Source organism: Lentimicrobiaceae bacterium (assembly GCA_020636745.1).
GTDB lineage: Bacteria > Bacteroidota > Bacteroidia > Bacteroidales > Lentimicrobiaceae > Lentimicrobium.
Genome location: JACJXH010000001.1, coordinates 1 through 230686 on the forward strand (window position 1 = coordinate 1; position 230686 = coordinate 230686).

Here is a 230686-nt window from a genome sequence, read left to right on the forward strand (position 1 = left end):
ATTGCTCCCATTTGGGATTTATTTCAATCGTTTCTCCTTTAATCGAGTATATACAATCATTAGTGTATGATTGTGATAATTCAACTACAGCATTATCCTTCGTATAATTTATCCAAGGTGATAAAAAACGATAAGGGACATTTAAAATAAAAACCCGTAAAAGCCCCCGGACTTTTGGGGTGCTTAAATTGTTGAAAATCTGTTTCTTTATCTCTTCTTTCTTTGCATCAATTGGAATGTTAAGTTCTTTTTGGATTTCAATAATTTGATTGTATAGCGAATCAGATTTTCCAAAAGTTAAACGGAAATAGTGTATTGGATACCACGCTTCGGAAATCATCCCAACAATAATCTCCCAAAAAGAAATTTGGCGACGTTGCTCCTTTACTAAAATATTCAGAATAGAAACGAACCAGTAATACTTATATGTAGCGACTGTGTTATTGTAAATTTGTGCTAATAACTTTGTATCTAAGTTTTCATCTTTTGGCAGATTCATACTAATACCTGATTCAATAAAAGTTATGTTGATTTAGTTAATAGTCATCTTTTTAAGTAATTATTTGAGCTTCTCTCACTAATTTTTTTCTTATCAACCAGTGAAATGAATCACAATGCTGCTCTATAAATATTTAACCTTATTCTCTTTGCCAAAAGTTCCTGAGTTCAATTTTGCTGAACAAATGTTGTGTCAAATTATAAAGCTACTTTCACTTGACTTTCCATATGTTTTGCTTCATCTGATTTTCTCTTTTTATTTGCAAAATGCAATTCAACAAAATTTGGCTTTTTATTTGAATTTTCAGAATTTCAACAAATTTAGGCAGTTATTTGCAAATATAACAACACTTTTAAAGAAGTTTTCAACTTTAGAGCGCAAAGAAAATGTTCAATTTTGACAATTATTGTCATCTCGGTAGTTTTAATTTTTTTTGTTCTTACTTGGTGCAGCTTTGTTAATAAAATCGTAGCCTTTCTCATCCCCCAAAAAATCCAATCTTCTTCGTGAGTATAAAAAAACGCCCATGCTATGCACAGGCGTTTTTTTTTGATTTATTATGTTTGATCAACCAATATTTTACCCGGCTTAGATACCGAAAGCGGCTTTTATCTGGTCAACATAATCAAGCTTTTCCCAGCCAAACAGTTCAACGTTTTTGAAGTGGCGGGTTGTGCCGTTAATGGTTTTGTCAAAGGTGTCGCCATTTGTGTAATAAACTTCCACCTCTTCCATCCGGGCATCGCGGCCAAAATGGCCATACGAGGCAGTAGGGGTGTAAATGGGGTTTCTCAGCCCAAAACGGTTAACAATGGCATAGGGGCGCATGTCGAAAAGGCCTTTCACCAGAAGCGAAATGGCGCCATCTGTCATCACCTGGCCATTGGCCTCTTTCACATGGGCTGTGCCAAAGGTGTTTACATATAATCCTACTGGCTGGGCAATGCCAATGGCATACGCCACCTGAACCAGTACTTCATCTGCCACGCCTGCAGCCACCAGGTTTTTTGCAATATGCCGGGCAGCATATGCAGCTGAACGGTCAACCTTTGAGGGGTCTTTTCCTGAGAAAGCGCCTCCGCCATGTGCACCTTTGCCGCCATAGGTATCAACAATAATCTTGCGGCCGGTTAGTCCGGTATCGCCATGCGGGCCTCCGATAACAAATTTGCCTGTCGGATTTACGTGAAGCTTAAACTGATCGTTAAAAAGCTTCTTCACCCGTTCGGGCTGGTCGGCTACCACAAGCGGAATCAGAATGTCGCGAACATCCTGCTCAATTTTCAGGCGCATCTGTTCATCAGCTTCCTGTTCGGGAAGCGATTTGTCGGCAAAATCATCGTGTTGGGTGGAGATAACAATGGTATCAATCCTGACCGGATGGTTGTTGTCGTCATATTCAATCGTGACCTGCGATTTGGCATCGGGCCTCAGGTAGGTCATCAGTTTTCCTTCCTTGCGGATAGCGGCGAGTTTCTGCAGAAAAATGTGTGCCAGCTCAACAGGCATAGGCATCAGATTTTCCATATCGCGGGTGGCGTAGCCAAACATCATGCCCTGGTCACCGGCTCCCTGGTCTTCGGGTTTCTGGCGAACCACACCGCGGTTGATGTCGGCCGATTGCTCATGAATGGTTGATATAATGCCGCATGATTCGCCTTCAAACCGGTATTCATTTTTAGTATATCCAATATCAGCGATGGTTTTTCTCACAACCTTATGCAGGTCAACATAACCTTCGGTCATCACTTCGCCGCTACAAACGGTTAAGCCTGTTGTAACCAGTGTTTCACAGGCTACTTTTGAATTTGGGTCAAATCTTAAAAATTCGTCAAGCAATGCGTCAGATATCTGATCGGCAACCTTGTCGGGATGCCCTTCCGAAACAGATTCGGATGTAAATAAATAGGCCATTACAGCAGTATTTTAGTTATAAATACGTGAAACGGAAAGCATTTGATCAACGGCGGGAATTGCTTTAGCATTTTTTTAAATGGTTGCAATCAATCAAATTTTTCCATCGTGGTTGAAACCAACGCGGCAAAGGTAGGAATAAATTTTGGATTGCTGGTTTCTGTTTTTTTTCCTTTCCCCTTTTTCTTACCCCTTGTTTTTCAATTCATGCAGATGGTTGGTACCTGCAATTTTGCGGTGTGTAGATTACTTTATAGCGGATGATGACAGTAAAGGTGCTTTATATGTTGACGATGCCGGATTGCTATTGCGAATCAATGCGAAGGTGACAGCGCAACCGCTAAAAGTTGAGAGCACTTGACATACAAAAGATACCAGACAATATGTTTTAAAAAAAGGTCTGGATTTTAATGGCGGTGTGTTTTTACCGGATTTGAAATGATTGTTTGAAAAAAAAGTTTACACCAGGGGCTGTCAAAAAGGGTGTCCGGTGTGCTTTAAAGCTTTTTTGCTGCAATCAAATCCTTCATGATTAGTTTTGTTGTATTGAGCTCTGTTTCAAGCATGCGCCGGTTGATATCTGCCTCATGCACCTCGTTTTTGAGTTCAGAAATTTTTTTCTCATTTGCTTTAATTGTTGACTTTAAGGATTCAATCTCCTTTTGAAGCTTGTCAACTTCAAAACTTAAAGGGTTAGTTTGTATGTGGGGATTGTCAGGCCCTTTATAAGGCAGCATCCAGGCAATTTCCTGAAAAAAATTATACTTCAGCGCTTTGCAACATACAATCAGCTTGCGCACCGACATATCTTTCCGCTTCATCATGGTGGTGATGCTGCTTGGATGCCGGTTGATCTTAGCAGCAAATTTACCCGGCCTGATATCTTGCCTTTCAATTTCGCGTGCAACTATTTCAACAGGGTTGACAGGTAAGGTAGGGGGGAGTGTCTTCATATGTTTAAAGTTTTGAAGGTATGTAAAGATACATATTTTGTATAAATATCAGCGTTGCCTTAATAATATTAAAGTAGAATTGGAATAAAGTATACAATAGTTGTATAAAAAATTAGTATGCGTGGATAGAAATGAAAATAATTGTAAGTAAAACAACTGAAATTTGTGTAAAACGTATAGAAATTAAAAATAAATAAATATAAATTGGGAGAAAGTAAAGATATGATGTATTAAAAGTAAGTTGAATTTAGTGTTGCTAAATCAAGCTATCATGTAATCATATATAGGTTTAAATAAAACAAACCAGGTGTATAAACAATTCAAATAGTGTTGGTAAAAAATGTACTTATGTTTGAGCCATAGCTACTTTTGTTTTAGAAAGTGCAATTTTGCTGGTTCAAAAAACTTGCCGGTTGAATGGCAAAGGATTGATTATGATTTAAATATGCACATGCAATGGCAGAATGGCCGGAACAGGCGTTTATTTTTTGGTAAGTTGTTGAAATACATCTTCCAGACGGCTGCTTTGTTTCTGCATGGAAAGAACGGCCAGGCCATTATCAACTGCAAATCTGAAAATTTCCTGCCTCACATCCAGGTCTTTGGCCGATTCAACCAGCCAGGTATAACCTGTGATGTGTTTAACGCTCATTACGCCCTTGATTGATTTCAATACCTCAGCTTTTACATCTTTATCAAATTCAACAAGTACATGTTCGGTGCTGTCGGCATTTTTGAGCAGTTGACCGGTGCTGTTGTCGGCTACAATTTTACCGTGATTGATGATAATAGCCCGGCTGCACATGGCCTCCACTTCCTGCATGATATGAGTAGAGAGCATCACCGTTTTTTGTTTCCCTATTTCAGCAATCAGGTTGCGTATATCTACCAATTGATTGGGGTCAAGACCCGAGGTAGGCTCGTCGAGTATCAACACATCAGGATTATGTATCATGGCCTGGGCCAGTCCAACTCTTTGGCGAAAGCCTTTTGACAGTGCTCCGATTTTTTTACCTTTCTCAGGCATCAAACCCGTGACTTCCATCATCTGTTTAACCCGTTTAGCAGTGTTTTTTCCTAATTGATGAATACCGGCTACAAATTCAAGGTATTCTTTGATGTACATATCGGTATATAGGGGGTTGTTTTCAGGCAGATACCCCACTTTTTTGCGAACTTCGAGCGATTGCTCCCTGATATCGAATCCATAAACACTTGCTTCACCTGATGAAGGAGGAATAAAACAGGTGATAATTTTCATCATGGTTGATTTGCCTGCACCATTGGGGCCCAGCAATCCGACGATCTCGCCCGGCTTAATGCTGAATGTAACTTGGTCAAGTGCGAGTTGTTCGCCGTAACGCTTGCTGATATTGGAAACTGTAATGGACATGGGCAGGTTGATAAGGGATGAAATATTACCGGCACAAAGTTAACAAGAAATGTAAAGTTGAATAGGATCAAATTTCGGATTTGTAATTTATTGGAGGCCGGGTGTGCAAAATTGTATGTTGTTTATGAAGTTGCCTGCCTCGGTCACTCTGCCGGTTGAAGTTGATAAGTCTACACAAATATTTTTTCCGCAAAAGGATGATACTTTCGAACTGTTTTTTTACAATCAGCCCCCAACCGCTGCCTGCCAGATCTACAACCCGACTTTCAAAGGCAACGAATCTTCTAAACTGAGGGTTTATCCAAATCCGGCGAATAATTTTATCACTATCGCTTGGAATTATAAAGACCATGGTAATTTGGACCTTACCATATCCGATGCGAACGGCCGCACTGTTTACACTAAGCCTCTGGTGGGCCAGAACAATGAAACAATTCTGGACATTGCCGGTTTTGAAAACGGCACTTACCAGGTAAGTTTATCGAGCGGTAACAAGAGCATTGCTACTGAAACAGTAGTAATACAGAAGTAAGTTTTCTGTTACCATTATAAGAGCTGCCTTGTGAAAACTACAGGGCAGCTTTTTGTTTATTTTTATCAATACTTTTTTTGCGATTTGGGCTGGTTAGTTAAATTTGTATATGATTGCTTGAAGGCTATTCACTTAACTTTTATCATTATCAAATTAATCCGGCCTAGGCTTTAAATTGAATGCCTGATTTTTTTTAGCAGGGCCTTATCCCTGGTTTGCGCGCGTCCTCTCAGGAAAAGAAAAAACCCTAGTCTTTATTGCAAAGACTATTTATAAATACAATAAATTGCAACTTTCCCCAAATTAATAAGGATAAATCAATACACTTTCAGAATTAATTTTTCATATTTGCTCTTTACTTTAATAAATGATTTAAATTGGTAAAAACATTTTACATATTGGATAATGTTCATATCAAGTTGTCAATCATTTTGGCATATGCACGAATAGATTTTTTTTCTAATCTCGTTGTTAATTCTTAAAATGATCAATAGAATTGAATTTAACACTGGTAACTTCCTTAATATAAAAACGAAATCTGAAATGAAATATTATATACTTCTGCTGTTTGCCATCTTATTCATCACAACAACATCCAATTCCCAGGATTTCTGGGAACCAATCAACAATCCGGGAGCTCATATTTACGATATGACAGTGGATCCACAGGGCAGAATTTACCTTGCAACTTCAGATGAAAATTTTGGGGGAATATACCGAAGTGATGATAATGGAGAAACCTGGCAACATAAAAGCAATGGTATCCCTTTTTCAAATACCAGGGCAATAGCATTTTACCGTGACAGTACTTTGTTTGCTTCGCTTCCCAGTGAGTTATACAGAACCTCTGATCTTGGAGAAAACTGGCAATTGGTTTACGAACATTTTCCGGAAGCTATATCTTTTGATGTTATCAGATGTGGTTTTGACAGCATCATTCTGGCTGGAGGAGAGAAATCATGGGGAATGCTCCGTTCAGTGGATAATGGTGAAACATGGGAAAATGTACTGAATTTGTATAACGATGATTATCAAGAGCATATTACTGATATTGCTTTTGGGCCCAATGGCATAATATACGCATGTTCGAGATTTACCAATAGTTGGAGTGACGAACAACCTAAAGTTTACTCGTCAATAGACTATGGAAAAACATGGATACCTTTTCTTAATCTCACTACCCCGAGTGCTTATTATTCTTTGGATTTTGATAACAACGGAAGGCTACTTGTGGGTAGCTGGAATGGCATATACCGTTTTGATTTTGTGCTGAATTCCTGGGAATATATAGCAATCAATTCATCAGTAATGGATTTTCAGGTTGTTGCTGACAACCGGATTTTTCTGGCCTGTGATCAAAGCGCTGGATTTGGGGGTGTATTGTTATCAGAGGATGGAGGTGATACTTATCCTATTGTGCTGAATAATGGGTTGATATATAATTCTGCAGGCCAATTTGCAGCTGATGCTATTGGAAAACTACTCATGTACCCGCCGGGTTCTTCAATCATTTATAAAAGCCAGGATACAATAATTACTGCATCTCATATAATTAATGATTTAGAATTCAGAAATAAACTCTTAGTATGTTATCCTAACCCTTTTAAGAACCACATAATTTTTAAATCAACAATAAATCAATCATCAAAAGTTGAAATCCTCGATCAATCAGGATCTTGCATCTTAACTTTTGAAATGGAACCTCTACAAGAGTATTTGTTTGAAGTGGCAAATCTGCCTGCTGGTTTGTATATTGCAAAGATTGAATCCGAAAAACAATTTCAAATTTTAAAATTAATACACTACTAAAAATCATAACATTAACCTATTCTTCAACTTATGAAAACAACTAAAAGTGTTTTAAAAATTATTTTATTTGCATTTCTCTTGCATGTAACCACTAGTATTCCGGCACAAGTAAATCCTTCACCTTCCGGATATATTCCAAGCTCGCAGGAGTATTGGGATGCTGTGCCTTTAATGACCTTATCACCAATATCAGCCGCGATAAATCTGCCGGTTGAAGTTGATAATTCTACACAAATATTTTTTCCGCAAAAAGATAATACTTCCGAACTGTATTTCTATAATCAGCCACCAACTGCTGCCTGCCAGAACATTTCTTCTACATGGTACACTTTTGCTTACGAAATAAACCGTCTGAGGAATTTAAGGGCTAATACGCAGGAAACCAGATATGCGCCAAATTTTTCTTATAACCACCTTAACCATGGATATCAAGGATGGCAAGGCTATACCAGCCTTGAAAAGGTACAAAAGTTCCTCATGGAAAGCGGTGCAATGACCGATGCTGAATTTGACGGGCCTGCACAGCTAAACCCTGAAGATTCGTGGAGATGGCCTTCCGGATATGACTATTATTACAATGTAATGACCAATAAATTACAATCAGTTCATAAATTTAATATGACTGTTCAATCCGGCCCGGCAGCACTTGAAGAATCATTAAACTTAATGAAACATTACCTTTATGACCATAATGAAGGCAGCTCTGTTGGAGGAGTAATCACAATTGGAGTACTCAATGCTTCAGAAGAAGTACACTTGCCATCAGAAAGCCCACACAGTAATGATTTTGCCATTTATAGATATACATGGCATGGTGGTCATGCGATGGCAATTGTTGGATACAATGATGAAATAAAATACGATTGGGGTGGAGCTGGCACACTTAACAATGTACAACCCGATGGTCAATTCAGAAATGATATTGATAACAATAAAGACGGAGTTATTGATATGCGTGACTGGGAAATTGGAGGATTTAAAGTTGCAAATTCATATGGTCCGGATCATCAGAATCATGGATTTATCTGGGTTATGTATTGTTTTTTGCCCTACATTGAAAATGAATGGAATCTGAGAAATGAATTTTATGCCTTAACGCCTATGGAAGCAAATACTCCTGAAGTGGTGTTGAAAATTAAATTAGATTCACAGAAAAGAAATAATTTAAAGATAGGTTGCGGTTATTCTACTTTGGCTGATTCACCATCTTATACAGGCGATCCTTCTTTTTACACAGGATATTCAAATGATGGAGGGCCTTTGCTTATTCAAGGGAAGGATAAAGATGAAAATCCAATACTGGGTCCAATTGAACTATTGCTTGATTTTAACCATTTTTACAAGGATACTGATTATGGCAAGGCTTTTCTGGTGATTGATGATTCAGCTACAAGCATAAGTGAGCTTAAATCTTTTTCTTTGTTAGATTATCGCTGGAATGAAGAATTTGAGCTTGCATATGATCAGCAAAATATACAACTAGTCGCTGGCATTCAGAAATTTGGTATCGAATATGATTTAATCCCACATGAATCACCCATTACTTCAAACATTACATTTGAAGCCAATATGGTGTCCAGGTTCAAGCCAACATTGACAGGCAATTCAACCATGACAGTTGAAGATGGAGTACGAATTGATATGTATAACAGCGAAATTATAATCGAACCTGGCTCAACTTTAACTTTGGGAAATAACGTAACCATTAAAGGTAAACGCGGAGTAAACCGGATTACTATTCGTGGGAACGTACAGTTTGGCATTAATGTTAGTTTTATTGCAGAGGAAGGTGCACACCTTTTTGTTGATTTTGAAAACGAATGGCTATCGACAACAATAAATTCTGGTTTTTTTCAGAGAACAAATGTGGATGTTTCATGCCATAGCTTACAACTGGTGAATTCAACAATGTTAAACGATAATGAAACCAGGATAACAGTAAACCGGGGTTCATCATTCATTATAGATAATAGTCTACTTTCCAATTTCGGCAATACATTATGGCGTGGAATTGAAGTTTGGGGAAACACTGATGTTGCGCAAAAGCCCTTCACAAATCAGGGTATTGTTCAAGTGGTTAACGGAAGTATTATTGAAAATGCCGAATGCGGTATCCGCACCTGGAAACCAGCTTCATTGCCTGATGGCACAATAGGTGATAAGCCGGATAAGGATTATTTTGGAGGGGTTGTTTGGGCGAATGAAGCCAGTTTTATTAATAACAAGACTGCAGTTGAATTTTTGCCTTATGAATATCACAACTATAGTTATTTTGAAAACTGCACATTCAAAACCGATGCAGCATTACTGAATGGCTTACTGCCCGACTACTTTGTAAAGCTAAACGGGGTAAGCGGAATTAAAATCACCGGCAGCGATTTCATAAACAGCTATACAGGCTATACCAATATTAACCAGCGGGGAGGCGGTATATATGCCACCGATGCCGATGTGTTGGTAGATTCCTATTGCACCGGAGTAACGCAGCCCTGCCAGAACTTTAAGAGAAGTACCTTTACCGGCTTGTATCGCGGCATTTATGCCCTGGGTGTGCAGCGGCAGAGCCTTGTTGAGATTCAGCATTCTGATTTTTCAAATACGGTAAGAGGTATATACCTGAGTTCAATGGATTTTGCCGATGTAAACCTGAATTATTTTCAAGCCTGGAATGAAAATGCACTATTGAATCCGCAAGGTTATAGTCTTTATCTAGATGCCAGCACTGGTTTTACCATCGAAGAAAATCAATTTATCAATATAGCTTCTTCTCGCCGGGGTATCGGTCTGATTATTAATGAATCGGGAAGCGATAATAACCAGGTTTACAACAATTACTTCGAAAAACTGAATTATGCCACAATTGCCCAGGGTTATAACCGGGGAGGTTTAATTGGTACATCTTCAAAATCAGGTCTTTGTTATAAATGCAATGATTTTGTAAATAATGATTATGATATTAGGATTTCCCCCCGGAATACAGGATGGCCAACAGCTCAGGATGGAATTGGCAATTATCAGGGGAAGAATATACCTGGCGACCATACATCACCGGCAGGCAATACCTTTACCACTGTTGCCAACACAAAAGACATCAGCAACGCCTGCAACTGGATTGTTTATTACAAACACAGCAACGGGCCGACTTCACTGTTTCCAACTCCAGCCGACTTAACCACTGTTAGCACCGTTACCGGAACAACTTATACCAAAAGCGTTTCATGCCCATCGCATCTGAATTCAAGTACCGGGCACGAAGAGTTAAAAGCAGCGCTTGAAGCATCCACTATAGCAGCTGAAGCAACACAGGCAAGCCTTACGGCCGTGGTTGACGGTGGAAACACCCCTGAACTTCAAACAGAAGTAGTTACCAGTATTCCTGAAGAAGGACTACAACTCAGGAATCAATTACTTACCGAATCACCTTTTTTATCTGATACAGTGATAAAAACATCTATTACAAAAGAAGAGGTACTGAATAATGCGATGATTCGCGATGTACTGGTTGCAAATCCTCAGTCGGCCAAATCGGACCAAATGATAAGTATGTTGGACGATCGCAACAATCCAATGAATGATGAAATGAAGAATGAGATTCTTGCCGGGCAGATACTCGTTAGTCAGAAGGAGAATCTGGAAGCGCAGCTTACCTCCCTGAAACAGGAAGCCTTGTATTACTTTAGCGCACTTTGCCGCTCGTATGCGCAAGACACCCTGCATACCTGGCGGTCAGATACCATTGGTGTATTACTGGCAGGCGAAACTTCACTTGAATCACGTTATAAATTGGCATTCTGGCATTGGTTCAAAGGCAATCAGGTAATTGCCACTCAGGTTTTGGGTAGTATTCCTGGTGCGTTTACCCTCGATGCTTCAGGCCTGGCACAACATGAGCGCTATTCACAACTCCTCAATACGCTTATTCAACTTCAAACAGACCCTGAAGCAGTGTTGGAAGCCGGTACTGAAATCGCCAATACGTTGAATCAGTTGAGCATTCTAAGTGAAGATAAACCAGCAGCAATGTCGCGTAATCTTTTAATAGATGCCGGTTTATTAGGTTATGATGAGCCAATAAAACTGGATGACGGTTTAAAAACGATGCCGCTTTATAACCCTTCTGATAAAAACAATGGATCTTCTAAACTGAGGGTTTATCCAAATCCTGCGAATAATTTCATCACCATCGCATGGAATTATAAAGACCATGGTAATTTGGACCTTACCATATCCGATGCGAACGGCCGCACTGTTTACACTAAGCCTCTGGTGGGCCAGAACAATGAAACAATCCTGGATATTTCCGGTTTTGAAAACGGCACTTACCAGGTAAGTTTATCGAGCGGTAACAAGAACATTGCTACTGAAACAGTAGTAATACAGAAGTAAGTTTTCTGCTACCATTATAAGAGCTGCCTTGTGAAAACTACAGGGCAGCTTTTTGTTTATTTTTATCAATACTTTTTGTGCGATTTGGGCTGGTTAGTTAAATTGGCATGCTTGAAGGCTTTCACTAAAATGATAAGAATGGAATTGGTTTTCAAAATTTGAATATAAATACCGCGATTGTAATGTCCTTTTTTTCTTTGTCATTCTGATAGCATTAATAAAACTTACAAACTGGTTTAACACACTAACTGACTCTCTTGCAGGGCTAACAAACGCCTATAAAATGGATGCAAATGTTCGGGCAGTTTTGCAAACGGCCCGGATAAGCTAACAAAAGTTCGTGCTGCTATGCAGGCGCTGGTGACTCGCTAACAAATGCCCGCGTAGCTGAACAAATAGACTTAACAGGAAACAGATAAAATCGCAATATTGTTAACTTTAAAATAAGTCTTATAATTTTATCACCGCTATTATTTAAACCTTTGAATAAAGTAAATAAATTCCTTATCCATATCAAATACAAATAGCCGGTTTACCTGATAATTTAAAACCCCGTTAATCAAAATTCAAAATTTCTTTTTTATCTTTGTCGTATCAACATTGAGTTTTTTATTTTTTAGTATTGTATTATTTGCGATGTGTTATTTGTATTCGGTAATTGCATAATTGTAATGTATTATGATTTTGAAATAATTGCTGGTGAAAAACAGTTTGAACAATACCATGATTCGTGATGTAATGGTAGCCAATCCACACACGGCCAAGTCGGAGGTTATCTTAACGGGATTAGATAACCGAACGATCCCAATGCCGGATAATTTGTACAACGAGATTGTGGCAGTTGCCGATACCGTTTCAGCCAAAGAATTGCTTGAAGCAGATCTGTCTGCCAGGCTTTCTGGCAGGGATGAAGCTTTTATGTCTTTGCTTGCACTTTATCCCTCAGAGGATTATCCGGCTGATACCCTGATTGATTTAACAAATGACATTGCATTGTTGCAGGCTAAATACCTGAAATCGTTGTACCTTCTTTCAAAACAGGAAACTGAACAGGCTTACGATGCAGCAACTGATATTCCATTGCTTGTTTCCATTGATGGCAGAGAGAGCGAATGCCAGGATTTTGTATCATACCTGCAGCTTATTCTGCAATACAACGATCAAGATAGCATTCCCGCGGAGTATCTAGAACCGCTTACACTTAGTTCCAACGAGCAGGTTAAAGCCGCTGCAAGAAACACGCTCATTGAAAAAGGCTTCATTACTTACCACGAACCTTATCTTTTACCCGACGAAACAAAATCAGTCAGGGTGCGCAGAACAAATGTTAATGCTACGGCTGAGGCAACTGCCGAAGGATACCTGAAGATTTATCCGAACCCGGCCAAGGGTTTTGTAACAGTAGAATATAAATTGCCTGAAGGTGAAGTAAACGGAATGATTTCCTTTTACGACCTTAAAGGCAGCTTACAGTTCAGTAAATCTATTGAAGGCAATATGAATCAGGTTGTCTTACCTCTCAACCAGCTTAGATCCGGCAATTATTTGCTGGAACTTTCTGCCGGAAAACAAAGATTAGATTCTGTGAAGCTGACGATTAAGTAAATAGACCAGGCCGCAGCTGCATTGCAGCTGTGGCCTTTTAATTTATCTACTATGAAAAGAGTAGTCTTTTTACTGTTTATATTTCCATCTTTATTGTCCGCTCAACCCTGGCTTAAGTTTTTTATACCCGATTGGGAATATAAAGCTCTTGCAAGTTATAACCCGGATTATGATCAGGGAAGTATATTAAGTATAAATGTTGCCGATTTCACCCCACAACTTAATGGGCATAATTTGTTCTGGAAGCTGGATGATAATGGCACTCTTATGTATGAATTGTTGATCGGTAACGGCCCGGAAGAAGGTTGTCGGTTCGATTTGCCTTGCATTGCCGTTACCGGAGATATGATTCTCCCTGGCTCAGCATGGGGTACAGAACTTATTGCAGACCCCTTGCTGGTAAAACTTGATTCATGCCGTCAAAAGGTATGGTGTACAAGTCTGGTGAATAATCCTTCCCAGCCCGATTTTTTCTGGGATGCCGTAGTAACTGAAGACGGATCAATCGTTGCGCTTAGTATTCAGAATGACCCGGATAATTTGGATTCCTTTCATTTACATAAATTTACACCGGATGGCAGGCCGCTATGGCGCAAGGAATTGGCCAGTCCACAACTGCACCCGGATATCTGGGATCCGGATCCGTGGAAATTATTGCTGATGCCCGATGGAGGATTTTTGGTATCTGGTTTATGCTATTGGCCCAATCCTGGTGGTGGGTCGCAGAAGTGGATACGAATGTTTCTAGTGAAAGCAGATGCCGAAGGCAATGAGGAATGGTTTTATGTGCATGGCATCAATGATTATAAATATACACTGGGCATAACTTCAGTAATCTACAATAACCAAATCTACACCGATGGAGCATGGTATAATCCACAGAACAGCTATCCTACGCCGCATTTGTTTGTAAATGATCTGGATGGAAATCATATACACGATGCCCCGGTGGTAATCCCCGATACCCTTAACCGGTTTGCAGCAGATTATTTCCTGTTGACCAATAATTCAAACGGTCACTTTTACGGTGCTGCCGTTATGTTCCAGCCAGATAGTTATGAAGATACCCGTCCGGTGGTTTTCAAATTAGACACTTTAGGCAACGTTTTGGATAAATTTATTATTGAAACTGTGCCTCCTCAGTACTCGGGATATCCATCACTTACACACGATGGTAAAATTATTGTTGCCGGTGCCTGTGCAGGCACCAACCCCGATTACGATGATGTGTATGCCATGCGGCTGCTGCCTGAGCTTGAATTAGACAGCATTCCCTGGAGCAACCTCAACTACGATTCCCTCTGCCCTGAGCCGATTGTTTCGCATGTAATTCCGTTGGATGACTGCCTGATAGTAGTGAACAACGAGGATTATAAACCACCGGTTAAACTAATGGAATTAAAAATCACACCGGCGCCGGTACCGGCTAACTCAAACCTCAGGCTCATGTATGACAATACGCTGAGATACAGAAATATTACGGTAAAGTGCTACAATAGTATGGGCAAAGAGATTACTGCTTTTAAGGTTAACAGCGGTGTAAACGAAACTATGCTGGATGTGGCCAACTGGTCGCCGGGTTTATATCTGGCGGTGGCATTCTCGGGCAGTCAGGTGGTGGGCAGGTGTAAGTTTATTGTGGAATAATGGTTTTGTAAAACTTCACCAATGGAGATAAATGAGATCACTGAAAAAATCATAGGTTGCGCTATTGAAGTTCATAGATATCTTGGACCCGGATTGTTAGAGTCGGCGTATGAGGAATGCCTCGATTTTGAACTGAGAAGTGCAGGATTATCTACACTCCGGCAAGTTGCAGTTCCTGTAGTTTATAAGGAAATTAAGCTTGAATGTGGTTATAGGATTGACATTCTTGTGGAGAAAACAGTTGTAATTGAGTTGAAAACTGTGGATGCTTTCGCCCCCGTGCACGAAGCTCAGATATTGACCTATATGAAGTCTTCGAAAAAAGAAGTTGGGTTATTGATTAACTTCAATGTAAAACTGCTTAAAGATGGATTAAGGAGGTATAGATTGTAGGCCTCTGTGGCTTCTCTGTGGACCTCTGTGAAATATAAAGAATTACACAGAGCTACACAGAGGCAACACAGAGCAACACAGAGCTACACAGAGAAAAAAACTCCGTGAACCTCGGTGACTACTCTGTGAACCTCTGTGAAATAAAAGGAGTTACACTGAGCCACACTGAGGCAACACTGAGCTGCACAGAGAAAAAAAACTCCGTGAACCTCGGTGACTACTCTGTGGACCTCTGTGAAATAAAAGAAGTAACAATGAGCCACACTGAGGCAACACAGAGCTGCACAGAGAAAAAAAACTCCGTGAACCTCGGTGACTACTCTGTGGACCTCTGTGAAATAAAAGAAGTAACAATGAGCCACACTGAGGCAACACAGAGCTGCACAGAGAAAAAAAACTCCGTGAACCTCGGTGACTACTCTGTGGACCTCTGTGAAATAAAAGAAGATACACTGAGCTACACTGAGGCAACACAGAGCTGCACAGAGAAAAAAAACTCCGTGAACCTCGGTGACTACTCTGTGGACCTCTGTGAAATAAAAGAAGTTACACTGAGCCACACTGAGGCAACACAGAGCTGCACAGAGAAAAAAACTCCGTGAACCTCGGTGACTACTCTGTGGACCTCTGTGAAATAAAAGAAGTTACACTGAGCCACACTGAGGCAACACAGAGCTGCACAGAGAAAAAAACTCCGTGAACCTCGGTGACTACTCTGTGGACTGTGAAATAAAAAAGAAGTTACACTGAGCCACACTGAGGCAACACAGAGCTGCACAGAGAAAAAAACTCCGTGAACCTCGGTGACTACTCTGTGGACCTCTGTGAAATAAAAGGAGTTACACTGAGCCACACTGAGGCAACACAGAGCTGCACAGAGAAAAAAACTCCGTGAACCTCGGTGACTACTCTGTGGACCTCTGTGAAATAAAAGGAGTTACACTGAGCCACACTGAGGCAACACAGAGCTGCACAGAGAAAAAAACTCCGTGAACCTCGGTGACTACTCTGTGAACCTCTGTGAAATAAAAGGAGTTACACTGAGCCACACTGAGGCAACACAGACACACACAGAGAAAAAACTCCGTGAACCTCGGTGACTACTCTGTGAACCTCTGTGAAATAAAAAAAGTTACACTGAGCCACACTGAGGCAACACAGAGTTACACACAGAGAAAAAACTCCGTGAGCCTCACACACTGAGCCACACTGAGGCAACACAGAGCTGCACAGAGAAAAAAACTCCGTGAACCTCGGTGACTACTCCGTGAAACTCTGTGAAATAAAAGGAGTTACACTGAGCCACACTGAGGCAACACAGAGCTGCACAGAGAAAAAAAACTCCGTGAGCCTCCGTGACTACTCTGTGAACCTCTGTGAAATAAAAGGAGTTACACTGAGCCACACTGAGGCAACACAGAGCTGCACAGAGAAAAAAACTCCGTGAGCCTCCGTGACTACTCTGTGAACCTCTGTGAAATAAAAGAAGTTACACAGAGCCACACTGAGGAGCTGCACACAGAAAAAAACTCCGTGAGCCTCCGTGACTACTCTGTGAACCTCTGTGAAATAAAAGAAGTTACACAGAGCCACACTGAGGCAACACAGAGCTGCACAGAGAAAAAAACTCCGTGAACCTCGGTGACTACTCTGTGAACCTCTGTGAAAAAAAAGGAGTTACACTGAGGAGCACACACTGAGCAACACACTGAGGCAACACAGAGCTGCACAGAAAAAAACTCCGTGAACCTCGGTGACTACTCTGTGAACCTCTGTGAAATAAAAGGAGTTACACTGAGCCACACTGAGGCAACACAGAGCTGCACAGAGAAAAAAACTCCGTGAACCTCGGTGACTACTCTGTGGACCTCTGTGAAATAAAAGAAGTTACACTGAGCCACACTGAGGCAACACAGAGCTGCACAGAGAAAAAAACTCCGTGAACCTCGGTGACTACTCCGTGAAACTCTGTGAAAAAAAAGGAGTTACACTGAGCCACACTGAGGCAACACAGAGCTGCACAGAGAAAAAAACTCCGTGAGCCTCCGTGAATTCTCCGTGAACCTCTGTGAAATAAAAGAAGTTACACAGAGCCACACTGAGGCAACACAGAGCTGCACAGAGAAAAAAACTCCGTGAACCTTTTTAAAAATAGAAACCACAATTAATTGAATATACCGCCTTACAACAGGCGATTTATAAAAACTAAGATTATGAAGAAAGAACTTCTTGTCATTGTGCTGATTTTTATAGCATTAACTTCTTATTCACAGCAGGGTAATCCTCTTCCCATAAAGGTAGATTTCAGGCAAGGCCTGATTGTATTTACCATTCCGCCGCCGTACCATACCCAAAACATCCGGCCCATGGCCGTTCCGGGTTATGTAACTTCTATGCGCACTATGGTAATGCAACAGTATTCACCTGCGAAGGATGAAATACTCAGCGAATTGGAAGAAAGAACTTCAAATGTGCCGGGTACAACTAATAATGAAACCAGGCTTGCTTTTGCAAAAGATGTGGCCTTGTATATCTACATTTCAAATAACAATACAACAAAACTACCCGAAAAAGCCCGGCAGGCAATCGAAACCTGGAATACCGATGCTGATGCTTATGCCATTAAAACAGAAATTGGTTTAGTGAAAGATTATATTCAATTTGGTGATGAAATGACAGAAAAGGGAGAAGCAGGGCAGCCATAATAAAATTACTTTTTTGCTGGTTGCGGTTTATCCTGTTATGGCTTTTATGCATGGGCTTCGTCTTCTGCCTGATAAAGTCGTTTACCTGTCGGATACTGACCGGAGTTATCACAAAAAGAACCAGAAACAGAACCCATCAAATGGTCAGGGTTGTTTATCAACAATTTATTGTTCACAAATTTGTGAATTTAAATAAATACTCCTACCTTTGCACCCCTCTTAGGTATAAGTATGTCCGTGAACGGCCGTAACCTGAAGCGTGAAAGGCTTATAACACTAAGGGACAAAGCCGTAGGCTGCTGAATCTCATGCCCGTGAATCAGCTGCAGGGACGGTAATTTTATTGTTTTCAATAAAAAATAATTCACAAAATGAACACATTAAGTTATAAAACTTTGTCAGCAACACCAGCGACCATTCAAAAGAATTGGGTTCTGGTAGATGCAGAAGGACAAACACTTGGACGTTTGTCGAGTAAAGTTGCCAACCTTATCAGGGGGAAATACAAAACCAATTTCACTCCGAATCTTGATTGTGGCGACTATGTAATTATTATAAATGCTGAGAAGATTAAACTCACGGGCAAAAAACTGACTGAAAAGGTTTATGTTCGTCACACAGGATATCCTGGTGGACAGCGTTTTGCAACACCATGGGAGCTTTTACAGAAGCATCCTGAGCGTGTTATTGAGCATGCCGTGAGGGGAATGCTTCCTTCAAACAAGCTTGGCGACGCGCTTTACAGCAACCTTAAAGTTTATGCAGGTCCTGTGCATCCACATGAAGCACAGCAGCCTAAATTGATTAACCTTAATTCAATCAAATAATCATGGAAGTGATCAACACTCTTGGCAGAAGGAAAACTGCTGTAGCCCGTATATATCTTAAAGATGGTAATGGGACAATCACTGTGAACGGAAGGGATTACAAAGAATATTTTCCAACCGGAACACTGCAGTATGTTGTTACCCAATCTCTTGAAGTTGCCGAGTCACTTGGCAAATATGATATTAAGGTAAATCTTGATGGTGGTGGAATCACCGGTCAGGCCGAAGCACTTCGTCTGGCAATTTCCAAAGCACTTTGTGAAATCAACCCTGAGCATCGTCCTCCGCTGAAGGCTAAAGGCCTGTTGCGCAGAGACCCGCGTATGGTTGAAAGGAAAAAACCGGGACAGAAAAAAGCCCGTAAGAAATTCCAGTTCAGCAAGCGCTAATCACCTATTGTGTTTAGTATCTAAATTGCGAGGACCTCAATACCTTTATGCTGCGGCATAGTTATATCTGAGCTACCTGGCAATTGAGTTTGACAGAATGTAAACAATTAACAAAAAATTAAATGGCAAGAACAAATTTTGATGAATTACTGGATGCCGGTTCACATTTCGGGCATTTGAAACGTAAATGGAACCCCAATATGGCTCCCTATATTTTTATGGAGCGTAATGGCATTCACATTATTGACCTTTATAAAACCATCGCCAAGATTGATGAAGCTGCTTCAGCATTGAAACAGATCTCAAAATCAGGTAAAAAAGTGCTTTTTGTAGCAACCAAAAAACAAGCCAAAGAAATCGTAGCTGAGCATGTGAAAACTGTTGGCATGCCTTACGTTACTGAGCGCTGGCCTGGTGGTATGCTTACCAACTTTGCCACTATCCGCAAAGCTGTTCGCAAAATGGCTTCTATTGACAGACTGATGACCGGCCCTGGTTTTACAAATATTTCAAAACGTGAGCGTTTGCAGATTTCACGTGAGCGCGCCAAACTGGAAAAGAACCTTGGTTCAATCGCCGATTTGAGCCGTTTGCCAGCCGCTATCTTTGTAGTGGATATCAGCAAAGAGCATATTGCTATTGCTGAAGCCCGCAAACTTAACATCCCTACATTTGCTATCGTTGATACCAATTCAGATCCTACCATCGTTGATTTCCCGATTCCAGCCAATGACGATGCCTCCAAATCAATTTCGCTTATCGTAAGCAAAATGGTTCAGGCTATTGAAGAAGGTTTGATGGAACGCAAAATCGACCGCGATAAACGCGACGAAGCAGATCGTGAAGAAGGTACATCAGGTTCAAGGGTATATGATTTGGACGATGATGACGACGATGAAGTAACACCAACCGGCGAGCGCCTCCGTGGTAAACCAGCTCCTTCAGAAGAAGGTGGCGAAGGTCGTGGACGCAAACCTGTTGCCCGTAAACCTCTTGGTAAAAAACCAGGCGGACCCCGCAAATAGTATTAATCTTCAAAACTGAATTTTAAAATGGCAAATATTACTGCTGCTGACGTTAATAAACTGCGTCAGATGACCGGTGCCGGAATGATGGATTGCAAAAATGCGCTTCAGGAAAATGATGGCGATTTTGAAAAAGCAATTGATTTCCTTCGCAAAAAAGGTCAAAAATTAGCGAACAAACGTGCTGACAAAGATGCCAACGAAGGTATTGTGCTTGCCCGCACCAATGAAGCAAATGATTTTGGAGCTATCTTTATGCTTAACTGCGAAACAGATTTCGTAGCAAAAAATCAGGAGTTTGTTGATTTTACCAACCTGCTGATGACAAAGGCTATTGAAAAAATGCCAAAAACCGCAGATGAGTTTAAAGCCCTGGACCTGAATGGTCGTACCGTTGAAGAAAATATTACTGAAATGGTAGGCAAAACCGGTGAAAAAATGGAATTGGCCCACTTCGAAGTCATTTCAGCTCCACGCGTATTTGCTTATAACCATCCCGGAAACAGACTTGCTACTATCCTTGGTTTATCAAAAACCGGTATTGAAGGTATTGAGCAGGCAGGCCACGAAGTTGCCATGCAGATTGCTGCTATGGCCCCTGTTGCCGTTGATAAGGATGATGTTCCTTCTGATGTAATCGAACGCGAAATCGAAATCGGAAAAGAGCAAGCCCGTCAGGAAGGTAAACCTGAAGAAATGGTTGAGAAAATTGCTGTTGGCAAGCTGAATAAATTCTACAAGGAGAATACACTTCTCAATCAGGAATTTGTTCGCGATAACAAGCTTTCAGTACGCGAGTACCTTACTAAACTTGATAAAGAACTGACTGTAAAGTCATTCAAAAGGTTTATGCTGGGTGCATAATCAGCATACATTCAAAAGAGAAAAGGCCGGAAATTTCCGGCCTTTTCTCTTATACCTGGAATGCAAAACGGAAAAAAAAGGCTGCTCAGGCAGCCTTTTTTAGTAAGTAGCAAAAGCAATTACAGTCCGAGAAGTTCCTTTACAATCATTGAGATGGTTTTATTGTCGGCTTTGCCTGCAAGTTGTTGCGAAGCGGCTGCCATTACCTTTCCCATGTCCTTGATACCGGTAGCTCCGGTACTTTGAATGATGTCCTGAATAACGGGTTTAAGCTCTTCAGGGCTTAGTTGCGAAGGCAGGTAAACAGAAATTACCTCTGCCTGAAACTTTTCAGCTTCAGCCAAATCAGGACGATTCTGTCCCGCATAGATTTCTGCTGTTTCGCGGCGTTGTTTTACCAGTTTCTGCAACAGTTTAATCTCGTCATCTTCAGTAATATCTGAGCCGCTTTCGCTGGTTTTAAGCAGCAAAAGTGCAGATTTAACAGCCCGCAGCGCTTCAAGTTTGTCTTTTTCGCGCGCTAGCATCGCTTTTTTTATGTCGTCGTTAATTTTGTCGGTTAAGCTCATGGTTTAATCAATCTGGTTTATCGTGCAGGAATGAGTTGTTTGATCTCATTTCAACTGAATTTCCTTCAGTTTTAAAGAGGGTGTATCTGGAAACCTCGGAGCTGTCGGAGGCCGGGGTGTCGCGCAATTCAACATTACGTCTCATGTATGCGGGCTGATTCTCAAGTTCGGCAAGACCTTCAGGTGTGTTTACTTTTACACTGATTTCTCTGAACTTTTCAAGTCTGGCGTTGGCTCTTTCTTCCTGTTTTAAAGTATCATCTTCCACACTCCCGGGCTGGGGTTTGCTGGTGATAAAATCTTTTAAGAAGTCAAATCCGGGTTCGCTGTGCCTGGGTTTGTCGGGCGTTGATGTGTATTTGGGCGAAGCAACTTCACTATTTACAGTGGTTTGTCTTTCAGTAGAAGCCTGATTGATTTCGAAAGTAAAAGTTCTTTGCGGAGGTGTTTCCGAAAGGATTTCTCTTTTGGCTTCAGGTTTTATATCAGCATTCAAATCATGAATTACTGTTTCCCTGATTTCTTCTGCCGGCTTGGTAATGAGGGTAATTTCATCAACTTTAGCCGGAGCAGGCCGGGCGTGTTCTTCCGTTTTGGCAGGCTGAGTGGCCGGAGTTTCGTTGAGAGGGTAAACAATTACATCGGGTTTGCTGATGTCAGCTGCATTTTTGAGTTTAGAGTCGAACCCCGTAGCGATTAAAGTGATGCTAATCTGTTTGTCAAGTGTTTCATCCGTTCCGTTACCCCAAATGATGTCGGCTCCCGAGCCAGCTTCGTGTTGTATATAGTCAGTAATTTCCATGACTTCGTCGAGCGTAATTTCTTCGGTACCTGAAGAAATATAAAGCAGGATGTTACTGGCTCCTCTGATATTGGCATCGTCGAGCAGTGGTGAAGTCATGGCCATTTGCACGGCTTCAAGTGCTCTGTTTTCGCCTTCGGCTATTCCAGAACCCATGATGGCTTTGCCACTGTCTTTCATAACTGTTTTTACGTCTTCAAAGTCAACGTTGATATAACCGGTCACCGTAATGATTTCGGCAATACCTTTTGCTGCTACGGCAAGAATGTTATCGGCTTTGCTAAATGCTTCCGAGAGTTTCAGGTCGCCTTCCAGTTCGCGCAGTTTATCATTACAGATGATAAGCAGAGTATCTACTGATTTGCGCAGTTCATCAATACCGGCGCGTGCTTGCTGGGTTCTTTTACGTCCTTCAAAGGCGAAGGGGAGGGTTACAATACCAACGGTAAGAATGCCAAGTTCTTTGGCAAGGCTGGCAATAACAGGTGCTGCACCAGTACCGGTACCTCCACCCATTCCGGCCGTGATAAACACCATTTTGGTATTGTTTTCCAATATTTTACGAATATCGTCGATGTTTTCAGTGGCAGCGTCTTTGCCAACCGAAGGAATAGAGCCTGCGCCCAGGCCTTTGTTACCCAGTTGAATTTTTACCGGTACAGCGCTGGTGTCAAGAGCCTGACAATCAGTATTGCAAATCAGGAAGTCCACTCCACGGATTCCTTGTTTGAACATATGGGTAACCGCGTTGCTTCCGCCCCCTCCAACACCTATAACTTTTATAATTGACGATTGATTTTTCGGCAATTCGAATTTGAGCATATCTGGCATATTTTGATCTCCTAAAATTACATGATTAATGATGCTTAAGCTATTACTTCAGGCTGTTTTTATCAACAGCCGTTTTGTTAATATCTTAATTTTCGCCGTCTTCTTCAAAAAACTTTTTTATCCCGTCAAAGAATGAAAGTCTTTGCTTTTTCCTGGGTTTAGTTGTTTCAGTTTCAGGTTCTGCTGACTGCAGGCTTTTTTCAAACCTTTGCAACCCGATAATGACCAGGCCGATGCCGGTAGCATACATGGGACTGGCCATTTCTTCCGGAACGCCAGGCGCCAGATGCTCATTGGGGTAGCCAATGCGGGTATCCATGCCGGTAATAAACTCGGTGAGCTGTGTAATGTGTTTTAATTGTGCACCCCCACCTGTAAGAACAATGCCTGCAATGAGTTTTTTTTCAAAGCCTGAATTTTTGATTTCAAAATAGACGTGTTCTATAATTTCTTCCATGCGGGCCTGAATGATGCTGGCCAGATTTTTGAGCGTAATTTCCTTGGGAGGACGACCACGCAGGCCGGGAATGGCCACAATCTCCTCGTCGCGGTTTTCACTGGCCAGGGCTGAGCCGAACTTAACTTTTAAATCTTCGGCGTGCTTCTTAATAATGGTGCAGCCCTCTTTGATGTCTTCGGTTATGATGTCGCCACCAAAAGGGATAACAGCGGTATGTCTGACGATTCCATCCTGAAAAATGGCGATATCGGTTGTGCCGCCGCCAATGTCGACCAGTACTACACCGGCTTCTTTTTCTTCTTCGCTGAGCACAGCTTCGGCTGAGGCCAGAGGCTCAAGCAGTAAGGAGTCAACCTGAAGGTTGGCTTTTTTTATGCATTTGTAAATGTTTTTTGCAGCCATTGTCTGGCCCGAAATAATGTGGAAATTGGCCTCCAGTGTGTGGCCAAGCATTCCTTTGGGCTGCTTTATTCCGCTTTCGCCATCAATGGTATATTCCTGTGCAATAACATCGATTATCTCTTCGCCGGGGTTCATCGCCAGTTTATACATGTTTTCTGTCAATCCGTCGATGTCGGCCTGGCTTATTTCATTGTCACTGTTGGTGCGGATAACCGAACCTCTGTATTGTATGCTTTTGATATGCTGACCTGCAATACCAACATTTACTGTAGCAATGTCAGAGTCGGAGCGGGCTTCAGCTTCTTTTACTGCCACGATGATGCTTTGCACAGTATCTTCGATATTGGCTACTACTCCCCGCTTTACTCCAATAGATTCAGTGCGGCCAAATCCAAGTATCTCAATTTTGCCGTTTTCGTTACGCTGACCAACAATTGCCGCTATTTTGGTAGTGCCTATATCAAGGCCTACTATTATTTCTGACCGTGCCATATTATAGTGATTTTGTACAAACAACCTGATTCCTGTATTTTAAATTAATCTCTTTGTATTGTGTCCAGGCGTTTTGTTTCATGCCCTGGGTGTAAAATGTTTTAAGCTTCGAAAGTTTACTCAATATTTCAACGGTGTCGCCTAACACGATGGTTTGCCTGCCGATTTTGGGTATAAGTTCAAGGTCGCCGGTGTTATTGAGATAAATTTGCTCAACCATGGCATTGGTGAACGAGTCGCGTTGAACGGCCATTGAAGCTATGTATATTTTCTGCAGATCTGCCGGAAGTTGCTGATAAGCTTTCTTCCCGGCGTCATTGCTTTGTAATCCTCTGATTTTTTTTATGGGTTTGATATGGCCGTTGGCTATGACAACCCTTGCAGCATATTCGCTGCTAAGAGGCATTACAAATCCTTCATTGTCCATGTAAAACTGAGTGCCATTCATGTCAGAAACTCTAACAACAGGATTGCGCTGCAAAATATGTGCTTTTACTTTGCCATTTACACCGATGGTTATGGTGGCCTCCTTGATATATGGATTCCTGTTGAGTAGTTTCTGAATCTTTACTGATTCAATATCGCCAATTTCATTGCCTCTGACACGGATTTTTTCTCTGGTAATCTCTTGCCTGATATCTGATTGGGTGATGAGAGTTGGTGCATGATTGTAATCAACAACAATTTCAAACTCAGGGCAAACCAGACTATCCTGTTTGGCATTGGCGAATATAAACAGGCTGGTCACCAATGCGACCAGTGCAACCCAAAATACAAGAGTCAGGATCTTTTTCATCTTAGTCCTCTGTTTGAAATAGTTTTTCAATATCGGCTACCATCAGATCAATGTCACCCGCTCCCAGTGTAAGCAGGATATCAGGTTTATGTTCTGATAATTCTTTTATCACATCCTGTTTGCTGCACAGCATTTTGTCAGCGGTGGTGATGTTTTTCAGTATAAGCTCAGAATCAACTCCTTCAATCGGTAATTCACGGGCAGGGTAAATATTGAGCAGCATAACCTTGTCGAGCAGCGACAGGCTTTGGGCAAAACCAGCCGCAAAATCGCGGGTGCGGGTATAAAGGTGAGGCTGAAATATGCCCGTAATGTGCCGGTGAGGATACATGGCTCTTACAGCACCGATGCAGGCTTTCAATTCTTCAGGGTGATGAGCATAATCATCAATATATAACAGCCCTGATTGGTTAATGCGGTGGTCAAATCTTCTTTTTACACCTTCAAAAGTGTTGATACCTTTAATAATTTCTTCGTTGCTTGCTCCGCAAAGCCAGGCCGCAGCAGCCGCAGCAATGCTGTTTTCAACATTAAACAGTCCCGGAAGCCCCGGATTCAGATGCTCAATAATCCCATCAGGGGTCTTCAGGCTAAATGAATAACAGGCATCGCGGAGCTGAAGACCGATGGCCATAAAATCGGCCTGATCAGTTACAGCATAAGTGTATTTGCTGACCCGCTCTTTTATTTTTTCAGGCAAGGTTATGCCCTGCTTAACCAAAAGAAATCCGCCTTGTTCAATATTGGCGGTAAAATCGGCAAATGAATCCAGCAGTTGTGCGTGTGTTTTATATATGTCAAGGTGGTCGGCATCGGTGGCTGTAACTATTGCCAGATATGGGAAAAGTTTGAGAAACGACCTGTCAAATTCATCTGCTTCAGCAACCATGAAGTTACTCTGAGGGTTCAGGAGCAGGTTTGAATTGTAATTTTTGGCTATTCCACCAAGGAATGCAGTGCATCCCATTTCAGACGGAAACAGAATGTGTGAAAGCATGGTGGTAACGGTGGTTTTACCATGTGTTCCGGCTATGGCCAGTGTTTTTTTTGCTGAAGTTATTTCGCCAAGTAAAGCTGAGCGCTTTATCATGGGAATGTTTTTCAGTTTCAGGAACTGAAATTCGCCAAGGTCTGCAGGAACTGCCGGTGTATATACAACCAAAGAGGTTTCAGCCGGAATCAGCTCAGGCCGATCTTCATAGTGAATGACAATACCTTCAGCTTCGAGTTGAGAGGTGAGTGTTGTAGGCGTTTTGTCATATCCATGCACATTTACCCCGGCTTTTTTCAAATAGCGCGCCAGGGCACTCATACCGATGCCTCCGATACCCAAAAAATAAACAGTCCCGAGCGTTTCTATGTTCACGTTATGCGTTTTGATGTTCCTGAATACATTGCATGATTACCTCAGCAATGCGCTGTGCCGAATTGAGTTGCGCAAGCTGAAGAATGTTTTTTTTCAAAGTTTCCTGATGTGCTTTATTAAATGCCAGATCAACTGTGGTGGCAACCAGTGAAGAAGGTGCGTCAGCATCCTTTACGATTAAGGCAGCATCTTTTGATACCAGAGCCATGGCATTTTTTGTCTGATGGTCTTCAGCGACATTCGGCGAAGGAACCAGAATACTGGGCTTGCCTGTGATGCAAAGCTCAGAAATGGCGATGGCTCCGGCGCGCGAAATAACGATATCAGCGGCTGCATAGGCCATATCCATGCGGGTGATAAAGGCAAATTGTCTGACGCCTGCTTTTTCAAAAGGGATGACTGCCATTGCAGCCTGTTCGGCATAGTTTTTTCCTGTTTGCCAGATAAGCTGAATGTGCTGATCTGTCAACTCTTTCAGTCCACTGTGCAGACTTTGGTTTATGGTACGGGCACCCAGGCTTCCGCCAACTGCCAAAACTACTGGTTTTGAAGCGTCAAGGCCAAAGAATTTAAGTGCTTCTTCACGGCTTACTTGTTGGTTGGCAATATCTTTACGAACAGGATTTCCGGTCACAATCAGTTTGCTCTGCGGAAAATATTTTTCCATACCGGGGTAAGCAACACAAATTTTTCTGGCTTTTCCTGCCAGCATTTTATTGGTAATGCCCGGATATGAATTCTGCTCCTGCAGGATGGTAGGAATGCCGGAGAGGGCAGCTGCTCTGATGGTTGGCCCGCTGGCATAACCACCTACGCCAATGGCTGCATCGGGCTTAAAACGCCTGATAATCTGATGGGCTTTCAGATTGCTGTGTATCAGTTTTAGAGGGATTAACAGGTTTTTAAGTGTGAGGCTGCGTTGAATGCCGCTAATCCATAAAGCTTCAATTTCATAACCGGCAGCAGGTACTTTTTCCATTTCCATACGGCCTTCGGCGCCCACAAAGAGAATGCTTACTCCGGGAATAGCCTGCTTGAGCGCATCAGCAATGGCAATGGCCGGAAAAATATGTCCCCCGGTTCCTCCTCCGCTTATGATTATTCTGGTCTCAGGCGATAGCATGCTCAGGTGTTTTGGGTTCTTTACTTTCTTTATTTTCTTTAGCTTCTTTTTCTGCATTCTCTGATTCTTCGATTTCGCGGCTTACACTCAGAATAATGCCAATAGCTATACTTGTAAACCAGATGGAAGTACCTCCCATACTGATGAGTGGCAGCGTTTGCCCCGTTACCGGAAGAAGGTTTACAGCCACCATCATGTTAACCATTCCCTGGAAAACAAGGCTGAATGCAACCCCGAAAGTGAGAAATGCTGCAAAATTACGAGGACTTTTAATTACAATTTTAATGGCCCTGAATAATAATACGAGGTAAAGTAATACAACGATAATTCCACCAATGATGCCATATTCTTCGATGATGATGGCATAGATAAAGTCGGAGTAGGGGTGGGGTAAAAAGTTTTTTTGCGTTGAATTACCCGGCATTTTCCCCAATAAACCGCCGGTAGCAATGGCAATTTTGGCCTGCTCAACCTGATAATTGGCATCACTGTCGCCACTGGTGTAACTTTCAATACGTGTTTGCCACGTTCCTATACGACCGTTGAGTTTAGGTGTATTTATGGCCAATGCTATAAGTAAAATGAAGCTTACCACACCAACGCCCACTAAAATTAACAGATATTTGAATTTAACCCTGCCAACGAACATCAACACCAAACAGGTGGTAAAAATAAGCGCGGCTGTTGAAAAATTGGCGGGTAATATCAGTAAAGTGATGATGACAACAGGAATCATAATAGAGATAAAACCCTTCCGGAAGTCTTCAACATCATCCTGTTTTTTGGCAAGCAAGCGGGCAACGAAAATGATGAGGGCTAATTTGGCAAAATCAGAAGGCTGAAATGTGATGTTTATCAAAGGTAAAGTATACCAGCGGCTTGCTTCATTCAGATTGGTTCCGAAAAGAAGTGTGTAGGCAAGTAAAGGCACAGAGATATAAATCCCTAATTGGGAAATCCGGGCGTAATATTTGTAAGGTATTTTGTGCGCAAGAAACATCAAACCAAATCCAAGTAAGAGAATGCCTGTGTGCTTGATAAAATAGTATTCGGTATTTCCTGACTGATATTTATAAGCCAAAGTGCCGGTTGAACTGTACACCGCCAGGATCGAAAATATAGATAGTATAAATACAACTATCCAGATAGTTTTATCGCCTTTGATGTTATTTAATATAGCTTTCATACCGGTATTGAATGGCTAAAGGGATTTTACTGCAGCTTTAAATTTTCGTCCTCTGTCTTCGTAGTTTTCAAACAAATCGAAGCTGGCACAGGCCGGCGATAGCAACACTGCATCACCTTTGCGGGCCAGATAGTATGCAATATTAACGGCTTCTTCGGCCGATTGTGCTTCGTTTATGATCTCTACCTTGTCCTTAAAGGCATCAATCAGCTTCTCATTGTCAGTTCCAAGGCAAACAATGGCCTTCACTTTTTGCTGAACCAAATCATACAGTTTTGTATAATCATTGCCTTTGTCGATTCCACCGGCAATCCATACAATTTTTTTGTTAAGGGATTCCAGTGCGTACCAGGCCGAATTGATATTGGTTGCCTTGGAGTCATTAATAAACTCAATCCCGTGAATATTTGCTACAAATTCCAGTCGGTGTTCAACATTCTGAAAATCCGACAAACATTCCTTAATTGTTTCCTTACGGATGTCAACCAGGCGGGCTGCCACGCCTGCAGCCATCGAGTTGTAAATATTGTGCTTGCCTTGCAATGCCAGTTCTTCTAAAGTCATATCGAACTTGTCCCCTTTTATGTTAAATTCTATTTTTTGATTCTCACTAAATGCTCCGTTGCTGATTGGCTTACGGATACTAATCGGGTATGCACCCTGTGTTAATTTTAATTGTCCGAATCGTTGGTTGAGTATTTCATCATCGCAACACCAGATTACGGCATCATTTTCTGACTGGTTTTGTAAAATGCGCATCTTTGAATCGGCATATTTGCTGAAATCATTGTCATACCGATCGAGATGATCCGGTGTGATGTTGAGCAATATGGCGATATCGGCTTTAAACCGGTACATGCCATCGAGCTGAAAACTGCTTAGCTCAATCACATAGTAATCGTGTTCTTCACTGGCAACCTGACGGGCAAAACTTTTACCTACGTTTCCTGCAAGACCGGCATTCAGGCCGGCTTTTTGCAGCATATGCCAAATGAGCATGGTTGTTGTTGTTTTGCCATTGCTGCCTGTAATGCAGATTTTTTTGGCATTTGTATACCTGCCTGCAAATTCAATTTCAGAGATAACCGGGATGCCTTTAGCCAATGCAGCTGCAACTACAGGAGCCTTGTCGGGTATTCCGGGGCTTTTAATAATTTCATCAGCCGACAGAATCAGTTGTTCAGAATGTTTGTTCTCTTCAAAATCAATACCTGCCTCTGTGAGTGTAATCTTGAAATCGTTTCTGATGAAACCATAGTCTGATACAAATACACTTATCCCCTTGCTTTTGGCAAGCAGTGCAGCGCCAACTCCGCTTTCAGCAGCGCCCAATACCACAACCCGGGGATGAGAATTCATGATTACCTGATTTTTAAGGTGATGATTGTTAAAACTGCAAGCATGATTCCTACAATGAAGAATCTTTGTACGATTTTAGGTTCCTTATAGCCTAGTTTCTGAAAATGATGATGCAAAGGCGACATCAGAAACAACCTTTTGCCTTCGCCATATTTTCTTTTTGTGCGCTTGAAGTAGCTTACTTGTAGAACTACTGAAAGGTTTTCGGCCAGAAAAATTCCACAAAGTATAGGTATAAGAAGCTCTTTCCGGATCATGATGGCCAGTACTGCAATAATTCCTCCTAATGCCAGCGAGCCGGTATCACCCATAAAAACCTGCGCAGGATAAGTGTTGTACCATAGAAATCCGGTGCAGGCGCCAACAAAAGCACTGACAAAAATTGAAAGCTCTCCTGTATTTGGCAGATACATGATGTTGAGGTAATCGGCAAATACTATATTGCCCGATACCCAGGCAAGCAGGCCCAGCGTAACCCCGATAATGGCCGATGTGCCTGTCGCTAACCCGTCAATGCCATCGGTTAAATTGGCTCCATTTGATACAGCAGTTATAATAAGAATAACGATGGGTACAAAAATTAGCCAGGCATTGTCCATGACCTTTTTGCCGAAAGGCTTCAGCAAAATGGCATAATCAAATTCATTGTTTTTGAAAAACGGAATGGTGGTTTTAGTCGATTTTTTACTCTGGCGCGAAAATTTTTGCTGGTGATCTTTTACTTGTTCAAATTCGCTCAGATTTGAGGCCGAACGTGAACTTGTCTGCGCAATTTTTTCTCTGATTACTACACCCTCATGAAAATAAAGTGTGAAACCAACAATTACTCCGATTACAACCTGTCCAAGAATTTTAAACTTTCCGGCAAGTCCCTTTTTGTCATGCCTGAACACCTTGATATAATCATCAAGAAACCCGATAAAACCAAGCCAGATGGTTGTAACCAGTATGAGAATGATATAGATATTGTTGAGTTTGGCAAATAAAATGGTAGGGATAACAATGGCACCCAGAATAATCAATCCTCCCATGGTTGGAGTTCCTTGTTTTTCTTTTTGTCCGTCAAGCCCAAGATCGCGAACGGTTTCACCAACTTGTTTTTTTTGCAGGTATTTAATCAGTGACTTTCCAAAAAGCAAAGAAATGGTCAACGATGTTATGATAGCAAGCGCTGCCCTGAAAGATATATACTGAAACATACCCGAGCCGGGCAGGTCGTAAGCTTTATCAAGATAATCAAACAAATAATAGAGCATAGCAGTGTTGTTTTAAGAACCTTGTTCGGTTTGCTGGTCTTTGAAAAAATCAGTCAGAATTTCCCTGTCGTCAAAGTGGTGTTTAACGCCTTTGATTTCCTGATATGTTTCGTGCCCCTTACCGGCAACCAGTATGATGTCATCTTTAGCAGCCATAGTGCAGGCTGTGCGGATTGCTTCCCGCCTGTCGGATATAACCAGACAAAATTTTGCCTTACCGGGTGAAATACCGGCCCGCATATCATTGAGAATGTCTTCCGGGTTTTCACTTCGGGGGTTGTCTGAAGTGAGAATCGTCAGGCTGCTGTTTTCTACTGCAATGGCTGCCATAACAGGTCGTTTGGTTTTGTCACGATCTCCTCCTGCTCCTACTACGGTAATTAATTTGCCATTGCCGCCTCTGATGGCGTTAATTGTGCTGATAACATTTGAAAGTGCATCAGGAGTGTGTGCGTAGTCTACAATGCCAATTACCCCCTGTGGCGATTTTATATACTGAAAGCGGCCGTCAACTGGCTCAAGCCTGCTGAGTTCAGTTAAACATTCGCCTGGCTTTATCCCCAGTGAAATGGCAGTCGCATAAATGCTTAGCAAATTATAGGCGTTAAAGTTTCCAACCAACCGGCACCAAACTTCCTGGTTGTTGATTCTGAGCAGTAAGCCGTCGAAATGATTTTCAATGATTTTGCAATGGAAATCGGCAGGCCTTTTAACAGCCAGTGTTTTTACTGTTGCCCTGGTGTTTTGAGCCATTACAAGTCCATTGCGGTCATCGGTATTGACCAGTGCAAAAGCTTCCGCAGGTAAATTGTCAAAAAAGCTTTTTTTAGCAGCCAGATATGCATCAAAAGTTTTATGAAAATCCAGGTGATCGTGGGTCAGATTGGTAAACACACCTCCGGAAAAACGTATTCCGGCAATCCGGTTTTGCACAACAGCATGAGAGCTTACTTCCATAAAGCAATACGCACAACCTTCATCTGCCATTGTTCTTAACATTTGGTTTAAAGCGACAGCATCAGGGGTTGTATGGGTAGCTTGAATTTCTTTACGGTTTATCATGTTTCTGACCGTTGAAAGCAAGCCTGTTTTATATCCCAAATTAAGAAACATCTGATAAAGTAAGGTGGCAGTTGTCGTCTTCCCGTTTGTACCCGTAATGCCTACAATTTTTATTTCATGTGAAGGATTGTCGTAAAAGTTTGAAGCTACAATTCCCAAAGCTTTGCTGCTGTCGCTTACTTCAACATAACAAACATCAGGCTTGGTTATATCGGGTATTTTTTCGCAGATAATGGCTTTTACACCCGCTTCAATTACCTGATTGATGTATTGATGACCGTCGGTTTGTGTTCCTTTAACAGCAACAAAAAGCGAGTGCCTGTCTACACGGCGCGAGTCGAATACCACTGCATCAACCATGGCTTCTGAGCTGCCGGCTATGCGGTTGATGCTGGTTTTGTATAATATGTCTTTAAGTGCTTTCAATTTTCAAACCTTTGTTTTAACCTAATTCAATAATGCAGTTACTCCCTTTTCTTGCTTTTGTTCCGGCAGGAACCGATTGTCGCTTAACCTGGCCTTTCCCTCTGATTTGAACTTTTAAACCAGCTGATTCGAGAAGATAAGTTGCATCACGTGCGCCCATTCCGGTTACATCTGGAGTTTTTGCATCCATCACTGGTCTTGGCGAAATTTTGATTGTACTGTCGGTACCCGTCATGGCAGCATAATCATATTGTTGCGCATCGCCGGTCCACTGAACGTTAAACTCTTTGAGAATCAGCTCAATTTCATGGGCATTTCCTGCGGCATAAACGGGTATCTGAACAGGTATTGAGTCAGTTTTCTTTATCGAGGGATCAAGACGTGTTGCATAAACCTTGTTGGCTACATCCCTGAATACAGGTCCGGCAATTGAGCCTCCGTAGTAAACCCCTTTTGAAGGGTTATTAATGACAACTATCATTGAATATTTGGGGTTGTCGGCCGGGAAATATCCAACAAACGATGCTTTATAGTTTGACTTGTTATATCCGCTGTTGTTCTGAGCAATTTGTGCTGTACCTGTTTTCCCGGCAATTTTGAATACCGGATTTTTCAGATTTGTTGCTGTTCCTCTTTCTACCACCCCTTCAAGCAGTGATTTGACCTGCGTGATGGTTTCTTTATTTTTAACGATAGACTCACATAGAATTACAGGCTCAAATGATTGAACAGTTTCACCAGCCATTCTTATTTCTCTGATAAACTGAGGTTTAACCATTACTCCATTGTTGGCTACAGCATTGTAAAATGCAAGAGTCTGAAGCGGTGTCATGGCAACTTCATAGCCGATTGACATCCAAGGAAGGGAAACCTTCGACCAGATTTTACTCTTGGTGTCTTTGATTGATGGATTGCCTTCGCCGGGAATATCGAGGCCGAGCTTTTTATTCAGGTGCATTGAATAGAGCTTTTCAATAAATTGTTGTGGCTTTTCATGGTATGCTCTGTGAATAATCTTTGATATGCCAACATTGGAGGAAAGCTCGAAAGCTCTTCTGATACTGATGACACCATAGCCCCCTTCGTGTGAATCTTTCATGATGCGGTTGGCAAATCTTACAGCGCCGCCTTGTGTATCAACTGAATCGGAAAGCTTAATTAACCCGTCGTCAAGAGCTGCAATAACCGAGGCCAGTTTAAAAGTGGAACCTGGCTCTGAACTCTCACCAATGGCGTAATTGTATTTTTCTTCATAAACACCATCGCCGTTTTTGCCTAAATTGGCAATGGCAACGATAAATCCAGTATTTACTTCCATTAATACTGCGCAACCGTGATCTGCATCATTGGCTATCAACTGGCGCATAAGAGCGTCTTCTGCAACATCCTGTATATTGATATCGATGGATGTCAGAATATCGTGACCGTTGCGTGGCTCAATTTCATTTTCGTCATTTAACGGACGCCAAACTCCATTCCCAATCCGCTGCATCAGTCGTTGTCCGCTTTCACCTTCAAGTATCTGACTGTATGCCCCTTCAAGTCCAATGTCATTTTCTTTTCCATCTTTGTCCCATCCTATGGTTCTGAAAGCCAGCCATTTGAACGGTAATTCCCGCTTATTCCGGGCCTCTGCAATGATGCCTCCCTTGTATTTGCCTAATCTGAAAATCGGAAACTTTCTGACTTTTTTAAGATGTGCATAAGTAATGTTGCGTTTAAGCAGTAAAAAGCGGTTGTTGTTTTTACGGCCTTTAATCAGAAGATCTTTATACTCTTTTTTGCTTTTATCGCCAAAAAGGTTCGACAGGCAAAGAGCGAGAGAGTCAACGTTTTCGTAGAAAAAATCATCCTTGTAGTGTGTATTTCCTGCATCAACTCTTAAGTCAAATACAGGAACAGAAGCCGCGAGCAGACTTTCGTCAGAGGCCAGAATATTCCCTCTGATAGCTTCAATGTTATCGTAACGAATGCTCAGTTTTTTTGCTTTTTCGCGCCATTCATTGCCTTCAACTACCTGAATATACAAGGCCTTGCCAATAATAGCCAATGCCAGCACCACCATAAAGATGTATACCAGATAAACTTTTTTTAATATGTCGCGCCTGTTTTCGTCCATCGACTATGGTACTTTTACATAAAGTTTGGCAGGTGGTACAACTGATTCTTTTACACCACTGTTTATAAGTTTTGCAGCAACTTCTGATTGTTTGCTGTGAAACATCAGTTCCGATTTGGTTGTGATATATTCAAAGCGGAGTTCTTCGAGCTCTTTTTTTGTTTTGGAGATGTCAATGATGGTTTTTTCTGCATTATATGAATTGGCGATATACATGATGGCCAGAAAAGTCATATAAAAAATGAAAGGAATTTGTTTAACCAGGTTTTCACGAGTCATCAACCGTCCATCAAAAAATCCGGGAACTGATTTTCCTGTTCCGGTTTTTTTGTTGAGCAAGGTAAATGAAGAAAATCTCCGTTTTTTCTTTGGCGGAGTGTCTTCATGTTTAGGTCTCGGTGTGTTTCTGGTTTTATTCATTGATTGTACGTTCTGCTATCCTGAGTTTGGCACTGCGAGCCCTGCTGTTTTCAAGGGTTTCCTGTTCGCCGGGTACAACAGGCTTTCTGGTAATGGGCTTGAAAGGGGCAATCAGGTTTCCGTAAAAATCCTTTTCTTCAATAGCCTCAAAATTTCCGGTTTTGAGATAGTTCTTAACCAGCCGGTCTTCGAGAGAATGGTATGACATAATGACCAGTCTGCCGCCTGGTTTAAGTACTTTTTGCGTTTGAAGAAGCAACTCTTTGAGCACCTCGAGCTCTCCGTTTACCTCAATGCGAAGTGCCTGAAAAACACGGGCGAAAAATTTGTTCTCGCGGCCTCTTTCGGCCAGTGGGGTGAGTATCTCTTTAAGTTGACTGGTTGTTTTCAGATTGTTAGATGATCTGTATTCGTCAATTTTCAGGGCAATCCGGTAAGCGTTTTTTAGTTCACCGTATGCAACAAACACCTTTTTTAAATCGTCAATAGAATACTGGTTTAAAACCTGTGCAGCTGTTATACCGGTATTGCGGTTCATCCGCAGGTCCAAGTCAGCTTCAAACCGGGTCGAAAAACCACGCTCAGGTTGGTCAATCTGATATGATGAAATGCCTAAATCGGCCAGTATTCCATCCACCGGCAAAGCTTTGTAAAGCCTTAAAAAGTTGGTGAGATATCTGAAATTCTGATTTATCAATGTAAAGCGGTCGTCTTCAATTGTGTTTTTAAGCGCATCAGCATCCTGATCGAAAGCAAGCAGCCTTCCGGTTGTAAGTTTTTCAAGTATAGCGCGGGAATGGCCTCCTCCGCCAAAAGTGACATCCACATAAGTGCCCTCCGGGTTAATGGCCAGCCCATCAATACATTCTTTCAGCATTACCGGGTTATGATACATCTCAGTCATTGTCAGTTTCGTTAATCAGTCCCATTACATCTTCAGCCAGCTCCGAGAAATTTCCAAGGTTCTCTCTGATAGAAGCTTCATATTTTTCTTTATCCCAAATCTCAATGATATTTAGCGCTGAAGCCAGCACGATGTCTTTTGATATAGATGCAAAAAGCGCTAAATCTTTAGGAATGAGAAGCCTGCCTGTGTTGTCAAGGTCAACTTCTCGCACCCCTGCCATAAATACCCTGATGAAATCGTTGTTCTTTTTTACAAACCGATTCAACTTGTTTACGCCCTTTATGGCTCTGTTCCATTCTGAACGTGGATATAATTCCAGACAAGGCTGAAAAATGCTTCGTTTAATGATAAATCCTTCCGAAATAATGGCATCCAGCTGCGACTTGAGTGCCGAGGGGAGCATTAACCGCCCCTTGGTATCAACCTTACAGTCGTGTACGCCAATTATTTCGATCATTTTCTTTAAGTGCTGAATTTGAGTGTAAATATAACACGCTTTTACCACTTTTTACCACTTTATACCACAAGTGTTGATAACTTTTTAGGAAATAGAAGGATTTGCCGCTGCAGGCAGGATGCAAATAATAGTAAATCAGGGCATTGCTAAGTGAATTGCAGGTGCTTTTATTCCAAATTGAGCAAAATGCTGCTTTCTTGCCCTAATTTCACGCGCACATTACCAATTGAAGCATGGAATTGCCTAAATTTGTGAGAAATTATAGAGCGTAAGTCAACTGTGAATATGAATACAACGGTTCAAAGTAATCTTCAGCCGGACAAGAGATTTATTGATGTTGAAAAGGTCATAGCAGGTAAGAGCACACGATTGCTTCGGTATCTGCCTTCTTTTTTAATTCAATATCTGAAAAGGATATTGCATCAGGACACGCTGAATGAGGCACTTAATAAACATGCTGATAAACAGGGACTGGCTTTTGTTTCGGCAATACTAACTGAGTTCGGGGTAAATATTATTGTAAATGGAGAGCAACATCTTTTACTTTCTGAACGATTTGTTGTTGTTTCCAATCACCCTCTGGGTGGACTTGATGGAATGGCATTGATGCACGCTGTCGGGAAAATTCGTCCTGATATTGCCATTCCGGCCAACGATTTTTTGCTTCATTTGCCCAATCTCCGGCCATTGTTTATTCCTGTTAATAAGCATGGGTCTAATGCCGAAAATATTGTTCATTTTGATGATACCTTCAAATCGGATAAAACGGTTCTCTATTTTCCTGCCGGTCTCTGCTCGAGGAAAATAAAAGGGAATATTGTTGATCTTGAATGGAAAAAGACTTTTCTATCGAAAGCCAGAAAGACCAACAGGGATATTATTCCGGTGCATATAAGCGGAAGAAATTCCAATTTCTTTTATAATCTTGCAAATTTGCGCAAGTGGCTGGGATTAAAAGCAAATATTGAGATGCTTTACCTTGTGGATGAAATGTATAAACAGGAAAACAAAGAAATTGTGATAACCTTTGGAAGACCAATACCTGTTTCGGTTTTCGATAACAGTCTGAACGATAAAAAATGGGCTGAAAAAATCAAAGAGCATGTTTACTCATTGAAGGACAACCCTGAAAAGCAGTTTGTTGTTTAGTGATAATTAATATTTTAAAATAATGGAGAATATCATTCCCCCCGTTGACCGGGAATTATTGATGCAGGAACTTACAGATGACAAACTGATAAGAACTACAAACTCAGGTAATAACCTGATTTATATTGTGAACTACCAGAATTCGCCAAATGTGACCAGAGAAATTGGTCGGTTGCGGGAAATTACTTTTCGCGATGCAGGTGGTGGAACCGGGCTTTCTATTGATTTGGATGAATACGATACAGGTGAAAATCTGTTTGAACAGTTAATTGTTTGGAATCCAAATGATAAGGAGATTGTTGGAGGCTATCGTTTTTTACATTGTAAGTTTCTGAAGAAAGATAATGCTGGCGAATATCATACACCTACATTTAAACTTTTCAGGTATTCTGAAAAGTTTGTTGCAGATTTTTTGCCTTATACCATTGAGCTCGGGCGTTCATTTGTACAGCCTGCATATCAGCCATCCAACAATATCAGGAAAGGGATGTATTCATTGGACAATATTTGGGATGGTTTGGGCGCCATTATTCTGATGTATCCTGATGCAAAGTACTATTTTGGCAAGATTACCATGTATCCTGATTACAATCGTACAGCCCGCGATTTAATCCTTTATTTCATGAAGAAGTACTTTGCCGATCATGAGAAACTTGTTTACCCGATTATTCCGCTTGAAACAGAAACTGATCCTGAATTCCTTGCCAATGCATTTCCAAACGGAGTGTATGAGAAAGATTACAAATTATTGATTCAGCAGGTTAGGGGACTGGGCGAAACCATTCCACCGCTGGTGAATGCTTATATGAATTTGTCATCAACCATGAAATTTTTTGGTACAGCCATTAATGACGACTTTGGCCTTGTTGAAGAGTCAGGAATTATTGTTACAATCAGCGATATCTACGATATGAAGATTGAACGCCACCTAACCATAAACTCCTAAGATGATCATTAAATCTGCTGATTTTATAGCCAGTAATACCGAGCTTTCCAAATGTCCTCAGGCCGATAAGCCCGAGTATGCTTTTATCGGAAGATCAAACGTTGGAAAATCGTCACTGATTAACCGGCTTCTGGGCAGAAATAATTTGGCAAGGATTTCCTCTACTCCGGGAAAGACCAGATTAATTAACCATTTTTTGGTGAATGGCGATTGGTATCTGGTTGATTTGCCTGGCTATGGCTATGCCAAAATTTCGAAAAAGGAGCGCGAAAAATGGGAGGAGATGATTCGAAAGTATCTTACCCGGCGTTCCAACCTGGTCAATACTTTTATTCTTATTGACTCCAGAATTGAGCCCAAAAGCTCTGATATTGATTTCATTAACTGGTTTGGCGAACAGCAGCTTCCATTTACGCTTGTATTTACAAAAGCCGATAAACTTACGGCTAATGGTTTGGCTTCAAATGTTGCCGCATTTAAGGCAAGGCTTTTGCAGGAGTGGGAGGAGCTCCCAGTTTCTTTTATTACTTCGTCAGAAAGTGGGCAGGGTAAAGATGAAATCCTTGATTTTATTGAACAAAATAATTCAACCGTATCAGAATTTATTTGAAACCTGCACAGAATTAAGGAAATATTGTATCAGATGAAAAAATAAAAAAAGCCTGCGATTTATATCGCAGGCTTTTTTTATTTCAGAAACAGAAAATTATTCCATTTCAACAAGCAGGAAATTTTTGGGAACCAAATCACCTGATTTGACATTGATTTTTGCTACAACCCCATCAATGGGTGCCACAATATTGTTGGCCATTTTCATAGCCTCAAGTTCCAGAAGTTTAGTCCCTTGCTTTACTTTAGCACCTTCTTTAATATGAACCTTAAGGATGGTACCGGGAATAAACGAGTACACTTTTTTAAGGTCAATGGGTTCATATACTTTGCGCGCCATAAACTTTTTGGTAAGCCGCGTTTTGTATTTGACATTGTCGATAATGATCGATTTTAAAGCAGGGGCTTCGTTGTTTTCTTCCATATCGAAAAATTAAAAAGGTGGAATACCATGTTTTTTATTGGGGCGAACCTCTGCTTTTTCAGCAGAAATTTCGAGCGCATGTATCAGCATATTGCGTGTTTCGGCAGGTTCAATTACTGCGTCAACATAACCATAAGCTGCAGCAACATAAGGGTTGGCAAATTTTTCTTTGTACTCCTTAATTTTAAGCTTGCGCATTTCTTCAGGGTTTTCTGCATTTTTTATTTCGTTGCGGAAAATAATATTAGCAGCGCCCTCCGGGCCCATTACTGCAATTTCTGCAGTTGGCCAGGCAAATACAAAGTCAGCCCGTAAGTGGCTTGAGCACATGGCTATATAACCTCCTCCGTATGCTTTGCGCAAGATAACAGTCATTTTTGGAACAGTGGCTTCCGAATAAGCATAAAGCATTTTGGCTCCATGCCTGATTACACCAGCATGCTCCTGGTCTACACCCGGAAGGTAACCCGGAAGGTCGACCAAGGTAACAAGTGGAACATTAAATGAGTCGCAATACCTGATAAACCGGGCAGCTTTTGTTGATGAGTCCACATCAAGAACACCTGCCAGTACCAAAGGCTGATTAGCTACAAAACCAACGGTATTTCCGTTCAGGCGGGCAAAACCAATTACAATGTTGGCAGCAAACATACTCTGGACTTCAAAAAACTCAGAGTCATCAACAATGGCTTTAATCACATCTTTTACATCGTAAGGCTGACGCGGGTTTGTCGGGAATATGCTGTCAATATTGTAACTGCGGGTGCGGGGCGGTTTTTTGGGGAATGGCTCTGCTTTTTTCATATTATTCCAGGGAATAAAGCTGCAGAGTGTTTTAATCTGTTCAAAACATTCCTGTTCGCTCTCAGCGAAGAAATGTGCATTTCCTGTAATCTCACTTTGAACACGGGCCCCGCCGAGTTCCTCCATTGAAATTTCCTCACCCAGCACTGTCTTAATTACTTCAGGGCCGGTAATGAACATTTTGGAAATTTTGTCAACAACAAATACGTAGTCGGTAAGCGCAGGAGAATAAACAGCACCACCGGCACACGGTCCCAGAATAACACTAATCTGAGGAATTACACCCGATGCCTGCGTATTGCGGTAAAAGATTTCTCCATAACCGGCCAGTGAATTTACACCTTCCTGAATACGGGCTCCACCAGAGTCGTTGATTCCAATAATAGGCACTTTCAGTTTCATGGCATGATCCATGATCTTTGTAATCTTTTTGGCATGCATCCAGCCAAGCGAACCTCCTGCAACGGTAAAGTCCTGAGCATAAATACAAACAGGGTATCCATTGATAGTCCCTGTTCCGGTAATTACTCCATCACCGGGCAGATATTTATCGCCCATATTGAAGTCTTTGCCTGCGTGTTCGACAAACAGGTCGTACTCGTGAAACGATTTTGGGTCAACCAGCGCTATGATACGCTCACGGGCGGTCATCTTTCCCGTGGCTTTCTGTTTATCAATAGCTACCTGGCCACCTCCCATCAAAGCGTCACGCATCCTCTTTTTGAGGTCAGTTGTTTTTTTGGTCAATGACATATCCGAAGATTTAGAAAATGTATTTCTTTATTATCCCTGATAGCCGGCTTCGGAGGCCGGCAAAGCATGCAAAGGTAACTATAAATTTAAAAATCGATTCCTGCTATTTTATTATTTACTGACAATTATAATGAAGGTATTATATTAAAATGCTAATTATTAATATTTTGTGTTTTTATTCACCGGCTTAACACCCCGAACCTTTAAGGCTATTTTAAGGTGTAGCTTGTCAAAATCATTCATCGGATGTATTTTTGTAGAAAAAGCATATGGATATAGAACAGTTACGTGATTATTGCATGGGATTGCCCGATGTTACTGAGCATTTTCCTTTTGATGAATCTACCCTGGTATTTAAAGTGAAGGGGAAAATGTTTGCACTCACTGATATTAATGGCCCACTTTCTGTCAACCTGAAATGTAATCCCGAACTTGCCATCGAGTTACGTGAACATTATCCTTGTGTGCGGCCGGGATATCATATGAATAAACAGCACTGGAATACTGTGGATATTGACGGATCAGTTGGCGATAAACAAATTATTGAATGGATAGATCATTCCTATAGCCTGGTTTGTGCTTCCAGGAAAAAAAGGTAACAACTTTTACAGGCTTATTTTTCCTGTTCGGTGGTTTTGTCTTTTATTTTGAAAATATCGGCAAATAAGTACCCCAGTAAACCACCCCATAGTACAGTCATATAAGGGTTTGAAGTAATGGCGCATCCACCCGTGCTGCATCCTACATTTACATAATAAATGTAACCTGCGATTGCTCCGATTATCAAAGCGGCTATATTCTTGATAGTATTTCTGGATTTAAGACTGGCTTTAAGTCTTGAGCTAAAGTCCTTACCTTGTTCAAATGACATATAGTACGAAATTTAAATATGTAGCCTTGTGCATGTCAAAAATCTTGCCAGAATCAGGATTTTTTATTCTGATTGAAGAAACCATACTGACAGCAAACCATTTATGACCATTGAAAAGAGAAAAATGCTGATGTAATTCAGGTAAAGATAGCTGTGAGCCGGTTTTGCAACTATTTAGCAGGCAGATTGAGTGCTTTACGATTTATGAATGGTTGTTTGATGTGTTCAGGTAAAATAAACAAGTGTAACACCATGCCCGCCCCGTTCCAGTTTTTCGTCTTCAAATCTGTCAATTTCAGGGATATCGCGCAGATAATCGTGCAGGATATTGCGCAAAACTCCATCTCCTTTACCATGAAGAATTCTTACCTCGTGAACCCTGAGTAAAATCGCCTGATCTATATAATGCGCTATGATTTCATGTGCTTCTTCTGCTTTTTTACCTCTGATATCGATAGACATCTTAAAATCGGCCATTTTGTCATTTAATTGGTGGTATACACCTATATGCGGTTTGGCGAACTTGTTGTTGGCTTCCCATTGTTTTATTTCAGCTTTTGTAGCAGCTACCAGATTGTCTGTTTTGGTCCGCATTTTAACAGAGCCAAACAAAACAACAGCCTGCTTGCCTTTTATTTCCGATATTGTGCCGATGCTTTCCTGTCCTGCTATTTTAACGAATTGTCCGGTTTTAAGAGTTCCTAGTAATGGCGGGGCAGTTTCGATTGTTTCCTCTGAAGGTATATGGTTTTGTGGCTGAGTTTCCTCTGTGATTTCGTTCTTTAGTAATTCTTCTTTGGCAACAGCAAGTGATTCGCGCAATTTTCGGGTTGCTTCTTTTTCAGCATTGCCTTCTTTTATACCTCTTATAGTATTTTCAATCAGTTTGTTTGACTTTTCAAGCAATTGCTGGGCTTTAACTTTTGCCTCCTTCATGAGCTCTTGTTTGCGGTTTTCAAATGAAGCAAGCATAGTTTCATACCTGTTTACAAGAGACGCAAGTGTTTCGTCAGCAATTTTTAATTCAGCAGTTTTTTGCTTTATGTATGCCTTGTCAACTTCAAGCTGAGCGAGTTGCTTTTCAAAATCGAGCTGACTATGTCCGATTTTTGAGGTTGCATTTTCAAGTACCTGAATTGGGAAGCCAATTTTGCTGGCGATTTCAAAAGCAAAAGAACTTCCGGGTTTTCCTGCATTAAGCTTGAAAAGAGGCCTCATTGCCTGCGTGTCGTAAAGCATAGCCGCATTAAAAATGCCTGGTTGCTTATCGGCCAGAAGTTTCAGATTGGTATAATGCGTGGTTACGATTCCAAAACAATGTATTTCATTTAGTTTTTCAAGAGTAGCTTCAGCCATTGCTCCGCCAAGTTGAGGTTCGGTTCCAGCTCCGAATTCATCTATCAGAAACAGGGTTTCAGCATCTGCATTTTCTATAAAATGTTTAATGTGAATCAGGTGCGAACTGTAGGTGCTAAGGTCATTTTCAAGCGATTGCTCATCGCCTATCTCAAGAAATATTTTATTAAAAATTCCGGCTTCTGAATCGTTTCCTACAGGTATGAGCAATCCGCATTGTAACATGTATTGAAGCAAACCGGCTGTTTTCAAGCATACAGACTTGCCTCCTGCATTGGGACCACTGATTACCATGATTCGTTTTTCATCCGAAAGGTAAATATCCTGTTTAACAATGGCCCTGCCCTGCAATTTAAGCGATTGCATAAGTAATGGGTGCGCCGCCTGCTGCCAGTTTATCGTGGGTTTGTTGGTAAGCGTAGGCATTACTGCTCCAATGTCAATTGCTAATAGTGCACGGGCTCTTATAAAGTCAATTTCGCCCAAAAAGTGATAATAAAATAGCAGGCTGGTACAGGAAGGCCTTAGCTTATTGGTAAAGTTGATAAGGATGTTAATTATTTCCTGTTTTTCTTCAATCTGAAGGTTTTGAATCTCATTGTTTATTTCAAAAACTTCGGCAGGCTCAATAAAAACAGTTTGTCCGGTAGCAGAGGTATCGTGAATGTAACCCTTCAGTTTACGTTTATTTCCTGCCGAAACAGGTATGACCAATCTTCCGTTGCGAATGGTTAATTCAGCATCAGAGGGTGTAAGCCCGTCTTTGCGGGCCATCAGCATAATTTGATTGATTTTGCGATCAACACCTGACAACCGGCCGTAAATCTCTTTTCGGATGGCAAACAGTTTTTCGCTTGCTTTGTCTTTTATTTCACCTTTTTCATCAATGATGCGTTCAATATCCTGTATCACTGATTGGTCAGGTAATTCTGCTGGCGTTATAAGCTGAAGGTAAGGGAAGCTGTCTTTATTCTGTTGCCTGATGTAATTGATAATATCTGTAATAGCCACAAGTGATAGTCTGAGCTCCATCATAGAGTCAGGGTTGATAAAAGTGCCCGGTAGCCTGATTCTTAATAACTCAGAAGTTAAATCATAGTAATCCTGCGAAGGAAAATTTCCATTGAATTGAAGGATATATTTTAGCTCTGAAGCCTGATGCAATAAAGTATTGATAGTGTCGTAATCTGTGTTGAAAAGCATTGTATCGGCCTTATGTTTAGCCAGTTGGCTAAGACAATGCTTGTTCAGCATGCTTCGTATTTGAGCAAAACCAGTTTTTTGTTCGTAAGTATTGGGGTAAATCACTGCTTGTATTTTTAGCAAAATTACGAATAATCGTAAGATGAAGAGCCGGTGGCTGTGCGGGATCTTTTTTGCAATAACTTTTTGTAAAATATGAGCTGTACGATAATCATGGCAAACGATGCCAGCCCAAGCAAGCTAAAATACACACTCATCCAGATTGGTTTTACAAACTTCATGGGACTGTAATCGCCAATGGTAACGTAGGCAGCCCAGTAATACGGGTAAGACTTTAACGGATCGCCCTGTGCGAGTAAATCAAGTTTGGCCTGACGAAGGGCTTCGTCTTTAGATAAGCCTTTATCCAGGTACTTATAAAAGCTTTCAACAATTTCAGCACTTGATTGGTCATCCACCGACCACATGGTCATAACAATACCAGGAACCCCGGCATATATAAATCCTCTGGCAAGGTTCATCATCCCTTCGCCTTTCATGAGTTTACCGGTGCCTGTGTTACATGCACTCAATACCGCCAGCCCTGCATTTAAATCCATGCCGAACAACTCATAGGCATTCAGCATTCCATCTTCAACAGAGTCTTTGTCCTGATAAAATACCAGTTTTGAAAGCATTGGTTTTTCATTATTTACCAGCGTATGCATGGCAAAGTGAAGTATATTGTACTGACTGGCAATGGCTTTGAAGTTCTTTTCTGTAGCATCCGTGCCGTTTAAGGTGCGGCTTGAAAGTGCTTTTTTTATACCTTTTATCTCAGCTTCAACGCCTGGTATAGGAAGCAAAAAGACTTTGTTTCCGTTTTCATCAATAAAGCCATCTTTTTCCAGATTGGTCAGGTTGTTATACGATGGAGCCATTGCAAGAAGGTTCCTGGTCGCTTTTTTAAGGCTCTTATTCAGACCTGAATACTGCAAAATGGCAGATGCACTATAACTAATGGTGTGATCAAGGATTAGAAAGTGTAAAGGTCTGAAATCCATCTTATTGGTGTCTGCTTTTTCAGACAGTAGCATGTCGAATGAAATATACCCCAACTCTGAATCAGGAATAATGATAAGCTTTTTTTCATCGATTATTCCTTTGCAGGGTTTCAATAAGTCATTGTATAATGTGTGGGCTGCTTTTGTGTAATTGATATAGTCTTCTTTTTTAAGACTCATCATATCATTAGAGTTTGTTGCGTTGCGGAGGGTGTTGATGTTCCTATAAAATGATGAATCAATCCGGTGTGTAATCAAATCGAATCGTTTTTGGTTGACGACAAAGATGTATAACAAAGAATCGGAGAGCGTATATTCAATAAGAGCGCGACCGGGCTCAATTTGTGATTGAATTTTTTGAATACTTAAATCGGGCTCCTTGTATTTAAGATTGTAATAATCCGAATAGTCCTTTTCCAAAAGGGCTACCAAACTATCGTATTTTTGTTCGAGGTCGAAAATTTTAGATTCCCAGAATTTGATTTTGTTCTCATCAGGGTTGGGCTTTTGCCTTTCTTCATATGTAAAACGGTTATAAGAGCCTAAATCGAGTTTAAGCTTTTTCTCACGTTGTTGAATGTTTTCAGGAATTCGGCCAAATTGTTTCGCTTCAATATCGCGGATAGAAGCCAGCAATACTGCCGATTTCCCCTTTTCAGAATAGAGAAATGCCTCCTCAAGAAACTTCCTGTTGCCGGTAGTTTTATATAACCTGCTTGCAATATTTACTGTACTCAGAAATGTTTTTCGTTCGTCTTCGGATAAGAGCAGTTTACTGTCCTCATTCTGATAGCTGGAGCGGAGTTTTTCAATAACAGCTATCGACAATTTGTATGTTTCAAGGCTGTTGTTAAGTGAATTTTCATCTGAAATTATACTTAGTGCTTCCGCTTTACCGTTCAGCGCATTTACCAGATAACGATCGGGCTCAATCTGTTTAACTGAAGGATTTGATGTGAGGTTTTTGTCATTAAAGTCTTTGACATAGGCGATTATAGCATCCTGGTAATATGTCAGTGCTTTGGACAGGTCATTGCGAATCAAATAGTAATTACCGATATGAGTAAGGTTGTTAGAAACTTCTCTGCTCTTATTCCCATAATTTTTTTTGCTGATTTCCAGGGCTTTGCTAAACATTTCGAGGCTACGGTCAACCTGTTTGTTTGCGATAAGAAAATAACCATATCTGGTATAAAGTAAGCCCGTTTCCGGATGTTCTTTGCCCATTACCTTTACAGCCAGATTAATGGCTTTATCGTAATATTGATCAGCCCTGGCAGGGTCGTTCATAGCATTGTACAAACTCGCCAGATTACCATAAGTTTTTACAGTTGCCTGATTGTTGTTGTCAGACGAGAGGCTGGCAATGTAATAGGACAAAGCGTTTTTAAAATCCCCTTTTTTCTCATAAACATATCCAATATTCATGTTTATTGAGAGGATATTTGGATGCCCTGCTTCATAATTGGAAGTTGCGATGGCTAATGCTTTTTTAAAATACAGTAAAGCTTTTTCATAATCAGCCATATGAATATAGGTTTGCCCTTTGTTCTGATACAAACTGCCAATATCAGGGTGATTGGCGCCTACTTTTTTTATCAATATGGCTTCAGATTTGTCATAATAAGAAAGAGATTCTGAGTCTTTGTTGATTAAAGCCATAAATCGCCCCATATTAAGATATCTGTTCGCCAAATCAGGGTCATCAGACGGGGAAATTTTTTCATTGATTTTTAAAGAAGATGTGAGCGCTGTTTCTGCTTGGCTGAAATCACCTAATTGTGCGTAAATAATTCCTGTATTTTGTAAAAAATAGGCCAGATCAGCATCTTCTGGTTGTTTTCTCTTTAGTGCTAGATTGTATGCCTTCAAATAGTAGGAAAGAGCTCCGTTGTAGTCACCTTTAAAAAAAGAAATGGTGCCCAGACCATTGTATGTTAATGCCAGAGAAGTGTCATTCTCATTGGTCGCTTTTATCCTGATTCCAATGCTTTGGTTGAAAGCAAGTGATGAACTGTCAAAGTTTCCCTTGTCCATCAATAGAATACCTTTCCGGTGCAGTATGTCAGCCTGCAGGCTGGTTTTGCCAGGGCATTTTGAATCGTAAATTTTTTGGGCTTCTGCTAATTTCTTATATGCTTCGTCATTGTGGCCTTTTGTTCTTAAGATATCAACCTGTTTAAGCAAGGTGTTCAGGTATTCTTCCCATTTATTTTCAGATCCTATAACAATATTGGCTTGTTGATAATATTTTAAAGCACTGTCAAATTCCGCTTTTTTGATAAAAATGTCTGCTTTTTTCAGCATATCATGGTAACTGATACCACTTCTTGAAACGGAACCGGTTAATGTAGCTTGCTTTTTCTTTTCGCTGCACGAACTCAAAGTGCCCCAACAAGTACACACTATACAGGTGAATATAATTAGGGATTGCAGGCGATATCTGGAATGCCGGAACATAAATAAACTGTAACAGAAGTGATGTATTGTAGTCGTCAGCTACAAAAGTAAGCATAAACAGACGAGATTGTCCTCTGTTGGTCCATAAAAAAAACAGGAGGCTCGTCAGCCTCCTGTTTACCACAAAACCAGCATGATTATTAACGGGTAATTATCATACGTTTAGTTTCATTTATAGTTTTGTTGCCACTGGCTTTGAGAGTGTAATAATAAACACCAGCTTCAAGGCCGTCGCTGTTAAAATTAATATTGTATGTTCCAGCGGATTTGTCAGCGTCGGTTATCACTTTAACCAGTTGTCCCTGTTGGTTAAACAGGCTGATATTAACCTTAGAGTCAGAAGGAATAGTATAGGTAATATTGGTATAACCATTAAACGGGTTGGGGTAGTTGCTGGCAAGGTAGCTGCCTTGCATAGTAATTAACGGTAAGGTGTAACGGGTATCAATCTGTTCGCCTTTAAAGTCGCAGATGTGACTTTCAGGGTTAATAACAAAGCGGATGTCGCTGCCATCATATGAACTGTTTGTGCTGGCATTGATTACCAGTACAGGTGAATTTGGATCAAGAGATTTCATGGCGCCTGAATGGTCAATCCAGTTCAGTCTGATTTGTCCGTTTTCAACAGAAGTGTTTAATTCTCCTACCTGACTGTGAATGTTGTTGATGGTTACCATGCTGGCAGGGTAATCAATCACCATGCCCATTGCTGAAACTTCAGTAACATCTTTGGCAAAAATTTCAATATTAAATGTGCTTTCAACAGGCTGTTCAGTATAGATAGCCTGAATTGCTGCCAGGTTACGTGTAGCAGGCACGAATGTACCGTTAACATCACCAGAGCTCGAGCCTCCCATTGTAGGAACATTGGTTTTTGCACCAGTGTGTTCAAAAACGACATCCTGAAAAATCCATGGGCCGGCAGGGAAGGGGTATCCCTGAATAAACCAGCCGATGACAACAGTTGAGAAGTCGTCCCAGGTAATTGCGCCGTCACCATCAACATCAGCAGCAAGCGCCTGTAGAGGGTTGAAACTGTACATGTTGCATAAGTGCATCAGCATGAGCAAAGCATCGCCCATTGTAACACCACCGGCTTCAATGCTCGTTGATGCGGTAATTTTGTATGTTCCGTAAGGGACATTGGTAAAAGAATAAGAACCATTCATGAGTGTGGTTGTTGTATCAACAACAACACCTGAAGCATCAATCAGGTTAAGATGAACTGCCGGAATAGGTTTGTTGGCTTTGTTGTGATAAAGAACCTTACCATTAATGTCAGACTGGGCAAACGAATTTGCTGAAATCAGCGTTATAGCCATCAGCGAAATCAAATAAATTGTAAGTTTTTTCATTTTACACGGGGTTTTTGAAGGTAAAATCAATTTTGTTTTGTGGTTATTTGTGGTTAAATTTTTCCCTGAATTGATTACTTTTACAATAAATTTGGATTAATGCAGAAACAAATCTGGCTGTTTGCAACATATATAATCTGATAATTCATATATGTTTATACAGTCAAATGTAAGAATTTTGTTATTACTCGTTCAAAAATGACCGGATTTAAAGTTAATTTCTGAAAAAAATAACAGAAATTGCACTGTAATAAATCATTTTTTATTGAGAACACTTTTTCAACCATTAATCCGAAATAAGGCAAAAGGTAATATCAAAGTAAAGTAAAAATTGTTAATTATTTTTCAACAAATATGTAAGCTGTTGATAATTAGTGCTTAATGGCTAAATATTTTTTAAAGATATTTTGAATTTTGTTGAAAAATAAAATTGAGAAGTCAATTAAAAAAAATATTTTTGAAAACAGGTTAAAACAGTATTACCTTTTTGTTAAAACCGGATAAAGACACAGAACATGATCCACTATTCTGATGAAGCAATCATAGAGGGCCTGCGCCTAAGGAGTGATTACATCATCAAGTATATTTATCAGGAACTTTTCCCAACCATAAAATACCTGGTTGTGAAGAATAGTGGTAATGAAGAGGATGCTGAGGATATTTTTCAGGACAGCCTGATTGTAATTTTTAAAAAGATACGAGACAATCAGCTGGAATTAAGTAGTTCTTTTCGTACTTATTTATATTCTGTAAGCCGCAATTTGTGGTTGCAGAAGCTGAACAAGCGAAAACAGTTTGCCCGCGAGTTCAGTGATATTGAGTCATTTGTTGATTTGCCTGATAAGGTAATGGAAGACATATATGATGATGAAGTGGAAAAGTACAGATTATATCAGCAGCATTTCCTAACTTTGAATGACGATTGTCAGAAAGTATTACTGCTGTTTATGAAAAAGCTGAGTTTGAGAGAAATAGCAGTTGAAATGGGGTATAAAACCGAAAAATACGCGAAAACGCGAAAATACCTCTGTAAAGAGGAATTAAAAAAGAGAATTATCAATGATCCGAAGTGCCATAAATTCCTGTCCGATGACTAAAAAACTCAAGTATTCCCAAATGATCGAAAGATTCATTGCAGGGGAAATGAATGAGGATGAACTCCGGTGGTTTGGCAAAGAATTGCAAACCAATGCCGAATTATCAGGAGAGCTGAAGCTTGACAAGGATTTGGACAATATTCTTCTTGATGAAGATGTTGTTGAGTTCCGCCGCAAGTTAATCAGCGTCTTTAATGAATCCAAGCAGAATGAGGCTGCTCCTAAAGTTGTCAGAATGCAGCCACGCAGGTGGCAATTGGTTGCAGCAGCAGCCATTGCAATACTGATGATTGCCGGGGGAGCTATTCTGTTGACTCAGCAGCGCTCCTACACGGCAGAGAAATTGTTCAGTATGTACTACGATTCTGAACGTACGATTGAACTAACCCGTTCGGGCAATGCGAACATTGTGGAGGCTATTCTTAAATTTCAACAAAAGGATTACCAGGGAGCTTCCCTGCTTTTTGCTGAAATTCTCGATAAGGACAGCTCCAATATCGCAGTATGGTTCTACAATGGTATCTCTTACATCGAAACGAGCCGTATCGAAGATGCTGTGAAAGCATTCAGATATATCATTGATGATAAGAACAATCTTTATGTAGAGCATGCCGAATGGTATCTCGGGCTGTGCTACCTTAAAAACGAGCAGATTGATTTTGCCGTTGAACAATTCCGTAAAATAGCGGACGACCAGAAAAACTACCACAACAAGGAAGCTAACAAAATACTCGAAAAGCTGGGCCGCAAGTAAACACACCCGCGCAAAGATCATTGATATTAATTAAACCGGATGAAAGTCCGGTTTTTTTTATGATGAGCCTCATAGTGAACCCCCTATATGCAAAAAAGCACCTGCCTTTTATTTGCAAGTGCTTTTTTGAAATTTTGTCGGAGTGGTCCGACTCGAACGGACGACCACTTGCACCCCATGCAAGTACGCTAGCCAACTGCGCCACACCCCGGGCCTGTTATGTATTACATCAACACTTATTAGATTAATAGGCGTTGTTGTTTTACGCGGCAAAAGTACAAATATTTTGCTCATTAAGTAATGAAAATTTAAAAAAATGTAGTTGCTTTGTAACTGACAAATTGACCTGTTGTTAATTGCTTGACAATCAGTAATGTTGAATTTTGGCATACTTTTCGTCAGCGTAAAGGTCATTGAGTTTTTATATATTTTTTAATCGATTTTTACCCAAAGAACAAAACAATACCATGAGCGAAGAATTTGAAAAAATTGAATGTTTGATTATTGGTTCTGGCCCTGCAGGATATACTGCTGCCATATATGCCGCACGTGCTGATCTTAAACCGGTTGTTTATCAAGGCCTCCAGCCAGGCGGTCAGCTTACTTCCACTACTGAGGTTGATAATTTTCCGGGTTATCCTGATGGAGTGCAGGGGCCTGAGATGATGATTGATCTGCAAAAACAGGCAGAGCGCTTTGGTACTGATATGAGGTGGGGCATAATTTCTGAGGTTGATTTCTCAGAAAGGCCGTTTAAAGTTACAGCCGATGATGGCAAAAAAATGCTGGCTGAAACAGTTATTATAGCAACCGGGGCAACAGCTAAATGGATGGGCCTTGAGTCTGAAGCCAAATATAATGGCCATGGCGTTTCGGCCTGTGCTACTTGCGACGGATTTTTCTTCCGTGGCCAGGATATGGCAGTAGTTGGAGGTGGAGATACAGCCTGCGAGGAAGCTTCTTACCTTGCTAAATTAGGCCGTAAAGTATATATGATTGTTCGCCGCGACGAATTACGTGCCAGCAAGGCAATGCAAACCAGGGTAATGAATACGCCTAATATTGAGATTCTTTGGAATAGTAAAACCAAAGAAATTACCGGAGATGGAAAAACTGTTACCGGAGCTTTGATAGAAAATGTGAAAACAGGAGAAATCAGGCAGATTGAGGTGCAAGGCTTTTTTGTTGCCATTGGCCATTCTCCCAACACATCGCTTTTTAAAGGTCAGATTACCCTGGATGATAATGGGTATATCAAAACTGTTCCGGGATCAACCCGTACAAATATTCCGGGTGTATTTGCAGCCGGCGATGTTCAGGACCATGTTTTCAGACAGGCTATTACTGCTGCCGGAACTGGCTGTATGGCGGCTATTGAGGCTGAAAGATTTCTTGCTGAAGCTGAGTAAAGGCCCGATTTGTCAAATTTTGCAATCGTAACTTTCCAATAGAAACTTGCCTGTCTGACAATGGTCAGACAGGCAAGTTTCTATTGGAATAAAGGCTCAACTATTCTTTGTTCTGTTTTAACCCTTGTGGTTTCAATTGACAAATAAGCGGGTGTTCACTGCGATAACACAAGATGTCGTAATAATCGCAGCGAACGCTTTGAATCCGGACAGGGGCCGTTTAACCCCGGAATTCTGATTGCTTAACAGGTTATTTTTTACGGGGTTTATAAGATCCTGGTTTTTTGTCTTTGCGGCTATCAGCACCCCATTCGGGTCTTTTCTTTTTGTGAAAAATGGGCTGATTGTCATTGTCTTCTCTGTACCGGTTTCTTTTTTGAGGTGCCTGTTGAGATTCAGGTCTTTCGGATGCCTGCTCAATACGAACACCATCAGGATTGGCCTGCTCGCTCGAAAAAGCTTTCAATACCTTATTAACAGACTTGGTGTCTATTTCAACGAAACTGTAGTTGTCTAGAATATCAATCCGACCAATTTTAATTTCTCTTGAACGGGTAACTTCATTGATGAGCCCGATTATCTGAGGAGGCAGAACCTTGTCTTTACGGCCTACACTAATAAACATCCGGCTAAATTGTGATGTTCCATGTTCACCACGGAATTCACGTGGTTCGCGTGGTTCTCTTTTTTCGCGGGGTCCACGGCCTTCACGGCTGTCTCTTGAATCTCTGGGTTCACGTTCTCTGCGTGCTTCTTCAATTACATTGAGGTCTTTCGCATCGCGGTAATACTCCAGAAAGCGGTTAAACTCAAGAGATACAAATCGCTTGATAATCTGTTCGCGATCCATCCACTCCAACTTACGGTAAATGACCGGCAAAAAGGTTTCAATTTCATCGTCAAGTGTAACATTTTCCATTCTGTCGACATGATGAAAAAGTTGCTTTTCGCAAACCTGGGCACCTGTTGGAATCTTTGCCTGCGCAAATTCGCGGTTTATTTTTTTCTCAATCTGCCTGATTTTAAACTTTTCCTTCATGTTAATGATAGAAACGCAAATTCCCAGTTTGTCGGCGCGGCCGGTACGTCCACTGCGGTGGATGTATACTTCGGTATCATCAGGAAGATTGTAATTTATAACATGCGTAAGGTCGTTTACATCCAATCCTCTGGCGGCGACATCGGTAGCCACAAGCATTTGCAGGTTTCCGCTCCGGAAACGGCCCATTACATGGTCGCGCTGAGCCTGCGATAAATCGCCATGTAATGAATCGGCATTATATCCGTCACGAATAAGTGAATCAGCAATTTCCTGGGTTTCAATACGTGTACGGCAGAAAACAATGGCGTAAATGCGAGGATTAAAGTCTGCAATTCTCTTCAGTGCAGCGTAACGATCGCGTGCATGAACAAGATAATACATGTGTTTAACATTTGCAGTACCGGTATTGCGTTTCCCAACCGTTTTTACAACAGGGTTATTCATGTATTTGGCCAGAATTCGCTCAACTTCTTCCGGCATGGTGGCTGAGAAAAGCAACGTGTATTTTTCTTCCGGAGTGCACTCAAGTATGGTGTCAACATCTTCCTGGAAACCCATGTCGAGCATTTCGTCTGCTTCGTCAAGCACAACCCAGCGCACATGGCTGAGGTCGACTCTTTTGCGTCGAATCATATCATTCAACCTTCCGGGAGTGGCCACAATTACCTGTGGGCCTTCATTCAGTTGTTTGATTTGCAGTTCAATACTGGCTCCGCCATATACTGCCGTAACTCTGATTTTAGGAATAAACTCGGCAAAGCTTCTGAGGTCGCGCGAAATCTGCAGACAGAGTTCTCGTGTAGGACACAGAATAAGAGCCTGAGCATTTTTAACATCAGGATTAATGTGATGTAAAACAGGTAAGCCAAAGGCCGCAGTTTTTCCTGTGCCTGTTTGAGCAAGGCCTACAAGATCGGTTGGTTTAGCTATAAGGGCGGGAATTACTTCTGCCTGTACAGGCATGGGTTCCTTAAAACCCAGGGCTTCTACCGCCTGCAAAAGCTGCGCGTTTAAGCCAAGTTCTTGAAAATTAAGCATAATAGTGTTTACAAATAAGCGTGCAAAGGTACGCTTATTATGACCACGTTTGTCATAATGAAGTAAATAAAGTATTTTTAATATCAATTCATCGCTTTAGATGAATTTGTATCTTTGTGTCCTCAACAAAAATTCAGACAATGATCCGTTTTTTCAAAGGCAAATGCTTTTACGCTGTTAATAGTCAACATGAGCTTTCGGGCAATGATATTCAGAAACTTAGCTGGTTGTTCGGTGGCGCCGAATGTCTTGAAGCCCGGTCTGTATCGGGCTTTTTTATTGGCCCCCGCCGCGAAATGATAACCCCCTGGAGTACCAATGCTGTTGAAATTACACAGAATATGGGCATCAGCGGAATTGAAAGAATTGAGGAATATACAGAGGTTCCTGATTCAAATGCGGCATTCGATCCGATGCTTCAGGTGATGAATATTGGGTTGGATCAGCAACTGTTTACGATTGTTCATAACCCTGAACCTGTGAAACAAATTGATGACATTGCAGCATACAATCTTCAGGAAGGTTTGGCATTATCGGATGATGAGGTGGTGTACCTGAACGAACTTAGTGCAAAATTGGGCCGGTTGCTCACCGATAGTGAGGTGTTTGGATTTTCACAGGTGAATTCTGAGCACTGCAGGCATAAAATTTTTAATGGAACTTTTATCATAGATGGAAAGGAACAGGACGAAACGCTGTTCTCTATGATTCGTAAAACATCAAACCTTCATCATAACCGGATAGTCTCTGCTTATAAGGATAATGTGGCTTTTATTGAAGGGCCGCAGATTATGCAGTTTGCTCCGGCTACACAGGATAAGCCTGATTTTTTTGCTGTAAAACCAGTTGATTCAGTTATTTCTATTAAAGCTGAAACACATAACTTTCCAACTACAGTTGAGCCCTTTAATGGAGCAGCTACGGGTAGCGGGGGCGAAATTCGTGACCGGATGGCCGGTGGAAAAGGTTCTATGCCGATTGCAGGTACTGCTGTATACATGACTTCTTATCCGCGTACGTGTGAAACGCACAGGTGGGAATCAGCTGTTCAGCCTCGCAAGTGGCTTTATCATAATCCTGAAGAGCTCCTGATTAAAGCCTCTAACGGAGCCAGCGATTTTGGTAATAAATTTGGCCAGCCATTAATTTGTGGGAGCCTGCTCACTTTTGAGCATCAAACCAATGATCGCATTTATGGTTATGATAAAGTAATCATGATGGCTGGAGGTATCGGTTATGGTCGAAAATCTGACAGTTTGAAAGAAGATCCCAAGCCGGGCGAAAAAGTAGTGGTGCTGGGTGGCGATAATTATCGTATTGGAATGGGTGGTGGAGCCGTGTCGTCGGTTGCTACCGGGCAGTTTGCCAATCACATTGAGTTGAATGCTGTTCAGCGCTCAAATCCCGAAATGCAGAAACGTGTTTATAATGCCATCAGGGCAATGGCTGAAATGGAGAACAATCCCGTTGTTTCTATTCATGATCATGGCGCAGGCGGCCATTTAAATTCCCTTTCAGAGCTCGTTGAAGTTACAGGTGGTCGTATTGATATCGACAAGCTGCCTGTTGGAGATCCAACACTTTCCGATCGCGAAATCATTGGCAATGAGTCGCAGGAACGCATGGGGCTAATTATAAAGGCTGATGATGTAGAAATGTTGCAGCGTGTAGCTGCACGCGAACGGGCTCCCATGTTTGTTGCCGGTGAGACTACCAATGACCAAAGGTTAACATTTATCAATAATAAAACAGGCCAGAAGCCTATTGATTTGCAATTGCTTGATATGTTTGGAAAGCCTCCGCGTACCATCATGGAGGATTCAACTGTTAAGGAAACATTTGCACCTTTAAATTATAAAATACAGCAACTGCGCACTTATGTTGAAAAAGTACTGCAGATTGAAAGTGTGGCTTGTAAAGATTGGCTTACCAATAAGGTTGACCGTTCGGTAACCGGACGCGTGGCCATGCAACAAACAGCCGGGCCGGTTCAGCTGCCATTAAATGATTTGGGTGTGGTGGCGCTTGATTATTCGGGTAGCAGGGGAATAGCTACTTCTATAGGTCATGCTCCGGCAGCAGGATTAATTGATGCAAAAGCCGGCTCAGTTCTTTCTATTGCCGAGGCTTTGACCAATATTGTATGGGCACCGCTCGAAGGTGGCCTGAAAGGCGTTTCCCTCAGTGCCAACTGGATGTGGCCATGCCGCAATCCTGGTGAAGATGCAAGGCTTTTTGAGGCTGTTAAGGCTGCAAGTGATTTTGCTATTGCCTTGGGGATTAATATTCCAACAGGAAAGGATTCCCTGTCAATGACGCAAAAATATCCTGATGGCGAAAAAGTGTTTTCGCCTGGTACGGTCATTATTTCAGCAGCAGCAGAGGTAATTGATATTAAAAAAGTAATCAGTCCGGTTATTCAGCCTGAGTTTACCTCAACACTTTTATACATCGATTTCTCAGCCGATAAATTCAAAACCGGAGGAAGTAGTCTGGCTCAAATTTTAAACGGATTGGGGGATGAGGCGCCAGTTGTCAACAACCCGGATTATTTTGTTCGTGCATTTGAAGCTGTACAGACTTTAATCAACAAGGGCGTTGTTTTGGCAGGCCACGATATTTCATCAGGCGGTTTGGTTACTACTTTGCTTGAAATGCTGTTTGCACAGCCTGGCATTGGTCTTGAGGCCGATTTAAATGGGTTTGGCGAAAGCGATATTGTTAAACTTCTGTTTAGTGAAAATCCGGGAGTAGTAATTCAGGTAAATGATTTGGATTATACTACTGTATTATTGCATGAGTCAGGTTTGAAATATCAGATATTAGGTAAGCCATCGTTCCGTCGCTTCCTTACGCTCAGATATCATGATGGAAACACTGAGCTTGATATTGACCACATGAGGAAGCTGTGGTTCAGATCTTCGTATCTGCTTGACAGGAAACAATCAGGTGACGATCTTGCCAAAGCCCGTTATCATAATTTTGCTTTACAGCCTCTGTCTTATAAATTTGGAGATGATTTTACCGGTGAAGCAAAGCAATTTGCAATAAACCTTAAACGTACACAACCTACCGGCATCAAAGCTGCCATCATCAGGGAAAAAGGGGTGAATGGAGATCGTGAAATGGCCTGGTCGTTATATATGGCGGGGTTTGATGTGAAAGATGTTCACATGACCGATTTGATTACCGGTCGTGAAACCCTTGAAGACATCAATATGATTGTGTTTGTAGGTGGTTTCAGTAATTCTGATGTTCTTGGTTCTGCCAAGGGGTGGGCAGGTGCATTTCTTTATAATACGCCAGCAAAAATGGCCCTCGATAACTTCTTTGCCAGACCTGATACATTGAGCCTTGGGGTATGTAATGGCTGTCAATTAATGGTTGAATTAGGGCTAATTTATCCGGGTCACGATGCTCAGCCTAAAATGCTGCATAATGAATCAGGTAAGTTTGAATCTGCTTTTCTCAATGTTGATATTCTTGAGAATAATTCGGTAATGCTTCGGAATATGGCAGGAAAGAGGCTGGGAATCTGGGTAGCACATGGAGAAGGAAAATTTAGCCTGCCAATGGCTGAAGAGCATTACCTTATACCGATGAAATACAGCTACGAAGCATATCCTGGCAATCCGAACGGCTCGGATTATAACGCGGCCGCCATTGTTTCACAAAATGGGCGACATCTTGCCATGATGCCTCATCTTGAGCGTTCCATCTATCCCTGGAACTGGGCTTATTATCCCGGGGCCAGAGCTGCTGATGAAGTTTCACCATGGGTTGAAGCATTTGTAAATGCACGTAAATGGATTAACAAAATGGCGTAATTTCGTCATTAAAATTTTATATCCTTCAATTTGCTTGTTTGCATTTATTGCATACTTTTACCAAACGAGGCAATCTCGTTAAAAAACTGATATACTTAAGCTGCATTACTTCGATGGAAAAAGTTGTATTTATTACTGGAGCTTCCAGTGGAATTGGTCATTCTTGTGCATTAAAATTTGCCGAAAATGGTTATAATCTTATTATTTCCGGGCGCCGGACAGAACGATTAGCCCAATTGGCAGGTGAGTTGGTGCAAAAATTCGGGATTAAAGTGCACACACTCACCATTGATGTTACCAATTCAGCTGAAGTGAAAAGTGCAATTGACGGGCTTCCCTCTGATTTTAAGAAAATAGATGTGCTGATTAATAACGCAGGTCTTGCATTGGGCCTTGATTCTTTAAACGAAGGTAATCCGGCACATTGGAATACCATGATAGATACCAATATTAAGGGGGTGTTGAATGTGTCTCATGCAATTATGCCCGGAATGATAGAACGCAAAAGCGGGCATATTATCAATATTGGTTCAATTGCCGGCAGAGAAGCTTATGGTAAGGGAAATGTTTATTGTGCTACTAAAGCGGCCGTTGATAGTCTTACCAAGGGAATGCGGATTGATTTGCTTCCGTTTGGTATCAAAGTCACTCAAATTGCACCGGGAGCTGTTGAAACCGAATTTTCACTGGTAAGGTTTGAAGGCGATGATAAAAGAGCCAGTTCGGTTTATGATGGGTTTGAACCATTGCGTCCTCAGGATGTTGCAGATGTTGTTTATTACACTGCTTCACTCCCTTCGCATGTGAACATTAATGATTTGTTGCTTATGCCTACGGCACAGGCCTCTGCATCTGTTATTTACCGTAAATAATAACATGAAAATACCTGACAACTTCAAAGGTATTATACAAGATTTTGTATTAAATAATGTACAATTCCCGGTTAACCTGAGGTTGACTGGGAAGGGTTATCATTTCTTTTAAAAGAGCTTCAAAAATTATTTAATCCCCCTGAAATATGGAAATTACACGGATTTTTGACCTGCTGCCACATTATGCAAGTAGTTTTAAGCCTAAAGAGGATGCACTTGCTTTTAAAGAGAATGGTGTCTGGAAAAAATACAGCATCGGACATTATATCCAGATGGTGGATAATATTAGCAGCGGATTGTTGGCATTAGGAATTCAGAAAGGTGATAAAATTGCAACTATTACCAATAACAGACCTGAGTGGAATTTTATTGACATGGCCATTATGCAGGTTGGGGCAATCCATGTTCCTGTATATCCTACCATCAGTCAGGCCGATTATCAGTATATTTTCAACCATGCCGATATCAGATTGATTTTTACAGCAGGTGAAGAGCTTGGAAAGAAAATGAAGGATTTGCTTCATGACTGCCCATGTGTTAAAGAGATATTTACTTTTAAATACAGCGACGGGTTCCGCAATATTTATGATTTATCCGAACTTGGTCAGTCGCATCCTGAGCCGGAAAAAATTGAGGAGATCAAAAAGAGCATTGGGCCTGATGATTTGGCTACCATTATCTATACATCAGGTACAACAGGAAACCCTAAAGGGGTAATGCTTTCGCATAACAATATTATATCCAATTTCAAGGCTGTTTCATATATTCCTACTTTTGGTGAAGAAGGCAAAGCGCTCAGCTTTCTGCCTTTATGCCATATATATGAAAGAATGTTAAATTACTTGTATCAGTATCTGGGCATTTCTATTTATTACGCTGAAAGTATTGCCACAATTACCGATAATATCAAGGAAATAAAGCCTGATATGATGTGTTGCGTTCCGCGTTTACTTGAGAAGATTTATGATAAAATTCAGGCGACCGGGAGAAAGCAAAAAGGAATCAAAAAAACAATTTTCTTCTGGGCGGTTAATCTGGCTCTTCATTATAATGTGCGTGGACATAACTCGCCACTTTATAAAGTGCAGCATCGCATAGCTGATAAGTTGATTTACAGTAAATGGCGCGAGGCTCTTGGGGGTAATTTTAAAATTATTGTTTCAGGAGGAGCTTCAATTCAACCCAGATTGGTAAGGACTTTCAGAGCTGCTGGGCTTCCGGTGTATGAAGGATACGGTCTGACTGAAACATCACCTGTTGTGGCCGTAACAAGCACCGATGAAAATGGAATTAAAATAGGGACAGTGGGCCCTCCTTTGCGCGGCGTTGAAGTCAAAATAGGCGAGGATGGCGAAATTCTTACCAGAGGTCCCGGCGTGATGCTTGGTTATTACAAAGACCCTGAGCTCACAGCCGGAGTTATTGATGCAGATGGATGGTTTCATACCGGTGATATTGGTCTGTTTGAAAAAGAGGGCCAGCTCCGGATAACGGGAAGAAAGAAAGAAATATTTAAAACCTCATTGGGGAAATACATTGCCCCTGAGCTGCTTGAAAATAAAATTAAAGAGTCGCCATTTATTGATAATATTATGGTCGTTGGTGAAAACCAAAAGTTTGCGGCCGCTCTTATTGTTCCTGATTTCAATCATTTAAGATCATGGTGTAAGATTAAAGAAATCGAATACACTACTGATGCCGAAATGGTTACACTCCCGAGAATCAAACAACGGATTACAAAAGTTGTTGATCATTACAACAAGCATTTTGGCGCAACCGAACAGATTAAAAAAATTGAGCTTATGCCTGTCGAATGGTCTACTGCTTCAGGTGAGTTAACACCCACGCTGAAACTCAGACGTTCTTTTGTTTGCAACAGATACAAACCATTGATTGAAAAGATGTTTAATTAAACTAATCAGAATCTGCGCATGGAGAATGTAACACGTCTGTTTGACCTTTTGCCTCGTTATCAGGAAAATTTTAAGCCTAAGGATGATGCTATAGCTGGTAAGGAAAATGGCAAATGGGTGAGGTATTCTATTGATAAGTACCGAACGGCCGCAGATTCTATTAGTTATGCCTTACTTGCTTCGGGGGTAAAGGCCGGTGATAGAGTTGCTACGATTATGCCCAGCCGGCCTGAATGGAATTTTTTGGATATGGGCATTATGCAAGCCGGAGCTGTTCATGTTCCTGTTTATCCAACTATCAGTGAATCTGATTATAAGCATATATTGAACCATGCCGGTGTGAAATTTATTTTTATTTCCGGAAAAGATATTTACAGGAAGATTGAGCACATTGTCCCTGATATTGAAGGACTGATAGAGGTCTTTGCTGTGAAAGAAACAGAAGGAGTGAGAACTTTGTCAGCATTTATGGAATATGGCTCACAAAATGCAAATCCTCAGTTACTTGACAGTATTAAATCAACTGTAAAATCAGACGATTTGGCTACACTTATCTACACATCTGGTACAACCGGAAATCCTAAAGGGGTGATGCTTAGCCACGCAAATATCATCAGTAATTTTAAAGGGGTTTCTCACATTCCTCCCATTGGCGAAGAAGGCCGGGCTCTGAGCTATTTGCCACTTTGTCATGTGTATGAAAGAATGCTTAATTATATGTATCAATATCTTGGCATTTCGGTTTACTATGCCGAGAATATGGCCACTATCGGCGATAATCTTAAAGAAATTCAACCCGACATTCTGACAACAGTTCCGCGATTGCTTGAGAAAATTTATGATAAAATTATCGGCACCGGTCGTAAATTGAAGGGAATCAAAAAAGTCATTTTTTTCTGGTCAGTGAGTGTTGGCCTCAGGTTTGAGCTAAATGGAAAAAATGGATGGTATTACGAAACAAAACTTAAAATTGCCCGTAAACTGGTTTTTAACAAATGGAAAGTGGCCGTTGGTGGCAATATGAAGGTGATAGTTTCGGGCGGAGCAGCTCTGCAACCCCGGTTAGCCCGGATTTTTTGGGCGGCGGGAATTCCCGTGCTTGAAGGATATGGACTTACCGAAACTTCTCCTGTTATTGCTGTGAATGATTTTGATGAGAACGGGCTTTTATTTGGCACCGTTGGCAGAGTGTTAAAGTGTGTGGATGCCAGAATTGCTGAAGATGATGAAATTCTTTGCAAAGGCCCCGGCCTTATGCTGGGTTATTACAAAGAGCCTGAGCTTACAGCAGAAGCTATTGACGCTGACGGCTGGTTTCATACAGGTGATATTGGCGTAATTGGTGAACTTGGTCACTTGAAAATTACCGGACGAAAAAAGGAAATATTTAAAACATCGCTCGGAAAATATATTAGTCCTGAGTTAATTGAAAATAAATTCAAAGAATCCTCTTTCATTGATACCCTCATGGTTGTTGGTGAAAATCAGAAATTTGCAGCAGCCCTGATTGTCCCTGATTTTGTTTATCTGAGAAACTGGTGCGCCATTAAAGAAATAGAATATACCACCGATGCTGAAATGATTCTTTTGCCCAGGATAAAGAAGCGTTTTCAGAAAGAGCTGGATAAGTACAATAAATTCTTTGGTGCTACCGAGCAGGTTAAACGATTTGTGCTTATTGATCATGAATGGACAATTGAATCAGGCGAACTTACAGCATCTTTAAAGCTTCGCCGTAAGTTCATTTGTCAGAAATATGATGCAGTGACCAGGCTCATATTCAATATAGATTCTGACGATTAGTATTTCTTATCTGAATGCCAACTGGTTCATAAAATGAAGAAGGTTGAGCTGATATGCGATATTCTGGATGTAATCCGTGAAAAATTTCCGGATAAAGAAGATGTATTTGCATATAAAATTGGCAATTCGTGGGTGCGCGTTTCATCTGCCAGCTATCTGGCTAATTCTGAATTGCTTGGCCTTGGGCTTCAGGCCGCCGGATTAAAAGCCGGTGATAAAGTGGCTACCATTTTAGGTAATAGACCGGAATGGAATTATTTTGATATGGGAATTATGCTGTCGGGGTGCATTCATGTTCCGCTTTATCCGACTCTCAGTACCGAAAATTTCCGATATATTTTTCAGGATGCAGAAATTAAGCTCCTCATTGTAGGTTGTCAGGCTGCATATAATCGCGTAAAGCCTGCCCTTGATAAGCTAAACTTTCATGTACTGGTTTATTCGGTTGATGAAATTATGGAGGTTAATAGTTGGCAGGTGCTCTTAAAAACGGGTAAAAGCTATAGCAGCGATACGGATTTAGCCCATTTTCCAGCCAATATCACGCCTGAAAGTCTGGCAACTATCATTTACACTTCCGGAACTACGGGACAACCCAAGGGCGTTATGTTATCACATAAAAATATTGTGAGCAATTTTATCGCAGTTAGCAATATTCTGGAGCATATTTTGGTAAACAGAGCACTTAGTTTTTTGCCTTTGAGCCATATTTATGAACGAATGCTCAATTATATGTACCAATATTTGGGGATTTCAGTTTATTACGCTGAAAATTTCGACAGGATTCGTGATAACCTGTGTGAAGTCAGGCCTGAAATGTTTTGTGCCGTACCGCGCATTATTGAAAAGTCATATGCAGCCATACTCCGCAAGGGCCGGAATCTCAGCGGACTCAGAAAGATTGTTTTTTTCTGGGCACTAAAACTTGGGCATAATTATGAATTTGAAAAGGCTGAAAAGCTTGTTTTTGGTCTAAAACTGAAAATTGCAGATTTTTTGGTGTATCGGAAATGGCGGAGTGCTTTTGGTCAAAATATCCGATTTATCGTCTCTGGTGGAGCTCCTCTTAATCCTAAACTTGCCAGGGTTTTTTGGGCAGCGGGCATGAAGGTTATTGAGGGTTATGGCCTTACTGAAACTTCGCCGGTTATTGCTACCGGAAACTTTGAACCAAATGGTGTAAAGTTTGGCACTGTCGGCCGGATATTGCCTGGCATTGAAGTTAAACTTTCCGATGAGGGCGAAATCTTGTGCAAGGGACCCAATGTTATGTTGGGTTATTTAAACCAGGTGGAACTTACCCAAGCGGTGTTTGACGCCGATGGATGGTTTCATACCGGTGATGTGGGCATGCTGGTAGATGGTGATTACCTGAAAATTACTGACCGAAAAAAGGAAATTTTTAAAACTTCGGGAGGTAAATATGTGGCTCCTCAGGTAGTTGAAAATAGACTTAAGGAATCGCCATTTATTGAAAATGCACTTGTTGTTGGCGAAAATAAAAATTTTGTTTCAGCTTTGATAGTTCCCAATTTTGAGTATTTGAAGTCATGGTGCGGCGCAAAGGCTATACCTTACATTTCTGATGAAAAGATGGTTGTTCAGGAGGTTGTAATAAGCCGGCTTCATAAAGAAATAGATGCAGCAAATCTTGAATTGGATAAGCCTTCTCAGGTTAAGAAATTTGCCCTCATGCATAAAGGCTGGACAGTTGAATCCGGAGAACTGTCATATACAATGAAAGTGAGAAGAACGTATTTGCACAAGCTGTGGGCTGATTTGATAGCTGGATTTTATGGCGAGATACCCGTTGGGCCTTATAAAAAATCAGACAAATCAAATAAAAAGAGGAAAAACTCCCGGAAAAATAAAAAGCTGAAAAGGGGGTGAATGGTGATTGCCTTCTTAGTGTAAAATTTTATAGATTAATTCTTTCATTAACTCACCATCATCTGCTGAGGCATTATCCATCCCTTTTGATTTCATATCATATTCACGCAAAAGGCTGATGATTTCTGTGAGTTTCTGAAACGAATAATTTCTTGCGGCCTGATGGTAATCATTTACAAAAGAATAATACACACCCAGTTCAGCAATCACTGTTTTGTCTGACTTGTCGGGCAATGCATGATACAGAATCAGCTTTGAAAAATAGCTGTTCAGCATGATTACATTTTTAATAAGTGGGTTGTCTTTAGGATTTGAGGCAAAATGATTGACAATGCGGTTGGCCTTAAGTATGTCACGGGTTCCAAGCGCTGACTGAAGCTCAAAAATATTGAAATCCTTACTGATTCCAATATTCTGCTCGATTAGTTCTTCGCCAATCTTGCTGCCTTGAGGCAGATTAATAAATAATTTGCCTGTTTCGTTAGATATTTTGCTTAAATCATTTCCCAGGAAATCAGCAAGTAATTGAGCTGCTTTGCGACTGATGGTATATCCTTTTGATTCAACAAGAGAGGTTATCCAATCGGGCAGTTTGTCAGTATAAATACGGGCCGATTCAAAATAGACTCCTTTGGCTTCAATTTTTTTTGCCAGTACTTTTCTTTTGTCGTACTTTTTATATTTATAACAAAGAACTAAAATGGTTGAACTGAGGGGTTTTTCAGCATAAGTTACCAGATCGTCTATTGTTTTTACATCCTGGGCTTCTTTTACGATAACAACCTGATGGCTGGCCATCATGGGATACCGTTTGGCATATTCCATGATGGTTTGGGCATCAACATCCCGGCCGTAAAGAATTGTTTGGTTAAACTCTTTTTCGTCGGCCGAAAGAATTTGGTTTTCAAAAACATGGCACAGCAGATCGATAAAATATGGCTCCTCTCCACATAACATATAAATGGGGTGGTACGTTTTTCGTTTAAGGTCAGCAAGTATTTGATTGTAAGAAACAGCCATTTATGAAATTGTTTATTTAAAAGCGCAAATGTTTTACCGTTAAGCCTTTGTTTATAAGTTGTTTGAGTGACTGAATGCCAATGCTTAGATGAGTTTCAACAAATTCTTCTGTAACGTGTTTGTCACTTTCTTCAGTTTTAACGCCTGAAGAAATCATAGGCTGGTCAGAAACCAGTAATAATGCACCAGTAGGTATTTCATTGTGGAATCCAACACTGAAAATAGTAGCTGTTTCCATGTCAATGGCGATTGAACGGATTGCTCTCAGGTAGTCCTTAAAAGTTTCGTCATGTTCCCATACCCGTCGATTGGTCGTATATACAGTTCCGGTCCAGTAATCGCGGCTGAAATCCCTGATTGAAGTTGAGATTGCTTTTTGAAGGCTAAAAGCAGGTAAGGCGGGGACTTCCTGAGGGAAATAATCGTCAGACGTACCTTCTCCTCTGATTGCTGCGATAGGCAAAATTAAATCGCCAAGTTCAGCTTTGCGTTTAAGTCCTCCGCATTTGCCTAAAAATAAAACTGCTTGTGGTTTGATGCATCCGAGTAAATCCATGATGGTGGCAGCATTTGCACTCCCCATCCCAAAATTAATCATCGTTATTTCTCCTGCTGTTGCACTGGGCATGGCTCTGTTGTGGCCTTTAATTTCCACTTTGTTCCATTTGGCAAATAGCTCCAGATAATGACTGAAATTGGTGAGCAAAATGTATTCGCCAAATTCGTTAAGTTGAGTACCTGTATACCGTGGCAGCCAGTTCTCAGTAATTTCCTGTTTTGATTTCATATGTCAAATGATTTGTAGAAAAACAGTTAGCAGCTGTTTTTCTTTTCAGTGCAAATGTAGCGTTTTTCACAAAAATGATTAGTTTTATTGCGGCAAACATATCCACATGCATCCGCTGAATTTTCCCGATTATAATTTCCGTACTCGCTTAAAAGATGGTCAATTACAAATTTTTGATCCTGTCAGGCGTCGGTTTGCAGCACTAACACCGGAAGAGTGGGTGAGGCAAAATGTGATTCAATATTTGAATGTAGAAAAACTCGTTCCGTTGCACATGATGGCCTCTGAGAGAGGAATTAAAGTTAATCGTTTGCAAAAACGCTTCGATTTGGTAGTGTATGCTCCTACAGGTTTGCCTGTTATGATTGTTGAATGCAAAGCTCCCGGTGTTCAGCTAAACGAGGAAGTTTTTTATCAGATTGCAAGGTACAATATGACTTTAAAAGTCAATCATCTGCTTGTGTCCAATGGTCTTAAGCATATTTATTGCAAGATAGATTATTCAGCCGAAAGCTTAATTTTTGAAGAGCTGATTCCTCCATACAGTGCAATGATTTAGTTTGAATATAGAACCTGAAAAATAAAACAGGCTGCCATTTTTGGCAGCCTGTTTTATTTTATCCATCAAAAAGAGTGGTTAATTGCATTTAAGGACAGTTTTGATCTGATAATTTGCTGATTCAGCTAAAGGACCAACAGCCGCCTTTTTAAATGAAGCACAAGCAGCGCCTGTGTCATTTTTACCTGACTGAGCCATACCCATTTCAAAATAGAAGCGGGCTTGTTTTTCCGGTGTATTTTCATCCAGGCTCATGCCTTTTTCAGCGCTTGTAATTGCATCGTCCCATTTTGACAATTTGTTGTTGGCAAGGGCATATAAATAATATGCTTCAGGATTGTCAGCAACATATTTAACAGACTCATCCAGTAAACTGATTACTTCGCTGAAATTGCCTTTTTTGAAGGCAGAGTTTGCATTGATAATGTAATCATCCGAAACGGTTTTACTGGCTGAAGCAACCGTTTTATCGTCATTTGAAGCGGTGCCTGTTTCAATGGCTTTATCCATGGCTGCTTTCATCTCATCAAACTTGTTCTGTTTCTTAAAAACGATTCCTTTAAGAAGGTATGCCTTCGAGAAGGATGAGTCATAAGCCAATGCTTTGTCAAAACTTTCGAGTGCTTCAGCAAGTTTATTATCTTTCATTTCGCCATTACCTTTACTTAAATAGAGCTTGGGAAGAAGCTCCTCGGCTTTGGCTTTGGTCGATTCGTCTTTGTATTTTACTGAATAATCACGGGCAAGAATAAAACCGGCAATCGACTCGTCAAGTTTTTTTTCTTTATACAAACTGGTGCTATAATTATATTGAAGCAACGGAATTTGCTGAGAAGCCAGCTGGAGAATATCTGCAGCTTCATCACCTGCTTTTTCGGCAATGTCTGCGGCCTCAATCAGCGCTTCGACTGCTTTGGGCAAATCTGTTGAAGCCAGTTCAACCCCTCTGTTATAGGCGTTAGTGGCATCATCTTTTGTCTGAGCAATTGTAAAGTTTGAGTGTAACAGCAATAAACCAGAAACCAGTAAAGCTGAGATTTTCTTCATTTTGTTCATTGTTTTGCAATAGTTTAGTTATTAATGAAAGCGCAAATATAACGAATTAGAAATAAAAAATCGTGCCAAAAAAACATAAAATCACAGGCATCTGCTTGCAAATGTGCTGTAAATGAATAGTTATGGTGCTTTTTGAATATAATATTAAGATGAGTTGCCTGTTTGTCTGCTGCAATGTTCCCATTTACTCATGCCTGATGCCTGCTTCATTATTGAACTCTAAAATCTGCTAAATTCTTAATGCTTCTTCAGTTAAATTTCTATTGTCTAATTAAATTTTATTTTACATTTGCAATGCCAAAAAAAAATCAATTTATGAAAAGTACCATTCTCAAAGTTGTTTTAGCAGTAGTCGTCATTGTACTTGGTTATCTGCTGTATGCATCTATAATGAAGCCTATCCGTTTCCAGGAAGAACTTACCCGTAGAAACAATCAGATTGTTGTAAAACTTAAAGACATCAGAACTGCAGAAACTTTTTTCAAACAGTTCAATGGCCATTACACCAGTAGCTTTGACTCTTTATTTGCTTTTCTGCAAACCGGTAAAATTCCGGTAGTTAAGTTAGTTGCCGACCCCAATGATACGACTTTCAGTCGTTCAATTAGTGATACTATTGGTTACATTGGTATCGCCGATTCACTTTTTGGAAAACGCAGCAATTTTAATCTTCAGGATCTGGCAGTTATTCCTTTCTCAGAAGGCCGCAAGTTTGAGGTTAAAACTGATAAAATTGATAAGGGAGGAGTGATTGTAAGTGTTATGGAAGTACTTGTTCCTTACGAGTATTACCTCTATGATCTTGATCAGCAGGATGTTGTTAATCTTGCAGAACGTCAGAAAACGATTAACCGTTATCCTGGTATAAAAATGGGCTCTCTTACTGAAGCTTCTACCGACGGAAACTGGGAATAAAAAATTTAGTTATGGTGGGCGATCATATAACTGTGGTCAGTAGTTTTGACCGATTGTTTGATCAGTCCCTGACCAGTGAATATCATTTGTCCATCCGGCTTGAACCGGATGGACTTTCTTTTTCTGTTTATGTCCCAAAAGCTGGGAAGTTTGTCGGGCTGGAATCTTTCAGATTTACAGATAATGCTCCAACATCAATTGAAGCTCTTGCTACCAAACGGTATTGCGACCAACTCGATTTGCTTCTTTTTAAGCATCCCTGGCTTACTGCCGGATTTAAGAGTTGCTGTGTAATTGTTCAAAGCAATAAATATACTATGGTGCCTGCTGCTTTATACCAACCGGAATTAAAGCGCGATTACCTTGGGTTTGTTCATTCTGTTTCGGATAGCAATGCCGTTTTTGAACAAAAAGTGGTTTCTATTGATAGCTGGCTGGTATATGCTGTTGATGAACAAATTAATAATGTGATTGCCAGGCATTTCCCCACTGCCAAAAAACTGCAGCATACAGGGTCCATTATCGATTCCATTCTGCCATCATTCAGGCATGCTGATTTGTCAGATACCGTTTTTGTGAATGTGAAAACAGGTTCGTTTGATATCATTGTTCTTAAAGATGGTAAACTGCGCTATTGCAATAGCTTTTTATGGAAGGTGGCTGACGACCTGGTGTATTTTCTGATTTTTGTCATGGACCAGCTTGCATTGAATCCCGAAAAAATTCCCATATATCTTATGGGCAATATTCAATTTGAAGACAACCTGTATCAGCTCATGTTCAGGTATATTCGTTCTCTCAATTTTGTGAAAATGCTTGATGGAATCCGGGGCAATTTTGCTGTGTCGGAGGAAATGGCTTATAAATATTATGATCTTTTAAATCCGGGTTTATGCGTATAATCAGTGGAACTCATAAAAGCAGAGTTATTCATACTCCCAAAAACTTGCCCGTAAGACCTACTACAGATATCGCCAAGGAAGCCTTATTCAATATCCTGGTCAATAATTTTGATTTGGAAAGTATTCAGGTGCTCGATCTTTTTGCGGGTACAGGCAATATTACATATGAATTTGCCTCGCGCGGTGCATTAGGAGTTACCAGTATCGACCTCGAATTTAAATGCGTGAATTTTATCAGGAAAACTGCTGCTGAATTTGGGTTTGAATCAGTCTTGTCTTTTAGAAGTGATGCATTCAGGTTTTTAAGGAATTGTGATACAAAGTATGATATCATTTTTTGCGATCCACCGTATGAACTGGAAGGGATTGATGAAATTCCAAGGGTAGTATTTGAAAGGAATTTGTTAAAAGAGGATGGCTGGCTTGTATTGGAACATTCGCGCGATTATAATTTCGGCGAATTTAAAGGTTTTAATCAGCAAAGAAAATACGGCAAAGTTAACTTCAGCATATTTTCAAATAAGGTTGACGAAACTGCCGAATAAATAATTCGGAGGGACTATTAACCCACATTAAATCCAGCGGGAGTCAATAGCTTTTTGTAAATATTAAAGTTTGCTTCACAGTGTACTTTTGCATTGGCGGGGCCATTACTATAAGGTGTCAATGGCTGGTAGTTTAACGGCTTCCGGAATGAAAATACTTACATCTCCGCCATTTTTATATACATCCCTTACGATGGATGAATTGATGGATGTAAATTCCGGAGTTGTTAAAAGAAATAATGTATCAAGCTGAGGGTTGAGTTTTTTGTTTACCTGTCCCACAGTTCTTTCAAACTCAAAGTCAGCCGAAGTGCGTAACCCTCTCAGAATAAATGAAGCATTTACCTTTCTGCAAAAATCAACAGTCAGGCCTGAATAACTTACAACACTAATACTCGGGCAATCAGCAAATACATCCTTGATCCATTTAATCCGGTCGTCTATGGCGAAATAACCTTTTTTCTCAATATTCAGGCCCACTGCCACAATTATTTCATCAAAAAGAGGGATAGCTCTGCGAATAATATTTTCATGTCCCTTGGTTATGGGGTCAAATGAACCCGGGAAAACAGCCCGTTTTATCATAGTGCTGAATTAAGATTTTTTATCAAAAATATATAAAATCGCGATTGCCAATCCTAACCTTTGAAAATTAAATCCTCATTGATAAGGTCAAGCAATGATTGGTATGTATTGGCCAGTACTTTTTCAAGTGCTGTTTCCTGAAACCAGGCAGCTTCAGTAATTTCTTCTTCCAATTGAGGAACAAGTGTCTGGTTGCCATTATATTGCATTGCATACCAGAATGTTCGCTTAAATATTCTTTTGCCTTTGTACTCATAAATATGGTACGTCGAGGGCAATTCGGCAATGATTGATTGCCCGTTTAGCCCTGTTTCTTCGCTCACTTCTCTAAGGGCAGCCTCTGCAGGCGTTTCATTCTTTTCAATTTTACCTTTGGGCAAATCCCATTTGTTGAATCTGTAAATAAACAACCTTTGTTCGTGGGTATTTCTTACAATTCCACCGGCTGCTTCAAGGTACCAGAATAAAGAAATGAAATCCTTAAGCAATTTTTTGGCACTTCCTTTGTTATATAACACAAGGCTTGAAATTGTCATTGATTTCGTAAAATCCCGAAAGGCATGTTTCATTTCCCTGCGGGAGGTTACGAATACAATATTTGCGTTGGCATCAAGGCTTAAGCCTTCATAGTCACCGCATATAATTACCGGTTTTTCATTTACAAAAACTTTGTACATTTGCCGCATGAGTAATAATGAATCAGTAGCGCTTGATACAGCGGAATTTTTATTGCAAATTAAGGCAATAAAATTGGACAATGCGAACCCATTTACCTGGAGTTCTGGCATAAAATCGCCTATTTACTGCGATAATCGTAAGATTTTATCTTATCCAAAGGTAAGAACTTATATCAGACAAGAATTTGCCAAGTTGATCAATGAAGAGTTCGGGCAAATTGATCTGATTGCAGGTGTAGCCACTGGCGCAATTGCACACGGGGTACTGGTGGCTCAGGAGCTCGGGCTTCCTTTTGTTTATGTCAGATCGGCAAAAAAGGAGCACGGTATGTCTAATCAGATTGAAGGCGTTGCCGAATCCGGTCAATCAGTTGTTGTAGTTGAAGATCTTGTTTCAACTGGCAAAAGCAGCCTTGCTGCCGTTACTGCATTGCGCGAAGCAGGATGCAATGTTAAGGGAATGGTAGCCATTTTTACTTATGGCCTTGAATCGGCAGCTGAAAATTTTAAAAAAGAGAATTGTATTCTGCGAACGCTTACCGATTATAATCATTTGATAAGCCATGCGCTGGAAATGAATTATATAAAAGAATCTGATAAGCAATCGCTTATTCAATGGCGCGAAAATCCTGATATCTGGGGCAAATAATCATTTTCTATGGCAAATTTTAAGAGTGAACCGGTGGTTATTGGTCGCAGTAACAATCATGTTTTTGAATTTCTTTCCGATTTTAATAATTTCGAGAAATTGATGCCAGCCCAGGTAACCGATTGGAAGTCTGATGGAAATAGTTGCAGTTTCAATATTCAGAATATGGCCACCCTGGGTATGCGGTTTGATACCAGAACACCCAATTCCCATATTCTCATCAAATCCGATGGCAAAGTCCCCTTTGGCTTTGATTTGCAGTGTTTTATAGAGCCTGTTGATGACAATAGCTGTAAAACCAGGCTTGAATTCAATGCTGATTTAAATCCAATGTTAATGATGATGGCTTCTAAACCACTTTCCAATTTCATTAACATTCTGGCCGTTAAGCTTAAAGAAGTCTGCGAAGCAAACTAAACTATATCCTGCGGGCAATTTGCTTCCTTTAATTTTCTGTTTTTCTTTTGATGGTAACTCAGCTTTTTGGTCGGGGAATAAAGACGATCTCTTTTAAATCACAAATGTATTCTTCTTTGTCAGGTCCTTCAAGATGAAGCATGCCAAACTCGGCCAGACCTTTTATTTCAGCTTTTATTCTGCGGCCTTTAATTTCGAAAAGAGCGGGCTCATTCAGCAGATAAAATCTGTTCATGTATGATTGTTCAATAAACTCAGTTTCACCATTTTTTAGTTTTTGATACCAAATTTTTAAATTGTTATGACATTCTGTCAGCAGGTCATTGACCGAATAATCAATCCCGGAAATTAATTTGAGAGAGGTCGGATTTGGTATAAGTTCGCTAAATTTTAATTGATTGATATTTAGGCCAATGCCTATAATGGTCTTTGAGATTGATCTGCCCAGGATTTCATTCTTAATCAAAATTCCAGCTACTTTTTTATCCTGGAGGTAAATATCGTTGGGCCATTTAATCATAGCGGGATAGGGGAGTTGAAGCTTTTCAATGGTTGAGCACACTGATAATGAAACAACCATAGTTAAAAGAAACTGATTTTCAGGTTTTAAGAATTCAGGATATAATACAAGGGAGCATGTAAGATTCTTTCCCGGTTCACTTTCCCAGATGTTATTGGCTTGCCCTTTGCCCTGGTTTTGGGTGTGTGCGTAAACGACCGAACCTTCAGGTAAGGCATTGTTATCAAGGATACTATATAAATAATCGTTTGTTGAATCAACAGATTCAAGCCTGATGATCTTGCTTGCCTTAAAAACCATATAATTTCATTTTATTTCAGGATAATAACTGCCAGTTTTGATGCGGTATAATTGTTGTAATGTGATAATTGTGTATTGAAAACAAAAAAGTGTCAGGTGATAAACGTTCTAACGCCTCTTGTCTGTTAGTAAGCTGATGCCTGCTTCAAATACAGAATTATTTGATTAACTTTGCAAAAATATAATAAAGAGCCTATGGCAAGCAAAAAAGAAAAAACAGCCTCAGAAATGCTTTCTTCAATAGTAATTCAGGGGATTTTTGAAAAGCTAGGAGAAGAAGTTGTCCTTATTGATTTAAGGAAAATGAAAAATGCGGTTGCAGATTTCTTTGTTGTGTGTCATGGCAAGTCCCGTGCTCAGGTAGAAGCCATTTCCGATTCAGTACAAATGGAGGTGAAAAAAGCCGTGGGCGCCAATGTATGGAAAAAAGAGGGTTTTGAGAATGCAGAATGGGTGTTGCTTGATTATGTGGACGTTGTGGTTCATGTTTTTCAGGAGGCAAACAGGAAGTTTTATAAACTAGAGGAATTATGGGCTGATGCAGAGATTACTTATTGTAAGCCTCCTGCACCGGTTCAGAAACGTACAAAGAAAAACTCATCAGCGGAAGTCTGATATAATTTTATGAACGAAACAAATGATAAAAAACCGGAAAACGGTTTAAATAAGCCTAAAAACGGTAAGCCAAAATTCAGTTTTTATTGGATTTATGGAGTAATTGCTGTTTTGATTATCGGCCTCCAGTTTATGAACTGGAATACACCTGCCAAAAGTATTGGTTGGGGTGAAGTAAAGGATTTAGTGAGTAATCAGGATATTGAAAGACTGGTACTTGTAAATAAGGAGTTTGCCGAAATCTACATTAAGAAGGAAAAACTCTCACTTCCTAAGTTCAAGGATGTAAAACCAAGCGAAAGTTTTGGAGGAGCCAGGCCCCAGTATATTTACACCATTGGCTCTGTAGAAACTTTTGAAAAGGACTTTGCTGAACTTCAGCAAGGTGTTGAAAAACCTGTTTACATTGAAAATCTTACCCGGCGCAATGTATGGGGCGATGCACTGTCATGGTTATTGCCTGTAATATTGCTTGTTGGGGCCTGGTTTTTCATCATGCGTATGATGAGCAGGGGCTCTGGTGGCGGAGGCCAGATTTTTAATATTGGGAAGTCTAAAGCTCAATTATTTGATAAAGATACCCATGTAAACATTAATTTCAATGATGTTGCCGGACTTGAAGAGGCAAAAGTTGAAATCATGGAGATTGTTGATTTTCTAAAAAATCCTAAGAAATATACAACGTTAGGAGGAAAAATTCCTAAAGGAGCTTTGCTGGTTGGCCCTCCGGGGACCGGTAAAACCTTATTGGCTAAGGCTGTGGCAGGTGAAGCTAAAGTCCCGTTCTTCTCACTTTCAGGCTCTGATTTTGTTGAGATGTTTGTTGGTGTTGGAGCTTCCAGGGTGCGCGATTTGTTTAAACAAGCCAAAGAAAAATCGCCCTGCATCATTTTTATTGATGAGATTGATGCCATTGGGCGAGCCAGAGGTAAAAACCAAATAACAGGAGCAAATGATGAACGTGAAAATACGCTGAATCAGTTACTTACTGAAATGGACGGTTTTGCCACCAACGCAGGTGTAATTATTCTTGCAGCCACTAACAGAGCAGATATTCTTGACAGGGCACTGTTGCGTGCCGGTAGGTTTGATCGTCAGATTAACGTAGAACTACCCGATTTGGAGGAACGCAAAGCCATTTTCAAGGTGCATATGAAACCTCTGAAAAGTCATGAATCTGTGCAATCCGATTTTTTGGCAAAACAAACCCCGGGTTTTTCCGGCGCTGACATTGCCAACGTTTGTAATGAAGCAGCACTCATAGCAGCGCGCCAAAATAAAACCGAAATCGAAAAGCAGGATTTTATTGACGCCATTGACAGGATTGTTGGCGGGCTTGAAAAACGAAATAAAATTATCTCTCCGCAAGAGAAAAAAGTTATTGCATTTCATGAAGCAGGCCATGCTACGGTTAGCTGGTTGCTTGAGTATGCGCATCCACTGGTGAAAGTTACAATTGTTCCCAGGGGAAAGGCTTTAGGTGCTGCATGGTATTTACCTGAAGAACGCCAGATTACAACATATGAACAGATGTTTGACGAGCTGACGGCAACAATGGGTGGCAGGGCTTCTGAAGAAATTATGTTCGGAAAAGTTTCAACCGGTGCTCTTAATGACCTTGAAAAAGTTACGAAACAGGCTTATGCCATGGTCGCATTTTATGGCTTGAATAAAGCTGTTGGTAATGTTAGTTACTATGATTCTACCGGTCAGCAGGAATATTCGTTCAGTAAACCATTTAGTGAGTCTACCGCTCAGGTAATTGATGAGGAGATTAAAAAAATGGTTGAGATGGCTTATGAAAGAGCTAAATTACTACTAAGCGAAAATCGTGATAAACTCACACAGCTTGCCAATATTCTGTTGAAAAAGGAAGTTATTTTCAGAGAAGACCTCGAGGAAATATTCGGTAAAAGACCTTTTGAAGAACATGCCGAATTTGGGACGGATAATGGAAACAATGGAGAGGTAAAGAATGTGATCGGGAATGAAAAAGAGGAAAAGCCAACCGACAATGCGGTGATTGCTGAGGCAGCTCCTGAGCCTGATAAATCTGATGATGAAGACCTCAAATAACCCCGGAGCACGGCCCGAACATTTCAGGGAGAGTACAACGCGGGAAAAGGTGTTGAAGAACATTCGTCACGCGTTGATTGAACCTGCTGATAATCCTTTTGCTGAAGTTGAATTTGATTCAGATGTTTTCAGGTCTATGCCTGAAGAGGCTGATGTGAACTTTGCAGTGGAATTTACAAAAGTGGGAGGGAAGTTTGTCTTTTGTGATTCGCCTGCAGATATGCTGGCAAAAGTTAAAGCTGTTTTTGCTGACAATGGTTGGAACGAAGCCTGGTGCTTCGAAGATTCTTTATCAGGATTATTGAATCATGCCGGAATTCATGTTCATCGCGATGATTCAGGAATTGAAAATATGAAAATCGCAGTAACCTCCTGTGAATTTCTTATCGCCCGACTGGGGAGTGTGATGATGTCTTCACAACAATATTCAGGACGCAGGTTGTTTTCATATCCCGAAATACATATTGTTATTGCGTTTACAACTCAAATTGTGCCTGATATAAAATACGGACTGGCTAAGCTTAGGGAAAAGTATGAAAATGGAATGCCTTCGATGGTTTCGTTAATTACCGGACCGAGCAGAACAGCCGATATTGAAAAAACCCTGGTAACAGGTGCTCATGGGCCAAAACAAATTTTTGTGTTTATGGCTGATAATGCTGACTAAAATAATTTGAATTATGGATGGCTGGATTTGTGTATTTACCTCAGGAAGCTTGCAGGAAGCTGAAATTGTGAGAGGTTTACTTGAAGATAATCAGATTACTGCAATTGTTTACAATAAGCAGGACTCCGTTTATCTTTTTGGAGATATAGAAGTTTATGTTTCAGTTGAGGACGCTTTTGCTGCTAATCAAATCATAAATACACCTGCCTCGTGAATAATTTTACCATTAGAACTATTACCGGGTCTGTTTTTGTGATTTGTGTTATAGGGTCAGTTGTGCTTAGTCAATGGGCTTTTGCCGCACTTTTTCTGCTGGTTTCTTTAGCCGGTTTCTGGGAGTTTACACGTATCATGCGGCAGGCAAAAATTTTCCCTCACAGGCTGGCTGGTTCTGTTGCAGGTATCGCCTTTTATAGCAGCATTGTATTTTTTGAATTTGGAATCATTGACACAAAAATGCTTTTGCTGAATTTGTTATGGCTCCCATTTTTGCTTATCGTTGAACTTTTCAGGAAAAGCAATACTCCTTTTCAGAATGTTGCTGCTGAATTAATCGGATTGGCCTGGATTGTTCTGCCTCTGGCTCTGCTTAATGGATTTTTTAATCATACTGATGGCCCCGGTTGGTTACATGGAGGTGTGTTACTTGGCTTTTTTCTAATTCTTTGGATTTATGATTCGGGAGCTTATGTTTTTGGTTCAATGTTTGGCCGGCATCGTATGATAGAACGTATCAGCCCCAAAAAATCATGGGAAGGATTTGCCGGCGGATCGGCTGCCGGTTTGTTAACAGCCTACCTGATTTCTGCGTCATTTATCGAATTCTCTGTTTTACAGTGGCTTGTGATTGCTGTTGTCATTATTGTTTTCGGTACACTTGGCGATTTGACGGAGTCAATGCTCAAACGCAGCCTGGATGTGAAAGATTCCGGTTCATTATTGCCCGGTCATGGTGGTATTCTTGATCGGTTTGATGCTGTTTTTCTGGCAGCACCTGTTGTGTACATTATAATCAATTTCATACGTTGATTGTTGTACTGATTGTTTTGCCAACTGAATTAACTGAACTTGTTAATTTGGGGCTTATTTGCAACGAAAAAAGGAAATTTAAATGCGGATACACAAAGAAGGTTACATAATTATTTTGATTTCATTTATTGTTTTGGGCGTTATTTCCCCGTTAAGCGGACTTATTGCCATGCCGCAATGGTTGCATTATTTATTATGGGTTGGATTTGCCTTACTCTTTTTATGGATAGTAAAATTTTTCAGATACCCTCAAAGGCTTCTTACGCCTGATGATGCTAAAGTTATTTGTCCGGCCGACGGTAAAGTTGTAGCAATTGAAAAGGTGTTTGAACCTGAATACTTCAAGGAAGAGAGGCTGCAGATTTCTGTTTTTATGTCTCCCAACAATGTGCATGTTAACTGGTATCCGGTTTCAGGTGCAGTTCGTTATATGAAATACCACCCCGGAAAATATCTGGTGGCATGGCATCCAAAGTCTTCCACTGAAAATGAACGTACAACTGTTGTTATCGGCAATGAGTCAGGGCAGGAAATTTTGGTACGACAGATTGCTGGTGCAATGGCCCGCAGGATTGTTTGTTATGCAAGAGAAGGAAGTATGGTCAGACAGGGCGACGAACTTGGATTTATTAAATTTGGCTCACGGGTCGATCTTTTTCTGCCTGTTGATGTTAAAGTTGAAGTAAACATCGGACAAAAAGTTACCGGAAAGAGCACTATTATTGCCCATCTTAAATAATTATGGTCTTTACTTTAACATATCATTAACATGATGTATGTTGCGAACATCAATAGAGGCCACTATCTTTGTATCGCTAAACTTAAACTAAGCCTTATGAAAAGAATTGGAATGATTTTATCGGTTATGGCTCTCTTATTTGCTTTTACAGTTGCTACTGTATCTGCTCAGAATGCTCCTACAACCAAAACTACAACTCAAAAAGTTGTTACTGAGAAATCAGATAAAGCTCCTGCAACTGATGCTAAATCTTGTGCCAAAACCTGCTCAGGTGACAAAGCAAAAGCTTGCGATAAACCTTGTTCAGGTGAGAAAGCAAAATCATGCTGCAGTAAAGGTGCAAAAGCTGATGCTGCTAAACCAGTACCAGCTTCAGATAAAAAGTAATTTTTGCTTAAGATAAAAAAGGCTGCACTTTAAGTGCAGCCTTTTTTATGCAATATGTTTTGGTTTATTCCGGTTGAAGTGTCATATGGCTGTCTATAAAAAATCATATAACTCACCTAAACTCTTAATGTGATAGGTTGCTTTCGTATCTTTTATATTATTTTCATAATCCACAAGAACCTGATCAATGCCTGCACCTAAGGCTCCCCAAATATCCACTTCTTCATCGTCGCCAATCATCAAACTCTCTGATGGCAGAGCTCCTGCCCGCTTCATGGCATAATCAAATATCTGAAATTCAGGTTTTTTAACGCCGGCATCCTCTGATGTGATGATTTCAATAAAATATTTTGTCAAGCCTGAGTGTTTAAGTTTTTTGTATTGTACTTCTTCAAATCCATTGGTTATAATATGAAGTTTATATCTCTTCCTCAGGTACTCGAGAACTTCTGTGGTTTGTGGGAATAAATTGGTTTTAGTCGGACTTAGTGTAATATAATCATGCGCTATATTGTGACTCAATAAATTGTCAGCAATGCCAAAATCATGCAATGTCAAAGAGAATCTTCTGATGTTGAGGACTTCTTTTACGATTTCGCCTTTTCTGTAAAAGTCCCAAAGCAATAGATTGTGCTTGTGGTAGGTGTTAAGAAAATCATCAAATGATTGTATTCCCCTTTCGGTTAATCTGTATTTCAGGAAGATATCCTGAAACGTTTCATTTGAATTTGCATCAAAATCCCAAAGAGTCCTGTCAAGGTCAAAGAAAATATGCTGATATGTTCTGTGCTTCACAAATTATAAGTTAAATGTAGTTGAATGTAAAACGCTTATTATCCAGCGGCAAATATTCATCGATTTGCTATTGCCGATATTCCAGCGTGCAAATTTAGTTTTTAATAATTGGGAAAGATCATCACTTTTCTATCTTTTTTCTTGACTTGACGTTTATATTGTCGTATTATTGCAATATCAAAATGATATCAAAATGGAAACAAAAGAACAAGAAAAATTTGTCAGACCGCGCTCTGGTTATGTAATGTTGCTCCTCGTATTTGCATTGATAGGCCTGGCTGTGTTCAGCCTTATCAATTATAACGAGACACTGTGGATAACCATATTGTCAATTGTTGTGCTGATTGCAGACATTGTTTTACTGCCTGGATTTTTGGTGGTAAACCCAAATGAGTCCAGTGTTCTGGTGCTATTTGGCGATTATATTGGTACTGTTAAGCACAATGGATTTTTTTGGGTAAATCCGTTTTATACCCGAAAAAAGATTTCATTAAGAGCCAGAAACCTGAATGGTGAGCCAATTAAAGTAAACGATAAAATCGGTAACCCGATTATGATAGGGATTGTATTGGTTTGGAAAGCACAGGATACATTTAAAGCTGCTTTTGAAGTTGATGACTACATACACTATGTTGAAATTCAGAGCGAAGCAGCCATACGCAAATTGGCTGGTCATTATCCGTATGATAATTTTGACGATGCTGAAGCTGAAATTTCACTGAGATCTGGCGGTGAAGAAGTGAATCATCAGTTGGAGACTGAGCTTTCTGAACGTTTGGAACGTGCTGGAATTGATGTCATTGAGGCCCGGATTTCTTATTTGGCTTACTCGTCGGAGATTGCCGGCGCAATGCTTAGAAGACAACAAGCCACTGCAATTATTGCTGCCCGCAAAAAGATAGTTGAAGGGGCTGTAAGTATGGTTGAAATGGCCCTCGAACAGCTTTCCGAAAAAAGCCTTATCAGTCTTGATGAGGACAAAAAAGCTTCAATGGTGAGCAATTTAATGGTGGTTTTGTGTTCTGATAAGGATGCCAGCCCCGTTATTAATGCTGGTACGCTTAACCAATAATAACCTGATGAAAATGCTGCCGTTATGATAGTAACATCAGAAAAATCGGGCGTTTTTAATTTCTTTGACGGCAATCAGATAAAAGGTCGTGTTGTTTATTCAGGTAAATTTTCATCAAAGGCTCAGATTATTGATAATGAAGGCCGGGTTTACCGAATAGTTCCACTTAATATCTGGAAAACCTCGTTTGAATTACAAGCTGAAGGGAAAGCACTTATTACGCTGAAGAAGAAATGGAATGGTACAAGACTTTCAAAAAGCTTGTCTGGCACTGAAAATGTAGAGTATTTTTTCAAACATGCCGGTCTTTTTAATAGTCGTTATGTTTTGCAAGATAAGGATGCACGTGAAATGGTGGTTATTAAAGGCAGGTTTAAGTGGAAGGGCTTAAAATATCATTATGAAATTAATTTACATGACAGTTTGAAACGTCGTGAACAATATTTTCTGTGGATTGCGTTAACTTTTTATCTTACAAGAGATATGATGAGGCAACATGCTGCTGGTGCTGCTACAATTTAAGAGTAAAATCAAGGTGGCTTAAGTGCGTGGTTGTGTTCTCGTGAGACAAATATTAATGTGAAATATTTGGTTGTGAAGACGATGGAATTGAAAATATAGTAACAATGGCTCAAAAGAAATCTTTTGCACTGCGGATTGATGCAGATTTACTAGCTTCAGTTGAGAAATGGGCTGCGGATGAATTTCGTAGTACAAATGGTCAGCTGGAATGGATTATCAGTAAAGCCCTGAAGGATGCACGGCGGCTGAAGGATACTCCTGAAGCACCCAGGGATGATTCAACTTCTGGGTAGTTTATTTACTATACTATATGCAAAAAGTCCCGGGGTTTATTGAAAATCCCCGGGGCTTTTTTATGTCCATTCATGTACTTTATCCGGCAATAAATTTTTTGCCCTGCCAGGTGTTCAACCGTTCCATCTCTTGTTCAATTTTTAAAGCAACCTGGTCGGCTCTGAGTTGTCCCCATGCTTTATTTACCAGAAAACGGGGCGGAACTTCACCTGTAAATCGCTCAATAACAATATCAGGATTGAGTCTTTCAATAAAAGCTACAATAAAGTCAATGTATTCGTCAAGACTGAAAAGTTTGAATTGAGACGGATTATCAAGAAACTGTTTGGCCATCACAGTGTCTTTAACGATTTGGAGCTGATGAAATTTGATGGTTGTGAGCGGAAGTGCTGAAACAATATGAGCCTGTTCGAGCATTTGCTGGCGCGATTCACCTGGAAGCCCAAAAATCAGGTGAGCTCCTGTTTTTAATCCATAAGATGCTGTTTTACTAATCGCTTCAGCTGTTTGTTCAAATGTGTGCCCTCTGTTTATAAGTTTCAGGGTTTCATTGTTTGTTGATTCCATCCCATATTCTACAATTACATAATGATGGCGCGCAATATCAGCTAAATAAGCGAGCTTTTCGTCATCGATACAATCAGGGCGGGTTCCTATAACAAGGCCGGTAATTTCGGGGTAAGCAAGCGCTTGTTCGTAAAGTTCTTTTAACCTGTTTATTGAACAATAAGTGTTGGAATAGGTCTGAAAATAGGCCAGGTACTTAAGCGCCCTCCTGTAACGAACCTTGTGAAACTCAATGCCTTCGGCAATCTGCTGCGAAACAGGCTTTTGCGGCTGGCAATACGATGGGTTGAATGCGTCATTATTGCAATAAGTGCAACCTCCCAACCCGGTAGTTCCGTCTCTGTTTGGGCAGGTAAAACCGGCATCAATAGAGACTTTTTGTACTCTCTGACCAAAAGTGCGTTTGAAGTATTCGTTGTAGGAATTGTATCGTTTTCCGGAGAATTTATCCATAATAGACACAAAGTTAATGCTTATTTTTTGTAAAAAAGGCTGCCTGAGTCAGACAGCCTTTTTTACACTTATTTATACTGTTGTTGATTATTTAGTTGCAGCTTCCAGTCTTTTCATAATTGAGAAGATAAAGATTGCAGACAGAACACAGCAAACAATAAAGATTGCCCAAAGCTGCCACAAATCAAGTTTTCCCCAGAAATCGCTTCCAATGAAAAGGAATTTATTACCAACAGCTGTTGCCAGCAGCCAGCCGCCCTGCATAAGACCCTGGAAACGGGCAGGAGCTACTTTAGAAACAAATGAAAGACCCATTGGGCTAAGGAATAGCTCAGCAATGGTAAGAATCAGGTAGCTGCTGATAAGCCAGTAAGGGACAACTCTGGATGAGTCGGGAACCGGGTTGAATTTTGTAACTCCGTTATCAACTACCTGTAGTTCGTGAGGTGATACCAGGCCGATGGATGCAACCAGAATAACCATAAATCCGAGTGCTGCAATAAACATTCCGATTCCAATTTTCTTAGGCGTTGATGGTTCCAGATTTTTATTTCGGAGCCAGGTGAAAACTGCCATTACAGGAAATGTGAGCGAAACAATAAACAGCGGATTAAATGATTGGAATACTTCAGGCGCAATTGGGTTGCTTGCTGCGCTTCCTGAAACAAAGTAATAAGTCAGACCGCCAAAAACAATGGCCATGGAGCCGCCAATAAGCTTATTTGTGCTCTTTTTGTTGAAAAGAAGAACCACGCCGGCAATGGTGCCAATAAAGGCAAGAATGGACTCAAGATTAAAGAAGATATTTGTGAAAGCTCCCACTTCTTTCACAGTATAATCGCGGGCAAAGAAAGTAAGAGTGAGTCCATTTTGGTGAAATGACATCCAGAAAAAGATAACAACAAAGAAAACCAGGATGAGTGAAGTAACTCTTGGGCGTTCATCCTTGGTCGAAATCATGAACATCATGGCAACAAATCCGACAAATAAACCCACAGCCATACCTAAAGCAAGATCATTCATTGCAAAATAGAAAATGACAGAAGTGGTAATCATTAAGCCTGCAGCTAAAAGGAAGCTTACCAAATTGCCTTTGGCTTTATTAGTTTCGTCCTTTTCTTTTGTTTCTACTTTATCTACTGAAGGCAATAATTTATTGAAGAAAATGTAAACCAGCATGGAAATAACCATGGCACCAGCTGCAATTCCAAAAGCATAATTGTATCCTTTGGCAAATGCGTCGATATATTGTGTAGCGAAGGCTCCCAAATCTGTTACGGCACTTCCGCTAACTTTATCGGCAAGGGCCTGAAAAGCAGTTAAATCCTCTAGGTTTCCATTATTGTAGGCGTGACACATGGCCGGAAGGCTTCCGTCATGTTCAAAACCCTGTGTGCCCAAAAACCAGTTGCGGATTCCGGTTGCAACGAAAGGGGCAAAAAATGCTCCGATGTTGATACCCATATAAAAAATCATAAAGGCAGAATCGCGTACTTTTGAGTAGCGGGGATCGTCATACATTTGACCAACAACTGCCTGAAGATTGCCTTTAAACAAGCCATTTCCCAGGGCTATTGTGAAAAGGCCCGTCAATGTAATAGCAAGCGGATTACCCGGGATAGCCATAACAACATAGCCGGCAAACATGATAATGATACCCATCAGAATTACAAATTTGTATTTTCTGGTGGCATCAGCAATAATACCTCCGATGAGGGCTAATGCATAAATACCAAAATAAAACCAGCTGTAATAGCCCCCTGCCTGCGATTCTGAAAGCCCGTATTTGGCCTGTAAAAACAGAACCAGGATGGCCATCATGGTGTAGAATCCGAAGCGCTCTCCCATGTTAGAGAAAAACGCTACCAATAGTCCTTTCGGATGCTCTTTTAACATAAAAATAAGGTGTTAGTGATTAATAATATGATGAATCAGTGTAATTTCCCGAGGCAAAAATAATGAAATTTTGATGGGATAAAAATAAATGAATTTTCAGCGGAAATGAGGTCTATAATCGCAGGCGAAGCTGTACTTTAATCTCTGATTTGCGGTTTCCCTTGATTTCATCCAGCCCGCTGCCTATTATCTGTTTGTTGGCATAATAGGTAATGGCGTATCTAATCCAGATATCCATTCTTCTGCCAAAGCTGTATTTACCCATCAGGTAAAAGCGGCTGCCCTTGTAGTAATAGGATGGGATTGAAAAAGCATTTAAAACATCGCTTTCATATGCATAAAGACGTTCGTTATATGTGTCGGTGTCAAATAAGGCAAATCTGGCGTTAAGGAGCCATGGCTTTTCGGGGTTGTAAATAACATCTTGATACATCAGGTATCCGGTTCTTTTTTCAAAGCCAGGCATTTGCCAGATAATAGACTCTATCCTGCTTTTTAGTGTAAGAAACTGACTGGCCTTATAACTTAAATGCAATCTGAAATTCTGTCTTGTTTCAGGTTCAGGATAATCGGTGTATGTTTCTGTTCCTGACGGGTTTATTTGTTTTTGCTGATAACGGTATCTGAATTGAATTTCAGTTGATCGATTCGGGGTATAAATAAGTTGTGCCAGATATTCGCTTCCACTTGTTGGTGCATCTACCCTGAACCGTAACCACGGAAAACGAAAATGATCGGCATAAGCTGAGAAAGTAAGCCTTTTATGAAGCTGGGCCAGTAATCCAATGTACAGGCCTTTTTCATTGGCATTTCTGCTTCCTTCAGCAAATGCATTGCTAAAAAAGTTTTGGTAGTCTTTTGAGTAGTTTCTGTAAATCATCGAAACGGCAATTCTAGGATCGGGGGTTGCAGTTGCTCCAAGAAGCAGAGCTTTGCCACCATTGTCGCTGCCTGACGCTTCACCGAATAATGTCAGGGATCTGAGAATTGCGGCAAAGTCTAAACCGTAGTTCGTAAGTGATTTTCCTTTGAAATCAAATTGATTGTATAAGGCATCACTTTTCTGAAGATTGTTGCCCAACTCGGTGTGCACAGCTGTAGCACCCAGCCTAAACATCTTTATCCTGGTTTGTACATTGCCTCCGTAAACTGTTTGCTGAACAGCATCTTTTCCGGCAAGTTCATTGGGAGTGCGGTGGTAGCCTGATTCCTGCAAAGAACTTATATAGTAATATTCAGAAGATAAGGAGTCGCTCCCTTCAACATTAGCATCCGATTTTTTGGATGAATAAAACAAGGTTAAATCAACATTTTTCAGTGGACTGATGGTTGTGGCAATCCCCCGCATAAATAAATTCTCATTGGCTCCGGTGCTTGGTTTTACCGGTTGAGCCAGACGGCGGTTGGTGATGGCACCCGCTGATTTTCCGAAGGCCAGGCTGCTATACATGGTTAAACCCTGCCCAAATTGCACATGATAATCACCAATAGCCAGTTGTTTCAGAAATTTTTTTCCGGAATAAAAGAAGTGAAAGCTATAGAAATCAAAACCTTTTTTAAGCGTATCGTTTTTGGGGAAGAAGGTTTCGCCGGCATCCTTTTCCATCGTAAAGCCAAACTTAACCCTGTTGTAAAAATTATAGCCGTAACGCAGGTAAAGTTTTTCAGGGCCTCCCAAATAACGTGCATTTGGATTCGCCAACAATGTCGAATCGTCAATTGGCGAATATCCTTTTTGTTGTTCGGGAGTCACTTGATAACGGGCTATTATTTGATTTTTCCCATATCTGGCAAGGTTTTTCAGGTTGATTTTTGCGCCAACAGGCTGAAGTCCAAAGCTAACAAAAGGCATCAGGTTTGTGACCAGAAGGGAGTCAAAGCCTTCTATCAGGTTTAATTCATAAATGCTTGTGAGCTCCCCAAATTTCTGAATATATGAGGTGAGGTTGTAAATCTGCAGATCGTTAAGCTGAAGTTGACGTAATTCGCGCTCTGATGCCTGATTCAGGTTGATGGGGTTGTTTAAAAATTGCGCAAAGTCATCAACAAAGTCGGAATAGTCGATTTCAGCATCTGTTTGAGACGAGAGCTGTTCAATCTTGTCTTCCATCTGTTGCGATCCGGTTGATTCGGTCTTAGCTGGTTCCTGAGCGAAACCAGCTTTGCATGAAAGCAAAACCGTCAGGGCTAAAGCGAATATTCTTAAACCTTTATACTTCATCCCGCTCAGAATTTGTAAGATAATGAAGCCTGAGGCGAGAATCCAAGTACCTGATGATAAGATGCACTTACATCAAGGATAAAATGACCAATGAAAATACCGGCACCAAATGAATTGGCAACGGGGTTGGTGGATATTCCTCCTCGCAGGTATAACTGTGGAATAATTCTGTATTCGAGTCCGGCTCTTACATCAGTGCCGGCATCCATGTTTTTTTCAGATTCTGCTGTAACTAAAAATTTATCGGTTATTTGATAAGCAGCTCCCAGTCTGAAGATAACAGGGGCTCTTTCGTCGTTGAATTCAGATAATTTTGCACTTATTGGATTATATACATGAGCTCCAACAGAAAGTTTGGGCGTAATTGTTGCAAGCATTCCTGCTTCAAATGTCAGAAAATTACGGTTTCCATAACTTTCAGCAAGCCTGGCCATATTGTAGTCAAGCTGAACTCCAAATGCAATGTGTTTGCCAAAGCCTTTGGCAAATGCAAGCCCGATTTTACTTTCGTTGTAAGCCGAGTAGCCGAAGTGGTTAAAGCTAAGGCCAAGATTGCCCGCTTTGGTGGGAAGTGCAAAAACGCCGGCTTTATAACCCAGTTCTTTAAGCATGTACCTGTTTTCGTAATAAAACCCGGCTCCGGCTTCATTTATGCGGGCAAGGCCAGCCTGGTTGTTAAACGCTGACCAGATGTCACTTAATGCGACAGATGCATTGCCCATGGCTGCAGATCTGGCTCCTGAAGGACGGTTTTCACCTCCGGCAAATGCAACAGAAAAAATTGTACCAGCTAAGAGAAGGAGTATAAATGGCTTCATATTTTTCATTCTTCCTGATTTGTGTCAGTATAGGGATTAAACTTTCCGGTTTTCTGATCTATCAATAATTATTCAGTTTTATTCTGGTGAAAATAGATGAACTAATGTTTTATACATAAACTACAAGGTGTTTAATGGCATAAATATAAGGGTTTTCAGTTGAAGGACTATTCATTGTTTATAAATATTAGTTGGCATTATTCCATTATCTTTGTTTCATAACCAATGAATACACTTGTATGCATGATATACTTAAATTTTTAAGCGCGCTTTCAGCGAATAATAATCGCGAATGGTTTGATGTTCACCGCGCAGAATATCAGCTCGTTAAAGTCAGATTTGAGGAGTATGTTTCTACGCTGATTGCAGAAATTGCTGCCATAGATCCTTCAATAGGAATTCCGGTTGCTAAGGATTGTATTTTCAGGATATTTCGGGATGTGCGATTTTCGGCCAATAAACAACCATACAAAACAAATTTTGGAGCTTTTATTGCCAATGGTGGCCGCAAAAGCCCGCGTGCAGGTTATTACATTCATGTGGAGCCCGGCCATTCAATGATTGCCGGTGGAATTTATATGCCACAGCCCGATTTGCTTAAAAAGCTCAGACAGGAAATTTATTTTAATGTTCCGGAGTTTAAAGCAATTTTGAACGATAAGGATTTTAAATCCACATTTGGTGAACTGGCAACCTGGGATATGCTCAAACGGCCACCCAAGGATTTTCCAGCCGATTTTCCTGATATTGAGTTGCTTAAATATAAGAGTTATTCGGTCGCCAAAGGCCTTGATGACAATTTGATTTTATCTGATAAGTTCAATGCAACCGTGCTTCATGCCTGTGAATCGATGCGCAGCTTTAACCACTTTCTTAACAGGTCATTTGAAGGTTAATGCTTATCATTCAGTTGAAAGTCAGTTAGCAGAAAAACTCTTGATTCATGCCATTCAAATAAACTACAACCCGGAAATGAGTTACTCAGGCTCATTTCCGGGTTGATTACTTGTTTTGCTTAATGTGAAATAAAGATACGGCTGGTATCAGAGAAGTCAATAGCTGTAAAGCTATTTTAAGGAAATTTTAATATGGTTTGACTTTTTGCCGGCTGACCATTTTCCCGGGTTGACAGCAGGTATGTTTTGTAATAATCAATCATTCCAATGAATAGAAATAAATTTCGTTTTCAATCTAAATTATATAAAAGCCCTGTAATCAGGTTTTTAATTCTTTTGTTGGGGGTGTTGGCCATGTTGCTGGGTTTAATCGGCATTTTTGTGCCCTTGCTTCCAACTACTCCATTTCTGTTGCTGGCTTCCTGGTGTTTTGTCCGGGCTTCTGAAAAGCTAAACAGAAAACTTTTGACAAACCGCTATTTGGGGCCTTATATCACAAATTACCAATCCAGGCATGGCATTACTTTGAAAAATAAAATCTATAGTCTTGTATTTTTATGGTTAACTCTTATTTCCTCGGCTGTTTTGTCGCCTCCATGGTGGTGGCTTTGGTTAATGCTGTCATCAATAGGGGCAGGAGTCACCTATCACATTGTATCTTTCAAGACCCTGAAAGAATAAATAAAATCCCCGATAGGTGTTCTTACCGGGGATTTTTCAGTTTTGTGTATATCAATTTTCAACTAAGCCACGGCGCTTTAGCAGAGGCGTAATGTCAGGCTCTGCACCGCGGAAGTTTTGATATAAAACCATAGGATCGTCGGTAGCACCTTTTTCAAGAATATTTTTTCTGAATGAGGTGGCTGTTTTTTTATCGAATAACCCATTTTCTTTAAATGCTTCAAAAGCATCAGCATCAAGGATAGCAGCCCATATATAGCTATAATATCCTGAGGAATATCCGCCGCTGAAAATATGATTAAAATAGGTTGACCGATAACGGCTGTTGATTTCGGGGATCAGGTTAATTTCATCAAGTGTCTTCTTTTCAAAAGCAGCAATATCATTAAAGTTTGCTTCCTTTTGATTGTGGTAGCCCAAATCGAGAAATGACGCAGCCAGATATTCAACGGTTTCAAATCCCTGATTAAAGTATTTGCTGTTGTGCAGTTTGTTGATAAGCTCCTGAGGTATCGTTTCGCCTGTAAGGTAATGTTTGGCATACATTTTAAGTACTTCAGGTTCTCCGGCCCAGTTTTCCATAATTTGCGAAGGTAATTCTACAAAATCTCTGGGGACTGAGGTCCCAGACAGGCTGTAATATGTCGAATTGGAGAGAAGTCCGTGTAATGCATGTCCAAATTCGTGAAAGAAAGTGCTGGTTTCGTCAAAAGTTAACAATGATGGCTGGCTTGAAGTTGGTTTGGAGAAATTACATACAATGGTAATAACGGGGCTGATATTTACACCATTTTCAGTATACTGTTTTCTGTAGCTGTTCATCCAGGCACCACCGCGTTTGCTTTCTCTCGGAAAAAAATCCATGTACAAAATACCTATATGGCGGCCATCTGCTTCTTTTACTTCATAAGCCATTACATCAGGGTGATGAACAGGAATGTCTTTTCTTTCAGTGAATGAGATGCCATATAATTTGTTGGCGACCATAAAAATGCCTTGTTTTACATTTTCCAATGCGAAATATGGCTTCAGTGATTCGTCGTCGAGATCGTACTTTTCTTTCCTCAGCTTTTCAGCATAGTATCGCCAGTCCCATGGTTGAAGGCTAAACTGACCTCCTTCGCGGGCAATGATTGAATTCAGTCCGGCCGCTTCCATTTGGGCTCTTTTTAAGGCGGGTTCCCATAGTTTTTGCAATAGATCAACAACATTGGCTGCATTTTTTGCCATATTTTCTTCCAGCACAAAAGCAGCATGGCTTTCATACCCAAGCATTTTTGCTTTTTCAAGCCTGAGCGATGCTATTTGCTTTATAAGTTCGTTGTTGTCATGTTCGTTTCCATTATTGCCCCTGTTTATATAAGCTGTGTAAATTTTTTCGCGAAGTTCGCGGTTTTCGGCATATTGCAGAAAAGGCATCACACTTGGATTATGCAATGTGAAAACCCATTTTCCTTCAAGGCCGGCATCGCGGGCAGCTTCGGCACCTTGTTCTATCAGCGAAACCGGAAGTCCATTGAGGTCATCCTGGTTGTCAATGACCAGTTTATAATTGTTTGTTTCTGCCAATACATTTTCTCCAAACTGGAGGGTGAGGGTTGATAACAGTTTATTAATTTGTCTGAAACGTTCCTGCTGCACTCCTGTAAGGGCGGCGCCTCCCCTGATAAATCCTTTGTACCTGTCGTCAAGCAACCGCATTTGTTCTTTGCTCAGATTCAGCTCAGTGCGTTTGTCGAAAACTGTTTTTATTCTGGCAAAAAGTAGGGGGTTAAGGTTGATATTATCGTAATGGGCCGAAAGCTTGGGTGCGATTTGTTTGGCAATGGCTTGTAACTCACGGTTTGTATTTGCCGAATTCAGGTTTGAAAATACGCTGTTGACTTTGCGGATTAAGCTGCCGCTGTTGTCCAGGGCGGCTATAGTATTCTCAAAATCAGGTTCTGCAGGATTGTTTATGATGTTGTTAATTTCATTGGTTTGTTCTTCAATTCCCTGCTCAATAGCCGGTAAAAAATGCCCGGGTTTTATCTGATCGAAAGGCGGAACTTCAAATGGGGTCTGATATGCGCTAAAGAAGGGGTTGGAGCTGTCTTTTTCTTGCGCATTGCTTCGGTTTGATAATGAACACATTGTAAATAAGATTAAAAAAAGCGAAATTTTTTTCATGTTGCGGTTAAGGTAGGTGGATAATAGAATAGCAAAAATATATTTTTATTCCATTCGGGATGTTTTACTGCGCAATATTCAAAAAAAAATGCTCCGTTTGGAGCATTTTAAAATGCAGTAAATCAAGAAAATAAAGTTGCCATAAATCGATATCTCAGAAGTGAAGTATCTCAACAGCTGCTTTATAAATTCGTTCTTTATCAGGCAGAATTGCTTTTTCAAGAATCCGGTTAAATCCGACAGGGGTAAAGGTTGAGCCAACCCGTTTTACCGGGGCATCAAGAAAGTTAAAAGCTTCTTCGGTAATAATGGCTGCAATTTCACCGCCAAATCCGCCAAAGACTTTGTCTTCATGAACAACCAAAGCCCTGTTGGTTTTTTGGATTGAATGAAGAATGGTTTCTTTGTCAAGAGGAATAAGAGATCGGATGTCAATGACTTCGATACTTTTTCCGGTTTCGGCCGCAATTTGTTCGGCCACGGCCAAACTCATGTGTGTTGTATTTCCGTAAGTAATGATGGTAAGATCCTTTCCTTCGCGGCGGACACGTGCTTTGCCGAAAGGCACTTCAAAATCGTCAGGTACATAGGTTTCGGCCAGTGGATCGTTGTAAAGGGCCTTGGGCTCAAGAAAAAGTGTGGGTCCTTTTGAACGGATGGCTGTTCTCAATAAACCGGCAGCATCATCGGCAAATGATGGGTAAACAATTCTGATGCCCGGAAACGTAGCCAGTGCACCTTCAATGGTTTGTGAATGGTAAAGGCCGCCGCCAATATACCCACCTGAAGCCAGGCGAATGGTTACATTGGGTGAAAAAGCACCATTGCTGCGCCAATAATCATGTGTAACTTCAACAAATTGTTCCATTGCCGGCCAGAAATAGTCGGCAAATTCTGCTCCTTCCACCACAATTCTGATTTTGTCGTTAAACCGGCTCATTCCATTGGCCGTTCCCATAATAAAATCTTCGGCGATGGGTGCATTAAACACACGTTCAATGCCAAATTCCTGTTGAAGTCCTTTGCTGACATTAAAAATTCCGCCTTTTTCCTTATTGGCAATATCCTGCCCCCAAATAAATGTGTCAGGATTGTGCCTGAACTCTGCTTTAAGTGTGCTGTTGAGAGCTTGTATGAGTTTTAGTTTTTCGCCAGCAGACTGGTTGTGTATGCCTTCGGGGTATTTTGCAGCGGCATAGGCTTCAGGTATCACAAAGTTAAATATGCTTTCAGGTTTTGGATCTGGAGCTGCCAGGGCTTTTTTGTGCGCTTTTGAAACTTCATCCTTGGCCTTTTTATCGAGTTCGTCAAGTTCAGCTTCGCTTACCCGGCCTGAGATAATAAGAGTTTTTCTGTACCTGTCAAAAGGATCGTTGGCCATAGCACAGAAGCGCTCGTTTTCATCACGATATAACTCATGTTTATCAGAGTTTGAATGTGAATGTATTCTGACAACACTCGCATGCACGATAACAGGTTCCTGTTTCTCAATAGCATGTTTGCGGGCTTCAGTCATGGCATTCATCGAATCAAATACATTCTTTCCATCACAATAAATGATTCTGAGGTTTTTGAACCCTCTGAAATTATCAGCTGCTCTCCAATTGGCTGTTTGATCGCGTTTATGAACAGAAATGCCATAGTTATTATCCTGAAAAACAAAAATTACCGGAAGTTTTTCGTTAGAGGCCCCGTTGATGGCTTCGTAAACATATCCTTCGGATGTTGAAGATTCACCCTGACTGCTGATTGCAACTGCCTTTGCTCCGTATTTTTTTATGGCCCGGGCTACTCCTACAGCATGGAGTGTGTGATTTCCCGTGGCAGATGAGACATTGTGAATGTTCCATTCCGGTTTTGCAAAGTGATTGGACATATGCCTTCCGCCACTGGCAATGTCAGTGCCTTTGGAAATTCCGTTGAGAATAATCTCTTCAGCATTGATTCCTGCAGAAATTGCAGAGAGCATGTCGCGGTAATACGGGAAGAAATGGTCAGTGTTTTTTTGAAAAACCTGCCCGATGGCCAGTTGTATGCCATCATGTCCGGCATATGGAGCGTGGTATGACCATCCCAGTGCCTGTTTCAGATAATTTGGTGCCCTGTCGTCAAGCTTGCGACCAAGCGACATCAAATAGTACCATTCTTTTAGTGTTTCTTTGTCAGTATTTTTAATCCCAAAAGTTTTCATTCTTCGTAAATCAGGTATTACAATAAAATTAATTCAGCGCAAATGCAGTGGTGCACCTTTTTACGGCATATAACAACCCATAAATGGCTTTGTTCAACATCAGGCAGACCTAATTGTTGAATTTGATAAAGGTTTGCTGGCGAATAAAACGACTATATGTTCAGGCCAAGGGAGATGGCCAGTTTTCCATTTGATGGATTTAAGGCAATAATTGTATTTACGGGCAACACAAATTTGCGGGCAATCTGAAATTTTCGGGAAACAGATAAGCCGGTATTGATAAGGGAAATGTTAGCTGCATAGTAACCTTTAAATGGGGAAAATCCGGCAAAAAGTTTTATGCGGGTTTTGTTGTATTTCAGATTTAATGCTGGTTCTATGTATGTAGAATAATAGTTGTTGCCGGTGTCTGTGTTTAAATCATCACCAAAAATCATTGTTGCAAGGTGTAATGAAAAAGGGTGTTTGCTTTGATTGGAATAGACCACATTCAGGTCTAATGTATGTTTTGTTCTCCCTTTTCTGAATTCAAAAAAGTTAAAAGTCTGAACCGGATTTACCGGGCAGAAGTAGTCGAAAAGCATGACCTCTATATTGCCGATAGTATAACTAGCATATAAATCAAGTTCAGTATAGCTTCCGTCGATTGCATAAGCTCCCCAGATTCCTGCAGAAAAATTATGGTAATTGTATTGGAAGCCGGGCTGAATACTAATTGAAGTGCCGTTTGAAAAGCCTCTCCAGAGATGCTTGCTGTAAATGTCGAGTGACAAACTGATTTTTTGGGCAGAAAGGGAATCCTGCCCCAAAACATTCTGGGGTATCAACAAAGTATAAATATAAAGGCTGACAAAATATGCTAGTCTTTTCATTAAAGGGTACTATAACAAGGGTTTAGCTGGTTGCCAAACCACTGATTTGATTTTATAATTGATAAACTGAGAAAGCTACAGGCTGCCTTTTGCTTCGATTCAGCAAAAAACAATCGGATGATTTGATAAAAACAGCTCTATTCCAGGACTGATTTATTTAGTCTCTGATAACCTGATATTCGCCATTTTCGAAAAGTCGCAGAATAGTAGAGGCTTTGGCCTGAATAAACTGTTCATGGAACATCTGAACGCAATAATCTACCTGATTTTTAACATTTTCAGATATTTTGCTGAACACCAACGGGGTAGGTTCACCGCTGATATTGGCAGAAGTTGAAATAATAGGACGTTTTAATTCAGCGATTAAGCGCTGACAGAAATCATTTTTTACAATTCTGATGGCAATTGTTTTGTCGGCAGCTAAAAGGTTTTTAGGGAGATTGTGTGCATTGTCATAAATCACAGTAACGGGTTTGTCAATACTGTTGATTAAATCAAGTGCAATTTCAGGAACTTTGTCGACATAAGTTTTCAGCATATCAAAGCTGTCAACCAGAATTATCAGACTTTTTGAACTTTCGCGTTGCTTTAATTTATAAATTTTATCAACAGCACGTTGATTCAGGGCATCACAACCCAAACCCCACACGGTGTCAGTAGGATAAAGGATAATACCTCCATCCTTAAGTGTTTTCAATGTTCTACTGACTTCATTTTCAAATTCTTCGTTCATCGTTTTATTCTGTTGAGCAGTTGTTGTGTAGTAATTGATTCAGCGCAATTAAAATGGCCTTCAGGGCATTTTTGCCAGCCATGGAGGCCGCAAGGCCGGCAATCCAGTTTGTCTTTGGTTTCTATCACCACGGCATTATCTGACACTGGTCCAAATCCGAAAGCTGGCACAGTTGAGCAAAAAATGGCTGTTACCGGTGCATTAACCGAAGAAGCCATATGCTGTGGAGCAGAGTCATTTACAAAATTCATCTCAGCCTGCTGCATCAAAGCTGCTGATTGTAAAAAACTCAGTTCTCCGGCAAGATTATAAATCCTTTTTTCATTGTTTGCCTCCATAATAGATTGACACAAGTCTTTATCATCTTTTGAGCCAAGCAATATAACACTTAAACCCTGTGGAATGTTGCTGACAAAATCAATCCATTTATGTATTGGATATTGTTTTGTAAACCACAATGAAGCAGGAGAAATGGTTATATATTTTTCTTTGGTCCATTGAAGAACCGATTCTTTTTCATTCTTACCCGGATAAATGGCAGGTTTTATCAGATTCATTTCTTTCATGAAACTTATCAGATGGTGGTTGCGCTGAATCTCATGCTCGTTACTGCCATTAGCGTTGATGGTATGTATAGCTTTATGGGTAAAGGTAAATGAAAAGGGATTTTTTGAAAACCCTGATCGGATTGGTGCGCCGGATAATGCGGTTATAAGGCCTGAGGAGGCAAAGCGTTGCACATTGATAACAGCATTGTAGTGACTGTTTCTGACGGCGCGGATAATGCGGAAAAGGTTACGGTATTTGTGATTTTTCTTGTCCCAGCAATGGACTTTGCTTACAAACGGGTGATTCAGGAAGAGATGTTCATATCCTTTTTTTACCAGGAAATCAATACAGGTACCTGGAAACGCCTGGTGCAGAGTTTCGGCAAGGGCTGTTGATAGAATTACATCGCCCAATGAAGCGGTTTGAATAATCAGGATACGCTGAGGTAATGCCGTATGCTTCATATGATGCATTAAGTGAGCTTCTGTGGGTTGTGTATGAGCCATTAATCAGAAAAATTATGCCTGTATGCCAAAATCACGAAGTGCATCATTCAACGATGTTTTCAGATCGGTTGATTCTTTACGTTGCCCGATAATTAATGCACATGAAACCTGATAATCACCAGCAGGGAAATGTTTTGTATAAGACCCGGGAATAACTACAGACCGCGGAGGAACAAATCCTTTGTATTCAACTGCTTCGCTTTTCGAAACATCAATAATTTTGGTGGATTGTGTAATCACAACATTTGCTCCCAATACGGCTTCACGGCCAATGCGAACGCCCTCAACCACAATGCAACGGGAGCCAATAAAACAACCGTCTTCAATGATGACAGGCGCTGCCTGAACAGGTTCAAGCACTCCGCCAATGCCAACACCGCCCGAAAGGTGAACATTTTTGCCAATCTGGGCGCATGAACCTACGGTTGCCCAAGTGTCAACCATCGTATGACTGTCAACGTAAGCCCCTATGTTTACATAACCAGGCATCAAAATTACGCCCGGTGCAAGATAGGAACCATATCTGGCAATGGCGTGAGGAACAACCCTGACACCAAGGTTGCTGTAGTGATGTTTTAATGGAATTTTATCATGAAATTCAAGCGGGCCTGATTCTGTTACTTCCATTTGCATGATGGGGAAATACAAAATGACCGCTTTTTTAACCCATTCATTTACAGTCCAATGTTCGCCTTTAGGTTCAGCTACGCGTATTTCTCCGGCATCCAGCTGTTTTATTACTTCTTTGATAGCTTCGCAGGTTCTGACTTCTTTCAGAAGTTCGCGGTTGTTCCATGCTGCTTCTATAATGTTTTCTAAACTTTCGGTCATTGTCGTAGGATTATGCAGAGTGTCAAAATTATAGATTTTTTCAACCGTTTGCGCTTAATTTGTAATTTTGCACACTCAAACTTATTGTAAATGGGAAGGATTCTGGCGATTGATTATGGACAAAAGCGGGTAGGACTGGCTGTTACTGATGTAGATCAGATTATTGCTTCTCCTCTTACAACCGTACATTCAAAGGATATTATAAGCTTCCTGAAAAATTACATCAAGTCTGAAAATGTGGAGTTGTTTGTGGTTGGAGAACCCCGCCAGATGAACAATACGGCATCTGAATCGGTTAAATATATTGATCCTTTTGTACGCCTTTTAGCTAAGGAATTTCCCGAAATAAAAGTGGTGCGTATTGATGAACGATTTACTTCTAAGATAGCCCAGCAGGTTATTTTAAACTCCGGACTTAAAAAAAAGGACAGGCAGAATAAATCACTTGTCGATACCATCAGTGCGGCTGTTATACTTCAGTCATATCTTGAAATGAGGTCATTCGGGTTACCTTCCTGATGTATGAAATTAAAATTGTGAATTGAAGATTTTTTTTAAACAATATAATCAAGTTTAGCATGATTTTACCAGTTGTTGCCTTTGGCCACCCCAATTTAAGAAAAGTTGCAGTGGATATTGATAAAGATTATCCCGGCCTTGAGCAGTTCATTGCCGACATGTTTGAAACGATGTATGCTTCAAATGGGGTTGGATTGGCTGCTCCGCAGGTAAACAGAAGTATTCGTTTGTTTGTTATTGATGCCACTCCTTATGCAGAGGATTTTCCTGGTGAAACTGAGTTGAAAAAGGTTTTTATCAATGCCCGTATTATTGAAGAAGCCGGAGAAGAGTGGGCTTTTAACGAAGGATGCCTTAGCATTCCTGAAATCCGTGAAGATGTGATGCGCAAACCCGAATTGCGTATTCAATATTATGATGAGAATTTTGTTTTTCATGATGAAAGAAAATCGGGCGTGCTGGCCAGGGTAATTCAGCATGAATACGACCACCTTGATGGTATTTTATTTGTTGATTTGATTAATCCGCTTCGCAAAATTATGCTGAAACGCAAATTAAACGATATAACAAAAGGGCTGGTTAAAACAGACTATAAAATGATTTTTCCAATGGCTAAGAAAAAGCCGGCTTTCTGAATTTTCTCTTTAAACTAATTGACTATGCGGAGTACTCTTAAACTCATGCTTTTTATCGCAATCGTGGCGATATCGGTTTCTTGTGCCTCAAAACGCGATAAAGAAATCAATAACATTACAAAAATTGAAAAGCAACTTGAAAATGAAGGAGCAAAGCCCGACCCTGCGAAACTAACAGCTTTGCTTGATGCTTATGTGGCTTTTGTCGATAACAACAGCCAGGACTCATCGGCCCCGGCATACCTTTATAAAGCAGTGAACCTTTGTGTGGGCATGGGCAATGGTGATAAAGCCATGGAATTGATTGACCGGACAATCAATGATTTTCAAAAAAGTGAGTATCTGCCTGAAACTGTCTTTTTAAAGGCTTATGTATATGAAAATTTGCTCAGTAATCTCGGGCAGGCTTCGGAAGTATATCATGATTTTCTGAAAAAATATCCCGAACATGATTTAGCCGATGATGCTGAAGCAGCACTTAAATATTTGGGCATGTCGCCCGAAGAATTGGTGAAAGAGTTTGAGGCAAACGCGGCGAAGCAGGCTGCAGCCTCACAACAGTAACCGCTATTTTTCAAGGTTAAACTCTTCCTCGAGAAGAGTTTTTAATCTTGAAGGCTGAATGTTCAGATTTAGTTCACCGCCTTTGCACCACGAAATTTTTCCGGTTTGTTCGGAAACAACAATCGCCACTGCGTCTGATTTTTCAGTAATTCCTATGGCAGAGCGATGCCTGAGTCCTATATGGGCAGGCAAATCAGCTTTTTTTGATACAGGCAAAATGCAACTGGCAGCTTTTATTTTGTTGTTCATAATGACCATGGCTCCATCATGAAGCGGTGAATTTTTGTAAAAGATATTGATAATGAGTTGTTCTGAGATACGGGCATCGGTAATTTCACCGGTATTGATATACTCTTCCAAATCATTGATTTTACCAAGGACAATGAGTGCACCGGTTTTTGACAATGCCATTTTATGACATGCCTGAACTATCGGGTCAATACTCAGAGATTCGTCATTGTTGTAGTGGATTTTCCAGAACAGAAACCGCCGGTGGTTTTTCCTGATAAAGGTTGGGGTGCCAAGTAAAAGCAGAAATTTTCTGATTTCGGGCTGGAAGACAACAATTAGAGCTATAAAACCTACACTGATAAATGCGCCAAGTATTTCGGTGAGCAATTCCATCTCAAGAATTCTGACTAACCGCCATACCAGAAATACAGCAACAATGCCCAGCAAAATATTAATAGCAGCAGTTCCCTTTACCAGATTGTAAAGTTCATACAGCATGAAAGCCACCAGTAATATATCGATTACATCGAGTAAGCGGAAACCTATAAAAAATGGAATAACAAGTTCTGGCATTGAAGGACGGCTTTTTTGCAAATTTAGAATTAAGTGGCGACTGTTATAACAATTCTGCCTTATTTTTATTTTCTTCTGGTTATTGGCTTCAGCGTTTTGCCTGCATTGTAAAACTTTGTCAATTCAGTAAACGACTTGCAGAAAATCATGTCAGGATTATTGTAACAGTTTGTGGGCTAGACAAATTGCTGTATTTATGATTGCAGTAAATATTCTTTTACAAGTTTGATGGCTTCCATTGCCGGCTTTACATCGTGAACGCGTAAAATTTTCGCTCCTTTCATTAATGAAATTGTATTCAGTACCGTGGTTCCGTTCAATGCTTCAGAAGGAGCTGTTCCAATCACCCTGTTTATCATTGATTTTCTTGAAATGCCTGAGAGTAAGGGAAGGCCGAAAGAGCCGAATGCATCAAGGTTATTCATGATTTTATAATTATCAGCAAGTGTTTTTCCAAAACCAAAGCCGGGATCAATAATAATGTTATGTTTTCCAAGCTGATTTAATGCCAATATCCTTTCGGAAAAAAACTCCCTTATTTCACTAACCACATCAGAATATTCAGGGTTGGTTTGCATTGTTTCCGGCGTTCCCTTGATGTGCATAAGCACGTAAGCAGCCTCTGTTTTTGCAACAGTGCTGAACATGGCCTTATCTAAAGTTCCTCCCGAGATGTCATTGATAATGCCGGCTCCTGCGTTGTATGATGCGAGGGCTATATTGGCCCTGAATGTGTCTACAGAGATGATTATTTCGGGAAATGCTTTTACAATGGCCTCTAAAGCGGGCATTAATCTGTTTTTTTCCTCCTCTTCACTCACAGTTTGGGCGCCGGGTCTGGTAGATGCCGCGCCGAGGTCGAGAATGGAAGCTCCTTCATCAATCATCTCTGCTGCTTTACGAAGAAGTTCATCGGGTTTATTATGCCGGCTTCCGGCGTAAAACGAATCTGGAGTAAGATTCAGAATCCCCATAATACGGGGTTGTGAAAGATCGAGCTGTTTACTTCCACAGGAAATTAGACAGGTTTGTGAAAAATCCATACCTTTATCGGGCAAACCGGCAGTAAATGCCATGGGTTTCATTTTTGTTTTTAATTAATTAATAATTAATTGTTTATGACGTCTGATACCTCCGGACAATTTGATGCAGCAGTTACAGCCTGCAAAGATATATTTTTAACCAAAATGAAAGATTACGGTACTGCCTGGCGTGTATTGCGACCTGAATCTCTTACCGATCAGATTTACATTAAAGCAAATCGTATAAGAAGTATTCAGGGCAAAGGTACGCATCTTGTTATTGAAGATGAATGGCCCGAATTTATTGGTATCATAAATTATGCAGTTATTGCTTTAATACAACTTGAACTGGGCAATAGCGATGAACTGAACATGGATCCTGCCGAAGTTGAAAGGCTTTATGATAAGTATATTTTTGCTGCCAAAGGCCTGATGATGGATAAAAATCATGATTATGATGAAGCCTGGAGAAATATGAGGGTGAGCTCACTCACCGACATTATTCTGATGAAATTGCTCAGGGTGAAACAAATTGAAGATAACAAGGGCGAAACCTTTATTTCGGAAGGCGTGGATGCGAATTATTTTGATATGATTAATTATGCTGTCTTTGCCCTCATTAAATTAACTGAGCAAAAATCAAAATTAGCTGAGAATTAATTATTAATCTGGTTAACTATGAAGCTTCGGGGCACTCAAATAATACATATATTTTCTCGCCTGCTGGTTGGGCTTGTTTTCATTTTTTCGGGATTTGTCAAAGGTATTGATCCGCTTGGGACAGCTTACAGGCTTGAAGATTACTTTATTGCCTGGGATGCTCAGTTTATGATGCCTCTCGCTCTTACTTTGTCTGTTTTACTTTGCACAATGGAGTTTGTGCTGGGCGTAGTTGTTTTACTTAACCTGAAACCCAAAACAAATGCCTGGATTTTATTGGTGGTCATGTCTTTTTTTACTTTGCTTACCCTGAATGATGCCATTTACAATCCAGTTCCCGATTGTGGTTGTTTTGGTGACGCCATAAAACTCACAAATTGGCAAACTTTTTATAAAAATGTGGTGCTCATGGTATTTGCACTCATTTTATTCGGGATGCGTAAAAAAGCCAATGATAAAGCTGGAAATATTGTTGCTTATGGCACAGCATCTATGGTTGCTTTGCTTTTTATCTCACTCAGCATATATTGTTACAGGCATTTGCCTGTTATTGATTTTATGGATTGGAAAACAGGCAACAAAATGTATGTTGAAAATCCTCAGCCGGTTAAGTATTACCTGATATATCGCAACAAGGAAAGTGGCGAAACACGTGAGTATTTATCGCCCGATTATCCATACAACGATTCTGTTTGGATGACCCAATGGGAGTATGTTGATACCCGGATTGAAGATCCCAATTCCTTTAAAGGGCATGATTTGCAAATTATTGATTCATTAGGTTCTGATCTTACCGATGTCATTATACGCAATCCTGATTATCAGTTTATTCTGGTCGCCTGGGATTTAGAAAGCGCAAATCAAAAAAGTCTGTCAGATGTAAATGTGTTGGCTCAAAAGGCCGAAGCTGCAGGGCTGGGTTTTGTGGCTCTCACCAGCACATTGCCTGCAGCTGTTAATGCCTTAAGCTTACAGTTAAATCTGCAGTATGATTTTTATCAGGCTGATGACATCACCCTTAAAACTATGGTGAGAGCTAATCCCGGCCTGTTGTTGCTGAAGAATGGCATTGTGATTGATAAATGGCATTACAATGACTTCCCTGATTATGAGTCGTTTGAAAGCAGATATCTCGTCAATTCAAAAGACAAATAATTTGTATGGTGCGGTTTGTTCTGAAAAGACTTTATTACGGCATTTTTGTTCTTTTCGGAGTGGTTACCCTCGTTTTTGTTCTGTTCAATATCCTTCCCGGCGATCCAGCCAGAATGATGCTTGGGCAGCGGGCTGATATCGCCTCTGTTGAGGCCATCAACCGCGAATTGGGTCGTGACCGGCCTTTATATGAACAATATCTGGGATTCCTCAACGACCTTTCGCCTGTGTCTTATCATAAAACTAATTCGCCGGGTAGTCTATGGTATCCCGATAGTGCAAGATATGCTCCATTTACCGTGTTGCTTTCTTATAAACATCAGCAGGTCATTCTTAAAAAACCTTTTTTACGCCGTTCTTATCAAAGTAAGCGTAAGGTTTCAGAAATTATTTCGCAAGCATTTCCCAATACCATGCTGCTAGCAACCGTAGCGATGGGAATAGCTGTTATTGCCGGAATTTTAATCGGCATTTTTACAGCATTGCGCAAGGATTCGTTTTTCGATCACCTGGCTTTGGTCATATCTGTGCTGGGAATGTCCTTACCCTCGTTTTTCGCAGCTATATTAATCGCCTGGCTTTTCGCTTTTGTGCTGGCCGATTTTACAGGCCTGAGTATGTTTGGGTCGCTCTATTCGGTTGATGACTTTGGGCGGGGCGAATACATGGATTTAAAAAATTTGATACTTCCGGCTATCACATTAGGCATCAGGCCATTGGCTATTATTGTAGAACTCACCCGTAGCTCAGTGCTCGAGGTGCTTTCACAGGATTATATCCGAACTGCACAAGCCAAGGGCTTGTCTAACAGGCTGGTTATCAGTCGTCATGTAATGCGCAATGCATTAAATCCAGTGGTTACAGCCGTTTCAGGTTGGTTTGCTTCCCTGATGGCCGGAGCCGTTTTTGTTGAATATGTTTTCGACTGGAAAGGCATTGGAGTAGTGATTGTTGACGGCCTAGAAAAGTATGATTTTCCGGTAGTTATGGGAGCGGTACTTTTCATTGCGGTAATGTTGGTGATTATTAATATTTTTGTAGATATTATTTACGGACTTCTTGACCCACGGGTTAGGGTAGTCTGAAGTGTTAACGTGTTTAAAATTAAGATGATATGAGAAAAAACATTGTTGCGGGCAACTGGAAAATGAATAAAACTTTTGGAGAGGCCGAAGATTTGTTGTTTGATATAGCTGATCAGTTAAAAGAGGGCCGTCCTGAAAATGTGGATGTGGTTGTTTGTCCGCCTGCCATTTATCTTGAATTGGCTACCGACATCGCAGTTGAAAATGAATTTGGCTGTGGCGCACAAAACATGAGTGAGCATGAAGCTGGAGCATATACCGGTGAAATTTCAGCAGCCATGATTCGGTCTGCAGGTGCTGGCTATGTTATTATCGGGCACTCTGAGCGCAGAACTTATTTTGGTGAAACTGACAGTTTATTGGCTGTAAAAGTTTCACAGGCGTTAAAGCATGAACTTGCCCCAATTTATTGCTGTGGCGAAGTACTGGCTGAGCGCGAAGCAGAAAAGCATTTTGAAGTAGTTGAAAATCAAATCACACAAGCGCTTTTTCATTTATCACCCGAAGAGTTTACAAAAGTTATTATTGCCTACGAACCTGTTTGGGCCATTGGTACAGGTCGCACAGCCTCGCCGCAGCAAGCGCAGGAGATGCATGCCTTTATCCGTAAGGTTCTTGCTGCCAAGTTTGGCGACGAACTGGCTGCCGGAACAACCATTCTATACGGAGGCAGTTGCAATGCAGCCAATGCCCGCGAATTATTTTCGAACCCCGATGTTGATGGTGGTCTGATTGGTGGTGCTTCTCTTAAAGCCGAAGATTTTATTAAAATCATCAGAAGTTTCTGATCGTTTTAGCAAACCCGATTTATGGAATATATAGAACTTAAATGCAGCCTTGCTGAGGGTGAGGCTGCATTTGCTGAAGTGATTATGGCTCAACTCGGTGAGCTTGGTTTTGAAAGTTTCTCAGAAACAGAAGATGGCCTGTTGGCCTATATTCCGGCAGCTTCATTTGATCCTTCTGTTCTTAATAATGAAGAGCTTTGGCCTGAGGGTGTTCATGTGGAATACACCTGGCAAACAATCGCTGATCAAAACTGGAATGCTGTTTGGGAGTCGAATTTCGAACCCGTTACTTTGGCCGGCAGATGCCATATTCGTGCTCCTTTTCATCCTGAAAAGCCAGATATGGAATACGAAATTGTGATTGAACCTAAAATGTCGTTTGGCACTGCACATCACGAAACAACAGCACTGATGATTGAACATTTGCTTGAAACAAATGTAGAAAACCTCGCTGTACTTGACATGGGCTGTGGTACCGGTGTTTTGGCCATCCTGGCTTCTATGCGCCATGCAGCTGCAGTTACTGCCATTGATAATGATGAATGGGCGTATAACAACTCTATTGAGAATGTTGAGAAAAATAAATCGGCCAATATCAGCGTTTATTTAGGTGATGCAGCCATGTTGAATGAAATGCAGTTTGATTTGATAATTGCCAATATCAACCGCAATATTCTGTTGGCCGACATCGTGCATTATCGTCATTGCTTGAAAAAAAATGGCGTATTGCTGATGAGTGGTTTTTATGATGACGATTTACCTGTAATAACCGCAGAAGCCGCTTTGCACGGGCTTTCTTATAAAGGCCATAAAGAACGAAACAAATGGGTTGCTGCCCGGTTTGATGTGGTTGAGTAACCATAAAACAGTTGCTTCATTGGACTTTATTTTTTCTTTTTAATGTTTTTGCCATGCGTGTGTTAAAACTCCGGATTGTACTTTTGTGTTTGCTGTTTTTTACTGCATGGCCAGCTGTTTTTGCGCAGGAACTAAAAGCTTTTTCTGATGATCCTACTGCTTTCCTTTCTGAATTAACAAGCTTTTTGGATGAAACCAAAGACAGGGAAACACGCGTGGCTTTACAGACTTTTACGGAGAACTGGAATACCGGAAGATATGGCCAGGCTCTTCAGAAAGAGATTATTTCAAGCTGCAATCTTATGCTTGTGCAGCGTATGAGGCCAACCCCCGGATTCAGAGATTACCTTTTAGCACTCAATTCTTTCTCATCATCAGCTGATAGTAAAAGCCTACTGGCCTGGCATAAAGGACTTTTGCCGTTTATTGATGGTAAAAAATTAAGAATGCTCAGTGGGTTTCTTGACAATACAATTCAGTTGAACGAAAAGTCAACCTTGTTCAAATCAAATGCCAATTCATGGCAGTTTAGAAAAGGGAAATTTCATTATGATTTTGACACAACGCTGATTGTCAGATTTGAAAAAGTTGACCTGGTTTGTATATCAGGCAAAGACAGTATCAGAATTCATGAAACATCGGGCGTTAGCTTTCCTCTGAATGATAAATTTGCCGGACTGGGAGGCAAGGTTTTCTGGGAAGCTTTTGGCTTTAAGCCTGACAGAGTTTATGCTATATTGGGTAATTATCAGCTCAATCTAAAACAAACCTATTGGTCAGCCGATACTGTTAACTTTTATCACAAGGATTTTTTTCCGTTTCCATTAATGGGTCGTTTAGAAGACAGGGTACTGGCCGGCGTTCCCATGGAGAAAGCCACTTTCCCCCGGTTTGTTTCTTATCAGACCGACATTGAAATAAAGCAGGTTTTCAAAGATATAGATTATCGTGGTGGATTCACACTGGAGGGTAGTCGCATCATCGGATCAGGGTATGGTGATGAAAATGCCAATCTTTGGGTTTATCGCAAGGGATTGCCTTTCATTGTGCTAAGTTCGCGCAATTTTGTTATCCGACCCGACCGCCTGATCTCACAAAGAGCTTCAGCTACTATTTATCATGAAAGCGATTCCATTTATCACCCTGGTCTTCAATTACGATACATTGATGAAAGCAAGGAGCTTTCTCTTTTGCGCAGCGATGATGGTGCTTCTTCAAGTCCGTATTACGATTCATACCATAAGGTTGATATGTATTTTGAGGCCATCTATTACAATATGAATGCTGATAGCTTGAGTTTTGAAATGCTCAGAGGTCTTAAGCAACAGGGAAATGCAGTTTTTGAATCGGCCAGCTTCTATTCTGAAGAACGTTATAACCGCCTCCAGGGAATTGATGATATTAACCCGATTAATGTTGTTTATAATTTTACAGAGAAGTTTGATAAGCGTGTGTTTTATTTGTACGAACTTGCTGAATTTATGCGTAAACCACCTGATCAGGTAAAGGTGATGATCATTAATCTCTCAAACGGTGGATATCTTACTTATAGTATTGATAACGACAGGGTTGAAGTTACGCAGCGCTTGTTTGATTATCTGAATGCCAGAAGTAAAAAGTCTGATTATGATGTGATTCAGATTAAATCGCAGGTGACCAGACAGAGCAATGCTGTCCTGAACTTAAATACATTCGATTTGAAAATCAGAGGTGTTGCAGAGGTGTCGCTCAGTGATTCGCAGGCTGTTTTTATTTACCCCAGAGATAAAGAAATTCTGTTGCGCAAAAACAGGGATTTTGTTTTTACAGGCCTTGTCAAAGCCGGATATTTTGACTTTTATGCCAATCAAAGCTCATTTGAATATGATAAGTTTAAGCTGAATATGCCACTTATCGACTCCATTTCGTTCAAAGTAGATACCTTTTCACGCAAATCGAACCGATGGGAAAAAGTACTTGTCAGAAATGTTCTTGCCAATTTGAGTGGCGAACTGCTGATAGATGATCCGAATAATAAATCCGGTTTAAAAGAACTGCCCGTATTTCCTGTTTTTGTCAGCAAAAACGACGCTTTTGTTTATTATGACTACCACCGCATTGAAAAAGGAGCATATAAACGCGACAATTTCTATTATACAGTTTACCCTTTTACGCTTGATAGCCTGAATAGCTACACAACCAAAGGGGTGAAATTTAAAGGTCATCTTTTCTCCGGGGGAATAATGCCTGATATAGAGGAACCCATCAGGGTGATGGATGATTTTTCATTGGGGTTCAGCAAAAAGCTAAGCAAGGAAGGTATTCCTGTTTATGACGACAGGGCTCTGTTCTATTCCGATATCACATTGAGCAACAAAGGGTTGCAAGGAAATGGGAGTATGAAATACATGACATCTTTGTCTGAATCATCTGATTTTATGTTTTATCCCGATTCATTGGTTGCCGATCTTAAAAAGTTTAGCATGAGTGAAATGGCGGGCATTCCGGCTTATCCTCAGGTGTTGGCTGAGGGCGTGCATCAATTCTGGCTTCCTCAGCTTGATGTAATGAGGCTAAATACTTTGCCAGGGAAGGAATTCAGTATGTTTAATGGCAAACTGTTCCATAGCGGAAGCTTATCTCTGACCTCGGCCGGGCTTATGGGTAAAGGAAGCAGCCGGTTGGATAATGCCGATTTGGCGTCAAATACATTTGTGTTTCAGAATCAGTCATTCAACACAGATACTACCGACTTTAAAATTTACTACCCTGAAAGACCAACGACTTCACTTGCTACAAGAATATACCCCGGAAGGGTTGATTTTGCCAATCAGACAGCCACTTTTGGCACTCCCGGTCGTAGTGTAAGAATTGAACTTCCGTTGAGCAAATACATTTGCTTTATGGATAAGCTTCAATGGAGCATGGGTAAAGGCGAACTGAATCTTACCAATTCCTTGGCAAGGCGTTCAGCCCTGTCAGATACTACCAATCTCCGGCAACTGGTCGACTTTGACTTTAGCGGCTCCGAGTTTATCTCTACTGATCCGCAACGCGACTCCCTGCAATTTTTTGCTATGGAAGCCACTTACCATATGAAAGAGAACAAAATCAACGCTCGTGAAGTTAAAATGATTCGTGTGGCTGATGTGGCAGTGTTTCCCGGAAATGGTCAGGTGTCAATTCTTTCTGACGGAGATATGATGCCGCTTGAAGGTGCATCAATTATTGCCAATCGTAAAGACAAGTTTCACCGGATTTATGATGCTTCTGTTAAAGTAAAATCGCGAAAGGACTATTTCGCTTCCGGATATCTTGATTATGTTGACGAAGCAGGAAACGCTCAGCCTGTCAGGTTTGATGCATTAACAGTCGACAGTCTCTCAAATACTTACGGAGTGGCCATACTTGGCAAAAAAGAAATTTTTGGCCTGAACAGACATTTTAACTTTAACGGAAAAATTGAGCTGCATGCCAACCGGCCATATCTCACTTTTACAGGAGGTTATCGCATGCTAACCGAATGTTTAAAGGCTGAAAACCCGTGGGTGGCATTTTCGGCTGAACTGAACCCTGCCGATATCAGATTGCCTGTAGCTGAAGCCATGAAGGATACGATTGGGGATCCTTTGATGGCAGCTGTTGTTTATTCTGATTTCTTTAGTAGCGTATATCCTGCCATGTTTGAAAAACCCAGGGCCTGGGGTGATACAATAGTTGCAACAGCTAGCGGTTTTGTTAAATATGATAATGCTGCCGAATCGTTCAGAATTGGGTCTAATGACCGGCTTGATAAAAAATCAAAAGCCGGAAATCTGCTGACACTGGATACCAGACAGTGTATATTAACAGGTGAAGGGGCCGTTGAACTTGGCGCCGGCTTAGGACAAGTAAATTTAAAATCATTTGGAAAAGCCATCCATTTTATGCTGGTTGATTCAACTACTTTCCGATTGGCCATGGCTCTTGATTTCTTTTTCTCAGATCAGGCTTTGGGTAAGCTTCGCGATGATTTGCAGGCCAGTGAACTTAAGGGCGTAGATGTGAACTCTGACATTTACTTTAATATGCTTGATAATTTGGTCGGGCCAGCTGCAGCTAAGGATGTGCTGAACGAACTGAATACTACCGGACAGGTAAAAAGGCTGCCGCAACAGCTTATCCAATCATTGATATTAACCGATTTGACTATGACCTGGGATCCTGATCTGAAATCTTATATCAGTACCGGGCCTTTTGGCATTGCAGGTGTTCAGCGTGATTTGATAAACAGGCAGGTGGAAGGATATGTGGAAATTGGGAAACGTCGAACAGGCGATATTCTGAATATTTATATTGAAATAAGTAAAACCGAGTGGTACTTCTTTACTTATGGAAACGGTATTATGCAGGCCATTTCATCAAACAATGCGTTTAATGAAACTCTTAGCTCAATAAAGGAAGATAAACGGACCTTAAAAGGTAAAACAGATGAAGACGGGTACCAGTTTATTATTGCCACTACGGAGCGTCGCATTGCCTTTTTACGTAAAATGCAGGCGCGTAACTCACAATAAAACAAAGTAGAAACAGAAAAAAACGAATTAATGCTGACCGTAGAAACGATTATTGCACTGACAATGGCATATATGCTGGGTTCAATTCCTACCTCAGTTTGGGTCGGAAAATGGTTTTTCGGGCTCGATATCCGCACGCAGGGTAGTGGAAATGCCGGAGCAACCAATACAATAAGAGTGTTTGGCCTGAAAGCGGGATTACCTGTGCTATTATTTGATGTTTTTAAAGCATGGTTTGCAGTGCATTTGTCAGTTTGGTTTACTAATCCTGAATTTACACAAAATCAGGAAGTGATCTATTGCATACTTTTAGGAGGCTTGGCTGTGCTGGGCCATGTATATCCGTTGTTTGCAGGTTTTAAAGGCGGAAAAGGCATTGCAACGCTTGTGGGTGTTATTCTGGCGCTGTATCCATATTCCTTTTTGGTAATTCTTGTATTTTTTACACTCATGATGGTAATTACGCGCATTGTTTCTGTGTCATCTATGAGCAGTGCTGTTATTTTTCCGTTTGTTGCAGTTTTTATGTTTCATGAAACAAGAGTACCTCTCATCATACTGGCCATTATTATTGCATTATTTGTTCCATTTACACATCGCGAAAATATCAAGCGTCTGATGGCTGGAACAGAGAAGAAATTTGATTTTGGCAAAAACCGCATCAGAAAGTAATTCAGATGGTTAAAATCATGTTGATAATTTTCTTCACAAGTCAAAAGCTTTATTGGTAGTTTGTCAATATATTTTCTAATTTTACCGTGAACACAAGAACCTAACAGTTTCATTGAAAAAAGCTTAAATATGAGATTCATAGTATCAAGTCAGAACCTGCTAAGAAGCCTGCAGTCGATCAGTGGCGTTTTAAATTCGAGCAATACTCTTCCTATTCTCGACGATTTTCTTGTTGAACTTTCCGGAAATTCACTGAAAGTAACTGCCTCAGACCTCGAAACAACTATGTCGGTTGTGGTTGAAGCTACTTTGGCTGAGGATGAAGGTTCTGTTGCTATTCCTGCCAAAATCTTGCTTGAGTTGCTTAAAACATATGGCGATACGCCGCTTACATTTACGGTTGATAAAAATCAGGGAATTGAAATTGCCGCTGATGAAGCTAAGTTTCGCATCACAGGCCATAACGCTGAAGAATTTCCACGTTCACCCCAAATGGAAGCAACCGCTTCATTTGTGCTGCCGTCTGATCTGTTACTTACAGCCATCAATAAAACCATTTTTGCTACCGGTAATGATGATTTGAGACCGGCTATGTCAGGGGTTTATTGCGATATCTCTCCCGATTCCATCATTTTTGTGGCAACTGATGCACATAAACTGGTTCGTTACAAACGTACTGATGTAAGTGCCGAAAACAGCACTTCTTTTATTATGCCTAAAAAACCATTGAATCAACTTAAGAGTATTCTTCCTTCCGATACTTCAGAAGTAAATGTGGTTTATAATGAAACCAATGCCCGCTTTACCTTTAAAAATGTTGATTTGATCTGCAGGTTGATTGAAGGACGTTATCCGAATTACGAAGCAGTCATCCCTACTGATAATCCAAATACCCTTATCGTTGACAGGCAGTCATTCATTACCACTGTTAAGCGTGCTTCCTTCTTTGCCAATAAGTCAACCAATCAAATCAGACTCACCATTACCGGTCAGGAGTTGTTTGTTGATGCCGAGGATGTTGATTTTGCTCATGAATCACGTCAACGTTTGAGCTGTAATTTTACTGGTGATGATATGGAAATCGGGTTTAATTCCCGCTTTTTGGTGGAGATGCTGGTGAATATGGGAACCGAAAATATTCGGCTGGAAATGTCAGCACCTAATCGTGCCGGTATTCTCAAACCAGTTGACAGTGAAAATCAATCGGAAGATTTGTTGATGCTGGTAATGCCGGTAATGCTCAACTCCTGATTAATCTGATTAAACTTTTCTTACATGTGTTTGTTGGTTAGCGTATGAAATATGCAAATATTTACATGTTTCTAACCACTAAAATCTGTTTTACCAATAATCTAAATTATGAAATTGAAAAACCTGTTCAGAGCTATGGCTCTGGTTGCTGTCATTGCAACATCATCTGTATTCATGTTTTCATGCGATAAAGTTAAAGAACTGGCTGAATTTGATGTGGCATACACTTTGCCTGATGTCCACTTTTCAATAGATTCAACCAATTATCTTCCTAAAACTGAGCAGTTGTTGATCGAACAGACGCTAACTTTAAACGTTGACAGTATTATTCAGAAGCATAATCTGGATGGTATTGGCGAAACCGGATTTGAATATGTTAGGCTTGTGATTGAAGATCCGGATAATGTAAATTTTTCATGGCTTAACTCTTCCAGGGTTACAGTTAGTGCTCAAGATTTGGCCGAAACTCAGGTTGCCGCCATCACTACTGTTAATCCTGATGGGAGAACTCTTGATTTGCAGTTAACCAATACCAACGTTTCATCCGTAATTTCCACAGGAACTTTTGTGCTGAGGGTTTATGCTGACTTTACGCCGCCTTTACCTGTGGCAACAATTGGATTAGCTCTTCAATCAAGAATTAAAATGACTGTACAGCCTTTGTAAGCATGCAGATAATAAAAATAAAAAGACCGGAACTTCCGGTCTTTTTATTTTTATTCAAACAGAACGCTTAATTCAAGCCAGCGATCGGTTTTCAGTTCTATTTCTTTTTCAATTGTTGCATAAGTTTTGGCAACTTCTTCAAATTCAGAAGGTGAATAAGCTCCGCTATTCATTTTTTCAATGATAGATTCTTTCTCAGCTTCCAGTTTGGGAATTTCGGCTTCCAATGCTTCAAATTCGGTTTTTTCCTTATAGGTTGGTTTTTTGGGCTTGTTATCAGATACGGTCTCTTTTGCCGGTTTTGAAGTAGTTATTGTTTTTTGTCTGGCAGCTTTGGCTTCTTCCGCAAGTTTCAGACGATAGAAATCGGTATAGTTGCCATAATAGTCTTTAATTTTGCCATCGCCTTCAAAAACAAAAACATGATCCACCAGCTTGTCCATAAAGTAGCGGTCATGTGATACAATAAGCAGGCATCCGCCAAAGTTCATTAAAAAATCTTCAAGCAGATTGAGTGTATGAATATCAAGATCATTGGTAGGCTCATCCAGAATCAGGAAGTTAGGGTTTTTAAGCAATTGCATGAGCAGAAAAAGCCGGCGCTTCTCACCGCCGCTCAGGCTTGAAAAATAGTTGTATTGTAGTGTATGATTGAAGTTAAAATGCGCGAGAAAGGCCGATGCAGAAATATAGCCTTTTCCCAGTGGCATTTCTTCGGCAATATCTTTGGCGATATCAATCACCCGCCTGTCTTCCTGAGGTTGAAATCCTTCCTGCGAATAGTAACCGAAAACAATGGTTTGTCCGGCACTTATCCGCCCCATGTCAGGGGCAAATTTGCCCATTATCATGTTGAGCAGGGTTGATTTTCCTGAACCGTTTTTGCCTATAATTCCGACCCTTTCTCCTTTTTTAAAGATGTAGGAGAAATTGTCGATGAGTTTGTTGTCGCCAAACGATTTAAAAATATTATTTACTTCCAGCACTTTACCACCGATTCTGGTCATTTTTACTTCCAGGGGGCCGGTATCTTTTTCAATTCGTTTGGAAGCTTTGTCCTGAATGTCATAAAAATTGTCAATACGGGCTTTTGATTTGGTAGTGCGGGCCTGTGGCATACGGCGCATCCAGTCCAGTTCTTTTCTGTAGAGCCCCCTGGCTTTTTCGGTTTCAGTCAGTTCAATGGCTTCCCGTTCAGCTTTTTTTTCAAGGAAGTATGAGTAATTTCCTTTGTAGCGATAAAGTTTGTTGTTGTCAAGTTCAAGAATTTCGTTGCAAACATTATCAAGAAAATACCTGTCGTGGGTAACAACAAGCAGACTCAGGCTTTGTCTTGAAAGGTACTCTTCAAGCCACTCTATCATCTCAATGTCGAGGTGGTTGGTGGGCTCATCCAGTATCAGAAGGTCAGTTTCTTCAATCAGGGCTTTGGCCAGCGATAGTTTTTTTCGCTGACCACCTGATAATTCACCAGTTTTCTGCTCCAGGTCAATAATTTTAAACCGGCTCAGGATTTCTTTTACCCTTGCTTCATAATCCCATCCACCCACCATTTCCATGGCATTGGTGCTTAATTCAAGCATGCGGTGAGCCTCGGCAGAGTCGTCGTGTTTAAGCCGGTTAAGGCTAAACTCGTAATCTCTGATGGCGCGCATAAACTCGTTTTCAGAATGGAAAAGCACATCAAAAACGGACTGGTTGTCATCCATCAATGGATTTTGAGGAAGATATGACCATCGTATGTCTTTTCTGAAAACAACCGAGCCGCTGTCAGGAAGATCTTTTCCGCTGATGATATTTAACAGGCTGCTTTTTCCGGCCCCGTTGCGTGCTATAAGGGCAACTTTGCTGCCCTGGTCAATTCCAAAGGTTATATCGCTGAAAAGTTCCTTTTCACCGTATGATTTGCTTAGTTTTTCAATTAAAAGGTAGTTCAATGCAATTTTTTTTGCAAAGATAGGATTATAGATGAAGTGTCATGCAATTTGGCGTACGTGTTTAAGATTATAGAAAAAGAGGCTGTTAGTTTATAACAGCCTCTTAAGAAGGAAATTGAAAAGAATACTAAACTTTTTTAACGTCTACAGCTTTCTTTCCTCTTTTGTCTTCTGCAATTTCGAAAGTAACAAGATCATTCTCATTTACTTTCTCAGTGAGGCCGGTTGCATGAACAAAAACATCATGTTGGGTTTCATCGTCGACAATAAAACCAAAACCTTTACGCTCATTGAAGAATTTAACTTTACCGGTAGGCATGATGATTGATATTTAGTGATTAGGTACACAAATGTAATAAAAAAAACAGTGAAATCAAATCAATAAAATACTATAAACCAATCATAATGAAGCGATATAGCCTGGTAAACCCAGGTTTTGTTGATGAGACATGCAAAAAGTTACGAATGCAGCTATTTTGTATCACAATAAAATTTATGATTCAAGTAGCCATCTGAAATTTACAGCAGCATCTTCAAATGAATGGCCGCAAATAATGAACTCAGGTTTAAATCCACTACATACAGCGGGCCGGTCGGGATGGTTAAATATTGCGCATTTTTTGTCAGGTAGCAGGTGAATACAGGGGGTCATGGCGGGTTTCCCTTCAGGCATACCCGGTATTGGAGAGCTGATAGAGGGAAATATGCAACATGCTCCGCAGCCTGAACGACATTCCATAAACATTTTTAATTAACAAAATGAGTGAAACTTTTGGCAACCCTGAGCAGGTTGAATCTATCGCGGGGTAGCGCCAGTATGAATCATTTCAATTATCAGAGGCCAAAATTAATCTTTTGGAAGAGAAAAGAACATAAAAAAAGGGAGCAAATGCTCCCTGAAATAAATTAGTGAAAAAGATTAAAGCTGAGGCCCTGCTGCTACCAAACTTTTCCCTTCTTCGTTGTCGGTGTATTTATCGAAGTTGTCAATAAACTTTTTAGAAAGGTCTTTGGCTTTTTCTTCCCATACAGAAGCTGTGGCGTATGTATCTCTGGGGTCGAGCACTCCAGGGTTTACGCCATGCAGTTGAGTGGGAACTTCAAGGTTAAAATACGGAATAACTTTGGTTGGTGCCTGATCGATTGAGCCATCAAGAATGGCGTCAATAATCGCGCGGGTATCCTTAATTGAAATGCGTTTCCCGGTGCCATTCCAGCCTGTATTGACGAGGTAAGCTTTTGCGCCGGATTTTTCCATGCGTTTTACAAGTTCTACGGCATATTTGGTAGGATGAAGTGTAAGAAAGGCATTTCCAAAGCATGCTGAGAAGGTAGGTTGTGGTGTGGTAACGCCACGTTCGGTTCCTGCTAACTTCGCTGTAAATCCAGAGAGGAAGTGATATTTGGTTTGAGCTGCTGTGAGTTTTGATACAGGAGGTAATACGCCAAAAGCATCAGCTGTGAGGAATATTACTTTTGAAGCATGTCCGGCTTTTGATACAGGTTTTACAATATTATCAATATGGTAAATCGGGTACGAAACACGTGTGTTTTCGGTTTTGGATGCATCGGCAAAGTCAATTGTACCGTCGGGGCGAACCACCAAATTTTCAAGTAAAGCATCGCGGCGGATTGCCCTGTAAATGTCAGGCTCGTTTTCGGCACTCAGGTTAATACACTTGGCATAGCAACCGCCTTCAAAGTTAAATACACCATCATCATCCCATCCATGTTCGTCGTCGCCGATAAGCGCCCGTTTGGGATCGGCAGAAAGGGTTGTTTTTCCGGTTCCGGAAAGACCGAAGAAAATGGCCACATCGCCTTCTTTGCCTACATTGGCACTACAATGCATGGCAGCAATATTTTGCAATGGCAAATAGTAATTCATCATTGAAAAAATACCTTTTTTCATTTCGCCACCATACCATGAGCCGCCAATAATCTGCATGCGCTCAGTAAGATTAAATGCAACGAAATTTTCAGAGTTCAGGCCTTGTTCTTTCCAATCCGGATTCACGGCCTTGGCTCCGTTAATCAGCACAAAATCAGGCTTAAAGTTTTTTAATTCTTCGTCAGATGGTCTGATAAACATGTTTTTTACAAAGTGTGCCTGCCAGGCTACTTCCATAATAAAACGCACACTCAGTCTAGACCCTTCATTAGCACCGGCAAAAGCATCTACCACATATAGCTTTTTGCCTGAGAGTTGTTTAATGACGATTTTTTTCAAATGCGACCAAATGTCGGGAGAGATTGGCTTATTGTCGTTTTTACCAATCGTAGACCACCAGACAGTATTTTCGCTGACAGCATCATGAACAATATACTTGTCTTTTGGAGAACGGCCGGTAAAAACTCCGGTGTCGACAGAAACAGCACCTGAATTGGTAAGTACACCTCTTTCAAAACCCTCGAGAGCAGGGTTCATTTCATGCTCAAATAATTGCTCGAATGTTGGATTATAAAAGATCTCTTCAACATTGGTGATGCCATACTGTGATAGATCAATGGTGTTTCCATTAACTTCAAACACGCTGTTTTTCTGACTTGTCATATGAATAGGATTGTTTAATTTTTAAAAGTATGAATGCATGCATCTAAATATGATTGAGTATGCTCTATGGCTGTATGCAATCGATTGCAAAAGTAAATAAATAATTAAATAATGCAAAAAGGGCAGCTTTTAAAAGCTGCCCTTTTTGCATTATTCAGAGATAAGAACTGAAAGGTAATTATTTCTTCTTATCTGATTTTTTGGCTTTTTTTGCCTTGGCGTCATCTTTAGAAGTTTTTGCAGAAGCAGCTTCTTCTTTGATTGCAGCCTGTGCGGCGGCCAAACGTGCAATGGGTACACGGTAAGGTGAACAACTTACGTAGTTCATGCCTGCAGTATGGCAGAATTCAACTGATGAAGGTTCGCCGCCATGTTCGCCACAGATACCTACTTTAAGGTTGGGTCTGGTGGTACGGCCGCGTTCAATTCCTAATTTTACCAATTGTCCAACGCCTTCCTGATCAAGAACCTGGAACGGGTCGTTTTTCAGAATGCCTTTTTCAAGATAAACCGGAAGGAATTTGCCTGCATCGTCTCTTGAGTAACCAAAGGTCATCTGGGTAAGGTCGTTGGTTCCGAATGAGAAGAATTCTGCTGATTCAGCAATTCTGTCGGCAATAAGCGCGGCTCTTGGAATTTCGATCATGGTACCACAGAGGTAGTCAATTTTATCATTGCGTTCAGCAAAAACCTTTGCAGCAGTTTCGCGTACAATGTTTTCCTGCATTTTCATTTCCTCAAGGGTTCCGGTAAGCGGAATCATGATTTCAGGAATGGCTTTGATGCCTTTTTTCTTAAGATTCAGGGCTGCTTCAATAATAGCGCGTGCCTGCATTTCCGAAATTTCAGGATAAGTATTTCCCAAACGGCAACCACGGTGACCAAGCATTGGGTTAAATTCAGCCAGATCGTGAACTTTTTGTTTAACCTCTTCAACAGAGATGCCCAGTTCTTTAGCCATTTCAAGCTGGTTAGCTTCTTCGTGAGGAACAAACTCATGTAAAGGCGGATCAAGTAAACGAACTGTTACAGGAAGATCCTGCATGGCTTCGAAGATGCCTTCAAAGTCGGCACGCTGAATAGGAAGGAGTTTTTCCAATCCTTTGCGGCGGCCTTCTTCGTCGTTAGCCAGAATCATTTCACGCATGGCTTTGATGCGATCGCCTTCAAAGAACATATGCTCGGTGCGGCAAAGACCAATACCTTTGGCGCCGAAGTTACGGGCAACGATTGAATCGTGAGGTGTGTCAGCATTGGTGCGAACCAGCATTCTTGAATATTTGTCAGCCAGTTTCATCAGTTTGCCAAAATCGCCGCTTAATTCAGGATCTTTGGTTGTGATTTTACCTTCATAAACTTCGCCGGTGCTACCGTTAAGTGAAATCCAGTCGCCTTCTTTGTGTTTAACGCCGTCAATAGTGAGTGTGCGGGCTTTGTAGTCAATTTTAATAGTGCCGGCACCTGAAATACAGCATTTGCCCATTCCGCGGGCAACAACGGCAGCGTGTGAGGTCATACCTCCGCGAGCGGTAAGAATACCTTCGGCCACGTTCATTCCTTTCAAATCCTCCGGAGAGGTTTCGATACGAACCAGTACTACTTTATGTCCGTCAGCAACCCATTTTTCTGCTTCGTCAGCAAAAAATACGATTTGTCCGGTAGCGCCTCCCGGGGAAGCAGGTAATCCTTTAGCAAGAACTTTGGCAGATTTAACAGAAGCCGGGTCAAATACAGGGTGAAGCAGCTCGTCAAGTTTAGCTGGCTCGCAGCGGAGAATTGCTTCTTTTTCGCTGATGATGCCTTGTTTGAGCATATCCATGGCGATTTTTACCATGGCAGCACCGGTGCGTTTTCCATTACGGGTCTGAAGCATCCATAATTTGCCATCCTGAATGGTGAATTCAAGATCCTGCATGTCGCGGTAGTGGTCTTCAAGTTTCTGCTGTGTTTCAAGCAATTCTTTGTAAATAGCTGGCATGGCTTCTTCCAGCGATGGGAAGTTGGCAGCACGGTCTTTTTCAGAAACATTGGCAAGTTTTGCCCAACGTTTTGAACCTTCTTTGGTAATTTGCTGTGGTGTGCGAATACCGGCAACCACATCTTCTCCCTGAGCATTGATCAGGTATTCTCCGTTGAAAAGGTCTTCACCGGTTCCGGCATCGCGGGTAAATGCAACACCAGTACCTGAATTGAGGCCCATATTTCCGAAAACCATCGCTTGTACGTTAACGGCTGTTCCCCATTCGGCAGGGATATTGTTAAGCTTGCGATAGTAGATAGCGCGCTCATTCATCCAGCTGTCAAATACAGCCATAACCGAACCCCAGAGCTGTTCCCATGGGTCAACCGGGAAATCGTGACCGGTAACTTCTTTTACTGCTTTTTTGAAACGTTTAACGAGCTCTTTCAGATCGTCAACGGTAAATTCGGTATCAAGTTCAATCCCTTTTTCTTCTTTCATGTGTTCCATGATTTCTTCGAAAGGATCGATATCTTCTTTGGAGGCAGGTTTCATTCCCAGAACCACATCGCCGAACATCTGTACAAAACGGCGGTATGAGTCCCATGCAAAGCGCTCATTGCCTGATTTTTTTGCAATTCCGTCAACAGCTTCGTCGTTCAGACCAAGATTTAATACGGTATCCATCATACCTGGCATAGAAGCACGGGCCCCTGAGCGAACGGACAGTAAAAGAGGGTTCTTTTTATCGCCGAATTTAGCGCCCATGATCTTCTCAACATACTTCACAGCTGCTTCCACTTCGGGGCGAATCATTTCAACTGCCTTTTCGCGGCCAAGCTGGTTGTATGCGGTACAAACTTCGGTAGTGATGGTGAATCCCGGAGGAACAGGAACCCCGATGAGGTTCATTTCAGCAAGGTTAGCACCTTTACCACCGAGCAGGTTTTTCATACTGGCATCACCTTCGGCTTTTTTGTCGCCAAATGTGTAAACCGATTTTCTGGTCTTTTCTTTTCCCATTGTTACTTAGGTTTATCTGATTTAAATGAATATTGTCAGGTCTGATTTTATGCAGGTTAGGCCTGCAAAAAGACGGGTGCAAAGGTACAAAAAAATATTTTTCGCGACATTGTAAATACTTGCAACCTGTTTTATTTTTAATTGGTTTTTACTTAGTGGCCGGGTATTGTATTCACTGTTTTGATTAATTTATTGGCTGTTAAAGGCAAATGATTGTTTACTGCCAACCAGATTATGTAAGGCAGGGCCTGTCTTTTGTAGCTTGAATCCTCTATACTTCACAAATTTTTGCTACACAACTAAAAAGCGAACATGTTTGGTGAGGTAAGCTTTGAATTAAACTGAATTAATGGGTGGGGGCAGAGTTATCTTGTACACCACGAACCAAATGGAAGCATCATCAGGCAGAAAGAGATAATAATCGCAGGACATGGGTTATATCCTTACAAATATGTTATTAATAGCAATAACGATATAGTTGTTATTGGAAATGGTATCGGAGCATCTTACTCTGAATCAATTATTTATGGAATGAATATGGAAGGCGATAGCCTGTGGACGAGAATAAGAAATTATACTGAAGGTAATACTCCATTTAGTATCGCTTTATGTAATGACGGCGGTTATATTATCAGCGGAGGACAGCAAGTAAACGGATTCAACCAGCCATTCCTGCTTAAAACTGATCCCTGGGGTGGCAATAGCGGTGTGGGAATAAGTGAAAATGATACTCAATATATTCTAAAAGTCTACCCCAATCCCGCTAAAGACTATATAAAATTTGAAACCCAGAATATCCCAAATGAAATAATTTCAGTTTCAGATATTTATGGGCGCGAAATTGCAAAAGTACCTGTAACCGGCGAAAAAACGTTATGGGATACCCGTGAGGTAAAACCTGGGCTGTATGTGTACAGTATTGAATTGAATAAAACAACAAACTCAGGTAAGATTGTGATAATGCGGTAAGGCTGAAACTCAGTTAAAAGTTAAAAATAACAACTAACAGTTTGAAGCAGGAGTATAGTTCTGGGTTTTTAAACTTACGGTGTTTTGGAATATTTGGTAATTAATTTTGGTATTACTTTTTATAAAGCAAAGGCCGGAGTCATTTGATTCCGGCCTTTTTAATTATCTGATTTTGGTGAAAATTATCGGCGATATCCGTTCATATAATCATTTAGTTCCTCAATGCTTGATTCAAAAGTAAAAGCATCGTTTAACCGGTAATAATTGCCAATGTCATAAGTGTATCCATAGGCATATTTAGCCAGTTCGAGGCGGGTATCCTCAAAGGTAAAGAGCAGCATGATTTCCTTCACCTGGTCGCTCAACAGGCAATTTGAAGATATGACCTGCTTTGCGATGGTTAATCGCGTATCGTCGAACGATTTGCTGGCAATGGATTGTTTTACACTCTGGAAATCTCCCGGATGCATTGGATAAGGACAACCAACAGGACCATTGTAGCCTGGCATTACATATGTTTGCTGCATCTGTTGTGTAGGCGGTGCCTGCTGATATCCACCGGTTGTGGTTGTGGTGGAGTAGGATGTGGTAGTTTGTGTTGTAGTAACCTGCGATCCGGTATTGATGCTTCCTCCATTAACATTCATATTGAAATTGACTCCCAGCTCAGGGTCGTTGATATTGATACCCATCGATACATTTCCCTCTTGAGGCTCGGCATATGTATCAGTTACTGTAGTTGTTGTCTGGGTGTAAGTTACAGGAGCGGCGGGGGCTGCCTGTGTGGTGTAAACAACAACCTGCTGGCCGGGCGCAGGTGGTAATGCCTGCGCAATGGGCACTTCGTTCATCCAGCGAACCACATATTCGTTTTTGTTGTTGCGTTTTACCGAAAAAGTGGTTTCGTAACCCTGATTAAACATCAGGTTTTTGTCAATTTCGCCCAATGCCGGGTCGTCAAATATTACTTTAAGTTTATAGTTGGGGGCAATCAGATCTGTAACTTTTACATTGGTTTCTGGTGTGGGGTTTTGCCTGATCCCGTTCAGGATAACTGTAAACCTTTCACCTTGTTCGGTAAAAAATACTAGATTTGATTTAAGCTGGGCAAAGCTGCTTAGTTGAAGCAGGGCTGCCAGTAAAAGCAGAAGTGGTAGCTTTTTTCTCATGTTCGTCAGTGGTTTGTTTGTGTCAAAATCATTCTTTTAAAATTGTTGAATCAAATAAAGGATGCAAATGAATGAAGAAACCGATGTTGTTTAAGGTATTGTGTACCGGCCTCATGGAATTGTATGCCGGCATTTTCGAAAATTCAAAAATAATGCCAGCTAATTTACTTTCCATGGCGGCGCTGTAATTTGGAATTAATCTGTATAGGGAAGGTGTTTGATGATTGGAACTAAAACTCTACTTTCCCAATTCTGCTCATAGCCCGCATAATGCGCTGTTGTTTTTGCTGTATGTAACTGGTCGGATGTGCCGGGCTCCAGCGGCGCGGATTGGGCAGAACGGCAGCAATCAGGGCTGCTTCTGCCTTACTCAGGTCGGATGCCGGTTTTTTGAAATAAAGTTGCGAGGCCATTTCAACACCATAAATGCCATCGCCCATCTCAATCACATTCAGGTAAACCTCCATAATTCGCCGTTTGCCCCAGAATATTTCAATCAAACCGGTAAAGTAAACTTCCATTCCTTTTCTTAGCCAGGTGCGATCGGGCCATAAAAATACGTTTTTGGCAGTTTGCTGCGAAATGGTGCTGGCACCTATCAGGCGTTTCCGCTTTTTATTGAGTTCCCGAGCTTTTTTTACAGCTTCGAAATCAATGCCATTGTGCATCAAAAAGTTATTGTCTTCTGATGCCACCACAGCCTGAATCATGTTGGGCGAAATATCTTCTAAAGGTATCCAATCCTTCGATAGTTTGGTTTTTTCACCGTCCGACCATTGCTCAATCAGCCTTATCATCATCAAGGGCGTAGCCGGAGGACGCACAAACCTGTAAATAATAGTTACAGCTATGGTTGAAATAATGAAGAAAAATACAATCAACCGGAGCAGTTTGAGCAATTTGCGAAAGACGGACTTTTTGGTTGACATACCTGTAACTTGCAATGTGGAATCTTTTGCAAACCTAACAAAATATTTTTTTCTATCATGCCCTGTTTTTAAGTTGATTTTTTCTTTTTTTTACCATAGCATTTGAATTTACCACAGGGGAAATGATGTTATAATGGACTAATTTTCTTATGTTTGTTATCTTATCGTTATATAAATCTCTCATTTAACATAAATATTATGAGTAAATTTATCGGAATCCGCCATGAAGACAAGTATGCAATGGAAAGACGTGCGCCCCTTACTCCCCGTCATGTTGGGCGTTTAATAAAGGAAAAGCAACTCGACATTGTTGTTCAGGCATCTGCTAAAAGAATTTTCGATGACAAGGAGTATTTGGAAGCGGGGGCTAAGGTTTCCGAAAATCTGGATGATTGCAGTATTATTCTTGGAGTCAAAGAAATTCCGGTTTCATTCTTTCAGCCCGATAAAACTTATGTGTTTTTTTCGCATGTAATTAAAGGACAAGCACAAAATATGCCCATGCTAAAAAGAATGATGGATTTAAAGTGCAATTTGATTGATTACGAAAAGATTGTGGATGAACAGGGGAGGCGTCTTATTTTCTTTGGTCGGTATGCCGGTTTTGCCGGAATGATTAATTCGTTGTGGGCGCTTGGGGTCAGATTAAAGGAATATGGTTTTGACACGCCTTTTCTAAGAATACAACAAGCCCATTTTTATCATTCGCTTGATGAAGCCAAAAAACTTATTTCAGAGGTTGGGCAGGAGATTGCCGAACAGGGAATGCCAGCTGCGCTCCGGCCCTTTACTGTTGGTTTTACCGGTTATGGGAATGTTTCGCAGGGCGCTCAGGAGATATTAGGTCTGCTTCCTGTTAAAGAGATTTCGCCCGAAAAGCTTTTAAACCTCAGCAGCCGCAATCTGTTGCCCGATAATTTAATCTATAAAATCGTTTTTAAGGAGGAGCATCTTTCGGCGCATAACGATGGCCTGTTATTTGAATTGCATAACTATTACAAAGAGCCCGAAAAATATCACAGTGTTTTCGAGCAATATATCCCTCATCTTTCGCTATTGATGAATTGTATGTATTGGGATATGAGATACCCCAGGATTGTTACAAAAGACTACCTGGAAAAAGCCTTTCAATCAGGCCGGCCGAAACTTTCGGTTATCGGAGATGTTTCTTGCGATATAAATGGAAGTATTGAAATTACACACAAAGGAACCGAAATAGAAAATCCTGTTTTTATTTATAATCCCGCAACAAGATTACCTGTTATGGGTTTTAAAGGAGAAGGTATGATGGTGATGGCGGTTGATATTTTGCCTAGTGAACTGCCCCGCGATTCTTCAGCCGGTTTTGCAGATGCTCTTTTTAATTTTGTGAAGCATATAGCCGATTGCGATTTTCATGAACCTTATGACGATCTTGAACTGCCACGTGCAATTAAAAAAGCATTGATTCTGCATAATGGTAAGCTTACGGCTGACTATAATTATCTTCAGCAATTTATCGATAAACTTGCCTGAAATATTATGCTAAAGCTCAAGTAATCGGTAATAAATAATGAAATAACGATATTCAGAAATGGAAAAGATATTAATTCTTGGTGCCGGGCTTGTGGCCAGGCCTCTTATCAGGCATTTGCTCGGAAAAGGATACCGATTGACTGTGGCTGATATTTTGCAACATAAAGCTGCTGAACTTATTGAAAATCATCCAAATGCAGTGGCTATTGCCTTAAATGTGCATGATGAATCCGCACTTGGCGAATGTATTGAACAACATGATTTGGTCGTAAGTTTGCTGCCCTATATGTTTCATGTTCAGGTAGCCAGACTTTGTGTGGCCCTTCGCCGTAACATGGTTACCACCTCGTATGTAAAACCTGAAATGGAGGCGCTTGATATTCCTGCCAAAGAAGCGGGTATTGTTATATTGAACGAAATGGGGCTCGACCCGGGAATTGATCATATGTCGGCGATGAGGGTTATTGATCATATTCATGCAAGAGGTGGAAAAGTTGAAGAGTTTTATAGTGTTTGTGGCGCATTGCCTGCGCCGGAAGCGGCTACAAATCCATTCAGGTATAAGTTTTCGTGGAGCCCTAAAGGGGTTGTTATGGCGGGTAATAATGATGCAAGGTTTCTGAAAAATGGCGGGGAAGTTCTTGTTCCGACAGCCCAGTTGTTCAGAAATCCCCTGACTATCAACTTTAGCAGTGTGGGCAATCTTGATATTTATCCTAACCGTGACTCCATTTCATATATCAGCATTTATGGAATTCCGGAAGTTAAGAACATGATGCGCGGAACATTCAGGTTTCCTGGCTGGTGCGAAATTATGGATGCCTTAAAACGTTTAAACCTGATTTCATACGATAAGATTGATTTAACTGATCTTACCTTTGCTCAACTTGTGGCTCGCCAGATAGGTGCTGAAAATGAGGGGAATATAAAAGCAATGGTGGCCGGATATCTGAGTGTGCCTGAAGATTCAGTTGCTATTCAAGCGATGGAATGGTTGGGGCTTTTTGAAAACAAGCCTATGCTCAGAAATGTTGATTCTGCATTTGAGGTAACCAGTGATTTGATGATTGACAAAATGCAACTTGAGACCTTTGAGCGCGACATGGTGGTTATGCAGCATACTTTTGTGGCTGCTTATGCCAATGGTTCAAAAGAAGTAATACGTTCAAGAATGCTTGATTATGGCTCGCCAGCCACTGATACGTCCATCGCCCGCACAGTTGCTTTGCCCGCTGCCATCGCTGCTGAAATGATTCTTAAAGGAGAAATAACTGTTAAGGGTGTTTTCAGGCCTGTTATCCCCGAAATTTATCAACCTGTTCTGAGTGAGCTTGAAAAGCTCAATATAAGCATGCGGGAGGAGTTTGGATTGCCTTTAAGTGAAAATATTGTATAGGCCTGCATTTACTTTTATAATTTTGCAAACTGGCTGCATTCAATAATTATGGGATGCTGCCAGTTATTTTTTTTGCATGGCAGGAACATTGAGAGGCTTTTTATGAAATCAGTATGTGCTTTTTATACAAGCTTCTTTTTTAGAATTCAAACAAGATAAACTTCTTAATTATTATTGATTTTATGGCTTTTACAAGATTTGGCAAATGGATTGGTGGCGGTCTGGGCTGGGCGCTTGGCGGACCAATAGGAGGTATTCTGGGCTTTGTTTTTGGTTCGATGTTCGATAGTATGCAAAGTGGGGATTATGAGCATAAAGGATTTACTCCCACGCAGGAAGGCGACTTCAAGGTGAGCCTTTTGGTGATGATTGCAGCCATCATGAAAGCCGATGGAAAAATCCTGAAATCAGAGTTGTCTTTTGTAAAACAGTTTTTACTTGCCCAGTTTGGTGAAACAGAAGCTGAGCGTTTGCTATTGCTTTTGCGCGAAATTCTGAGGCAGGAACTTGAAGTGGATGAAATTTGCGAACAGATACAGGAAAATATGGAGTATCCATCGCGTTTACAATTGGTGCATTTTCTTTTTGGTGTTGCCTCTGCCGATGGAGAGCCGCATCCGGCTGAAGCCGAAGTACTCAAAAGGATGTGTTTGCATATGGGTATCAGGCAAAATGACTTTAATTCCATTCAGGCCATGTTCATCAAGGATACTACCAGTGCTTACAAAATCCTTGAAATTACACCAGATGCCACTGATGAAGAAGTAAAAAAAGCATATCGCAAAATGGCGTTAAAATATCATCCCGACAAGGTAACACACCTTGGAGAAGATGTGCAGAAGGCGGCCAAAGAGAAGTTTCAACAGTTGAATGCAGCATACAATGAAATCAAGCAACAGAGAGGATTTAACTAAACTGTCTGTTAAGCTAAGTGATATTCCGCGGCCCGGCGAACTTAAATCACTTGTGGCGGTTAACCGGAAGTTGCTTGAAAAAACCACGCAGAAACTTGCTAAGTTTAATCCACGCGAACTTGATAAAGTTGTGCATTCTTTGCATCATGATGCCTTTGAAGTTTTTGACTGCCTCTTATGTGCTAACTGTTGCCGGAGTATCAGTCCGGCTATGAGTCACAATGATGTGGCGCAACTTTCGCTGAAACTTAAAATGAGGCCTTCGGAGATTGTTACCAGGCACTTGCAGATGGATGAAGATGGCGATTATGTGTTTACTTCTGCTCCGTGCCCTTTTATTGATGGGGAGAATTATTGCCATGTATACAGTCATCGTCCCAGGGCATGCAGTGAATACCCGCACACCAACCGGGCCCGGTTCTATCAACTGTTAAAGCTGTCATTGAAAAATGCTGAAATTTGTCCGGTGGTTTATGCTATTCTGATGAAACTGAGCTAATGTTTATCATTGTTTTTGCACACGGTTCTCAAGTAAATGAAGCCGGAATAAGGTACGGCCTTTTAAGCTGTTTCGTAATTACCTGGTCAGGGATTGCTAAATCTTACGATTGTTCCCAATGGTAGTTTTTTACCAAAGTTGTCCTGTAAAAAAAGTTCGCCCGACTCCAGGTTGGGTTGATTACCAAAGGCTGACTTAATCAGGTTTTCACCAATCATGGATGAAAAGCCCATGGAATAGAGGCTCATAATCAGGAAATTTTCTTTGGGTTCAAGCAGTTCGCTGCAAAGCTTAATCATTTCGTTGATATTTTCCTCCAGGACCCATTTTTCGCCATCTGCACCACGGCCGTAAGCTGGAGGGTCAAGAATAATACCGCTGTATTTGCTGCCCCTGCGAACTTCCCTTTTGACAAATTTAAGTGCATCCTCAACAATCCACCGGATGTTGTCAAGCCCGCTCGATTCCATGTTCTCGCGAGCCCAGGTTATCACAGGTTTCACTGAATCAACATGTGAAACATCGGCTCCGGCGGCACAGGCTGCCAAAGAAGCGCCGCCTGTATAAGCAAATAGATTGAGCACTCTGGGCCGTTCCATTTTCATCGTTTTGATGCGGTCGTATATAAAATCCCAGTTATCACCCTGCTCCGGAAATACACCAATATGTCTGAAACTGGTTAGCCCCAGTCGCAACTTTAACTTCATCGATTTGTATTTATAATCGATGTGCCATTGTTCCCTGCAACCTTTGTTTAAAAACCACTTCCCTTTTTCCGGATCGTTTTTTTCCTTGCGAAAAATGGCCTGTGAGCGTTTTTGCCATTCTGCATCAGTCAAGGACTTGTCCCAAACAGCCTGAGGTTCGGGGCGGGTAACCACTTGATTCCCGAAACGTTCCAGTTTCTCAAAGTTCCCTGTGTCAATCAGTTCGTAGTCAATCCAGTTAGCGGGACTTAGTGATTTAATCATAATTTGCGGATTTTACGTTCAGGCAATTTTCCTTTCGGAATGAAACTAAAGTGCAAAGATGCGAATTTTCTCTAATTTTGCTCTGTATATACCTCAATCAATCAACCATGGCCGACCCGATTACCAGTGTTCAAAACCCGAGAATCAAAAATCTTGTGCTTTTACAGCAGAAATCGCGCGAAAGACGCAGGCAGAACCGGGTTGTGGTGGAAGGTTTGCGTGAAACTGCCATAGCAGTAGCCAACGGCTTTAATATTTGCGAATTTTATGTCTGTCCTGAGATTGCAGATGTTCACGATTACAAAAAGGTAGCAGGGGAGGCCCCGGTTACTGTTGTTAGCCAGAATGTATTTGAGAAACTGGCTTACCGCGAAGGCTCGGATGGATGCATTGCCTTGCTCGAACCCCGTTGGTTAAAGCTTGAAGATGTGAAACTGCGCAACAATCCACTTGTAATCATTCTCGAAGCCGTTGAAAAGCCTGGTAACCTTGGTGCTATTTTGCGCACTGCAGATGCGGCTGATGTGGATGCTGTGATTGTATGTGATCCGTTAACAGATATTTATAATCCGAATGTTATACGTTCGGGTGTTGGATGCGTTTTTTCGCGGCAGGTGGTGGCCTGTTCTACTGATGAGGCACAGAAGTGGCTCAAAGATAAGGAGATAAAAAGTTATGCGGCCGAACTGAAAGCTTCTGCTCCCTATCATCAGTTTAATTATCAGAACCCAACCGCTTTTGTGATGGGAACTGAAGCCGACGGCCTTACAGCAAAATGGATTGATTTCTGCGATAAGCGTGTCATTATTCCCATGCTCGGCAGTATCGATTCGCTAAATGTATCCGTTTCAACGGCCGTGCTTGTGTTTGAAGCAATGAGGCAGCGCGAATTCCACGTTATTTAAAGCGCAGCCGGCTTTTGCATTTTATTTACAGGAATACGGTATTTTTATTATCAGAAGCTGTAAACGGCGCCCAGTCCAATCCTCACATTGCCGGTTTCTGAACTGTTGACTACTTTGAATTTATCATCACTCACGCCAAAAGCTGCCACAGTGTATTCAATTTCACCAGTCAGGCTGAATTTGCCACTGATGTAAGTAATCATTGGGGCAATGCGGTATACATAGTCAATGTTTGCGCCACGGGCATATATGGGGCCGGTTATAGTCTCATCAGCTCCCAGGTTTTTGGTCAGGCCAAGGAAAAGTGACGGACGCCAGCTTTCAGCATTGAATGTTGTGTTTACCCATATTGACTGAAAACTTATCGGACTGTATTCGTTTTTGTTGGTTGTTGCATCGGTATGGCTAACTGCAAACCCGCCCATCATCAGGTGGTCGTTTAAGGCTTGTCCGTAGGTGTACTGCGTCTTTATATTTAGTTTTCCGGTTGTATAGTTGATGAATCCGGAGTAGGATACACAATTGAGCGCTTCGTTTGCCACAAAAAGACTGTCAGTAACTATTCTGGGTGTAAGTATTTTATAATCAACAGCTATGCCGGCAAAGATATTTGCGTTTTTGAACTGTATTTGCCCATGAAGATTGGGTATAATGCTGTTGCGAAGGTAAATTGAACTGCTGCCCGAAGGTCCGGCATTTACATAATCTCGCTGCGAAGTGGCTGCTGCCACCAGATTGAATTTGCCGGTTTTATAATCAATGCGCATCTGTGGCTGGCGGCTGAATGAATGAAACGGAGCTCCTGTGTTGAGCGATAAAACGTTAGGAATCATTTCGGGAATATCGAGCGGATGCCAATACTGGCCAATGAGTAAACGTGTTTTTGTCCACTGCAGTGAAATGTAAGCGTGACGCAACCGGAAACTGTTATTTTCGCTGTTGGATGCACCAGTAAAGTCACTTTCAATGATTGCAAAAACTTTGGCTCCCATCACATCGGGCCCTGTTGCTTTGGCCGTCAGTCTGCTTGTCATGGCATACTGGTTAAAGGACGGCCTGGCATTTATATCTTTTCCATTGGCATCAAAAACTGGCTTTTGGGGGTAGAAAAGCAAAAATCCTTCGCGGGCTTCTACTACCTGTCTGCTGTCAAAAATGGCGTCGGCCCGAACAAAGCCCGATACCGATAATTTATATGGGTTGGTATTTTCCTGAGAATAAAGTTGGTTTGGTATGGATAAGGAGGTTAAAATCAGTAAGATGAGGTAGAAAGTTTGCTTCATATTTTTTCGCGCAAAGTAAGGTAAAGAAATTAAGCTTTGCAAGTAAAGCCAGTTTCCACATTTCAGGCGCGCAGCAGAATAAATCTTCACTGCCGTTTAAGCATTATCAGTGCTGTAATCTTAAAGGAAGATAGTCGGATATTATCTAATATAAATACAGTTTAAAATTCCTTTATTCGTCCCGGTGAACACCATCGGGCGAGAAGGCGGGCAGGCAAACTGCGATGTACTCTGCGCCACCTTCGAAAGGAGTGCTGTACTGAATCCATTCGTTGGGCTCTGCAACAAAAGCCTGCCCTGCTTTTACTTCAAGCACTTCTTTTTTGGTTGTAACCTGCAAAGTACCCCTGAGCACTATTGTGTATTCGGCAAACCCGGGACACTGCCCCGGTTCTGTCCAGCCTGCTTCGCTTAGCATACGGGCAATGCTCACTTCAGTGTTGCCGCTGTTTACACGGCCAATATATTCTTCAATACGTTTTTCCTTGTTGCCGGCAGCTTTAATGATAGAGGGTGCTTCAATGATTTTGGACATGATTAGTTCAGTGTTTTAGTTGGTGATATTTTTAATCAGTTAGCGTATTTACAACAAAAGTAATCAATCGCATTTTCGTTTTCTTCAATATGCGTGAATAAGATTTGCGTATAGCTAGCTATTTGCAATTATTGGTCAATAAGTTCAAACTGCCCTGAGTCCTGATGGTATTCATAAATATTTCCTGTATGAATCATGTAGTGCCAGCCAATAAGTTTTAAAGTGCCCTGTTCAACACGGTCTTTGATATAAGGATAGGTCATCAGATGCCCCAATTGCTCCACTACATTCATTTGCTCGGTAAGCCATTCGCGGGCTGCATGATCGGTGTTGCCTATTACTTTCAATACTTTTTCTTTTACCGGCATGGCTAACTCGAGCCAGCGCCGCGTATGGGGAATGGTTGAAAGCCGCTCAGTTGACTCATAAAGGGCGGCACATCCTCCGCAGTTGGAGTGCCCGCAAATGATAATATTGCTGATGTTGAGTATTTTAACGGCATATTCAATGGCTGAAGTTGTTGCCAGAAACTCGCCAGACTCCCGATACATCGGCACCAGATTGGCAATATTCCGGATGATAAACAATTCGCCAGGCATTGTTTGGGTAATAAGCGATGGCACTACTCTGGAGTCAGAACATCCTATGAAAAGCGTATGAGGACTTTGTTGCCGTCCTATTTCCTCAAAATGCTGGCGGTTGGCTTCAAAATCGTTTTGACGGAACTGAATCACTCCTTTATTAAAATCAGGCATGGCTTTCAATTTTTATGATAAACAGTTTTTGTCTGTTGTTGTTGAACTCTGGTCATGATTTCTACAGTTAATGATGGGTATTGTGAGCGGTCTGAACAAATGAAAGCTCTTTATTTGTGCTTTTTGATTTGTTTGTTTGTTGTCAATGCCTTGAATAACTGTTAATTATGCTGGTTTTTTAATTGGTCTTTATCCTGAGGAGTTCAAGTTATAACTTCTTCATATCAAATATACAGATTGTCAGTGCTTTTGCTATATTTACAACATGCTATTTTTTTCATTATTAACATAAAAATTGTATCAATATGGTCGCTATTGTATTGGGGATTATTGTTCTTTTGGTAGGTTTTATTCTTGGAGGGGTTGATTCTCCTATAAAACGCTATGTAGGCACTGTAAAAGTCATTGGAATTGTTCTTTTGGTGCTTGGAGCAGCTTTTTCAGCTGTTTATCAGATTGAACCCGGGCAGGTGGGAGTACAAAAACTGTTTGGAAAAGTAAGTGATAATACGCTTGAAAGCGGACTGAATATTATAAATCCACTGGTGAAAGTTGTGCCGTTTGATATCAGGACACAAAACTATACCATGTCAGGCGTCAACGACGAGGGCGATAAATCAGGCGACGATGCCATCAGGGTGCTTTCTGCTGACGGACTAGAGGTGGTGATTGACCTTACTGTTCTTTATAAAGTTGTTCCTTCGGAAACGCCGCGTATTCTCAGGGAACTGGGCGTTGACTACAGGAATACTATTGTAAGGCCGTTGTGCCGTACCAAAATCAGGGATAATGCTGTGTATTATGATGCTGTTGCGCTCTATTCAACCAAACGCGACGAGTTTCAGAGCAGGATTTTTAAATCTATTGAGACTGATTTTAAGATGCGGGGACTGATTCTTGAGCAATTGCTCGTTCGTAATATAACTTTGCCTGAGTCGGTGAAAACGACTATTGAATCAAAAATAAACGCTGAACAGGAAGCGCAAAAAATGACGTTTGTGCTTCAAAAGGAAAAACAGGAAGCAGAGCGCAAAAGAGTAGAAGCACAGGGAATAGCCGATTATCAGCGGATACTGAGTACTGGCTTGAGCGATAAATTGCTGCAGTACGAAATGATCAAAGCTATTGCTACTTCGCCAAATGCCAAGCTCATTTTTATGGATGCTAAAAAACCAGGTTCAGTTATTATTGATGGAAAGTAACCACTAAGGGTTCTCATTTCAGCTCTTGTGGTTGCCAGAACTATGAAAAAGTCAATGAATAGAAAGTATTCCTGGTTTTTTTTTAATTTTTTTTTGGATACTTTTAAATTGTAATTCAGGCATTTGCCTTTAAAGTCGGCCGGAAGGGCTAAAAAAAATGAAAAAAATATTTGCAGGCCCTTGCAGATTCAGAAAAAGGCTCTATATTTGCACTCTCATTTGAGACAAGTTCTTTAAAAAAATATTGGTTCGGTAGTTCAGTTGGTTAGAATACGTGCCTGTCACGCACGGGGTCGCGGGTTCGAGTCCCGTCCGGACCGCCAATGAGGAGTAAAAAAGCCTGTAATTTAACCAGTTACAGGCTTTTCCTTTTTTATACCTATAACATAGGTACATCATTTACATAATCATTCCGTTTTTATTATAAATTCTTTCAAAAAGCACGCTCCTTTTTGAAAGGATTTGTAATATCAGTGTCCTAAAAATCTGTAAGGCAAAAAAAGTATTATCTTACTTGTTAGACAGCAGAAAACCAAGGAAGATTAAACTATTACCCTAAGGCCGGTAATTGTATTATAGCAGAATGCCCTTCGGCTTTTAGGCGAAAGGCATTGGTGCATCCTGCAACAATTTGTGCAAATTATTAAAAATTGAATTTTCCGTTCGGATTTTTAGCTTCAGATTCAGGAATGATTTTTTCAATGGTATCCCAGTGTTCTACAACTTTGCTGTTTTCAATTCTGAAAATATCGTAAAAAGCTACTTTCTCATTCATAAAAAACTATTTGAAAAATGAGTTTCAAACAGTTTATTCGTTGCTGTTATTCTCAATCGGGTGATCCGACTTTGGGATTGTTGAGCTTGTCCAGTGTATTGTATTTGGCCTGTCTTTCCTTCCATCTGTCCTTCGCAAATTTCTGCATATCGGTTATGGTGTCTTTTTCATCAATAATTTCCAGCCCAAGCAAGGTTTCAATGATATCTTCCATTGTAACAATTCCATCCATACCGCCATATTCATCAACAATAAGTGCAATGTGTTCTTTTTTTTCGAGAAGTTTTTCCCATAAAGTAAATAAAACAATAGTGTTGGGAACTATGACAATTTCACGCTTGATGTCATTGAGTTTTAATTCGTGGTGGTCCTCGGCAAGCTTTTCAAAAACTGTTTGTCTGAAAACATAGCCTGTAATGTTCTCATCGTTTTCGGAATATACGGGAATGCGTGAGAACTTCAGATAGTCCTTGTTTTTTAGAAAATCGCTCAGTGGAAGCGTTTCATCTGCAACGGCGACTACCACCCGTGGTGTCATGATTTCCGCCACTTTTACGTTTTTAAGCCTGAGCAAATTATGAATGATTTTATGCTCTTTACTTGAAAAAACGCCTTCGTCGGCGCCAATATTTGTCAATGCAGCAATTTCTTCTCTGCTGGTCGTTTGTTGTTGTTTATGGGAGGTAATCATTTTGGTGACCAGCCCGGATAAGACTACCAACGGATAAGTAATGAAAATCATTGCTTTTATAACCAGATCGGAAATTTTTGCCAGGCTCCTCCAATACCTGGCCCCAATCGTTTTGGGGATGATTTCCGTGATTACGAGTATCAGTATGGTGAGTACGGCTGATACAATACCGAAAGAGGCTTCGCCAAATACTTTAACTGCCTGCGCTCCGACTCCGGCCGCTCCGATGGTATGAGCAACTGTATTTAATGAAAGAATGGCCGAAAGTGGTTTGTCAATATTTGATTTAAGGTGAAGGAATGATTTTGCCCATTTGTTCCCGTTTTCTTGCTTCACAATAAGAAAAGATTGAGGTGTGGAAAGCAATACGGATTCCATGATGGAACAGAGGAAGGATACGATGAGTGCAAGAAAGAGGTAAATAAGTAATAATACCATGCGTTTTTGTTCAAAAATACAACATAAAGTTATCTTTTGCCATGTTTATGCAGATTTCATTTAACGCAAAAAATATATTCTTATTCCTGAAGTTCATTCAGTATAAAACGAATGCCCTTTTGTGAAGCTGATGATGGATTTATGAATAGTTGAGGTTTGTAAAATGATGTGTATTAAGCTGTTGCAGCTTTTGTAAAAGGCGTGTTTGTTTGTGGTTTAATGGCTGATAAAGGAGTGCTCAAGGTGTTTTATTTTAGATTCAAGTGCCTTGTCAATAATTTTTAAATCCAGCATTTCTATTGCTTTAGCTTCTGTTGAGCAATAATTATAGTCTGAGTCTGAAAATTTGTTAACAAACAGGTGTACAATTACTGTGGGCAGTGGCTTGTCAACCCAAATTACAATTTTCACTTTCTTGCCAGTATGCTCCCTGTTGTTTATTTTTTTTCTAAATGCAACCATTTTGTCAACGTTCTCCTTCAGGGCAGGAGGCATAACATCATTTGTTTCGCCAAATAATAAATCTCTAAAGTCAATCAATACTTTTTTGACTGAACCTGAGGCAAGATATTCTGATATGTGCTTGCTATACTTTACATAGTCATCAGGCAAAAAAAGGCCTGTGAATTTTTGAATAAAAAGTTCATCTTCCTTAAATATCTGATATCTTATTTCCATCTTTGAGTCCGGGTCTATGAATTACGATACTGCCAACGACTTTACTATTATCATACTATAATCAAAAATAATAAAATTTTGATTAAGAATCCTGAATTGTTGATTATCTCTGCTACTGCAAGTTCAAAGAATGCGGCCGGCAATTAAAATATTATTCCTGCTTTATAGCGGAATAAGGTAGTTTGCGATTATATGACATATTAATCCCAATAGCACAAAGACATGGAACACTGCATGAACAAACTCATGCCGGGCCAGTGCATAAAAGAATGAACCTGCAATATAAAACACGCCTCCAGCTCCCAGCCAATATAAAACATCGAGGCAATTTTTGGTTTGCGCTACATCAATCAGTGGCTTGATGGCTATAAATAGGGACAAGCCCATAAGTACATACGAAGCTGTTTTAAGATGGTTGTTGGCTTTGAGTTTACGAAAATTCAAGCCAATGCCTATAAAGGCAAATAGCCATATAAAGAAAAAAAGACCCCAGCCCCAGATACCTTCATTTCGGAGCAATATCAAGGTAAGTGGAGAGTAACTGGCTGCGATAAGCACATAGATGTTGCCATGATCAAAATGGCGCAGCAAAGCCTTTAATTCAGCTTGTTGAACATAATGGTAAACGGTAGATGACAGCATGCAGATAAACATCCCAAAACCGTAGATGGAGTAGGCCAGAACTGCCCACCCGTTATCAGCCTTCAGGCCTTTTTGCACCAATATAATTGTTGCGGCTATGGCGATAATTACGCCCAAAGCATGAGTAAGGTAATTAGCCTTTTCTTCGCGTTGGCTATATATTTTAGTTTTTTGCATGAATTACCAGGCTTTGTTTTCTTCTCCTTTATGGCAAATCGGTTTGAAAGGGCAAATAGAGCAGTTTTCTGTTTTCAATGTTTGTTTAAAAGGGATTTCCGTATTAAATAATTCAAGTAGCATCTCTTTCAGGTTTTCTTCAAAATCATGAAGCGCTGTTTCAATATCTGTTCCTTCAATTAACAGTGGTATAAATCCCTGATTTAATGATCTGAAACTGATAATGCCAGCCTTCAGCCCCGGCTGTGTTTGCTTTATTTTATCATTATCACGGGCCAGCAGCATATAGAACAAAAGCTGAAAAGCTTTTTCCTTTAAGGGTTTTTCCTGGTCGAAAAGATCGCCGGGGTGCTTAATCTTGATATCCCGTTGTTCAACTTTACCAGTTTTATAATCAATTATTCTGATCTGATTACCCGTTCTGTCGATGCGGTCAGCGGTTCCTTTCAGTTTAATCACCCTTTCTTCTGATTGGGCATCCTGAAGCAGCATTTCTTTTTCAAGGGTTTCTTCCAGTGCAATGATGGTTAGTTTTTCAGCACGGGTTTCTGTTTCGCTGATTTCTGTTTCAATCAATCTGCGAATCCAAACTTCTGCCACTTTAATAATGAGGAGGTTGCGCCCGAGGGTAATCTCGCCGCCATTAAAATATTTATCAACTGATTTTTCAATGGCACCTGGTATTTTTTGAATCAGTGATGTGAGTGATGCTCTGTCGGGAACCATTCCGGTGAATGGCAGGAAAAATTCATACATCACATCATGTACGATATTGCCAAGTGTGCGGTAATCCATGGTTTCTTCGGCTTCTTCCGGCTCGCTTAGCTTCAGGATGTAGGTAAAATAAAACCGGAGTGTGCAGTTCAGGTATTTATTCAGGGCAGTAGGAGAGAGGCCTTTTTTTGAAAGCTCGCCAAGTTTCTGAAGGATAGTTTCATCCTTTGATATGGAAATGGCACTTGATTCATTCAAGCTTGCTCCTTGAGAGAGTTTATACTCCTGAATGCGGATTTCGGGATTTATCCGTGGCAGTTCATATGTGATCTGACTGATAAATCTGCTTTTTTCACCACCGCCAAGTTCATCTGATTCGGAGTTGTATATCAGCCATGTTTTTTTGCTTCGTTGCAACAGGCGGTAAAAATGATAAGCATAAACAGCCTGCTGGTCCTGATGGGTTGGCATGCCAAAATGTTGCCTTACATCAAAAGGAATGAATGAATTGAATGATTTTTTAGCCGGGAGAGTGTCTTCATTGACTGACAGCAAAATTACATTTTCGAAGTCGAGCGTTCGGGTTTCAAGCATTCCCATCACCTGTATACCTTTGAGTGGCTCGCCATAAAAGGCCACAGGAGTGGATGAAGCCATTTCCCTGAAGAGGGAATGAAGCGTTGAGAATGAGGTAATAATGCCGGATTCAGATGTCAGCGTATGCAACCTGTTGGCAATTACAGCCAGATTGTATAATATTTCTATATCTGTATTCTGCCAGGCATTCTCCTCATTTTTACCGGTCATGGCACTTCTGAACATGTCAATAACCCTGATGATAAGATGGGTTAAGTTTGCAGGAGAGGTGATTTTTTCGAAAATGATTTTTAACGATTCCGGAATAATCACTTCAGTGTTGGTTTGACTGATGAGGTCAGAGATACACAAAAAAGGGTTTCGGGCCGTTTGCAGATTTGCAACTGCTATTTGTAATGCTTTTGGGTCGATAATGAACGGGAAATATGCGTGTTGTAACACAGCGCGAATATCTTTGTAGTAAAAATAGGCCTCAGTTTTATTTTTGCCGGCAGAAGCGTTGGCATGCATCATCATCAGCCTTTCGAAAAACTTATAGAGGGGGGCAAACTGAAGAGGATAACCCATGGTAATGTTAAACTGTCCGGCTTCGGCAGGAATGGCATTGAGTAAAGGCAGCAGCAATGATTCATCTGCCAGCACAACGGCTGTTTTGCTGAGTATATCAGGATCTCCACCGTTCATGAGTGCTTTTACAAGTGTTCCTGCAAGCCTGGCTTGTCCTGTATTGCGTGGAACGCCGGCAATGTTAATCTCCTTTTTGCCATGGGAAAAAAAATCGGAAATTTCTCCAAACTCACCTAAGGAACGGTCATTTTTATATTGTCGCAGAAATCGGCCAGCTTCCTGTATCGGGTCGTTGATGTAATGTGCATCTGCATCCCAAATCACTTCTGCTGTACCGTTACTGATAAGGTGCCTGATTAAATGGAGCTGGGCAGGAGTAATGGCATTAAAACCGGCAAAAATAAAATGGTCCCAGGGTGTATTTTTCAGATATTTATCGGGTTGCTCAGCTACTTTCCGGCAGGCTAGCCCGTGGTAAGCCTGTTGCTGATTGAGCAGATTTTCGGAAAAAACCTGATAATAAGCGGGAAGAGAGTTGAAAAATTGAAGATATTGCTGTTCGAAACTGGTGAGTGGGCGCTCATCCATATTCCACAGGCTCAGGGCTTTGGTTTCGCTCAGGAAGTGAAACATGCTTTCCGGATTGACCAGATAATGGTCTGTTTCGTCAAAATCGCGCAACAAACCTCGTCCCCAGCTTGTAAATTCATCAAAGGACTGGGCAGAAGTTTGCTCTACTTTTAAGTGAGCTTCATACAGTCCCAGCATCAGGCCAAGAGTGTCTGGTATGGCCAGGCCAGATACATGCGCGAAAAAATCTTCTACTGAGAAAACAGCAGGAGCCCATACCGGTTTCTGATCGGCAGGTGCAAGGTAGCGTTTGAGAAATAGTCCGGCCCTGCGATTGGGCATAACTACGCACAGGCGGTTGCCTTTTTCAGGAAAGTTGTTTTTAATTTTATTAGCTACTTGTTCAAGGAAAGCCTGGCTCATAAGTATTTATATTGCTTTGCCCTTTGTCTGAAGCCTTTGCTTTATGACATTTTGCGATGTATAACAATGCTTATAAAATTATATAATTATTGGTCAGCAAATTCAGAAATATACAGCCAAATACTATTTTCGCCGCATGAAAAGCATTTTGAAGCTTATAACTTCATCCCGGCAGCTATTTTCGAAGCATCTTCCAGGCTCCGGGGCTTACCTGCATCGGCCCATAAGGGACTTTCATCCACATATCCACCCACATTTAATTTTCCGGCTATATTCAGGTAAGTGTCAATTACAGAGAAAGTATCATCATGCTGCATGTAATCCACCAACGCCGGATTAATCATATGAATACCACTAAAAGCGAATGCCTGAAGTGTTTCATTGGTTTGAAGGGCGACTCGTTGTTCTCCGGTAGCAACATTTTGCCATGCACGTAATTGCATTTGATTATTAAAGAGTAAATAACGTGTGGTCTGTCGCCGGCGAAGTACCAGCGTGGCAATGTTATTACTTTCGTTGTGATACTTGTATAGCAATTGCAAATCAAGGTCACCAACAATATCTACATTGTATATCAGAACTGCTTTTTCATCTTTAAAAAACCAGGCGGCTTTTTTTATCCCTCCACCTGTCTCAAGCAGGCGGCTGCTTTCATCTGATATTTCAATCTGACAGCCAAAATTTTTATGTTCGGCAAGGTAACTTGTAATCAGATGAGGGAAGTGGTGTACATTGATAATGATTTGGTCAAATCCGGCATGCTTTAGTTTAAGAATGGCAAATTCAAGCAGCGTGTACTTCCCGATGGGGAGCAGGGCTTTGGGCAGATTATCTGTAAGTGGTCTCATGCGGGTTCCCAAACCGGCCGCCAGTATCATTGCCTTCATTCTTCAGGGAGTTCTTTGAGTTTATAATGCTTGTAATAGTTGCGGAAGAGTATTTTTTTTAATTCACGGTATATGACCAATTCTGCAATCACCTGCGCATGAGTAAATTCCGGGTGTTCTTCCCAGGAAGCCATAATTGTTTTCTCGTTTAAATCTATTTGGTAGAGCAGTGCCATCAGTTTGTTTACATTGGTGACAAGTAAACCCGAAATATGGTATTCAAGATAGCGGAACAGGTCTTCATAGATACAATTCATATTGACCGGAAAGTCTACATCCATTCCAAACATACCAAAGTCTTTCTGAATCTGGCTTATAGTTTGTCTGATGACAGATTCTTCAGCTTTAAACGGTTCTATATCAAATGGTTCATTCATAAAAGCAATGATGGTGTTAAATTTCTTTAGGTTTGCAAACCTGTTTTTCCTTTTTGACAGTTGCCCCGCACTTTTTGCATTTGAACTTAGGATTATCGGTATCTTTTTCTCCTTTTTTGCCTTTTTCACACATGGTTTTGCTCATAGATGTATTTTTTTTGATAAACCGGAATGAAGGCTTTTAGTTGCAACAGATTTCGGGTTTTATTGAGTTTCAAAAATGAATTGAAAGGGATTGTGCCTGATTATAAGATGTTTACAGGCCACTTTTCTTTTTGTAAATGGTCGGGTGAAATATTCATTTTAAACCGGTTATTCAAATGTTTACAGAGTTGTTCGGCACTGTAAACTGATCTGTGCTGCCCGCCGGTACATCCAAAACTTACCATCAGGTGTTGAAATCCGCGTGAGATGTAGTTTTCAACAGCCTGATCGACAAGGTTATATATGTTGTTCAGGAAAAAGCTTGTTTCGTGGTGAGAAGCCAGGTAGGCAGCTACTTTTTCATCTTTTCCGGTAAATAAACGGTATTCTTCCAGTCGGCCTGGGTTAGGAAGTGCCCGGCAGTCAAAAACAAATCCCCCACCATTGCCTGAAGTATCTTCAGGCATTCCAGCCTTGTATGAGAAGCTGCAAACTCTTACTTTAAGTCCCGGTTTGGCGTAATTTCTGAGGGTTTCACTGTTTATAAACTTTCGGAGTAATGATTCAAGTGTTGGGATTTTTATACCCGGATTCCGGTAGTGAAGCAAATAGTTCAGGTTGTCAAGCGCAAAAGGTATACTTTGCAAAAAGTGCTCCTTTTTTTGATAGAATCCTCTGAATCCGTAAGCACCGAGTGCCTGAAGAATCCGAATGAGCACAAATCCTGAGTAATATCGTGAAAAACTTTCAGGTTCAATCGTCGTGTATTTAGATGCTTCAGTGATATAAAGCTGTAGCATTTCTTCTCTGAAGTCATTGGGCAGGTTGGCCTTTGCATCAAACAGCAGAGAGGCAATGTCGTATTGCAAGGGACCGCGGCGGCCTCCCTGATAATCAATGAAAAAAGGGCGGTTTCCGGCTATCATGACATTGCGCGACTGAAAATCGCGGTACATAAAGTAATCAGAACCGGCAGCGGCTAAGAAATTAATCAGACTTTCGAAGTCATCTTCAAGCGCCTGTTCGTCAAATGGAAAGCCAGCAAGCCTGACAAAGTAATATTTAAAGTAGTTCAGATCCCAAAGCATTGATTGTCTGTCGAAGGCTTTGCGCGGATAGCAAAGGTCGAAATTGAGGCCTTGGGCACCTTCAATCTGAAACCGGGGTAACCAGTTGACTGTTTGCCGGTAAAGATCTTTCACGCGGGCACTTGTTCCTTCGTTCGATAAAATATCAAAAAGGGTTTCGTTGCCCAAGTCGGCTTGAATATAGGCCTGCTCATCCTCGTGAAAGGCGAAAATCTCTGGCACGGGAAGCCCGATTGAACTGAAATGCTTGCTAAAGCCTACAAACGCCCTGTTTTCTTTTTCATCAGGATTCCATGCGCCTATGGCATTGGTTTCGTTACCTGACAGGCGAAAATAATGTCTGTCGGAGCCCGAAGCCGGCAGCGATTTGATTGAAGAGGCTTGTTCGCCGCTCCATTGAGTGAATAATCGGGAAAGTATTTCTTTAGAATCAGTCATTCAGTGAGTTATTCTTGTGTAGGCTTGTTTTAAATAAGTTGGTTTGCAATTACAAATTTAATGATTTAAATGCTGCGGCAATCACTAAACATAATAGAGTTCGTAACTGTTTATTGAAGGTTAAAACTGTGGTTAAGCATGAGATTTTCTCCTGTAAATTCATTAAGTTTGTCATGTTGTGCAGGTCATTTTTAAAATCATATAAAACAAGTTATGGAAAACAAATCAATTGAAATTCTGAAGACTGCCATTTTGATGGAGAAACGCGGAAAAGCATTTTATGAAAAAGTTGCTCAGCAAACCGAAAGCCCTGAGGTGAAAAAGATTTTCACAATGATGGCAGAAGAGGAGCAAACCCATGTTGAGTTTCTTTCAAAACAGTTTGCAAGCTACAACCAGGATAAAAAGTTTGCAAAAGTTGAGCTTAAATCTGATGCAGGTGTGGCCGATGCTATTCTTTCAGCAGATATTAAAAAGCAGATATCTGCCGCCAGTTTCGAAGCTGCAGCTATTTCAGCAGCCATTGATATGGAAACCAAAGCCATTGAAGTGTATTCTAAACAGGCGGCTGAGGCAACCGATCCCAACGAGAAGGAGCTGTTTGCCTGGCTTGCTGATTGGGAAAAGGGTCATCATAAAATTTTACATGAGCTGAACGAAGAGTTGAAGGAAAGTATCTGGTACGACAACCAGTTCTGGCCTTTTTAATCTTCATTAAATATAAAAACTGCCCGTTATCCCGGGCAGTTTTTATTTGGGATATCATTTAAGGTGTGCTATTTACGCTGTTGATTTTCCGTATCACCTGTTTTGCCGGAACAGGTGCGAAAAAGTTTGAAAGGATGGTAAATGTAACGGTTGCTTAACTTTTTGGGTTTGTTTTTACTACGTGTGCTCAATGGCAATCATTCCGTTGTTTACAAAAAAGGCTGTTCCAAACAAGAACAGCCTTTTTTGATTTTGGGTTGATGTTATGATTAATGAATGATCACCTTTCTGATCAATTGCTGATCGCTTGTTGATAGTTTTACAAAATAAATGCCCGGAGCAATTCCTGATAATTTGATTTTTTCAATCAGTTTACCCTGTACATTTAAATCTGCTTTTTCGTATATCACAACTCCAAGACTGGTAAGAATCTGCAAATCCATATTCTTCAGTTTTTCAGAGCTAACAGATAAGGTAAATTCTCCGTGATTCGGGTTAGGATAAATTTCCACTTCCTGCAATGCAAGGTTTTCAATGGTGCCGGTAATTATCACTGTGATAATATCTGACATTTGGGAATTACAACCATCGAGAGTAACCATTACAGAATATTCGCCTGAGTTCAAAGCCTCTATCTGTTGGCTGGTAGCGCCGGGTATTTCAATTCCATTAAAGAACCATTGGTTCCCTTCAGTGGCACTGCTGGTAAGGATTTGGCCAATTTGTGTAATGACGGGTTTTTCAGGAATCGGGTTTACCTGCACCTGGAAAATGGGTGAAGCTGCTCCCTGACCACAACTGTTGGCTCCTCTAACAGTGATAATTCCTGAACTTGCCGTATTGTTAAAGTCAACTGTTATGGAGTTGGTGCCAAAACCTGAAACAATTTCGGCTCCTGCAGGCAGTGTCCAGAAGCAGATGCTGGCATTCGCAATAGCAGGAACTGAATAAACCATTCCTTGTGTGCCGGCACAAACAGTTGGTGTTCCGGTAATTGTTCCTGCAGCAGCCGGAAGCGGGTTCACCTCAACTTCTATCATGCCCGGAATAACCGAAGTACAAGCATTGGAATTGGTATAATTTACATTTATTACATGATTGCCGGCCACATACCAGTGAACAGTAATTTCATGAGTTCCGTTGCCTGAGGTGATACTGCCTCCTGATGAAATTGTCCAATTATAGTCACTCATCTGGTCATCAGTTGTGTATATTACGCCATTTGTGCCAGCACAAACAGATTCAGGACCTGAGATCTCTGGCTGTGGTAATGGGTTCATTGTAATCTCAAGAACAGATGCATTTAAGGCAGAGCACCCATTCTCATTTGTATATACAACACTTACAGTCTGAGATTCTTCACCACTCCAGTCTACAGTAATGGTGTTTGTTCCCGCTCCTGAAGTAATAGTTCCTCCTTCAGAAACTGCCCAGTTGTAGTCAGTCATGCCTGATTCGGTGGTGTAGGTTTCTCCAGTGGCTCCTTCACAAACAAAAGCTGCGCCTGAAATGGTCGGAACCGGCAAAGGATTCACTGTAATGATTGTAACTGTATTTATCATGGCAGTGCAGCCATTTCCATCGGTAACTGAAATAATCCTGTTTTCAGTGGTTTCTGTAAATACCTCCGAGTAGTAATCAGGATTATTGGATGTGGTAAACGATGATTGAGCTCCATTGTAGGAGTAAACAACTGTCCATGGTGCCACACCGCTGAAGTAATTGATAAAATCAACGGTTCCGCCAGAGCATATTTCTGTAGCAGAAATGTCAAATGAATAAGTTGGCAATGGTCTGACAGTTACATCCATCACAGAAGGATTTTCTGCGGTGCATCCATTTGCGTTGGTGTAATTGATACTAACGGTTTGAGGCCCGTCAGTATTCCAGGTTATGGTAATCTGATTGGTTCCGTTACCCGAAGTAATAACCCCTCCTGGTGACACCGACCAGTCATACCCACTCATGGAAGATTGTGTTGTATAGGTTGCCTCTGATTCGCCGGCACAAACAAATGCCGGGCCGGTAATTGTTGGTACCGGTAGAGAAGCGACTGTTACATCATAAAAGGTAGCACTGGGCGCTGTACATCCGTTTTCATTGATATAATTTACACTCAGGCCCTGGCTTGTATCATTGTTCCATGTAACGGTAATGGTATTGGTAAGGGCTCCGGAAGTAATTATTCCACCGTCTGATATAGTCCAGGAATAGTTGGTCATGCCAGGCTCTGTTGTATAAATTTCACCGCTTGTACCTGCACACAGGAAGTTTCGGCCGTTAATGCTCGGTAATGGCAGCGGATTAACAGTTACCTCAAAAATTGTGGCATTTTGAGCTGTGCATCCATTTTCATTGATGTAATTAACACTGACGCTTTGTTCGCCCGTTGCGTTCCAGTTGACTGTAATAGTACTGGTGTTAGCCCCTGCTGTGATTGTTCCCCCTGCTGAGATTGCCCATGAATAATTGGTCATGTTTGCGGCGGTTGAATAAGTATGGCCTGTTGAATTTAAGCAAACGCTGTTTGAGCCATTAATTACCGGAACCGGTAGTGGATTTACATTCCATGTGGCAACCGTGTAAACTGAAGGTTCGCAAGTACTGGCAGATCTTCTTGTGCGGATCTCAACACTTGATAAACCCCAACAAGAAATATTTGCTCCAGAAGTATAGGCAGCCCATACCGACCATGTTCCGTTGTTGGTGCGGAATTCGAGTTCGTCGGTGCCGTTGCCGCCATTTCCGGCAGTCAGCGTCGCAGAAACGATTTCGTTTTCACAAACGTTCAACACGTTTGGTGTCTTGGCCAGTGTTCCGGTGATTGGCGTGGCTTCTACATTCCAGCCAACAGTTGTGTAAGCTGAATTTTCGCAGTAAGTTGCTGTGCGGCGGGTGCGGATTTCAACGCCGGATAAATCAGCAGTTGAAATATTCGCTCCAGAAGTATAGGCAGCCCATGCTGACCATGTTCCGTTGCTGGTGCGGAATTCGAGTTCGTCGGTGCCGTTGCCGCCGTTTCCGGCAGTGAGCGTAGCAGAAACGATGTCGTTTTCACAAACGTTCAGTACGTTTGGTGTTTTGGCCAGTGTTCCGGCAATTGGTGTAGCTTCAACTGTTACCTGAATTACATTAGATTCTGCAGCACCAGTCCATGAGGCACAGGTTACCCTTGCTATACGTTTAAACCAGGTAGTTTGAGAAAGGGTTCCCGGGCTGTAAGAGGCAGAGTTACTGCTGCTGATGTCAGTAAAACCAGATCCACTGCCTATGGTTGAGCTTTGCCATAAGAATTCCAGTGTTCCGTTGTGTCCGCCTGGCAATGCTGTACTGTTGAGTGTTGCAGGCGTAAACGGAGCACAACCTGATTGCGTTCCGGCGATGCTTCCTCCGTTTGTCGGGTTGCTACAAGATGTAGTTGTGAAACTTACCTGATTGCCGTAATTAGTACCTATGCTATTTGTGGCATAAGCTCTAACAAAATAGGTAGTGCCAGCAGTGAGTCCTTCAATAGATTTGCTAAAACTGCCTGTGCCTGCCCCATTGGCATCTGCCGTAACCCCTGGTTCGCCAAGCTCAGGAGTGTTGTCTGTTGAAGAATACACAACTCCTCTTGCGGTAACCGGAGTTGTACCTTCTGCTGTGACATTACCTCCCATGGTAGCTGAGTTTGAAGTATAGGTCGTAATTGCGCTTGTGGTTACAGTAGGTAAAACAAATGGAATGTATGGAGCAATTCCGCCATAGGCAATAGCTCCTGACTTGATATTTCCCACAGGAAATTCACAATAGCCTGTGCAGGCCAATGAGCCAACACCCTCAAATAAAGGATCGGAAGGAAGGTGTTTCAAAAGCGAGTAGCCAAGTTGATATCCATAACTAGGATTTAGTTCTACCGGAATCATATCATTATAATCCGGTGCGCTAAAACCTCGAAGTGTATAAACTGACCAACCTGTAAAAATTACACCTCCATGATTATTTTGCACAAAATCTTTAATCACCCCTTGAACGGTAACATATCCTGCATTAAGTTCTCCGTTTGAATGACCACTTCCGCCCAAGATAAGTACATTGTAGTTGTTTATCTCTGCCTGCGTGTCAATCATGTCGGAAGTAACCTTAACGCCGGTTATTCCAGCTCTGCCCAATATGGCAATTAAGGTATCTGCATTTACTACAGTGGAATAATAAGCTGTTGTGCAAAAAATTCCGACTTTTGGATTGGCAATATAGCTATTCGCTTTAACCATGTTTACAAACAGCGTTTTTTCAGCCTGATGCTGGAAAAAATCTCCCCAATAGAGGGCATTAGGTGTCATCATATATCCCAACCCACAGTACATCACTTTTCCGTTACCATAATTCCAGCCAACAATGACGTGTTGATTGCTTCCGCAGGAGGGTTTTATTGTAAAAAACAATAAAAAGAATAATGACAGTGCGGCTAAAGATTTAAATCCAGAAATTTTACTGAATATGAATTTTCTTGCTGATGACCTTATTCCCTTTCCATGGGTTATAAAAGTACAAGAGTAATTTTCCCTAATCATGTTAGTTCTCTCCTTATTTAGTTTTTATTGTAGTTATTCGATTTACGTTTTCTGGAAATTTTCACAATAAATTACATGCAATATGTAATTGCATTGTGTTACTCGTAAAGTCTTTGTCTTTTAGTGGTGTTTTTAATTGGTTTTTGAAAGCGTTTTTCTTTTAAAAGATGAAAACTCATCTTTTTCTTTAGTTTCAATATTTTACGTGCATTGAACAATGTATTTTCCTTCCCAATCCTGTTGTTTTATATAATAAGCTGCATTTTTTTGAGCCTGATTTCGGTATTATCCGGTGATTTAAAACAAGAGTTGGTTTAAAAACTATTTCCGATTGATTTGAAAATTGGTCTGCTTTTCTGTGGCCTTATGATGTTCACAAACAACAGTTTTTAGTTAATTTCAGGCTTTAATCTTAACAAAGAGTTGATAAACAGTACTATCCTGAAATCAATACTTTACTTTCTATTGATTTGAAAGTTATTGTGATTCATGATGATGAAGTGTAATACCTTTTTATAGGATCAGGGCAAAGATGATAACAAAATAAGTTTAATTAATTGTGAAAGTCTGTAAGGGAAATCTGATTTTAATGTAGGCAAAATCCTACAAAATAAGCTGTGAAATGGAGCCTGTTTTGTGTTCGGATTAAAAAGTTTGGCAGGAGAAGATAAATTTGAATCATTGGTAGAACTAATAATAGGCAAATCTGATTTCAAAGGCATTTTTGATAACCTCAATGCAGAATATGAAAAATACAGGATTTGAGTATCAGGGAGGCGTTATGCTTGGTAACTTTCAATTCTGAAAAATTTCAGAATGTTGGAACATGTTAAAAGCAGCACACGAATTGGCGTTTTTGAACTTTTTCTAATCATTGGCAAGGCTATGGTCCAAAACAGGGTAAATGGTTTATTGTCTATGGGTTGTGCGGCATACAGGCAGGCAGGGAGCATTTTTTTGTATGGCATAAAAGCAAACAGAGGTGTTTTGAGATATAAGAATTAATTAATTTTCCTTCTCAGGTGGAAGAATACGGGGAACGTACCCATTCACAATGATAAAGCAGGCATTTGCAAGAGGATTCGCATGGAAAGATACCCCGGCTAAGTCAACATTGGAAGACTTAGCCGGAGCAGATACCTTAACCGCGTAAAAACCGCTGGCAGTGATTAATGAATCACTACTTTTCCGGCTCCGGAATAGGAATAGTATTGTCCGTTATACATGGCATCGGCACCCACAGGACCCTGAACGAATGTTCCTTTGCTAACAGCTCTTACCTGGTAATAAAAGGTTTGGGATTGTCCGGTGGCTGTGGTAAAGAAACTGATACGGTCATCACGGATATCCTGATAATCAGGCATCGCCCTGTTTTTTATCCAACTTATCTCTCTTTCAGTATTCAGCCTTGTATTTTCAATTTCAAAGCCTGCTGGAAGTATGTCGGTGATTGCAACGTTTTCAATTGAACTATTGTCTGTTGTTGAAATGGTAATAGCTACTACAATAAGGTCATTTTGCTTTATATCGCTGGTGTTAATAGTTTCTCCGTTGCGATTCAGCATAGTGCGCCTGACTTTCAGAATCCGGTCTTCTTCTTTTGTATTTCCTGATAAAGGAATGCCTTCACTTTCCAAATAGTAGAAAACGGTTCCCTTTCCGCTTGCTGTGATGGTTGCTTCAGTGCCGGTGATGTCTGTTATCAGATCGTCACCTCTGAATCCAGCAATTTTTCGGCCTCCTGATTCAATTTGTGCTTCTGCATTGCCAGGTTTGCTCATGCCTGCAAGTTTGCCTAAGGCAAGCATTGCAAATGCCCTTTCCTGAGTAGAAAGCCATTGTTTGTTATGCATCATCTCGCCTAATTGTCGTGCGAGTAAAGCTACCTGTGGATTGTCAATATCAGCGTTAATCAGGGTGTATAAGGCAATGGCCTTGTCGCGCACAGGTGAACTGAAACAACCTCCGGTCATCCAGCCGGGCTGATCCTTATTATCCCATGATTTGGGGAGGACAGTTTCAAAACTTCGCATATCACCAGTTAAAGCATAGCTACAGGCGAGCATATAGCGACTGTCATTACTCAGCTCGGCAAGTCTGGCCTTGTAGTAATTCATGGTTGGAATATGTTGTTTGCCTGAAAGGGCAAGTACATAAAGCGAGTAGAATATTTCGCGGTTGGGTTGTGTTTTTTTTATCCAACCTCCTGAACTGTTGGTGTAAAAATAATCTGTAGAACCTTTTTGTTTGACCATTTCGGTCAAATAACGGTTAATACTTTCAGTTACTTTCGGGTTAACTGAATATCCGGCTTTGGTTGCTTCATAAAGAAAATTGCCGGCATATGCTGTACTCCACCAGTTTATGGTTGAATAGCCAGAGGGCCAATATGCCAGACCGCCGTTGTATTGCTGTAATCCTTCAATTTTGAGTATGGCTTCCCGGATGTTTTCATCTACTTTCCATGCAGGTGCTTTAGGCTTTTGCTTCAGCAGTTTCACCAAATCTGAAAAGTATAATTGCGGGAAAGCAATGGATACTGTTTGCTCAAGGCATCCATAAGGATAATTTATAAGTTCATTCAGGTCATGTGCATAAAGTCCTGCCGGAGATTTTGTGAGCAACAACCTGGAGGAGGCTGTTCCATTTAAAAAATCTGTCTGAGCTTTAACTTTGATTTTTTCACCAGGTTTGATTTGTCCTGAAGTTCCGGTTTTTGTTAGAGTTACAGCAGGCCTGATACTGATATCTGTTTCTTCAGTAAACTCTTCTCCGGCAGCTATTGCTGAGAGCTGGATTTTAGCTTTGCCAATTGTTGTTGCTGCGTCGAGATGGTAAGCAATTGATGCTTCACTGTTAGCAGGTACAGTGACAGATGATTCCGTAAAGGGGCCGCATTTTACGGGGCCTGTAGCTTTTGTACTTAATTTTACCTGCATGGATTTTGAAGTCGTGTTCGTAAGGGTTACGCCGACTATGGCCTTATCGGAAGGGCTAAGAAAGCGAGGCAGCGAACTGCTGATAACCAAAGGATCTGCTACTTTTATCGTTTTTCCGGCACTTCCAAATTCGTTGCCTTTGAAGGCTACTGCCATTACCCTGATGGCTCCTGAGAACTGGGGTATAGGAAGGTTGAAATTTACGTTTCCATTGGCATCAGCCTTTAGGGTGCCGCTCCAGCGGGCAAGCAGCTTCACTCGTTTTGAAGTAAGAGGATTCAGGCGTTTACCCATGTCAAACCCACGGTCACCACCTGAGGATGAATGACCCGAAGATAATTCAGGAAATAACTCGCCAAACAAATCATAAGCATTTACTTCCAATGCCCGTTTCTGATAAAAGTAACTGTATGGGTCGGGGTTGCTGTATCCGGTTATTTGCAATATGCCCTCGTCAACAGCCGCGATGGTGACTTCGGCTCCGGGGCTGGTCTTTACCTTGATAAGTTGATTGCGCTTTGAACGCTGTTTTTCAGGAACATCAATTGTTACATTCAGCCTTCGTTCAGGCTTTTCAACTTTTACGGAAGCAAATCCATGGGCTACTGTCAGCGGAAGGCCTGAGTTGTCAATTTTGCGGATGAGCGTTGCCCCAATATAGGCATTGGGCATGAACTCGTCCCTTATTTTAAGGTCAAGGTTTGCACCTTGTGCATTGGCTGGTATGCTGTAATATTCTAGCACTTTGTTTTGCTCGATAGTAATGAGCAATTCTCCTGCAAAAGGTGTTTTGAAAAGAAGCCTGGCCGTTTCTCCCGGTTTGTAAGAAGCTTTATCTGCCTCAATGTCAATTTCTCCTTCACGGTTAACCTGAAATGACGAAGTGCCTGCATCAGCCCATCCATATGCGTAAAATGATTGCTTTACAAAATTGGAGCTGTTTCGGGAACTTATTCTTACTTCGTATTCACCGGAAACGGGAGGCAAAAACTGAAGGTTGTAGCCTCCGGTGCCGATGCTGATGTTGCGGGCTAAAATAACTTTTTCCTTTCGTTGTGATCGGTAATTTGTGCTCCCATAGTTGCGTTCAAGTACGGTTTCCCATCGAATACTCACTACTTCAAGTTTGGCATCGCCTTTAACGGCTTTTCCCTGTCGGTTAAGGGCAGTTGTATGAATGCTGAGAGGTCTTCCGGTTGAAACCCATCCGGGAACCGGTCCTATTCCGTAAAAAGTGCTTTGTGTAAGAATCTCTACTTCATTGTAGCGGTTAACAGGGCGTCCGGTCTCATCAAATACGGTTGTAAACAAGCGGCCTGACAAAAGTCCTATTTCTGCAAAATCAGGAAGTGTAAATTGCTGTTCCGACATTCCTTTTGCGTCTGTAGTGCTTTCATTCACTGAGTTCTCAAAGTATATATCAGTGGGTGTTGTAATACTGAAATTGAAATTCTCATAACCTTTGGCAATAAAATCTTTGCGGCTGATTCTCAATTCAGATTCAATTTTCCGGTTTGCAGCAGGTGGGCCAAACAGGTTGGTTGCTGTGGTGTTGGCTCTCAGAACTTCGCCATTGAAGTAACTTTCTTTGTCAGTTTTGACCTGTGCTTTGATTCTGTCAGGCATAAATTCTTCAACGCCAATGCGATAGTTGCCAATTAACACATCATTTGAAGCAAGCACTTCAATGATATATCCTCCGGTAAGTGCCGATTCGGGAAGCCTGAACGAAAGTTGAGCTGAACCCGTTTTACTGAGCTGAGCCCTGCGGATTATGTAATCTTTCCCGTCAGGGGCAATTACCCTGAATTTAACAGGAATATCCTGTACGGCGTCCCATTTAAAACTACGCACCAGGGCGTTGCAAAATACCGAATCGCCCGGCCTGTATAGATTGCGGTCGCCATAAATAAATACGTCATAATTTTGGCCGGCAGTACGTTTTCCGCCAACATCAAACCGCGATGTTTCAATCTGTGATTTGTTGAACAACAGAACGTTAAAGTCTTGATCTTTACGGGCTGAAATCATAGATATCTTAAACCCGGGAATGGTTTTTCCGAGGTTTTTCAGCTCTGCAATTCCATTTCTGTCGGTGGTAAGTTTATATACTTGCTGGTTGTTGCGGCTAACAAGAGTAATAGCCACGCCCGGCAATGGCTGGGCTGTCGCTATTGAACGGGCTGCAACAAAAATATCATCCAACCCTTCTTTTACAATCAAACCTATGTCTGAATAGGATATTAGTTGTACATCTGACAACCATTTTTTTTCTGTTGATTCAACCTTTACCAGATATATTCCTTTCAGGTCGTTTGATAACTCAAGTTGTTCAGGTCTCAGGTTGAGTAACCTGATATTTCCTTTACGCGGAAGTGCGCGTGTGTCCAGTTCGCGCGTGCTCACCACTTTTCCGTAATCCTCGTCAAGACTATATGCATAGGAATCATGATATTCGTCGTCTTCGTAATCCCAGTTCCATTGTTTCCCAATACGCATAAAGTGCTGAATATTATTTTCGAAAACCTTAAAAACTGTAATCCTGACAGTTGGTACGTTAATAATGTTGATTCCCAGGTTTCCTGAGCCTCCGGGCGAAAGGTACATGCCGGATTGATCGGCAAAGGCGATATAGGGCTCAAGCGAGCCGAATGAAATAGTTTCCAAATGGTCAGCCCCCAGTTCGGGACCAAATATTCCTTTAAGTCTGCCTGAAATGGTCAACTCATAGCTTTTGCCATCGGCGAAATTCCCTTTGAGTTTAAACCCGTTACCAATAGGCAAAGCGTCGAACTGAGCATCAGGTGATACTTTTATGGCGGTGCGCAAGCCCTGGCTTATTACAGGCTGAGAGGTAAATATATAAACCACCCCTTCTCCTTCTTCAAAATCGGTAATAATATCTGAAATTTCAAGCCTGTCGCGTTGTGGAAGGGATAGCTCAACAATCTCATTGTCAGGGTTTACCCTTGCCGAACCAATGCAAGACATACCTTTGCTGATGGTTACACTCAGGTTTTTGGATGATGGGTCATTGCCCGGCGCTTCAATTGAAAATACCATTTCATTCCCGTTTTCACGGGTAAGAAGGGTTGAAAGAACAGGTTGATTGTCGATTTTTACAGAAACATATTTGCGTACATTGTTTATATCAACCGGGTGGTTAAAATTCAGGCTGATTCTTAGTTGGGCCAGCCCAGGATTGTTTTCATCAATTCCCCAATAAGTCTGACTGCGTTCAACACTCAGGTAAGGTGTGTGAAAACTAATGTCGTTTTCATCGGTTTCCAATCTTTTTGTAAGATATTTTGAAACTACAGGATTAATTTTCATCCTGTAGTCAGTGTTGGGAGCGAAAGGAACGGAGGGCGAAAAAACCAGGGTACTGACACTGGTCCACTGAAATCTTCCTTTTATCTCAGGGGTAAGAGTCAAATATTGAGTTGAATCCCATTTATTCAGCAGGGAGTCAGGAGCCAGTTCATGATTGAAGGTGATCTCCAGGTTTTGGTACATATCTACCTGATTGTCAAAGTTCATTGAATCAACTTTAATCTGGTTTCCTGGTGAGCAGGCTGCAAAAATAATAAACGGGATCCACCACCATAGGCGAATACATTTGAATTTGCCGGACATGATTTTTGTATTTTAGATGAAGAACAATCTGTTAGGTATTTAACTCAAACTATTGATGATTCAGAATATTGGCTAATATAAGAAATCTTTGAATCAGGAGTAAGAAGTAACAGGGATTGCAAAAAATCAATAGTTGCAATGTAGATGCTGAAAAGAAATAAAATGAATTAGTATTTTATATTTAGTTCATCCTGTTTGTTCCATATTCCATAGCAAATCAGGTCTTTATATTCGCCCCAGTGTAATAAATGCGATTTTAATGTAGCTTCGTATTTCATTCCTGCTTTCTCCATTACTCTCCCTGAGGCGGGATTGTTGTGGAAATAGTTTGCATAAATTTTGTGCAGCTTCATATGCTGAAAGCCAAACTCAATCATAGCTTTTACTGCTTCGGTACAATAACCTTTCCCCCAATATTCTTGCCCAATCCAGTACCCCAGTTCTGCATTGTTATAGGGAAACTGAAGGCTGAGACCAATAGCGCCGGCAAGAATATGCTGCGATTTCAGCTCAATGGCCAGTATCACTGATTTATGGTCTTCAAATTCCTGTTGATGGGTTGAGATCCAGGCTTCAGCCATGCCATCATGATAAGGGAAAGGCATAGCCAGAGTGTTGGATGCAATTTCAACCTTTCCAGCCATGCGCTGTACTTCGGATGAATCAGCAATCGTGAAAGCCCTGAGAATAAGCCTTTCTGTTTCAATTTTTGGGAAAGCGACTGTGTTCATATAGTTACTTGCAATACAATAAAATAATCGAAAACCGGTAAGCTATTCCAACACTCCTATAAATACATATTTGCCATTTTTATTAAGTTTTTCAGCACATTTAACTGCTTCATCGGCGGTAGCAAAGTAGCCAAACCTTACCTTGTACAGTTTGTATTCCAGTATAACTCCACATTTGCTGTTTGTCAGTTTGCTCAGACTTCCGGCCTGGTTTATTGCATTTTCCTTTATTTCAAAAGCCCCTGTTTGTACAATAAAATTGCCGGCTTCCAAATCAACATCTCCAAAAACAATGTCAACCTTTTTTCTTTGAAGTATTAATACATCTGATTTAAATGCTTCACCTGACAGACGTGCTTTCTTTATTTCTTCTACACTATTATTTGTTTTACCCAACTTTGATTCATTGTTGTTTTTATTTGCGGCATTGTCAGTTTTTGCAGGTAAGGGCTCCTCAATTTTTGACTGAGGTTTAACAATTTCAGGTTTTTGTTCTTTTTCAACCGGTTTTATTTGGGAGCTTTTTTCCGGTTGGGGTTCAGGTGTTGGCTGAATGTCATGAGAAATAATGGTAAAACTAATGTCATCCACTATGTCGCCAATAGACATCGGCAGTATTTCAAATTCTGTTGCAGCGGGTTCACAGGTCATGTTAAGCCTGTTTAATTGTATGGTGTCAACTGCAGCTGTATAACGGCCAGGGGCAAATCCAAGATAATTGTAAAAACCATCCTGTTCTGAAAGCACGCGGTTTACAAATTGGCCCGTACTGTCGTAAAAGTTTATAATGATGCGGCCCTGCCCCTTAATATTGCGGCCGGTTTTTAAATAAACCATACCATTTACTTCACCCATTACTTTCACGGGTATGTCAATTTTTTTAAACTGATTCGGATCTATCTGGATGCGCATGGTTTTGCTTTGAAGTTGCCAGGCGATATTTTCAAAACTGTTGTCGTCAATTTCGAGCAGGTAGCTGGCATAAGGTTCAAGCTCAACAATACGTAGTAATGAATCTTTGTTGTAATCGAGCAACCGGCCTCCGTTCATTCTGATGTTTAATCCAGTGGCAATTGGTTCATTCTTGTCACGTTTATTGTTGTGGTTGATATCTAAGAACGGAGTAATAGTTAAACCTCCGCGGCCTACCGATGATCGGTTGTCAATATTAACGTATCCATTTCCGCTTCCAAAAGCAAAACTGCCACGTGCACTTTCGGTGGTCAGCAATTGTTCATTGGTCATTCTGGCAGAGGCACTTGTTTGGGCAAAGGGTAAATCGTAGCGGAATGAAACTTCAACGCTTCGGAGGGCTGATCTTAAGTTTTCTTCATAAACCAATGAAAGAAACGCTTTTCGCGAAAAGCTTTTTTCAATCTCTGTTTTGATGGAGATAAGTTTTTTGTTGGTGATATCTACCTGGGCCTGAGGTCTGATGTTGATATTATGCCCTAGTTTAAAGCCCAATGCAATATTTGAATAAATATAGGGAGTGCCTTCGGTTAACCAGCTGGCAAAGCCCGATATATTGGCACTTACGCCACTGAAATAGGTCGAAAATAAAACTTCAGCAGTGGAATAGGTAACTTCTTTCAGAACATTTTGTTTATAGGACATCCTGGCAAAAGATCTGAATGTGCCAACTTTGAGCGGAAGCGACAGGCTTGCTTTTCGCTCTTCAAGATAATTGAAACTGATGGCTTTTTGTCCGGGGACATAGTTGGTGTAATCCAGTTCAAATACCAGATTTGAAGGGAGCCGGTAATTTAGCAGTCCTCTGGCTTTTACACCATAAGCATATTCTCCTGTAAAAAGGAAATTTTTCAGAAACCGGGCCGAAGTCGAAAGAAAAGGAATGGTTTTACCTGTAGTAATCGATGATAAATATTCTACACCGCCACCTAATGTGAAGTTTCTGTGCAAACCCACAAATGTTTCAGCTCTCGAATAAATGCTATTGAGGCTGTCGCGCACAATTCCACTGCTCACATTATATTCGGCAGTTCCTTTCGGAAGGAAATTGTATGGGACATTGATGGTTTGTTCGCGAATCCTTTCCTCTCCCCATGGGCCATAAAACTTAAGCATTATTTGCGAAGCTCCATAAACCAAAGGCACTTCAAAACTGAAAAAACCTGAAGCATCAGCAGTAGTGTAGTTTACAATTACATTGTTGATGTATAGCTCAACTGTCCATCCGGGTTCTGTATAATCAGAAAGTATGTATGAACCGAAAGATTTCCGGAAAGTAGTAGGAGTGTTACTGGCTGAAATGCCAATTACTGGGGCGTAAATAGATGATATAGAGCGTGTTTGTATTTTTCCGGCTGAGACTTGTCTTACAATTTTTGCATCGTTGTTAGCCCATCGCCAGCGATATTGCTGCTGACGTTTGTCAAATCCACTATTTTGAGAATAATTGAGCAAAACATTGACTTCGCCTCCAAGGGCCTCTGCTCCAAGAGCCAGACTTGCTCTCGTATCGCCTGAACTTCCGGAAGCCTGTGATGAAATCACTGACCAATCTGCCATACCACCCCTGAACAGATGGTAGTTGCGCTTAAGCGTTGTATCTACTGAAATCTCTCCTTTAAGCAGATTCACATTTTTACGCATCTGTTCTAGCCGCAACTCTTTGATTACAGGCAATTCAAGGGTTGTTTTCAATTCAAGTGAAAGGCTCCTGAAATTGAAATTCAGATTCAACCCGAAAGCTTTTCCAAACAAATCGGTGCGTAAGTATAATCCCATGTCAGTCTTAAACAATGCCGATTTACCGATGGGTATCTGGTTATTGCCTACTGTGATTAACAGTGATGGCTGGCTTATAGAGTAAGAATTGTTTTCCTGAAGGAAAAAACCGCTTACTGAATCATAATTTTGTGAAGCGACGTGGTTTATTTTAAGAATCTGGAATAGATCGGTTACAGGGACATAAAGTTTATCGTCCATGTAAATGGCATTCATTTCATAGCCGCCAACTCCCTGAATCATTAAGAATACGGCAATTTCGTCGTATTCAGGATAGTCACTGTCCTGAGCGTACACTTGGTGGCTTGTCCCGATAAGGGAAACTAGAAAACCCATCAACAGTATCCCTTTCCATGCCAGCCTTTGGGCACAACGAATGATCAGGGAGCTGTTCATGAATTCCATCATAATTTTAATGCTGTTTATTCCTGCACAAAAGTAACAAAGAACTCGCCTGTATAGTCACCGGGAGGGTTGGCCAGCGAATTGCCGATGGTAATGGTGCCTCCAACAGTTACCTGTGTTCTGAATGGTGGCCGGGTGGTGTTGATAAATGGAGAAACCGGCAATGAAGATCCCAGTTGAAGCATAATTGTACCGCCGTTACTCCCACTTAAAGTAACATTCGGCCCATTGATTAAACTGAGAATAACTCCGGCATTGGCTTCCACTTCAAATATGGCAGGATGGTACTGGTGAGCCAGAAAAACCGGGATGATATCTCCCGTTACACTTCTGTTGCCGCCCGGTTCAATAGTAACAGTGCCGCCACTGTTTCCGTTGATAAATGCACCAAAACTTAAATGTTGGTAGGTTGAAACCTGCATGGGTTTTGGGGGATCTTCCTGTGCACGCAATGCCTGATTTGCCAGCAATAGTAGCAGAACCATTGTGAACAAACGCGCTATATGCCTCGATATATTTTCTTTTGACATTATTGAATGTATATTTTTTTCGAAATAGTACCCATATCGGTAAAGAAAGTGATGAGATAAATGCCGGTAACCGGAGCCGGACACAGTTGATGCTGACCTTCACCATTCAGTCTCTTTTGAAGAAGAATCTGACCGGCCATATTGGTTAGCTGCACATTTACCTGTTCGTCTTTCAATAAAACACTGACAAACAAAGTATTATCCATTACATACGCTCTGAAGCTGTCGCTGCCGAATGCTTCCTGCGAAATGTCAGTATTACTGAAAACAATAGATAAACGTTCTTCAAGTAAGCCGGTTCCAACCGACAACAAATATTCAGGATTTAACTTGAGGTTTTGTATTTTTCCAGAAGCCTTGTCTTTTAAATAAATACCGTATTCAGCCGGTAAATTATTCTCTGATATTAAGCGTAGTAAAATGGAGCCGCCTTTTTCAGTTTTGATGCCAAGAGGGATTTCATTCTTTGCTTCAGGAAATGGGAATGAACCAATGGAAAGCCTTCGCCTATCATCTGATAATGCATATAAATTAGGTACATTGATATCAGTATTGTATATTTTTAAGGCATCCATTTTTTTGTCAAAAGTTGCAGTTGCTGCATAATCCCAATAAATAACCAGTGGGTCAGCTTGTGCATTTTCATGATTAAAGGCAGCCTGAAGTTTTATTATTGGTCTGGTTTCATCCAGAAGGTTCTTGTGAAAGACAGGAGATAACATATTTATCCTGGCTGGATTATTAATACTCAATGAGCCATTTACCGGGTACGAGCCATCTGACACATGTACGAAGAACCCCTGCATGGAAGGAATGATGTTTGAAGCTATACCATTGCTTGAAATACCATTGATATAACTGCTGTATGTTCCAGTGTATTGATCGGTGGTTCCTGCATCAAAGAAATAGATGGCATCATCAATGTTGTTCCTTGTCCAGCCACTTGCAGCATTCCAATCAATAGGTGATGGGTATGGGTTTCCAATAAGGTTAAATCCCAAAGTGTACGTTTTATTATTGTTAGAAAGTGCAATGGGGCCAATGAGATGATTATTTACAATGCCTGTTAAGTCTGCAGTAACAAAGGCCATATCAGTTCCAAAGTTCAAACAATAACCATTCAATGGGTTTAATAATCCTGAGGGGTCGGTGTAAACACTCCAACCGGTTGATTCTTTGTTTTCAATGTAATTATAAAACGAAGGGAATGATGCGTTTAAATTCATGTCATCACCAAATCCGGCAACTGTGGCTGATTGGAAAGGAGAGCTGAAATATTTGTACCCGAAACCGGAAGGCAAATAGCGTTGCATCGTAACATTGCCTGTAACTTCACCATTCCCTGAACCGTCAATCAGGGCAGTTTGGGTTGACGAAGACAAAAGGGTCAGGAAACCTCCCGTATTCAAATTACCGGTCTGCGCTTTTAATACTCCACTGATATTCAATGTGCCAAGCAGGTTAACACCTGAAGGGTTATTGATGGTTAAGTTAAGAATAGTGTTGTCAGCGAATAGATTGGCGGTAATGTTTTGCAGTGAGTTACCCGCCATTTCAATTGTACCATTGCCTGCAGTAAATATTCCGCTATTGGAAACATCCCCGGCTATCTGAAGCGTATTCCCGGTTACAGTGAGTGATGCTCCGTTCTGAATGGTTATGTTTTTTGCTTTTCCGGTGAGGCCTGTGCTGAGTGTTGGATAATTAACCAGGCTTCCGGGAATGATCACGTTTGTGGATAAAGTGGGAAGGATGTTGCATTCCCAGTTACCGGTGTTGTTCCAGTCAGTGCTAAAAGTGCCGGTCCATACTCCGTCTGACTTAATTTCTATGGTGGTAGTTGCGGTTACCTGACTGCAGCCTCCCGAAGCAACAATTGTATACGTAACGGTGTATATTCCTGGTACACTGGCTATTGTGTTAACTTCTCCATCTTCAGTATTCATCGAGAGTCCGACAGGGGATGAGCTGTAAGTTCCACCGGGTGAGCCTGTTAACGAAACGGACACAAGGCCTGCATTTGAACAATATGGTGTGCCCGGGTATTGAATGCTGGCAATGGGTAAAGGTGTTACTGTAATTTTAACTGATGGAGAAATATCAGAGCATCCCCCTGAAAATACTGTTCTTCTGTACCAGGTTGAAACAGATAATGCTGCCGGAGTGTAGTTTATTGAGTTATTTGTTCCATTTGCCGGAGAAAATCCTGATGATGAGCCGGTTGTGCTACTTTCCCAAAGGTATGTAAATGTGCCATTTCCACCGCCGGGAGTTGATCCGGTCAGGGATTCAGGGATTGCATTTTCACAGATGGTTTGCTCAGAAGCTATGGAGTTGTTTGTAATTGTTGGCGTTACAGTAATCCGGAGCACCCTGGATGTATTGCTGCAGGCACCTGAAAAAACTGTTCTTCTGAACCATGTGGTTTGGCTTAAGTTACCTGCTGTATAGGTTTGCTCATTATTAACACCTGATGCAGGGCCAAATCCACTGGTTGCACTGGTTGTACTGCTTTCCCACAAATAGGTAAATGCACCGTTACCACCAGTAGGAACTGAACCAATGATTTGCCCGGGAGAAGTGCCGGTGCATATCGGCTCAGCATAAATGGCTTCAACATAATATCTCTTATAAGTTCCTACACATGGGTCGGTAAATACACCGTTGGTAGCTGGTATTACAGCAGCGTTATTTCCAAGCAGGTAATTTTCTGTAACTGGAAAACTGGTTGTTGCGTTGCATGAACTGTATGTGAAATTTCCACATGACCCATTGGGAGTTCCGTAACTGGCAAATACAATATGTGCAAAATAAGTTCCTGAAGGAGCGGCTATGGTGGCACTATAATTTTCATTGGCAGTTGCACAGATTGTACCGTGAGCCCCATAAGCAATATTCAAAATATTGTTGCCAATCAATGAGCTGACTTCCATAACAATGGTGTTGGAAGTAGCCGGACTCCCCGTTGCGCAAGGCGCATTCGAAGTCATCACGCAGGAAATGGTATTTCCGTTCGCCAGTAACGTACTGGTATAAGTTGGGCTGTTACTCCCCACATTGGCGCCATTAAGCTTCCACTGATAGGAAGGAGAAGTGCCACCATTGGTGGGAGTTGCAGTAAATGTAACGCTTGTACCTGCACAAATCGGGTTTGCCGAAGCGGCAATGCTTACACTAGCCGGTAAAACCGGGTTTACCGTCATAGTAATGGTGTTGGAAGTAGCCGGACTTCCCGTTGCGCAAGGCGCATTCGAAGTCATCACGCAGGAAACGGTATTTCCGTTCACCAGAGACGCACTGGTATAAGTGGGGCTGTTGCTCCCCACATTGGCGCCATTAAGCTTCCACTGATAGGAAGGAGAGTTGCCACCATTGGTGGGAGTTGCAGTAAATGTAACGCTTGTACCGGCACAAATGGTATTTCCGGTATTGGCCGAAATTGAAACAGAGGCAGGAAGTGCTGCGGTAATTGTAATAGTTGAGGAAGCTGTAACTTGAGGACAACCGCCCGAAGAAGCGATAGTATTGGTAACTGTATACGTGCCGGGTGTACTTAATGATAAATTAACCTGTCCGGTAGCTGTACTTACGAACACCAGCCCGGGTGTGGAAGAAAAAGTTCCGGCAATTCCACCACCCGTAAACGTTGGAAAAGGATTGGCTGCATTAGCGCAATAAGGCGAGCCTGTATAACTGAATGTTGCTACAGGTAAAGCTGTAACATAAATGGTTGCAGCATTTGATTCAAGTGTAGCTACATAAGGGATGGGAGAGACGTTATTTGTGCTGCTCAGGCTGGTATTTCTATAAATATAATAGGTGCCCTCTGCATTGAAAGGTGATGTTGCTGAGTTGGGTGTAAAGGTTGCACCGGTTGCTCCTGAAATAGGAATTCTCGGCCCGGTTGGTGTGATGCTGTATGTCCATTGATATCCTGTGCCTGCTAAACTGATGCCTGATGGTAAAGTGCCAAACACATCTCCACCAATAGCAGCTCCTGAACTTCCAAGGCAAATATTTTGGGTAGTATTGGTTGATAGATTGTTTTGTAACAGTAAGGTGAGGTTCTGAAAAATCACCCTGTTTGCACCTCCATTTTCATAAAAATCATACACTAGAGGGCTTGTTCCTGTCAGGCTCATCAATACACGTGATCGGGTGCTGAATGATTGAAGTCTCCAATTGTCATATACCAATGTTCCATCAATGGTTAAGCGACTTCCGTCATCTGAACCTAAATCAACAGTGTATAACCCTCTGCGGGTTGAATTCATTCTGTATCTTACACTGAATGTTTCAGTATATACAGAACGGCTTCCAAGACTGGAATTTACTGTAAAGCAGTTGGTGTTGCCACCAAATCCCTGGTCGAATGTTTCTGATTCTGAAAACGTTCCGTAGTAATTATTGAAGTTGGTCCCGTCATAAAGATGGCCAGTCCAAGTGTTTGTCCCGGCAATTGTTTGATCGTCAGGCGATATAGCGGGCTCTGAAATGCTAACTGATGAAGTGGCCGTACACAGATAGTTATCCCTCACAGTTACTGAGTATGTGCCAGAGTTTAATCCTGTAAATATCCCTGAGGATTGAAATGCTCCGCCGTTCAGACTATATACGTAAGGGGCTGTGCCTCCGCTTCCAGTAGCTGTAATTGTACCGGTTCCTGAAGTGGCTCCAACGCAGGTTTCGGTAGACATTAAGGATAAAACTACATTGCAGGGGTTGATAATGTTTATGTTGTAATCTTCAGTTTCGCCATATTGATAAGTTGCGCATGGGTCAAAATCAGCATTGTTCCATACCTCCCTTACCCTCATACGGGTGGTTCCGGTGATGGCATCTGCAGGTACAGTGAAGTTGATTGTACCTGAGGCCGGAGAGGCTGCAAGGGTTACATTGCCAAGCTTTTCTGATGATTCAAAAGTTCCGTTTTGATTGTAATCTATCCAGACTGAAATATTGTTTCCTGAAGGATAAGTGCCAGCTGTCAGGGTTATGGTATAGGAATTGTTCCGGTTTAAATCAGTTGATAAATTGCTGTAATAATAATAGTAGGGAGAAGACAGCGCTTCGGTTGAATTGTTGATACTGCCCAATTGTACAAGTGAGATAAAGTCGCCATCGCTTGTTCCGGTAGAATATAATGGTATGCAATATGCCGAAGTGCCTGAGACAGCCACAGGTTTGAAAGTGCCTCCACCCGAGTGGGTAATAACTCCTGTATAATTTGTATTGGCTGATGTTGGTTTAAATCTTACATATATAGTTCTTTCGGCAAGGGTAGGGCCTGCAAAAGGCACCTGCAAACCTGAGCCAAAGCCTGTGCCTGAAGTAAGCGATACTTCAAAATTGGCAGGAGCGTTGATGGTGATATTTCCGGGAGCTCCCTGGAGGTTTGTACCACTTAGGGTATAGGTTTGTTCGGCAGAGGTGCTGCCATTATTTGTAAAGCCGAAGTCAAGAGATGCAGGCGTGATTATTAAATATGGTGAGGGTGTGCCAGTGATGACAATATCGTCTATTACAAAGCCTGGATTTGCTCCTAAATTATTATCGTTAATCCATCTAAATCCTAAATAAAACTGTTGTAGATCAACCTGTGAAATATTTAAATCTGAAACAGTTTGATTTGTCGGTTGAGAGTTATAATTAGTCGTTGAAATGTCGTTCCAGTTTGAACCATCTGTAGACCAAACAACCCTTCCGTAATCATAATTAACTTCTCCTCCACATTTCCATTTAAAACTTAATTTCAGGTTGTAGAATTGACTGGCATCTATTTTAGATGAAAAATAAGCAATTCTTTCTGTTGCTTTGTTGTTTCTATATGTATAAGCTGTCCCATTATTGTGATAGATAGTTAAACTTCTTGAGCCAGATATTGCTTCTGAAGAGCCTCCAATTCCCCATGGATTGTTGTTGTCTCCTATTAGTAATTGAAGCCATTGATTTGTTCCTGTTGAATTTAGGCTATTTGTTGTTGTATAGCTTTCAAACGTTTCACTATATATAACTGTTTGTCCCTGACTAAATTGATTAAACCCAACAACTGCAATTAAAACAGCAATCAAAAATAGCGTTTGAAAACATGGCTTACAGGTTGGAGAGGTCTTCATCATGTTTTTTTGGGTTCTTCTTTACTCTTACAAGTAGTATTTTTGTTGTTTCTGAGTTCATTGAACGCCTGTAATGCCAATTATTTTATTCGCAAAACTTATTTTATTGCAAATTCCTTTTCAGCATATACCTCGGCTTTTAAATCATTCGGCGCCTGGTATTTAATTACAAGTTTGCCTCTGCTGTAGTCTACGCCCTCAGTTTTACGCAACTGCATGTTAAAGCGCCTGATCTTATTAGGTGTGTAAACTGCAATGCCCCGCACAACCCCAACTTCAATCGGGTCACCTCCTGTGTTGGATACCCAGTTCACTGTCAGGTCGCCATACACCGATTTATCTCCATTTCTGGTAAAAGTAACCGCTAATTGTGGAATAGTATCTGATTTCGTGTCCAGGCTGATGTCTGTCAAATCAACGTTGAGATTTAATTCACCAACTCTGATGATTACGGGGATGGTAATGCCAAAGATGGGTATCAGCCGAATGCCAATGGCGGTTGAGTCAGCTAGTTGTTCCTCGCCAAGTGCAGTTTCTTTGGGTACTGCCCTGAAGTATACATGCGAACGGTATTCTCCGTTCTTCATATCAGGCAATTTACGGAATTGCATGCGCACTACCTGTGCTTCGTTTGGAGCCAGCGTGACCGAACGTGGGAAAAAGCGAAGATATTTATCAGCAAAATATTGTCCTGAATCGGGAACTTCTATCTGTTCAAAAGATCCGTTCTCATTCATTCGGTATTGTACAAAAGAAACATTATAACGTGCTGTGTCAATGCCTGTATTGGCCAGCGTTAATTCCTGCGATTGTTTGCTGCCTTCAAAAACTACACGGCGTGGAGTAATCAGCAGATCTCCCTGGGCTGATAAGTGGCTGGATGTGAGTAAAATGCTTGTGAATATGGCTATGATAACCCGTAGATAAAAACCATTGATTTTGTGCATGGGACAGATTATTTAAATTTGGAATCAAACCTACGTATTTTTGATGAAACAGCCAAAATTTACACTGCTTAGTCGTGAGGTTAATGTAGCTTTATTGGAGAAGGAAAGCGGAAGCGTTGCCTTCAGGCAACGCTTCCTGAATGAGGCCTACAACGTTAGTTGTAGGCAAAGGTAAGACTGAAAGTTCCAGTGTACATACCTACGGGGTTATCTTCGATGGAGCCGACCATGAGCGTAGCTCCGATGCTGACAATCTCTTCGCCTCCGTTGAGGGTTCCTGTACCGGTACCTGCCGGAGGGTTTGACTCCCAACTGGTGACCTGCATGGTTTTATTGCTGCCCTGGTGGGTAAGATAGGCGGGTTCATTGGGCAGCTGAATGGTAAAGGTGGCATCCGGTGCACCGGTAATATTGAAAATACCCGGTTGGGCCAATCCACCGCCCAGTACCACTGAGCCTTGCGCTGAGCGCACCCCGTCGGGGGTAAGCACAATCTGTCCGCCATTGGTTTCGGGCGAAAACCTGCCGAAGTTCATCTGGCTGGTTTCCGTAGCCGTAAGGGCTGCAATCACTTCCGCAAAGGCCTGCCCGGTAACAGCGGCCTGCGACCAGGCTTTACCGGACACCAGCAGGATAAAAAGTACTGCGGTTAATATGCGGTTCATGATAATAAGGACTTTAAAATGTAAAAGAACTGAGTGGGCAAAAAAAAAGGGTGAAGCCGAACTGCACCCTTTAGAAAATGAATATTTTTTATTCGTAGGTAACAGTTACAGTATAAGTACCTTCATATAGACCTGAAGCTTGACCAGCTAAAACATTTAGTGTGCCACCTACGTTGAAAGTTTCAACTCCTGTTCCTGAAAGAATTCTTGTTGCATTGTGTTGAAAGTTGTTTAACACCATTATATTACTTGAGGAATTTTCAAGATTAACACTCTCGGAGATTGAGAGAGCATAATGAGCGTTGTTTTCACCAGAAACATTAAATTGAGCTGCACTCACGTTGCCAGGAATGGCAGTTGGTAATGTAACACCAGCTGAAGCGTTTCGTTGGCCATTTACATCTAAAACAATAGTTCCAGCTGTTGAAGAACTGATTAGGTTACCAAAATTTAAAATTACTGGATTTTCAATATTGATAGGTTTAATAACAGTAGCTGAAGCTTGAGCTTCAGGAACTGATGCAGTATTTTGTGCTTTCACGCTTAAACTTGCGATGCTCATCAGAATTACCCCCGTAAGAATGATAGTTACCTTTTTCATTGTTTTGTTGTTTTTTGTTGTTTGATATTTTTTTGATTTTTTTTCGCTTTTGGTCAGCCTTGGCTGATTCAATGTTGCAAGGTATAAGTCAGAAAACATGCCAATCGGGCAAAAAGGTGCGTGCCAGAAATGCAAAGTGAATAGTTGAAGTTTTGTAACTATCACAAAAGCAATGGAATAAATATGTTATTTGGAAAGTGTCTAAAGTTGAGGGGCGCAGGTTGAAGCGGGCAGGTAATGCTGATTTATTTCATCTGCGGACAGGGTATTCCCGAAACGGGACGTTTTTCGGAATCCGGAATATGTATGAATCGTCAAAAGCAATAGAATCTATCTGCCATAAAACGCATTAAAATCAAATACCAACATTGAATAAACCCTGGGGATTTGTAAGAAGAGTTGGAAGGTGGCGTTGAAATGAAGAGCAGCAAATTCTCTTTTTATTTGTCATCCGATTTTATTAATTTAGCATGCTATAACTATCGCTTATGCTTGATATAATTGATGAATTGAATGAAATTGACCGGCAGCAGATTTCTGCTGTTTTTTGTCTTGTAACCAGAACTTCCGGCTCTACGCCCCGCAAAGCAGGTTCTAAAATGCTTGTGTTTGCTGATGGCTCAATCAAAGGTACAATAGGGGGCGGAAGCATTGAACATCAGGTGATTGATGATGCCGTTAAAATGTTGTGCAATGGCAGTGAACCCGTGCTGAAGCAATTCAATCTGAAAGATGATTTAAATATGGAGTGCGGCGGCTCAATGCAGGTTTACCTCGAACCATTGGGCTGTCAGCCAAGGCTTTATATTTTCGGCGGTGGCCATATAGGAAAAGCGCTTGCTGGGTATGCTGTAGGTCTGGGTTTCAGGCCATTGGTGATTGATCAGCGTGAAGATATTTTTCAAAATTGGGATGTTCAGAAAACAGAAACCAGAACAGGTGATTATCTTCAGGTGATTGATAGTCTGAATTTTGACAAGCAGACATATATTGTCATTGTAACTCCTCAACACGCCTTTGACGAACAAGTGCTGGTAGCTTGTTTGCCCCGCGAATATGCTTATCTGGGCATGATTGGCAGCAGGAGAAAAGTGGCTGAAATAAGCAGAAGAGCCGAAGAGTTATATCATATCAGCCCTGATTTGCTGAAAAAAGTAGATATGCCTGTAGGCATTCCCTTTGCCGCAGAAACACCTGCCGAAATTGCCATCAGCATTGTTGCTAAATTGATTGATGTTAAAAATACACTGAAAAAATGATGACAGAATCGCAGCATAGTATCCGTTTTCTGTTAAATAGCCAATTGATTGAACTGGACTTTAACCAAACAGAATATAAGCCTACAACTACAGTTTTGAATTATCTGCGTTCGTTGCCTTTTTATAAAGGGGTGAAGGAGGGTTGTGCCGAAGGTGATTGTGGTGCATGCACCGTTGTGATTGCTGAAAGTATTGCCGGATCGCTGACGTATAAAACCATCGATAGTTGTCTGGTTTTTCTGCCAATGCTCCATGGCAAACAATTGATTACAGTTGAGCATCTGGCCCATGATAAAACACTGCATCCTGTTCAGCAGGCCATGGTCGATCAGAATGGAAGCCAATGCGGATATTGCACCCCGGGTATTGTAATGTCATTGTTTGGTGTATATAAAAATCACCGGAATCCCGGTTCTGAAGTGATCAAAGATGCACTTACCGGAAATCTTTGCCGTTGCACAGGTTACCGTCCTATAGTGGATGCAGCTGCAGCGTCGTGCAAAGGAACTGACACGGACCAATTCAGTGCGCAATCAGATGATTTGCTGTTGCGGCTCAATTCCATTACTTCGGATACAAGGCCGGTTGTAATAGCGGCCATGAATCAAGAGTATATGAAACCGTTTACGTTGAAGGATGCGCTGAATTACAGAGGACAACATCCCGGTGCGATGGTTGTGAGTGGTGCGACTGACGTGGCGCTACGCCAAACCAAGAAAAGAGAGTTTCTTACCGGGCTGATTGATATCTCAGATGTCAGCGAGTTAAAAATGTTGCGTGAAGATGCTGATACCTATTACATAGGCGCAGGTGTGCAAATGGAAATGCTGCGGCAATGGACAGCAACAAGGTTGCCGGCTTTAAAAAACATGCTTGATATTTTTGGATCACTTCAAATCAGAAATGTGGCCACTTTGGGTGGAAATATTGGCTCTGCTTCACCTATAGGAGATACACTTCCATTATTGATGGCCTGTAAGGCGAAACTAAAACTGCAATCGGCTGAAAAAACCCGGTATTGTTACCTGGAAGATTTTATCAAAGGATACCGCACAACAGATCTCCAGCCAGATGAATTAATTACAGAGGTTCTCATTCCCAAACCGGCCAAATCAAGTTTCATCAAATCATATAAGGTTTCCAAACGTAAGGATCTGGATATTTCGACCGTGAGTGCAGGATTTTCCCTTGTTTCCGTAAATGGGACAGTGCAGGAAATTATTCTTGCATATGGCGGCATGGCGGCTCAAACTATGCGTGCGGTTCGCACTGAAAGATTCCTTACAGGTAAGACCTGGTCACAGCTTGTAGTAGGGGAGGCCATGGATATTTTGCATCATGAGTTTTCGCCATTGAGCGATGCGCGCGCCGGCGCTGATTACCGGAGTTTGGTGGCTCGCAACTTACTGATGAAATTCTTTGTTGAATCGGAAGGAGCTCAGTTATGAAAAACCAAAACCTGAAGCACGACAGTGCCATCAAACATGTAACCGGGCAGTCAGTGTATGTAAATGATATGGATGTGAGCCCTTTGCAGCTTACCGGCCGTGTGGTCTGCAGCCCGTTGTCGCATGCCCGGATTCGATCAGTAAATTTTTCTGAGGCCATGAACCTGCAGGGGGTTTATGCTGTACTTACTTATAAAGATATTCCGGGTGCCAACCAAATGGGGCCGGTAGTGCATGATGAACCCTGCCTGGCTCAGGATGAAGTTACCTTTACAGGACAGGCAATAGTTTTGATTGCTGCCGAAAATGAAGAGGTTGCTTTGGAGGCCGAAAAACTTATTCGTATTGATTATGAAGAACTTGATTCAGTAACTGACCTTCATGAAGCTATTAAAAAGGATTTGTTGATTGCGCCGCCCCGCCGCATAGTAAGAGGCAATGCTGACGAGGCTTTCAACAATTGCCCTTACACACTTGCCGGAACTCTTGAAACTGGTGCACAGGAGCATTGGTATCTTGAAACGCAGTCAGCGTTGGCCGTGCCCGGCGAGGGCAATGAAATGTTGATCTATGCATCAAGCCAGAATCCATCCGAAACCCAGGCTATTGTGGCAGAGGTGCTCGGCATTTCTAAAAATGAGGTTGATGTGGAAGTCAAGCGCATGGGTGGCGCTTTCGGAGGAAAAGAAACGCAAGGGAATCATGTTGCAGCCTGGGCTGCACTTTTAGCCTGTAAAACAAAGCGACCGGTTAAGATTCACCTTTTTCGTGATGATGATCAGAAAATGACAGGGAAACGCCATCGTTTTATTTCCGATTATCGTGTTGGGTTTGATGCTTCCGGTAAAATTCTGGCATATAAAGTTGTGTTAAACAGCGATGCCGGTTCTTCAACCGACCTGAGTATGGCCATCCTCGAAAGAGCATTGTTTCATGCTGAAAATGCTTATTTCATTCCCCATATCAGCATTGTAGGAAAGGCATATAAAACGAATCTTCCGTCAAACACTGCGTTCAGAGGATTTGGCGGTCCACAGGGCATGGCTGTCATTGAAAATGCCATCGACCGTATCGCCAGAATGCTAAAAAAGGATGCTGTTGAAATTCGAAAAAGAAACTTCTATGGAATTGCATCTGAAAATATTACGCCTTATGGTAAAATAGTTGAAAATAACCGGCTGTTTGCTATTTTCGATCAATTGATGGTTTCATCAGACTATCAGAACCGGAGAGAAGAAATTAACCAGTTTAACCGGCAAAACAGGTTTGTAAAACGGGGAATGGCGCTAACACCTGTAAAATTTGGCATTTCCTTTACTACCTCATTTTTAAACCAGGCAGGGGCGTTGGTAAATATTTACAAAGATGGAACAGTGCAGGTGAATCATGGCGGTACAGAAATGGGACAAGGTTTGTATGCCAAAATGTTAGGCATTGCTTCTCTGGAACTGGGCATCTCTCCGTCATTAATTAAAATAAGTGCTACAAACACCTCTAAAGTGCCCAATGCATCTGCAACAGCGGCTTCTTCAGGCAGCGACCTGAACGGAATGGCTGTTAAAAATGCGATAGATATTCTTAAACTCCGACTTGCTGAGGTAGCCGTTGCTGAATTGCTGAAAAAAGGATTGCCTGATATAAATCCTGCATCCATTATTTTTTCTGAAAATGAAGTTTATGCATTTGACTTTCCTGAAACCAAAATTAATTTCCAAAGGCTGATTCAGTTAGCTTACCTGGGTCAGGTTAGTTTGAGTGCAACAGGGTTTTATAAAACACCGGGCATCCACTTTAATCGCGAAACAGGCTCAGGTAATCCGTTCTACTACTATGCCTATGGTATGGCCGTTTCAGAAGTTCAGGTAGATGTTTTAACCGGTGAGTATCAGGTGTTAAGGTCTGATATTCTGCACGATGTAGGTGATTCGTTAAACGAAGATATTGATATAGGACAGGTGGAAGGCGGTTTTATTCAAGGTGTGGGATGGTGTACTACCGAGGAAATTAAATGGAATGCAAAAGGACAACTGCTGACCCATTCACCTGATACTTATAAGATTCCGACAGTCAATGATATTCCCCGCGTTTTTAATGTAAAATTACTGCACGATTTTCCCAACGAAGGTACTATTCGCAAAAGCAAAGCCGTCGGAGAACCTCCTTTTATGCTGGCGTTTTCGGTTTGGCTGGCCATAAAAGATGCTATATCTGCCGTCGGAAATCATGAATATGAACCTGATTTTTCATTGCCGGCAACGGCTGAAAAGGTTTTGCTGAGTATTGAGAATATGAATAAAAAAATGCATCCATAACATTTTCCTGACGTTGATGCTTTCGGACTTAACGTCTTTCTTATGCTCTGTGGTGTTAGTTGTTTCGGGGAAGAATACCTTTTAATGCACACTTCAAATTCTAAAAACGATAATAGAATGAAAGAAATTTTTGAAAAAATCAATGCTTTGTCTCATCAATACAGAGACTATACTGCTGAAAATTTGTCGAAACTCGTGCAGATAAAATCCACCAGTATGTTCGAAAAGGACGTGCAGCTGGAATTAAAACGCCAGATGGAAGAGGCTGGTTTTGATGAAGTTCGTATCGACGGGCTGGGCAATGTGATTGGACGGATTGGGAACGGAAAAAGAATCCTGGCTATTGATGGGCATATGGATACCGTAGATGTAGGTAATGCTGCCAACTGGACATTCGATCCTTTCAGCGGCGAAATTAAGGATGGTTTTGTGCATGGGCGCGGAACGGTTGATCAAAAAGGTGGTCCGGCAGCTGCAGTAACCAGCGGAAGGATATTAAAAGAACTTGGTTTTGATCGCGATCTGACAATTTTGGTGGTGGGAAGTGTAATGGAAGAAGATTGTGACGGGCTTTGCTGGAAATACCTGGTAGAGGAGGAAGGTATCAGACCTGATTTTGCCATCAGCACCGAGCCAACCAATCTTAATATTTATCGCGGACATCGTGGCAGAATGGAAATTGTGGTAAAATTCAATGGCATTTCCTGCCACGGTAGCGCACCCGAGCGTGGTAAAAATGCCATTTATGCGGCAGCCAGAGCTGCTCTTGAAATTGAAAAACTGAATGAACGTCTTCCATTCGATGATTTTTTGGGCAAAGGAAGCATTACCATTTCTGAAATTAAATCAGGAAGTCCTTCGTTGTGTGCAGTGGCCGATTATGCTCAGTTTCACCTCGACCGCAGGCTTACCTGGGGCGAAAGTAAAGAATCGGCAGTTGCTGAAATACAGGAGATTATCAAAGATATGGACGCTTCGGTTGAAGTGCTTCATTATGAAGAGATAGCCTATACAGGGCTCAAATACGGAATGGAAAAATATTACCCCACCTGGAAAATTCCGGCCGACCATAAGGCTGTAACTACAGGCGTGGAAGCCTATTCACAGTTGCTTGGCAAAGCGCCTGTGGTTGATAAATGGACTTTTTCCACCAATGGAGTGACCATCAATGGTTATTATGGCATTCCCATTATCGGATTCGGGCCGGGCAATGAGGTAATGGCTCATGCGCCCAACGAAAAAGTACCCATCGATCACCTCGAAGTAGCAGCCGCATTTTATGCAGCCTATGCCTATTTGATTTGATAAGTTGTGCAAATGAAAGCATCGTGAAAATTTATTAACAGAAAAGAACTTTTTTATGTCAAATTTCATTCAACTGATTGAAGAACTTAAAAAATTAAATTCCGGGCTTTATGCAAAGGACTTTCTGCTCACCTGGGATAAAACTGAAGATGAACTAAAGCAAACGCTATTAGTGGCTGAGGCGCTCAAACATCTGCGCGATCATAATATTTCAGCCAGATGTTTCGATTCAGGACTGGCCATTTCTAATTTCAGAGATAACTCAACCCGTACCCGTTTTTCATTTGCTTCTGCCTGTAATTTGCTAGGTCTGGAAGTTCAGGATCTGGATGAAACAAAGTCGCAGATTGCTCATGGCGAAACAGTGCGCGAGACAGCCAATATGATCAGTTTTTTAACCGATGTGATTGGAATCCGCGATGATATGTTTTTGGGTGAAGGACATACTTATATGAAAGAAGTGGGCGCTGCGCTCGACGATGGGTTTGAGCATGGCGTATTGCCTCAGCGTCCTGGCATTGTTAACCTGCAGTGTGATATTGATCATCCTACTCAGTCAATGGCTGATTTGTTGCACCTGGCAAATTATTTTGGTGGCATTGAAAATCTGAAAGGAAAGAAAATTGCGATGACATGGGCTTATTCTCCCAGTTATGGAAAGCCACTTTCTGTTCCTCAGGGAATTATAGGTTTGATGTCCCGTTTTGGAATGGAAGTCGATTTGGCTTACCCCGAAGGCTACAGCCTGATTCCTGAAGTTGTAGATTTGGCCGGAAAAAATGCGACTGCTTCCGGAGGAAAATTCAGAGTAGTGAATAGTATGGATGAGGCTTTTAAAAATGCTGATATCGTTTATCCTAAAAGCTGGGCTCCTTTTGCTGTTATGCAGCGTCGTACTGCTTTGCTTAAAAATAGTGACAAAGATGGTTTGAAACTGCTCGAGCAGGAATGCCTGGCCAACAACGCCCGTTTTAAAGATTGGGAATGCACTGAAGAGAAAATGAAACTTACCAAGGGCGGTAAAGCGCTTTATATGCATTGCCTGCCGGCTGATATTTCAGGCATTTCCTGCAGGGAAGGCGAAGTACAGGCTTCTGTTTTTGAACGTTATCGCATCGAAACATACAAGGAGGCCGGTTACAAGCCTTATATCATTGCCGCTATGATATTGAATAATAAGTTTGAAAATGCTGCTGAAGTGCTTCAAAGGCTTTATACGGAGAATCGTAAGAGAATAAGTTAAATTCAATTAAATTTTAAACATCCCGGTTTGCTGCCTGAAGTAAATCGGGATGCTTTATAGCCCGGAGGGTGTTTTTTTTACGTCCTTTGCAGATGAGTTTTGCCGTTTATGCGCTTTTTTCTGATGTTTACCTGGTAAGATGTCAGTAATAAATCCTGATTTTATAATATTAACTGATTGTAATACATGAAATTAACTTCCGATAAAGTTGCTGCTAAACCTTTTCTGAAATGGGCCGGAGGGAAATCTCAGTTGATTCCTGAAATTGGGAAGATTGTGCCAATTGAATTTTTAAGTAGACCAAACGTAACTTATGTTGAGCCTTTTATAGGCAGTGGTGCTGTTTTGTTCTGGATATTGAGTAAGTTTCCAGATTTGAAAAAGGCGGTTATCAATGATATTAACCCAGACCTCTCCGGGGTTTATTCTGTCATCAGAGATAACCCCGAAAGTTTGATAAATGAATTGAACTTGCTGCAGGCTACGTATAAAAAAATTGCAACAGAAAGTGAAAAAAAAGAATTTTATCTGAGTATCAGGCGTTTATATAATGCAAGACGTTATAATGCTCTTACAGGCGCTTCATACCTGATATTTTTAAACCGTACTTGTTTTAACGGGCTTTACAGGGTTAATAGTAAAAATGAGTTCAATGTCCCTTTTGGCAGATATGTGAATCCTAAAATAAGTGATCCTGAAAATATTTTACTGGTGAGCAAAGCCCTGCAAAAAGTAACGATATTGAATGGCGATTTTGTTGAAACAGCCAATTATATCGAAGGTCAGGCATTTTATTATTTTGACCCACCTTACCGGCCTTTGAATAAAACAGCTGCGTTTAACTCTTATTCTGCTGAAATTTTTAATGACAGGGAGCAGGAGCGTCTTTATCGTTTTTGTGATCTTCTTCATTCCGAAAATCATTTATGGCTGCTAAGTAATTCTGATCCCAAAAATATTGACCAAACTGATACTTTCTTTGATGATTTGTATGCCGCTTTTTCAATCAAGCGTGTAAATGCAAGCCGAAGGATTAATTCAAACCCCTCAAAACGCGGTGAGATTAAGGAATTACTTATTTCAAATTACGGATGAAGGTGAGCGCTGTTTTTCCCTGTTTATTCTTTCTTATTTTCTGCCGTCAGAATCCTTTAGTCCTCATAACCTCATCCAAATCTTTCCATTTTTTTCCTTTCGAAAACACGGCTGAAGTTTCCGGGCTTGAATTTTCAATCAAAATCTGATAAATGCCCAGTCTTTTAATGCGTTTGCCTAATTTGGTGTTCAGTTTATTTTCTTCAGCCACCATTCCAGCATAAATTACGGTGAACCAAATGTCGGCTTCTTCAGCGTCAGCTCCATAAGCATTTGATATGTCTGATATAAGCTGCAGGGTTTCAGAATTGATCTCCTTCCCTGTTTGGTTGTAAATGCTTACAAAGTCATTGTAAAGTTTCTGGCTTCCATGCTTGATGCCTAATGTTTGCATAAAACTGAAATATTCATGATCGCGGGGTGCATAACGAGGCTTGCCCTGACGAAGCAGATAAACGCACCAATCGTCAAATATTCCTTTGTCAAATTCAACCTGATTCCGGTTTTTGATTTCTTTTACCAGTCGTTTCATCATACAGGGTTTAGGATGAGGCTTTTATCCCTGCAATTTAAGGCTTTTTCCCAAAAAAATAATCCTGAGTTTGAACTTACCTTCAGCTTTTTGACAAGAACGGTCTGTAAACTTATGCGAACTTACTTTAAATTATTTGGCAGGACGACTTGTAATTTGCATGTAATCAATATTATAAAAAGGCTAATTTCTTTGTTTCCCCAAATGGGACATCATAAAATCTCAAATCTTTCTTTTATAAATACCATGTCAGCATGCCCCTGCAACTCCATTCCTTCGTAAATATTGGAGTCGCAATTCTGTAATTGGCTGTTGACCGAAACAGTAGTTTTCTTTTCCGGATTCCAGATAATTAAATCAGCTTCTGCTCCTTCGCTTATCTGTCCTTTATGTGGAAATAGTCCGAAAATTTTTGCCGCATTTGTTGAGGTGAGTGAGATAAATTGCTGAAGATTGATTCGCTGCTTCATTACTCCGTATGTGTACAGCAACGCTAAACGAAACTCAACACCTCCTGCGCCATTGGGAATTTTAGTAAAATCATGAAGGCCGGTATCCTTTTGGCCAAAAGTATTAAACGGGCAATGGTCGGTTGAAATGACATCAACAGTTCCATCCTGCAGTGCAGCCCAAAGGGCTAACTGATCCTGTATGCTCCTGATAGGGGGGCTGATTACATATTTCAAAACCTCTGCCGATGGTTTTTCGTAAACACTTTCATCAAGCAGCAGATATTGCGGGCATGTTTCACAAAAAACCGGCAATCCTTCTGATTTAGCCTGCCTGATGTAGTTAATTGATTGAGCGGTTGAGGTGTGAACGATATATGTCTGGCAGCCTGTTTCTCTGCATAGGTCTATAACTTTTTTTACAGAATCCGATTCTGTTTCATTTGGCCGTGATACTGCATGAAACCGGGGCGCAGTTTTTCCCTGAGCGAGCAGTGCTTTTTGGGTTTTCAATATAGTATCACCTTCTTCACAGTGCACCATCACCACAGCGCCAAGTGAAGCGGCTGTTTTCATCACTTCCTCAAGTTCGGAATATTCGATGCCAATACTTCCCTTGTAGGCCAGGTATACTTTAAAGGAGTGAATGCCAGCTTCTTTAACGCACCAATGCATTTGCCGGGGAATGGTATGGTCAAACCAGGTTATACCCATGTGCAGCCGGCACTCTGTTAAACTTTTTTGTGCCTCTCTCTGCCGGTTTTCAAATGCTTCTTTTAATGATTGTCCTCTGGATGGAGTAACAAAGTCGAAACAAAAAGTAGTACCTCCGGCGAGGGCAGCCCGGCTGCCTGTCAGAAAATCATCGCAGGATGGGCCGGCTGGAGTGGGAAGTTGAAAATGAACATGTGCATCAATGCCACCGGGAAGGATAATTTTGCCTGAGGCTTCTGTCAGGTTCGTTTTATCTGCATCATAACTCAGATTTTTACCAATTTTCTTAATTTTTCCATCAACGATAAGAAGATCGTTTTCTTCCATCCTGTTTGACAAAACTAAAATGCCATTTTTGATAAGAACCTGCTCCATAATTATGGTTTTTGGCCTGAAAAGCAATGTAATTTTTTAATGCCCTGGCTGATTGCAGCTAATTTAGCGCTTTTTCAAATTTTCCGTTCGCATTCTGCAGAAATCCGAGTTTTCTCAGGTACATGGAATATTGCTTGCTGTTGCTTTCAGAAATTACTTTTGTAAATCCATCGGCAATAAAACGTTTGCGCAACCTGAGGTAGATAAATTTCCCGTTTTTAAAATCACGATAGGCCGGAATTACATAGTCAAGGCCAACAGAAAGGCAATGGTCTTTTTCGCGGTGAGCCAGAAAAATACCGGCTACAGCCATATCGCGCAGGATAAAAAAGCTAATGGTATTCATTTCGGGTTTATACTCAAAACCAGGAAAAAACTTTTGTATTTCCTTGTCGTGAAACTGCAGAAAGCGAAGCAGGTACTTGTTATCAGCCCTTACTTCAAGAATTTCAAAAACTTCTTTTTTGGAATAAATCTGGTAGAGATAATAAATGTCAACAACTGCAATGAACCCATTGAGAAAACCAACAGGCCATGCGCCAATCAGAAATCCATACATGGAAAAAGTGACAGCTCCGGCAAGATTTATCCATCTGAATTTGAGAATGGAGTTCATGGTCATTGAAACGGCAATGATAACCGAGGCGAGGTACCCCACCCATTCTAGTAAATTGGTATCCATTTTATTAAATATTTAAGCAACCTGAACATAGTTCCGGCTTGTTGAAAAATGGATGCAAAGTTAGGATAAAGCAGGATAGTTAATGCATTTTTTGCCAGAGCCGATCTGCTTGAACTCTGGCTGCCGCCAATATCTGTTCTTCGTTTACGGTTGTAAGTCTGCCGTTTTCCACTATTATTTTGCCTTGCGAAATAACATGTTGAACTTGCTGTGATTCAATTCCGAAAAGGAAATGACCCAAAAAGTTGTTACAGTTGAAAGGTGTTGGAGTGTTGTAATCAATGACTACCAGGTTGTTTTCGCCATCACCTGAAAAATTGTTGGCATTTAAATAATGGTGAACATTTCTGAATCGCCTGTAAGTTTCGGAATAGTCAATCTGATCGAAATTATGCCCTGCAAAAAATGCTGATTTGGCACTGCGCAGCATATCGCTGTGCATGCCGTCGGTGCCAAGCATAATGCGCTTTCCAAGCCCGGCAGAGTTGAAAAATCCAACCGAGTTGTTGAGGTTGCTTTCCATGTTTTGAACTACCCACACAGGTGATTTCGCTATTTGTTCCCGCTCATATTCACTTAAATGCAAACAATGTCCAAGAATGGTTTTCGAAAAATCAAGCACACCGGCATTGGCCAGCCTGTCAATAAGACACTGATTGTAATTTTCAAAACAATGCAATGCATCTGATTTGTCTTCAGCTACATGTATATGGATGCCTGATTTTGAAAGCCGGGCAAGTTCAACGGCTTGATTTAAAGTTTCATGGCCTACAGTAAAAGATGCATGAAGTCCAACCAGCCCCGGTCTTTTAGATAAATAATCTGCTGTTTCTTCGAGTCCGGCACGGGCAATTTCCAGTCCATCGCGGTCAGAAATTTCATAGCAGAGCAAGTGGCCAACACCTACTTCTTCAAAAGCTTCGGCAATGGTTTCAAGACTTCCTTGAATAGCATAGGGAGACGCATGATGGTCAATGACAAATGTGACTCCGTTTTTGGCACATGCCATTGCTGTAACAAGTGCACTTGAGCGTATTATATCCAGGTCGAGGGCCTTGTCAAGTGTCCACCAGATGTATTGGAGTATTTCATTGAAATTCTCCGGATTTTTGCGCGGTGCACCCATTCCGCGGGCGAGTGCCGAATAAACATGGTGATGCCCGTTGGCAAATGATTTGGTGATATATTTTCCTGTGCAATCAATTATCGGAGAAGTGTTGTTTTCCGGAATTTCGTTTAATTGAGATATTTTTCCATGCACCCCTTCTTCAACTAAAAGATGTGTTGAACTAAAGGTAAGTGTTTCGGGGTCAATGTAAGTTCCGTTGGTTAAAAGGATAGCCATAATTAAATATTTATTTAGGTAATCATTCACGGTAACGTGAAGTGTATTCATCGTTTCTGTATGCCCGGTAGTAAATTTCGTGCTTTCGGGTTTTGCTCAGATTTTTCTTTTCATTGGCAGTTGATATCTTCTGATTCCATCAAAATCGCAGAATGCATTTGCCACCGCAGCTGCAGTAGGTACTAAACCTATTTCGCCAAGTCCTTTGGCTCCATATGGCCCCACGGGATCTTTTACTTCGACACCCAACACAACTATTTCAGGAATGTCTTTTGCCCTTAATATTTGCAGATCGCGCATTTTTGTTGAAACCAGTTGACCGTTTTGCATGGGTAAATCTTCGGTAAGCGCATACCCCAGGCCCATATGAACAGCTCCTTCAACCTGCCCTTCAAACATGGTTGGATTCATAATCTTGCCTGCATCATGCGCGGCATAAACAGTTTTAATATTACCCTGCTCATCAAGTACAACAAGCTGGGTTGCATATCCATATGCAAAATGAGTGATAATTTCCTTTGCCTCAGCTCCAGGTTTGGTAGTCCAGTCACAGGTGTAATTTCCCTTGTATACTTTCCCGATTAGTTCATGCAGTGTGCATGATTCTAAGTCTATACGTATTTGTATTGAAGCGTCAAGAATAGCATTGCCCAGTAATGCCGTGGCTCTGGATGAGGTTGTCATACCTGTTGGAATGCCTGCACTTGTGTCTGATATTACTTCGATGAATTGAGGTGGAATCCCTGTTTCCTGGTATAGGACCTGCTGGGCAATGGTATGAACACCTTGTCCCATTTCGGTCCATCCATGATGAATAATGACCCGTTTTTCTGATTTTATTTCAATAATAACATCGCTAAAGTCGGCCATGCCATTGCCAACGCCACTGTTTTTAATGCCACAGGCCAGGCCCTTGAATGCAGCTTTATCATAATAAGGCTTAATGGCTTCGAGCGTTGCCTTTACACCAACGCCTTCTTTCAGCACCTGGCCTGTAGCGGTCATCTTTCCTTCGGCAAGTGCATTGTTATATCTGAATTGCCATCGATCAAAATGACCTTGTTTGCACAAATCATCAATACAACCTTCAAGGGCAAAACACACCTGATTGGCACCAAATCCACGCATGGCTCCATTCGGAATATTGTTCGTATACACTGTCAGTGCTTCCAGATTAACACAAGGAAAATGGTAAGCTCCGGTTGCATGCCCGGCAACCCGTTCCATAACTTTTGTTCCTACCGATGCATATGCGCCAGTATCACCCACAGCAAAAAGTTTCAAGCCTGTGAATTGACCATTTTTGTCGCATCCAACAGTAATATCCATATACACCGGATGCCTTTTTGGGTGCATTCTGATTGACTCATCCCGGGAAAGAACCAGCCTTACTGGGCGCTTCAGTAACCAGGCAAAGAGTGATACATGCCCCTGAACAGTCATGTCTTCCTTGCCTCCAAAGCCTCCACCGGTTGATACCAGTGTAACTCTGATTTTTTCTTCCGGCAATTCAAGTAAAGATGCAATTTGTTTGCGGTCTACATAAATTCCCTGGCCGTTGGCATACAAATGCACGCCATCTTCTTCGGGTATAGCAACAGCCCCTTCAGTTTCAAGAAAGGCGTGTTCAATCCGCTGGGTTTGATATTTGCCACTTGCAACGAAGGCTGAACCGGTAATAATTTTATCTGCATCGCCCCCACGATAAACGCGGCAGGTTTCAAGCAGGTTTGGTTGATTTTTGTGAACCTGTGCTGCTGTTGGTTTTAAAGCTTCATGCGGATCTGTAACCGGACTTAAAACTTCATATTCTACATTGATGAGCGAGACAGCCTGTCTGGCAATTTCTTCATTCTCAGCAACAACTCCGGCTATTACATCACCTATGTAATGGGTTGTTTCCCCAATGCCAATCATCAAAGGCCAGTCTTTTACTATCAGGCCAATAAATCGTTCACCAGGAATGTCTTTTGCAGTGAAAATATTTATAACACCCTTTAATTCTAAGGCTTTAGTTGTATCAATGCTCTTTACAATGGCTCTTGGGTGGTCCGAAAATTTTAATGCGCTGTGGAGCATACCCTTAAACTGCAGGTCGCCAACAAATTTGCGCTTTCCAACAGCCATTTCGTAAGCTTCGTATTTGGGGTATGAACTTCCCACATTGGCTGTTATTGCAGAGGTATCTGCTTTTGCATGGCCGGCCAGTTTGGCTGAAGCCTCAAAAATGGCATCTATGATTTTTACATAACCTGTGCAACGGCATAAATTTAATGTAAGGGCTTTCTTAATCTCTTCACGGGTAGGGGTCGCGTTCTTCTGCAGTAAAACTTTTGTCCGCATGAGAAAACCGGGAGTGCAAAAGCCGCATTGTACAGCTCCTTTTTCAACAAATGTTTGTGCAATGACATCTTTGATACTCTCAGGAATTCCTTCAAGCGTGTAAACTAAGGCACCTGCAAGGTTTTTCATCGGGGTCATGCAGGAGAGTTTGGCTTCTCCATTGATTTCAACCATACAGGCTCCACATGCGCCCTGACACGAACAGCCGTCTTTTACCGATGTAATGTTCTGGTCATTTCGCAGAAAATGAAGCAATCTTTTTTCCGGATTGCCAGTATAATGAATGGGGTGCCCATTCAGGTTAAACTGTATCATGCCATTATATTTTTCCTGTTAAAAATTGTTCAACCGCCTGCATGTCAGGTTTTACTGCTTCAGGAAGGTTCAAAAGGGGCTGAACCGCATTCAGGTCTTTTAAACCGCTTCCGGTGAGTAGAATTACATTTGACGAGTCTTCTGTTATCAGATTTGTTTGCAGATATTTGTTATATCCTGCAAATGCTGCTGCTGCCGCCGGTTCGGCAAAAATGCCAGTTTCACTTGCCATTATGGCTGCAGCCTGAAGAATCTCATGATCGCTTACTTTTATTATTTCGCCACTGTACTTTTGAATGTATTTTTTTGCCATCCTGAAGTTACGGGGTATATCCACCGAGATGCTGTCAGCTATGGTGGATGACGATTTGTAACAAAATGTTTCGGTTTTGATATTATCAGCAAAATTACTGCTGCCTTCTGCCTGAACAGCAACAATCACTGGCATTTTGTAAATAATCCCAAGTTGCATCAAATCTTCAAAGCCTTTATAAACGCCTGAAATGATAACGCCATCGCCAACAGGTACGAATATTCTGTCGGGAATTTGATGTTTCATTTGACTAAAAAGCTCAAACGAAACAGTTTTTTTGCCTTCAATGGTAAGTGGATTATATGCGGTGTTTCGATTATACCAGCCAAATTTTTGAGTCGCCTTAATGCTGAGGTCAAACGCTTGGTCGTAATTTCCTTCTACCGGGACCAGAATTGCGCCATACATCAGTATTTGTGTAAGTTTGGCTTTGGGAGCTGCAGCCGGAACAAAAATCACCGCTTTTTGGTTTTGTGCAGCACACAATCCCGCCAGTGAAGAACCCGCATTACCCGTTGAAGCAGCGACAATCATTTTTATATCATGCTCCATGGCAAAGGCCGATACAACCGCTGATGCCCGATCTTTAAATGAAAATGTTGGATTTTGAGAGTCATCTTTCAGATAAAGCGTGTGATCAAAGGACTGACCTCTCCATTTTGAGATTCGGTAAAGCGGAGTATCCCCAACTTTTAGAAAGGGACGGCTGTCATTGCTTTTTAATGGCAAAAGGTCAATAAAATGATTGTTTTCTATTGATTCAAATGTTTTGCCTCTCAGCGGTGTTTCATTGTATTTAACTTTTAATATGCCATGAGGAGGTTGACCAGGCTGTTGCTGTTTGCTGCAAATCGGACAAACATATACTACACCGTTTGCCGGAAACTCTGTGCCGCAGTCATTGCACTGATATGTGAATTTTTGATTCATGAAGTAATCCTGGTTTATCAATGAAACACATTACAAAGAAATAAAAGCTGTTTTCTTGCATTTCTTTGAACAAATGATTTAACTGGTTTCGAACCGGCAATCCGGACGATGCTCAAAAAGGATTAGAGCCTTTTTAGCACCCCGGTTTCTTCATTAAATTCATGGATCATTTCGTCCCAGCGTGCTGCCTGATTGAATTGCTTATGCCAAATATTTCTGTCATGCCAGAGTTGGTTCAAATCTTCAATTTCTTTGGCTTGCTGTTCTACCCAGGTAAAGTATTTAAGATTATGAATGGCTTTGCGATCATAATAGTTGAGTTCCTTTAAATTATCAGTGCCTTGCCCCAAAATGCATTTTTCCATATCCTTGGCCGCCTGAAGATTGCTGTATGGTCCTTTTTCAGCGGTGAGCTCTTCAAGTCGCGAATGATACATTTCAGAAGAATCGGTTGCCAGACTGAAAATAATATCTTCGCCGGTCATTTCATAATATTTGGCAGCTTTGATGGCAGAAAGTAAGTTAGATACTCCCGAGATTCCCAGCAGGTGCAGTTTGCTAATCAGCTCTTCCTCAATGCCACAGGTTTTGAGGTATGCATGACCTTCCGGTTCGTTCAAGAGTCTGAAAATTCGCATGCAGTCTTCATCGTCAATGGCTGTAATCATATCGGTATTCTTTGTGTTGTGTACCCAGGGAACGTGTTTGTCGCCAATTCCTTCAATACGGTGGCCGCCAAAGCCATTGTTCAGCAGGGTAGGGCATTGCAGTGCTTCTGAAGCAATAATTTTCATCTGAGGAAAGAGGTTTTTCAGATAATCTCCTGCGCCAATGGTGCCAGCTGAGCCGGTTGCAGAAACATAAGCAGCCAGTTGGCTTTTTTCGGATTTTACCGATTGATAAACTTCCTCAATGGCTGGTGCGGTCACATTGTAATGCCAGGCAGGATTGCCAAATTCGTCGAACTGATTAAAGATAACACAATCGGGCCGGTTGCGCCGGATGTCCCAACATTTGTCATAAATTTCCTTTACGTTTGATTCGCAGCCCGGAGTCGCAATTACTTCTGCGCCTATATCTCTTAACCATGAAAATCGCTCTTTACTCATTTCTTCCGGAAGAATAGCCACAGCGGTAACGCCCATCAGATAAGAATCAAATGCACCTCCACGGCAATAATTTCCGGTTGATGGCCAGACTGCTTTGTGATAGGATGGGTCAAATTCACCTGTAATAATCCGGGGAGCCAAACAGCCATAGGCAGCGCCTACTTTGTGAGCTCCGGTTGGGAAGTATTTGCCAATGAGCAATATAATTCTGGCTTTTACTCCTGTAAGAGATGAAGGGATTTCAAGGTAGTTAACTCCGCCATATAATCCTCCTGTTTCTACTGGTTCGTTTTTCCATGTTATTCTGAAAAGGTTTGCCGGGTGCAAATCCCATAGACCTATGTTTTTCAGACTTTCTTTGATTTTTCCGGGTACGAGTTCCGGATTGCGCATCTGGCTAAAAGTGGGCAGTATGATTCCTTTTTCACGGAAACGTTCAATGGCTTTTTGCCTGGCAGCAGGGTTTACAATTTGGTTGCTAAGTGAGATCATGGGAAGTATTTTTAAATTCCGGTTTTTTAATAGGGTGATTTATTCTGCTGTTTGGCAGATGAAGGAGTGAGAAACATTATCAATCAGAAATTTCATTTCAGCCGCATGTTTTAAGAAAACAGATGCTGGATAGCCTTCCTTTATTTTTACTGTTGTGACGCTGAAATTATGGAGATTAAATGAGATTTCAACTTCAGGCGTGTTATATAAATATCCGTCATCGTTTTTAATCATTGAGCTGATTATATCGCCATTCCTGTGCAATAATGCTAGATGCTGATTTTTGCACTGGAGAAGATAGCTGTTCTGGGTTTGGTCAAAACTTTTTTTGGTCAGGCAAAAGCGGGGTTTGTCTTTAAATGGCTGACCGGCTGTGGGGCAAAATGTGGTGCAGTTGCCACATTCATTGCAAAAATCAGCAATATTTAAGACCTGAATTTTTTGATGTATTGACAGGTTGCCTGTTAATTCACTTTTGTACCCTTTTTCATCAAAATCAATTTTCCAGACAGGGATTTCGGCTGCTTCAGCATGGTAATAGGTGTTTGCACGGTTGGGGCAAACGCTGACACAAACGTTGCAAATTTCGTTGCATAGCAAGCAACGTGAGGCCTCTGCCCGGGCCGCTTTATCTTGCGTAATAGCCTTATAACCTGAAATTTCGGGAGCAATATTTATTCGTGTGCTTTTTTTGATGAGCAGCTCGCTGGGTGTAAGATCTTTTTCTGTCTGTAAGCTGCCGTCAGTTAATTTTACCCCGGCTTTTGCTGCAATCTGAACAGCAGTTTTACGTCCGTCGCCAACCGCTTTTACAATTGTTGCAGCTCCCCGCAAGGCATCTCCGCCAATAAATACATTTTTTAGCGTTGTTTCGTAAGAGTTACCTTTTGTTTTTAATTCTTCCTGGCTGGCAAACTGAATATCAATCTCCTGTCCAAGGGCCGGAATTAGTGTATCAGCAGCAAATTTAAGCAGCGGTTCTCCGGTTTTTACTGGTTTAGGCCGGTTTCCTTTACCCGCTTGTTCAAGTTTCATTTTTGCACAGGAAAGTGAAGTTATCCTGCCATCTTTCACATGGATTTTTTCGGGAGAAAGCAACTCTAACAGTTCAATATTTTCATGAAAAAGTGCCTCAATTTCTTCGCGGTCGGCAGGCATTTCGCCTCTGGTGCGCCGATATAGAACTTTTACTGAAGCATCATTCCCTGCCAGGCGTTTAGCGGTGCGGGCTACATCCATCGCTGTATTTCCTCCTCCGATTACCAAAATGTTTTTTCCTAAATCCAAAGAAGTTCCATTTTTGGCTTTCTTCAGGAACTCGTACGCGTCCAGCACACCCGCTGCATCATCTGATTCCATCTGCAGCGATTTAAAGCGCTGGGCTCCGGCCGCGATATACACAAAGCTATATTCCTTCCGAAGCTGGTCAAAGGAGTTGCGGTCAATTTTTGAATGATAGTGAATTTTAACGCCCAGCGTTTTAATCCGTTCAATGTCTTTCTCAAGTAAATTCATTTTCATTCGGAAGCCGGGAATGGCATCATAAACCATACCTCCAGCTGCAGGCTTCGATTCAAATATTTCTACCTCGAAGCCTGCCAATCTGAGGAAATAAGCGCAGGATAATCCGGATGGTCCGGCGCCAATGATGGCTACTTTATACCCATTGTCAGCGGCCGGAATTATATCAGCAGATTTTCCGTTTTCAGCAATAAATAGCTTAATCTCTCTGATTTTAAGCGACTGATCGTAATTGATACGGGTGCATTTAGCCTGGCATATGTGATCGCAGGCCGAACCCAGAACATTTGGAAATGGATTTTTGGCCAGAATCACATCCAAAGCTTTTTGGAAATCGCCTTTTGATGTATAATACATGTATTCAGGGATGTCCTGATTGGTAGGGCATTCATCCACGCAGGGTGCATGAATACAGTCGAATTGCCCGAGGTTTCTGGCAGATTTGATGTTTTTTTCAGTGTACGGATCGGCCTTGTAGGCGCTTTGGGAAACAATGGCATCTGCATAACTGTTCAGATACTGAAGCGGTTGTATGGTTTGGTTGTCTTTGTCATCTATAATATTCTCAATGTATTGATGTAGTCGTCCATATCCCCCGGGTTTGAGCAAATCGGACGAAACAGTAACCGGCTTTAGTCCGGAGTGAAGGATGTCTTTGATATTGAAACAGTCAGCTCCTCCTGAAAACGAAATATTTAAACTGCCATTAAATTCATTTTGTAGCTTACGGGCAACGTTGATACTGATAGGATGTAATGCCCTGCCGCTCATGTACATCATCTTTTCGTGCTCCGGAAAAATATCTTTATGATTGACACTTTCCAGGGTATTGGTGAGTTTAAGGCCAAATTCCAGATTTTCCTGATCTGCCGTGTTTTGTAAGCGGCGAATTATGCCTATTGCATCTTTAAATTTAAGGTCATGTTCAAATGCCTGATCCGGAATGTCGTTTTTAAAGCCTAGTTTGTTGTTCAGAATTTCGCGCAATGCCTCTTTCCCCAGCAGGGTGGGGTTGAGTTTGATAAAAGTGTGAATTTTTTTCTCACTCAACAGATAATGCCCGATTTTTTCAATTTCATCAGGAGGGCAGCCATGCATGGTGCTGAGGGTGATATTGTTGGAAAGGCAATCAGGTATATGCAATTGATGTATTGCCGGATATAATGGGGCCAGTATGCTGATAAATTTATTTTTGGTTTCACTGCAGTTTCTCATATTGTCAAGAAACCACTGTACATTTTCTTTCAGTATGCCTTCATAGTTATAGCCAATGCTCATGTTAAATATAAAACCACCTTTTTTTAGTCCTAATTTGTGTTGTAAAAGGTGGATGATAATCCAGGCTTTCAGGTACTCTTCAAATGACTCATGAATGTGCAATTCCTGCGACCATTCACAGTTGTATCCCTCGTCCTGCATGTCAATGCAGGGTTTCGAAATGGAAAGTTCATCCAGGGTCTGTATTGTTTTAAGCTCAATATAACTGGCGCCGCATAACCAGGCAACGATGATATTCTGAGCCATCTGAGAGTGAGGCCCTGCTGCAACCCCTATTGGCGTGTGCAGCTGTTGGTTAAAAATCTGCATCCCAATGCCTGTACTTTTTGTCGGGTTAAAGAATAATGCCTCGGGAATGCCAAAAATTTCTTTTTTTGTATTGAACTCTGAATCTATAAGTCGGTATAGTTTATCAATTTGAATCGTTGAAAACTCTGTAGTATGAACCATGCTATGCGGGTGTTAATTTTTATATTTGTAAAGGTAAAAAAAATACTGCTAGATGTCCGCTTTGCCCCGATTTTCCTGTATAATTCTCTCGGCTGGTAATTCTTTTCGCATGGGGCGTCATAAGGCTTTACTCTCTTTTGGAAATCAAAATATTTCTTTCCTCGAAATGATAATAAAGGCTTACCGAAAAGCAGGCGCCTCGCAAGTTATAGTTGTTGTAAATGAGGAACTTAAAGAAATGCTTTCAGGCTCAGAACTTTTTGAGAACGGGGAAGCTGAGATTGTGGTGAATCATCGTCCCGGATTGGGGCGTTTTTACTCATTAAAAAAAGGACTTTCATTGGCTGAGCCCGATAATTTGGTGTTTGTTCAGAATGTTGACAATCCTTTTGTTGATGTTAATTTGTTGATTTCAATGTTGAGTTTAATTGATGAGGCCGATGTTGTAGTTCCGTCCTTTTCCGGCAGGTCAGGCCATCCGGTATTGATTAATCAGCTGGTGTGTAAAGCTGCTATTGATTTGGCTGATATAAATGTGAGGCTGGATGTGTTTTTTAAATCATTTGGCAGGGCTCACATGGAAGCTGATCATGATAGAATATTCGTGAATGTAAATACCCCGGACGATTATAAACGTTTGTTTCCGGGGGGAGCCATTGCGTAAATCTGTCATGAATATTACTGTAATCGGGTGAGATTAAAAAAAATCAGCTGTACCCCCTTAATTGGTTTACAGCTGATTAAATCAATGAAGCAATTAGTAGTCAAATTAATTATAGGCAAATGTTACCCCGTAGATGCCTTGATAATTACCGTTTGCAAGTAGTTCATTTGTTCCGGCAACTAAATTAAGTTTTTGATTGCCGTTTTGATCAGCAGTTAGTGATTCGCCTGCTCCAGTTGCTGAAGTCTGAATCGTAAAGGACTCTCCTTTGTTGTTGCTGATCCTGGCATTGTCAATAACTACCATACAGGTAGACATTGCTTTGCCTGAAATACTGAAACTGCCAAGATTAAATTGTTTTATTTCCTGGGAGTTGAGACTCATGTCAATATTGCTGTTGCAACTTGCTGAAATCGATTCAACCACCTCAGCGCTTACATGACCCGTAACCCTCACCTGACCATATCCAAGCAGCCCTGAAAGAATCAGGATGATTGTGAGTGATATTTTGAGGGCAGGTTTCATTGTAAAAAATATTTGCTCTTGACTACTGATGTAAATGTATGTATTACAATGCCCCTTGTCAAGTATTTTGTGTAAATAATTTACATTTTGTTGGTAAATATTTAGTGATAATTTTTACAAAATTTGTAAGTAATTAAAAATCAATAATTAAAGAATGACATACTGAATTAAGGAAAGTGTAAAAAAAGTTTACATATCGTTGTTTTGATGAATTGCCGTAAAAGCAGTGTAAAATATATTTACAAATCTGTCAAATTTTAACCATGGTTTTGCATGGTGTTTATCTGTAAATTAGTTTTACTATTTGGGGGGTTAAAATAATTTACAAATAAATAATGATGTAAGCATAGAGCATCGTTGTTGATGTCTAAAGAGAATTTCTTTGGAAAAGAAATAGTGCGCGGAAGGGGTAAATTACAAAGTTGTAATCATCATGTCCGGATTGCAGGCAATCGGAGTTGCATTCGTAAATAGAATATTAGGACCGATAAAGATTTCGGGCTGATAACGAGGGTATGATTACATTTAATGTTTCAGTCCGTATTTTTCAATTTTTGCATTCAGTGTTGGTCTGGTAATTTCAAGTATTCTGGAGGCTTCCTGTTTATTCCATTTTACCTTATCCAGCACTTTCTTGATATGGACCTTTTCTATATCGGCAATTGATTTGAGCTCGAATTTCTCGGCCGTTGAATCCTCGGCAGGGTGCATCAAAACAATATGTTCTTTTTCCAATACATCGCTGCGGGTCATGATAAGTGCCTGCATCAGCGTATTTTCCAATTCCCTGACATTTCCGGGCCATTCATGGGTTTTTAGCAGATCAATTACGCCATCGCCAATTTTGAGAACTCTTTTATTTAATTTCCGGTTAAGCTTTTGTACCAAATGCCTTACTAGTTCAGCGATATCATCTTTTCTCTGACGCAAAGGTGGAAGCGCAATTGTAAATACTTTAAGTCTGTAGTACAATTCTTCGCGGAATTTTCCGCTTTTAACCAATGATTCAAGATCTTTGTTTGTAGCTGCAATAATTCTTGCTTTTAAAGGAATGGTATCATCAGAGCCGGGTTTTTCAAACTCTAATTCCTGCAATACTCTGAGGAGTTTTGTTTGGATATCGTCCGACAATTCCGAGATTTCATCAAGGAAAAGAGTGCCTTCCCCTGCCTGCTCGAATTTTCCTTTTTTCTCGGTTGTGTTTCCCGGAAATGCAGTGCTGGTGTATCCAAATAATTCGTGTTCAAGAAGTCTCTCGCTCAGCGTTGAGCAATTGACAACAACCAATGGATGTTCCCTTGTTACACCGCTATAATGGATGAGTCGGGCAATCAGTTCTTTCCCGGTGCCTGTTTCGCCGGTTATCAAAACATTTACTTTGTTGAGTGATATTCTTCCAATGTTTTTAAAGATTTCGCGCATCACGGGAGTTTTTCCAACAAGCAGGTTGTCTTCAATGGCTTTGCGTGCTTCAGGCGAAATTGTTTCTGTCAGACTCCGGCTTTGTTTTGATACTTCCAGTCCGTTGCGGATTACATCAAGCAGTTCCTGCATTTGGATGGGCTTTTCAATAAAGTCGTAAGCGCCAAGCTGAATAGATTTTATGGTCAGGGCTACATCGCCATGCGCGGTGAGTAATATTACGGGAAGTCCGGGTTGGGTTCGTTGCAATTCAGTAACGACATCGAGCCCCGAAATGCCTGGCATTTGAAAATCAGTGACTACCAAATCAGGGCTTGTGGTTGAAGCCAGTTCCAGCCCAGTTTCACCGTCTGAAGCGGTTACTACTTCATAGCCAGCTTTGGTCAGGATGTTTGTTAATAGTGTCCTGATGATAGAGTCATCGTCAATTGCCAGAATTTTACTCATTGTATTGAATTTGAATATATAATCTAAATAATATGGAAACCAACCAGCCGCAAGAGTAATTGTTGGTTTTTATTGCCAGTTTATGTAAAAGAATTTAACAGCGATAAATTTACTACTATTTCATCCAAAATTGCAAATTATTGAAAGAAATTATAGAATATCTGTTATGTTATAAAGTTAAAGTGTTGAAATGTAGGTGTATAGTGGGTGTTGGCGAAAATTTGTGATTCCTTTTTATGTGTTGGAAGCGGGCTTTTTACCTATGGCAGATGATTGTGTGATTGTTTCTCCGGCACCTATATCATGGCTAACCCAGATATTCCCTCCTATAACGGCTCCCTTTCCTATAGTGATTCTTCCCAGGATAGTTGAATTGGCGTAAATAATTACATCGTCTTCAATTACAGGGTGTCTGGGAATTCCTTTTACGGGTTTCCCATTCCCGTCAAGTGGAAAACTTTTTGCGCCAAGGGTAACGCCCTGGTAAATTCTTACATTTTTACCGATGACCGATGTTTCGCCAATTACGACACCTGTCCCGTGATCAATAAAGAAACTATCGCCGATTTCAGCACCCGGATGTATGTCAATACCGGTTTCGGCATGAGCCATTTCAGAAATCATGCGTGGAATCAATGGAATGTCAAGCTTTATCAGTTCATGTGCAATACGGTAATGTGTTAAGACAGTGAGACTTGGGTAGCACAGAATGGTTTCACTGATATGTTTTGCAGCTGGATCGCCGGTATAGGCTGCCAAAGCATCGGAAGCAAGGCTGTGTCTGATTTTGGGTAAGGTGTCTATGAACTTTTCTGCTATCCTTTCCGAGCGTTCTTTACATGAACTGCAATCCAAATCGCTTTTCTTGCAGAAAAAACAAAATCCTACGTTTATCTGTTCCGACAGCTTTTTTTTCAATAGCGTTAATTTAATTGTCAGAGCAGCCTTGTAGGTGTTTTCTTCCGGATTTACTTCCTCAAAATACCCGGGAAAAAGTATTTCTTTAAGGATTGAAATGATTTGCTTGAGCTCCCCGGTAGATGGTAAGGAAGTTTCAGGATGCGGAAGATGAAACAGGCTGGCCTCATTTTGAAGGTTGCTCAATGTTTCAACAATGTTGCTGAATGAAGGATTTGAGTGATTCATATTTCAGTCGATTTTAAACAAATCAGTACTCAGATATCTTTCTCCTGTATCGCAAACAATGGTTACGATGGTTTTTCCTTTGTTCTCGGGTTTTGAGGCCAGTTGAATAGCCGACCAAACATTAGCACCTGAAGATATTCCACAAAGAATACCTTCTTCCCGCATCAGTCTCCGGGCTGTTAACATCGCATCTTCAGTGCTTACAGTTATTACACCATCAAGGATGTCTTTGTTGAGGATATCTGGTATAAATCCGGCGCCTATTCCCTGGATTTTGTGTTTTCCAGGTAACCCTCCCGATAGCACTGGGGAGTCTGCTGGTTCAACTGCATATGCTTTTATGGATGATTTTTTAGTCTTCAGCATTTCAGCAACGCCTGTAATGGTTCCACCGGTTCCGACTCCTGCTACAAAAATATCTATGCTGCCTTCTGTATCGTTCCATATTTCAGGGCCGGTGGTGCGGCGGTGCATCTGAGGGTTGGCCGTATTGATAAACTGATATGGAATATAGGCATTTCCATGGAAATCCTTAAGTTCATGTGCCCTGGCAATGGCGCCTTTCATGCCTGATTCTGCTGAAGTAAGCACAATTTCAGCTCCAAATGCTTTTATGATACTGCGGCGCTCTATACTTGCACTCTCTGGCATGGTGATGATGAGTTTATAACCTCTTTCGGCGCAAATCATGGCCAAACCGATTCCGGTGTTTCCACTGGTTGGTTCAATAATGACTGTTTCTGGCCCGATAAGTTTTTTTTCTTCCGCATTTTCAATTAATGCCAGCGCAAGCCGATCCTTGACTGAAAATGAAGGATTATTGGATTCAAGTTTTACCAGGATATTTGCCTTGTACTCTTGCCCGAGCCTGTTTAGCCTGAGCAGAGGCGTGTTGCCTATCAATTGGCTAATAGTATTTGCAATTTTCATCTCGTATAGTTTTATCTGTCAGGTGTCTTCGTGATTAAAAACAAAAAAAGCCTGCACAAGTTTGTACAGGCCTGATAGATTTATAGTGATAGTGATTTTCAGCTAATCACTTTTCTCACCGCATCAATCACCGTACCGTCTACCCATTTAATAGCTGCAATAAATTCATCGTCAAGCACTGGCAGTGATGGTTTTCCGCAGATGCGTTCGGCCTCTTCCTTGAGCTGATGAATGGTTTTTATGGGTAAAGCCGATCCTTTTAGTCTGTCAAGGAGATCAGTACGCAATGGATTGATGGCAATTCCTCTTTCTGTTACAATAACATCAATCAGTTCGCCAGGGCCACAAATCGTAGTTACTTCATCACGTATAACAGGCATTCTGTCGCGGAAAAGCGGAATTGGCAGAATGACGCATTTTGAAAACAGGCAATTCATCCAACCGCCTATTCCATGAAGTAAAAGACCATCAGAATGTGTAACAACGTTGGCGTTAAAATTGACATCAACTTCAGTAGCGCCCAGAATAACCACATCAACCATTGATGCAAAGTTGCCTTTGCCATGATAGTTGTAGCTTGTGAAAGGGCTTGTATTCAGGTGATTGTTGTTTTCGCGCATAGATCTTACGCCTTCCAGGTCAAAAGTTTGTCCATCAAGAATGTAATCAACCAGGCCTTCTTCAAGCATCTGAACCAGGTATTTATTGCTTCCTCCGCGGGCAAAACGGGCTTTCATGCCTCGTTTGCGCAACATTTCAGCAAAATATATCCCGATAGAAAGAGCTGTTCCGCCTGCACCGGCCTGAAATGAAAATCCATTGCGAATAATGCCTGCTTCATCACAAAACCGGGCGGTTAATTCTGCCAACAGCAGCCTGTCGGGGCTTTTGGTAATTTCAGTGGTTCCTGAAATGATTTTTTCAGGGATGCCTATTTGGCTTAGTACAACCACAAAATCAACATAATTGCCGTGAATTTGCCAGGGAACACAAGGAAAAGGCACAAGATTGTCGGTGACAACGATAACTTTATCGGCATACTGTGAATCGGCCAGGGCAAACCCGAGCAATCCGCAGGCTGCGGTGCCGCGGTCGCCGGTTGCATTGCCAAACATATCGGCTGTCGGCGCCGCAATTACAGCAATATCGATGTGGAGATCACCATCCTGAATGGCCTGGTAGCGCCCTCCATGAGAACGCAAAATTCCCATTCCCTGCATTTTGCCTTCTGATGTGAATTTGCCAAGCGCGCCATTCATGCTTCCTTCAATATGATGAATGGTGCCATCTTCAAGATATCTGATTAATGGACTGTGGCATTCAAATGAAGCAGAAGGCGCCCATGTCAGGTTTTTAACGCCCAGTTCAGCAGCGGCATCAAAAATCTGGTTTCCAACCAGGTCGCCATTGCGAAAATGATGATGCGTGGATATGGTCATCCCGTCTTTCAGGCCGCACCTGATAAGCGCTTCACGTAAGGAAGAGATGACTTTGTTTCCGTCTTCGGGGTAATCGGCACACGAACTAATGGGTGGAGCGTATTTTCTGCCTGATGGTCTGAATTTTCCAACACCCTGATATGGAGTTGATTCCTTACCATTGATGATTTGTGGAACAATCCTTCCCACTGCGTTGGTTGTTAGATTACCGTATTTTGACATGATTTTCTTTTTAACCCGGTTAATGATTATTCAAGTTTTTCAGCCAGTAGTAAATTCATTGCGCCAGTCAACCGGCAGTTTGCCCATTTTTATGGCGCGTGTGATGGTTTGTTGCGCTCTTTTTACAACAGGAGGGTCAATCATTTTAGTGCCCAGTGAAACAACGCCCAGGCCTTGTTCGGTAGCATCGATAAACGCACTGACAATTTTTTTGGCCTTCTCGATTTCTGCTTCATCTGGAGCGAAATTATCGTGAATTACCTTTATTTGCCGCGGATGTATGCATCCCATTCCATCAAATCCCATCGCTTTTGAACGTTGCACCGTTTGACCGAGAGCTTCCATATCAGCAATATCTGAAAAAACAGAGTCGATGGCCTGAATACCTGTCGCTTTACATGCATTCACTATCATACTGCGGGCAAAAAACGATTCTGATCCTTCGTTGGTGCGGCGGGTACCAAGGTCTGCTGTATAGTCTTCAAGGCCAATGGCCAAAGCAACTACATTTTGACAATTGGCAATTTCAAGTGCTTTTAGCACGCCAAGAGCACTTTCTATAATGGGCATCAGCCATATATGGCTTTTGATTCCGTGCTGTTGTTTTAATGCATCAATCCGTTGATTAACCAGTTCTATTTGATGAGCACTTTCACACTTTGGCACGAGAATCAGATTCACATTGTGGGGAACAATGTAATCAAGATCCTGAAGCCCTTCAGGTATCTGGTTGATTCTGACCATCCTTTCAGCTCCATAAAAATCAAGTCCTCTCAGCGCATTTCTGACAAGTAAACGGGCTTCAGGTTTTTTTTGAACAGCAACAGCATCTTCCAGGTCGAGAATTATGCCATTGGGCTTGTGAATGCCGGCATTGATCATCAGGCTTGGGCTGTTGCCCGGAAGATAAAGCCTTGAAAACCGATCCTGTTCCTTGCTTGTTTCATAATTGTTTTGAGGCAAAAAAGCAGGAAGGTATTCCTTTTCAGAGCCTGTTAACTGCCTGATGGCCGCTTCGAGCCTGGCAGCTATAACCAGCTCAAGCGCTCCTGAATCTTCAAGTAAAAGCCGCGCGTGCTTTATTTCATAATGTTGGAAGATCTTTTCGCAAAGCCCGATAATGGATTTGCCGTAAAGAGCCATTACTTTACTGTTTACTTGAATGTCAATGCCACCAACTGTCATTAATTCGAGCGTGACATGACAATCTGACCTGACTCCTTTTCCTTTGTTGCCTGTTGTTGCTGTGTTTGTCACATCATCCTCCGGTTTTATAGTTTAAAGATGTTTCCTTTTTTTTGAATGCCTGGCAGAGTTTAATAGTTGTATTGAAATAATTATTTACCAAATTTAAAGATGTTGCACCACAATGTCAACTTTAATGTAAAGATACCTTTTGGTATTCGGTAATTCTCGTTAAAATGCGGGAAATTAAATGTTTAATGAATGCCTGATTCGTTTTGGTAAAATTAACGGTACGGTTATTTAGTGTGCAATCAATTAAAGTGTTGTATTGAAGCTGACATTTATTAAAAATATGCTGACATGTAAAAATGTATGTATTTGAAAAGTCAGAGCAATTTACTTAAAGTTATGTGGCTGATAAACTGTGTGTTGGTGAATGCCTGGGGTTTTTATGTTTATTGTATATTTAAATAATTGTGCCTCTTGATTTTGAAGGGTAATTGCCAGAATACACATGAATCGCTAAACAATGATAGAAAAATGAATACTTTTTGTGTATTTTTGTATTCAAATCCCTTGCATCGTTCTTTTTACTGAAAAGCTGAACAAAACAATCTTTCGCTGGTTTAATAGCAGCTTTTAAAAACGGAATAGTTTTTGCAATAGCATTGAGATAAATCAAAATTACTTCTGCCTGGCAGAAATCAATAAACCAACCATTAGAAACCCAAAAATCAAAAGACATGAGAAAATGGAATTTTTTTATTGCAGCATTATTTATGAGTGCAGCCGTTATGGTAAGTTCTTGCACAAAAGATAGTGAAGAAACCGATCCGGGGCCATCACTAACCATTAAAGGCGGTGCAGGTTATACATCCGACGATGCAACCATCCAAATTGGAACTACCATTAAAGTAGGTGTAGTAGGTGGTAAAAGCAGTGTTTCTGGCAATAAACTTACTAGATTTGTATTCAAATACACGGCCAATAATGTTCCCACAACATTGTTAGATACCACCCTGAATGCTGATTCTTTCAATTGGGAAACAGAACTTGATTTTTCAGGAGTAGGTACCGGCAGACTTTCATTCGAACTTACAGATAAAGGTGGAATGAAAGCTGAAAAGGGGTTCAATATTACAGTTGAAGGTCCTGAAACCGTTAAGTATACCAATATTGAATTAGGTTCATCGAATGATGCAATTGGTAGCTTTTTCTCTACAGCAGAAGGTATTGCTTATACTGTTACCCAGACTGCAACCGTACCTGCTAACCAGGCTAAAATTGACTTTTTGTTCTTTAAAGGTGTAACCAATGCCAATACCATTGCTTCTCCTGATGATGTTGATGCCAATACCATTACCGATCTTAAGCTTGGACAATGGACAAATCAAAACCAAACCCGTTTTAACCCATCAACTTATTCAGCTGCTCAATTTGATGCAATTGGTGGAAACTTCCAGTTCCCAAGTTTTGACGTAAATCAGCAAACGACAAAAATGAACCAACTTGAGGTTGGAGATGTATTTTTGTTCAAAACCCAGAGCAATAAGCTGGGACTCATCAAAATCGTAAGTCTCTACACCAAAGGCGATAAGATGAAAATTGATGTTGTAATGGAAAAATAAGTTTCTTAGACTACGATAAAAAAAGCTGCCTTTCAGGCGGCTTTTTTTATGCGAATAGCATCCTGAATTTACCATCATTCACCTTGCCAGGCATGATTTTACTCCTTTCTACGGCTTAATTTGTACTTTTGCACCATCAATTCATCAAAAAAATCAAGTGTAGCAGACAGGAATGGCAAATCAGAAAAAGCGTGTGCTCTTTATTGTAAACCCTGTTTCGGGGGTTAACCAGTCGCGAAAAGCATTGCTTGCTGATATTGCTTCAGCTGAACTTAATCCTCATGTTTTTGATTGGGAAATTCAATTTTCAGATTCAGCCGAACATGCCAAAGAACTGAGCCATGCTGCTGCTGTTGCAGGAGTTGATATCATTGCAGCTGTAGGTGGTGATGGCACTGTTAATCAGGTAGTAAAAGGAATGATTGGCAGCTCTTCAACCCTGGCTTTGATTCCGGCAGGTTCAGGAAATGGACTTGCCCGCCATCTGAAAATTCCGATTGACATTGTTCAGAGTGTACAGCTTATAAATGCCGGAGAGTCTCAACTGATAGATACTGTAAGATTAAATGATAGCCTTTTCGTTTCAATAGCCGGCGTTGGGTTTGATGCATTGGTAGCCAAACGCTTTTCTAAAGTATCGCGCAGAGGTTTTTTTTCCTATTTTAAAATTGTTACCAAAGAATATCATTATTACCGCCCGCGAAAATACCGAATGATTATTGACGGGAAAGCCTTTGTCAGGCAGGCTTTATTTGTTAGTTTTGCCAATACCAATCAATTTGGTTACAATACCATTATTTCTCCTGATGCCAGAATTGATGATGGCTTGGTTGATGTTTGTATTGTAAAGAAGGTTCCTTTGTTATACGCGCCCCGGGTGGTGGGCCTTTTGTTGACGCGCCGGATTGATAATTCCGGTTTTGTTGAAATTATCAGGGCCAAAAGCGTACAACTTGTCCGCAACAAAAATAAAGTGGTAAATGTTGACGGTGAACCGGTAAAACTTCATAAAGAGTTACGAATTGATGTAGCCCCTCTTTCTTTGAGGGTAATTGTTCCAAAATTGCATTCTGATGGGAAATAGCAACAATAAAAATAAAAATCAGGCCAGGGGAGTGGTATATTCCACCAATCAGGATTACAATTATAAGTTTGATACTGAAGAAGAACAGGCGACTTTGCCTCCGCAGCAGCAAAACCTCAGGGTGATGCTTGATAAAAAACTGAAAGGCGGCAAAAAAGCTACTGTCGTTACCGGATTTGTCGGCACGTCTGCTGATTTGTCAGATTTGGCAAAGCAACTAAAGAATCTTTGTGCGGCAGGAGGCTCATCTGGCGATGGCGAAATTTTAGTTCAGGGCGACTGCCGGCAAAAAATTCTTGATTTTCTGTTAAAAAAAGGATACAAAGTGAAACTTGCCGGAGGCTGATTCTCTTAACTTTACCTAAAATACAGAATTTATTTACCTTACCGAGATTTTCTTCAAACTATGCTAACAGAATTCTTAAATTTTTTTCGAAAAAATCCTTGGTTTTTCTATGCTTTCAGCATTGTCATGCTATTCCCCGCTTTATTGTGGCATCTTGGCTTCCTGGCAATCAACTTTCCTACCGATGAGCCAACCAGAGCCATTGTTGCACTGGAGATGATTGTGAGTGGAAATTATATCACACCTACCATCAATGGCGAATTTTACTTCAATAAACCTCCGCTTTACAATTGGATAATTGTGCTTTTTTATAAGCTTGCCGGAAACTATTCAGAGTTTACGCTGCGATTGCCAATGGTTATTTCACTTTTGCTGTTTGGCCTTACTATTTTTCAGTTTGTTCGTCGTCACCTTGGAAATATGCAGGGGTTTGTGGTGGCAATGTTGTTTATTACTTCCGGTCGTATACTTTTCTGGGATTCATTTTTGGGGTTGATAGATATTACTTTTTCATGGCTGGTTTACAGCGCTTTTATGCTGATTTATTATTTCCATTCCCGAAAGCAATACCTGGCGCTTTTCCTTGTTTCCTACCTGCTTACAGCCTTGACATTTATGATGAAAGGCTTGCCATCATTGGTATTTCAAGGCATTACCCTGCTGGTGTTTTTTAGCTACAACAGGGAGTTTAAGAAGTTATTTTCGTGGCGGCACTTCGCCGGAATAGGGTTGTTTATTCTTATTGTGGGTTCATATTACCTGGCTTATTTTCGCTACAATTCACTCGACAATGTTTTTGTGACATTATTCAGTGAGTCGGAAAAACGAACCATTATCAACTACGGGTGGAAGCGGTTTGTAAGTCATTTGTTTACTTTCCCGCTAGAGATGTTTTATCATTTCTTCCCCTGGTCGGTGTTATGGATTTTCTTTTTTAAGAAGGATTTCAGGAAAACACTGCACGATCATCCGTTTCTGAGGTTTAATTTTTTGGTGTTCATTTACAATATCATCATTTACTGGACATCTCCTGAATCTTACCCCAGGTATATTTTCATGCTTTTCCCACCCTTATTTACCATTCTTGTGTATATGTTTTTTCTCGATCGTGCTGCAAAAGGACGATGGAGTAAAGTTGTGGAAGGTTTTTTATTGGCTGTCTTGATTTTAGGGACAATGGCAGCTATTCCCATGCCCATACTTAAACAAACCGGTTTCGTAAATTTTGCCTGGTTGAAGGCTTCGGTTATGTTTGCTGTTATGGCCATGCTAACCTGGATTTATTTGAAAGTAAAAGAGCAGCGAATGATAATTTTTGCTGCAGCCATGCTTATGCTCCGTATTGGATTCGACTGGTTTATAATTCCGCCGAGGTATGATGATTTTCAGGTTCACAAAGATGGAGCACTGAAGGCTGCTGCAATAACAGGCAGCGCTAAACTACACATCTATAAGAATTCAGAAACTGAACATGCAACTTCTTTTTATATTACGCTGGGTAAAATGCAGTTGCTGCAACGTCAGTATGATGATTTTAATACAACTGATTATTATTACCTTGATCCAAGGCTGCTTCCTCAGGATGCTTACGAAACAATTTATGATTTTCAGTTGTACCGGCACGACCGTCCTATCAAAATTGCCCGGCTGAATGAAAAAGGGGTTAAGTATATTGGACCAGAAATAGAAATCAATCCGTAATTATGACTGTACTTCAAATTGGATTAAGAGTAAAGGAATTGCTGACAAAGTGGGGCTTTTCCGAAAGTTTCACATCAGGTATGCGTGATATTACTGATTTTATCATCGCGTTTATTCTGATTGTGTTAACCTATTATGTTGTAAAATTTATCGTTCTCGGGGTTGTTCATCGTATAACCAAACGCTCTTCAACCACATGGGACGATGCATTGTATGATAACCGGGTTTTTCATAAAGCCGTTTTACTGGTTCCTGGGTTTTTGCTCAATTTTTTGTCGCCCTTTACACTCAATGAGTTTCCTGATGCACTGAACTGGGTAATAAGGCTGACGCAAATCTACATGATATTCGTTACACTGTTTACTATCAATGCCTTTTTGAATGCTGTGTATGACATTTATCAGGGTTATGAAGTTTCTAAATCAAAACCGGTTAAAGGATATCTGCAGGTATTTAAAATTATAATGTTTATTGTGGGCATTATAGTGGTAATCTCTATGTTGCTTGATAAATCACCTGTCTTTCTTCTGGGAGGTCTGGGCGCTTTTTCAGCTGTATTGCTATTAATTTTCCGCGATCCTATTTTAGGACTGGTAGCCGGCATTCAGATTTCGGCCAATGATATGGTTCGCCCCGGCGATTGGATTGTAATGGATAAATCAGGTGCTGATGGTGAAGTTACTGATATTTCGCTGACTACTGTAAAGGTTCAGAACTGGGATAAAACCATTACTACCATTCCCACTTATTCTCTCGTGTCAGAAAGTTTTATCAACTGGCGTGGAATGGAAGAATCGGGCGGACGACGTATCAAAAGATCGGTCAATATTGATGTGAACAGTGTAAAATTCTGCTCATCACAAATGATTGAAAAGTTCAGAAAGATTGATTTATTGCGAAATTATATCAATTTTAAAGAAAAGGAACTTTCAGATTTTAACCGGCAGAGTGGCATTGATGATTCCATTATTGTCAATGGGAGGCGTCAAACCAATCTTGGAGTGTTCAGGGCCTACTTGTCGGCTTATCTGCGAAATAATCCTGATATCAGAACAGATATGACCTTTCTGGTGAGGCAGCTTCAACCTCGCGAAAGTGGTATTCCTATCGAAATTTATGTATTCAGCAAAGTGCAGGAATGGGCTAAATATGAGGATATTCAATCTGATATTTTTGACCATATTCTGGCCAGCATTCCTGAATTTGAGCTTAAAGTGTTCCAGAATCCATCAGGTGCAGATTTCAGAGCCATCAGGAAGGAAGATTCTTTAAAATAAGTGTTCTGCCCTGAAGCCATTTGTAAATGCTTGTGTTCATAAGCAGGAGTAGTAAGCCATAAACCGAATCTTCAATGGGTATGGTGCCCAGCCTGATGCCAAGATTTCTGGTGTTGTCGTACCACACTACCGGTTCAGGTGTAAAGCTGCCGGTTAGTGCTCCATTTACTATGAAAAATGGAATCAGTATGATCGCAAAAGTGAAATAGAAGCGGCCAAGATAGTTGGTTTTGAATACAAAAAGGTGAAGGCTTAAAAATAAGGCTGTAGCCAGAAATGTCACAAATGTATAGGTTCGTTCAGGATTCAGCAGAGCCACCACCGTCAGTATAATTATAAGTATAATGGTAATGCCTTTGGCATAGCGGCCCAGATAGTCCTGCTTAATCAGATATTCAAATGAATGATAAGTAAACAGGCAGGCATATGGAATGGCAATAAAGAAAAGCCATTCTTCAACCGGTAAGTTGAAAATGTTGACCCCTTGTAAGTACCGTTCATTAAAACCCCATACACCAGCAGCTGTTTTGTATACATCCCAGGGGATAAAAATCAGCATGGTTCCCAGCATAGCAGGGAGGAGAAACTTCCATTGTTTGTAGAATTTTAACCTGTGGTCGAAACTTACAATAAAGGGGATGGAGATAGACAGGATATTAATCCAGAAGTAGTAGGACATTTCAGGATGTTTTTACATCTTTTGACTTGTGTTTTTTTGAAAACTCTTCAAAATAGTATTTCATCGGAGCAACAAGAAATCCATAATTATAATGAGCATGTGGATGGTGATGTTCGAGATGAGCTTTTACAGTTGCCCGCAGATACCGGTTCGAAAAGTTTTTTAAAATCGGGATGCGCTGGTGTACATATACATCATGGAACATAAAGTAAGCGAATCCATATAAAAATATCCCTAACCCTAAACTTAGCAGGTACGTGTTGGGGTTGGTTACCCCAAAATAAATAAGCAGTATGCTCGGAATGGCAAATATAATGGCAAAAACATCATTCCATTCTAATTTACGGCCATCGCGTATATGATGATCTTTATGCAATACCCATAAAAATCCATGCATCACAAACTTGTGGGTAAACCATGCCATGAATTCCATGAACAGAAACGCTGCAATCACCAAAAGTACATTGAGAATTATTTCCATAGTGTGAAAGCTATTGTTAAGTTATTCAGATTGTTGAATGCGTTTTTTTGTGACTGAATAAACAACCCGGATTCTTGTTTTGTTTAAAAAATGCATTCTTTTCAGGCGGTATGATTGTTGAGTTTTTGATTGAAATATTGCTCAACCCGGTCAAAGGCAATCCTGAACCAGATGGTGAATTTTTCGGGATTCTCAATCATTTCATGTCTGATTTCATGCATATCAGCAAAGCGGTATGAAGCAACTTCTTCCGTATTTATTTCTGGCAAAATATCTGATTTGCCTATAAATACATGATCAAACTCATGTTCTGTAAGGTCATTGTCAAATTTTGCCTTATAAACAAACCCAAACACTTCTTCAAAATCACAATCAAATCCCATTTCCTCAATCATCCTTCGGTGGGCAGCATCGGCAGTGCTTTCGCCGGGTCGTGGATGACTGCAACAGGTATTGGTCCATAATCCGGGAGAATGATATTTGGTAAAAGCCCGCTGTTGTAACATCAGTTTGCCGGCCTGGTTGAAAATAAAAACAGAAAAGGCACGGTGTAGTCTGGCTTCAACATGAGCCTGCATTTTTTCCATAGTGCCCGTTTCGAAGTCATTTTCATCAACAAGTATTACGTATTCTTCCATCTTTATTTCAATGTGGTTTGGTTTGACAGGCGTATGGTGTTCTGCTCAGCTTTGGTAAGTTTGTCCGAATCGACTAAAAATTCTATCATTTTATTGAAAATTCTGTCGTTTGAAACGGATTTCTGTCCTTTCGATAGATTGGCAAGTAAAAAACGTTTATCTTCTTCAATATGCTGGTTATAGCCTAAAAATGAAGGTGTTTTACTTTGGGTTGCAAATCTTAGAAATCTGATTTCGAAACTATCTGGCTCAAGTTTTACAGCTTCAGCGAGCAATTGTTTTCCCTTGCGAAAATAGGAAATTTTCTTTGCCGGATTACTCAGGCATGCCGGTGCTGCTGCCGTTGATGCTCCGTAGTAAGCTAGAAGCAGGGCTGTTTTAGGCGGGTTATTCGCAAAATTATCGCTTAGCCGCAGAGCATTGCATTCATCTGCCTCTATGCCAAAGTAGGTTTCACGGGCAAGATTCAGGCTCACTGTTTGAGCGGTTGAAAGCGTGGCAATCAAAATGAAGCTGAGAATAACGGCAGGACGTAACATAATTTTTAAAACATATTTAACTGATGTCTGATATATGATGTTACCAGAAGTTTATATTTGGTTGAGTTGGGGATGCGAACCCTTTCATTCATAATTTGTGATGATTTCGTCCGTTTGATTTTCAAAAACAGGTTGTAGAAATATACATAGGCCATGTAAACTCCGAATCTGGCTCCGCGCGGCAGTTTTCTGATTCCGTCAAGCCCGTCGGCAAAGTCAATGGAAATGTCATCTTCAAGTTTTCGCTTTGCTTCATCGTCAAATCTGCTTAAATCAATATTTGGGAAGTACGATCGGCCAAGCCCTTGGTAATCAGCCTTCAGATCGCGTAGGAAATTTATTTTCTGAAAAGCCGAACCCAACCGCATGGCCGGCCCTTTTAACTTCTGATATTTCTCCTCATCGCCCTCACAAAATACCCTCAGACACATCAGCCCGACAACTTCGGCAGAGCCAAGTATATATTCTTCAAATGCGGGTTGATCATAATGAATATCTCTGAGGTCCATTTCCATGCTGTTCAGAAACTTCTCTATCAGTTCCCATTCAATGTTGTATTTATTCACAGCCCATTGAAAGTTATTCAGGATGGGATTGAGACTTATTTTTTCTTCAATGGCCAGGCGGGTGTCGTTTTTGAATCGTTCAAGCAGCTTGGCTTTGTCGAAACCATGAAATGAATCCACAATTTCATCACCGAACCTCACAAAACCGTAAATGGCATAAATCGGATCGTGAAACCTGCGGCTGAAAAATCGAATGCCCATAGAAAAGGAGGTTGAGTAAGTTACGGTGGTAAGCTTGCTCGATTTCTTTGAAATCATATCGAAAAGATCTTTCATGGATGCTTAATTTAGTTTAATGATTTCATGTGCAGCAATTTGGCCTGAAATAATGGCCGGGGGAACTCCGGGTCCTGGGACAGTAAGTTGTCCTGCATACAACAAATTTTTAATCTTATGGTTTCGCATTTTTGGTTTTAGAAATGCGGTCTGCATTAATGTATTTGCCAGCCCATAAGCATTGCCTTTATATGCGTTGTAATCTTTTTCAAAATCCGAGTGAGCATAACTTCTTTTAAAAACAATATGTTCGCGTAGTGATTGGCCGGTATATTTTTCCATGCGCTTGATTACCAGGTCAAGATAGTGCTCACGGGTTTCTTCCGTATCGGTAAGCCCTGGTGCAACCGGAATAAGTACCATAACGTTTTCGTGACCCTCAGGCGCTACGGTGCTGTCGGTGCGCGAAGTACAACTGATATAAACCGATGGTTTTTCTGGCCACTCCGGTTTCTTGTAAATGGAATCGGCATGATCTTCAAAATCTTCATCAAAAAGCAAAGTGTGATGATCAAGCTTTGTAATTCGGGTATCAAAGCCAAGGTAAAAGATCAGCGATGAAGGAGAAAGTACCCGGCTGTCCCAGTATTTATCATCATATCTGCGATAAGCTTCAGGTAATAAATGCTGTTCAACATGATGATAATCGGCAGATGCGATTACATAATCAGCCTGAAATTCATTTTGCAAAGTACTGACTGATTTTAACAGGTTGTTTTCGATGTTTAGCGATGTAACACCCTGGTTATAAATAAATTCTACACCAAATTCGCGGGCAAGTTTTTCCATAGCTTCCACAACGGCATACATTCCGGTTTCGGGGTACCACGTTCCCTGAATCATATCGCTGTAATTCATCATGCTGTACAGCGCAGGTGTGGTTTTGGCCGTTCCGCCGAGAAACAAAACCGGAAATTCAAGCATTCGGTTTATCTTTTCACTTTTAAAAAATCTTCGTGTATAGGCACCAAATGAGCTGAACAGATTTAATTTAATGCCTGCCGCTGCTATTTTCCAGTGCATGTATTCGGTAACTGAGTGACTGGGTTTCTTTACAAATTCACCGATTCCAATTCTGTATTTATACTCCGATTCTTTTAAAAACTGCTTTAGCCCTTTCGAGCTGCCGGGTTCGATAGATTCGTATAATTTGTAGATTTCTTCTGTTTCAGTTGGCAAAGCAACTTCATCGTCAGGGCCAAAATAGATTTTGTATGAAGGACTGATGCGGTTCAATTTGTAGTAATCTGAAACCTTTTTTCCAAATGAAGCAAAATAATCCTCAAAAATATCAGGCATCCAATACCAACTCGGCCCCATATCAAAGGTATAACCCTCTGCTGAGAATTTTCGGGCCCGCCCGCCCGCTATCGCATTTTTCTCAAGCACTGTTACTTTGTGCCCTGCAGCAGCCAGCGTAGCTGCAGCTGATAACCCTGAGAAACCTGCTCCTATTACGATGATATTTTTTGTTGACATTGTTTTATTTTTAAACCGGGAGTTGACTTCCAGGAGATTTTGTTCATTTAAACAGTATTAACAAAATTGCCTTAAGGTTGTTTAAATAATCAAAAGATTAATTAAACAAAATGGAGGTCAGGGGTTCAATATGCTTGAATAGGAAAATAGTATGACAGACTGTTGATTAGTGTTTTAAATCAGGCCATCATTCACTTTACTTGTTTGTTTAATTATTACGCCAGACTGTCTGCCATTCAGGCCTGAGAGAACAAGTGAAACTAAATCGCTGTTTTTGGCAGGTTCATATGGTGATTTACACCAGTACCGGCCTCCATCATCAGGGTTGATGTTCCAGTGCTTTCAAAGCTAAAATGCAGCTTGCGGGCCAGAATGTTATCGCCAGAGTTATTGGAATAGATTGTTATTATGATGGGGCCTGAAACATCCTTCCAATCGCATCTCACGGTATCCGGTTTTTCAAGCTCGTCTTCAGTGCCAAAGCCAGGATGAGGAAAGTAGTATTCAATCTTTGCGAAAAAGCTGCGAAACTTATTATGCAGGAAAACATTGCTCAATGATTTTATATAACATGTTCTGTTTTGTGCTCATAAACAATTTGTTAGAGAAATATTCAGTCTGATCTGTTCAATATCCAATTATTCAATTAATATTACCTGTTTGACTTGCCTGCTTTGGTTTACGGCTTTAAGGTGGTGCTTAAGCATTCTTCAAATAAAGACTGAATTAACTCATACTGTTAATGTTGCTTAATTTAATATACCCTCAAATAATTTGATTTTGTGTGTTTCCGATTGAAATTACACCTGATAATCAGATATGGAAAACATGGAATGAGCATAATTTAGTTTATCTTATAATTAGTACCAAAATCAATCCTAACGCCTCACTTGTCATTTATTCATGCCATGATTTTGCAATCAGTAATTTTAAACTTATTTGAGTGAATTTGTTAGATACCTGAATCGTTGATTCAATTTTTGTATACGGATTTTGTCAAGTGGAAGAATTTGTCGACATTTGAACGTAAGTTGTGCAAAATGGAGGCCAGGTTGTGGCAAGTAATTTGTTTAATGTGCAGATAAACAGTGATGTGCATAACTTGATTCTCTTTGGTTACTTACAATCTTCTTTCTTTTTTAACCTCCCTGCAAGTATGAAATATATAATGTGCTGCGATAAAAATCGAATTTTAACATTGCTGATGTTTCTGTCGGCCTTCAGCCTTTTCGGGCAAACGCCCCGCGAAATTATCAAACGAATGGAAGATCATATGAAAGGTGATGCTTCCTACATGGAAATGACAATGACAACAGTCAGGCCGCGCTATACCAGAGATATGAGTATGAAAATCTGGAGTAAGGGAGATGATTTTTCTCTCATTTTTGTGACTTCGCCTGCCAGGGATAAGGGAACAGGTTTTTTAAAGAGGAAGAAAGAAATCTGGAATTATTTGCCCTCCATTGATCGGATGGTTAAAATGCCTCCTTCAATGATGTCGCAGTCATGGATGGGGTCTGATTTTACCAACGACGATTTGGTAAGAGGGAGTTCAACGCTTGATGATTATACCCATCGGTTGCTTCCCTCCGAAAAGCTGAACGGCATTGATTGTTTTGTAATTGAATTGATTCCAAAACCTGAATCTGCCATAGTTTATAGCAAAGTGTTGATGTGGATTAGTAAAGACAAATTTTTGCAATTGAAAGTCGAAAACTTTGATGAACGCATGGAGTTAGCCAATAGCATTGTTCAAAGTAAAATTACGATGCTTGGCGGGCGCGAATTGCCGTCTGTTATGGAAATGATTCCTGCCGATAAAAAAGGAAACAAAACCATCATTACCGTTAGTAAAATTGACTTTAATCCGAAAATTGAAGACAGCTTTTTTTCAGTTCAGAATCTAAAGAAGCTTCGATAGCCACCGGTAAATCCTTCGTCAATATTAAAGGAGAAGAAATTATGAGAATTGTTTTCATATTGGCATGGCGTAATCTCTGGCGTAACAAGCGCAGAACATTGATTACCGTGGCTTCTGTTTTTTTTGCTGTTATCATGGCCATTACAGCCCAATCGTTTCAAAAAGGATCGTATGAGCTGATGATTGACAATATGGTAAAATACAGTACCGGTTATCTTCAGATTCAGGATGTGCTTTTTGAAGATGAGCCTTCTATGGACAATTCAATGCTATACGATGCTGCATTGAAGCATTCGCTTAAACCATTCAGCAGCAAAATAGCCTATACCGTTCCGCGTATGCAAAGTTTTGCGCTGGCAGCAACAAACAATACAACAAGGGGTGTTGTAGTTACCGGCATTGATCCTGATAGTGAAAACAGGTTTAATAACCTCACCGGCCTGATTACTGAAGGTGATTTTATCCATGCAGAAGACAATGCTGTTCTGGTGGCTCAGGGCCTGGCCGGAATGCTTCAGGTTAAAACAGGCGACACACTTGTACTGATTAGTCAGGGCTACCAGGGGACGATGGCAGCCGGGAAATTTCCTGTCAAGGGAATTATCAAATTACGTGTTCCTGAGCTAAATAACCGTTCAGTTTACATGCCCCTTGAAGCAGCCAGGGTCTTTTATTCAGCTGAAGAAAGGTTAACTTCACTGATCGTCATGCCTGTAAATCCGGAAGATACAGAAGAGCTTGCGGCAGAAATAGAATCAGCGGTGGATAAAGAATGGTATAAAGTTCTTACCTGGAAGGTGATGTTAAAGGATTTGCTGCGCTTGATGGAATTTGATGTTGCGGGGAATATGGTAATTATTTATATTCTTTATATTGTCATAGCATTTGGCATTTTTGGAACCGTTCTTACCATGATGGTTGAACGTTCAAAAGAGTTTGGAATGTTAATTTCATTAGGCATGAAGCGGAAGCAACTGGCATTGATATGTTTGTCCGAAAGCTTATTGATGAGCTTTATCGGGGCTGTTGCCGGTGCCGCATCGGCTTTGCCTGTGGTATTATGGTATCATTATAATCCAATCAGGCTGGAAGGGGAGATGGCCGAAATGATTCTGCAGTATGGTTTTGAACCCATCATGCCTTTTTCGCTCGATCCGGCAATTTTTATGACCCAGGCATGGGTTGTTTTTGGTATTGCAGTTATAATCGGCATGTATCCGGTTTATAAAATTTTCAAACTCCGCATTGTGGATGCCTCAAAAAAATAAACCATGAAAACACTCATAACGATCTCATGGAGAAATGTATGGCGTAATAAGTCGCGAAGCATCACCATTTTGCTGGCTATTGCCTTTGGATTATGGGGCGGAATATTTGCCACCTCAATTTCAGCAGGAATGATGAATCAGCGATTCGAAAACTCAATTGAAAAGCAGATCTCACACATTCAGATTCACAATCCTGATTTTATCAAGGACGATAATATAAAATTCTCTGTTCAACATAGTGAGCAAATAGTAAATGATCTGTTAAGTGATACCCTGGTTAAAGCTTTTTCGGCCAGAACGCTTTGTAGCGGAATGATAGCCACTGCTACCCTTACAAAAGGTGTGAAAATATTTGGCATAAATGCACAGGAAGAGGCTCGTACTACTCAGCTAAACGCCGCAATGATTGAAGGACATTTCTTGTCAGATAAGGGTAGAAATCCTGTAATCATCGGTCAACAGCTTGCCGAAAAAATGAAACTGACCGTCGGTTCACGAATTATACTCACTTTTACTGATGTTTATGGCGAAATTGTAAGTGCATCCTTTCGGGTTGAAGGAATATACAGGACCGTGCATTCTATGCTTGACGAATTGCAGCTGTACGTCAGGCAAAACGATCTGCAACATCTTACCGGAGGAAAAAGTATCAACGAAATTGCCATTCTTTTAAAGGATATCAATGCCGTTGATGGATTTAAAGCAACGTATCAGCGCAAATTTCCCGGTTCGGATATAAAAACCTGGGGGCAAATATCACCTGACCTGTTGTATATGAATGAAATGGCTGGTGTGACTTTAATGGTATTGCTGATAATTATCATGCTTGCACTCGCTTTTGGATTACTCAATACCATGCTGATGACAGTATTTGAGCGTACGCGCGAACTGGGCATGCTTATGGCTGTCGGGATGAACAAAACAAAAGTTTTTTTGATGATTTTGCTGGAAACTACTTTTCTGACCGTCAGCGGATCTGTTGCCGGCGGAGTTTTGTCGGCAGTTACCATCTTTTTTACCAGCCGTACAGGAATTGATTTTTCATCAGTGGGAGGCGATTCTTTGAGTGATTATGGCTATGAGGCCATTGTTTACCCTTCTCTCTTTCCCGAATTTTTTGTAAACATTGTCATCCTTGTTTTGCTAACGTCAATTCTGTCAGCTCTTTATCCGGCATACAAGGCGCTGAAACTGAAACCTTCCGAGGCAATCAGAAAAGATTAAAATTCAAGTACACTAAAATCTGAAATGATGAAAATTATCAGCACCCGCAATCTTACGAAAATATATAATCACACAGTGGTGCCTGTAAAAGCACTTGACAATGTGAATCTCGAGGTTGAGGAAGGTGAATTTACGGCCATTGTCGGGCCTTCAGGAAGCGGAAAAACCACATTGCTCAATATGCTTGGTGGCTTGGACAAGCCTTCTGATGGGAAAATATTCATTGATGAAACTGATATAACTTCAATGAAAGAAAGCAAACTGATTGATTTTCGCTTAAAGAACATCGGTTTTGTTTTTCAGTCTTACAATCTCATTCCTGTACTTACTGCCATTGAAAATATCTCTTTTATCATGTTGTTGCAAAAGTATCCTAAAGATAAAATGGAACAACGGGCCAGGGTCTTGCTCGAACAGGTTGGGCTAACCGATAAAGCAGATGTTCGTCCTCAGCAACTTTCGGGAGGCCAGCAGCAAAGGGTGGCAGTGGCACGTGCACTGGCTTCAAATCCACGATTTGTTCTGGCCGATGAGCCAACTGCAAATCTCGACACGCAATCGGCTTTCAATTTACTTGATATCATGCTTGAGCTAAATAAGAATGAACATATTACCCTCTTGTTTTCAACTCACGATCAGCGGGTAATTGACAAGGCCAGAAGAGTTATTACACTTGTTGACGGGGCTATTGCAAATGACGAGAGATTTGAACGATAAATTACAAAAATGAAAGTGAAACGCAATTGGAATACGTGTTGCAGGTGTATGTCAGTTTTGCGCCATTTGCTTAAATATCTCTTTGTCTTCATCCTTTATATCTTTTTTGTTTCTGTTCCTGCATACAACCAGGTTGTTGATAGCACAACAAAAGTGGTAAGCGTCAACGGATATGTTAAGGAGTTGCCTTATCTGCAGTTTGTCAATAACAAAACCACTACATTTAACAATATTCTGAACTTGCGTTTGAATTTTGCCGTCAATATCTCTAATTCAACAAATATACATCTTGAGATGCGTAACCGGTTGATGTTTGGAGATACTGAATGGGGGACTGGTCAAATCCTGAAATCATTGCAGCAAAACAATGGATGGATAAACCTGGGGGCAGCTGCACCGGTGGGCGGCAGCAGAGCAGTAATACATACGATGGCTGATCGCCTTTTCTTTGAGCACAATGCCGGTAAGTGGCAAATCCGGGCGGGCCGGCAACGCATAAACTGGGGCATAAATCTGGTGAGCAATCCTAATGATCTGTTCAATACATATTCATTTTTCGATTTTGACTACCCTGAAAGGCCGGGCGCTGATGCATTAAGAATACAATATTACAGGAGCACGATGTCGCATGTTGAAATGGCTTTTGCGCCTGCTGATCATATCAAAGATGCAGTAGGAGCTTTCTTATATGCCATCAATCGAAATGGATTTGATATTCAGTTTATTACAGGTTATTATCACAACCGCCTGTCCTTGGGAATGGGTTGGGCAGGTAATATTCTGAATGCTGGCTTTAAAGGTGAAATCGGGACATTTACCGATATTGAAAAAACGGGCCGTAAGACGAATGTTATAGTATCTCTGTCGGGTGATTATATGTTTGAGGTTGGATTGTACATGGTAGTTGAAGCTTTGTATAATGGCGGATTTGAATCCGGGGAATATGCTGCTATAGACCTCTATCGTCCTTTATCTGCCGATAATATCATGTTTTCGGAATATGCATTAACCACCTCTGTTTCTTATCCGTTTTCACCTTTATTGAATGGAACACTCTCTGTCATGAGCCTGCCTGATATTCATGCATTCTTTATCTCTCCTTCTATAACATGGTCGCTTTTACCTGATGTGGATGCAGTACTTACATCACAAATATTTTCCATTGGGGGCAGGTCTGGCGAATCAGTTACAGCAAATGCTTTGATTGGTAGTTTGCAATGGTCATTTTAATGTAAATCAATTAAATGAGATGGAATGATGATTGTAAAATTCATACCTGAAGGTGCAGGATTATGATTCCCACAAAGTGATTTAACGTTTGGATAATCATACAATAATCATTCTATCAAAGGACTGTTTAGCCTTGAGGAATGCGTTTTGCTGAAAATGCCGCGGGATGAAGAATCTAAAAAGAGAGATTACAAGTCTGATGCCATAAAGGTTTTATTAAAATGATTATCTTTGCAAAAAAAAATACAGGAACAGCCATTCTAACAGGAAAATTATAAAACTCTGATTAGCTGGTATTAAAGTCATTTTCTTTTCGCTGCAGAAAAAAAGCAATAAAATTTTTGCAAAAGGTTGTGCAAATTAAAATATTGTTCTATTTTTGCAGCCCGTTACAAAAGCTATTAAAATTTTTTTCACATGTACTTAACTCCAGAAGTAAAAACCAATATCTTTAGTGCACATGGCAAAAGTGCCAGTGATACCGGCTCAGCAGAAGGTCAGATTGCACTGTTCACCCACAGGATTCAGCATCTTACGGGCCACCTTAAGATCAACAGGAATGATCTCGTTACCGAGCGTTCACTTGTAAGATTGGTAGGAAAACGCAGAAGGTTGTTGGATTATCTGAAGGAAAAAGACATCGAACGTTACAGAGAAATCATCAAGAAATTGAATATCAGGAAATAAGTTCTGGTATCATCCGATACTTTAAAAGAGGCAATTTTGTAATTGCCTCTTTTTGTTTCCTTATGGGTTAATTTTTTTTGTGTTTACCAACCCTATTCAATTTTAGCGTAATTTTGTGCCCGTTTAGGCGGATGTTCCGCTGTGGGTACAACCACCATTTTTTCAATATATTAGATATGCAAGGAATCGTAAAAACCTTTGACATTGGAGACGGAAGGACCGTTTCTATCGAAACCGGCCGTTTGGCCAAGCAGGCGGATGGTTCCGTCGTCGTCAGAATGGGCGACACCATGCTTCTGGCAACTGTAGTATCACGCAAAGAAGCAGCCGAGAATGTTGATTTTATGCCACTTTCGGTTGAATACCGTGAGAAATATGCCTCATCAGGCCGCTTCCCCGGCGGTTTCTTTAAAAGGGAGGCCCGCCCTTCAGATTACGAAGTACTGATTGCGCGCCTTGTCGACAGAGCTTTACGTCCTCTTTTCCCGGATAATTTTCATGCAGAAACTCAGGTTATTATTACCCTGATTTCTGCCGATAATGATATTTTACCTGATGCACTGGCTTGTTTGGCAGCATCGTCAGCAATTGCGGTGTCTGACATTCCTTTCCATGGCCCGATCTCTGAAGTACGGGTAGCCCGCATCAATGGTGCTTTTGTGGTAAATCCGCCTATCAGCGCCCTGGCTTCTGCCGATATTGATATTATGGTAGCAGCTTCAATGGACAATATTATGATGGTGGAAGGCGAAATGAAAGAAGTTTCAGAAGCTGATATGATTGACGCGCTGAAATTTGCTCACGAAGCCATTAAACTGCAGTGTCAGGCCCAAATTGAACTGGCTGCAATGGTGGCCAAGGCTAACCCCAAACGTGAATATAACCACGAAACTAATGATGAAGAGTTGCGCGAGAAGGTGAAAGCTGCTACTTATAGCAAGGTTTATGAAATTGCCAGCAACCCTACTTCAAAACATGAACGCTCTGAAGCTTTTGCAGCTGTAAAAGAAGAGTTTATTGCTTCATTGCCTGCAGAAGAAGCTGCAGAAAAGGCTTATATGATCAGTCGCTACTATCATGATGTTGAAAAAGAGGCTGTAAGGAACGTTATTCTTGACAAGCGCCAGCGCCTTGATGGACGCAAACTGGATGAAATCCGCCCCATTTGGTGCGAAGTTGATTATTTGCCAAAAGTTCACGGGTCTGCTATTTTTACACGCGGCGAAACCCAGTCCCTTACCACTGTTACCCTGGGAACTAAACTTGATGAACAATTGATTGATGGTGTGGTCATTGAAGAAAAAATAAACTTCATGCTGCACTATAATTTCCCGCCATTTTCAACTGGTGAAGTAAAGAGAATGATGGGTACAAGCCGTCGCGAAATCGGACATGGAAACCTTGCTATGCGCGCACTTAAGAGTATGTTGCCCGGCCCGGATGAAAATCCATACACCATTCGTGTAGTGTCTGACATCCTTGAATCTAACGGTTCTTCGTCAATGGCCACTGTGTGTGCTGGTACCATGGCGCTGATGGATGCAGGTGTTAAACTGAAAAAACCGGTTTCAGGTATTGCCATGGGTTTGATTTCAGACTCAAAAACCGGCCGTTTTGCAGTTTTAAGTGATATTCTTGGTGATGAGGATCATCTTGGTGACATGGACTTTAAAGTTACCGGTACCCGCGATGGTATTACTGCATGCCAAATGGATATTAAAGTTGACGGACTTTCTTTTGAAGTGCTTTCTCAGGCTCTTGCCCAGGCACGCGCCGGTAGAATGCATATTCTTGACGAAATTGCCAAAACCATTACAACCCCTCGTGAAGATTATAAGCCTCATGTGCCCCGTATCGTTAAAATGACAATTCCTAAAGAATTTATTGGTGCCGTAATTGGTCCTGGTGGAAAAGTTATTCAGGAAATGCAGCGCGAAACAGGATCAACTATCGTTATTGAAGAGGTTGGTGAATTTGGGAAAATTGATATTGTTTCTGCTGACAAAGCGTCTATTGATGCTGTTATCGAAAAAATAAAACGAATTGTGGCTATCCCTGAAATCGGAACTGTTTATCACGGAACTGTAAAAAACATTACAACCTTTGGTGCTTTTGTTGAAGTACTTCCCGGAAAAGATGGTCTCCTGCATATTTCTGAAATAGATTGGACCCGCCTGAAAGATGTTGAAAGTGTATTAAAAGTGGGCGATCAGATTGATGTTAAGTTAATTGAAATCGACGCTAAAACCGGTAAACTTAAACTTTCACGCAAAGTATTGCTTCCAAAACCTGAACCAGATAATAAATAATGTAACTATTACAGATTTTTTACGTAAAAGGGTTCACTGTTAAAATTATTGGCAAAAAATGAGGCAACTAAAAATTACAAAGCAGGTTACCAATCGCGAAACTGCATCACTCGACAAATACCTTCAGGAAATTGGCAAGGTAGAACTGATTACAGCTGATGAAGAAGTGGCATTGGCTCAAAAGATCAAACAGGGAGATCGTGCTGCGCTTGAAAAACTGACCAAAGCAAATCTTAGATTTGTGGTTTCTGTTTCAAAACAATATCAAAATCAGGGGTTAAGTCTTCCTGACTTAATTAATGAAGGCAATCTCGGACTTATCAAAGCTGCCCAGCGTTTCGATGAAACCAGAGGATTTAAATTTATTTCTTATGCTGTTTGGTGGATTAGGCAATCAATTTTGCAGGCTTTAGCTGAACAATCGCGTATTGTAAGGCTGCCTCTCAACAAAATTGGGTCTATCAACAAAATTAACAAAGCTTACGCTAAACTTGAACAAGAGTATGAGCGTGAGCCAAATTTTGATGAAATTGCCGGGTTGCTCGAAATAAGTGAGAATGAAGTTAAGGAATCTATGCGGAATTCGGGGCGCCATGTTTCTATGGACGCACCACTCGTACAGGATGAAGATAATAACATGTACGATGTATTGCGTAGCGACGACGGCCCAACTCCGGAAACAGAGCTTCTTTATGAATCACTTCGCAAGGAAATTGAAAGGGCTGTTTCAACCCTTACCCCGCGCGAAGCCGATGTTATCAGGCTTTATTTCGGTCTTGGTGGCGAACATCCGCTTACCCTCGAAGAAATTGGCGAACGTTTTGACCTTACCCGCGAACGCGTGAGGCAAATCAAGGAAAAAGCCATCCGGAGGTTGAAACACACTTCACGGAGCAAAATCCTGAAAACTTATCTGGGATAAAAATTACAAGAGCGGACTTACCTCCGCTCTTTTTTTGTAAAAAAAATACCATTAAGAAGGGATAGAAAAAATCACCACTAAGGCACTTAGACCACTGAGATGCACTAAGGAAAAGATATAATAGGTATTACAGTGATTAACTTAGTGGCCCTTTGTGTCCTCAATATCTAAGTGGTTAAAAAAAAGCTACCACTAAGGCACTAAGATCACTGAGATGCACTAAGGAAAGGATATAATCCATGCAGTATTGCAGACATTAACTTAGTGGCCCTTTGTGTACTCAGTGTCTAAGTGGTTTTAAAAAGCTACCACTAATATCACTGAGATGCACTAAGGAAAGGATATAATCCATGCAGTATTGCAGACATTAACTTAGTGGCCCTTTGTGTACTCAGTGTCTTAGTGGTTAAAAAATTGCTAATCATGCACATATATCACATAGATGCACAAAAAAAACTACGATATTTGTGTAACAACAATGCAACTGGAAAACTTAGTGGCTCTTAGTGCCCTTAGTGCCTTAGTGGTTTGAAAAATCTCAAAAAATGATAACTCAAAAATACATAAACGACATTGCTTATAAGATTGTAGGCAGCGCAATTGAAGTACATAAATATCTTGGTCCAGGTTTACTGGAATCCGTATATCATAAATGTATGATTGAAGAATTATCAGACGCTGGTTTTTTTGTCCAATCACAGTTATACGTGCCGATTAAATACAAAAATAAAAATTTAGGTGGTGTACTTAAACTTGATCTTTTGGTGGAAAATCTTGTAATTGTTGAATTAAAAGCTGCCGATATTATGATTCCTTTGTATAGGGCTCAGTTACTTTCCTATCTTAAACTAACTGGTAAGCCTAAAGGGTTATTGATCAATTTTCACAGTGAAAATATTGTTGAACAGATGGTTCCGATGGTTACTGAGGAATTTTCAAAATTACCAAGGGCATAGTAATTACCTGGTGCATGTAATGTTATTTAGGCAATAGTTATTGTTTGAGATGTTATCGAAAGAGGGAATAGTCACTAAACGATAAGTGCTGAACCCGGGGGAGCTTACTCATCTCACTTTTGCAATTATAAAATTTCATGATATATTGTATTGCTCGTAACTGTTACGACGGTTACACGGTTGAAAAACAATTAACTTTATTCATAAAAAATACTGTACTTTCGCATAAAAAACAGAAATATGAGTCCGCATTTGATCGCCCCTTCCTTACTTTCAGCAAATTTTGCCCGTTTGGGCGAAGATATTGAAATGCTCAACCAAAGCGAAGCCGACTGGTTTCACATTGATGTTATGGACGGGGTTTTTGTTCCTAACATCTCTTTTGGGATGCCGGTGATCAAAGCTATTGGGAAGGCAGCCACCAAACCTCTTGACGTACATCTCATGATTGTTCAGCCGGAGCGGTATTTTGAAACATTCCGCGACCTGGGAGCCACTTACCTGAGTATTCATTTTGAAGCGGTGACCCACCTGCACCGGGCGGTTCATCAGATTAAGGAGTTAGGTATGAAAGCCGGAGTAGTAATGAATCCTCATTCAAATGTTACGCTTCTCGAAGATATTATTGAGGATTTGGATTTGGTTCTTCTTATGTCAGTGAATCCAGGCTTTGGTGGCCAAAAATTTATCGAAGGAACTTACCGGAAAATAGAAAAATTAAAAACCTTAATCGTGTCAAAAAATGCCCGGGCACTGATTGAAATTGACGGAGGTGTGGATTTGAAAAATGCCCCCGCACTTATTCATGCAGGTGCTGATGTGCTTGTTGCCGGCAACACAATATTTTCCTCGGAAAATCCCCGGGAAACAATTGCCAGACTAAAAACGCCGGTGAAATAAGACTATATTTATTCAATAAATTCAATCACCTCACTGAGTATCTTTTTAGACTTTCTTGCCGGAGCCCCAAATGGCTTGCCTATTGCCACAAATGTTACAAGACTCCAGGGGGCTTCAATTTTAAGTAATTTTTCAAGGCCGGGCTTAGCAATCATGGGGGCACTCATCCAACATGCACCATACCCCAAATCAACAGCCGAAAGCAGTATATTTTGAACGGCGGCGCCGGCAGTTTGCAAATCCGGCCGGTTTCGCATCTTTTCTATTTCTTCATGCGAAAGCTCAATACCTGTTTCCATTACCGAAACAGAAGGTTTCATGATAAGGGCTATTAAAGCGGGCGCATCCTCGAAAAATGTGGAATACCATTCAAATCTGGATAAAAAGGAGCGGTTTACATCCTCTTTGTCTTTCACCGGAAGGCTTGAAATAGTATCTGAAACCGCCTTTGCCATTGATTTGAGTAATGCCTGATTGGTAATGACCAGAAATTTCCAGGGTTGAGAATTATTGATGCTGGGGGCTAGTGCAGCCCGCCTTACCATCTCTTTTAAAACTTCAGGTTTTACCATTTCATCCGTAAAACTTCTTACACTTACCCTGTTTTCTATTGTTTGAACTAGTTCCATCTGCGTGAATTTACTGGTTTATACAAAGATCAGAAATATCTTCATTCATAATTTTGGAAACATAAAAATAATATATTTGTAAAGATAAAACCCCGAATGCAAAATCCCCTAATGTTATGAGCAAAGAATTAGAGCAACTATTACCATCAAGATTGTGGTATTATTTCCAGGAAATCTGTAAAGTACCACGTCCTTCTAAAAAAGAAGAAAAAATTGCGGAATTTATTGTTTCTTTTGGTAAAAGTCAGGGCTTGGAAACTATTGTTGACCAAACCGGAAATGTGCTAATCAGGAAACCGGCTACCCCCGGATTTGAAAGCAGAAAATCTGTTGTACTTCAGAGTCACATGGATATGGTATGTGAGAAAAATTCCGATACTTTGCATGATTTTGACATTGATCCAATTCAACCATTTATTGAAGGTGAGTGGGTAAAAGCTAAAGGAACTACGCTTGGCGCTGACGACGGTATTGGCATTGCCGCTCAGTTAGCCTTACTGGAATCTTCCGATCTTCAACACGGCCCCATTGAGTGCTTATTTACAGTTGACGAAGAAACAGGGTTAACCGGGGCTTTTGGCCTGAAACCTGATTTGTTGAAAAGCAAAATCTTGCTGAATCTGGATTCGGAAGACGAAGGGGAAATCTTTATTGGTTGTGCTGGTGGTAAAGATACCCTCATCAGTATGAACTATTCCAAAGTGCCGGTAGGTTCAGGTTTTACGGGTTATGTTGTAAAAGTCAGCGGACTTAAAGGAGGCCATTCCGGTGATGATATCAATAAAGGACTTGGTAATGCAAATAAAATTCTCAACCGTTTATTATGGGAAGCAAATCGCCGGTTTGAAATGCGCCTGTCTCAGTTTAACGGAGGTAACCTTCGGAATGCTATTGCTCGCGAAGCTATGGCCATCGTTACTGTCCCGAAAAGATTTATGGCAGAGTTTGAGCAGTATGTAATTGATTTTGGACGTACTGTTAAAAATGAGTTAAAAGTGACAGAACCAGGCCTGAATGTTCAGTTTAAATCAACCGATTTGCCCGATTATTTATTTGATGTGGCTACGCAGGAGAGACTTCTTAATGCACTCTATGCCTGCCCTCATGGAGTCATTGCTATGTCTGCAGATATTCCAAACTTTGTTGAAACTTCTACCAATCTGGCTTCTGTCAAAACATTTGACAATAAAATAGAAATTACAACCAGTCAGAGAAGTTCAGTGGAATCTGCCAAAGACAATATCGGAAATATGGTTGTGGCTGTTTTCAATCTTGCCGGTGGTAAAGCTGTTCATACCGATGGATACCCCGGATGGACTCCTAACCCAAGGTCAGAAATTCTGGAAATTTCAAAAATAGCCTATCAAAAACTGTTTGCCACCGAGCCTAAAGTTCTGGCGATTCATGCAGGCCTTGAATGTGGACTGGTTGGTGAGAAATATCCTGGGATGGATATGATATCCTATGGGCCAACCATTAAAGGAGCACATTCTCCTGATGAAAGATTAAAAATCGATACTGTTCAAAAATTTTGGGATTTGACGCTCGAAATTTTACTGAATGTTCCCAACGTGGAAAATGCATAAAATATTTATACGGCTCCGAGAGGGGCCGTTTTTATTATCACTTAATGGAGCTGCCTGGCGTAATAAATAGAATAAAAGTTTACTTTACTGGTAAAATGTTTTAAGTTTGTTATTCAAAAGCGTATGTTTTTATCTTTCCCTAACAAAATTCTCTGTCATGAAAATTAAATCTATTCTCTTTGGGTCATTATTAATGCCTTTAATTTTATCATCGCAGACCAATGTAAGCCGGGCTTACCTTGGTAACGATGGTGAAATTCTTTCTGAAAGTTATATAACCTATGATGACTTTTCAAGCGACCGACAGCCCTCTGAAATACTTCAAATGGCAGGTTTCCCTAAAAAAGTTCCGGTACATCCTAACTTCAAGAACTTTCGCAATGTAACACTTGCCGATATCAATAACGATGGAAAAGATGAAATTCTGATTCCTTCTATGAATACTCTCAGGGTGTTTACGTATACCGGGGAGCTTTTGTGGAGTAAATTGCTTACCGGAACGCCCATCTATCCTCCGTCTGTTTCAGTTATGGATGGAAGTGGCACATTGGGGATAGTTCAGGTTACAGGCGGCTCACCAAACAATGGCAGGGTTTATTATTTGGATGTGAATGGAAATGATATATCAGGGTGGCCATTAACTTTTAACAATCATTGGATTATTTGTGCGCCGGTAATTGCTGATGCAGATAATGATGGAACAAAGGAAATAATTGTTCAAACCCGCACATCTAATAATCTTCATGTATTGAAAACCGATGGCACAGTGCTTTGGACAGCCACGCTTGGCGGAACTCCGGCCGTTACTCCTTCTGTTGCTGATATTGACTCCGATGGCATCAAAGACATTGTTACTGCTATTTCTAATGGAACTATGTATGCTTTTAACGCAAATGATGGTACGGAAAAAACAGGATTCCCCATACCTTCCAATGGTTATAGCTTTTCATATCAATCACCGTTGTTGGCCGATTTGGATGGAAACGGACAATTAAGCATAATAGGAGCTGCACATGGAGATGCACCTGAATATTTTGTCAGAAATAGCGATGGCTCTTATCGCACTGGATGGCCTGTGCCGGTTCCGGGGAATGACTGGACTTATGCTCCACCGACTGTTGTTGATCTAACTGGGAATAACAATTTTAGCATTTTCACCAGTAAACCGATAGGGGAGGATGCAGCTCCAATGTTATTTGGATATCATCCGGATGCCACTATGATGGATAATTTCCCCATTGTTAAATCAGGAGGTCTTGAAAGTACTATTTGTGTTGCTGACATTACCGGAGATGGAAATCAAGATCTAATATTTGGCAGCAACCTTATGGTTGATTTGAAAGGTTTTATTCATGCTTACAGAACTGATGGCACTGGAGAGATTAATGGATTTCCTCTAAGACCAACAGGTTTTACTTTTATGAATGGGCCAACACTGGGTGATGTGAATGGAGATGGTTTGCTTGATTTGGTCTCTTTTTCCTATGAACTGACTTTTACTCCAAGCGATTCAGCCTATGTAAATGTTTATGAGCTTTTAGTCCCAGTAGAACAGGCTGATGTATTATTTGGTACATATAAAGGTAGTAACGACAGGTCAGGATATATTGCCAGAACTAATCTTCCGATTGAATTCCCGGCACCTCTGGATTTAACTTATGCTATCAATTATACCGATGTTGATCTGCAGTGGTTGTCTCCTGATTTGAGCGGGAGTCAAAATCTGGTTCTGACAGGTTACAATATTTATCGTAATAACTCTCAAATTGGCCAGGTTTCTGCCGGTACGCTCACATTCACCGATCCTCTTGTGCCTGAAGGTGGCCATACTTATGGTGTTACTGCTGTTTATGGCGACCCATTGCCCGGAGAATCTTCGCCGGTTGAAGTATTTGTTGATTATATATTAAATACTCCCGCAATTGCTCAACAAATAACCCGCTTGTATCCCAATCCGGTAAACGGTTATCTGACTATTGAGTCACCCGATATGACAAATATTTGTGTTTTCAATATGATGGGCGAGCTGGTATACAACCTTAATTTGGGAAGCAACAGTTCCGTAAAAATAAATACAGGGAGCTGGGATGCAGGCATGTATAATATCAGGATTCTCGGGCCCTCAGGTGTTACCAATCATAAGTTCAGTGTTATAAGATAGGACTCCGTCATTGATTGCCAATTACAACGGATTGTCTATCTATAATGTCTCAGATTTCTGTGCAGGATTCTTTTTCAGAGCATGAACTCCCTTTTAGTCATGCTCATGATGATTAAAGATGACTGACCTGAATTCTGAGACATTACTTTTAAGAATGATTCTCTTATTATCCTGTAAGGGGTAAGTTGGGAACTATTTCCCAATGATAATACCCATTCTCAACACAGGGTTTGAGTAGGGAGATAGAGCGTCTTCTGTGAGGTTCCAAAGAGCCATAATAAAAAAGTAGGAGCCTTGGCTGATTTTTTGCCTGTATCCTCCGCCAACAAAGAAACTATTGATATTGGCTATCCTTGATTCGGTCCAGAGGCTGCCTCCTGATGTATAGTAGTCATCATAATTATAGCGTAAATGTTCAAATTCAGCATGAGCAAACACGTTTTCAAGAATATGGTACCTGGCAAATACTGAACCACCTAAAATATTACTCTTTAAATCATAGCCGATTCCTGTAGAATAATCAAAGTAATAATCTTTGTACCTGTAATATTTGTAAGTTAATCCGATGCCCGTTTCAAATTTTGGAGTTACCCGGTAACCTATAACAGGGGAAATATCTATCATGGTGAGGTTGCCAAATTGTAATCCAAGGCCACCGCCAAAGAAGATGTTGTCAGTAAAGTTGCTTTTTTTTACGTCAGAATTGGTTTGTGCCATGGAAATCTCCGACAAAAACATGAGAGCTAAAATTAAAATAGAGGTGCAAAAGTTTAAAATAGGTTTCATAAGTGTTGAATTAGGCAGCTAATTTACAAAATTTCAATGACATGTTTAAAGATAGCAAATAAATAGATGTGATTGAATAACAATGTATTGATGAAATCAGGCGAATGTTTGTTGGGAGAATTGGGAGAAGCTTAAAAAAAAAGATTAAATTTTATGGAAGTTATAAAGTGTTGGTAAATAGGCAGAATGGTTTGCGATTGAGGGGTAAAATGGAATAAAACTAAAAAATGATTTGGATGTAAAGAAAAAGGGTGTACTTTTGCACTCCCGTTCAACGCAAGAACTTTGAAGGAAAAGCGAAGGGACGGGTTCAGGTCTTTGAGAGAAACGTTGAGAAAAAATAATTTTCAAAAAATGTTGCAGAATTAAAAAAAGTAATTAATTTTGCAGCCCCAAACGCAGGGAATGAAAGAGTGGGAAAGCGGGGTTAAGAAAGAAGATTTGAAATAAAGACGAGTTCTTTGAACTATTGAAGCAAAACGAAAATAAGCAGCAATGCGATTTATTATGTGAATAATAAATTGGAATTAAATCTTGAGAACATTTAACTTTTCTATTACAATGGAGAGTTTGATCCTGGCTCAGGATGAACGCTAGCGGCAGGCTTAATACATGCAAGTCGAACGGGATTCGAGGTAGCAATACTTTGATGAGAGTGGCGCACGGGTGCGTAACGCGTATGCAACCTACCTTTAACAGGGAGATAGCCCCGAGAAATCGGGATTAATATTCCATAACATTGCAGTGTGGCATCACACAGCAATTAAAGCTCCGGCGGTTAAAGATGGGCATGCGTGACATTAGCTAGTTGGTGAGGTAACGGCTCACCAAGGCAACGATGTCTAGGGGTCCTGAGAGGGTTATCCCCCACACTGGTACTGAGACACGGACCAGACTCCTACGGGAGGCAGCAGTAAGGAATATTGGTCAATGGGCGCAAGCCTGAACCAGCCATGCCGCGTGCAGGAAGACGGCCCTATGGGTTGTAAACTGCTTTTGTCAGGGAATAAACCTATCTACGTGTAGATAGCTGAAGGTACCTGAAGAATAAGCATCGGCTAACTCCGTGCCAGCAGCCGCGGTAATACGGAGGATGCAAGCGTTATCCGGATTCATTGGGTTTAAAGGGTGCGCAGGCTGATTATTAAGTCAGGGGTGAAATCTCTCGGCTCAACCGAGAAACTGCCTTTGATACTGATAGTCTAGAGTATAGTTGAAGTTGGCGGAATGTGTCATGTAGCGGTGAAATGCTTAGATATGACACAGAACACCGATCGCGAAGGCAGCTAGCTAAGCTATAACTGACGCTCATGCACGAAAGCGTGGGGATCAAACAGGATTAGATACCCTGGTAGTCCACGCTGTAAACGATGATTACTCGATGTTGGCGATACACAGTCAGCGTCTAAGCGAAAGCAATAAGTAATCCACCTGGGGAGTACGATCGCAAGATTGAAACTCAAAGGAATTGACGGGGGCCCGCACAAGCGGAGGAGCATGTGGTTTAATTCGATGATACGCGAGGAACCTTACCTGGGCTAGAACGTAGAGAGACTATAGGAGAAATCTTATATCCCTTCGGGGCTGTCTACGAGGTGCTGCATGGTTGTCGTCAGCTCGTGCCGTGAGGTGTCGGGTTAAGTCCCATAACGAGCGCAACCCCTATCTTTAGTTGCCAACAGGTCAAGCTGGGGACTCTAAAGAAACTGCCTACGCAAGTAGTGAGGAAGGCGGGGATGACGTCAAATCAGCACGGCCCTTACGTCCAGGGCTACACACGTGCTACAATGGCCGATACAGAGGGCAGCTACCTGGTGACAGGATGCAAATCTCCAAAGTCGGTCTCAGTTCGGATCGGAGTCTGCAACCCGACTCCGTGAAGTTGGATTCGCTAGTAATCGCGCATCAGCCATGGCGCGGTGAATACGTTCCCGGGCCTTGTACACACCGCCCGTCAAGCCATGGAAGTTGGGGGGACCTAAAGTCGATAACCGCAAGGAGTCGCCTAGGGTAAAACCAATGACTGGGGCTAAGTCGTAACAAGGTAGCCGTACCGGAAGGTGTGGCTGGAATACCTCCTTTCTAGAGTAGATTTAATCACTTCGGTTAACCGGAGTCATTGCTTGCTTATTTGTTTGCTTCATAACTTACAGGATATATACCTTGAAGGATTACGCGTGAGGGCTCTATCCCTTAACACACTGAGGAATAGGACACTATGCAATACATAGTCCCGTAGCTCAGTTGGTTAGAGCACTACACTGATAATGTAGGGGTCCGCAGTTCAAATCTGCGCGGGACTACATCACAAAAGAAGAATCACTTCGAGGGGAATTAGCTCAGCTGGCTAGAGCACCTGCCTTGCACGCAGGGGGTCATCGGTTCGAATCCGTTATTCTCCACCATAATTTTTGGTTTTGCTAAAGAATCAGAGATTAGACAAGTTCTTAAAATATTGAATAGTTGAAATAGCTCACAAGATGTGGTTTCGACAAAAAAAGGAGTATCATCGGTTCGTCCCGATAGCTATCGGGACCGTTATTCTCCACCATAATTTTTGGTTTTGCTAAAGAATCAGAGATTATACAAGTTCTTAAAAATAAAGAATAGTTAAATTAGCTCAGAGGCAGAGCGGTTTCCTGGAATAGGGAACAGGGACAAGGTTCGATACCTGTATTTGGCGCAAAAGTTCTTAATCGGGCAACTGCATTAAGACAAAAAGTTCTTTGACATGTTGGAAGAAGAGAAACTATTATGGAGATGAGCCGATGTAAAAACGTCGGGAGTAATCTTCAGGTAGAAGAGTACAATCGAGTACAAATTTGAATAAAATAATTAAGAAAGTTAATAAGGGCGCAGGGTGGATGCCTTGGCTCTCAGAGGCGAAGAAGGACGTGATAAGCTGCGAAAAGCTTCGGGGAGGTGCAAATAACCTTTGATCCGGAGATATCCGAATGGGGCAACCCGGTACGTTGAAGACGTATCATCCCGATTAATCGGGAAGCAAACGCGGTGAACTGAAACATCTAAGTAACCGCAGGAGAAGAAAACAAAAGTGATTCCCTAAGTAGTGGCGAGCGAACGGGGAACAGCCCAAACCTAAGATGTTACGGCATATTAGGGGTTGTAGGACTGCAATAGTTGACGAATAATTTGTAGCAGAATCGCACTGGAAAGTGCAACCATAGGGGGTGATAGTCCCGTAGGCGAAACGAATTATTTACACGAGCAGTATCCTGAGTACCGCGGGACCGGAGAAATCCTGTGGGAATCTGGCAGCACCATCTGCCAAGGCTAAATACTCCTGAGAGACCGATAGCGAACCAGTACTGTGAAGGAAAGGTGAAAAGAACCGCGAACAGCGGAGTGAAATAGAACCTGAAACCGTGCGCCTACAAACGGTCAGAGTCCCGAATTTTCGGGATGATGGCGTGCCTTTTGCATAATGAGCCTACGAGTTACTCCTCTCTGGCAAGGTTAAATGCGTTGACGCATGGAGCCGCAGCGAAAGCGAGTCTGAATAGGGCGCGAAGTCAGAGGGGGTAGACGCGAAACTTTGTGATCTACCCATGATCAGGTTGAAGGTCCGGTAACACGGACTGAAGGACCGAACCAGTTGACGTTGAAAAGTCTTTGGATGAATTGTGGGTAGGGGTGAAAGGCTAATCAAACTGAGAGATAGCTCGTACTCCCCGAAATGCCTTTAGGGGCAGCCTCGAGGTTGAGTATCATAGAGGTAGAGCTACTGATAGGATGCGGGGGCTTCATCGCCTACCAACTCCTGACAAACTCCGAATGCTATGATATATACTCGGGAGTGAGGCGTTGGGTGCTAAGGTCCAGCGCCGAGAGGGAAAGAACCCAGACCATCAGTTAAGGTCCCCAAATGTATGCTAAGTTGATCTAACGAGGTTCGATTGCATTGACAGCTAGGATGTTGGCTTGGAAGCAGCCATTCATTTAAAGAGTGCGTAACAGCTCACTAGTCGAGCGATCGGGCGTGGATGATAATCGGGCATAAAGTATACTACCGAAACTGTGGATTTACGCTAAAAGCGTATCTGGTAGGGGAGCATTCCAGTCTGCACAGAAGGTGTGTCGTAAGGCATGCTGGAGCGTCTGGAAAAGCAAATGTAGGCATAAGTAACGATAATGAGGGTGGGAAACCCTCACACCGAAAGACCAAGGTTTCCTGATCAACGCTAATCGGATCAGGGTTAGTCGGGACCTAAGGCGAAGCCGAATGGCGTAGTCGATGGACAACATGTTAATATTCATGTACCGGCAATAACTGCGATGGGGTGACGGAGTAGTGAAAGGCATGCGTACTGACGGAATAGTACGTTAAAGGGTGTAGATAAATGCACAGCAGGCAAATCCGCTGAGCATGTCGAACCTGATAGTACCGCGAGACTTCGGTCAAGCGGATAATTGCCCTAAACAGACTTCCAGGAAAAACCTCTAAGCATCAGGTTATTGGCGCCCGTACCGGAAACCGACACAGGTGGTCGAGGAGAGTATCCAAAGGTGCTCGAGTGAATCATAGTTAAGGAACTAGGCAAATTAGTCCTGTAACTTCGGGAGAAAGGACGCCTCAGCAATGAGGCCGCAGAGAAATGGCCCAGGCGACTGTTTATCAAAAACACATGGCTTTGCTAAATCGAAAGATGACGTATAAGGCCTGACACCTGCCCGGTGCTGGAAGGTTAAGAGGAGATGTCATTCGCAAGGAGAAGCATTGAATTGAAGCCCCAGTAAACGGCGGCCGTAACTATAACGGTCCTAAGGTAGCGAAATTCCTTGTCGGGTAAGTTCCGACCTGCACGAATGGTGTAACGATCTGGGCACTGTCTCAACTATGAGCTCGGTGAAATTGTAGTTCCGGTGAAGATGCCGGATACCCGCAACGGGACGGAAAGACCCCGTGAACCTTCACTATAGCTTAACATTGACATTGAATAAACGATGTGTAGGATAGGTGGGAGATTGTGAAGCGGCTTCGCCAGGAGTCGTGGAATCAACCTTGAAATACCACCCTTTGTTTATTCGATGCCTAATCCCGCGCATGCGGGAGACATTGTTTGGTGGGTAGTTTGACTGGGGTGGTCGCCTCCAAAAGAGTAACGGAGGCTTTCAAAGGTACCCTCAGCACGCTTGGTAACCGTGCGTAGAGTGCAATGGCATAAGGGTGCTTGACTGTGAGACCTACAAGTCGATCAGGTAGGAAACTAGGACATAGTGATCCGGTGGTTCCGTATGGAAGGGCCATCGCTCAAAGGATAAAAGGTACTCCGGGGATAACAGGCTGATCACTCCCAAGAGCTCACATCGACGGAGTGGTTTGGCACCTCGATGTCGGCTCGTCACATCCTGGGGCTGGAGAAGGTCCCAAGGGTTCGGCTGTTCGCCGATTAAAGTGGCACGTGAGCTGGGTTCAGAACGTCGCGAGACAGTTCGGTCCCTATCTGTTGTGGGCGTTAGAAGTTTGAGAGCACCTGACTCTAGTACGAGAGGACCGAGTCGGACATACCTCTTGTGTACCTGTTGTTGCGCCAGCTGCATCGCAGGGTAGCCACGTATGGACG

At 41.2% G+C, this 230686-nt stretch carries 180 protein-coding genes, 5 tRNA genes and 2 rRNA genes (1 of these 187 cut by a window edge); 92 read left to right on the forward strand and 95 right to left on the reverse strand.

The annotated features are described in order from the left end of the window. From H6541_00005 to gldA, 4 genes are all read right to left on the reverse strand, one after another. Window positions 1–499: HNH endonuclease (locus H6541_00005; GenBank protein MCB9014155.1), on the reverse strand; the 499-nt coding region annotated here is incomplete at its 3' end. A 588-nt stretch (window positions 500–1087) separates the two neighbouring features. Then, window positions 1088–2413 (reverse strand): methionine adenosyltransferase, encoded by a 1326-nt coding sequence (locus H6541_00010; protein MCB9014156.1) that lies wholly within the window; start codon window positions 2411–2413, stop codon window positions 1088–1090. Window positions 2414–2910: 497 nt separating this feature from the next. Continuing rightward, window positions 2911–3366 carry a hypothetical protein gene (locus H6541_00015; GenBank protein ID MCB9014157.1) on the reverse strand — a complete coding sequence of 152 codons (456 nt, stop codon included), beginning with the start codon at window positions 3364–3366 and terminating at the stop codon, window positions 2911–2913. Window positions 3367–3847: 481 nt separating this feature from the next. Next, complete coding sequence (gene gldA, locus H6541_00020; GenBank protein ID MCB9014158.1) at window positions 3848–4759, reverse strand: gliding motility-associated ABC transporter ATP-binding subunit GldA; 912 nt, start codon at window positions 4757–4759, stop codon at window positions 3848–3850. A gap of 124 nt (window positions 4760–4883) precedes the next feature. Between gldA and H6541_00025 the strand changes: the two genes are divergently transcribed. The 12 genes from H6541_00025 to H6541_00080 all read left to right on the forward strand — a co-directional run bounded on the left by H6541_00025 (window position 4884) and on the right by H6541_00080 (window position 20941). Then, window positions 4884–5291, forward strand: coding sequence for a T9SS type A sorting domain-containing protein (locus tag H6541_00025; GenBank protein ID MCB9014159.1), 408 nt, complete (start codon window positions 4884–4886; stop codon window positions 5289–5291). A 543-nt stretch (window positions 5292–5834) separates the two neighbouring features. Continuing rightward, window positions 5835–7100 (forward strand): T9SS type A sorting domain-containing protein, encoded by a 1266-nt coding sequence (locus H6541_00030; GenBank protein MCB9014160.1) that lies wholly within the window; start codon window positions 5835–5837, stop codon window positions 7098–7100. 30 nt (window positions 7101–7130) lie between these two features. Then, the gene (locus H6541_00035; protein ID MCB9014161.1) at window positions 7131–11486 is read left to right on the forward strand and encodes a T9SS type A sorting domain-containing protein; all 4356 of its coding nucleotides are present in this window, start codon (window positions 7131–7133) and stop codon (window positions 11484–11486) included. Between the two features lie 699 nt (window positions 11487–12185). Beyond that, window positions 12186–13091, forward strand: a complete 906-nt coding sequence (locus tag H6541_00040) for a T9SS type A sorting domain-containing protein (GenBank protein ID MCB9014162.1) — start codon at window positions 12186–12188, stop codon at window positions 13089–13091. A gap of 51 nt (window positions 13092–13142) precedes the next feature. Continuing rightward, a complete protein-coding gene (locus H6541_00045; protein ID MCB9014163.1) occupies window positions 13143–14738 on the forward strand; it encodes a T9SS type A sorting domain-containing protein in 1596 nt (531 codons plus the stop codon). Window positions 14739–14759: 21 nt separating this feature from the next. Further along, window positions 14760–15131, forward strand: coding sequence for a GxxExxY protein (locus H6541_00050; protein MCB9014164.1), 372 nt, complete (start codon window positions 14760–14762; stop codon window positions 15129–15131). 104 nt (window positions 15132–15235) lie between these two features. Next, complete coding sequence (locus H6541_00055; protein MCB9014165.1) at window positions 15236–15733, forward strand: hypothetical protein; 498 nt, start codon at window positions 15236–15238, stop codon at window positions 15731–15733. A 1611-nt stretch (window positions 15734–17344) separates the two neighbouring features. Further along, window positions 17345–17836, forward strand: a complete 492-nt coding sequence (locus H6541_00060) for a hypothetical protein (GenBank protein MCB9014166.1) — start codon at window positions 17345–17347, stop codon at window positions 17834–17836. A gap of 371 nt (window positions 17837–18207) precedes the next feature. Further along, window positions 18208–18663 (forward strand): 50S ribosomal protein L13, encoded by a 456-nt coding sequence (gene rplM / locus H6541_00065; protein MCB9014167.1) that lies wholly within the window; start codon window positions 18208–18210, stop codon window positions 18661–18663. 2 nt (window positions 18664–18665) lie between these two features. Next, a complete protein-coding gene (rpsI, locus tag H6541_00070; GenBank protein ID MCB9014168.1) occupies window positions 18666–19052 on the forward strand; it encodes a 30S ribosomal protein S9 in 387 nt (128 codons plus the stop codon). Between the two features lie 122 nt (window positions 19053–19174). Further along, on the forward strand, window positions 19175–20077 hold the full coding sequence (gene rpsB / locus H6541_00075) for a 30S ribosomal protein S2 (protein MCB9014169.1): 903 nt from the start codon (window positions 19175–19177) through the stop codon (window positions 20075–20077). 27 nt (window positions 20078–20104) lie between these two features. Further along, a complete protein-coding gene (locus tag H6541_00080; protein ID MCB9014170.1) occupies window positions 20105–20941 on the forward strand; it encodes an elongation factor Ts in 837 nt (278 codons plus the stop codon). Window positions 20942–21060: 119 nt separating this feature from the next. Here the strand turns inward: H6541_00080 and H6541_00085 are convergent, their stop codons facing one another. From H6541_00085 to mraZ, 14 genes are all read right to left on the reverse strand, one after another. Next, entirely contained in the window at window positions 21061–21510 is a 450-nt protein-coding gene (locus H6541_00085; protein MCB9014171.1) for a GatB/YqeY domain-containing protein, read from the reverse strand. A gap of 7 nt (window positions 21511–21517) precedes the next feature. Continuing rightward, window positions 21518–23134, reverse strand: coding sequence for a cell division protein FtsZ (gene ftsZ, locus H6541_00090; protein MCB9014172.1), 1617 nt, complete (start codon window positions 23132–23134; stop codon window positions 21518–21520). Window positions 23135–23228: 94 nt separating this feature from the next. Next, window positions 23229–24497, reverse strand: coding sequence for a cell division protein FtsA (ftsA, locus tag H6541_00095; protein ID MCB9014173.1), 1269 nt, complete (start codon window positions 24495–24497; stop codon window positions 23229–23231). A gap of 1 nt (window position 24498) precedes the next feature. Beyond that, window positions 24499–25293, reverse strand: a complete 795-nt coding sequence (locus H6541_00100; protein ID MCB9014174.1) for a hypothetical protein — start codon at window positions 25291–25293, stop codon at window positions 24499–24501. A gap of 1 nt (window position 25294) precedes the next feature. Continuing rightward, window positions 25295–26659 (reverse strand): UDP-N-acetylmuramate--L-alanine ligase, encoded by a 1365-nt coding sequence (locus H6541_00105; GenBank protein MCB9014175.1) that lies wholly within the window; start codon window positions 26657–26659, stop codon window positions 25295–25297. Window position 26660: 1 nt separating this feature from the next. Further along, on the reverse strand, window positions 26661–27782 hold the full coding sequence (gene murG / locus H6541_00110) for an undecaprenyldiphospho-muramoylpentapeptide beta-N-acetylglucosaminyltransferase (GenBank protein ID MCB9014176.1): 1122 nt from the start codon (window positions 27780–27782) through the stop codon (window positions 26661–26663). After that, window positions 27769–28968 carry an FtsW/RodA/SpoVE family cell cycle protein gene (locus tag H6541_00115; GenBank protein MCB9014177.1) on the reverse strand — a complete coding sequence of 400 codons (1200 nt, stop codon included), beginning with the start codon at window positions 28966–28968 and terminating at the stop codon, window positions 27769–27771. Before H6541_00115 ends, murG begins: the two co-directional genes overlap by 14 nt. A 15-nt stretch (window positions 28969–28983) precedes the next feature. After that, entirely contained in the window at window positions 28984–30327 is a 1344-nt protein-coding gene (gene murD / locus H6541_00120) for a UDP-N-acetylmuramoyl-L-alanine--D-glutamate ligase (protein MCB9014178.1), read from the reverse strand. Between the two features lie 2 nt (window positions 30328–30329). After that, the gene (locus H6541_00125) at window positions 30330–31583 is read right to left on the reverse strand and encodes a phospho-N-acetylmuramoyl-pentapeptide-transferase (GenBank protein MCB9014179.1); all 1254 of its coding nucleotides are present in this window, start codon (window positions 31581–31583) and stop codon (window positions 30330–30332) included. Window positions 31584–31595: 12 nt separating this feature from the next. Next, window positions 31596–33071 carry a UDP-N-acetylmuramoyl-L-alanyl-D-glutamate--2,6-diaminopimelate ligase gene (locus H6541_00130; GenBank protein MCB9014180.1) on the reverse strand — a complete coding sequence of 492 codons (1476 nt, stop codon included), beginning with the start codon at window positions 33069–33071 and terminating at the stop codon, window positions 31596–31598. 16 nt (window positions 33072–33087) lie between these two features. Beyond that, the gene (locus H6541_00135) at window positions 33088–35190 is read right to left on the reverse strand and encodes a transpeptidase family protein (protein ID MCB9014181.1); all 2103 of its coding nucleotides are present in this window, start codon (window positions 35188–35190) and stop codon (window positions 33088–33090) included. 3 nt (window positions 35191–35193) lie between these two features. Next, the gene (locus tag H6541_00140; protein ID MCB9014182.1) at window positions 35194–35610 is read right to left on the reverse strand and encodes a hypothetical protein; all 417 of its coding nucleotides are present in this window, start codon (window positions 35608–35610) and stop codon (window positions 35194–35196) included. Continuing rightward, the gene (rsmH, locus tag H6541_00145; GenBank protein MCB9014183.1) at window positions 35603–36514 is read right to left on the reverse strand and encodes a 16S rRNA (cytosine(1402)-N(4))-methyltransferase RsmH; all 912 of its coding nucleotides are present in this window, start codon (window positions 36512–36514) and stop codon (window positions 35603–35605) included. The genes H6541_00140 and rsmH overlap by 8 nt, the downstream gene beginning before the upstream one ends. Then, window positions 36507–36974, reverse strand: coding sequence for a division/cell wall cluster transcriptional repressor MraZ (mraZ, locus tag H6541_00150; GenBank protein ID MCB9014184.1), 468 nt, complete (start codon window positions 36972–36974; stop codon window positions 36507–36509). Before mraZ ends, rsmH begins: the two co-directional genes overlap by 8 nt. A 285-nt stretch (window positions 36975–37259) precedes the next feature. On the opposite strand from mraZ, the gene H6541_00155 reads away from it, so the two are divergent. The 3 genes from H6541_00155 to H6541_00165 are packed head-to-tail and all read left to right on the forward strand — an operon-like array spanning window position 37260 to window position 39679. Beyond that, on the forward strand, window positions 37260–38123 hold the full coding sequence (locus H6541_00155) for a 1-acyl-sn-glycerol-3-phosphate acyltransferase (protein ID MCB9014185.1): 864 nt from the start codon (window positions 37260–37262) through the stop codon (window positions 38121–38123). 22 nt (window positions 38124–38145) lie between these two features. Then, window positions 38146–39069 (forward strand): GNAT family N-acetyltransferase, encoded by a 924-nt coding sequence (locus tag H6541_00160; GenBank protein MCB9014186.1) that lies wholly within the window; start codon window positions 38146–38148, stop codon window positions 39067–39069. A gap of 1 nt (window position 39070) precedes the next feature. After that, window positions 39071–39679 (forward strand): YihA family ribosome biogenesis GTP-binding protein, encoded by a 609-nt coding sequence (locus tag H6541_00165; GenBank protein ID MCB9014187.1) that lies wholly within the window; start codon window positions 39071–39073, stop codon window positions 39677–39679. 96 nt (window positions 39680–39775) lie between these two features. Here the strand turns inward: H6541_00165 and H6541_00170 are convergent, their stop codons facing one another. Together H6541_00170 and H6541_00175 are read right to left on the reverse strand one after the other, a co-directional pair. Continuing rightward, the gene (locus H6541_00170) at window positions 39776–40102 is read right to left on the reverse strand and encodes an acetyl-CoA carboxylase biotin carboxyl carrier protein subunit (GenBank protein ID MCB9014188.1); all 327 of its coding nucleotides are present in this window, start codon (window positions 40100–40102) and stop codon (window positions 39776–39778) included. 9 nt (window positions 40103–40111) lie between these two features. Then, window positions 40112–41659, reverse strand: coding sequence for an acyl-CoA carboxylase subunit beta (locus H6541_00175; GenBank protein MCB9014189.1), 1548 nt, complete (start codon window positions 41657–41659; stop codon window positions 40112–40114). A gap of 269 nt (window positions 41660–41928) precedes the next feature. Here H6541_00175 and H6541_00180 point away from each other — a divergent pair, with 269 nt between their 5' ends. Continuing rightward, window positions 41929–42258: an MmcQ/YjbR family DNA-binding protein gene (locus H6541_00180; protein MCB9014190.1), complete on the forward strand. Its 330-nt coding sequence runs from the start codon at window positions 41929–41931 to the stop codon at window positions 42256–42258. Window positions 42259–42272: 14 nt separating this feature from the next. Here H6541_00180 and H6541_00185 read toward each other — a convergent pair whose 3' ends face one another. The 4 genes from H6541_00185 to H6541_00200 form a co-directional block, all read right to left on the reverse strand. Further along, a complete protein-coding gene (locus H6541_00185) occupies window positions 42273–42464 on the reverse strand; it encodes a hypothetical protein (protein ID MCB9014191.1) in 192 nt (63 codons plus the stop codon). Between the two features lie 291 nt (window positions 42465–42755). After that, window positions 42756–45140 carry a Smr/MutS family protein gene (locus H6541_00190; GenBank protein ID MCB9014192.1) on the reverse strand — a complete coding sequence of 795 codons (2385 nt, stop codon included), beginning with the start codon at window positions 45138–45140 and terminating at the stop codon, window positions 42756–42758. 74 nt (window positions 45141–45214) lie between these two features. Next, window positions 45215–48439: a CHAT domain-containing protein gene (locus tag H6541_00195; GenBank protein MCB9014193.1), complete on the reverse strand. Its 3225-nt coding sequence runs from the start codon at window positions 48437–48439 to the stop codon at window positions 45215–45217. 293 nt (window positions 48440–48732) lie between these two features. After that, a complete protein-coding gene (locus H6541_00200) occupies window positions 48733–49947 on the reverse strand; it encodes a T9SS type A sorting domain-containing protein (protein ID MCB9014194.1) in 1215 nt (404 codons plus the stop codon). Window positions 49948–50462: 515 nt separating this feature from the next. Here H6541_00200 and H6541_00205 point away from each other — a divergent pair. Both H6541_00205 and H6541_00210 read left to right on the forward strand, forming a co-directional pair. Then, window positions 50463–51044, forward strand: a complete 582-nt coding sequence (locus tag H6541_00205; protein MCB9014195.1) for a sigma-70 family RNA polymerase sigma factor — start codon at window positions 50463–50465, stop codon at window positions 51042–51044. 19 nt (window positions 51045–51063) lie between these two features. Beyond that, window positions 51064–51798, forward strand: coding sequence for a hypothetical protein (locus H6541_00210; GenBank protein ID MCB9014196.1), 735 nt, complete (start codon window positions 51064–51066; stop codon window positions 51796–51798). Between the two features lie 137 nt (window positions 51799–51935). Here H6541_00210 and H6541_00215 read toward each other — a convergent pair. Beyond that, window positions 51936–52009, reverse strand: a tRNA-Pro gene (locus H6541_00215). A gap of 256 nt (window positions 52010–52265) precedes the next feature. Here H6541_00215 and trxB point away from each other — a divergent pair. Next, window positions 52266–53207 carry a thioredoxin-disulfide reductase gene (gene trxB, locus H6541_00220; protein MCB9014197.1) on the forward strand — a complete coding sequence of 314 codons (942 nt, stop codon included), beginning with the start codon at window positions 52266–52268 and terminating at the stop codon, window positions 53205–53207. A gap of 250 nt (window positions 53208–53457) precedes the next feature. Here the strand turns inward: trxB and H6541_00225 are convergent, their stop codons facing one another. Further along, window positions 53458–55287 carry a DEAD/DEAH box helicase gene (locus tag H6541_00225; protein ID MCB9014198.1) on the reverse strand — a complete coding sequence of 610 codons (1830 nt, stop codon included), beginning with the start codon at window positions 55285–55287 and terminating at the stop codon, window positions 53458–53460. A gap of 140 nt (window positions 55288–55427) precedes the next feature. On the opposite strand from H6541_00225, the gene purL reads away from it, so the two are divergent. The 5 genes from purL (at window position 55428) to H6541_00250 (ending at window position 65592) form a co-directional block, all read left to right on the forward strand. After that, on the forward strand, window positions 55428–59114 hold the full coding sequence (gene purL, locus H6541_00230; GenBank protein MCB9014199.1) for a phosphoribosylformylglycinamidine synthase: 3687 nt from the start codon (window positions 55428–55430) through the stop codon (window positions 59112–59114). 113 nt (window positions 59115–59227) lie between these two features. Then, window positions 59228–59986 (forward strand): SDR family oxidoreductase, encoded by a 759-nt coding sequence (locus tag H6541_00235; protein ID MCB9014200.1) that lies wholly within the window; start codon window positions 59228–59230, stop codon window positions 59984–59986. A gap of 146 nt (window positions 59987–60132) precedes the next feature. Next, window positions 60133–61899, forward strand: a complete 1767-nt coding sequence (locus H6541_00240; GenBank protein MCB9014201.1) for a long-chain fatty acid--CoA ligase — start codon at window positions 60133–60135, stop codon at window positions 61897–61899. A gap of 18 nt (window positions 61900–61917) precedes the next feature. Then, window positions 61918–63702, forward strand: coding sequence for a long-chain fatty acid--CoA ligase (locus tag H6541_00245; protein ID MCB9014202.1), 1785 nt, complete (start codon window positions 61918–61920; stop codon window positions 63700–63702). Window positions 63703–63735: 33 nt separating this feature from the next. Beyond that, window positions 63736–65592, forward strand: coding sequence for a long-chain fatty acid--CoA ligase (locus H6541_00250; GenBank protein MCB9014203.1), 1857 nt, complete (start codon window positions 63736–63738; stop codon window positions 65590–65592). A gap of 15 nt (window positions 65593–65607) precedes the next feature. On the opposite strand, the gene holA is transcribed toward H6541_00250, so the two are convergent. Both holA and H6541_00260 read right to left on the reverse strand, forming a co-directional pair. Beyond that, entirely contained in the window at window positions 65608–66612 is a 1005-nt protein-coding gene (gene holA / locus H6541_00255) for a DNA polymerase III subunit delta (protein MCB9014204.1), read from the reverse strand. Window positions 66613–66628: 16 nt separating this feature from the next. Then, complete coding sequence (locus tag H6541_00260; GenBank protein MCB9014205.1) at window positions 66629–67399, reverse strand: AMP nucleosidase; 771 nt, start codon at window positions 67397–67399, stop codon at window positions 66629–66631. A 106-nt stretch (window positions 67400–67505) separates the two neighbouring features. Between H6541_00260 and H6541_00265 the strand changes: the two genes are divergently transcribed. Further along, a complete protein-coding gene (locus H6541_00265; GenBank protein ID MCB9014206.1) occupies window positions 67506–67958 on the forward strand; it encodes a type I restriction enzyme HsdR N-terminal domain-containing protein in 453 nt (150 codons plus the stop codon). 78 nt (window positions 67959–68036) lie between these two features. Here H6541_00265 and H6541_00270 read toward each other — a convergent pair whose 3' ends face one another. After that, complete coding sequence (locus H6541_00270) at window positions 68037–69005, reverse strand: tetratricopeptide repeat protein (GenBank protein MCB9014207.1); 969 nt, start codon at window positions 69003–69005, stop codon at window positions 68037–68039. A gap of 324 nt (window positions 69006–69329) precedes the next feature. Here H6541_00270 and H6541_00275 point away from each other — a divergent pair, with 324 nt between their 5' ends. The 3 genes from H6541_00275 to H6541_00285 are packed head-to-tail and all read left to right on the forward strand — an operon-like array spanning window position 69330 to window position 71376. Continuing rightward, on the forward strand, window positions 69330–69929 hold the full coding sequence (locus H6541_00275; protein MCB9014208.1) for a hypothetical protein: 600 nt from the start codon (window positions 69330–69332) through the stop codon (window positions 69927–69929). Window positions 69930–69940: 11 nt separating this feature from the next. Beyond that, the gene (locus H6541_00280; protein MCB9014209.1) at window positions 69941–70831 is read left to right on the forward strand and encodes a DUF3822 family protein; all 891 of its coding nucleotides are present in this window, start codon (window positions 69941–69943) and stop codon (window positions 70829–70831) included. Then, window positions 70822–71376, forward strand: coding sequence for an RsmD family RNA methyltransferase (locus H6541_00285; protein MCB9014210.1), 555 nt, complete (start codon window positions 70822–70824; stop codon window positions 71374–71376). Before H6541_00280 ends, H6541_00285 begins: the two co-directional genes overlap by 10 nt. A 108-nt stretch (window positions 71377–71484) precedes the next feature. Here the strand turns inward: H6541_00285 and coaD are convergent, their stop codons facing one another. Both coaD and H6541_00295 read right to left on the reverse strand, forming a co-directional pair. Next, the gene (gene coaD, locus H6541_00290) at window positions 71485–71961 is read right to left on the reverse strand and encodes a pantetheine-phosphate adenylyltransferase (protein MCB9014211.1); all 477 of its coding nucleotides are present in this window, start codon (window positions 71959–71961) and stop codon (window positions 71485–71487) included. 53 nt (window positions 71962–72014) lie between these two features. Further along, complete coding sequence (locus H6541_00295) at window positions 72015–72638, reverse strand: NUDIX domain-containing protein (GenBank protein MCB9014212.1); 624 nt, start codon at window positions 72636–72638, stop codon at window positions 72015–72017. Window positions 72639–72645: 7 nt separating this feature from the next. Between H6541_00295 and H6541_00300 the strand changes: the two genes are divergently transcribed. Together H6541_00300 and H6541_00305 are read left to right on the forward strand one after the other, a co-directional pair. After that, window positions 72646–73287: an orotate phosphoribosyltransferase gene (locus tag H6541_00300; protein MCB9014213.1), complete on the forward strand. Its 642-nt coding sequence runs from the start codon at window positions 72646–72648 to the stop codon at window positions 73285–73287. A gap of 9 nt (window positions 73288–73296) precedes the next feature. Then, entirely contained in the window at window positions 73297–73704 is a 408-nt protein-coding gene (locus tag H6541_00305) for a hypothetical protein (protein ID MCB9014214.1), read from the forward strand. A gap of 58 nt (window positions 73705–73762) precedes the next feature. On the opposite strand, the gene H6541_00310 is transcribed toward H6541_00305, so the two are convergent. Then, entirely contained in the window at window positions 73763–74524 is a 762-nt protein-coding gene (locus H6541_00310) for a biotin--[acetyl-CoA-carboxylase] ligase (protein MCB9014215.1), read from the reverse strand. 195 nt (window positions 74525–74719) lie between these two features. On the opposite strand from H6541_00310, the gene rsfS reads away from it, so the two are divergent. The 7 genes from rsfS (at window position 74720) to H6541_00345 (ending at window position 80037) form a co-directional block, all read left to right on the forward strand. Next, the gene (gene rsfS, locus H6541_00315; protein MCB9014216.1) at window positions 74720–75139 is read left to right on the forward strand and encodes a ribosome silencing factor; all 420 of its coding nucleotides are present in this window, start codon (window positions 74720–74722) and stop codon (window positions 75137–75139) included. A 9-nt stretch (window positions 75140–75148) separates the two neighbouring features. Then, a complete protein-coding gene (gene hflB, locus H6541_00320) occupies window positions 75149–77215 on the forward strand; it encodes an ATP-dependent zinc metalloprotease FtsH (GenBank protein MCB9014217.1) in 2067 nt (688 codons plus the stop codon). Next, window positions 77196–77882, forward strand: a complete 687-nt coding sequence (locus tag H6541_00325; protein ID MCB9014218.1) for an LUD domain-containing protein — start codon at window positions 77196–77198, stop codon at window positions 77880–77882. The genes hflB and H6541_00325 overlap by 20 nt, the downstream gene beginning before the upstream one ends. 13 nt (window positions 77883–77895) lie before the next feature. Next, complete coding sequence (locus tag H6541_00330; GenBank protein ID MCB9014219.1) at window positions 77896–78096, forward strand: DUF2007 domain-containing protein; 201 nt, start codon at window positions 77896–77898, stop codon at window positions 78094–78096. Next, window positions 78093–78911, forward strand: a complete 819-nt coding sequence (locus H6541_00335; GenBank protein ID MCB9014220.1) for a phosphatidate cytidylyltransferase — start codon at window positions 78093–78095, stop codon at window positions 78909–78911. The genes H6541_00330 and H6541_00335 overlap by 4 nt, the downstream gene beginning before the upstream one ends. 82 nt (window positions 78912–78993) lie before the next feature. Next, on the forward strand, window positions 78994–79650 hold the full coding sequence (locus tag H6541_00340) for a phosphatidylserine decarboxylase family protein (protein ID MCB9014221.1): 657 nt from the start codon (window positions 78994–78996) through the stop codon (window positions 79648–79650). 96 nt (window positions 79651–79746) lie between these two features. Further along, window positions 79747–80037: a hypothetical protein gene (locus H6541_00345; GenBank protein ID MCB9014222.1), complete on the forward strand. Its 291-nt coding sequence runs from the start codon at window positions 79747–79749 to the stop codon at window positions 80035–80037. A gap of 93 nt (window positions 80038–80130) precedes the next feature. On the opposite strand, the gene H6541_00350 is transcribed toward H6541_00345, so the two are convergent. Next, window positions 80131–80832 carry a noncanonical pyrimidine nucleotidase, YjjG family gene (locus H6541_00350; GenBank protein ID MCB9014223.1) on the reverse strand — a complete coding sequence of 234 codons (702 nt, stop codon included), beginning with the start codon at window positions 80830–80832 and terminating at the stop codon, window positions 80131–80133. Window positions 80833–81025: 193 nt separating this feature from the next. Here H6541_00350 and H6541_00355 point away from each other — a divergent pair, with 193 nt between their 5' ends. The 3 genes from H6541_00355 to H6541_00365 all read left to right on the forward strand — a co-directional run bounded on the left by H6541_00355 (window position 81026) and on the right by H6541_00365 (window position 82719). Beyond that, entirely contained in the window at window positions 81026–81904 is an 879-nt protein-coding gene (locus H6541_00355; protein MCB9014224.1) for an SPFH domain-containing protein, read from the forward strand. A gap of 24 nt (window positions 81905–81928) precedes the next feature. Further along, on the forward strand, window positions 81929–82426 hold the full coding sequence (locus H6541_00360; protein MCB9014225.1) for a hypothetical protein: 498 nt from the start codon (window positions 81929–81931) through the stop codon (window positions 82424–82426). Window positions 82427–82530: 104 nt separating this feature from the next. After that, window positions 82531–82719, forward strand: coding sequence for an Arc family DNA binding domain-containing protein (locus H6541_00365; GenBank protein MCB9014226.1), 189 nt, complete (start codon window positions 82531–82533; stop codon window positions 82717–82719). Window positions 82720–82798: 79 nt separating this feature from the next. On the opposite strand, the gene H6541_00370 is transcribed toward H6541_00365, so the two are convergent. From H6541_00370 to H6541_00385, 4 genes are all read right to left on the reverse strand, one after another. Then, complete coding sequence (locus H6541_00370) at window positions 82799–83740, reverse strand: TIGR01212 family radical SAM protein (GenBank protein ID MCB9014227.1); 942 nt, start codon at window positions 83738–83740, stop codon at window positions 82799–82801. Between the two features lie 87 nt (window positions 83741–83827). Next, window positions 83828–85636, reverse strand: a complete 1809-nt coding sequence (locus H6541_00375; GenBank protein MCB9014228.1) for a peptide MFS transporter — start codon at window positions 85634–85636, stop codon at window positions 83828–83830. 112 nt (window positions 85637–85748) lie between these two features. Further along, on the reverse strand, window positions 85749–87857 hold the full coding sequence (locus tag H6541_00380) for a hypothetical protein (protein ID MCB9014229.1): 2109 nt from the start codon (window positions 87855–87857) through the stop codon (window positions 85749–85751). A gap of 5 nt (window positions 87858–87862) precedes the next feature. Next, window positions 87863–88684 carry a hypothetical protein gene (locus H6541_00385; GenBank protein MCB9014230.1) on the reverse strand — a complete coding sequence of 274 codons (822 nt, stop codon included), beginning with the start codon at window positions 88682–88684 and terminating at the stop codon, window positions 87863–87865. 230 nt (window positions 88685–88914) lie between these two features. On the opposite strand from H6541_00385, the gene H6541_00390 reads away from it, so the two are divergent. Further along, the gene (locus tag H6541_00390) at window positions 88915–89571 is read left to right on the forward strand and encodes a DUF2461 domain-containing protein (GenBank protein MCB9014231.1); all 657 of its coding nucleotides are present in this window, start codon (window positions 88915–88917) and stop codon (window positions 89569–89571) included. A 267-nt stretch (window positions 89572–89838) separates the two neighbouring features. After that, window positions 89839–90252 (forward strand): YbaN family protein, encoded by a 414-nt coding sequence (locus H6541_00395; GenBank protein MCB9014232.1) that lies wholly within the window; start codon window positions 89839–89841, stop codon window positions 90250–90252. Window positions 90253–90303: 51 nt separating this feature from the next. Here the strand turns inward: H6541_00395 and H6541_00400 are convergent, their stop codons facing one another. The 6 genes from H6541_00400 to H6541_00425 all read right to left on the reverse strand — a co-directional run bounded on the left by H6541_00400 (window position 90304) and on the right by H6541_00425 (window position 98103). Next, complete coding sequence (locus tag H6541_00400) at window positions 90304–92421, reverse strand: M3 family metallopeptidase (GenBank protein ID MCB9014233.1); 2118 nt, start codon at window positions 92419–92421, stop codon at window positions 90304–90306. Window positions 92422–92575: 154 nt separating this feature from the next. Further along, on the reverse strand, window positions 92576–94612 hold the full coding sequence (locus H6541_00405) for a 2-oxoisovalerate dehydrogenase (GenBank protein ID MCB9014234.1): 2037 nt from the start codon (window positions 94610–94612) through the stop codon (window positions 92576–92578). Between the two features lie 152 nt (window positions 94613–94764). Then, window positions 94765–95484, reverse strand: coding sequence for a hypothetical protein (locus H6541_00410; protein ID MCB9014235.1), 720 nt, complete (start codon window positions 95482–95484; stop codon window positions 94765–94767). Window positions 95485–95641: 157 nt separating this feature from the next. After that, complete coding sequence (locus H6541_00415; protein ID MCB9014236.1) at window positions 95642–96217, reverse strand: threonylcarbamoyl-AMP synthase; 576 nt, start codon at window positions 96215–96217, stop codon at window positions 95642–95644. Then, on the reverse strand, window positions 96214–97230 hold the full coding sequence (locus tag H6541_00420) for a glycosyltransferase family 9 protein (protein MCB9014237.1): 1017 nt from the start codon (window positions 97228–97230) through the stop codon (window positions 96214–96216). The genes H6541_00415 and H6541_00420 overlap by 4 nt, the downstream gene beginning before the upstream one ends. Before the next feature lie 54 nt (window positions 97231–97284). Continuing rightward, window positions 97285–98103, reverse strand: coding sequence for a 2,3,4,5-tetrahydropyridine-2,6-dicarboxylate N-succinyltransferase (locus H6541_00425; protein MCB9014238.1), 819 nt, complete (start codon window positions 98101–98103; stop codon window positions 97285–97287). 90 nt (window positions 98104–98193) lie between these two features. Here H6541_00425 and ruvX point away from each other — a divergent pair, with 90 nt between their 5' ends. The 3 genes from ruvX to H6541_00440 are packed head-to-tail and all read left to right on the forward strand — an operon-like array spanning window position 98194 to window position 99821. Further along, window positions 98194–98622 carry a Holliday junction resolvase RuvX gene (gene ruvX / locus H6541_00430; GenBank protein MCB9014239.1) on the forward strand — a complete coding sequence of 143 codons (429 nt, stop codon included), beginning with the start codon at window positions 98194–98196 and terminating at the stop codon, window positions 98620–98622. A 59-nt stretch (window positions 98623–98681) separates the two neighbouring features. Further along, window positions 98682–99257 (forward strand): peptide deformylase, encoded by a 576-nt coding sequence (locus H6541_00435; protein ID MCB9014240.1) that lies wholly within the window; start codon window positions 98682–98684, stop codon window positions 99255–99257. Window positions 99258–99281: 24 nt separating this feature from the next. Next, entirely contained in the window at window positions 99282–99821 is a 540-nt protein-coding gene (locus tag H6541_00440; protein MCB9014241.1) for a hypothetical protein, read from the forward strand. A gap of 3 nt (window positions 99822–99824) precedes the next feature. Here the strand turns inward: H6541_00440 and H6541_00445 are convergent, their stop codons facing one another. Together H6541_00445 and folP are read right to left on the reverse strand one after the other, a co-directional pair. Next, window positions 99825–100625, reverse strand: a complete 801-nt coding sequence (locus H6541_00445) for a TIGR00159 family protein (protein ID MCB9014242.1) — start codon at window positions 100623–100625, stop codon at window positions 99825–99827. Between the two features lie 194 nt (window positions 100626–100819). Then, entirely contained in the window at window positions 100820–101668 is an 849-nt protein-coding gene (gene folP / locus H6541_00450; protein ID MCB9014243.1) for a dihydropteroate synthase, read from the reverse strand. 75 nt (window positions 101669–101743) lie between these two features. Between folP and H6541_00455 the strand changes: the two genes are divergently transcribed. From H6541_00455 to H6541_00495, 9 genes are all read left to right on the forward strand, one after another. Further along, window positions 101744–102307: a DUF1599 domain-containing protein gene (locus H6541_00455; protein ID MCB9014244.1), complete on the forward strand. Its 564-nt coding sequence runs from the start codon at window positions 101744–101746 to the stop codon at window positions 102305–102307. An 18-nt stretch (window positions 102308–102325) separates the two neighbouring features. Continuing rightward, complete coding sequence (locus H6541_00460) at window positions 102326–103462, forward strand: DoxX family membrane protein (protein ID MCB9014245.1); 1137 nt, start codon at window positions 102326–102328, stop codon at window positions 103460–103462. A gap of 5 nt (window positions 103463–103467) precedes the next feature. Beyond that, window positions 103468–104547 (forward strand): ABC transporter permease, encoded by a 1080-nt coding sequence (locus H6541_00465; GenBank protein MCB9014246.1) that lies wholly within the window; start codon window positions 103468–103470, stop codon window positions 104545–104547. 29 nt (window positions 104548–104576) lie between these two features. Further along, the gene (locus H6541_00470) at window positions 104577–105335 is read left to right on the forward strand and encodes a triose-phosphate isomerase (GenBank protein MCB9014247.1); all 759 of its coding nucleotides are present in this window, start codon (window positions 104577–104579) and stop codon (window positions 105333–105335) included. 21 nt (window positions 105336–105356) lie between these two features. Further along, window positions 105357–106193: a 50S ribosomal protein L11 methyltransferase gene (gene prmA, locus H6541_00475; GenBank protein MCB9014248.1), complete on the forward strand. Its 837-nt coding sequence runs from the start codon at window positions 105357–105359 to the stop codon at window positions 106191–106193. Between the two features lie 53 nt (window positions 106194–106246). Continuing rightward, a complete protein-coding gene (locus tag H6541_00480; GenBank protein ID MCB9014249.1) occupies window positions 106247–110728 on the forward strand; it encodes a hypothetical protein in 4482 nt (1493 codons plus the stop codon). Between the two features lie 30 nt (window positions 110729–110758). Beyond that, window positions 110759–111400 (forward strand): glycerol-3-phosphate 1-O-acyltransferase PlsY, encoded by a 642-nt coding sequence (gene plsY / locus H6541_00485; protein ID MCB9014250.1) that lies wholly within the window; start codon window positions 110759–110761, stop codon window positions 111398–111400. Between the two features lie 129 nt (window positions 111401–111529). Beyond that, window positions 111530–112651 carry a DNA polymerase III subunit beta gene (gene dnaN, locus H6541_00490; protein ID MCB9014251.1) on the forward strand — a complete coding sequence of 374 codons (1122 nt, stop codon included), beginning with the start codon at window positions 111530–111532 and terminating at the stop codon, window positions 112649–112651. A gap of 108 nt (window positions 112652–112759) precedes the next feature. Next, entirely contained in the window at window positions 112760–113317 is a 558-nt protein-coding gene (locus H6541_00495; GenBank protein MCB9014252.1) for a hypothetical protein, read from the forward strand. Between the two features lie 50 nt (window positions 113318–113367). On the opposite strand, the gene H6541_00500 is transcribed toward H6541_00495, so the two are convergent. From H6541_00500 to H6541_00515, 4 genes are all read right to left on the reverse strand, one after another. After that, complete coding sequence (locus tag H6541_00500; GenBank protein ID MCB9014253.1) at window positions 113368–115260, reverse strand: ABC-F family ATP-binding cassette domain-containing protein; 1893 nt, start codon at window positions 115258–115260, stop codon at window positions 113368–113370. A 121-nt stretch (window positions 115261–115381) separates the two neighbouring features. Continuing rightward, window positions 115382–115573, reverse strand: a complete 192-nt coding sequence (locus tag H6541_00505) for a cold shock domain-containing protein (protein MCB9014254.1) — start codon at window positions 115571–115573, stop codon at window positions 115382–115384. Window positions 115574–116173: 600 nt separating this feature from the next. Then, window positions 116174–117808, reverse strand: a complete 1635-nt coding sequence (gene pckA, locus H6541_00510; protein MCB9014255.1) for a phosphoenolpyruvate carboxykinase (ATP) — start codon at window positions 117806–117808, stop codon at window positions 116174–116176. Window positions 117809–117986: 178 nt separating this feature from the next. Then, complete coding sequence (locus H6541_00515; protein MCB9014256.1) at window positions 117987–120791, reverse strand: pyruvate, phosphate dikinase; 2805 nt, start codon at window positions 120789–120791, stop codon at window positions 117987–117989. A 531-nt stretch (window positions 120792–121322) separates the two neighbouring features. On the opposite strand from H6541_00515, the gene H6541_00520 reads away from it, so the two are divergent. After that, a complete protein-coding gene (locus H6541_00520) occupies window positions 121323–121760 on the forward strand; it encodes a T9SS type A sorting domain-containing protein (protein ID MCB9014257.1) in 438 nt (145 codons plus the stop codon). 182 nt (window positions 121761–121942) lie between these two features. Here the strand turns inward: H6541_00520 and H6541_00525 are convergent, their stop codons facing one another. Together H6541_00525 and mtgA are read right to left on the reverse strand one after the other, a co-directional pair. Further along, a complete protein-coding gene (locus H6541_00525; GenBank protein MCB9014258.1) occupies window positions 121943–122929 on the reverse strand; it encodes a DUF4476 domain-containing protein in 987 nt (328 codons plus the stop codon). A gap of 230 nt (window positions 122930–123159) precedes the next feature. Further along, window positions 123160–123858, reverse strand: coding sequence for a monofunctional biosynthetic peptidoglycan transglycosylase (gene mtgA, locus H6541_00530; GenBank protein MCB9014259.1), 699 nt, complete (start codon window positions 123856–123858; stop codon window positions 123160–123162). A 198-nt stretch (window positions 123859–124056) separates the two neighbouring features. Between mtgA and H6541_00535 the strand changes: the two genes are divergently transcribed. From H6541_00535 to H6541_00550, 4 genes are all read left to right on the forward strand, one after another. Next, a complete protein-coding gene (locus H6541_00535) occupies window positions 124057–125373 on the forward strand; it encodes a hypothetical protein (protein ID MCB9014260.1) in 1317 nt (438 codons plus the stop codon). A gap of 58 nt (window positions 125374–125431) precedes the next feature. Further along, entirely contained in the window at window positions 125432–126769 is a 1338-nt protein-coding gene (locus H6541_00540) for a saccharopine dehydrogenase NADP-binding domain-containing protein (protein ID MCB9014261.1), read from the forward strand. 182 nt (window positions 126770–126951) lie between these two features. Further along, a complete protein-coding gene (locus tag H6541_00545; protein MCB9014262.1) occupies window positions 126952–127683 on the forward strand; it encodes a TerB family tellurite resistance protein in 732 nt (243 codons plus the stop codon). Next, window positions 127652–128182, forward strand: coding sequence for a YkgJ family cysteine cluster protein (locus tag H6541_00550; protein ID MCB9014263.1), 531 nt, complete (start codon window positions 127652–127654; stop codon window positions 128180–128182). The genes H6541_00545 and H6541_00550 overlap by 32 nt, the downstream gene beginning before the upstream one ends. Window positions 128183–128268: 86 nt before the next feature. Here the strand turns inward: H6541_00550 and H6541_00555 are convergent, their stop codons facing one another. After that, a complete protein-coding gene (locus H6541_00555) occupies window positions 128269–129153 on the reverse strand; it encodes a class I SAM-dependent methyltransferase (protein MCB9014264.1) in 885 nt (294 codons plus the stop codon). Between the two features lie 107 nt (window positions 129154–129260). On the opposite strand from H6541_00555, the gene H6541_00560 reads away from it, so the two are divergent. Further along, window positions 129261–130058: an RNA methyltransferase gene (locus H6541_00560; protein MCB9014265.1), complete on the forward strand. Its 798-nt coding sequence runs from the start codon at window positions 129261–129263 to the stop codon at window positions 130056–130058. A 50-nt stretch (window positions 130059–130108) separates the two neighbouring features. Here H6541_00560 and H6541_00565 read toward each other — a convergent pair whose 3' ends face one another. The 3 genes from H6541_00565 to H6541_00575 all read right to left on the reverse strand — a co-directional run bounded on the left by H6541_00565 (window position 130109) and on the right by H6541_00575 (window position 132631). Further along, the gene (locus H6541_00565; protein MCB9014266.1) at window positions 130109–131341 is read right to left on the reverse strand and encodes a hypothetical protein; all 1233 of its coding nucleotides are present in this window, start codon (window positions 131339–131341) and stop codon (window positions 130109–130111) included. A gap of 172 nt (window positions 131342–131513) precedes the next feature. Next, window positions 131514–131876, reverse strand: coding sequence for a cupin (locus tag H6541_00570; protein MCB9014267.1), 363 nt, complete (start codon window positions 131874–131876; stop codon window positions 131514–131516). 128 nt (window positions 131877–132004) lie between these two features. Next, window positions 132005–132631, reverse strand: coding sequence for a carbonic anhydrase (locus tag H6541_00575; protein ID MCB9014268.1), 627 nt, complete (start codon window positions 132629–132631; stop codon window positions 132005–132007). 305 nt (window positions 132632–132936) lie between these two features. On the opposite strand from H6541_00575, the gene H6541_00580 reads away from it, so the two are divergent. Together H6541_00580 and H6541_00585 are read left to right on the forward strand one after the other, a co-directional pair. Next, a complete protein-coding gene (locus tag H6541_00580; protein MCB9014269.1) occupies window positions 132937–133833 on the forward strand; it encodes a prohibitin family protein in 897 nt (298 codons plus the stop codon). Window positions 133834–134079: 246 nt separating this feature from the next. Next, window positions 134080–134156, forward strand: a tRNA-Asp gene (locus H6541_00585). A 504-nt stretch (window positions 134157–134660) separates the two neighbouring features. Here the strand turns inward: H6541_00585 and H6541_00590 are convergent. The 7 genes from H6541_00590 to H6541_00620 form a co-directional block, all read right to left on the reverse strand. Then, entirely contained in the window at window positions 134661–135737 is a 1077-nt protein-coding gene (locus H6541_00590) for an HlyC/CorC family transporter (protein ID MCB9014270.1), read from the reverse strand. 216 nt (window positions 135738–135953) lie between these two features. Beyond that, entirely contained in the window at window positions 135954–136415 is a 462-nt protein-coding gene (locus H6541_00595) for a hypothetical protein (GenBank protein ID MCB9014271.1), read from the reverse strand. A gap of 162 nt (window positions 136416–136577) precedes the next feature. Beyond that, on the reverse strand, window positions 136578–137234 hold the full coding sequence (locus H6541_00600; GenBank protein MCB9014272.1) for a hemolysin III family protein: 657 nt from the start codon (window positions 137232–137234) through the stop codon (window positions 136578–136580). Window positions 137235–137237: 3 nt separating this feature from the next. Next, the gene (locus H6541_00605) at window positions 137238–140105 is read right to left on the reverse strand and encodes a PD-(D/E)XK nuclease family protein (GenBank protein MCB9014273.1); all 2868 of its coding nucleotides are present in this window, start codon (window positions 140103–140105) and stop codon (window positions 137238–137240) included. 155 nt (window positions 140106–140260) lie between these two features. Beyond that, complete coding sequence (locus tag H6541_00610) at window positions 140261–140992, reverse strand: nucleotidyltransferase family protein (GenBank protein MCB9014274.1); 732 nt, start codon at window positions 140990–140992, stop codon at window positions 140261–140263. Continuing rightward, window positions 140989–141369, reverse strand: coding sequence for a hypothetical protein (locus tag H6541_00615; protein ID MCB9014275.1), 381 nt, complete (start codon window positions 141367–141369; stop codon window positions 140989–140991). The genes H6541_00610 and H6541_00615 overlap by 4 nt, the downstream gene beginning before the upstream one ends. 245 nt (window positions 141370–141614) lie before the next feature. Then, entirely contained in the window at window positions 141615–143039 is a 1425-nt protein-coding gene (locus H6541_00620) for a phosphotransferase (protein ID MCB9014276.1), read from the reverse strand. A 213-nt stretch (window positions 143040–143252) separates the two neighbouring features. Here H6541_00620 and H6541_00625 point away from each other — a divergent pair, with 213 nt between their 5' ends. Next, window positions 143253–143747 (forward strand): ferritin family protein, encoded by a 495-nt coding sequence (locus H6541_00625; protein ID MCB9014277.1) that lies wholly within the window; start codon window positions 143253–143255, stop codon window positions 143745–143747. Between the two features lie 269 nt (window positions 143748–144016). Here H6541_00625 and H6541_00630 read toward each other — a convergent pair whose 3' ends face one another. From H6541_00630 to H6541_00670, 9 genes are all read right to left on the reverse strand, one after another. Beyond that, a complete protein-coding gene (locus tag H6541_00630; protein ID MCB9014278.1) occupies window positions 144017–148072 on the reverse strand; it encodes a T9SS type A sorting domain-containing protein in 4056 nt (1351 codons plus the stop codon). 1397 nt (window positions 148073–149469) lie between these two features. Continuing rightward, window positions 149470–154875: an alpha-2-macroglobulin family protein gene (locus H6541_00635; GenBank protein ID MCB9014279.1), complete on the reverse strand. Its 5406-nt coding sequence runs from the start codon at window positions 154873–154875 to the stop codon at window positions 149470–149472. Window positions 154876–155042: 167 nt separating this feature from the next. Continuing rightward, window positions 155043–155606 carry a GNAT family N-acetyltransferase gene (locus tag H6541_00640; GenBank protein ID MCB9014280.1) on the reverse strand — a complete coding sequence of 188 codons (564 nt, stop codon included), beginning with the start codon at window positions 155604–155606 and terminating at the stop codon, window positions 155043–155045. Window positions 155607–155648: 42 nt separating this feature from the next. Further along, the gene (locus H6541_00645; protein MCB9014281.1) at window positions 155649–158753 is read right to left on the reverse strand and encodes an SPOR domain-containing protein; all 3105 of its coding nucleotides are present in this window, start codon (window positions 158751–158753) and stop codon (window positions 155649–155651) included. Window positions 158754–158779: 26 nt separating this feature from the next. Then, the gene (locus tag H6541_00650) at window positions 158780–159292 is read right to left on the reverse strand and encodes a DUF4402 domain-containing protein (protein MCB9014282.1); all 513 of its coding nucleotides are present in this window, start codon (window positions 159290–159292) and stop codon (window positions 158780–158782) included. Then, window positions 159292–165411, reverse strand: coding sequence for a T9SS type A sorting domain-containing protein (locus H6541_00655; protein MCB9014283.1), 6120 nt, complete (start codon window positions 165409–165411; stop codon window positions 159292–159294). The genes H6541_00650 and H6541_00655 overlap by 1 nt, the downstream gene beginning before the upstream one ends. 95 nt (window positions 165412–165506) lie before the next feature. Next, entirely contained in the window at window positions 165507–166355 is an 849-nt protein-coding gene (locus tag H6541_00660) for a molecular chaperone (GenBank protein MCB9014284.1), read from the reverse strand. A 155-nt stretch (window positions 166356–166510) separates the two neighbouring features. After that, window positions 166511–167020 (reverse strand): DUF4402 domain-containing protein, encoded by a 510-nt coding sequence (locus H6541_00665; protein MCB9014285.1) that lies wholly within the window; start codon window positions 167018–167020, stop codon window positions 166511–166513. 88 nt (window positions 167021–167108) lie between these two features. Next, on the reverse strand, window positions 167109–167621 hold the full coding sequence (locus tag H6541_00670; protein ID MCB9014286.1) for a DUF4402 domain-containing protein: 513 nt from the start codon (window positions 167619–167621) through the stop codon (window positions 167109–167111). Between the two features lie 488 nt (window positions 167622–168109). Here H6541_00670 and H6541_00675 point away from each other — a divergent pair, with 488 nt between their 5' ends. From H6541_00675 to H6541_00700, 6 genes are all read left to right on the forward strand, one after another. Next, complete coding sequence (locus H6541_00675; protein ID MCB9014287.1) at window positions 168110–168880, forward strand: XdhC family protein; 771 nt, start codon at window positions 168110–168112, stop codon at window positions 168878–168880. Further along, entirely contained in the window at window positions 168877–170328 is a 1452-nt protein-coding gene (gene xdhA / locus H6541_00680) for a xanthine dehydrogenase small subunit (GenBank protein MCB9014288.1), read from the forward strand. The genes H6541_00675 and xdhA overlap by 4 nt, the downstream gene beginning before the upstream one ends. Continuing rightward, window positions 170325–172640: a xanthine dehydrogenase molybdopterin binding subunit gene (xdhB, locus tag H6541_00685; protein MCB9014289.1), complete on the forward strand. Its 2316-nt coding sequence runs from the start codon at window positions 170325–170327 to the stop codon at window positions 172638–172640. Before xdhA ends, xdhB begins: the two co-directional genes overlap by 4 nt. A gap of 117 nt (window positions 172641–172757) precedes the next feature. Further along, window positions 172758–173945: a YgeY family selenium metabolism-linked hydrolase gene (locus tag H6541_00690; protein ID MCB9014290.1), complete on the forward strand. Its 1188-nt coding sequence runs from the start codon at window positions 172758–172760 to the stop codon at window positions 173943–173945. Between the two features lie 55 nt (window positions 173946–174000). Further along, entirely contained in the window at window positions 174001–175188 is a 1188-nt protein-coding gene (gene ygeW / locus H6541_00695) for a knotted carbamoyltransferase YgeW (GenBank protein MCB9014291.1), read from the forward strand. Window positions 175189–175374: 186 nt separating this feature from the next. Next, window positions 175375–176283 (forward strand): DNA adenine methylase, encoded by a 909-nt coding sequence (locus tag H6541_00700; GenBank protein ID MCB9014292.1) that lies wholly within the window; start codon window positions 175375–175377, stop codon window positions 176281–176283. A 46-nt stretch (window positions 176284–176329) separates the two neighbouring features. Here H6541_00700 and H6541_00705 read toward each other — a convergent pair whose 3' ends face one another. The 8 genes from H6541_00705 to ygfK form a co-directional block, all read right to left on the reverse strand. Then, window positions 176330–176815 (reverse strand): hypothetical protein, encoded by a 486-nt coding sequence (locus tag H6541_00705; GenBank protein ID MCB9014293.1) that lies wholly within the window; start codon window positions 176813–176815, stop codon window positions 176330–176332. 212 nt (window positions 176816–177027) lie between these two features. Continuing rightward, window positions 177028–178353, reverse strand: a complete 1326-nt coding sequence (gene hydA, locus H6541_00710; protein MCB9014294.1) for a dihydropyrimidinase — start codon at window positions 178351–178353, stop codon at window positions 177028–177030. Window positions 178354–178411: 58 nt separating this feature from the next. Beyond that, on the reverse strand, window positions 178412–179035 hold the full coding sequence (locus H6541_00715) for a hypothetical protein (protein ID MCB9014295.1): 624 nt from the start codon (window positions 179033–179035) through the stop codon (window positions 178412–178414). A 79-nt stretch (window positions 179036–179114) separates the two neighbouring features. After that, on the reverse strand, window positions 179115–180380 hold the full coding sequence (locus H6541_00720) for an amidohydrolase family protein (protein MCB9014296.1): 1266 nt from the start codon (window positions 180378–180380) through the stop codon (window positions 179115–179117). 96 nt (window positions 180381–180476) lie between these two features. Then, window positions 180477–183038: a selenium-dependent xanthine dehydrogenase gene (gene xdh, locus H6541_00725; GenBank protein MCB9014297.1), complete on the reverse strand. Its 2562-nt coding sequence runs from the start codon at window positions 183036–183038 to the stop codon at window positions 180477–180479. A gap of 4 nt (window positions 183039–183042) precedes the next feature. Next, on the reverse strand, window positions 183043–184281 hold the full coding sequence (thrC, locus tag H6541_00730) for a threonine synthase (GenBank protein ID MCB9014298.1): 1239 nt from the start codon (window positions 184279–184281) through the stop codon (window positions 183043–183045). Window positions 184282–184403: 122 nt separating this feature from the next. Beyond that, window positions 184404–185882 (reverse strand): pyridoxal-phosphate dependent enzyme, encoded by a 1479-nt coding sequence (locus H6541_00735; GenBank protein MCB9014299.1) that lies wholly within the window; start codon window positions 185880–185882, stop codon window positions 184404–184406. Between the two features lie 39 nt (window positions 185883–185921). Beyond that, window positions 185922–189131 (reverse strand): putative selenate reductase subunit YgfK, encoded by a 3210-nt coding sequence (gene ygfK / locus H6541_00740; protein MCB9014300.1) that lies wholly within the window; start codon window positions 189129–189131, stop codon window positions 185922–185924. Window positions 189132–189240: 109 nt separating this feature from the next. Between ygfK and H6541_00745 the strand changes: the two genes are divergently transcribed. Next, window positions 189241–189795 (forward strand): NTP transferase domain-containing protein, encoded by a 555-nt coding sequence (locus H6541_00745; GenBank protein ID MCB9014301.1) that lies wholly within the window; start codon window positions 189241–189243, stop codon window positions 189793–189795. 105 nt (window positions 189796–189900) lie between these two features. On the opposite strand, the gene H6541_00750 is transcribed toward H6541_00745, so the two are convergent. From H6541_00750 to H6541_00780, 7 genes are all read right to left on the reverse strand, one after another. Then, on the reverse strand, window positions 189901–190320 hold the full coding sequence (locus tag H6541_00750) for a hypothetical protein (protein MCB9014302.1): 420 nt from the start codon (window positions 190318–190320) through the stop codon (window positions 189901–189903). Window positions 190321–190845: 525 nt separating this feature from the next. Then, a complete protein-coding gene (locus H6541_00755) occupies window positions 190846–192189 on the reverse strand; it encodes a sigma-54-dependent Fis family transcriptional regulator (protein ID MCB9014303.1) in 1344 nt (447 codons plus the stop codon). A 234-nt stretch (window positions 192190–192423) separates the two neighbouring features. Further along, a complete protein-coding gene (locus tag H6541_00760) occupies window positions 192424–193335 on the reverse strand; it encodes a serine acetyltransferase (GenBank protein MCB9014304.1) in 912 nt (303 codons plus the stop codon). Window positions 193336–193338: 3 nt separating this feature from the next. Further along, window positions 193339–194265: a cysteine synthase A gene (gene cysK / locus H6541_00765; protein ID MCB9014305.1), complete on the reverse strand. Its 927-nt coding sequence runs from the start codon at window positions 194263–194265 to the stop codon at window positions 193339–193341. Between the two features lie 98 nt (window positions 194266–194363). Continuing rightward, entirely contained in the window at window positions 194364–195926 is a 1563-nt protein-coding gene (locus tag H6541_00770) for a citrate lyase subunit alpha (protein MCB9014306.1), read from the reverse strand. A gap of 39 nt (window positions 195927–195965) precedes the next feature. Continuing rightward, window positions 195966–197183, reverse strand: coding sequence for an HpcH/HpaI aldolase/citrate lyase family protein (locus tag H6541_00775; protein MCB9014307.1), 1218 nt, complete (start codon window positions 197181–197183; stop codon window positions 195966–195968). Window positions 197184–197577: 394 nt separating this feature from the next. Beyond that, window positions 197578–197856 (reverse strand): hypothetical protein, encoded by a 279-nt coding sequence (locus tag H6541_00780; GenBank protein MCB9014308.1) that lies wholly within the window; start codon window positions 197854–197856, stop codon window positions 197578–197580. On the opposite strand from H6541_00780, the gene H6541_00785 reads away from it, so the two are divergent. The 5 genes from H6541_00785 (at window position 197855) to H6541_00805 (ending at window position 203147) form a co-directional block, all read left to right on the forward strand. Beyond that, window positions 197855–198739 (forward strand): hypothetical protein, encoded by an 885-nt coding sequence (locus H6541_00785; GenBank protein ID MCB9014309.1) that lies wholly within the window; start codon window positions 197855–197857, stop codon window positions 198737–198739. The genes H6541_00780 and H6541_00785 overlap by 2 nt on opposite strands. Before the next feature lie 172 nt (window positions 198740–198911). Next, window positions 198912–199823 carry a YegS/Rv2252/BmrU family lipid kinase gene (locus H6541_00790; GenBank protein ID MCB9014310.1) on the forward strand — a complete coding sequence of 304 codons (912 nt, stop codon included), beginning with the start codon at window positions 198912–198914 and terminating at the stop codon, window positions 199821–199823. Further along, a complete protein-coding gene (locus tag H6541_00795; GenBank protein ID MCB9014311.1) occupies window positions 199813–200169 on the forward strand; it encodes a translation initiation factor in 357 nt (118 codons plus the stop codon). Before H6541_00790 ends, H6541_00795 begins: the two co-directional genes overlap by 11 nt. A gap of 126 nt (window positions 200170–200295) precedes the next feature. After that, entirely contained in the window at window positions 200296–201870 is a 1575-nt protein-coding gene (locus H6541_00800; protein MCB9014312.1) for a glycosyltransferase family 39 protein, read from the forward strand. 2 nt (window positions 201871–201872) lie between these two features. Next, the gene (locus H6541_00805; GenBank protein MCB9014313.1) at window positions 201873–203147 is read left to right on the forward strand and encodes a mechanosensitive ion channel; all 1275 of its coding nucleotides are present in this window, start codon (window positions 201873–201875) and stop codon (window positions 203145–203147) included. Here the strand turns inward: H6541_00805 and H6541_00810 are convergent. From H6541_00810 to H6541_00840, 7 genes are all read right to left on the reverse strand, one after another. After that, a complete protein-coding gene (locus tag H6541_00810) occupies window positions 203122–203826 on the reverse strand; it encodes a lycopene cyclase domain-containing protein (protein ID MCB9014314.1) in 705 nt (234 codons plus the stop codon). The genes H6541_00805 and H6541_00810 overlap by 26 nt on opposite strands. Window position 203827: 1 nt before the next feature. Further along, window positions 203828–204301, reverse strand: a complete 474-nt coding sequence (locus H6541_00815; protein ID MCB9014315.1) for a sterol desaturase family protein — start codon at window positions 204299–204301, stop codon at window positions 203828–203830. Window positions 204302–204408: 107 nt separating this feature from the next. After that, the gene (gene idi, locus H6541_00820) at window positions 204409–204945 is read right to left on the reverse strand and encodes an isopentenyl-diphosphate Delta-isomerase (protein MCB9014316.1); all 537 of its coding nucleotides are present in this window, start codon (window positions 204943–204945) and stop codon (window positions 204409–204411) included. Window positions 204946–204947: 2 nt separating this feature from the next. Further along, a complete protein-coding gene (locus tag H6541_00825; protein ID MCB9014317.1) occupies window positions 204948–205484 on the reverse strand; it encodes a hypothetical protein in 537 nt (178 codons plus the stop codon). 5 nt (window positions 205485–205489) lie between these two features. Then, the gene (locus H6541_00830; protein ID MCB9014318.1) at window positions 205490–206326 is read right to left on the reverse strand and encodes a phytoene/squalene synthase family protein; all 837 of its coding nucleotides are present in this window, start codon (window positions 206324–206326) and stop codon (window positions 205490–205492) included. Between the two features lie 6 nt (window positions 206327–206332). After that, window positions 206333–207805 carry a phytoene desaturase gene (gene crtI / locus H6541_00835; GenBank protein ID MCB9014319.1) on the reverse strand — a complete coding sequence of 491 codons (1473 nt, stop codon included), beginning with the start codon at window positions 207803–207805 and terminating at the stop codon, window positions 206333–206335. Window positions 207806–208065: 260 nt separating this feature from the next. Beyond that, a complete protein-coding gene (locus H6541_00840; GenBank protein MCB9014320.1) occupies window positions 208066–208362 on the reverse strand; it encodes a hypothetical protein in 297 nt (98 codons plus the stop codon). Window positions 208363–209078: 716 nt separating this feature from the next. Here H6541_00840 and H6541_00845 point away from each other — a divergent pair. The 10 genes from H6541_00845 (at window position 209079) to H6541_00890 (ending at window position 219939) form a co-directional block, all read left to right on the forward strand. Further along, window positions 209079–209726 (forward strand): outer membrane lipoprotein-sorting protein, encoded by a 648-nt coding sequence (locus tag H6541_00845; protein ID MCB9014321.1) that lies wholly within the window; start codon window positions 209079–209081, stop codon window positions 209724–209726. A 41-nt stretch (window positions 209727–209767) separates the two neighbouring features. Further along, window positions 209768–210994, forward strand: a complete 1227-nt coding sequence (locus tag H6541_00850) for an ABC transporter permease (GenBank protein ID MCB9014322.1) — start codon at window positions 209768–209770, stop codon at window positions 210992–210994. Between the two features lie 3 nt (window positions 210995–210997). After that, window positions 210998–212218, forward strand: coding sequence for an ABC transporter permease (locus tag H6541_00855; protein MCB9014323.1), 1221 nt, complete (start codon window positions 210998–211000; stop codon window positions 212216–212218). Between the two features lie 27 nt (window positions 212219–212245). Continuing rightward, window positions 212246–212935 carry an ABC transporter ATP-binding protein gene (locus H6541_00860; protein ID MCB9014324.1) on the forward strand — a complete coding sequence of 230 codons (690 nt, stop codon included), beginning with the start codon at window positions 212246–212248 and terminating at the stop codon, window positions 212933–212935. A 9-nt stretch (window positions 212936–212944) separates the two neighbouring features. Then, complete coding sequence (locus H6541_00865; GenBank protein MCB9014325.1) at window positions 212945–214165, forward strand: hypothetical protein; 1221 nt, start codon at window positions 212945–212947, stop codon at window positions 214163–214165. Window positions 214166–214582: 417 nt separating this feature from the next. Then, a complete protein-coding gene (rpsO, locus tag H6541_00870; GenBank protein MCB9014326.1) occupies window positions 214583–214852 on the forward strand; it encodes a 30S ribosomal protein S15 in 270 nt (89 codons plus the stop codon). 176 nt (window positions 214853–215028) lie between these two features. Next, the gene (pnp, locus tag H6541_00875; GenBank protein ID MCB9014327.1) at window positions 215029–217161 is read left to right on the forward strand and encodes a polyribonucleotide nucleotidyltransferase; all 2133 of its coding nucleotides are present in this window, start codon (window positions 215029–215031) and stop codon (window positions 217159–217161) included. Between the two features lie 58 nt (window positions 217162–217219). Continuing rightward, on the forward strand, window positions 217220–218083 hold the full coding sequence (locus H6541_00880) for a sigma-70 family RNA polymerase sigma factor (GenBank protein MCB9014328.1): 864 nt from the start codon (window positions 217220–217222) through the stop codon (window positions 218081–218083). Between the two features lie 545 nt (window positions 218084–218628). Continuing rightward, window positions 218629–219039, forward strand: a complete 411-nt coding sequence (locus H6541_00885) for a GxxExxY protein (GenBank protein MCB9014329.1) — start codon at window positions 218629–218631, stop codon at window positions 219037–219039. A 240-nt stretch (window positions 219040–219279) separates the two neighbouring features. Beyond that, complete coding sequence (locus H6541_00890) at window positions 219280–219939, forward strand: ribulose-phosphate 3-epimerase (protein MCB9014330.1); 660 nt, start codon at window positions 219280–219282, stop codon at window positions 219937–219939. Between the two features lie 8 nt (window positions 219940–219947). On the opposite strand, the gene H6541_00895 is transcribed toward H6541_00890, so the two are convergent. After that, complete coding sequence (locus tag H6541_00895; GenBank protein ID MCB9014331.1) at window positions 219948–220568, reverse strand: nitroreductase family protein; 621 nt, start codon at window positions 220566–220568, stop codon at window positions 219948–219950. A 116-nt stretch (window positions 220569–220684) separates the two neighbouring features. On the opposite strand from H6541_00895, the gene H6541_00900 reads away from it, so the two are divergent. Together H6541_00900 and H6541_00905 are read left to right on the forward strand one after the other, a co-directional pair. Then, window positions 220685–222154, forward strand: a complete 1470-nt coding sequence (locus tag H6541_00900; protein MCB9014332.1) for an aminoacyl-histidine dipeptidase — start codon at window positions 220685–220687, stop codon at window positions 222152–222154. Window positions 222155–222311: 157 nt separating this feature from the next. Beyond that, window positions 222312–224315: a T9SS type A sorting domain-containing protein gene (locus H6541_00905; GenBank protein ID MCB9014333.1), complete on the forward strand. Its 2004-nt coding sequence runs from the start codon at window positions 222312–222314 to the stop codon at window positions 224313–224315. Between the two features lie 192 nt (window positions 224316–224507). On the opposite strand, the gene H6541_00910 is transcribed toward H6541_00905, so the two are convergent. Next, window positions 224508–225101, reverse strand: a complete 594-nt coding sequence (locus H6541_00910) for a hypothetical protein (GenBank protein ID MCB9014334.1) — start codon at window positions 225099–225101, stop codon at window positions 224508–224510. A gap of 557 nt (window positions 225102–225658) precedes the next feature. Here H6541_00910 and H6541_00915 point away from each other — a divergent pair. The 5 genes from H6541_00915 to H6541_00935 all read left to right on the forward strand — a co-directional run. Further along, window positions 225659–227188: ribosomal RNA gene (locus H6541_00915) — 16S ribosomal RNA — on the forward strand. Window positions 227189–227330: 142 nt separating this feature from the next. Continuing rightward, window positions 227331–227404, forward strand: a tRNA-Ile gene (locus tag H6541_00920). A 25-nt stretch (window positions 227405–227429) separates the two neighbouring features. Beyond that, window positions 227430–227506 (forward strand) — tRNA-Ala (locus tag H6541_00925). A gap of 204 nt (window positions 227507–227710) precedes the next feature. Continuing rightward, window positions 227711–227784: transfer RNA gene (locus tag H6541_00930), tRNA-Ser, on the forward strand. A gap of 152 nt (window positions 227785–227936) precedes the next feature. Beyond that, window positions 227937–230686 (forward strand): 23S ribosomal RNA (locus tag H6541_00935) (it continues 151 nt past the right edge of the window). The 16S and 23S rRNA genes sit together here with 3 tRNA genes alongside, the layout of an rRNA operon.

Excerpts from the sequence above, each read along its gene's own strand:
- H6541_00010 (MCB9014156.1), bottom strand. The coding sequence starts at position 2,413 with ATGGCCTATTTATTTACATCCGAATCTGTTTCGGAAGGGCATCCCGAC.
- H6541_00015 (MCB9014157.1), bottom strand. The coding sequence starts at position 3,366 with ATGAAGACACTCCCCCCTACCTTACCTGTCAACCCTGTTGAAATAGTT.
- gldA (MCB9014158.1), bottom strand. The coding sequence starts at position 4,759 with ATGTCCATTACAGTTTCCAATATCAGCAAGCGTTACGGCGAACAACTC.
- H6541_00025 (MCB9014159.1), top strand. The coding sequence starts at position 4,884 with ATGAAGTTGCCTGCCTCGGTCACTCTGCCGGTTGAAGTTGATAAGTCT.
- H6541_00030 (MCB9014160.1), top strand. The coding sequence starts at position 5,835 with ATGAAATATTATATACTTCTGCTGTTTGCCATCTTATTCATCACAACA.
- H6541_00035 (MCB9014161.1), top strand. The coding sequence starts at position 7,131 with ATGAAAACAACTAAAAGTGTTTTAAAAATTATTTTATTTGCATTTCTC.
- H6541_00045 (MCB9014163.1), top strand. The coding sequence starts at position 13,143 with ATGAAAAGAGTAGTCTTTTTACTGTTTATATTTCCATCTTTATTGTCC.
- H6541_00050 (MCB9014164.1), top strand. The coding sequence starts at position 14,760 with ATGGAGATAAATGAGATCACTGAAAAAATCATAGGTTGCGCTATTGAA.
- H6541_00060 (MCB9014166.1), top strand. The coding sequence starts at position 17,345 with ATGAAGAAAGAACTTCTTGTCATTGTGCTGATTTTTATAGCATTAACT.
- rplM (MCB9014167.1), top strand. The coding sequence starts at position 18,208 with ATGAACACATTAAGTTATAAAACTTTGTCAGCAACACCAGCGACCATT.
- rpsI (MCB9014168.1), top strand. The coding sequence starts at position 18,666 with ATGGAAGTGATCAACACTCTTGGCAGAAGGAAAACTGCTGTAGCCCGT.
- rpsB (MCB9014169.1), top strand. The coding sequence starts at position 19,175 with ATGGCAAGAACAAATTTTGATGAATTACTGGATGCCGGTTCACATTTC.
- H6541_00080 (MCB9014170.1), top strand. The coding sequence starts at position 20,105 with ATGGCAAATATTACTGCTGCTGACGTTAATAAACTGCGTCAGATGACC.
- H6541_00085 (MCB9014171.1), bottom strand. The coding sequence starts at position 21,510 with ATGAGCTTAACCGACAAAATTAACGACGACATAAAAAAAGCGATGCTA.
- ftsZ (MCB9014172.1), bottom strand. The coding sequence starts at position 23,134 with ATGCTCAAATTCGAATTGCCGAAAAATCAATCGTCAATTATAAAAGTT.
- ftsA (MCB9014173.1), bottom strand. The coding sequence starts at position 24,497 with ATGGCACGGTCAGAAATAATAGTAGGCCTTGATATAGGCACTACCAAA.
- H6541_00100 (MCB9014174.1), bottom strand. The coding sequence starts at position 25,293 with ATGAAAAAGATCCTGACTCTTGTATTTTGGGTTGCACTGGTCGCATTG.
- murG (MCB9014176.1), bottom strand. The coding sequence starts at position 27,782 with ATGCTATCGCCTGAGACCAGAATAATCATAAGCGGAGGAGGAACCGGG.
- H6541_00115 (MCB9014177.1), bottom strand. The coding sequence starts at position 28,968 with ATGAAAGCTATATTAAATAACATCAAAGGCGATAAAACTATCTGGATA.
- murD (MCB9014178.1), bottom strand. The coding sequence starts at position 30,327 with ATGAATTCTCATCCCCGGGTTGTGGTATTGGGCGCTGCTGAAAGCGGA.
- H6541_00125 (MCB9014179.1), bottom strand. The coding sequence starts at position 31,583 with ATGCTCTATTATTTGTTTGATTATCTTGATAAAGCTTACGACCTGCCC.
- H6541_00135 (MCB9014181.1), bottom strand. The coding sequence starts at position 35,190 with ATGGACGAAAACAGGCGCGACATATTAAAAAAAGTTTATCTGGTATAC.
- H6541_00140 (MCB9014182.1), bottom strand. The coding sequence starts at position 35,610 with ATGAATAAAACCAGAAACACACCGAGACCTAAACATGAAGACACTCCG.
- rsmH (MCB9014183.1), bottom strand. The coding sequence starts at position 36,514 with ATGACTGAGATGTATCATAACCCGGTAATGCTGAAAGAATGTATTGAT.
- mraZ (MCB9014184.1), bottom strand. The coding sequence starts at position 36,974 with ATGATCGAAATAATTGGCGTACACGACTGTAAGGTTGATACCAAGGGG.
- H6541_00155 (MCB9014185.1), top strand. The coding sequence starts at position 37,260 with ATGAATACAACGGTTCAAAGTAATCTTCAGCCGGACAAGAGATTTATT.
- H6541_00160 (MCB9014186.1), top strand. The coding sequence starts at position 38,146 with ATGGAGAATATCATTCCCCCCGTTGACCGGGAATTATTGATGCAGGAA.
- H6541_00165 (MCB9014187.1), top strand. The coding sequence starts at position 39,071 with ATGATCATTAAATCTGCTGATTTTATAGCCAGTAATACCGAGCTTTCC.
- H6541_00170 (MCB9014188.1), bottom strand. The coding sequence starts at position 40,102 with ATGGAAGAAAACAACGAAGCCCCTGCTTTAAAATCGATCATTATCGAC.
- H6541_00175 (MCB9014189.1), bottom strand. The coding sequence starts at position 41,659 with ATGTCATTGACCAAAAAAACAACTGACCTCAAAAAGAGGATGCGTGAC.
- H6541_00180 (MCB9014190.1), top strand. The coding sequence starts at position 41,929 with ATGGATATAGAACAGTTACGTGATTATTGCATGGGATTGCCCGATGTT.
- H6541_00190 (MCB9014192.1), bottom strand. The coding sequence starts at position 45,140 with ATGCTGAACAAGCATTGTCTTAGCCAACTGGCTAAACATAAGGCCGAT.
- H6541_00195 (MCB9014193.1), bottom strand. The coding sequence starts at position 48,439 with ATGCTGAAAAAAGCAGACATTTTTATCAAAAAAGCGGAATTTGACAGT.
- H6541_00200 (MCB9014194.1), bottom strand. The coding sequence starts at position 49,947 with ATGAAAAAACTTACAATTTATTTGATTTCGCTGATGGCTATAACGCTG.
- H6541_00205 (MCB9014195.1), top strand. The coding sequence starts at position 50,463 with ATGATCCACTATTCTGATGAAGCAATCATAGAGGGCCTGCGCCTAAGG.
- H6541_00210 (MCB9014196.1), top strand. The coding sequence starts at position 51,064 with ATGATCGAAAGATTCATTGCAGGGGAAATGAATGAGGATGAACTCCGG.
- trxB (MCB9014197.1), top strand. The coding sequence starts at position 52,266 with ATGAGCGAAGAATTTGAAAAAATTGAATGTTTGATTATTGGTTCTGGC.
- H6541_00225 (MCB9014198.1), bottom strand. The coding sequence starts at position 55,287 with ATGCTTAATTTTCAAGAACTTGGCTTAAACGCGCAGCTTTTGCAGGCG.
- purL (MCB9014199.1), top strand. The coding sequence starts at position 55,428 with ATGATCCGTTTTTTCAAAGGCAAATGCTTTTACGCTGTTAATAGTCAA.
- H6541_00235 (MCB9014200.1), top strand. The coding sequence starts at position 59,228 with ATGGAAAAAGTTGTATTTATTACTGGAGCTTCCAGTGGAATTGGTCAT.
- H6541_00240 (MCB9014201.1), top strand. The coding sequence starts at position 60,133 with ATGGAAATTACACGGATTTTTGACCTGCTGCCACATTATGCAAGTAGT.
- H6541_00245 (MCB9014202.1), top strand. The coding sequence starts at position 61,918 with ATGGAGAATGTAACACGTCTGTTTGACCTTTTGCCTCGTTATCAGGAA.
- H6541_00250 (MCB9014203.1), top strand. The coding sequence starts at position 63,736 with ATGAAGAAGGTTGAGCTGATATGCGATATTCTGGATGTAATCCGTGAA.
- holA (MCB9014204.1), bottom strand. The coding sequence starts at position 66,612 with ATGGCTGTTTCTTACAATCAAATACTTGCTGACCTTAAACGAAAAACG.
- H6541_00260 (MCB9014205.1), bottom strand. The coding sequence starts at position 67,399 with ATGAAATCAAAACAGGAAATTACTGAGAACTGGCTGCCACGGTATACA.
- H6541_00265 (MCB9014206.1), top strand. The coding sequence starts at position 67,506 with ATGCATCCGCTGAATTTTCCCGATTATAATTTCCGTACTCGCTTAAAA.
- H6541_00270 (MCB9014207.1), bottom strand. The coding sequence starts at position 69,005 with ATGAAGAAAATCTCAGCTTTACTGGTTTCTGGTTTATTGCTGTTACAC.
- H6541_00275 (MCB9014208.1), top strand. The coding sequence starts at position 69,330 with ATGAAAAGTACCATTCTCAAAGTTGTTTTAGCAGTAGTCGTCATTGTA.
- H6541_00280 (MCB9014209.1), top strand. The coding sequence starts at position 69,941 with ATGGTGGGCGATCATATAACTGTGGTCAGTAGTTTTGACCGATTGTTT.
- H6541_00285 (MCB9014210.1), top strand. The coding sequence starts at position 70,822 with ATGCGTATAATCAGTGGAACTCATAAAAGCAGAGTTATTCATACTCCC.
- coaD (MCB9014211.1), bottom strand. The coding sequence starts at position 71,961 with ATGATAAAACGGGCTGTTTTCCCGGGTTCATTTGACCCCATAACCAAG.
- H6541_00295 (MCB9014212.1), bottom strand. The coding sequence starts at position 72,638 with ATGTACAAAGTTTTTGTAAATGAAAAACCGGTAATTATATGCGGTGAC.
- H6541_00300 (MCB9014213.1), top strand. The coding sequence starts at position 72,646 with ATGAGTAATAATGAATCAGTAGCGCTTGATACAGCGGAATTTTTATTG.
- H6541_00305 (MCB9014214.1), top strand. The coding sequence starts at position 73,297 with ATGGCAAATTTTAAGAGTGAACCGGTGGTTATTGGTCGCAGTAACAAT.
- H6541_00310 (MCB9014215.1), bottom strand. The coding sequence starts at position 74,524 with ATGGTTTTTAAGGCAAGCAAGATCATCAGGCTTGAATCTGTTGATTCA.
- rsfS (MCB9014216.1), top strand. The coding sequence starts at position 74,720 with ATGGCAAGCAAAAAAGAAAAAACAGCCTCAGAAATGCTTTCTTCAATA.
- hflB (MCB9014217.1), top strand. The coding sequence starts at position 75,149 with ATGAACGAAACAAATGATAAAAAACCGGAAAACGGTTTAAATAAGCCT.
- H6541_00325 (MCB9014218.1), top strand. The coding sequence starts at position 77,196 with ATGATGAAGACCTCAAATAACCCCGGAGCACGGCCCGAACATTTCAGG.
- H6541_00330 (MCB9014219.1), top strand. The coding sequence starts at position 77,896 with ATGGATGGCTGGATTTGTGTATTTACCTCAGGAAGCTTGCAGGAAGCT.
- H6541_00340 (MCB9014221.1), top strand. The coding sequence starts at position 78,994 with ATGCGGATACACAAAGAAGGTTACATAATTATTTTGATTTCATTTATT.
- H6541_00345 (MCB9014222.1), top strand. The coding sequence starts at position 79,747 with ATGAAAAGAATTGGAATGATTTTATCGGTTATGGCTCTCTTATTTGCT.
- H6541_00355 (MCB9014224.1), top strand. The coding sequence starts at position 81,026 with ATGGAAACAAAAGAACAAGAAAAATTTGTCAGACCGCGCTCTGGTTAT.
- H6541_00360 (MCB9014225.1), top strand. The coding sequence starts at position 81,929 with ATGATAGTAACATCAGAAAAATCGGGCGTTTTTAATTTCTTTGACGGC.
- H6541_00365 (MCB9014226.1), top strand. The coding sequence starts at position 82,531 with ATGGCTCAAAAGAAATCTTTTGCACTGCGGATTGATGCAGATTTACTA.
- H6541_00370 (MCB9014227.1), bottom strand. The coding sequence starts at position 83,740 with ATGGATAAATTCTCCGGAAAACGATACAATTCCTACAACGAATACTTC.
- H6541_00375 (MCB9014228.1), bottom strand. The coding sequence starts at position 85,636 with ATGTTAAAAGAGCATCCGAAAGGACTATTGGTAGCGTTTTTCTCTAAC.
- H6541_00380 (MCB9014229.1), bottom strand. The coding sequence starts at position 87,857 with ATGAAGTATAAAGGTTTAAGAATATTCGCTTTAGCCCTGACGGTTTTG.
- H6541_00385 (MCB9014230.1), bottom strand. The coding sequence starts at position 88,684 with ATGAAAAATATGAAGCCATTTATACTCCTTCTCTTAGCTGGTACAATT.
- H6541_00390 (MCB9014231.1), top strand. The coding sequence starts at position 88,915 with ATGCATGATATACTTAAATTTTTAAGCGCGCTTTCAGCGAATAATAAT.
- H6541_00395 (MCB9014232.1), top strand. The coding sequence starts at position 89,839 with ATGAATAGAAATAAATTTCGTTTTCAATCTAAATTATATAAAAGCCCT.
- H6541_00400 (MCB9014233.1), bottom strand. The coding sequence starts at position 92,421 with ATGAAAAAAATTTCGCTTTTTTTAATCTTATTTACAATGTGTTCATTA.
- H6541_00405 (MCB9014234.1), bottom strand. The coding sequence starts at position 94,612 with ATGAAAACTTTTGGGATTAAAAATACTGACAAAGAAACACTAAAAGAA.
- H6541_00410 (MCB9014235.1), bottom strand. The coding sequence starts at position 95,484 with ATGAAAAGACTAGCATATTTTGTCAGCCTTTATATTTATACTTTGTTG.
- H6541_00415 (MCB9014236.1), bottom strand. The coding sequence starts at position 96,217 with ATGAACGAAGAATTTGAAAATGAAGTCAGTAGAACATTGAAAACACTT.
- H6541_00420 (MCB9014237.1), bottom strand. The coding sequence starts at position 97,230 with ATGAAGCATACGGCATTACCTCAGCGTATCCTGATTATTCAAACCGCT.
- H6541_00425 (MCB9014238.1), bottom strand. The coding sequence starts at position 98,103 with ATGACCGAAAGTTTAGAAAACATTATAGAAGCAGCATGGAACAACCGC.
- ruvX (MCB9014239.1), top strand. The coding sequence starts at position 98,194 with ATGGGAAGGATTCTGGCGATTGATTATGGACAAAAGCGGGTAGGACTG.
- H6541_00435 (MCB9014240.1), top strand. The coding sequence starts at position 98,682 with ATGATTTTACCAGTTGTTGCCTTTGGCCACCCCAATTTAAGAAAAGTT.
- H6541_00440 (MCB9014241.1), top strand. The coding sequence starts at position 99,282 with ATGCGGAGTACTCTTAAACTCATGCTTTTTATCGCAATCGTGGCGATA.
- H6541_00445 (MCB9014242.1), bottom strand. The coding sequence starts at position 100,625 with ATGCCAGAACTTGTTATTCCATTTTTTATAGGTTTCCGCTTACTCGAT.
- folP (MCB9014243.1), bottom strand. The coding sequence starts at position 101,668 with ATGGATTTTTCACAAACCTGTCTAATTTCCTGTGGAAGTAAACAGCTC.
- H6541_00455 (MCB9014244.1), top strand. The coding sequence starts at position 101,744 with ATGACGTCTGATACCTCCGGACAATTTGATGCAGCAGTTACAGCCTGC.
- H6541_00460 (MCB9014245.1), top strand. The coding sequence starts at position 102,326 with ATGAAGCTTCGGGGCACTCAAATAATACATATATTTTCTCGCCTGCTG.
- H6541_00465 (MCB9014246.1), top strand. The coding sequence starts at position 103,468 with ATGGTGCGGTTTGTTCTGAAAAGACTTTATTACGGCATTTTTGTTCTT.
- H6541_00470 (MCB9014247.1), top strand. The coding sequence starts at position 104,577 with ATGAGAAAAAACATTGTTGCGGGCAACTGGAAAATGAATAAAACTTTT.
- prmA (MCB9014248.1), top strand. The coding sequence starts at position 105,357 with ATGGAATATATAGAACTTAAATGCAGCCTTGCTGAGGGTGAGGCTGCA.
- H6541_00480 (MCB9014249.1), top strand. The coding sequence starts at position 106,247 with ATGCGTGTGTTAAAACTCCGGATTGTACTTTTGTGTTTGCTGTTTTTT.
- plsY (MCB9014250.1), top strand. The coding sequence starts at position 110,759 with ATGCTGACCGTAGAAACGATTATTGCACTGACAATGGCATATATGCTG.
- dnaN (MCB9014251.1), top strand. The coding sequence starts at position 111,530 with ATGAGATTCATAGTATCAAGTCAGAACCTGCTAAGAAGCCTGCAGTCG.
- H6541_00495 (MCB9014252.1), top strand. The coding sequence starts at position 112,760 with ATGAAATTGAAAAACCTGTTCAGAGCTATGGCTCTGGTTGCTGTCATT.
- H6541_00505 (MCB9014254.1), bottom strand. The coding sequence starts at position 115,573 with ATGCCTACCGGTAAAGTTAAATTCTTCAATGAGCGTAAAGGTTTTGGT.
- pckA (MCB9014255.1), bottom strand. The coding sequence starts at position 117,808 with ATGACAAGTCAGAAAAACAGCGTGTTTGAAGTTAATGGAAACACCATT.
- H6541_00515 (MCB9014256.1), bottom strand. The coding sequence starts at position 120,791 with ATGGGAAAAGAAAAGACCAGAAAATCGGTTTACACATTTGGCGACAAA.
- H6541_00520 (MCB9014257.1), top strand. The coding sequence starts at position 121,323 with ATGAATATGGAAGGCGATAGCCTGTGGACGAGAATAAGAAATTATACT.
- H6541_00525 (MCB9014258.1), bottom strand. The coding sequence starts at position 122,929 with ATGAGAAAAAAGCTACCACTTCTGCTTTTACTGGCAGCCCTGCTTCAA.
- mtgA (MCB9014259.1), bottom strand. The coding sequence starts at position 123,858 with ATGTCAACCAAAAAGTCCGTCTTTCGCAAATTGCTCAAACTGCTCCGG.
- H6541_00535 (MCB9014260.1), top strand. The coding sequence starts at position 124,057 with ATGAGTAAATTTATCGGAATCCGCCATGAAGACAAGTATGCAATGGAA.
- H6541_00540 (MCB9014261.1), top strand. The coding sequence starts at position 125,432 with ATGGAAAAGATATTAATTCTTGGTGCCGGGCTTGTGGCCAGGCCTCTT.
- H6541_00545 (MCB9014262.1), top strand. The coding sequence starts at position 126,952 with ATGGCTTTTACAAGATTTGGCAAATGGATTGGTGGCGGTCTGGGCTGG.
- H6541_00550 (MCB9014263.1), top strand. The coding sequence starts at position 127,652 with ATGAAATCAAGCAACAGAGAGGATTTAACTAAACTGTCTGTTAAGCTA.
- H6541_00555 (MCB9014264.1), bottom strand. The coding sequence starts at position 129,153 with ATGATTAAATCACTAAGTCCCGCTAACTGGATTGACTACGAACTGATT.
- H6541_00560 (MCB9014265.1), top strand. The coding sequence starts at position 129,261 with ATGGCCGACCCGATTACCAGTGTTCAAAACCCGAGAATCAAAAATCTT.
- H6541_00565 (MCB9014266.1), bottom strand. The coding sequence starts at position 131,341 with ATGAAGCAAACTTTCTACCTCATCTTACTGATTTTAACCTCCTTATCC.
- H6541_00570 (MCB9014267.1), bottom strand. The coding sequence starts at position 131,876 with ATGTCCAAAATCATTGAAGCACCCTCTATCATTAAAGCTGCCGGCAAC.
- H6541_00575 (MCB9014268.1), bottom strand. The coding sequence starts at position 132,631 with ATGCCTGATTTTAATAAAGGAGTGATTCAGTTCCGTCAAAACGATTTT.
- H6541_00580 (MCB9014269.1), top strand. The coding sequence starts at position 132,937 with ATGGTCGCTATTGTATTGGGGATTATTGTTCTTTTGGTAGGTTTTATT.
- H6541_00590 (MCB9014270.1), bottom strand. The coding sequence starts at position 135,737 with ATGGTATTATTACTTATTTACCTCTTTCTTGCACTCATCGTATCCTTC.
- H6541_00595 (MCB9014271.1), bottom strand. The coding sequence starts at position 136,415 with ATGGAAATAAGATATCAGATATTTAAGGAAGATGAACTTTTTATTCAA.
- H6541_00600 (MCB9014272.1), bottom strand. The coding sequence starts at position 137,234 with ATGCAAAAAACTAAAATATATAGCCAACGCGAAGAAAAGGCTAATTAC.
- H6541_00605 (MCB9014273.1), bottom strand. The coding sequence starts at position 140,105 with ATGAGCCAGGCTTTCCTTGAACAAGTAGCTAATAAAATTAAAAACAAC.
- H6541_00610 (MCB9014274.1), bottom strand. The coding sequence starts at position 140,992 with ATGAAGGCAATGATACTGGCGGCCGGTTTGGGAACCCGCATGAGACCA.
- H6541_00615 (MCB9014275.1), bottom strand. The coding sequence starts at position 141,369 with ATGAATGAACCATTTGATATAGAACCGTTTAAAGCTGAAGAATCTGTC.
- H6541_00620 (MCB9014276.1), bottom strand. The coding sequence starts at position 143,039 with ATGACTGATTCTAAAGAAATACTTTCCCGATTATTCACTCAATGGAGC.
- H6541_00625 (MCB9014277.1), top strand. The coding sequence starts at position 143,253 with ATGGAAAACAAATCAATTGAAATTCTGAAGACTGCCATTTTGATGGAG.
- H6541_00630 (MCB9014278.1), bottom strand. The coding sequence starts at position 148,072 with ATGATGACACCTAATGCCCTCTATTGGGGAGATTTTTTCCAGCATCAG.
- H6541_00635 (MCB9014279.1), bottom strand. The coding sequence starts at position 154,875 with ATGTCCGGCAAATTCAAATGTATTCGCCTATGGTGGTGGATCCCGTTT.
- H6541_00640 (MCB9014280.1), bottom strand. The coding sequence starts at position 155,606 with ATGAACACAGTCGCTTTCCCAAAAATTGAAACAGAAAGGCTTATTCTC.
- H6541_00645 (MCB9014281.1), bottom strand. The coding sequence starts at position 158,753 with ATGAACAGCTCCCTGATCATTCGTTGTGCCCAAAGGCTGGCATGGAAA.
- H6541_00650 (MCB9014282.1), bottom strand. The coding sequence starts at position 159,292 with ATGTCAAAAGAAAATATATCGAGGCATATAGCGCGTTTGTTCACAATG.
- H6541_00655 (MCB9014283.1), bottom strand. The coding sequence starts at position 165,411 with ATGATGAAGACCTCTCCAACCTGTAAGCCATGTTTTCAAACGCTATTT.
- H6541_00660 (MCB9014284.1), bottom strand. The coding sequence starts at position 166,355 with ATGCACAAAATCAATGGTTTTTATCTACGGGTTATCATAGCCATATTC.
- H6541_00665 (MCB9014285.1), bottom strand. The coding sequence starts at position 167,020 with ATGAACCGCATATTAACCGCAGTACTTTTTATCCTGCTGGTGTCCGGT.
- H6541_00670 (MCB9014286.1), bottom strand. The coding sequence starts at position 167,621 with ATGAAAAAGGTAACTATCATTCTTACGGGGGTAATTCTGATGAGCATC.
- H6541_00675 (MCB9014287.1), top strand. The coding sequence starts at position 168,110 with ATGCTTGATATAATTGATGAATTGAATGAAATTGACCGGCAGCAGATT.
- xdhA (MCB9014288.1), top strand. The coding sequence starts at position 168,877 with ATGATGACAGAATCGCAGCATAGTATCCGTTTTCTGTTAAATAGCCAA.
- xdhB (MCB9014289.1), top strand. The coding sequence starts at position 170,325 with ATGAAAAACCAAAACCTGAAGCACGACAGTGCCATCAAACATGTAACC.
- H6541_00690 (MCB9014290.1), top strand. The coding sequence starts at position 172,758 with ATGAAAGAAATTTTTGAAAAAATCAATGCTTTGTCTCATCAATACAGA.
- ygeW (MCB9014291.1), top strand. The coding sequence starts at position 174,001 with ATGTCAAATTTCATTCAACTGATTGAAGAACTTAAAAAATTAAATTCC.
- H6541_00700 (MCB9014292.1), top strand. The coding sequence starts at position 175,375 with ATGAAATTAACTTCCGATAAAGTTGCTGCTAAACCTTTTCTGAAATGG.
- H6541_00705 (MCB9014293.1), bottom strand. The coding sequence starts at position 176,815 with ATGAAACGACTGGTAAAAGAAATCAAAAACCGGAATCAGGTTGAATTT.
- hydA (MCB9014294.1), bottom strand. The coding sequence starts at position 178,353 with ATGGAGCAGGTTCTTATCAAAAATGGCATTTTAGTTTTGTCAAACAGG.
- H6541_00715 (MCB9014295.1), bottom strand. The coding sequence starts at position 179,035 with ATGGATACCAATTTACTAGAATGGGTGGGGTACCTCGCCTCGGTTATC.
- H6541_00720 (MCB9014296.1), bottom strand. The coding sequence starts at position 180,380 with ATGGCTATCCTTTTAACCAACGGAACTTACATTGACCCCGAAACACTT.
- xdh (MCB9014297.1), bottom strand. The coding sequence starts at position 183,038 with ATGATACAGTTTAACCTGAATGGGCACCCCATTCATTATACTGGCAAT.
- thrC (MCB9014298.1), bottom strand. The coding sequence starts at position 184,281 with ATGAATCAAAAATTCACATATCAGTGCAATGACTGCGGCACAGAGTTT.
- H6541_00735 (MCB9014299.1), bottom strand. The coding sequence starts at position 185,882 with ATGATCTCACTTAGCAACCAAATTGTAAACCCTGCTGCCAGGCAAAAA.
- ygfK (MCB9014300.1), bottom strand. The coding sequence starts at position 189,131 with ATGGTTCATACTACAGAGTTTTCAACGATTCAAATTGATAAACTATAC.
- H6541_00745 (MCB9014301.1), top strand. The coding sequence starts at position 189,241 with ATGGGGCGTCATAAGGCTTTACTCTCTTTTGGAAATCAAAATATTTCT.
- H6541_00750 (MCB9014302.1), bottom strand. The coding sequence starts at position 190,320 with ATGAAACCTGCCCTCAAAATATCACTCACAATCATCCTGATTCTTTCA.
- H6541_00755 (MCB9014303.1), bottom strand. The coding sequence starts at position 192,189 with ATGAGTAAAATTCTGGCAATTGACGATGACTCTATCATCAGGACACTA.
- H6541_00760 (MCB9014304.1), bottom strand. The coding sequence starts at position 193,335 with ATGAATCACTCAAATCCTTCATTCAGCAACATTGTTGAAACATTGAGC.
- cysK (MCB9014305.1), bottom strand. The coding sequence starts at position 194,265 with ATGAAAATTGCAAATACTATTAGCCAATTGATAGGCAACACGCCTCTG.
- H6541_00770 (MCB9014306.1), bottom strand. The coding sequence starts at position 195,926 with ATGTCAAAATACGGTAATCTAACAACCAACGCAGTGGGAAGGATTGTT.
- H6541_00785 (MCB9014309.1), top strand. The coding sequence starts at position 197,855 with ATGAGAAAATGGAATTTTTTTATTGCAGCATTATTTATGAGTGCAGCC.
- H6541_00780 (MCB9014308.1), bottom strand. The coding sequence starts at position 197,856 with ATGTCTTTTGATTTTTGGGTTTCTAATGGTTGGTTTATTGATTTCTGC.
- H6541_00790 (MCB9014310.1), top strand. The coding sequence starts at position 198,912 with ATGGCAAATCAGAAAAAGCGTGTGCTCTTTATTGTAAACCCTGTTTCG.
- H6541_00795 (MCB9014311.1), top strand. The coding sequence starts at position 199,813 with ATGGGAAATAGCAACAATAAAAATAAAAATCAGGCCAGGGGAGTGGTA.
- H6541_00800 (MCB9014312.1), top strand. The coding sequence starts at position 200,296 with ATGCTATTCCCCGCTTTATTGTGGCATCTTGGCTTCCTGGCAATCAAC.
- H6541_00805 (MCB9014313.1), top strand. The coding sequence starts at position 201,873 with ATGACTGTACTTCAAATTGGATTAAGAGTAAAGGAATTGCTGACAAAG.
- H6541_00810 (MCB9014314.1), bottom strand. The coding sequence starts at position 203,826 with ATGTCCTACTACTTCTGGATTAATATCCTGTCTATCTCCATCCCCTTT.
- idi (MCB9014316.1), bottom strand. The coding sequence starts at position 204,945 with ATGGAAGAATACGTAATACTTGTTGATGAAAATGACTTCGAAACGGGC.
- H6541_00825 (MCB9014317.1), bottom strand. The coding sequence starts at position 205,484 with ATGTTACGTCCTGCCGTTATTCTCAGCTTCATTTTGATTGCCACGCTT.
- H6541_00830 (MCB9014318.1), bottom strand. The coding sequence starts at position 206,326 with ATGAAAGATCTTTTCGATATGATTTCAAAGAAATCGAGCAAGCTTACC.
- crtI (MCB9014319.1), bottom strand. The coding sequence starts at position 207,805 with ATGTCAACAAAAAATATCATCGTAATAGGAGCAGGTTTCTCAGGGTTA.
- H6541_00845 (MCB9014321.1), top strand. The coding sequence starts at position 209,079 with ATGAAAGGTGATGCTTCCTACATGGAAATGACAATGACAACAGTCAGG.
- H6541_00850 (MCB9014322.1), top strand. The coding sequence starts at position 209,768 with ATGAGAATTGTTTTCATATTGGCATGGCGTAATCTCTGGCGTAACAAG.
- H6541_00855 (MCB9014323.1), top strand. The coding sequence starts at position 210,998 with ATGAAAACACTCATAACGATCTCATGGAGAAATGTATGGCGTAATAAG.
- H6541_00860 (MCB9014324.1), top strand. The coding sequence starts at position 212,246 with ATGAAAATTATCAGCACCCGCAATCTTACGAAAATATATAATCACACA.
- H6541_00865 (MCB9014325.1), top strand. The coding sequence starts at position 212,945 with ATGAAAGTGAAACGCAATTGGAATACGTGTTGCAGGTGTATGTCAGTT.
- rpsO (MCB9014326.1), top strand. The coding sequence starts at position 214,583 with ATGTACTTAACTCCAGAAGTAAAAACCAATATCTTTAGTGCACATGGC.
- pnp (MCB9014327.1), top strand. The coding sequence starts at position 215,029 with ATGCAAGGAATCGTAAAAACCTTTGACATTGGAGACGGAAGGACCGTT.
- H6541_00880 (MCB9014328.1), top strand. The coding sequence starts at position 217,220 with ATGAGGCAACTAAAAATTACAAAGCAGGTTACCAATCGCGAAACTGCA.
- H6541_00885 (MCB9014329.1), top strand. The coding sequence starts at position 218,629 with ATGATAACTCAAAAATACATAAACGACATTGCTTATAAGATTGTAGGC.
- H6541_00890 (MCB9014330.1), top strand. The coding sequence starts at position 219,280 with ATGAGTCCGCATTTGATCGCCCCTTCCTTACTTTCAGCAAATTTTGCC.
- H6541_00895 (MCB9014331.1), bottom strand. The coding sequence starts at position 220,568 with ATGGAACTAGTTCAAACAATAGAAAACAGGGTAAGTGTAAGAAGTTTT.
- H6541_00900 (MCB9014332.1), top strand. The coding sequence starts at position 220,685 with ATGAGCAAAGAATTAGAGCAACTATTACCATCAAGATTGTGGTATTAT.
- H6541_00905 (MCB9014333.1), top strand. The coding sequence starts at position 222,312 with ATGAAAATTAAATCTATTCTCTTTGGGTCATTATTAATGCCTTTAATT.
- H6541_00910 (MCB9014334.1), bottom strand. The coding sequence starts at position 225,101 with ATGAAACCTATTTTAAACTTTTGCACCTCTATTTTAATTTTAGCTCTC.